Annotated in this window: 203 protein-coding genes, 2 tRNA genes, 4 pseudogenes and 1 riboswitch (2 of these 210 cut by a window edge); of the genes and pseudogenes, 95 read left to right on the top strand and 114 right to left on the bottom strand. The window is 61.1% G+C overall.

Annotated features, from left to right (window positions below; all coding sequences use genetic code 11):
• Nucleotides 1-247: the beginning of a histidine--tRNA ligase gene (gene hisS / locus R1T40_RS03350; protein WP_317385862.1), read on the bottom strand. Its footprint begins 1,268 nt before the window's first position; the window shows 247 of its 1,515 coding nt (coding positions 1-247); the start codon lies at nt 245-247; its stop codon lies off the left edge, out of view.
• Nucleotides 248-390: 143 nt separating this feature from the next.
• On the opposite strand from hisS, the gene R1T40_RS03345 reads away from it, so the two are divergent.
• Nucleotides 391-585 (top strand): SlyX family protein, encoded by a 195-nt coding sequence (locus R1T40_RS03345; RefSeq protein WP_106165147.1) that lies wholly within the window; start codon nt 391-393, stop codon nt 583-585.
• Nucleotides 586-816: 231 nt separating this feature from the next.
• On the top strand, nt 817-1,305 hold the full coding sequence (locus R1T40_RS03340) for a DUF995 domain-containing protein (RefSeq protein WP_317385861.1): 489 nt from the start codon (nt 817-819) through the stop codon (nt 1,303-1,305).
• Nucleotides 1,306-1,636: 331 nt separating this feature from the next.
• Here the strand turns inward: R1T40_RS03340 and dnaE are convergent, their stop codons facing one another.
• From dnaE to R1T40_RS03325, 3 genes are all read right to left on the bottom strand, one after another.
• Nucleotides 1,637-5,137, bottom strand: a complete 3,501-nt coding sequence (dnaE, locus tag R1T40_RS03335; protein WP_317385860.1) for a DNA polymerase III subunit alpha — start codon at nt 5,135-5,137, stop codon at nt 1,637-1,639.
• Nucleotides 5,138-6,102: 965 nt separating this feature from the next.
• Nucleotides 6,103-6,879, bottom strand: a complete 777-nt coding sequence (locus R1T40_RS03330) for a methyltransferase domain-containing protein (protein WP_317385859.1) — start codon at nt 6,877-6,879, stop codon at nt 6,103-6,105.
• Between the two features lie 36 nt (nt 6,880-6,915).
• The gene (locus tag R1T40_RS03325) at nt 6,916-7,308 is read right to left on the bottom strand and encodes a RidA family protein (RefSeq protein WP_317385858.1); all 393 of its coding nucleotides are present in this window, start codon (nt 7,306-7,308) and stop codon (nt 6,916-6,918) included.
• Nucleotides 7,309-7,929: 621 nt separating this feature from the next.
• Between R1T40_RS03325 and R1T40_RS03320 the strand changes: the two genes are divergently transcribed.
• Nucleotides 7,930-8,127, top strand: a complete 198-nt coding sequence (locus R1T40_RS03320; RefSeq protein ID WP_317385857.1) for a hypothetical protein — start codon at nt 7,930-7,932, stop codon at nt 8,125-8,127.
• A 307-nt stretch (nt 8,128-8,434) separates the two neighbouring features.
• Here the strand turns inward: R1T40_RS03320 and R1T40_RS03315 are convergent, their stop codons facing one another.
• From R1T40_RS03315 to R1T40_RS03305, 3 genes are all read right to left on the bottom strand, one after another.
• Complete coding sequence (locus tag R1T40_RS03315; RefSeq protein ID WP_317385856.1) at nt 8,435-9,274, bottom strand: deiodinase-like protein; 840 nt, start codon at nt 9,272-9,274, stop codon at nt 8,435-8,437.
• A gap of 123 nt (nt 9,275-9,397) precedes the next feature.
• Nucleotides 9,398-10,198, bottom strand: a complete 801-nt coding sequence (locus R1T40_RS03310; RefSeq protein WP_317385855.1) for a class I SAM-dependent methyltransferase — start codon at nt 10,196-10,198, stop codon at nt 9,398-9,400.
• 566 nt (nt 10,199-10,764) lie between these two features.
• Nucleotides 10,765-10,983, bottom strand: coding sequence for a tautomerase family protein (locus tag R1T40_RS03305; RefSeq protein WP_317384548.1), 219 nt, complete (start codon nt 10,981-10,983; stop codon nt 10,765-10,767).
• Between the two features lie 72 nt (nt 10,984-11,055).
• On the opposite strand from R1T40_RS03305, the gene R1T40_RS03300 reads away from it, so the two are divergent.
• Both R1T40_RS03300 and R1T40_RS03295 read left to right on the top strand, forming a co-directional pair.
• The gene (locus R1T40_RS03300) at nt 11,056-11,541 is read left to right on the top strand and encodes an acyl-CoA thioesterase (RefSeq protein ID WP_317385854.1); all 486 of its coding nucleotides are present in this window, start codon (nt 11,056-11,058) and stop codon (nt 11,539-11,541) included.
• Nucleotides 11,542-11,635: 94 nt separating this feature from the next.
• Entirely contained in the window at nt 11,636-12,439 is an 804-nt protein-coding gene (locus R1T40_RS03295) for a class I SAM-dependent methyltransferase (RefSeq protein WP_317385853.1), read from the top strand.
• A 615-nt stretch (nt 12,440-13,054) separates the two neighbouring features.
• Here the strand turns inward: R1T40_RS03295 and R1T40_RS03290 are convergent.
• The 5 genes from R1T40_RS03290 to R1T40_RS03270 all read right to left on the bottom strand — a co-directional run bounded on the left by R1T40_RS03290 (nt 13,055) and on the right by R1T40_RS03270 (nt 19,981).
• Complete coding sequence (locus R1T40_RS03290; RefSeq protein ID WP_317385852.1) at nt 13,055-13,354, bottom strand: PAAR domain-containing protein; 300 nt, start codon at nt 13,352-13,354, stop codon at nt 13,055-13,057.
• 119 nt (nt 13,355-13,473) lie between these two features.
• Nucleotides 13,474-14,463, bottom strand: coding sequence for a hypothetical protein (locus R1T40_RS03285; RefSeq protein WP_317385851.1), 990 nt, complete (start codon nt 14,461-14,463; stop codon nt 13,474-13,476).
• Nucleotides 14,460-15,002 carry a hypothetical protein gene (locus tag R1T40_RS03280; protein WP_317385850.1) on the bottom strand — a complete coding sequence of 181 codons (543 nt, stop codon included), beginning with the start codon at nt 15,000-15,002 and terminating at the stop codon, nt 14,460-14,462. Before R1T40_RS03280 ends, R1T40_RS03285 begins: the two co-directional genes overlap by 4 nt.
• 107 nt (nt 15,003-15,109) lie before the next feature.
• A complete protein-coding gene (locus R1T40_RS03275; protein ID WP_317385849.1) occupies nt 15,110-17,215 on the bottom strand; it encodes a type VI secretion system Vgr family protein in 2,106 nt (701 codons plus the stop codon).
• Nucleotides 17,216-18,745: 1,530 nt separating this feature from the next.
• Entirely contained in the window at nt 18,746-19,981 is a 1,236-nt protein-coding gene (locus tag R1T40_RS03270) for a LysR family transcriptional regulator (protein WP_317385848.1), read from the bottom strand.
• 29 nt (nt 19,982-20,010) lie between these two features.
• On the opposite strand from R1T40_RS03270, the gene R1T40_RS03265 reads away from it, so the two are divergent.
• Nucleotides 20,011-20,868 carry a pirin family protein gene (locus tag R1T40_RS03265; RefSeq protein WP_317385847.1) on the top strand — a complete coding sequence of 286 codons (858 nt, stop codon included), beginning with the start codon at nt 20,011-20,013 and terminating at the stop codon, nt 20,866-20,868.
• 45 nt (nt 20,869-20,913) lie between these two features.
• On the opposite strand, the gene R1T40_RS03260 is transcribed toward R1T40_RS03265, so the two are convergent.
• Nucleotides 20,914-22,434: a VOC family protein gene (locus R1T40_RS03260; RefSeq protein WP_394805013.1), complete on the bottom strand. Its 1,521-nt coding sequence runs from the start codon at nt 22,432-22,434 to the stop codon at nt 20,914-20,916.
• 162 nt (nt 22,435-22,596) lie between these two features.
• Here R1T40_RS03260 and R1T40_RS03255 point away from each other — a divergent pair, with 162 nt between their 5' ends.
• Nucleotides 22,597-23,535 (top strand): pirin family protein, encoded by a 939-nt coding sequence (locus R1T40_RS03255; protein ID WP_106165163.1) that lies wholly within the window; start codon nt 22,597-22,599, stop codon nt 23,533-23,535.
• Nucleotides 23,536-23,634: 99 nt separating this feature from the next.
• On the opposite strand, the gene ycaC is transcribed toward R1T40_RS03255, so the two are convergent.
• The 10 genes from ycaC to R1T40_RS03205 all read right to left on the bottom strand — a co-directional run bounded on the left by ycaC (nt 23,635) and on the right by R1T40_RS03205 (nt 33,189).
• A complete protein-coding gene (gene ycaC, locus R1T40_RS03250; protein ID WP_106165162.1) occupies nt 23,635-24,261 on the bottom strand; it encodes an isochorismate family cysteine hydrolase YcaC in 627 nt (208 codons plus the stop codon).
• Between the two features lie 279 nt (nt 24,262-24,540).
• Nucleotides 24,541-25,077, bottom strand: a complete 537-nt coding sequence (locus R1T40_RS03245) for a terminase large subunit domain-containing protein (protein ID WP_317385845.1) — start codon at nt 25,075-25,077, stop codon at nt 24,541-24,543.
• A gap of 92 nt (nt 25,078-25,169) precedes the next feature.
• A complete protein-coding gene (locus R1T40_RS03240) occupies nt 25,170-25,649 on the bottom strand; it encodes a P27 family phage terminase small subunit (protein ID WP_317385844.1) in 480 nt (159 codons plus the stop codon).
• Nucleotides 25,650-26,038: 389 nt separating this feature from the next.
• Entirely contained in the window at nt 26,039-29,923 is a 3,885-nt protein-coding gene (locus R1T40_RS03235; RefSeq protein ID WP_317385843.1) for a hypothetical protein, read from the bottom strand.
• A gap of 309 nt (nt 29,924-30,232) precedes the next feature.
• On the bottom strand, nt 30,233-30,967 hold the full coding sequence (locus R1T40_RS03230) for a hypothetical protein (protein ID WP_317385842.1): 735 nt from the start codon (nt 30,965-30,967) through the stop codon (nt 30,233-30,235).
• The gene (locus R1T40_RS03225) at nt 30,964-31,548 is read right to left on the bottom strand and encodes a hypothetical protein (protein WP_317385841.1); all 585 of its coding nucleotides are present in this window, start codon (nt 31,546-31,548) and stop codon (nt 30,964-30,966) included. The genes R1T40_RS03230 and R1T40_RS03225 overlap by 4 nt, the downstream gene beginning before the upstream one ends.
• Nucleotides 31,549-31,719: 171 nt before the next feature.
• Nucleotides 31,720-32,367 (bottom strand): hypothetical protein, encoded by a 648-nt coding sequence (locus tag R1T40_RS03220; protein ID WP_317385840.1) that lies wholly within the window; start codon nt 32,365-32,367, stop codon nt 31,720-31,722.
• Nucleotides 32,367-32,633, bottom strand: coding sequence for a hypothetical protein (locus R1T40_RS03215; RefSeq protein WP_317385839.1), 267 nt, complete (start codon nt 32,631-32,633; stop codon nt 32,367-32,369). The genes R1T40_RS03220 and R1T40_RS03215 overlap by 1 nt, the downstream gene beginning before the upstream one ends.
• The gene (locus R1T40_RS03210; RefSeq protein WP_317385838.1) at nt 32,630-32,953 is read right to left on the bottom strand and encodes a hypothetical protein; all 324 of its coding nucleotides are present in this window, start codon (nt 32,951-32,953) and stop codon (nt 32,630-32,632) included. The genes R1T40_RS03215 and R1T40_RS03210 overlap by 4 nt, the downstream gene beginning before the upstream one ends.
• The gene (locus tag R1T40_RS03205) at nt 32,950-33,189 is read right to left on the bottom strand and encodes a hypothetical protein (protein ID WP_317385837.1); all 240 of its coding nucleotides are present in this window, start codon (nt 33,187-33,189) and stop codon (nt 32,950-32,952) included. Before R1T40_RS03205 ends, R1T40_RS03210 begins: the two co-directional genes overlap by 4 nt.
• 89 nt (nt 33,190-33,278) lie before the next feature.
• Between R1T40_RS03205 and R1T40_RS03200 the strand changes: the two genes are divergently transcribed.
• From R1T40_RS03200 to R1T40_RS03185, 5 genes and pseudogenes are all read left to right on the top strand, one after another.
• Entirely contained in the window at nt 33,279-33,575 is a 297-nt protein-coding gene (locus R1T40_RS03200) for a helix-turn-helix domain-containing protein (RefSeq protein ID WP_317385836.1), read from the top strand.
• Nucleotides 33,576-33,811: 236 nt separating this feature from the next.
• Nucleotides 33,812-34,093 carry a hypothetical protein gene (locus R1T40_RS03195; RefSeq protein ID WP_317385835.1) on the top strand — a complete coding sequence of 94 codons (282 nt, stop codon included), beginning with the start codon at nt 33,812-33,814 and terminating at the stop codon, nt 34,091-34,093.
• 526 nt (nt 34,094-34,619) lie between these two features.
• A pseudogene (locus tag R1T40_RS03190) lies at nt 34,620-34,895 on the top strand (hypothetical protein); the annotation flags it as partial.
• An 82-nt stretch (nt 34,896-34,977) separates the two neighbouring features.
• Complete coding sequence (locus R1T40_RS22255; protein WP_394805012.1) at nt 34,978-35,265, top strand: helix-turn-helix domain-containing protein; 288 nt, start codon at nt 34,978-34,980, stop codon at nt 35,263-35,265.
• Nucleotides 35,163-36,149 (top strand): tyrosine-type recombinase/integrase, encoded by a 987-nt coding sequence (locus R1T40_RS03185; RefSeq protein WP_394805033.1) that lies wholly within the window; start codon nt 35,163-35,165, stop codon nt 36,147-36,149. The genes R1T40_RS22255 and R1T40_RS03185 overlap by 103 nt, the downstream gene beginning before the upstream one ends.
• Nucleotides 36,150-36,223: 74 nt before the next feature.
• Here R1T40_RS03185 and R1T40_RS03180 read toward each other — a convergent pair.
• The 4 genes from R1T40_RS03180 to R1T40_RS03165 all read right to left on the bottom strand — a co-directional run bounded on the left by R1T40_RS03180 (nt 36,224) and on the right by R1T40_RS03165 (nt 39,710).
• A tRNA-Val gene (locus R1T40_RS03180) sits at nt 36,224-36,299 on the bottom strand.
• 78 nt (nt 36,300-36,377) lie between these two features.
• Nucleotides 36,378-36,953, bottom strand: coding sequence for a histidine phosphatase family protein (locus R1T40_RS03175; protein WP_317385833.1), 576 nt, complete (start codon nt 36,951-36,953; stop codon nt 36,378-36,380).
• 147 nt (nt 36,954-37,100) lie between these two features.
• The gene (locus R1T40_RS03170; protein ID WP_317385832.1) at nt 37,101-38,747 is read right to left on the bottom strand and encodes a Na/Pi cotransporter family protein; all 1,647 of its coding nucleotides are present in this window, start codon (nt 38,745-38,747) and stop codon (nt 37,101-37,103) included.
• 60 nt (nt 38,748-38,807) lie between these two features.
• Complete coding sequence (locus R1T40_RS03165) at nt 38,808-39,710, bottom strand: HAD-IIA family hydrolase (RefSeq protein WP_317386938.1); 903 nt, start codon at nt 39,708-39,710, stop codon at nt 38,808-38,810.
• Nucleotides 39,711-40,120: 410 nt separating this feature from the next.
• Between R1T40_RS03165 and R1T40_RS03160 the strand changes: the two genes are divergently transcribed.
• The gene (locus tag R1T40_RS03160; RefSeq protein ID WP_317385831.1) at nt 40,121-41,134 is read left to right on the top strand and encodes a class 1 fructose-bisphosphatase; all 1,014 of its coding nucleotides are present in this window, start codon (nt 40,121-40,123) and stop codon (nt 41,132-41,134) included.
• A gap of 179 nt (nt 41,135-41,313) precedes the next feature.
• Complete coding sequence (locus R1T40_RS03155) at nt 41,314-41,493, top strand: hypothetical protein (protein WP_106165141.1); 180 nt, start codon at nt 41,314-41,316, stop codon at nt 41,491-41,493.
• 143 nt (nt 41,494-41,636) lie between these two features.
• Here the strand turns inward: R1T40_RS03155 and R1T40_RS03150 are convergent, their stop codons facing one another.
• From R1T40_RS03150 to R1T40_RS03135, 4 genes are all read right to left on the bottom strand, one after another.
• On the bottom strand, nt 41,637-42,788 hold the full coding sequence (locus R1T40_RS03150) for an iron-containing alcohol dehydrogenase (protein WP_317385830.1): 1,152 nt from the start codon (nt 42,786-42,788) through the stop codon (nt 41,637-41,639).
• Nucleotides 42,789-43,226 (bottom strand): 6,7-dimethyl-8-ribityllumazine synthase, encoded by a 438-nt coding sequence (locus R1T40_RS03145; protein WP_317385829.1) that lies wholly within the window; start codon nt 43,224-43,226, stop codon nt 42,789-42,791.
• A 72-nt stretch (nt 43,227-43,298) separates the two neighbouring features.
• A riboswitch (FMN riboswitch) is annotated at nt 43,299-43,430 on the bottom strand.
• Between the two features lie 306 nt (nt 43,431-43,736).
• Nucleotides 43,737-44,021 (bottom strand): DUF6522 family protein, encoded by a 285-nt coding sequence (locus R1T40_RS03140; RefSeq protein ID WP_317385828.1) that lies wholly within the window; start codon nt 44,019-44,021, stop codon nt 43,737-43,739.
• Between the two features lie 124 nt (nt 44,022-44,145).
• Nucleotides 44,146-45,309 carry an ROK family protein gene (locus tag R1T40_RS03135; protein ID WP_106165137.1) on the bottom strand — a complete coding sequence of 388 codons (1,164 nt, stop codon included), beginning with the start codon at nt 45,307-45,309 and terminating at the stop codon, nt 44,146-44,148.
• Nucleotides 45,310-45,501: 192 nt separating this feature from the next.
• Here R1T40_RS03135 and R1T40_RS03130 point away from each other — a divergent pair, with 192 nt between their 5' ends.
• From R1T40_RS03130 to R1T40_RS03105, 6 genes are all read left to right on the top strand, one after another.
• Complete coding sequence (locus R1T40_RS03130) at nt 45,502-46,731, top strand: extracellular solute-binding protein (protein WP_317385827.1); 1,230 nt, start codon at nt 45,502-45,504, stop codon at nt 46,729-46,731.
• 122 nt (nt 46,732-46,853) lie between these two features.
• Entirely contained in the window at nt 46,854-47,699 is an 846-nt protein-coding gene (locus tag R1T40_RS03125; RefSeq protein ID WP_317386937.1) for a carbohydrate ABC transporter permease, read from the top strand.
• Complete coding sequence (locus R1T40_RS03120; RefSeq protein WP_106165134.1) at nt 47,699-48,544, top strand: carbohydrate ABC transporter permease; 846 nt, start codon at nt 47,699-47,701, stop codon at nt 48,542-48,544. The genes R1T40_RS03125 and R1T40_RS03120 overlap by 1 nt, the downstream gene beginning before the upstream one ends.
• On the top strand, nt 48,541-49,563 hold the full coding sequence (locus tag R1T40_RS03115; protein ID WP_317385826.1) for an SIS domain-containing protein: 1,023 nt from the start codon (nt 48,541-48,543) through the stop codon (nt 49,561-49,563). Before R1T40_RS03120 ends, R1T40_RS03115 begins: the two co-directional genes overlap by 4 nt.
• A gap of 2 nt (nt 49,564-49,565) precedes the next feature.
• Nucleotides 49,566-50,492 carry a carbohydrate kinase family protein gene (locus tag R1T40_RS03110; RefSeq protein WP_317385825.1) on the top strand — a complete coding sequence of 309 codons (927 nt, stop codon included), beginning with the start codon at nt 49,566-49,568 and terminating at the stop codon, nt 50,490-50,492.
• Nucleotides 50,489-51,556 carry an ABC transporter ATP-binding protein gene (locus R1T40_RS03105; RefSeq protein WP_317385824.1) on the top strand — a complete coding sequence of 356 codons (1,068 nt, stop codon included), beginning with the start codon at nt 50,489-50,491 and terminating at the stop codon, nt 51,554-51,556. Before R1T40_RS03110 ends, R1T40_RS03105 begins: the two co-directional genes overlap by 4 nt.
• Before the next feature lie 151 nt (nt 51,557-51,707).
• Here the strand turns inward: R1T40_RS03105 and R1T40_RS03100 are convergent, their stop codons facing one another.
• Together R1T40_RS03100 and R1T40_RS03095 are read right to left on the bottom strand one after the other, a co-directional pair.
• Entirely contained in the window at nt 51,708-53,084 is a 1,377-nt protein-coding gene (locus tag R1T40_RS03100; RefSeq protein WP_317385823.1) for an NCS1 family transporter, read from the bottom strand.
• A 35-nt stretch (nt 53,085-53,119) separates the two neighbouring features.
• Complete coding sequence (locus R1T40_RS03095; RefSeq protein WP_106165130.1) at nt 53,120-53,818, bottom strand: aspartate/glutamate racemase family protein; 699 nt, start codon at nt 53,816-53,818, stop codon at nt 53,120-53,122.
• A 134-nt stretch (nt 53,819-53,952) separates the two neighbouring features.
• Here R1T40_RS03095 and R1T40_RS03090 point away from each other — a divergent pair, with 134 nt between their 5' ends.
• Nucleotides 53,953-54,639 (top strand): GntR family transcriptional regulator, encoded by a 687-nt coding sequence (locus R1T40_RS03090; protein ID WP_317385822.1) that lies wholly within the window; start codon nt 53,953-53,955, stop codon nt 54,637-54,639.
• A gap of 942 nt (nt 54,640-55,581) precedes the next feature.
• On the opposite strand, the gene R1T40_RS03085 is transcribed toward R1T40_RS03090, so the two are convergent.
• The 6 genes from R1T40_RS03085 to R1T40_RS03060 form a co-directional block, all read right to left on the bottom strand.
• On the bottom strand, nt 55,582-56,493 hold the full coding sequence (locus tag R1T40_RS03085; protein ID WP_317385821.1) for a glycoside hydrolase family 26 protein: 912 nt from the start codon (nt 56,491-56,493) through the stop codon (nt 55,582-55,584).
• Complete coding sequence (locus R1T40_RS03080) at nt 56,490-58,337, bottom strand: glycosyltransferase family 2 protein (protein WP_317385820.1); 1,848 nt, start codon at nt 58,335-58,337, stop codon at nt 56,490-56,492. The genes R1T40_RS03085 and R1T40_RS03080 overlap by 4 nt, the downstream gene beginning before the upstream one ends.
• Nucleotides 58,321-59,325 (bottom strand): UDP-glucose 4-epimerase GalE, encoded by a 1,005-nt coding sequence (galE, locus tag R1T40_RS03075; protein WP_317385819.1) that lies wholly within the window; start codon nt 59,323-59,325, stop codon nt 58,321-58,323. Before galE ends, R1T40_RS03080 begins: the two co-directional genes overlap by 17 nt.
• Complete coding sequence (locus R1T40_RS03070; protein ID WP_317385818.1) at nt 59,322-60,344, bottom strand: UDP-glucuronic acid decarboxylase family protein; 1,023 nt, start codon at nt 60,342-60,344, stop codon at nt 59,322-59,324. The genes galE and R1T40_RS03070 overlap by 4 nt, the downstream gene beginning before the upstream one ends.
• Before the next feature lie 209 nt (nt 60,345-60,553).
• The gene (locus R1T40_RS03065) at nt 60,554-61,054 is read right to left on the bottom strand and encodes a hypothetical protein (protein ID WP_106165123.1); all 501 of its coding nucleotides are present in this window, start codon (nt 61,052-61,054) and stop codon (nt 60,554-60,556) included.
• Complete coding sequence (locus R1T40_RS03060) at nt 61,051-61,818, bottom strand: helix-turn-helix transcriptional regulator (RefSeq protein ID WP_317385817.1); 768 nt, start codon at nt 61,816-61,818, stop codon at nt 61,051-61,053. Before R1T40_RS03060 ends, R1T40_RS03065 begins: the two co-directional genes overlap by 4 nt.
• 1,180 nt (nt 61,819-62,998) lie before the next feature.
• On the opposite strand from R1T40_RS03060, the gene R1T40_RS03055 reads away from it, so the two are divergent.
• From R1T40_RS03055 to R1T40_RS03040, 4 genes are all read left to right on the top strand, one after another.
• The gene (locus R1T40_RS03055; protein ID WP_317385816.1) at nt 62,999-64,744 is read left to right on the top strand and encodes a hypothetical protein; all 1,746 of its coding nucleotides are present in this window, start codon (nt 62,999-63,001) and stop codon (nt 64,742-64,744) included.
• Between the two features lie 140 nt (nt 64,745-64,884).
• Complete coding sequence (locus R1T40_RS03050) at nt 64,885-66,972, top strand: autotransporter outer membrane beta-barrel domain-containing protein (protein ID WP_317385815.1); 2,088 nt, start codon at nt 64,885-64,887, stop codon at nt 66,970-66,972.
• 16 nt (nt 66,973-66,988) lie between these two features.
• On the top strand, nt 66,989-69,031 hold the full coding sequence (locus R1T40_RS03045) for a type I secretion system permease/ATPase (RefSeq protein ID WP_106165167.1): 2,043 nt from the start codon (nt 66,989-66,991) through the stop codon (nt 69,029-69,031).
• Complete coding sequence (locus R1T40_RS03040) at nt 69,024-70,364, top strand: HlyD family type I secretion periplasmic adaptor subunit (RefSeq protein WP_106165119.1); 1,341 nt, start codon at nt 69,024-69,026, stop codon at nt 70,362-70,364. The genes R1T40_RS03045 and R1T40_RS03040 overlap by 8 nt, the downstream gene beginning before the upstream one ends.
• A gap of 122 nt (nt 70,365-70,486) precedes the next feature.
• Here R1T40_RS03040 and metH read toward each other — a convergent pair whose 3' ends face one another.
• The 3 genes from metH to R1T40_RS03025 all read right to left on the bottom strand — a co-directional run bounded on the left by metH (nt 70,487) and on the right by R1T40_RS03025 (nt 76,251).
• The gene (gene metH / locus R1T40_RS03035) at nt 70,487-73,204 is read right to left on the bottom strand and encodes a methionine synthase (protein WP_317385814.1); all 2,718 of its coding nucleotides are present in this window, start codon (nt 73,202-73,204) and stop codon (nt 70,487-70,489) included.
• Nucleotides 73,197-74,258, bottom strand: coding sequence for a homocysteine S-methyltransferase family protein (locus R1T40_RS03030; RefSeq protein WP_106165117.1), 1,062 nt, complete (start codon nt 74,256-74,258; stop codon nt 73,197-73,199). Before R1T40_RS03030 ends, metH begins: the two co-directional genes overlap by 8 nt.
• A gap of 937 nt (nt 74,259-75,195) precedes the next feature.
• The gene (locus R1T40_RS03025) at nt 75,196-76,251 is read right to left on the bottom strand and encodes a Glu/Leu/Phe/Val family dehydrogenase (RefSeq protein ID WP_317385813.1); all 1,056 of its coding nucleotides are present in this window, start codon (nt 76,249-76,251) and stop codon (nt 75,196-75,198) included.
• Nucleotides 76,252-76,377: 126 nt separating this feature from the next.
• On the opposite strand from R1T40_RS03025, the gene R1T40_RS03020 reads away from it, so the two are divergent.
• From R1T40_RS03020 to R1T40_RS03010, 3 genes are all read left to right on the top strand, one after another.
• A complete protein-coding gene (locus tag R1T40_RS03020; RefSeq protein ID WP_317385812.1) occupies nt 76,378-76,845 on the top strand; it encodes an Lrp/AsnC family transcriptional regulator in 468 nt (155 codons plus the stop codon).
• Nucleotides 76,846-76,993: 148 nt separating this feature from the next.
• Entirely contained in the window at nt 76,994-77,413 is a 420-nt protein-coding gene (locus R1T40_RS03015; RefSeq protein WP_317385811.1) for an HU family DNA-binding protein, read from the top strand.
• A gap of 19 nt (nt 77,414-77,432) precedes the next feature.
• Nucleotides 77,433-77,507: transfer RNA gene (locus R1T40_RS03010), tRNA-Val, on the top strand.
• 753 nt (nt 77,508-78,260) lie between these two features.
• Here the strand turns inward: R1T40_RS03010 and lon are convergent.
• The 3 genes from lon to tgt form a co-directional block, all read right to left on the bottom strand.
• Nucleotides 78,261-80,669: an endopeptidase La gene (lon, locus tag R1T40_RS03005; protein WP_106163461.1), complete on the bottom strand. Its 2,409-nt coding sequence runs from the start codon at nt 80,667-80,669 to the stop codon at nt 78,261-78,263.
• A gap of 334 nt (nt 80,670-81,003) precedes the next feature.
• Nucleotides 81,004-82,089: an alkene reductase gene (locus R1T40_RS03000; RefSeq protein WP_317385810.1), complete on the bottom strand. Its 1,086-nt coding sequence runs from the start codon at nt 82,087-82,089 to the stop codon at nt 81,004-81,006.
• 273 nt (nt 82,090-82,362) lie between these two features.
• Complete coding sequence (gene tgt, locus R1T40_RS02995) at nt 82,363-83,493, bottom strand: tRNA guanosine(34) transglycosylase Tgt (protein ID WP_317385809.1); 1,131 nt, start codon at nt 83,491-83,493, stop codon at nt 82,363-82,365.
• 70 nt (nt 83,494-83,563) lie between these two features.
• Between tgt and rimK the strand changes: the two genes are divergently transcribed.
• From rimK to tpiA, 6 genes are all read left to right on the top strand, one after another.
• Nucleotides 83,564-84,979, top strand: coding sequence for a 30S ribosomal protein S6--L-glutamate ligase (gene rimK / locus R1T40_RS02990; RefSeq protein ID WP_106163458.1), 1,416 nt, complete (start codon nt 83,564-83,566; stop codon nt 84,977-84,979).
• Nucleotides 84,980-85,072: 93 nt separating this feature from the next.
• Nucleotides 85,073-85,960, top strand: a complete 888-nt coding sequence (locus R1T40_RS02985; protein WP_106163457.1) for an SPFH domain-containing protein — start codon at nt 85,073-85,075, stop codon at nt 85,958-85,960.
• Nucleotides 85,960-86,232 carry an NfeD family protein gene (locus R1T40_RS02980; RefSeq protein ID WP_106163456.1) on the top strand — a complete coding sequence of 91 codons (273 nt, stop codon included), beginning with the start codon at nt 85,960-85,962 and terminating at the stop codon, nt 86,230-86,232. Before R1T40_RS02985 ends, R1T40_RS02980 begins: the two co-directional genes overlap by 1 nt.
• A gap of 116 nt (nt 86,233-86,348) precedes the next feature.
• Nucleotides 86,349-86,711, top strand: a complete 363-nt coding sequence (locus tag R1T40_RS02975; RefSeq protein ID WP_106163455.1) for an SUF system Fe-S cluster assembly protein — start codon at nt 86,349-86,351, stop codon at nt 86,709-86,711.
• A gap of 122 nt (nt 86,712-86,833) precedes the next feature.
• Complete coding sequence (locus R1T40_RS02970; RefSeq protein ID WP_106163454.1) at nt 86,834-87,190, top strand: HesB/IscA family protein; 357 nt, start codon at nt 86,834-86,836, stop codon at nt 87,188-87,190.
• A 168-nt stretch (nt 87,191-87,358) separates the two neighbouring features.
• A complete protein-coding gene (gene tpiA, locus R1T40_RS02965) occupies nt 87,359-88,099 on the top strand; it encodes a triose-phosphate isomerase (protein WP_317385808.1) in 741 nt (246 codons plus the stop codon).
• A gap of 210 nt (nt 88,100-88,309) precedes the next feature.
• Here tpiA and R1T40_RS02960 read toward each other — a convergent pair whose 3' ends face one another.
• From R1T40_RS02960 to R1T40_RS02940, 5 genes are all read right to left on the bottom strand, one after another.
• Nucleotides 88,310-89,686: a TRAP transporter large permease gene (locus R1T40_RS02960; RefSeq protein ID WP_106163452.1), complete on the bottom strand. Its 1,377-nt coding sequence runs from the start codon at nt 89,684-89,686 to the stop codon at nt 88,310-88,312.
• Nucleotides 89,686-90,363 carry a TRAP transporter small permease gene (locus R1T40_RS02955; protein WP_106163488.1) on the bottom strand — a complete coding sequence of 226 codons (678 nt, stop codon included), beginning with the start codon at nt 90,361-90,363 and terminating at the stop codon, nt 89,686-89,688. Before R1T40_RS02955 ends, R1T40_RS02960 begins: the two co-directional genes overlap by 1 nt.
• Before the next feature lie 117 nt (nt 90,364-90,480).
• Nucleotides 90,481-91,485 carry a DctP family TRAP transporter solute-binding subunit gene (locus R1T40_RS02950; protein WP_106163451.1) on the bottom strand — a complete coding sequence of 335 codons (1,005 nt, stop codon included), beginning with the start codon at nt 91,483-91,485 and terminating at the stop codon, nt 90,481-90,483.
• 249 nt (nt 91,486-91,734) lie between these two features.
• Complete coding sequence (locus R1T40_RS02945; protein ID WP_317386936.1) at nt 91,735-92,964, bottom strand: sigma-54-dependent transcriptional regulator; 1,230 nt, start codon at nt 92,962-92,964, stop codon at nt 91,735-91,737.
• Between the two features lie 20 nt (nt 92,965-92,984).
• Complete coding sequence (locus R1T40_RS02940) at nt 92,985-94,736, bottom strand: ATP-binding protein (protein WP_317385807.1); 1,752 nt, start codon at nt 94,734-94,736, stop codon at nt 92,985-92,987.
• 61 nt (nt 94,737-94,797) lie between these two features.
• Here R1T40_RS02940 and R1T40_RS02935 point away from each other — a divergent pair, with 61 nt between their 5' ends.
• Nucleotides 94,798-95,985, top strand: a complete 1,188-nt coding sequence (locus tag R1T40_RS02935) for a cytochrome P450 (RefSeq protein ID WP_317385806.1) — start codon at nt 94,798-94,800, stop codon at nt 95,983-95,985.
• A gap of 173 nt (nt 95,986-96,158) precedes the next feature.
• Here the strand turns inward: R1T40_RS02935 and R1T40_RS02930 are convergent, their stop codons facing one another.
• Nucleotides 96,159-97,067, bottom strand: coding sequence for a LysR substrate-binding domain-containing protein (locus tag R1T40_RS02930; RefSeq protein ID WP_317385805.1), 909 nt, complete (start codon nt 97,065-97,067; stop codon nt 96,159-96,161).
• A 105-nt stretch (nt 97,068-97,172) separates the two neighbouring features.
• Here R1T40_RS02930 and R1T40_RS02925 point away from each other — a divergent pair, with 105 nt between their 5' ends.
• Complete coding sequence (locus R1T40_RS02925; RefSeq protein WP_317385804.1) at nt 97,173-97,454, top strand: hypothetical protein; 282 nt, start codon at nt 97,173-97,175, stop codon at nt 97,452-97,454.
• Nucleotides 97,455-97,559: 105 nt separating this feature from the next.
• Here the strand turns inward: R1T40_RS02925 and R1T40_RS02920 are convergent, their stop codons facing one another.
• Nucleotides 97,560-98,039, bottom strand: a complete 480-nt coding sequence (locus R1T40_RS02920) for an Lrp/AsnC family transcriptional regulator (RefSeq protein ID WP_106163446.1) — start codon at nt 98,037-98,039, stop codon at nt 97,560-97,562.
• Between the two features lie 145 nt (nt 98,040-98,184).
• Between R1T40_RS02920 and cobA the strand changes: the two genes are divergently transcribed.
• The 6 genes from cobA (at nt 98,185) to R1T40_RS02890 (ending at nt 103,200) form a co-directional block, all read left to right on the top strand.
• Nucleotides 98,185-99,006, top strand: coding sequence for a uroporphyrinogen-III C-methyltransferase (cobA, locus tag R1T40_RS02915; protein ID WP_394805011.1), 822 nt, complete (start codon nt 98,185-98,187; stop codon nt 99,004-99,006).
• Nucleotides 99,006-99,326, top strand: coding sequence for a DUF2849 domain-containing protein (locus tag R1T40_RS02910; protein WP_317385803.1), 321 nt, complete (start codon nt 99,006-99,008; stop codon nt 99,324-99,326). Before cobA ends, R1T40_RS02910 begins: the two co-directional genes overlap by 1 nt.
• Nucleotides 99,319-100,986, top strand: coding sequence for a nitrite/sulfite reductase (locus R1T40_RS02905; protein WP_317385802.1), 1,668 nt, complete (start codon nt 99,319-99,321; stop codon nt 100,984-100,986). The genes R1T40_RS02910 and R1T40_RS02905 overlap by 8 nt, the downstream gene beginning before the upstream one ends.
• Before the next feature lie 3 nt (nt 100,987-100,989).
• Nucleotides 100,990-101,751, top strand: a complete 762-nt coding sequence (locus tag R1T40_RS02900; protein ID WP_317385801.1) for a phosphoadenylyl-sulfate reductase — start codon at nt 100,990-100,992, stop codon at nt 101,749-101,751.
• A 5-nt stretch (nt 101,752-101,756) separates the two neighbouring features.
• Nucleotides 101,757-102,161 (top strand): DUF934 domain-containing protein, encoded by a 405-nt coding sequence (locus R1T40_RS02895; RefSeq protein WP_317385800.1) that lies wholly within the window; start codon nt 101,757-101,759, stop codon nt 102,159-102,161.
• Between the two features lie 157 nt (nt 102,162-102,318).
• On the top strand, nt 102,319-103,200 hold the full coding sequence (locus tag R1T40_RS02890) for a ferredoxin--NADP reductase (RefSeq protein ID WP_317386934.1): 882 nt from the start codon (nt 102,319-102,321) through the stop codon (nt 103,198-103,200).
• A 100-nt stretch (nt 103,201-103,300) separates the two neighbouring features.
• Here R1T40_RS02890 and R1T40_RS02885 read toward each other — a convergent pair whose 3' ends face one another.
• Complete coding sequence (locus tag R1T40_RS02885; RefSeq protein ID WP_317385799.1) at nt 103,301-104,131, bottom strand: hypothetical protein; 831 nt, start codon at nt 104,129-104,131, stop codon at nt 103,301-103,303.
• 239 nt (nt 104,132-104,370) lie between these two features.
• Between R1T40_RS02885 and infC the strand changes: the two genes are divergently transcribed.
• A complete protein-coding gene (gene infC, locus R1T40_RS02880) occupies nt 104,371-104,928 on the top strand; it encodes a translation initiation factor IF-3 (protein WP_317386933.1) in 558 nt (185 codons plus the stop codon).
• 220 nt (nt 104,929-105,148) lie between these two features.
• The gene (locus R1T40_RS02875; protein ID WP_317385798.1) at nt 105,149-105,787 is read left to right on the top strand and encodes a methyl-accepting chemotaxis protein; all 639 of its coding nucleotides are present in this window, start codon (nt 105,149-105,151) and stop codon (nt 105,785-105,787) included.
• 88 nt (nt 105,788-105,875) lie between these two features.
• On the opposite strand, the gene R1T40_RS02870 is transcribed toward R1T40_RS02875, so the two are convergent.
• From R1T40_RS02870 to R1T40_RS02840, 7 genes are all read right to left on the bottom strand, one after another.
• A complete protein-coding gene (locus R1T40_RS02870) occupies nt 105,876-106,661 on the bottom strand; it encodes an FAD binding domain-containing protein (RefSeq protein WP_317385797.1) in 786 nt (261 codons plus the stop codon).
• A 94-nt stretch (nt 106,662-106,755) separates the two neighbouring features.
• Nucleotides 106,756-109,134: a xanthine dehydrogenase family protein molybdopterin-binding subunit gene (locus tag R1T40_RS02865; RefSeq protein WP_317385796.1), complete on the bottom strand. Its 2,379-nt coding sequence runs from the start codon at nt 109,132-109,134 to the stop codon at nt 106,756-106,758.
• A 151-nt stretch (nt 109,135-109,285) separates the two neighbouring features.
• Complete coding sequence (locus R1T40_RS02860) at nt 109,286-109,771, bottom strand: (2Fe-2S)-binding protein (RefSeq protein WP_106163435.1); 486 nt, start codon at nt 109,769-109,771, stop codon at nt 109,286-109,288.
• Nucleotides 109,772-109,976: 205 nt separating this feature from the next.
• Nucleotides 109,977-110,975 (bottom strand): molybdopterin-binding protein, encoded by a 999-nt coding sequence (locus R1T40_RS02855; protein ID WP_317385795.1) that lies wholly within the window; start codon nt 110,973-110,975, stop codon nt 109,977-109,979.
• A complete protein-coding gene (locus tag R1T40_RS02850; RefSeq protein ID WP_317385794.1) occupies nt 110,972-111,973 on the bottom strand; it encodes an XdhC family protein in 1,002 nt (333 codons plus the stop codon). The genes R1T40_RS02855 and R1T40_RS02850 overlap by 4 nt, the downstream gene beginning before the upstream one ends.
• Nucleotides 111,974-112,114: 141 nt before the next feature.
• Nucleotides 112,115-113,383, bottom strand: coding sequence for a vWA domain-containing protein (locus R1T40_RS02845; RefSeq protein ID WP_317385793.1), 1,269 nt, complete (start codon nt 113,381-113,383; stop codon nt 112,115-112,117).
• A 63-nt stretch (nt 113,384-113,446) separates the two neighbouring features.
• Entirely contained in the window at nt 113,447-114,364 is a 918-nt protein-coding gene (locus tag R1T40_RS02840) for an AAA family ATPase (RefSeq protein WP_317385792.1), read from the bottom strand.
• 187 nt (nt 114,365-114,551) lie between these two features.
• Here R1T40_RS02840 and R1T40_RS02835 point away from each other — a divergent pair, with 187 nt between their 5' ends.
• The 23 genes and pseudogenes from R1T40_RS02835 (at nt 114,552) to R1T40_RS02725 (ending at nt 138,416) form a co-directional block, all read left to right on the top strand.
• Nucleotides 114,552-115,580 carry a glycosyltransferase family 2 protein gene (locus tag R1T40_RS02835; RefSeq protein ID WP_317385791.1) on the top strand — a complete coding sequence of 343 codons (1,029 nt, stop codon included), beginning with the start codon at nt 114,552-114,554 and terminating at the stop codon, nt 115,578-115,580.
• Nucleotides 115,580-116,248 (top strand): sulfotransferase, encoded by a 669-nt coding sequence (locus R1T40_RS02830; RefSeq protein ID WP_317385790.1) that lies wholly within the window; start codon nt 115,580-115,582, stop codon nt 116,246-116,248. Before R1T40_RS02835 ends, R1T40_RS02830 begins: the two co-directional genes overlap by 1 nt.
• Nucleotides 116,248-118,611 carry a glycosyltransferase family 2 protein gene (locus R1T40_RS02825; protein ID WP_317385789.1) on the top strand — a complete coding sequence of 788 codons (2,364 nt, stop codon included), beginning with the start codon at nt 116,248-116,250 and terminating at the stop codon, nt 118,609-118,611. Before R1T40_RS02830 ends, R1T40_RS02825 begins: the two co-directional genes overlap by 1 nt.
• Before the next feature lie 2 nt (nt 118,612-118,613).
• Complete coding sequence (locus R1T40_RS02820; protein ID WP_317386932.1) at nt 118,614-119,711, top strand: glycosyltransferase family 2 protein; 1,098 nt, start codon at nt 118,614-118,616, stop codon at nt 119,709-119,711.
• A gap of 126 nt (nt 119,712-119,837) precedes the next feature.
• Complete coding sequence (locus R1T40_RS02815; protein ID WP_317385788.1) at nt 119,838-120,833, top strand: phosphoadenosine phosphosulfate reductase; 996 nt, start codon at nt 119,838-119,840, stop codon at nt 120,831-120,833.
• A gap of 42 nt (nt 120,834-120,875) precedes the next feature.
• Nucleotides 120,876-121,916 carry a dihydroorotase gene (gene pyrC / locus R1T40_RS02810; protein ID WP_317385787.1) on the top strand — a complete coding sequence of 347 codons (1,041 nt, stop codon included), beginning with the start codon at nt 120,876-120,878 and terminating at the stop codon, nt 121,914-121,916.
• A 76-nt stretch (nt 121,917-121,992) separates the two neighbouring features.
• The gene (locus tag R1T40_RS02805) at nt 121,993-122,673 is read left to right on the top strand and encodes an orotate phosphoribosyltransferase (protein WP_106163425.1); all 681 of its coding nucleotides are present in this window, start codon (nt 121,993-121,995) and stop codon (nt 122,671-122,673) included.
• A gap of 252 nt (nt 122,674-122,925) precedes the next feature.
• Nucleotides 122,926-124,444, top strand: a pseudogene (locus R1T40_RS02800) (replicative DNA helicase).
• Between the two features lie 181 nt (nt 124,445-124,625).
• The gene (gene alr / locus R1T40_RS02795) at nt 124,626-125,663 is read left to right on the top strand and encodes an alanine racemase (RefSeq protein WP_106163423.1); all 1,038 of its coding nucleotides are present in this window, start codon (nt 124,626-124,628) and stop codon (nt 125,661-125,663) included.
• Nucleotides 125,660-126,442 (top strand): MlaE family ABC transporter permease, encoded by a 783-nt coding sequence (locus tag R1T40_RS02790; protein ID WP_106163422.1) that lies wholly within the window; start codon nt 125,660-125,662, stop codon nt 126,440-126,442. Before alr ends, R1T40_RS02790 begins: the two co-directional genes overlap by 4 nt.
• An 8-nt stretch (nt 126,443-126,450) precedes the next feature.
• Nucleotides 126,451-127,197 carry an ABC transporter ATP-binding protein gene (locus tag R1T40_RS02785; RefSeq protein ID WP_317385786.1) on the top strand — a complete coding sequence of 249 codons (747 nt, stop codon included), beginning with the start codon at nt 126,451-126,453 and terminating at the stop codon, nt 127,195-127,197.
• The gene (locus tag R1T40_RS02780; RefSeq protein WP_317385785.1) at nt 127,194-127,553 is read left to right on the top strand and encodes a hypothetical protein; all 360 of its coding nucleotides are present in this window, start codon (nt 127,194-127,196) and stop codon (nt 127,551-127,553) included. The genes R1T40_RS02785 and R1T40_RS02780 overlap by 4 nt, the downstream gene beginning before the upstream one ends.
• A 51-nt stretch (nt 127,554-127,604) precedes the next feature.
• Complete coding sequence (locus R1T40_RS02775; protein ID WP_317385784.1) at nt 127,605-128,063, top strand: paraquat-inducible protein A; 459 nt, start codon at nt 127,605-127,607, stop codon at nt 128,061-128,063.
• A gap of 362 nt (nt 128,064-128,425) precedes the next feature.
• Nucleotides 128,426-129,790, top strand: a complete 1,365-nt coding sequence (radA, locus tag R1T40_RS02770; RefSeq protein WP_317385783.1) for a DNA repair protein RadA — start codon at nt 128,426-128,428, stop codon at nt 129,788-129,790.
• 43 nt (nt 129,791-129,833) lie between these two features.
• Nucleotides 129,834-130,388 (top strand): CvpA family protein, encoded by a 555-nt coding sequence (locus tag R1T40_RS02765; protein WP_106163416.1) that lies wholly within the window; start codon nt 129,834-129,836, stop codon nt 130,386-130,388.
• 388 nt (nt 130,389-130,776) lie between these two features.
• Entirely contained in the window at nt 130,777-131,502 is a 726-nt protein-coding gene (locus tag R1T40_RS02760; RefSeq protein WP_317385782.1) for a Hint domain-containing protein, read from the top strand.
• A gap of 444 nt (nt 131,503-131,946) precedes the next feature.
• A complete protein-coding gene (purF, locus tag R1T40_RS02755; RefSeq protein ID WP_106163414.1) occupies nt 131,947-133,467 on the top strand; it encodes an amidophosphoribosyltransferase in 1,521 nt (506 codons plus the stop codon).
• A 175-nt stretch (nt 133,468-133,642) separates the two neighbouring features.
• Entirely contained in the window at nt 133,643-134,206 is a 564-nt protein-coding gene (locus R1T40_RS02750) for a DUF2199 domain-containing protein (RefSeq protein WP_317385781.1), read from the top strand.
• A gap of 193 nt (nt 134,207-134,399) precedes the next feature.
• On the top strand, nt 134,400-134,657 hold the full coding sequence (locus R1T40_RS02745; protein WP_106163413.1) for a hypothetical protein: 258 nt from the start codon (nt 134,400-134,402) through the stop codon (nt 134,655-134,657).
• Between the two features lie 79 nt (nt 134,658-134,736).
• Nucleotides 134,737-135,384, top strand: coding sequence for an SDR family NAD(P)-dependent oxidoreductase (locus tag R1T40_RS02740; RefSeq protein WP_317385780.1), 648 nt, complete (start codon nt 134,737-134,739; stop codon nt 135,382-135,384).
• 250 nt (nt 135,385-135,634) lie between these two features.
• Complete coding sequence (gene surE, locus R1T40_RS02735) at nt 135,635-136,417, top strand: 5'/3'-nucleotidase SurE (protein WP_317385779.1); 783 nt, start codon at nt 135,635-135,637, stop codon at nt 136,415-136,417.
• Nucleotides 136,414-137,061, top strand: coding sequence for a protein-L-isoaspartate(D-aspartate) O-methyltransferase (locus R1T40_RS02730; protein WP_106163410.1), 648 nt, complete (start codon nt 136,414-136,416; stop codon nt 137,059-137,061). Before surE ends, R1T40_RS02730 begins: the two co-directional genes overlap by 4 nt.
• 128 nt (nt 137,062-137,189) lie before the next feature.
• A complete protein-coding gene (locus tag R1T40_RS02725; RefSeq protein ID WP_317385778.1) occupies nt 137,190-138,416 on the top strand; it encodes a peptidoglycan DD-metalloendopeptidase family protein in 1,227 nt (408 codons plus the stop codon).
• 371 nt (nt 138,417-138,787) lie between these two features.
• Here R1T40_RS02725 and R1T40_RS02720 read toward each other — a convergent pair whose 3' ends face one another.
• The 4 genes from R1T40_RS02720 to R1T40_RS02705 form a co-directional block, all read right to left on the bottom strand.
• Nucleotides 138,788-139,642 carry an ATP-binding protein gene (locus R1T40_RS02720; RefSeq protein WP_394805010.1) on the bottom strand — a complete coding sequence of 285 codons (855 nt, stop codon included), beginning with the start codon at nt 139,640-139,642 and terminating at the stop codon, nt 138,788-138,790.
• 150 nt (nt 139,643-139,792) lie between these two features.
• The gene (gene tatC / locus R1T40_RS02715; RefSeq protein WP_106163408.1) at nt 139,793-140,683 is read right to left on the bottom strand and encodes a twin-arginine translocase subunit TatC; all 891 of its coding nucleotides are present in this window, start codon (nt 140,681-140,683) and stop codon (nt 139,793-139,795) included.
• A complete protein-coding gene (gene tatB, locus R1T40_RS02710) occupies nt 140,680-141,177 on the bottom strand; it encodes a Sec-independent protein translocase protein TatB (protein ID WP_317385777.1) in 498 nt (165 codons plus the stop codon). The genes tatC and tatB overlap by 4 nt, the downstream gene beginning before the upstream one ends.
• A 6-nt stretch (nt 141,178-141,183) precedes the next feature.
• Nucleotides 141,184-141,402 (bottom strand): twin-arginine translocase TatA/TatE family subunit, encoded by a 219-nt coding sequence (locus R1T40_RS02705; protein WP_106163406.1) that lies wholly within the window; start codon nt 141,400-141,402, stop codon nt 141,184-141,186.
• A 244-nt stretch (nt 141,403-141,646) separates the two neighbouring features.
• Here R1T40_RS02705 and R1T40_RS02700 point away from each other — a divergent pair, with 244 nt between their 5' ends.
• From R1T40_RS02700 to R1T40_RS02690, 3 genes are all read left to right on the top strand, one after another.
• Nucleotides 141,647-141,958 carry a hypothetical protein gene (locus R1T40_RS02700; protein ID WP_317385776.1) on the top strand — a complete coding sequence of 104 codons (312 nt, stop codon included), beginning with the start codon at nt 141,647-141,649 and terminating at the stop codon, nt 141,956-141,958.
• A 159-nt stretch (nt 141,959-142,117) separates the two neighbouring features.
• The gene (locus R1T40_RS02695) at nt 142,118-142,537 is read left to right on the top strand and encodes an ACT domain-containing protein (RefSeq protein WP_317385775.1); all 420 of its coding nucleotides are present in this window, start codon (nt 142,118-142,120) and stop codon (nt 142,535-142,537) included.
• A gap of 79 nt (nt 142,538-142,616) precedes the next feature.
• Nucleotides 142,617-143,306 (top strand): helix-turn-helix transcriptional regulator, encoded by a 690-nt coding sequence (locus R1T40_RS02690; RefSeq protein WP_106163403.1) that lies wholly within the window; start codon nt 142,617-142,619, stop codon nt 143,304-143,306.
• Between the two features lie 45 nt (nt 143,307-143,351).
• Here R1T40_RS02690 and R1T40_RS02685 read toward each other — a convergent pair whose 3' ends face one another.
• The 4 genes from R1T40_RS02685 to R1T40_RS02670 all read right to left on the bottom strand — a co-directional run bounded on the left by R1T40_RS02685 (nt 143,352) and on the right by R1T40_RS02670 (nt 147,345).
• Nucleotides 143,352-144,203 (bottom strand): GNAT family N-acetyltransferase, encoded by an 852-nt coding sequence (locus tag R1T40_RS02685; protein WP_317385774.1) that lies wholly within the window; start codon nt 144,201-144,203, stop codon nt 143,352-143,354.
• Nucleotides 144,204-144,245: 42 nt separating this feature from the next.
• A complete protein-coding gene (locus tag R1T40_RS02680) occupies nt 144,246-145,361 on the bottom strand; it encodes an ABC transporter ATP-binding protein (RefSeq protein ID WP_106163481.1) in 1,116 nt (371 codons plus the stop codon).
• Nucleotides 145,362-145,442: 81 nt separating this feature from the next.
• Nucleotides 145,443-146,561: a DNA alkylation repair protein gene (locus tag R1T40_RS02675; RefSeq protein WP_317385773.1), complete on the bottom strand. Its 1,119-nt coding sequence runs from the start codon at nt 146,559-146,561 to the stop codon at nt 145,443-145,445.
• Nucleotides 146,562-146,565: 4 nt separating this feature from the next.
• On the bottom strand, nt 146,566-147,345 hold the full coding sequence (locus R1T40_RS02670; protein WP_317385772.1) for an SDR family oxidoreductase: 780 nt from the start codon (nt 147,343-147,345) through the stop codon (nt 146,566-146,568).
• 214 nt (nt 147,346-147,559) lie between these two features.
• Here R1T40_RS02670 and R1T40_RS02665 point away from each other — a divergent pair, with 214 nt between their 5' ends.
• Entirely contained in the window at nt 147,560-148,570 is a 1,011-nt protein-coding gene (locus tag R1T40_RS02665) for a Hint domain-containing protein (protein WP_317385771.1), read from the top strand.
• A 48-nt stretch (nt 148,571-148,618) separates the two neighbouring features.
• Here R1T40_RS02665 and R1T40_RS02660 read toward each other — a convergent pair whose 3' ends face one another.
• Nucleotides 148,619-149,002 (bottom strand): hypothetical protein, encoded by a 384-nt coding sequence (locus R1T40_RS02660; RefSeq protein WP_317385770.1) that lies wholly within the window; start codon nt 149,000-149,002, stop codon nt 148,619-148,621.
• Nucleotides 149,003-149,006: 4 nt separating this feature from the next.
• A complete protein-coding gene (locus tag R1T40_RS02655; RefSeq protein ID WP_106163398.1) occupies nt 149,007-149,300 on the bottom strand; it encodes a DUF883 family protein in 294 nt (97 codons plus the stop codon).
• A 187-nt stretch (nt 149,301-149,487) separates the two neighbouring features.
• Here R1T40_RS02655 and R1T40_RS02650 point away from each other — a divergent pair, with 187 nt between their 5' ends.
• The 4 genes from R1T40_RS02650 to R1T40_RS02635 all read left to right on the top strand — a co-directional run bounded on the left by R1T40_RS02650 (nt 149,488) and on the right by R1T40_RS02635 (nt 154,172).
• Nucleotides 149,488-151,095, top strand: coding sequence for a peptide chain release factor 3 (locus R1T40_RS02650; protein WP_106163397.1), 1,608 nt, complete (start codon nt 149,488-149,490; stop codon nt 151,093-151,095).
• Between the two features lie 66 nt (nt 151,096-151,161).
• Nucleotides 151,162-152,115, top strand: coding sequence for a glycosyltransferase family 2 protein (locus tag R1T40_RS02645; RefSeq protein ID WP_317385769.1), 954 nt, complete (start codon nt 151,162-151,164; stop codon nt 152,113-152,115).
• 193 nt (nt 152,116-152,308) lie between these two features.
• Nucleotides 152,309-153,820 (top strand): DEAD/DEAH box helicase, encoded by a 1,512-nt coding sequence (locus tag R1T40_RS02640; RefSeq protein ID WP_317385768.1) that lies wholly within the window; start codon nt 152,309-152,311, stop codon nt 153,818-153,820.
• 178 nt (nt 153,821-153,998) lie between these two features.
• Nucleotides 153,999-154,172 (top strand): RSP_7527 family protein, encoded by a 174-nt coding sequence (locus R1T40_RS02635; protein ID WP_165798113.1) that lies wholly within the window; start codon nt 153,999-154,001, stop codon nt 154,170-154,172.
• A 178-nt stretch (nt 154,173-154,350) separates the two neighbouring features.
• Here the strand turns inward: R1T40_RS02635 and R1T40_RS02630 are convergent.
• The 26 genes and pseudogenes from R1T40_RS02630 to R1T40_RS02505 form a co-directional block, all read right to left on the bottom strand.
• A pseudogene (locus tag R1T40_RS02630) lies at nt 154,351-156,022 on the bottom strand (ribonuclease J).
• The gene (locus R1T40_RS02625) at nt 156,019-156,801 is read right to left on the bottom strand and encodes a type III pantothenate kinase (RefSeq protein WP_106163393.1); all 783 of its coding nucleotides are present in this window, start codon (nt 156,799-156,801) and stop codon (nt 156,019-156,021) included. The pseudogene R1T40_RS02630 and the gene R1T40_RS02625 overlap by 4 nt, the downstream one beginning before the upstream one ends.
• Nucleotides 156,802-156,815: 14 nt before the next feature.
• A complete protein-coding gene (locus tag R1T40_RS02620) occupies nt 156,816-157,565 on the bottom strand; it encodes a biotin--[acetyl-CoA-carboxylase] ligase (protein ID WP_106163392.1) in 750 nt (249 codons plus the stop codon).
• An 88-nt stretch (nt 157,566-157,653) separates the two neighbouring features.
• A complete protein-coding gene (gene nuoN, locus R1T40_RS02615; protein WP_106163391.1) occupies nt 157,654-159,090 on the bottom strand; it encodes an NADH-quinone oxidoreductase subunit NuoN in 1,437 nt (478 codons plus the stop codon).
• 12 nt (nt 159,091-159,102) lie between these two features.
• The gene (locus tag R1T40_RS02610) at nt 159,103-160,668 is read right to left on the bottom strand and encodes an NADH-quinone oxidoreductase subunit M (protein WP_317385767.1); all 1,566 of its coding nucleotides are present in this window, start codon (nt 160,666-160,668) and stop codon (nt 159,103-159,105) included.
• On the bottom strand, nt 160,668-162,776 hold the full coding sequence (gene nuoL / locus R1T40_RS02605) for an NADH-quinone oxidoreductase subunit L (protein ID WP_317385766.1): 2,109 nt from the start codon (nt 162,774-162,776) through the stop codon (nt 160,668-160,670). The genes R1T40_RS02610 and nuoL overlap by 1 nt, the downstream gene beginning before the upstream one ends.
• A 5-nt stretch (nt 162,777-162,781) precedes the next feature.
• Nucleotides 162,782-163,087, bottom strand: a complete 306-nt coding sequence (gene nuoK, locus R1T40_RS02600; RefSeq protein WP_005624625.1) for an NADH-quinone oxidoreductase subunit NuoK — start codon at nt 163,085-163,087, stop codon at nt 162,782-162,784.
• A 3-nt stretch (nt 163,088-163,090) separates the two neighbouring features.
• A complete protein-coding gene (locus R1T40_RS02595; RefSeq protein ID WP_106163388.1) occupies nt 163,091-163,693 on the bottom strand; it encodes an NADH-quinone oxidoreductase subunit J in 603 nt (200 codons plus the stop codon).
• On the bottom strand, nt 163,690-164,100 hold the full coding sequence (locus R1T40_RS02590; RefSeq protein ID WP_106163387.1) for a carboxymuconolactone decarboxylase family protein: 411 nt from the start codon (nt 164,098-164,100) through the stop codon (nt 163,690-163,692). Before R1T40_RS02590 ends, R1T40_RS02595 begins: the two co-directional genes overlap by 4 nt.
• Nucleotides 164,097-164,591: an NADH-quinone oxidoreductase subunit NuoI gene (gene nuoI, locus R1T40_RS02585; RefSeq protein WP_106163386.1), complete on the bottom strand. Its 495-nt coding sequence runs from the start codon at nt 164,589-164,591 to the stop codon at nt 164,097-164,099. The genes R1T40_RS02590 and nuoI overlap by 4 nt, the downstream gene beginning before the upstream one ends.
• 1 nt (nt 164,592) lies before the next feature.
• The gene (nuoH, locus tag R1T40_RS02580; RefSeq protein ID WP_106163385.1) at nt 164,593-165,630 is read right to left on the bottom strand and encodes an NADH-quinone oxidoreductase subunit NuoH; all 1,038 of its coding nucleotides are present in this window, start codon (nt 165,628-165,630) and stop codon (nt 164,593-164,595) included.
• A gap of 6 nt (nt 165,631-165,636) precedes the next feature.
• Nucleotides 165,637-166,029: a hypothetical protein gene (locus R1T40_RS02575; protein WP_106163384.1), complete on the bottom strand. Its 393-nt coding sequence runs from the start codon at nt 166,027-166,029 to the stop codon at nt 165,637-165,639.
• Nucleotides 166,026-168,044, bottom strand: coding sequence for an NADH-quinone oxidoreductase subunit NuoG (gene nuoG, locus R1T40_RS02570; RefSeq protein ID WP_317385765.1), 2,019 nt, complete (start codon nt 168,042-168,044; stop codon nt 166,026-166,028). The genes R1T40_RS02575 and nuoG overlap by 4 nt, the downstream gene beginning before the upstream one ends.
• A 3-nt stretch (nt 168,045-168,047) precedes the next feature.
• A complete protein-coding gene (locus tag R1T40_RS02565; RefSeq protein ID WP_317386930.1) occupies nt 168,048-168,497 on the bottom strand; it encodes a DUF5333 domain-containing protein in 450 nt (149 codons plus the stop codon).
• Between the two features lie 471 nt (nt 168,498-168,968).
• Complete coding sequence (nuoF, locus tag R1T40_RS02560) at nt 168,969-170,267, bottom strand: NADH-quinone oxidoreductase subunit NuoF (RefSeq protein ID WP_106163381.1); 1,299 nt, start codon at nt 170,265-170,267, stop codon at nt 168,969-168,971.
• 6 nt (nt 170,268-170,273) lie between these two features.
• The gene (locus R1T40_RS02555) at nt 170,274-170,504 is read right to left on the bottom strand and encodes a DUF5337 domain-containing protein (protein WP_106163380.1); all 231 of its coding nucleotides are present in this window, start codon (nt 170,502-170,504) and stop codon (nt 170,274-170,276) included.
• A gap of 53 nt (nt 170,505-170,557) precedes the next feature.
• Nucleotides 170,558-171,778, bottom strand: a complete 1,221-nt coding sequence (locus tag R1T40_RS02550; protein WP_317385764.1) for an NADH-quinone oxidoreductase subunit E — start codon at nt 171,776-171,778, stop codon at nt 170,558-170,560.
• An 82-nt stretch (nt 171,779-171,860) separates the two neighbouring features.
• Nucleotides 171,861-173,075 (bottom strand): NADH-quinone oxidoreductase subunit D, encoded by a 1,215-nt coding sequence (locus R1T40_RS02545; protein WP_106163378.1) that lies wholly within the window; start codon nt 173,073-173,075, stop codon nt 171,861-171,863.
• Nucleotides 173,075-173,680 (bottom strand): NADH-quinone oxidoreductase subunit C, encoded by a 606-nt coding sequence (locus R1T40_RS02540; RefSeq protein WP_317385763.1) that lies wholly within the window; start codon nt 173,678-173,680, stop codon nt 173,075-173,077. Before R1T40_RS02540 ends, R1T40_RS02545 begins: the two co-directional genes overlap by 1 nt.
• A gap of 15 nt (nt 173,681-173,695) precedes the next feature.
• Nucleotides 173,696-174,229 carry a NuoB/complex I 20 kDa subunit family protein gene (locus R1T40_RS02535; protein ID WP_106163376.1) on the bottom strand — a complete coding sequence of 178 codons (534 nt, stop codon included), beginning with the start codon at nt 174,227-174,229 and terminating at the stop codon, nt 173,696-173,698.
• Entirely contained in the window at nt 174,220-174,585 is a 366-nt protein-coding gene (locus R1T40_RS02530; protein WP_106163375.1) for an NADH-quinone oxidoreductase subunit A, read from the bottom strand. The genes R1T40_RS02535 and R1T40_RS02530 overlap by 10 nt, the downstream gene beginning before the upstream one ends.
• 240 nt (nt 174,586-174,825) lie before the next feature.
• The gene (locus R1T40_RS02525; protein WP_317385762.1) at nt 174,826-175,611 is read right to left on the bottom strand and encodes a crotonase/enoyl-CoA hydratase family protein; all 786 of its coding nucleotides are present in this window, start codon (nt 175,609-175,611) and stop codon (nt 174,826-174,828) included.
• Nucleotides 175,612-175,644: 33 nt separating this feature from the next.
• Entirely contained in the window at nt 175,645-176,511 is an 867-nt protein-coding gene (locus tag R1T40_RS02520; RefSeq protein ID WP_317385761.1) for a hydroxymethylglutaryl-CoA lyase, read from the bottom strand.
• Nucleotides 176,512-176,546: 35 nt separating this feature from the next.
• On the bottom strand, nt 176,547-178,508 hold the full coding sequence (locus R1T40_RS02515; protein ID WP_317385760.1) for an acetyl/propionyl/methylcrotonyl-CoA carboxylase subunit alpha: 1,962 nt from the start codon (nt 178,506-178,508) through the stop codon (nt 176,547-176,549).
• Between the two features lie 9 nt (nt 178,509-178,517).
• Nucleotides 178,518-180,122: a carboxyl transferase domain-containing protein gene (locus tag R1T40_RS02510; protein WP_317385759.1), complete on the bottom strand. Its 1,605-nt coding sequence runs from the start codon at nt 180,120-180,122 to the stop codon at nt 178,518-178,520.
• Nucleotides 180,123-180,126: 4 nt separating this feature from the next.
• Nucleotides 180,127-181,656, bottom strand: a complete 1,530-nt coding sequence (locus R1T40_RS02505; protein ID WP_317385758.1) for an AMP-binding protein — start codon at nt 181,654-181,656, stop codon at nt 180,127-180,129.
• A gap of 149 nt (nt 181,657-181,805) precedes the next feature.
• Here R1T40_RS02505 and R1T40_RS02500 point away from each other — a divergent pair, with 149 nt between their 5' ends.
• The gene (locus R1T40_RS02500; RefSeq protein ID WP_106163369.1) at nt 181,806-182,408 is read left to right on the top strand and encodes an OmpW/AlkL family protein; all 603 of its coding nucleotides are present in this window, start codon (nt 181,806-181,808) and stop codon (nt 182,406-182,408) included.
• Nucleotides 182,409-182,533: 125 nt separating this feature from the next.
• Here the strand turns inward: R1T40_RS02500 and R1T40_RS02495 are convergent, their stop codons facing one another.
• Both R1T40_RS02495 and R1T40_RS02490 read right to left on the bottom strand, forming a co-directional pair.
• A complete protein-coding gene (locus tag R1T40_RS02495) occupies nt 182,534-182,878 on the bottom strand; it encodes a hypothetical protein (protein WP_317385757.1) in 345 nt (114 codons plus the stop codon).
• On the bottom strand, nt 182,878-184,041 hold the full coding sequence (locus R1T40_RS02490) for an isovaleryl-CoA dehydrogenase (protein ID WP_317385756.1): 1,164 nt from the start codon (nt 184,039-184,041) through the stop codon (nt 182,878-182,880). Before R1T40_RS02490 ends, R1T40_RS02495 begins: the two co-directional genes overlap by 1 nt.
• A gap of 208 nt (nt 184,042-184,249) precedes the next feature.
• On the opposite strand from R1T40_RS02490, the gene R1T40_RS02485 reads away from it, so the two are divergent.
• Nucleotides 184,250-185,341, top strand: a complete 1,092-nt coding sequence (locus tag R1T40_RS02485) for a Hint domain-containing protein (protein ID WP_317385755.1) — start codon at nt 184,250-184,252, stop codon at nt 185,339-185,341.
• A 12-nt stretch (nt 185,342-185,353) separates the two neighbouring features.
• Here R1T40_RS02485 and R1T40_RS02480 read toward each other — a convergent pair whose 3' ends face one another.
• A complete protein-coding gene (locus R1T40_RS02480) occupies nt 185,354-186,559 on the bottom strand; it encodes a DegT/DnrJ/EryC1/StrS family aminotransferase (RefSeq protein WP_317386929.1) in 1,206 nt (401 codons plus the stop codon).
• A gap of 420 nt (nt 186,560-186,979) precedes the next feature.
• Here R1T40_RS02480 and R1T40_RS02475 point away from each other — a divergent pair, with 420 nt between their 5' ends.
• Nucleotides 186,980-187,441, top strand: a complete 462-nt coding sequence (locus tag R1T40_RS02475) for a hypothetical protein (protein WP_317385754.1) — start codon at nt 186,980-186,982, stop codon at nt 187,439-187,441.
• Nucleotides 187,442-187,460: 19 nt separating this feature from the next.
• Here the strand turns inward: R1T40_RS02475 and R1T40_RS02470 are convergent, their stop codons facing one another.
• Nucleotides 187,461-188,138 carry an HAD-IA family hydrolase gene (locus R1T40_RS02470; RefSeq protein ID WP_106163362.1) on the bottom strand — a complete coding sequence of 226 codons (678 nt, stop codon included), beginning with the start codon at nt 188,136-188,138 and terminating at the stop codon, nt 187,461-187,463.
• 133 nt (nt 188,139-188,271) lie between these two features.
• Between R1T40_RS02470 and glmU the strand changes: the two genes are divergently transcribed.
• The 3 genes from glmU to R1T40_RS02455 are packed head-to-tail and all read left to right on the top strand — an operon-like array spanning nt 188,272 to nt 192,109.
• Entirely contained in the window at nt 188,272-189,621 is a 1,350-nt protein-coding gene (glmU, locus tag R1T40_RS02465) for a bifunctional UDP-N-acetylglucosamine diphosphorylase/glucosamine-1-phosphate N-acetyltransferase GlmU (RefSeq protein ID WP_317385753.1), read from the top strand.
• A gap of 5 nt (nt 189,622-189,626) precedes the next feature.
• A complete protein-coding gene (gene glmS / locus R1T40_RS02460; protein ID WP_317385752.1) occupies nt 189,627-191,435 on the top strand; it encodes a glutamine--fructose-6-phosphate transaminase (isomerizing) in 1,809 nt (602 codons plus the stop codon).
• Nucleotides 191,432-192,109 carry a DNA alkylation repair protein gene (locus R1T40_RS02455; RefSeq protein ID WP_317385751.1) on the top strand — a complete coding sequence of 226 codons (678 nt, stop codon included), beginning with the start codon at nt 191,432-191,434 and terminating at the stop codon, nt 192,107-192,109. The genes glmS and R1T40_RS02455 overlap by 4 nt, the downstream gene beginning before the upstream one ends.
• Nucleotides 192,110-192,137: 28 nt before the next feature.
• Here the strand turns inward: R1T40_RS02455 and R1T40_RS02450 are convergent, their stop codons facing one another.
• Nucleotides 192,138-192,752 (bottom strand): hypothetical protein, encoded by a 615-nt coding sequence (locus tag R1T40_RS02450; RefSeq protein ID WP_317385750.1) that lies wholly within the window; start codon nt 192,750-192,752, stop codon nt 192,138-192,140.
• A 104-nt stretch (nt 192,753-192,856) separates the two neighbouring features.
• On the opposite strand from R1T40_RS02450, the gene moaA reads away from it, so the two are divergent.
• The 4 genes from moaA (at nt 192,857) to R1T40_RS02430 (ending at nt 196,960) form a co-directional block, all read left to right on the top strand.
• A complete protein-coding gene (gene moaA / locus R1T40_RS02445) occupies nt 192,857-193,864 on the top strand; it encodes a GTP 3',8-cyclase MoaA (RefSeq protein WP_317385749.1) in 1,008 nt (335 codons plus the stop codon).
• Between the two features lie 11 nt (nt 193,865-193,875).
• Nucleotides 193,876-195,201: a 3-deoxy-D-manno-octulosonic acid transferase gene (locus R1T40_RS02440; protein WP_317385748.1), complete on the top strand. Its 1,326-nt coding sequence runs from the start codon at nt 193,876-193,878 to the stop codon at nt 195,199-195,201.
• Nucleotides 195,188-196,246 (top strand): glycosyltransferase family 4 protein, encoded by a 1,059-nt coding sequence (locus tag R1T40_RS02435; protein WP_317385747.1) that lies wholly within the window; start codon nt 195,188-195,190, stop codon nt 196,244-196,246. The genes R1T40_RS02440 and R1T40_RS02435 overlap by 14 nt, the downstream gene beginning before the upstream one ends.
• Before the next feature lie 330 nt (nt 196,247-196,576).
• A complete protein-coding gene (locus tag R1T40_RS02430) occupies nt 196,577-196,960 on the top strand; it encodes a hypothetical protein (protein WP_106163354.1) in 384 nt (127 codons plus the stop codon).
• Nucleotides 196,961-197,070: 110 nt separating this feature from the next.
• On the opposite strand, the gene R1T40_RS02425 is transcribed toward R1T40_RS02430, so the two are convergent.
• From R1T40_RS02425 to R1T40_RS02410, 4 genes and pseudogenes are all read right to left on the bottom strand, one after another.
• Entirely contained in the window at nt 197,071-198,234 is a 1,164-nt protein-coding gene (locus R1T40_RS02425; protein WP_317385746.1) for a M20 aminoacylase family protein, read from the bottom strand.
• Nucleotides 198,235-198,320: 86 nt separating this feature from the next.
• Nucleotides 198,321-199,487 carry a M20 aminoacylase family protein gene (locus R1T40_RS02420; protein WP_317385745.1) on the bottom strand — a complete coding sequence of 389 codons (1,167 nt, stop codon included), beginning with the start codon at nt 199,485-199,487 and terminating at the stop codon, nt 198,321-198,323.
• A gap of 227 nt (nt 199,488-199,714) precedes the next feature.
• Nucleotides 199,715-200,881 carry an acetylornithine deacetylase gene (argE, locus tag R1T40_RS02415; RefSeq protein ID WP_317385744.1) on the bottom strand — a complete coding sequence of 389 codons (1,167 nt, stop codon included), beginning with the start codon at nt 200,879-200,881 and terminating at the stop codon, nt 199,715-199,717.
• A 3-nt stretch (nt 200,882-200,884) separates the two neighbouring features.
• Nucleotides 200,885-202,706 (bottom strand): annotated as a pseudogene (locus R1T40_RS02410) (ABC transporter ATP-binding protein).
• A gap of 357 nt (nt 202,707-203,063) precedes the next feature.
• Between R1T40_RS02410 and R1T40_RS02405 the strand changes: the two are divergent.
• The 3 genes from R1T40_RS02405 (at nt 203,064) to R1T40_RS02395 (ending at nt 206,952) form a co-directional block, all read left to right on the top strand.
• Nucleotides 203,064-204,761: a peptide ABC transporter substrate-binding protein gene (locus tag R1T40_RS02405; RefSeq protein ID WP_317385743.1), complete on the top strand. Its 1,698-nt coding sequence runs from the start codon at nt 203,064-203,066 to the stop codon at nt 204,759-204,761.
• 198 nt (nt 204,762-204,959) lie between these two features.
• The gene (locus R1T40_RS02400) at nt 204,960-205,967 is read left to right on the top strand and encodes an ABC transporter permease (protein WP_106163348.1); all 1,008 of its coding nucleotides are present in this window, start codon (nt 204,960-204,962) and stop codon (nt 205,965-205,967) included.
• Nucleotides 205,960-206,952, top strand: coding sequence for an ABC transporter permease (locus R1T40_RS02395; protein ID WP_106163347.1), 993 nt, complete (start codon nt 205,960-205,962; stop codon nt 206,950-206,952). The genes R1T40_RS02400 and R1T40_RS02395 overlap by 8 nt, the downstream gene beginning before the upstream one ends.
• Nucleotides 206,953-207,122: 170 nt before the next feature.
• Here the strand turns inward: R1T40_RS02395 and R1T40_RS02390 are convergent, their stop codons facing one another.
• From R1T40_RS02390 to R1T40_RS02380, 3 genes are all read right to left on the bottom strand, one after another.
• Entirely contained in the window at nt 207,123-208,403 is a 1,281-nt protein-coding gene (locus tag R1T40_RS02390) for a DUF3422 family protein (RefSeq protein WP_106163346.1), read from the bottom strand.
• 370 nt (nt 208,404-208,773) lie between these two features.
• Nucleotides 208,774-210,207, bottom strand: coding sequence for an NAD(P)(+) transhydrogenase (Re/Si-specific) subunit beta (locus R1T40_RS02385; RefSeq protein WP_106163345.1), 1,434 nt, complete (start codon nt 210,205-210,207; stop codon nt 208,774-208,776).
• A gap of 13 nt (nt 210,208-210,220) precedes the next feature.
• Entirely contained in the window at nt 210,221-211,795 is a 1,575-nt protein-coding gene (locus tag R1T40_RS02380) for a Re/Si-specific NAD(P)(+) transhydrogenase subunit alpha (protein WP_317385742.1), read from the bottom strand.
• A 381-nt stretch (nt 211,796-212,176) separates the two neighbouring features.
• Between R1T40_RS02380 and R1T40_RS02375 the strand changes: the two genes are divergently transcribed.
• Nucleotides 212,177-212,929, top strand: coding sequence for an SDR family NAD(P)-dependent oxidoreductase (locus tag R1T40_RS02375; RefSeq protein WP_317385741.1), 753 nt, complete (start codon nt 212,177-212,179; stop codon nt 212,927-212,929).
• Nucleotides 212,930-213,022: 93 nt separating this feature from the next.
• On the opposite strand, the gene R1T40_RS02370 is transcribed toward R1T40_RS02375, so the two are convergent.
• The 4 genes from R1T40_RS02370 to R1T40_RS02355 all read right to left on the bottom strand — a co-directional run bounded on the left by R1T40_RS02370 (nt 213,023) and on the right by R1T40_RS02355 (nt 217,089).
• Nucleotides 213,023-213,853: a gamma-glutamyl-gamma-aminobutyrate hydrolase family protein gene (locus R1T40_RS02370; protein WP_317386928.1), complete on the bottom strand. Its 831-nt coding sequence runs from the start codon at nt 213,851-213,853 to the stop codon at nt 213,023-213,025.
• Nucleotides 213,854-214,209: 356 nt separating this feature from the next.
• Nucleotides 214,210-216,339, bottom strand: a complete 2,130-nt coding sequence (locus R1T40_RS02365) for a malate synthase G (protein WP_317385740.1) — start codon at nt 216,337-216,339, stop codon at nt 214,210-214,212.
• 270 nt (nt 216,340-216,609) lie between these two features.
• On the bottom strand, nt 216,610-216,810 hold the full coding sequence (locus R1T40_RS02360) for a hypothetical protein (protein ID WP_106163341.1): 201 nt from the start codon (nt 216,808-216,810) through the stop codon (nt 216,610-216,612).
• Between the two features lie 60 nt (nt 216,811-216,870).
• Nucleotides 216,871-217,089: a hypothetical protein gene (locus R1T40_RS02355; protein ID WP_317385739.1), complete on the bottom strand. Its 219-nt coding sequence runs from the start codon at nt 217,087-217,089 to the stop codon at nt 216,871-216,873.
• A 123-nt stretch (nt 217,090-217,212) separates the two neighbouring features.
• Between R1T40_RS02355 and pepN the strand changes: the two genes are divergently transcribed.
• The 3 genes from pepN (at nt 217,213) to R1T40_RS02340 (ending at nt 221,733) form a co-directional block, all read left to right on the top strand.
• Complete coding sequence (gene pepN / locus R1T40_RS02350) at nt 217,213-219,777, top strand: aminopeptidase N (protein WP_317385738.1); 2,565 nt, start codon at nt 217,213-217,215, stop codon at nt 219,775-219,777.
• On the top strand, nt 219,770-220,216 hold the full coding sequence (locus R1T40_RS02345) for a hypothetical protein (RefSeq protein ID WP_317385737.1): 447 nt from the start codon (nt 219,770-219,772) through the stop codon (nt 220,214-220,216). Before pepN ends, R1T40_RS02345 begins: the two co-directional genes overlap by 8 nt.
• A gap of 191 nt (nt 220,217-220,407) precedes the next feature.
• Nucleotides 220,408-221,733 carry a hypothetical protein gene (locus R1T40_RS02340; protein WP_317385736.1) on the top strand — a complete coding sequence of 442 codons (1,326 nt, stop codon included), beginning with the start codon at nt 220,408-220,410 and terminating at the stop codon, nt 221,731-221,733.
• 79 nt (nt 221,734-221,812) lie between these two features.
• On the opposite strand, the gene R1T40_RS02335 is transcribed toward R1T40_RS02340, so the two are convergent.
• On the bottom strand, nt 221,813-224,230 hold the full coding sequence (locus R1T40_RS02335) for a Tex family protein (RefSeq protein WP_394805009.1): 2,418 nt from the start codon (nt 224,228-224,230) through the stop codon (nt 221,813-221,815).
• A gap of 157 nt (nt 224,231-224,387) precedes the next feature.
• Here R1T40_RS02335 and gatB point away from each other — a divergent pair, with 157 nt between their 5' ends.
• Entirely contained in the window at nt 224,388-225,896 is a 1,509-nt protein-coding gene (gene gatB / locus R1T40_RS02330) for an Asp-tRNA(Asn)/Glu-tRNA(Gln) amidotransferase subunit GatB (protein ID WP_106163337.1), read from the top strand.
• 186 nt (nt 225,897-226,082) lie between these two features.
• Here the strand turns inward: gatB and R1T40_RS02325 are convergent, their stop codons facing one another.
• The gene (locus tag R1T40_RS02325; RefSeq protein WP_317385734.1) at nt 226,083-227,288 is read right to left on the bottom strand and encodes a hypothetical protein; all 1,206 of its coding nucleotides are present in this window, start codon (nt 227,286-227,288) and stop codon (nt 226,083-226,085) included.
• 96 nt (nt 227,289-227,384) lie between these two features.
• Here R1T40_RS02325 and pepT point away from each other — a divergent pair, with 96 nt between their 5' ends.
• Entirely contained in the window at nt 227,385-228,629 is a 1,245-nt protein-coding gene (pepT, locus tag R1T40_RS02320) for a peptidase T (protein WP_317385733.1), read from the top strand.
• 76 nt (nt 228,630-228,705) lie between these two features.
• Nucleotides 228,706-228,944, top strand: the beginning of a protein-coding gene (locus R1T40_RS02315; protein ID WP_317385732.1) for a DUF4177 domain-containing protein. Its footprint extends 346 nt past the window's final position; only the first 239 of its 585 coding nucleotides appear in the window; its start codon is at nt 228,706-228,708; its stop codon lies beyond the right edge, outside the window.

Genomic DNA, 228,944 nt, shown 5'->3' with positions numbered 1-228,944 from the left:
CGTTCTCATCAGCCTCCTGCCAGGCAAAGACACCGGCGTTGGGGCGATCCACATCGGGCAGGAACTTGCCAAGTGCCTCGACCGTCTCGACGGCGGAGGATTCCAGCGCATCGAACCCATAATGATGATAAACCTCCGCAATGGCGGCCAGCATATGCGTGCGCTGGGTCACCTCTTCGCCGAAATAGTCACGGAATCCCTTGGGCGTTATCGCCTTGGGACGGGGCTGCTTCTTGGCTTTGGCCATTGTGGCCTCCTTGCGGGTGGTTCTCTCGGATGAGCGTCTAGCCCAAGGGACCTCTGACAGCAAGGTGCGAGGGCCTGCCCCTGCCCCATGGACGACGGCCTGCGCCCGCGTTACATCAGCCCCGACACAGGGAGATCCGCGCCATGCAACACCTCGAAGAACAGATCGCCTATCTGACCCGTACCGTGGACGAGTTAAACGGGATCGTGACCACCCAGCAGGCGGATATCGACGTGCTGAAACGCCGCGTGCAGATGCTGATGGAGCGCGAGGCCCAGCGTGAGGCCGAGGGCACCGGCGGCGCCGTGTTCGGGGATGAGCGGCCGCCGCACTATTGACGGCGCGACATGCTGCTGGTCGAGCCACCGCCACCCGGCCTTAAATCACCCGTGGGCGTGGCTTCCTGATCTGTGACCAAGACCCTGTCTGACCCGTGCCCAAGCCCAGCCCCAAGAGCCAGGCTGACGATACCGCACGGCGATTGATCTTGTCATCTGGCGTGAAACTTGGCCATGATTTTAGATAAATTAACTCGATCACAGAAACCGCTGCGCAAGGAGACAAGATCCATGGTGCCCTCCGTTAAAACCCTACTGTCCATTTCGCTGATGGCCAGCCTTCCGATGGTGGCCTTGGCAGATCCAAAACCGCGCAACGCGCGTCCGGCATCTGCGCAGAAAGTCATCAACACCTACTCAGGCAAGACCGACCTCTGGGAACAGGGCTGTCAGGGCGGAATTTACCTGTCCCCAAACAAACGAGCGCGCGCCTGGTGTTCAGAAAACAGCGACAGCATGGCCGCAGGAACTTGGAGCGTCTCTCAGGATGGCACCCTGTGCCAGAACCTCACCTGGTTCTGGTCCGAAGGTGCGAACGTCGGCAGCTCGGCCTCAGAACCTCTTTGCATTCAGCATGTTATCAACTCTTGGGGGGTGATGTATCGTCGCTGGCCGGGCGGATCCGAGTGGTGGCCGATGACCAACTCCAACAGCAGCCTGAGACGCGGCTACGTCTACCAGTCGGATGTTGCGAAGGCCCGCGACAAGATCGGCCTCTAATCTGACGAACGCCTCGGGTCGAGGCCTCCGCCTCGATCCGCATCCGTCAAGGTTTGGGGCGCGACCCATACTGAGCAATGGGTCTGAAATACCTCAGCGGATTGAACGCATCTTCTATCGGCTTGATCGCAGCATTTGTGTGTGGCCATTCAAAGACCAGCGTCGGCTTTAAGGGCAGATCAAAGCGCAAAAGATCAGATAAAACTGATTCTCAGGCCGCGCCGGCGCATCAAAAGAACGGCGACAAACCTCAAAGATAGTCCGGATTGTCGCCGATTAAGACACGACCCATCAGGCGGTCACAAGTTTCTGATAGGCCGGGTCGCCCCCCTCAGATTTCCTCCACATCCATCACGCCCTCAAGGCTTTTGAGCGCGCCCTTGATCTGCGGATTGATCGGGAACATCTGGCCGAGGTCCATCTCCACATCACCGGGCAGGTTCGGGTCCTGCAGGTAGACATAGATCTCTCCCGGGCTGGCGTTCCTGGCCGCTTTCTTGGCGTCCTCCAGTACCGTGGCCACCGTCGCCACTGCCGCCGCGCTTTCCAGATAGACCCGCAAGCTGGAGCGCCCGGCATCAGCAATCGCGGAGTCCACTGGCCCGGCAGAGCGCATCAGCAACTTCAGCTGGTCGCTCTCCATCGTCGCTTCGGCGGTGATCACCACCTTGGAGCCGGTCTCCAGATGATCGCGGCTTTTCTCCAGCACGTCGGAGAAGATGGTGACCTCATAGGCGCCGGTGGTGTCCGATAGCTGCGCAAAGGCAAAGCGATTGCCGCGCGCGGATTTGCGCTCCTGGCGGCCCGCCACCACGCCGGCCATCTTGGCCATGAACGGGCCGCGCTCGGCCTTGGCCATCACCTCGTCCAGCGTCATCACGTCCTTGCGTTTCAGCGCAGGCATGTAGTCATCCAGCGGGTGCCCGGTGAGGTAGAAGCCCACCGCCTTGAACTCCTCGGAGAGGCGTTCAGCTGGCAACCAATCCGGCACGCCTGCCATGCGCGGCTCGGGCAAGTCGTCCCCGGCCTCGCCGAACAACGACACCTGGTTGGAGTTCTTCTGTTCCTGAATGGCCGCGGAATAGCTCACCAGACCTTCAAGGCTCTCGAACACCCGGCGGCGGTTGCTGTCCAGCACGTCAAAGGACCCGGCCCGTGCCAGCATCTCCAACGGGCGTTTACCGACCCGTTTCAGGTCCACCCGGCGGGCAAAATCATAAAGCGTCACGAAGGGTTGGTCGCCGCGCGCCTCCACGATCAGGTTCATCGCATCGACGCCAACGTTCTTCAGCGCACCCAGCGCATAGATCAGCTCTCCCTCGACCACATCGAAGGTGGCAAGCGAGCGGTTGATGTCCGGCGCCGCATAGGGAAGCTTCAGCCCCTTTTTCACTTCCTCGAAATAGACCGACAGTTTTTCCGTCAGGTGGATATCGCAGTTCATGACCCCGGCCATGAACTCCACCGCGTGGTTCGCCTTCAGCCAGGCGGTCTGGTAGGACACCACCGCATAGGCCGCCGCGTGCGATTTGTTGAAGCCGTAGTTGGCGAATTTCTCCAAGAGGTCAAAGACTTCCGAGGCCTTCTTCTTTTCGACGCCATTCTCCGCCGCGCCCTTTTCGAATTTTGGGCGCTCGGCGTCCATCGCCTCCTTGATCTTTTTACCCATGGCGCGGCGCAGCAGGTCGGCGCCGCCAAGCGTATAATTCGCCATCACCTGGGCAATCTGCATCACCTGTTCCTGATAGACGATGATGCCCTGAGTTTCCTCAAGGATATGGTCGATCAGCGGGTGCACAGACTGGATCTTGCGCTGCCCGTTCTTGACCTCGCAATAGACCGGAATGTTCTCCATCGGACCGGGACGATACAGCGCCACCAGCGCCACGATGTCCTCGATACAGTTGGGTTTCATGCGCTTCAGCGCATCCATCATGCCAGTGGATTCCACCTGGAACACCGCCACCGTCTTGGCCCGCGAGTAGAGGTCATAGGTGACCTCATCATCCAGCGGAATGGCGTTGATGTGGTTCTCCGCCCCCTCTGCCGGTTCAAACAGCTGCGTGCCCTCGGCATTGATGTGCAGCGGTCGCCCGGATTTGAAGATCAGCTCCATCGCGTTCTGGATCACGGTCAGCGTCTTCAGCCCGAGGAAGTCGAACTTCACCAGGCCGGCCTGCTCCACCCATTTCATGTTGAACTGGGTCGCCGGCATGTCGGAGCGCGGATCCTGATAGAGCGGCACCAGCGCATCCAGCGGCCGGTCGCCGATCACCACACCGGCGGCGTGGGTGGAGGCATTGCGCAACAGCCCCTCGACCTGCTGGCCATAGGTCAGGAGCCGGTTCACCACAGGCTCGTTGCGGGCCTCTTCCGCCAGTCGCGGCTCGTCCAGCAGCGCCTTTTCGATCGACACGGGCTTGACGCCCTCGACCGGGATCATCTTTGACAGACGATCCACCTGGCCAAAGGGCATCTGCAGCACCCGGCCAATGTCGCGCACCGCCGCCTTGGACAGCAGCGCACCAAAGGTGATGATCTGCCCCACCTTGTCGCGGCCATATTTCTGCTGCACGTATTTGATCACCTCCTCGCGGCGATCCATGCAGAAGTCGATGTCGAAATCGGGCATCGAGACCCGTTCGGGATTGAGGAAGCGTTCGAACAGCAGGCTGTAGCGCAGCGGGTCAAGGTCGGTCACGGTCAGCGCATAGGCCACCAGCGAGCCCGCACCGGAGCCCCGCCCCGGCCCCACTGGAATGCCCTGTTCCTTGCCCCATTTGATAAAGTCGGCAACGATCAGGAAGTAGCCGGGAAAGCCCATGCCCTCGATGATATCCAGCTCGAAATCGAGCCGTTCCTGATATTTCTCGACCGAAACCGCATGCGGGATCACTGCCAGTCGCTGCTGCAGGCCCTCGTTGGCCTGACGGCGCAGCTCGACCACCTCGTCATCAGCGAACTTCGGCAGGATGGGATCACGGCGATAGGTCATGAAGGCGCAGCGCTGCGCGATCTCCACCGTGTTCTCGATCGCCTCGGGCAGATCGGCAAACAGCGCGATCATCTCTTCCTGGCTCTTGAAGTAATGCTGCGCGGTCAGCCGGCGGCGCGGCTCGGCCTGATCGACATAGGCCCCCTCGGCGATGCAGATCAGCGCGTCATGCGCCTCATACATCTCGGTCTTGGGGAAATAGACGTCATTGGTGGCGACCAGCGGCAGCTCCATGGCATAGGCCATCTCCACTTGGCCGCGCTCGGTCAGGGTTTCCGCCTCGGGCTGGCCGTCCTCGCCCGGATGGCGCTGCAGTTCCACATAAAGGCGATCCGGGAACATCACCTTGAGCCGCTGCAGCAATGCCTCCGCCGCCGGGCGCTGGCCCTGTTGCAACAGCTTGCCCACCGGCCCGTCCGGCCCGCCCGTCAGGCAGATCAGCCCGCACGCGTTGGCCTCCAGCTCCTCAATCGAAACCTGCGGCAACTGCCCGCCGGTTTTGACATAGAGGCACGAGGAGAGCTTCATCAGATGCTCATAGCCTTCCTCGCTCTGCGCCAAGAGCACCACCGGTGCCGGTAACTTCGGCTTCTCGCCCGGCTCGCTCTTCTCGAATGTCAGATCGACTTGACAGCCGACGATCGGCTGAATGCCCGCGCCCGATAGCGACACCGAGAATTCGAGCGCCGCGAACATTGAATTGGTGTCGGTGACCGCAATCGCTGGCATGTTGTGACTTTTGCACAGGTCAGGCAGTTTTTTCAGCCGCACGGCCCCCTCTAGCAGAGAGTATTCCGTGTGGGTGCGCAGGTGAATGAATCGGGGAGAAGCTGTCATGGCGCGACCCTACTCGCGCCCGTTGCCGCAGGAAAGATCAGATCGCATGGTAACCGACCGTCGCGTATGCAGTTCTGCCCAACCTATGCCAAAGCGACGCGCGCCAAGCGCTGGCGCGTCACCGAGACGTCTTCGAGGTCATGGGCTACGCCAGCGAATGGCAGGGGATCAGGTTCGATGAACCAGATCAGACCTTGTAGAGTGCAAAACAACACTGGGAAAGGTGGTGGGTCGTGAGAGGCTCGAACTCCCGACATCTTCGGTGTAAACAAAGAACCTTGAGGCCAAGGTACTGTTTTTTGGCCCAAGGCACTCTTTTCATTGGACTTGGAATCACGGTTTTTCAAATCAATTTCGGTTCAACCAGGTTCAGTGAACCAAGGAACACTTCGTAGCACCTCGCGCATACTGCGCAGCTGGAAACGAAAAAGCCCCGCACGAAGGCGGGGCTTATCAAGCGTTGTGAGAGTGTCCATTTCCCAACATGCTTCGAGAGAGACGGGCATCTGCTCTCAGCTCTAGTCTGGCACAGGCCGCCCGACGCGCAGAGTTAAAAGCACATCATTCGCTTGTGCGAGAGCAAGGGGCGCAGTCAGCCCGAATACGACATTCATGCAAGGTGCAGCGATACCTTTGCTGCAAGCGCGAACGACCCCCTGAGAGCGGACCTTCGAACGGCTCCGATGACCAGGGCGATGCCGCGCTCAGCTCAGATGTCAGCAAAGCGCAGGTAGCGACATTTGCAAAGTCTCAGGATCTGCCACCTGGGCAACGGTCCCATGCTGCACGAGCAATGGCGGGAACAGACCTTCGCTGCAGATGCAGCCACCAACCACTGTCGAACGGAAGGGAACGGGACAAAGCGTGCATTCGCTGCAAGTGCGCCAGTGACAGCTTTTCGGCGGCTGGCCAAAACAAATGATTTCGACGCTGCAAAACTCTTGATGTACGGTGCGGGTTGATGGCTACTTCTTTCGTGCGCTTACGACGAAATGTGTCAGCGCATAGAAAAAGCGGCCTTGGGCAGCCAATGTCTTTTGCTCCGCCAGCCACGCCGCGGCTTCCTCGGCGGGAACGTGGCTATTGTCGACAGCATATCGGGCCATCAATTGCATCATCATCGTCGCAAGCCCGTCCGGCTTCAGCTCGTGATCACATGTCGTTAGTGGAGCGACACCCTCGACGATAAAGCCTGCGTCTCGCGCGATAGACGGCAAAATTGCCGGAACGTCGCGTTGTGTGAAATGCTGATCCCAAGACGCGATCATGCGGTCCATACGATCCTTCTCGTCGCTGAACCACACCAGACTGTCGAGATGAATGTCGCCGATCACAAGTCTGCCACCGGGTTTCAGCACTCGGCTAGCTTCAGCGATTGCTCCGGGGATGTCGTCAAGATACTCGAAGACCTGAACCGAGACAGCCTTGTCCATCGTTCCGGTCTCAATTGGCAAACTATTGGCGGTGCCCGTCAGGATTTCAACACAGTCAAACGCCCTACACCGCTCTTTGGCCGGGCCAAGCATGTCGCGACTGGGATCAACTCCGATTACCTTGCCCCCTGATCCAACCGCTCTGGCAAGTTCTAATGTCAGCAAGCCATTCCCGCAGCCAATGTCGACAATTGTTTCGCCCGCTGCGGGACGAAGAGCGTCGAATGACGCTTGTCGTCTGCGCGTGATATCTGCACCTTGATAGACGATATCCAGAAGCCGCGTCGTTTCCTCGTCAAACCTCAGCATTGTGCACCCGGCGACAAATACACATGGGCTTTTGCTCTATCTATCTTCGGGAACAACTGCATCAACTTCGATCTCGACCAACCATTCCGGGTTAACGAACCTCGTGACCGCCATGATCGTATCGACTGGACGGGCATCGACGCAGTATTTCTTTCGCGCCTCAATGGCCTCCTTCCAGTCATCGATATCCGTCAGAATGACCCGCGTTCTCACAATGTCATGAAGACCAGACCCCGCCTGTTCGAGAGCGGCCTTGATGATTTCAAAGCACTGGGTGGTCTGGGCGAATACATCTCCGACCCCAACTGTCTTGCCCTGAGCATCTACAGGCGCGGTTCCCCCTACCGCAATGAAAGGACCAACACGAACCGCGCGACTGAAGCCAACGACTTCCTCCATGGGATTTCCGTTTGATATGAGCTGGCGCATTTGGTGAGCCTCCTCCCTACTGGAAAGCATACACGCATCTGATCAATCGTGACAAAGTTTTCGGAATTGCGGACATTCCTGCATCGCACAGCATCGGTAAAAGAGGGCTCACTGCCGACTTGCGGCGGCACAGCACCGAGTTGCAGGGATACCGCACCTCGTGCCCGACGCCAGATGACATCAGCCAGCCCATTTACGACGTTCATGCAGGGCGCGACGAAGACGCTGCTGCGAGCGCGAAGGGCTTCCCGTTAGCGGACCTACAAGACTGCTCAGCTGGCCCTGAGCATGCCGCGCCTTGCTTCAAGGTTAGCGAAGCGCTGAGACTTCGCTTGCTGACTGTTGGAAAATCAAAGCGACGCTTGCGCGGCTATATGCCGACGCGCGTTTTGGTGAGTTCGCCCCCCCCTATTTCGGCCTAACTGAACCTCCAGATGAAGGAAGGCACGGAACATGAAGACAGCTATAGTGATACTTACGATTGCCCTGGCTGCGCAGGGCCCGTCGATGGCAAACGCAAAGGACCACTCCTGGGGCAAAGACCAGATACCGACCCCCATCTTCGTAAAGTCGAAAGACAGGCACTGCCCGCCAGGTCTTGCCAAGAAAGCAGTTCCCTGTGTGCCACCTGGACACGCCAAACGGTATGGAATTGGGGAGTACATTCGGGATGGCTACATCCGCATCGATGACCCTAGCCGGTGGGGATTGAGGCGCGACGGGTACTACGTGCGCGCTGGCGACTATGTCTACGAGGTGAACCGCGAGACGCACCAAGTGCTGAACCTGATCGGTGCAATCGCCGACATCCTAAACTAGGTTTTACTGCACCTGCGCCTTGGGCATCGTCTGCAAGGCGCAGATTGCGACCTTTGCAAAGTCCGGGCCGCAGGGCCGCGCTGGATGGCAAGGACGGCCCACTGCCGCCGCTCACCAGTGAAGCCTTTGCCGCAGTGCAGCTTCACCAGACCAGCCGTTCGTGCATCGCACAGCATTTCGGCGGCTTGATCGTCGGTCAGCGGACGAAACGGCCTTGCGAGTTGGTCGTACCGCTGGTTCCGGGTTGTAAGGCAAATTGGCCGCCTCTGAATATTGAGACCCAGGGATTTCGCGGATGTAAGTTTGCCTAATTTGAGAGGACGACTTTTTCTAGAGCGGCGGCCCAGTCCTCGAGATGGTTATCATAGTATGGCCCCTGTTCCGATTTGAATGTCACGATGCCGTCACCGTCCAGCACATAAAGCCGTTCTGGTTCTCCAGCATAATCCGCGTTTATTCGATTGTCAGGCCAATCAAGAACAACCGGATTCTCGAATTCGTATGCGCTTCGCCAGTCATTGGCTACTTTGGCACGGTCCTCCAAATTGATGGTCTGGGCATACATTACTCCGGCCGCTCTGTTTGATTCAGTGTTCCATCCATCTGTTGGATGCGCCTCCAACACATAGACAAACACAAACTGAACCCGCCCATCGTAGTGTTTAATCAGTTGCTTCATCCTATCTGATTGGCGACGGAAAACCGGGCATGTGTAACACCCAAATATCAGCGAGACAGGTGCGCCACGAAGATCGGAAAGGTCCAGAAGTCCGGAAGAGATACTTCCTTCGGCGTTCAGAGTGTGAGCGGCAAAGTTGGGTGCAGGTTCGCCCTCTTGCGCAAGGCAGTTGTCCTCTTGGTCTGCAGCCGTTCTTAGGTAGTCGCGGAATTCAGATTTGCTCAAGCCCATGGTGTCTTTGAAATCGGCTTCCGACATGTCATCCATCTGGTCCCGCATTTCGAATGCAATTCTACTCATAGAAACATCCCTCCTGACCCACACAATAGCAGGAACCGACGCATACCTGAAAGGTATGTCACCAAAGGCGACATCTGAGCATGACGCAGCATTCAGTAGGTTGGGCTCTTCGCGGCCATCCGCTGTGTGAGGTACGAATGCCCGATACAGGGCGTCGCTACCGTTCATTGCAGCGCCTCTGAACTCACACACTGCGGACAAGGACGAAGCTGACTGTCGTCGGATTGGAGAAAATGTCCGCTGCCCTGTTCTTAAGCCGTTGGTACCGAAACATATGGACTTTAAGGGGCACTAACTTGGCTTGGCAATGGCGGTCGCAAATACCTGATGACCGTAAAGCGTTCCGGCTGCTGCCCGGCGCTTGTACTCAGCGACAAGGCCGCAAAACAGCTCCTCACCGATCTCGCCCCGCTCAAGCATCCGCTTTGAAGTTTCTTCGACCCAGGGCAGCATTTGTTCATTGTCCGCAATTGTTCGGCTTTGGACATCAAAATCGGTCACTTCAAAATCGGTCGCTGTCATCAAAGAACGCATTTTCGCGACGATATGTGGGTCAGTCACAAACTCGTTGACGAAGGCGCGTGCGCATGCGTCGAGCGGATCGTTCGCGCTGTTGCTCAGGCTAGCTTTTGAAAAGTCCGCATCGCACACCACAAGACAACCATCCGATTTAAGAACACGCCGCGCTTCTTGAAGAAGCGGAACGGGGTCCACCACATGAGTCAGGACGGTATGCATTATGAGGTTGAAAACCGAATGGTCATCAAGTGGCAATGCAGTCCCGTCCGCGACTTCAAAGGTTACATTGGTGTGCTGTTTCGCGCGCTCTCTGGCCACCCTAACAAAGCCAGAGGATGGTTCGAAGGCCATGACCTGTTCAGGCTCGGCCTTCGCTGCAATCCGCCTGGTAACAGCACCGGCACCAGCCCCGACCTCGACGGTGAGGCTGCCTTCCGCAAATTTTAATTTCGAAAGGTACGATGCAACGATGCTCTCCATTTTGGGGTCGGATTGTCTGGCATCCATCGAGTCAGCGAATGCTGCAATGAATTCCTCGCCCGCTGCGTCTACGTCCTGAAAAGGATCGGCCATCAACAAAGGTTCCCCTTTATGCAATCAAGTTCACGATAGCAGACTTTCATGATTGGCGCAGCATCATGAAGATTGGGCTCACTGCCGACTTGCGGCGGCACAGCACCGAGTTGCAGGGATACCGCACCTCGTGCCCGACGCCAGATGACACCAGCAGCCCAATCACGACATTCATGCAGGGTGCAGCGAAGGCGCTGCTGCGAGCGCGAGCGCTTTCCCGAAAGCCGCCGTTCAGCAGGCGGTGGCGGCCCTGGCTGATGCTGCGGTCAGCTCCAGAGGCAGCGAAGCGCAGGTTAGCGACATTTGCAAAGTCTCAGGATCTGCCACCTGGGCAACGGTCCCATGCTGCACGAGCAATGGAGGGAACAGACCTTCGCTGCAGATGCAGCCACCAACCACTGTCGAACGGAAGGGAAGCGCAACTGACCAGTCATTGTGTCTTGCCCGCCCAATGGCTGGTTTAAGCGCATTGCGACATCGCTACCTATGGAAGATCCACTTCGTGATCTTGTGTGACCAACTTCAGCAACCTTGGTTTGCTTCGTCGCAGTAAGGAAAGCGGCGGTTCAATCGCGTGCGCGCATCTCCAAAGCATCTTCGGTTGTCAGGATATTTCCGGCGTAACCCCACGAACCGCTGCTCACTTCATGTACGCGGACGGACGTCCCGGCCCTGATGGTCTGACCCGCGACTTCGCCAAATGCGTCTGTCACCTTTCGGATGATCTCGGCTTTCTCCTCCGCCGAAAATACACCTTCTAGAACTTGGATATCGATGGATGGCATCGCCTTCTCCATTGTTTGTGGTCTCGCAGGAGATCGATCATTTGAACGATCGTCTGGCACGCAACATGACATATGATGTTTCTACGTGTAAAACTGTCTGCCAAAACAGAAAGGAACTATGGGATGGCTGCGATGACTTCCTTCCGCTCTGTCGTTGATCCTGCAGATTGTGATTTTCTGGGTCACATGAATGTTTCGAGATACTTTGCCGCCTGTTCAGACGGTGTTTTCGCCATTCAATCAGAGATGGGGTTGACGGCCAGTGATATGCGCTCGGGTCGCAGGCTGTCGTTTGCAGTCGTACATGCCGAAAGCGATTTTCGATCCGAGCTGTCTGCAGGTGATGCAATTCGGCTGGAGACATCGATCATTGAGATGGGTGCCAAATCCATCACTTTCCGGCACCGGCTTGTAAGGTCCGAAGACGATGCAACGGCGTTTGAAACAGTGTTCAAATGTGTGATGCTGAGTCTGGAAACACGCAGAGCAGCGGACATTCCGGATGAAGTCCGGCAGAGGGCGGACGCCTGGCAGGAAGAAGCCACCCAACAGAGATAGGACACAGCCTTCACTTCATCTGATGGCAGAATGCATGGCTGCAAAAAGACAATTCGAAGAAAATTTGAATGTTCAGAGCTGAGAGGGGCAGAACATGACAAACACGGAATGGCAACTCAGCGGCAACATGGCCGAACGATACGAGGAATACCTCGTACCCGTCATTTTTGCGCCGTGGGCCAGCGACCTAATTGTGCGCGCCGGCCTTGCCTCCGGCGACAGCCTTCTCGACCTTGCGTGCGGAACAGGCATTGTCGCGCGACTGGCAGCACAATCCGGTGTCACGGCGACTGGCGGTGACATCAACCTTGGCATGTTAGCAGTGGCAAAAGAACGCTCGACAGGGCTGGACGCAACGTTCCATTCGGCAGATGCACAACGCCTGCCTTTCGAAGATGAAAGTTTTGATGTTGTCATATGTCAGCAAGGCCTTCAATTCTTTCCAGACAAGCTCGGCGCGCTGTCCGAGTGTTTGCGGGTCATAAAGCCAGGTGGCCAGGCTGTGTTTTGCACGGCGCGTGGGTTGGAGGAAAATCCTTTAATGCAGGCACAGGTTACCGCCTTTGGCAGGCATTTTGGCGAAGAAACAACCGGAGCGATCCGTGCCGTTTGTGGCTTTCCTGATCCCGATGAGATGCGGTCTGTATTCGAAGGCGCAGGTTTCGGGCAGGTCGCCGTTGAGAAAGTTGTTCTTGATCTTGAAGCTGAAGATGGGTCCGCATTTGTGAACGGATTGATGATGGCCACTCCGGTTGCCGACCGCATAGCGGCAATGCCCCCCGCTGACAGAGCGACACTGCACGACGATATCCTAAAGGGGTTCGGAACTTGGTATGATGGTTCCGCGCTTCGTTTCCCCCATAGCGCTAACGTCGTTCTAGCATTGCGCTCGGCGTGAAATCTCAGGGCAACCATCCAGGGGAGCACCTTCAACGAATGGCCGGTTTTTCAAAAGCTTATGGGCCGCCAATGAATTTTCATGACCTTCGCGCTGGATGGCGGCTTAGCGGAACAGTGACGCTTCTCGTCCGCAACTGCAGAAAATCAACGAGCTGAGTTGACCTGCGCCGCCAACGGCAGTTTTGCGCAACATTTGGTCATCCGTGCATAGTGCAGCATCGGTCGGACTGGGCTCACTGCCGACCTGCGGCGGCGCGGCACCGGGTTGCTGGGATACCGCACCTGGTCTCCGCCGCCAGATGACGCCAGCCAGCCCATTTCAAGACATTCACGCGAGGCGGATCGGTGCCAATGCTGCAGGCGCGAAGGAAACCGAAAGGTTTCTCAGGAGCGGACCTTCAGACTGTCTCGACAGATTGGAAAGATGCTGCGCCTCGCATGAATGTCAGCGAAGCGCAGATAGCGACCTTTGCAAAGTCCCCTCAACCCGAGGCAGCGCGAAAGACCTATGCTGCACGAGCACTACGCGAAGCTGACCTTCTCCGCGGATGGCATTACCTTGCCCATATTTAAAATCGCATGCTCGCACACGGGGCCGCAGACTTTGGATGCTTCAGTCGCCAAAGCTAACATCTGGAGAACCTGCGTCAGCCGCGCCCCCGCAAGAGATTGTATCCCCTACTCGACCAGCAGGTTTCCCGTTCACAAAAACTGATCCTGAGCCTCCCGACAAATTCCGCCCGTGAGCTGGAGCCGGGCAAACACCGCACCCATGTTCTGCATAAGCATCACCTTGACGAACGACTGCTATGCCGTTCACGTACACGTCGGGAGAGGCTGCGGTCGATGGGGTCGGAGGAAAGTGGCATCCGTGACCGGAGCCGATGTCGCCTAGTCGAGTTGCTTTGGGCATTTTCGAAATCCACTCCCGTTAATCTTCATACATCAACAACTGCGCAATAGCAGGAACCCAAGGACCAACAACGCTAAGCCTGCAATCAGAACAAACCCCAATCCGATGAGTAGACGCTGTTACTCCCAAAGCCACTCAAAGTTACGCGAGCTTGGTAGCGGGACGTGATCCTGAATTTGCCGAAGCATATTACCGCTTGCATCCCGCCTCAGATGAGCATCGTTCAACCCCTCTCTGCCCACGTGACCCTCTGCTATTTCGGTAGTACTAAAAGACATATAATCATAAACAGCGAGAGCACTTAGATCAGACCCAAATGTGTCCGTGTTTGACCAGTCAATATCCTCAAGCTGTGTAAGGCACATGCGGATCGCGCGTCCGCCTGGCAGTTGCGTAAGCGCAGTCCCCGTCCGGATGTGCGTCGCCAGTCCTAGAACCCCGCCCGCGCTATCAAGGATAAAGCACTCGGCGTTCGGGAAACCGTCGCCAGTAATATTCACTTGGACATATGCTTTGCCTTCGCCCCGATCCATTGAGAGGTAGATCTGAGTAGAAACGTCAAGATCCGGCACGACGCCGTTGTAGGGAATCCAGTCACCAGCAATCCGCCCCGACCCGGTGTCATTCGCCTCGGGGTTGGACAAGGGACCACCCAGAACATCGTGGCCAACATCGGTGTCTGCGCCGTAGAACGCAAAGTTCTTACCCGCGTATTTAAGAAATATGTTTGCGGTCTGGTCGCCATCCTCAGTGTAGCGTGTGATGGAATAAGTTTCCTCGTGACGCGGCTTCTTTCGCGGTTGCGAGTAGTCGTTTTCCATCACTGGTGCATCGGGAATTCTGTTGCCATACGGATATGTCGGGTTGAGCGCCGCCTCGGCAGTTTCATTGATCACTCTATCGGCGATTGCGTTTGCAGAGGGGTCAGAATCGCATATGACCTCCTCGACCGTACCCATTTGAAGGTTGATCGGCATGATGTGATAAATTCGAGCCGTCACATTTGTATCAAATGAAAATCCCCGGTCATCGCCTTCAAATCCAAGGCCGCCAGCGCCGAAGTTGGCATCTGGGTGGAACGACCGGGTGATGATAGTAATGGCAGTCATTTATAATCCCCGAATGTACCTTCTTCCAGTTGTGCCAGACTCGGCGTATAGACCAAAACTCCTGCATAACCCTTCTTGTCAGGCCCGGTATTTAGTATGTTTGCCTGCATTACCCGCACCAGACGGCTGTTTCCCTTGTCTGCTGTCGAGCCTGAGACATGAATCACCGAGACATCCGGCCAAACGTGACGCTCGCCTGTGCTACGGTCCATCCACCCGCCGCTTCCCACCAGAATTCGTTCTGTGCCTAGGCGCGCAGGGTTTTCGATCTTTGGGTCGGGCACCAGATTGAATCCGAAGGTACCGCCCTCGGGGTAATACATTTCAACATACGAAACCGGACCAGAGACGTAGGCCCCGAAAAGTCGGTCCTGCGGGTTAAGCTGTCCGCGCTTTGCGTTGTTATCATCCGCGTCAGCCAGATTAAGGCCATCCAGCACGCGCCACTCTTCTTCTGGTATGGGAACAGAACCGACAATGACCGTTCCGCCTTGGCTGAGTAAGGGTTCGCCCACATAGAGCGTTACATGGCTTTTCAACTTTTCTTCCCTTGTATCAGCTGACCTAGCGGCCAAAGACCAGAAAACCGCTACACCTAGAGTGAGAAGTAGCAGGACAAGAATTATGCGTTCCCGTTTGAACAACATCAGTTCAGATCAATCTTTGAAGCGTTCATTTTGATGCTTCCTGCAGCTTTGTCCGTCAGGTTCCCTGTCAGCGTTGTAGTCATATCCTTACCGTTGATCAGGATCGTGCCGTCCGCTTTCATGATCAGTTCCGATGCACCGCAGCGCAGGTGAATTTCTTTGTGCGCATCAAGGCGGTACTTCTCTCCTACGACCTGAGAGTGGTTCTTACCTGTCGTTTCCCGGACAGATTGTTGCACCGTTTGTGATAGGTTTTCGCCGTAAGTCAGCGTCGCAGATGTTCCGACGCTCTTGTTGAATGTGGTGCCTGCGGTTAGCGCAATAGCAGATGCAGCCGTCAGCGAATATGTTCCTCGACCTGTCATGTCCGGAAAAGACTGTTCGAAGTTGTAAGCCGCCATCCTAATCCCTTGAGGATTATCCGTGAGCGGCTTTCGCACAAATCCGCCGTGCGACCCGGTGCCAACATTTACTGTCATGTCCATGCCTATATTGTGGACATCGACCAACCTGACTTCTCGCAGGCTTGCAGCGCCAATACTCTCAACCTTGGTTCGATCCACGCGGTTCGTTTGATGGTTCAGTACTTTCAAGCTGTGGTCGAGTTGTGCGTGGAGATGTATCTCTTCCCGCCCTTTTTCGTCCTCAAACCTCAGCTCGTTGTAACCTTCTCCTTTGTGCGTGTCCGTCCTAAACGTAGATCGCGTCTTATGCTTGGGCAGTTCATAAGGCGGCTTGTTTCTGCCGTTATACACACAGCCAGTCACGATCGGCTTGTCTGGATCACCTCGCAGATGCTCAACGATGACCTCCATGCCAATGCGGGGGATGACCATACCACCCCAACCCTTCGACGCCCAGTTCTGGCTAACCCGAACTCGCATGCTGTGCGCGCCATCGAGATCCCAGTGAAAGCGGCACAAAATGCGACCGTGTTCATCACAATCGATCTCGCCTTCGCCAACCACAACTGCGGTTTCTGGTCCCTGCACACGTGGCCCGACCGTTCGGCGCTCGGGGCGAAACGGCGCATCATCAGGTGTCAGCACATAGGAACCGTCATAGGGCGCGTCATCTGCTCCCGCACTCCCAGAGCCATAGGCCTGAGCCCGGAACCGATGGGTGGCCTTGAGGCACACGAATGTTCGTCCTGTCGCATTGGGAACATCATTCCCAGCCAGCGTGACGCGCCAGCCCGCGCCGAGGGACACCACATCGCCCTCAGCCCGGTGGCGCGGGGCCTGACCGCGTTCGGCCTCAAGGCGGCGCGAGACCACCCCCCGGCCTTCGCCTTGGTTGAGGTAATCGCCGGGCCAGTCATAACTTTCGATATCGCCGCTTGGATGAGACGCATCAGAGAACTGGTCCACTTCCTGCGCCGATGTGGGAATCTTGAAGTTATACTCCGTCAGCCGCACTGCGCCGGTGGTGATCCGCTCGGTCGCGGACCAATGGCGGAAATGCTCCTCCTCGTTCCGGTGGTATCCGGCGACACCGAAATACGGGCGCGATGATCCCGGAACTTCAGGCAGGCTGATCGCCGCATCGGTGAGCAAGAGCGTGTGTGATCCCGCCTCATGTCGCCAGGACCATGTGATGCCAAAGCGCTCCAACTGGCGGCGGATGAAATCCGCATCCAACTCGCCATATTGGACCGTGTACTCCAGCACCGGATAGTCATCCATCACCCGCACTTCGAGGTGAGGGTTGCCCAATGCCGCGTAAGAGCTGAGCACCTCTTGTACGATCTCGATGACGGTTTTATTGTGGAAGATCCGCATATTGCGCCGCAGGCTGGCCACATGCAGCCACGGGCGCAAAGTCAGGTCATAGCGAAACCCGTTCTCGAAGGCACCGCGTTGCTCCGCTTCGCAGACGATCCCGTCAAAGGCACGCACTCCTTGAGCGTGATTGATTTCGACAGTGGCATGGGTTCCAAGTAGAGCGCTGAGATCGAGGGTGTTCTCGGTTGAGAGCGCTTCAACCCGCCACTCGAAATCTCCCGAAAGCTCCTCCGTGCCATCCATCCGCAAAAGCACAAGCGCGTCGGATCCCAGCACAGTCGTCAGACGCCCAAGCCGGGCCTCCTGAGTAAATACATTCATAAAACACAACCCTTGAAGTTGAGCGAGAGCATATCTGTCTCGCCTTAAGGATCAAGGGCGGCATATCCCTACCTGTGGGGAAAATCACGATGGCGCAATCACATCGGAGTGATTGTTCGACGTCGTTGGGGCCGAGTTCAATGTCCGCTCGCGGAGAGTCTTTCGCGCTTGCAGAAGCGCCCTCGCTGTGCCTTGCGTGGATGTCTCCTTCGGGCTGGCTGCTGTCATCTGACGGCTGGAACCTGGTGCGGAATCGCTGCGACCTTGCTGCCGCACCGCCGCATGTCCGCTTAGAGCCCAAAAGTACGGATGCTGAAAAGTGCATGAATGACTGCTCCGGGGAACGCCATTGCGGTCTTAAATGACCGCGAATAAGGTTGTTCGGTCACGATATGTGTCCTGCCACGTAAAGGAGGGTTACCTAAGTGTTTAGATGCCTGAGGTGGCCAAGACGGCAGAGTTTTGAAAAAAAGAGAATTGACGTTACAGTGTCCCAACAAGAATGGGCGCTTCTGAAGCGGGGTTCGCTCCCCCAATCCATGGAAGATAAATGGGCTATCTATTACCGTGATGGTTTCCTGAATTTCCACAGGTCGCGTCACATAATCTATAAATTGAGGCCTGAAGCCTGTGGGGGCTCGTTTGTATTCGATACGCTGTGGTGTCGGCGTAAAATTGACCACTACACACCCGGCGCACACTTCGATGAAGTAGATTTTGTCATGAAGAGGATCCAAATGAGACTGGAGAGACCTGCTGATGAGCCATGGGTAGGATGGGATCCAAGGTATCCGCGAAGCAAAGAAGTATTGGAACCCGACTTTACAGCGATCAAAAGTAGATGAACGCCTTCTCGACCAATTGAGAATTAGCACAGTGCAGGCGCTTCAGGCCTCCTGTAGGCTGAAGCTGCCATTGGCGCAACCGCAGCGAATTCAAACTTTGTCCGCATTCCTTCCGCTCGATGATGGTTGGTGGCTGCACTTGCGGCGAACGTCTGCTCCCTCCATTGCTCGTGCAGCGTGGGACCGGCGCGAGGCTCGCAGGTTCCGCGACTTTGCAAATGTCGCTAACTGCGCTTCTCCGACATACGTGCCAAGAGCAGCAACCGTCCTGATCGGCCGAGCTAACCTGAAGGTCCGCTCAAGGGAGATCTGGCGGGTTTCCCCCGCCCAGCTGACGTAGGAATTTGCGTCTGCGCTGCCCGAATATCGGTCAACCGCTTCGCAGTCCAATCGCGACAATCGTACCGCTCATGAATCCATTGGACCGATCCGCTGACGGTGGACACTCTAGGGGCGTTTCGGCTCATCGCCAAGCTTCGAAGTAGACGTTCAATCGTGAATAGGTATCTATTGGAAGTCTGCTGACCAGGAAGTGATCCATACACATCGCAACCTTAACACAACGAAGCCCTGCAGTTTCAGGGACAGAACTCGGCCAGTTGCCTTGGATCGACCTAAACTGCGTGACATCAACATCTGTAGGATTGATTTTGACGCGACAGGTCATCATTTGGAAACCGCGCGCCTACTGCCAAGGTGCTCGTTGCCCGAAAGAGAGAGCCAAGTGATCAATAAAGAGCCGAAGTTTCGGGGGCATGTGCTTGACTGGCGGCCAAACAGCTTGCACAGGTAGCGGATCTGGAGCCAAGTCGGGCAGAACCTGAACCAGGCGTTCATGCTTCAGGTCATCATAGACGATGAACATGGGAAGAAGCGCTATCCCGAGACCTTCCAAAGCCATGTCGCGCATCGCGTCCCCATTGTTTGTCATGACTCTGGATGGGACAGGCGGATCAACTGGCCTGTCAAACTGCCAGATTTCGCCCAGCCGCTTGTTCTGGTATCCAATTGCGGCATGCTCCCTGAGCTGCTCTGGTCTATTAATCTGGCCATGCTTTTCCAAGTACTCAGGGCTTGCGACAATCGCTCGAGGGTCCTCGCAAACCTTGCGAACAACCAGGGTGCTGTCGGGCATCCTACCAACACGGATAGCAACATCAAAACCAGATCGGGCCAGATCAACCATTGCATCATCGTATTCGATGGCGATATCGAGATTGGGGTGCATGCTGGCGAACTTGGCGGCCATACGTCCAACGTGACGAATCCCGAAGCTCATCGGCGCCGAGATCCTCAGCCGCCCTTGCAAACCATGATCACCCTCCGCAACCCACTCCGTTGCCATGACAAGCTCACTAAACGCGGGCCGAACCCTCTCAGCAAGTGCAATGGCAGCATCCGTCACTCTGATCCGGCCTGCATGGCGCGTAAACAGAGTAACGCCAAGCGCCTTTTCGAGATCACTAATACGTTTGCTGATAACGGATTTTGACAATCCGCCACGCGTTGCAGTCTCCGAGATGGACCCGGTGTCCACCACACTGAGGAAGGTTTCAATTTCGTTTATGTTCCAGCGCATAAAACCAGCATAGTCATGATTTGAAAGTACGGGAAATAATATCGTTCGGTGATTTCGAACGCCGACTTGCAACCACGTTGACTTCCAGCATTGGCCGCACCGGTTCAGTCCATAGAAATTCGGTTGCTTGTTCTCATTGATGCCCTTCGCAGTACTATAATTGCCCGTAGAGGGCAGACCCAAGAGAGCGCACTCACCGGAAGGCCCGCCGCAAACCCGCAAGGAATAGTCACCTTGACCTGCGCCATTGCTCAGCGAGGTTTTTCGAACACCAGGTTCTGCTTTCGGGAACGCGTCATGCGTTGAATGCCTGTCTTCTCCCCCCAATTGAAAGACAGCCACGGCTTCCCCGTGAAGAAAGGAGTTTCGAAATGAGACAGATCTTATCTACGAGCAAGACCGGCCCCGGTCATTGGGTGGGCGATGGGTTTCCAGTGCGATCTCTGTTTTCGCATATGGGCAGGAAAAACAGCCATGATCCGTTCCTGATGCTGGATTACGCCGGTCCGCATCGTTTCAACCCGGCGGACCATCCGAGAGGTGTCGATGTGCATCCGCACAAAGGATTCGAAACCGTCACAATCGTCTATCAGGGCGAGGTCGAACACGGCGATTCCACAGGGCGCGGCGGAGTGATCCGGGAAGGTGATGTGCAGTGGATGACCGCAGCAGACGGCATTCTACATAAGGAGTACCACAGTCAGGAGTTCACCCGCAGGGGCGGAACGCTCGAAATGGTCCAGCTCTGGGTAAACCTGCCCGCCAAGGATAAATCTGCGACACCGGGGTACCAGGGCATCACGAATGCAGAGATTCCCAGTATTGACCTTGCAGATAATGCCGGGCTGCTGCGGGTCATCGCAGGCGAATACAACGACCACAACGGGCCTGCGCGCACCTTCACGCCGATGGAGGTCTGGGACTTACGATTGAACGCGCACAAGGGGGCTTCGTTGGCGCCGCCGGAGGGCCAGAATGTTACGGTAGTTGTGCTCGACGGCGAAGTAAACATCAATGGCAGCGCCCCCCTAGTGGGCCCGGCAACTGCACGCCTGGGGAACAAGGGCGCGGTCCGGCTGGAAGCTGCTACCAGTGCCAAGCTCTTGATCCTATCGGGTGAGCCGATTGACGAACCAGTCGCAGCCTATGGGCCCTTTGTGATGAACACTCAGGAGGAAATCCATCAGGCGATTTCCGAATTTCAGTCCGGAAAGTTCGGCAGTCTGTAAAGGACTTCCGGACAGGATCGCGGCGGCGGGGCAGCGCCCGCCGCCCTAGCGGGTCAGCCAGGCGCGTGCCGCGTTCAGATCCGCGGGTGAAATTTCATGACCTGCCTCAACAACCTCGCTTTCAACACCCGCACCACTGTCCTGCAACCATTGGGCCAAGCGCGGCGCCTCAGAGCTGAGAGGGTCATCGCGGCCGGTCAGCAATAAGACCTGAGCCGAGGACAGATCCACCTGGGGCAGCTCTATAAGCACCGGGATCGCCCGCAGCAGTATAGCGCGGCGGATCAAGCCGGGATGTAGCGCCATAACGGAGGCTGCAAAGTTTGCGCCGTTGGAATAGCCCAGCACCGTAACCGCTTCGGTGTCCAGCCCATATCCTTGAACAGCAGCGTGCAGAAAGGCCTCAAAGGCCCGCGCCTCGGCGCGAATATCCTCCTGGTCGAAAGTTTCCACATCAAACCGCCGGAAAAACCGGGTGACATGCTCTTCGGTGGCACGACCCCGAACGCCAAGCAGGGTTGCCCTTGGGTTGAGGCGTGCAGCGAGAGGCATCAAATCCGCTTCATTGCCACCGGTTCCATGCAACAAGAGCATAACCGAGCCGTCGGGGTCTTCGGGATGGCGAAACCGATGCACGAAAGGCAGAGACCGCTTGGGCATCCTTGGTTCGCCTGGCTGCGCGAATTGTGGCAGCATCGCGCGCAGGTCTGCGGCGCGGGCGGTGTCATGGTCGGGTATGAGCAACGTTTCTCCCAGATGGCCTGCTGGCTCATCCACCGCAAATCCAGGTGCGTCGGTTGCGTATTCAAATAGGAGACCAGCCGGATCCCGGGCGTATAGCGACAAAAAGTACTTTCGATCATGAACATTGGTCGGCTCATGAGCACGCGCCAACGACCCCCGCATCTCTCGGACTGCCGCGGCATCCGGTGCGCGGAAGGCCACGTGGTCAAGAACGCCGGTGCCGGGAATGCCGCTAAAGAACCCGCGCGTATCACGGATATCTATCGCATCGGTATCGGACACCATCCTCTGGATCTGACCTTCTGTCGCGCTCATGCGGTAACCGAACTTTTCGGCGAACTCCGCTGTTGCCGCAGGATCACCGGAAAACAGCGTGACTGCCCGCAGGCGGGTGGGTGCAACTTGACCAGTTTGCAGAGGTTCTCGCCCCAGATCCGTACCAACCAGCTTCACTATGATGCCATCGGGGTCTTTCAGTCTTAGAACGGTTTCACCGAACTCGCGCGTGGGCTGTTCAACAGGCACTCTGACGTCTAAGGCGCGTGTCAGCCATTCTCCGATGCTGTCGAGTGGAACTGCAAACGCAATCTCGCCAGCCTGCCCCTCCCCAACCCGTCCTGGTGCACCGTCTTCCCATACCAGGAAGGACACCACAGATCCGGGCGCGCCGTGTACGTCGCCATAAAACAGGTGCAACTGCTCGGCGTCTTCATACCCGCCAGTTTGTTTGATAAGGTGCAGGCCGAGAAATCCCATGTAGAAGTCGACGTTGGCCTGAACGTTCTTTGTGATGCCTGTCACATGATGAATTCCCGAAGGCATTTGCACCCCTCATTCAGCGTTCTGCTCAGCATAACCCTGTTCAGATCCATGTGAAGAGCACGCGGGTGAACATCGCTTTCGCCTAAAACGAACAGCCGGCGGCTTCTGCATCCACTGCGATGAGCTATCATTATTCTGCACCCAATCGCAAAGGAGTTTGAAATGAGCTGGAATCCCGCACTTGACCCTGGATGCCCTGACGGCGTTGACATCGACTCCATTGAAACTCTGATCATTCCTCGAGCGCATGATCTGGGCGGGTTTGAAGTTCGCCGCGCGCTGCCCGCACCAAAGCGCCAGATGGTTGGACCGTTTATCTTCTTTGATCAGGCGGGGCCCGCAGAATTCCTCACAGGTTCGGGGATAGACGTGCGCCCCCACCCGCACATCGGATTGGGCACGGTGACCTACCTGTATCAAGGAGACTTCCACCACCGCGACAGCCTGGGCACCGATCAGGTCATTCGACCCGGCGCTTTGAATTGGATGGTCGCCGGAAAGGGGGTCACCCACTCCGAGCGCACGTCGTCCGAGGCTCGCAGCGGGCCGCACTCGCTGTTCGGTATCCAGACTTGGATGGCGCTGCCTGAAGACAAGGAAGACATTGATCCCCTGTTTGAGCATCACGGCAAGGAGAGCCTGCCTGAAATCGAGTCGGAAGGCGTTCGTGCCAAGTTGATCCTGGGTTCAGCATACGGTGAGGCGGCCCCAGCGACCCTTTTTTCCGAAACCTTCTATCTGGATGTCATCCTTGAACCCGGTGCGCGCTTTCCGCTTCCGGATGAACACGAAGACCGCGGCATTTACGTATCACAGGGCAGCGTGAAGATTGCAGGTCAGGAATTTGAAGCGGGCCGAATGATGGTCTTCCGCCCAGGTGATCAGATCACGGTGGCCGCTGGCCCTGCCGGCGCACGGCTAATGGCATTGGGTGGCGCGACACTCAACGGCCCCAGATATGTCTGGTGGAACTTCGTTGCCTCAAGCCAGGAGAAGATACAGCATGCCAAGGAAGAGTGGCGAGCGGAAAGATGGGGGACAGGGCAGTTTGATCTACCACCGAATGACCGGAGCGAACACATCCCTCTGCCGGGCCGGTGAAGCTGAGTCCCATGCCGAGTGTGCTTAACCAGATTGCCCTTGGCGGTTGCTGTCTCTCCGCCAAGGGCTTGTTTGGCACGCTCTCGGGCCACGGCCCGTTTATGAGGTTACGGGCGTCGCGTTGTAGCTGCTGATCAGGTTGCGGTAGTCCGGGATGTGGTTAGAGAACAAAGCCCCCAATCCTTCGATGTCATTGCGCCAGTCACGGTGCAGTTCGCAGGCCATGCCGAACCATGACGTCAATTGCGCACCCGCAGCTGACATCCGGTCCCATGCAGCGTCCCGCGTGATCTGATTGAATGTCCCGGAGGCATCCGTCACGACAAAGACGTCGTACCCTTCTTCGATCGCTGACAGGACCGGGAATGCCACGCAAACTTCTGTCACCACGCCGGCAACAATCAGTTGCTTCTTGCCGGTCGCTTTCACGGCAGCGACGAAGTCCTCGTTGTCCCAGGCGTTGATTTGCCCTGGGCGGGCGATGTAAGGGGCGTCCGGGAAAAGCTCCTTCAGTTCAGGAACCAGCGGCCCGTTGGGGCCGTCCTCGAAACTAGTGGTGAGGATCGTTGGCAGGCCAAAGTACTTTGCGGCGTCTGCCAAGGCCAGAACATTGTTCTTGAACTTGTCGGGGTCAATATCCCGCACCAACGAGAGAAGCCCGGCCTGGTGGTCGACCATCAGAACAGCGGCATCATTTTTATCGAGGCGTTTGTATTGAGGTGTCATGTGCGTTTCCTTTCTTTTGACGCCGCAAGATGGACTGGGATCACATATGATCGCGACGCCTCAAGGCACCTTTGCGAAGACTCCCTGCAGACACATCCCGCCACATGCGGCAGATCTCATCTTAACATTTTCTATGCAGGTGATCGCCGTCGGGCTGGTGGAAAGCAGTGTTCGGCAATAACGAACAGCTCTTTTGATCCTACTGTGCTGTGTTCTAGCTTGTGTTGAACGGCATGCATGCACCTCATCGGTGAGCGCACGATGGGGGCGCGGGTCGGATTACGCCTTCTCCGCCGAGAGCGGTTTGAACTTGCGCTTGTCGCCCCCCCCGCGCCCCCGGTACGTCATCTGCCAGACGGGGTTTTCCCCTTGCTGCTGCACCCGGCGTTTAAGCACCGGCGACTGATCCACCATCGCCACCGTATCCTGGAACAGGATCCCTGCCTGGTCCTTCTTGGCCGCCGCCGCATAGATCTCGGCGCGCGGCTCGCCATCAGCCACCATCATGTAAAGCCCAATACCGCCCAGCATCGGCGATTTGCCGTTGCCCTTGCCTTCCTCATCGTAAAACCGCGTGAACCGCCTGAGCCAAGCCCCGTGCTGGGCGCTGTATTTTTGCCAGCCAAAGAGCGACCCGATCCGGAACGCCTGGCTCGGTTGCAGCTCAAAGGGCCGCCCCTCAAACTGCCCGCCGTTGAGCCGCAGCACCTGCGGAAAGAAGCGGATCGCCCGCAGCGCCTCCGCCAGATCCCATTTGAGCCCGCGTTTGGGCCCCTCAACGAGATCGCGCAGATGCCGATCCGCTGCCGCCCGCACATAAGGCCCGGCTACAACCTCACCGACCTCAACCGCTTGCGCTCAGGCTGTCACCGGATCCTCGCTGGCCGAGACCCGTTTTGGGGATGCGCTCACGTCAGGTAGCTCTCGGGCCCATCGGGATCCGGAAAGCTGAAGCCCATCTGGCCCGCCCCCGACAGGCCCCGCTCCGCCGCCGGCGTCATGCCGAAGTCATTGGCCAGCCCGCTGATCTGGCGGAAGGTCTCATTGAGCTGCGCCACTTCGGGCCGCGCCTTGATCTGCACCCCGTTGCGCGTCTCGCTTTCATAGGTCTCGCCGGTCTCTTCCAGCTCGAGCTCCAGACGTTCAAACCGCAACACCGCTTTGCAGAGCTGTTTGAACATCATCACATTGCTGGGCTTCAGCCGATCCACGGTCGGGTGACACAGCGGCAGCGCCAGCCGGTCAAAGGTCCAGCGCAGCTCGCCGGTCAGCCCCTCGGGCCGGATCTCCTCCAGGCGCATCCGCGCCCGCTCTTCCAGATTGTGAAGCGGCGCGCCCTCTTCCGCGAGGGCGACAACCTTCTCCTCTGCCGGTCTGCGCCCTCGCATATCTCGGTCAACTCCTTGTTCATGTGGCTTTTTCTATTCAATTTCCACTTTGCGCAGAAAAACCCTCCCCCTCCGGTTGCCAGTGCTTCCGGAATTCCTTCGGACCCTCCCCCCGGGGCATTCGCCCCGCTGCGTCAGCGGTTGGCGGGATGCTGCGGATCCACCGGCCAGCCATCCGCGCCGCGCTTTTGCGAGAAGGGACTGACGGCCCAAACCGGCCATTCGAAGTGTGATAACGCGCTGCGTCCCAGCATCCGCAGAGCAGACATCCAGTATCCCAAGCGCCATCGCAGATAGGCGTATAACACGCCCATCCACAGCGAAGAATTTAGAGCGCGGTTGGGCGCGATTGGGAACCAAATCCCTGTCTAACTCACTGCTCAGACAAGTTACTTCTTGAAATCGGCATCTCGATTGGCACCTCGCCTACGTTCAACAACAATTGCCTGATCAAACCGCGCGACGGTTTTGTCCACCCAGCGTTGAACCAACGGATTGGACGAGGCTTCTTTCAGTTTAACCAACCGTTCCCTCTCGTCCTCCAGTTTATTGGCATATGACCCCCACCAGGTTCCTGACGTCATTCGGGAAGTGACCGCATCCAATGCGTCTGTGTCATCAATATGCTCGTTTGTGAAGTCGAGAAATTTTGCGGACCACTCGCCGCTGTCTTCTTCCCCGGAAAAAAGCTCTATCCACTCAAGCATGAACGGCAAACGCTCTTTCTTGTTTTCAAGCATCCAAGCGATACTAATTTCTATTGGAACATCATTGAGGACACCCGCGCTTGCAGGTTTTCCTATTCCGGCCTCAAAAAGGCCATTTAGCCGGTGCTCTCGCATGCTGTCCGCATTATCGAGGCGCTCGTGGAACTTTTGCCACACCCGCTCGGGATCGAGCGAAATCAACTTCCGAAGAATTTTCTGCGCATAATCGTCAAATGAGAGTTGGACGTTATACTCCTCAACTTCGGTCACGCTCAGAATGAACTCCAATAACTCTTCAATGAAGGCCTGCTCGGAAAAACCTCCATCAAGTAACTTCCCGACAATGTCGTGCCAGTGATACCAATCCATGTTCGAGTAATTCACACGTTCAAATAGCGCGAGATTGGTAACAACTTCTTTGACGACTTCAACAAACGGCTCTCGATTGAGGCTGTTCTTGTAGAACATTCGTCCGATGAAATCGATGGAGGCCCACGCCCCAGTGCTACCGCCCTCGTTCATCACATTGAGCAACTCAATGGTGAGACTAGTATCAATACCTTGGAGTGTATCAGAAAAGGCAATAGCGTCAGTTGAACGCGGCTCGACTTTTCCCTCATTCAGCAGCTCGATCACGCGCTTCATAAGTGTGTCATCTAAGCCTGCCGCAGCGATCAGGTTAACTGCATGCGGAACAAGCGCTTCGACATCCAGAGCGTCGTTTAGGCACTCAAGCGCGATGTCACGGTTTTTCTGCCTCGCTCCGCCGATGACGCTACTTACCAAACTAGCAAACTTCGCCGCATCGCCATGCAGCGGCTTCGAACTTTTTAGATATTCTAGCAGTGCGTGCGGGTCATCGACGTGGGCGGCAATCTTATCAACGGTGATCCAGGCTGAATGGAAATTTCCACTCGCAAAAGCCTCTAACACTGGAAGAAAGTACTCGGAATCTGCGGGGCTGCGTGCAACGATTTCGTCAACTTTGTTCGCACAATAGTTGAAGTCGTTGTCGCCATCGCGACTGTATGAGACATCCGGGTCGTGAATGTCGATCGCCCAACCAGAGCTATAGACTGGCAAAAGCTCTAGATCGGTCTTCGGCAACAAATCGTCATAATATGCACGGAGCGTGGTCTGATAGTCTTCGGGAGCGTCTTCTCGGTCGAAGTAGAGCCATTGGTTGACGCCCATGAGAGGTTTGGTCCAATGGGGGTAGCGCTCAAGTAGCCGCGCGATCATACCTTGAACTTCGCTCAGCATCGGTTGGATATGAAACAAGCCCCTCAAGTGCGAACCGATTGAGTTCAATGCAGTTCTTGCATGCTCCTGTTGGTCGCCAAGAGCAATGAGTTCTAACCGTTGCAGAGCTTCGCGATAGTAATCCCAAATCTCACCGTACGTCTTAGGATGCCAATCATCGAGCGCTTCATCCGCACCGATGTTCTCACTACCACCTGATCTGGAAAAATGCCCGCTTTCTAGCATTCTATCGAGTGCAGAAAGGCAGATTTCTTGAACGCGCTGATCTTCATGCGAGAGCCCTTCATCCAGAACAACGAGCTTTTCTCGCGGACTTGCCTCCGTTCCTGAGAGTTGAAGCTGATACAGGCCTTTGAACTGTCCGGTTGCATTGTTGCTCCAATCCTCATTTTCTGCGGCACCAAGACGAAGCAGAAGACGAGCGGCTGGGATGAAAGTCTGATGCCGAAATACTAGTTTGTCCAAAGCCCAAACGATATGGCGTCGTCCGGCTTCAAGCGATTTCAGTTCATCAATAGATTTCCCATCAAGTAGTCGTTCCAAGTGCTCCATAGTTGCGTCGGGTGCAAGATGGACAAATCGATCAAGCAATTTCGAACCGAATTCGGTATCCAGTGAGGCGAGGTCAGGAAGTGCTTCCACGATTAGCGCCTGGGCGAACTCTCTTACTCTTTCTGACCACGATACCCACCTTAGGCGTCCGACCATGCGAAGCTTCATATCTTCGCTCAAGGTCCGGAAGAAAGCTGCTAGGGTACCCGACTGTTTGGATTCCAACCACATATTTGCCAATCTCATAGCAAGTGGCAGGGGTTGAACTGCGGCATAGTCGCCCTGTCTAAGTATTACTCCAGTCTCGGCGAACGAAGCCAAGTCGCCGAAAATTGCTTGCGAGTTACGCCCCGCAAATTTGGCAATTTCTTCGAGCTCGCCACCTACATCCCCTTCGACCCCGACTAGCGTAAACAGGCTCAAGAACTGGAGGCTTTCAAGCGCGGATGCGTCCTCGCCACGCTCTCCCCAAACGATGCGAGAAATCAACGCCTCGACAGAACCCAGTTCGAAGTCTTTGTCTTCCAATGCACGTGCGGCAAAGACTGCCATGCGCGGAAAGCCTTGGGCCAGATCGCGCACTAGCGTAGCGTTGCGTCCTTTTGCCTGCTCGTGAACAGCACAAGCGATATCGACAATATGCTCGTCAGAAGCTGGCGTGAGCTTCACGACAAGGTTCTTCCGCATCGATTGTGCTTTGGATTCAATACCAATCGTGATGACATTGCACTTCGCGCCTTGTCGGTGCGCGATCTCGCTCAATCTGGTGTGGATTGGGTTGGGGCAATCATCGACGATCAAAATCGCTCGCGAACCGGAATCGGCCATCTCGCGCGCGAGATTTAGTAGTCGATCACCGACATCATCATAGTTGCAATAAACGACTTGGTTGGCATCCAACGCATCATCCGGTTCGCGACCTGCGTTTATAAGTTCATACACAAAACGCGTCTTTCCGAAACCCGAAGGTCCGAAAACCCGAAGCGCGTTACCCTTGTCGCCGAGGAACTTGAAAATTAATTCACGAATTCCTTGCAGATCCTTCTCTTCACCGACGCTCGGGTCATCGTTTTTCCAAAGTCTTATCTCTGAACCTTGCGCCAAGTATCGAGGCTGTTTGCTGATTTGATAAGGAATTTCCGATATTTCGGGCGATTTGGACCAATCTTCGTGGGTCTGAAATCCATTCAAATGCACATCGCGCAACATGGCGTTGAGCCAAAGCGCGACAGAAGGATGAGTGTTTGTCCATGCTGCAAGCTTGTTGCAGTCGTATATGTCTATCGATGTAAGCCTGCTCGGGTCATGCCCGGCCTCTTTAATGCCATCGCGAATAGCGTTGATCCGGTCCGTTCGTTTTGTACCTACGACTGCAGTTGCCGTTACGACAATATACGCTCCGCTTCGCTCAATGGCCTGAACAAGGGCTTCATTCAAAATTCTTTCATCTTCACTTTTCTGAGAAGCTTTAGTCCAAGTTTCTTTCCTTAGCCCCGATGGTGAAGTTGCACCGCGCTTGCTTTGAAACACTGAGTAGCGGCTTGGTAACCAATCTGTTTGGTTTGGGCCCCCAGACCACTCTACTCTTCCGTCTTCGCCACCATCAGCGATGGATATTTGGGCTGGTACACTGCCAGAGCGGAGTGGAATGCCGTACGTGAGGAGTTCCGCATGAACGAGGCGACGCAGCAGTTCCACGACCTGGTTGGCGTCTAGTCTTTCTATTTGGTTTGCATCAACTTCAAAGATCATTTTCCGCTCGTTCATTTGTTGGTTCGCACTTTCCGATGTTTTGGTCGGAGTGGCATTCGACGGGGCCTGCGTTGGGTAATGAAAATGCTACGCCAAAACAAATGGGACAACCAGAATGATCAATGCGTCTTACGGTTCGACCACCAGTCTTCTCGCTCAAGCTCCAGTTTCGACAGAGAATGTCCGCTCTTTGAATCTCTGCTATCCATATGTGCGTTTGCAGCGAATGTCTGGTTTCCGCCCTGCCAGTAGGCAGGGCCACCGGATGCAGGAGCAAAACGAATGTCGCCTTTGGGCTGATTTCAGCCCTCACCAAACCATCCGCTCCAACACCTCCGCCAAAGCCTGCCGCAACGCACCGGACGTCTGCCCCCGGACACTCCACCCATGCGCCCGCAATACCGCGCTGATCGGCTTGTCCTCCAGGCACACCATATCCACCAGCCGCCGATCCGTGATGTTCACCCGCGAACCCCGCTTGGACGGGCGGATCTTGCGCACGGCAATGGCAGTGCCAGCACCGATGCGCCTTTGGATCCGCTCGATCTCTTCGCGATCCCGCAGCACCGCATCGATGAAGCTACCACTGCCACCACCACCGCCGCTGCGGAGCGCCTCGACAGATGAACACCGGGCTCCGGCGCAGGCGTGGCGCTCGACCAGATCCCGATAATACCGCCCCGCCGCAACCTGCTCACGGGTGAAAGGCGCGGGCTTACCGTTGCTGGCCGCCTTGGCCGCCATCACATCAAACACATCCGCGCACTGCATGGCCGACCGGCCACGGTAGCCCGAGGGGCGGGCTTTCCAGTCGTTTTCACCTTCGGGAAACAGGCTCATCGGTTGGAACACGCGAATGGCTCCGCGGGCCGGCGCCTCGGGGATGGCATCGCCGCAGACCTCTGGCACATAGCCCTGCTCTTTCACCGCCTGGATGCGTTCCTCCTCCGCCTGCAATCGCCGTTGGCGCGCCGCCATAAACTTTGCCATCGGGGTCAGATCCGCCACGCCATCGGGTGCCACGATCACAACATGCTCGCTCATGCTGCGGCACCCCGCTGCGCCTGGTCTGCGATCTCACGACATTGCTTCAGAGCCTCCGCCCGCCGCACCCGAAAGCGTGCATCCTCGGCCGACAGGTGATCCCCACGCCCTGCCCGCATTTCGATGTCCGCCATCCGGCGCACCGCGCCATCCGCCTCATTGCGGATCTGGGTGACGGTGTAGCGTCCCGGCCATTCCCGCGCGCCCCTCAAATAGCGCAGCAGCTCCGGAGCCCAGCCTCCAGCCAGCGCCTCCTGCCCCAGCGCATGCCCGAAGACCTTGAGCATCAGCGGCGATGGCCCGCTCTCCGGCGGCTGGATTTCCCGTGCCTTGTTCAGGATCTTGAGCCCAATCGGAAACCGGTCCTTGTCCTTGCCGCCGGGATGCGCCTCAACCCAATCCCGCAGCACCGCGAGGCTCGCCGGCGACATATACGCCAGCTTCTGGCGCAACTCGCCCAGCATCACCGCAAACTGCGCCTTGGTCAGCGTCGACGGCCGCGCCAGCCCCAGCGCCTCCAGCGGCGTGATCAACAATTCCTGCACCCGCGCCTCACCGGCGGCCTGTTCCTTTGCATCCATCTCTGCACCTCTTTTCTCAGCAATCCCGAGTTATCCACAGCCGCCGACGTCAATGTGTCCGGCGACTGTCCTTCTGTTTTGTTATGTCTCTGTCTCTATCCCTGTCGTGCAGGACAGTCTGAGACTGTCCGAGACTGTCTTGAACTGTCCGCCGGACAGTCTTGGACAGTGTCAGGACAATGTTCGGTGGGTTCCGGAGCGCGCCTGCCCGAGGTCAAACATATGTGTCGACCAGGACTGCATGGCGCGTTCGATCCAGGTGGCGTTGCGGTATTCGCAGCCCTCCTGGACAAGCCATTCATCCATCCAACGGATGGCGGCGTCATTCTTGGCAAGCTCCGCATGATAGCCCGCCACGGTGGAGCGCAAGCGCTGCAAGCGCTTGGCCGCATTGGCCGCCTCATGCTTGGCGCGGTTGTCCTCCTTGCGTGACAGCGCCTCGGTCAGCGTGCGCAGCACCATCGGATGCATCAGCCGCACCTCGCCGCCCTCGCAAATACAGGGCGTCCATTTGTGCAGCGGGCCGTAGTCCAGCTTGCACAACGCCCGAAAGTGCCCGGGATCCACCAGCAAGAGCTTTGCCAGAATCTCCAGATCCTGCGGCACCGTGCCGACCGGTGTCTGGTCGTAAGAGATATTGATCAGATCAAAAAAGAGCGCCCGGCACTCCGGTGTGCCCTTGAGGCGCATGTCCGAGTTGAGCCAGCGCCGCCGTTCCCAGGCCATGAAGTAATGACTGTCCAGCCGATCCTCGGACCCCAGCGGATATTCCGGCAAATCATCGGTCGAGATCGGCTGCAAACCTGCTGTATTCAACATCACGCGGCTTCCCCGAACAAAGCGGACAGCTCACCATCCAGCGCCTCGATCATCCGCGGGCCGCTCTCCGCCGCGGGACTCTGCGCCATCTTTCGATAGGCCCCGGCCCAGCCGCGATAGCGGCAGATCTGGGTGCAGGTGCGCATCGAGGCGCCGGTAAACTCCGCCATATCTTGCAGGGTGCATTCGCCGGCACTGTCCTGGATCAGCCACCAGATCTGATAGGCGATCCGCTCGATCCGGGGTGAGGAATTCTGCGCCATCATGCGGCCCTCGCCAATTGGTCCTGAAAGAACGCCGCCGCGCCGGGATCGGTGAGGATCATCAGCAAGGCGGTATGGCTGGCGGGCGCAGTGACCGCGCCCCACCAGTTGAGCGCGGTCTGAAACGACACATCGCAGAACAGCGCCACCTCCCGCGGGCTGTGAAACCGCGCGTGGAAATAGACCGACCAAAGGTCAGGCGCGCTGACCTTCAGCGCATATGGATCCAACTGATTTGACCAAGACGCTTGGTCTGCTGACGTGCCAGGCTGGTCGCATGGCACATCATTGTTCACGATCAGGGTTAGACGCGGGCGGCTCATGCGGCTGCGCCCTTTGTATCTCTGAGTTGACCTTCGCCAAGGGCGAGGAAGGTGAAGAGGCTGCGCGGGGGCATCGCGACGCCTTTTTGTCCAGCCAAACGGCAAAGTGCATCATACCATGCTGCTGGCAGCTTGCCCGCTTGCATGTGGGTATGCACGGTGGTCGCACCCTTTCCGAGATGGGACGCAACAGAGCGGTATCCGCCAAGGGCGGTGATGAAGTCACGAGTATCCATACACGCACCAATAGTACGATATTTTCGCACTTACAATGATGCACTCGTTTATTGATGCGAAATTTCCGTACTTCAGCGAGTACATAGGCATGGATTACCTAGAGATAGAAAAACGATGCCTTCGCGGCGACACCTCACCGGAAGCCATTCATAAGCGCCTGGTAGCGGCTCGCAGAATGACTGGGCTGTCCCAAAAGGAACTCGCCGCGAAAGCCGGCATCAAGTACACAACCTTCCGCTCTCAGGAGCAATCAGGCTCACCCTCAGTGCGCCTGATGACCTATTTTCTTGGTGCCTTCCAAGTGGACTACAACTTCATTCTCGGTGGAGACCCTGCTCGGCTTCCCGGCGACGTTCTTCAAGAGATAGTGAAGCACTTCGACTGACGCGCCACCAAACCAACGGCGCGAAAACCCAATTCAAATTCACTCCAAGCGGCAGGAGCAGCTTAGCGACTAGCCTGTATAACATTCGATTCCCGTTTTTGTTCTGCTTTTGTACTCATTTGCGCAAACAGAGCAAGATCATGATGGCTAATTGATATGCGATATTTTCGTATTTACGTGTTGACTAATACGAAATATCCGTATCTACCTAAGCCCATCAACCGATGGAGGATTGAATGCAAGACAGACTGGAAACCGTGCTGCGGGACGCGCAGCAGATCGCAGGCTCGCCCGAGGCCCACCTCGACAGCCCGCATCTCTTCACAACAGCCTGGGCGACACTGAAGGCCGCGCGCGGTCAGGGCTTTGACCCGGCGCGCCTGCGGGCTGCGCACCTGGTCGAGCGCCCGGCACCGACGCCAGAGCCGACCGAGCAGATCCTCGACCGTGTCGGCCACAAGGTGCGCCGCGTCATGGCGGATCGCCAGATCACCCCGCATGGCCCCCATGCGGCGTAAGGCGAGGCGCACCCGCAATGACAAACCCTATCTCTCCAGATTCCGCATCCATGGCGGACGCATCCCGAGGGCCCCGCCCCTCTGAGACCAATGAACACACGCGGCGCGTTGGAGGATTGCGCGCCGCCGACTGTCCCGAGGTTTCGCACCGCTCCTGCGGTGCGGATCTGGCGCGGGCGGATCAGTCCTCCAAGTTGCCCACCGCCCGCGCATCATCCACCGAGATCAACACCCTCGCGCTCTATGCCGCGTCGGAGACCCTCAGAGCGACACCGATGCACCAAAGGACCGAACAATTCGCGGGCCTTGGCGGGCGCATGACTGCGCCGATTTCAGATGCTTGGACCCACGACGAGGCGCTCTGGCTGGTGGATCTGATGGGCATTCAAAGCACCGGCACATCCCGCCAAAGCGCCCTGAGCAGCTGGATCAAGACCGCCTCTGCGCGCTTGCCTCGCCGCGCCAGCGATGGCCGCCCGGATTGCCCCCCACAACGGCCAATCGCCCGCACCGACTTTGGCGCGAGGTGGCCTCAATGGCTAAAGCACTGGTCGCCTGCGAGACCAGCGGCATCATGCGTCGCGCTTTGCTGGCCCTCGGCCATGACGTCTGGTCTTGCGACCTTGCTCCGGCAGAGGATCGGACCAATCGACACATCATCTGTGAGGTCCGTGACGGTATCCTTAATGAGGGTTGGGATCTGCTGGCGGTCATGCACCCGCCCAGCACGTGTCTGTGCCCCTCTGGTCGCCGCTGGATGTCACACTCTGGCAAATGGACCCACCCCAAGAAGCTTCCGGAGGGGCGCCGAGGCGGGCACTGGACGGGCGAGAGTCGAGCGAGGTGCAGCATGACGCCCCTCACACTGAAACGGGAGAAAAGAGATGCCTGACATTCAACCCAAGCCATTCACTCCCGACCAGCTCGGCGAACGCTGGGACTGCTCCGGCGAAACCGTCCGGCAACTGGTGAAACGAGGCGTGTTGCGTGGATTCCGCATCGGTCGCATGATCCGCATTCCACAAAAAGAAGTAGAGGAATTCGAATGCCAGACGTCAATATTGGAAGATTGCGCGGCGGCTTGTGCGTCTACTGGACGGGGCCGGACGGAAAGCGAGTGCGTCGTAAACTTGAGGCACGCACCAGAAAGGAAGCAGAATCCGAGGCGATAGAGGTCTATCGCGCGGCCACATTCTCGAGCCGCCCCCAGAACCCGACTATTGCGCAAATTTGGGAAGCCTACCGGGAAGACCTCGAGGGCAAACCCACGGCTGAGACGATGAAGTGGACCGGGAAAGCAATTCTGCCCCACTTCGGACACCTGCGCCCCGACAACGTGGTGAAAAAGACCTGCATCGAGTACGAGGCGCTGCGCCGCGCAGCAGGGAAGAGCCAAGGCACCGTCCACACCGAACTCGGCCACCTTAGGTCAGCTCTGAAATTCGCCTGCGACACCAGGATGATCGAAACTGCGCCGAAGATATGGCGCCCTGCCAAACCCCTGACAGACAAGCGCATCCTTTCCGCTGGTGAAGCTCGCGCACTGATAAATGGTGCAATTGAACCTCACATCAGGCTCGCTCTCATCCTGCTTCTCGGCACCGCAGGGAGGGTTGGCGCGATTCTGGATCTCACTTGGGACCGTGTAGATTTTGACCGGGGCACAATCAATCTGAGGCTCGAAGATTCCCAGACCAGGAAAGGCCGCGCCGTCGTGCCGATGAACCCAAGCACCCGCGCCGCGCTGGATGTGGCGTATCGAGCCGCCCTCTCAGAACATGTCGTCGAATATGCCGGCGGGCAGATCAAGTCGATCCGCAAAGGGTTTCAAGGTGCGGTGACCAGGTCAAAGATCGGGCATGTCCGGATCCACGATCTGCGGCACACGGCGGCGGTAACGATGCTGGCCAGTGGCGTGCCGTTGGAAAAAGTGAGCCAAGTTTTAGGCCACAGCAACACAGCAATCACGTTCTCGACCTACGGTCGCTACCTGCCGGAACATATGACCGACGCCGTAAATGTGCTGGACTTTATGAACCTGAAGGCACACCGCTAGGTTCACAGAACCAAGGAACACTTTGTACATCAGTGTCGAGATTTGATAAATCTCATTGTTTTCAAGAGGTAAGATGGTGGGTCGTGAGAGGCTCGAACTCCCGACATCTTCGGTGTAAACGAAGCGCTCTACCAACTGAGCTAACGACCCGGTGAGCGGGGATTTAGTGAATACGCGCGAGAAGTGCAAGAGGGCATTTCCCGCTTTTTGCAGAAAATGTGAAACCCGTCAGCGCAGCACGGTTTCCGTGCCGTTTTCCAGAACATAAACACAGCCCTGCTCATTGGGCAGCGCCGCCATCTCATCCTGCTCCAGACCGCAGATGATGCCGCGCAAGACCTGCCCCCACAAACCGTGCGCCACAAGCACGGTTGGCGCCTCCAGCCGGCGCAGCAGACCCAACACCCGGCCGTAGAACTGCGCATAGCCCTCGCCGTCCGGGGCGGCACAAAAGAGATCCAGATGGGTTTGCACCCGAGCGTCGATCTCGGGGAACTCTGCTGCGATCTCCGCGCGGGTCCGCCCCTCAAAACGCCCGGCCTGCACCTCGGCCAGATCCGGCTCCGTCACAAAACGGTGGCCGCCAAGGGCGATCCCTGCGGTCTGTTGCGCCCGGCGCAGTGGCGAAACCAGGCAGGGCGGCGCGTCTTGAGCGAGGATCGGCGCCATCAGCACCGCCTGTTGGTGCGCCTGTGCAATACCAAGATCCGTCAGATCCAATTCCAGCTGCCCCTGCACACGGCCTTCGGCATTCCAGACGGTCTGCCCATGGCGCAGGAACCAGATCTTTGGAAAGTCACGCATCGTCATATCCTCGTAAACAGCTGATCCAAACAGGGCGCGTTTCGGATAGCATGTGGTGAGGCATTTCACCACTGAACACTAGCATCTCAAAGTGACCGGCACGTTCTGTAGTGAATATCCGGCCCGCGCCTCGCTTCAGCGCATGGATCACTCTTGGGCGGACAACCGGCTCGACAGCAAATCACCGGACTCATCGAGGATCGGATAGCCCGCCATGGCGAAAGACGTGTTGACCTGCTTCAAGATACGCAGCGTCTCTTGGTGAATGGCGCTGGTTTCAATACTCTCGCTCACGCCCTCGCGCAGCCGAGAGAGATGTTTGCTCTGCAGGCGCTGTTCGGCGGTGCGGATGCTTTCCTTCTCGGCGACCAATTCGCGGGCATCGTCCGGGTTCCGTGTCATCATGACTGTCAGCGCCAGTTGCACATTGGCCTGAATACGATCCATGAAATCACCGATTTCCTGCTTGCCACTCTTGGAAAAGCAAATTCCCTCGCTGGACAGTTTGCGGGCCAGTTCGATCATTTTCCTGGAGACCTGATCCGCAGCGGCTTCGAGATTGGCCGCCAGAAGGGACGCCTCGATCGCGCCGTTGACCGCGTTGTCATCCAGCTTGTGACGGTTCATCCCCGCAAGATAAAGCTTTAGATCCAGATGCATACGCCGCAGCGCCTTTTCATCCTCCTGGATCGCAGTCGCCACCCGGTCATCCCAGGTTTCGTAAAGCCCCATGGCGGCGACCAGCATCTTCTCGATGACCTCCCCCATCCTCAGCAGCTCTCTCGCGGCGCAATTCAGCGCGCGCGGCGGATCTTCAAGCGCCGCCTGATCCAATGCGCTAAGCCCACGACCAAGGGTTTGCGTGCTCTGGTCTCGCATCATCTGCTCGCTCAGCTTTGCGATCAGCCCGGCGAAGGGCAACGCCAGAACGCAGAGCGCAAGATTGAACGCAAGGTGCAGGTTCATCACCTGAACAGCGGCGTCCTGACCCAGCCAAGCCGGATCAAACACCTGAAAGCTGAGAGCGAGCAGCACGGCAATCGCGCCCCCGCCGCGCAAGACCAGATTGGCAGTCACGATCCGCCGGGCCCGCACGTCAGCGGCAAGCGTCAGCACAAAGGCGATCATGGCGCCACCGAGATTGGCGCCCAGCACCATCGCCATCGCAGCCATTGGCGGCAAGGCGCCCTGCGCGACCATGGTGACAAACAGCAGGATCGCCGCCACGCTGGAATGCACCACCCATGCAAAAACCGCGCCAAGCAGAAACGCCGTAAGCAGATCGGAATCGAGATAGCCGAGGATCGCCACCGCCCCCTCGCTCTGGATGATCGGCGCTGTGGCCGTGCGCAGCATATCAAGCGAAACGAAGATCAGTGCCAATCCGATCAGGATACGGCCTGTTTGACGCAGTTTGCGCTGATTGCTGCGCAGGAACAGGACCACCCCAAGCAGCAGAAGTGCCGGCACCAGGACCCCAGGACGTGCCAACAGGATCTGCGCCACAAGAGCCGACCCGAGGTCGGCCCCCAGCAGCATCGCCACACCGACTGCGGCTGTCAAAACGCCCTTGCTGGCAAAATTCGATACCAACATCGCAACGGCAGTGGAGCTTTGCAGCAACATCGCGGACAGCATCCCTGACACAGCGGCCAACACCCGGTTGTCGGACGCACGGCGCAACCCTTGCCGCAACTGCGTGGCAAAGGCCCGCTCCACCCCGGTGCGCACCAAACGCACCGCCCAGAGCAGCAGTGCGGCCGCCCCTGCGATCTGTATCAAAAATGCCGTCAATCCAGTCTCCCATCCTCAGGTTTCGACCCGGGACGCCAATTTCCCGGCAGTGTTGCGATACTAGGTCGTCGCGACAATCCAGCTCGGTCGAATTGCGCACCTCGTGATGTAGGGAGCGACATCCTGACCGCTGAACAGACCGTGATCCGTGATCAGAACGGAGCCGATACCAGCCGCCGCGCCCCCCAACACATCTGTATGAAGCGTATCGCCTACCATGGCGACCCGATCCCGCGATACCCCCGGTAGACGCGCCAGCGCAATTTCAAAAGCGTTTCCAAACGGTTTGCCAAAGAAAGCAACCTGCCCCCCCGTACGCTCGATGATCTCATGGGCGATCAGGCCGGGCTCCACCGACAGCCCGTCCTCTCGGGGGGCGACAAGATCGGGGTTTGCAACAATCAGCGGCCTCGGATTGTCCAGCAGCGCCTCTGTCAGTGCGGTGGTTTCCGCCGCGCTCCAACGGGCGGAGGACAGGAGCAAGAAGCCCCCCGCATTGCGCAACAGATCCGGATCATCAGACAGATGTTCAATCCGCGCACCGACGGGGGCATCACTGAAGTCATCCCCCTCGGCAGCAGCAGCGGCCCAGACCTGCCCCGCGGGTAACTCCGGCAGCGCGGCAAAGGCCACATCGCGGCTCGACACCACCTCGGAGGCGTCAAAATCAAAGCCGAGCCGGTGGTATTTGGCCAGAACCTCCGCCCGTGTGTAGCTGGCCGCATTGGTAAGCACGACCAGACGCTTGCCCAGCGCCCGCAGCGCTGCCATCCGCTCGACCGCACCTTCAATCGCGGTTTCGCCCCGGTTCAGCACCCCAAACGCATCAAGGATATAGGCATCGTAATCATCGACCGTATCCCCCAGATCGTGTCCGGAACGAGAGGTCAACGGAAACTCCGCCTCGGGCAGCGTCGCCCGGACGCTCTCATATCTGTCGAATGCCCACTCGGTGCCGATCATCATGCCTCTCCCTTTCATGTCTCAGCCCACCAGTTTACGAACCGGGCTGCACAGGACGCAGCGCAGGTCTGGTGCCAGCAGGATACGCAGCACGCGTCTCGGTTGACCGATTGCACTGGCGTGGGCACCCGCCTCAATCTGCGCTTCGATATCGGGAAGGGTCTACACGGTCCAGACAGAAACGGGCAGCCTCGCCTCTTCCACCGCCCCCAGGTCCGATGACACCGCCCGGAACGAACCTTCCGAGCTGCCGCCTCCCATCCCACCACGAGACACTGGCACATCCGCGGCGAATGTGGTCCAAGACCCTGGCTCGGGCGCAGCGCTGGTCCCGTCAGATGCCGCGCCCCACCCCTGCGACCTGCGCAGGACGCCATATCAAAAACCGCCACAGGACAGACAGAACAGAGATGACACCCAACACATTGATACTCAAAGATGACGGTGCGATCTGTGCTCCTACGCTCGCCAGCTTCCTGACCAACCGCGCGGACGCGTCTCTTAAAAGCACCGCACTCGCGCGTCTGCTTGAGGTCATCGCGGATGCCAGCGCACCTTTGGCGACCCGTCTGGCTCAGGGGCGGCTGTCGGGCGATCCGACTGCAACGGTCGGGGTGAACGAGTCCGGTGACAAACAGAAGGCGCTCGATATGGGCGCGCATGATCACTACCTGGCGGTATTGCAGGAGTGCGACGTAGCACGCGTGCTGTCAGAAGAGAGCGATGACGTCATCACCCTGAATGCGGACGGGCAATTCGACGTTGCGATGGATCCCATTGACGGCTCTGGCAGTATCGGGATTGGCGCACCTCTGGGCGCTTTGTTCTGCATCTTCGACGCAAACGACAGCATGCTACGGTCGGGTCGAGACATCCTGGCCGCGGCCTATGTCTCCTTTGGTCACAGCGTTGATTTCGGGTTCAGCACCGGATCGGGCACCCATATCGCCACATGTGATCCGGTCACCGGCGTGTTCCATGTCGACAGCCCGGATGTGAAGATTGCCCCGGCCACCTCGACCATCGCGTTCAACGCCTCCAATCTGCGGCGTTGGCCGCAGCCCTTGCGGGACTATATCGACGCGCTTCTTGCCGGACGCGAGGGGCCGCGAGGTCGCGACTTCAACATGCGTTGGATTGCCGCCGCCGTGGGCGATCTGCACCGAATTCTGCGCAAGGGCGGCGTGTTCATGTACCCGGCGGACAGCCGAGCCGGGTATGAGGGCGGTTTTCTGCGCCTCGCCTATGAGGCCTTTCCCATCGCGTTTCTGATCGAGCAGGCCGGAGGCAAGGCAACAGACGGGGTGACCTCGATCCTGGATCGCACCCCGGACAGCCTGCACGCGCGTGTCCCGCTGTTTTTCGGGGCCGCCGAAGAAATCGACACCCTCGCAGAAGCGCTCGCCCCCGGAACCCAGACCTAGATCCCGCGTCTGGTGGCGCCTTGGCGCCTGCCGCCCCCTCCCCAGAGGTCAGGCTACTTGGCCGAGCGGTGCGCCGAAACGGTGCCCTGCCAGATCCGATGTCCGTTCAAGTTCCGCTTGTAGTGTTGCGCTCATTTCGTGCATGACATTTCAAACAACCTCAGAAGGTGATCTGTACAATGGACTATGGGACGTCGGGCGGCCCCAAGACGGGCAAGAAAAATCCACGCCACACCGAGCACAATGCCAAAGGCTCCAAGGAGAACCCATTTGGTCAGCGCCCGTCAAAGGCGGATCTCTTGGCGCGCATGAAGGCCACAGCAGAGAAGAACAAGCAAAACGCGACAGTAGAGCGCTAAGCCTCTGCAAAGAGCGCAGTGCTGATGGCACAGGCGATCCCGGCCTCAGACCGATGGCGCGGTGTGAAATGCTTTGGGCGGACCCATCTCGCGTCCGCCCTCGTCAGCCAACACGGCAAAGGCGCGCCCCATGCTGGTGCTCATCAGCGGGCGGCGTCCATGATGCGCATCAGCTCTTCCTCGTCGAGACGCACCGGGTTCGCCTTCATCGACGACGAGGATGCCGCCGCCTTGGCCGCCGCTGCCCTCATCTCCGTATCAATACCGAGCGCATCCAGCCCCGGCGCCCCTTGATCGCGCGACCATTCCGCAAGTGACGCGAAAGCTGCATCAGCGCGACAGCCCAGCGCCTGCCCAATCCAGCCCCGAATGTCATCCAGACGCGCCGCGGTTCCGGCATCCGCATAGGACGCATTGGCTGCAAGCCCATGTGGCAGCAGCGCGCCACAGATAGCACCATGCGCTGCGTCAGACAGACCGCCAAGCGGCCCCGCAAGCCCGTGCACCACACCAAGACCTGCATTCGCCAGCGCCAGCCCGCCACACAGCGAAGTCCAGGCCATCGCGTCCCGCGCTGCGGCGTCCTCGCCCACCATCAGGCGCGGCAGTGCCTCCAGCCCGGCCGGAATTGCGGCCCGGCACAGGGCGTCGGTCATCGGGTTGGCGCGTGTGCAGATGTAGGGCTCGATCACCTGCGTGATTGCATCCAACCCTGAGGCCAACGTGACATGGCGCGGACAGCCGTCACTCAGGCTGGGATCAACAACCGCCATGCGTGGCAACATCCGTGCATCCCTCAAACTGACCTTGCGCTGCACCTCGGGCACAGCGATCACCGCATTGCGCGTAACCTCTGCTCCGGTGCCTGCGGTGGTCGGGATCGCTACAAACGGCAATGGCGCGTGATCCAGCGGCAGCCCCTGCCCGACAACTTCGAGATGGTCGATCAATGGCCGGGACGCCGGCACCAATGCAGCAATTGCCTTGCCCGCATCGATCGCCGCGCCACCGCCCAGCGCAACCACGGCCTCGGCACCCTTCGCGCGTGCCAGCTCGACGCCGGCGGCAATCATGTCAACATCCGGCTCCGACGCCGTTGGACAAAGCGTGACGACGCAGCCCGCGCTCTGCAAGGCAGAAACAAGCCATGCCGCCCGCTGCACAGTCGCGCCGGTCACCAACAGGATGCGGCTGCCCAGCGCGGCCATGTCGGGAACCGCCCGGAGTGCCTCTCCCCGTCCAAAACGAATGGCTCCGGCGGTAGCAAACGCAAATGCAGGCAATTCCCCGGACATTCAGACCTCCAGATCCGCGATCATCATCACGGCATTGGCCGCTTCTTCGCCCTTCTTCACGAAATGCTGGTGGTAAAAGCCCAGATGCTCTTCGCTCGGCTGGAAATGATGCGGCGTCAGCGACACGGAGAACACCGGCACTCCGGTATCCATCTGCGCGCGCATCAATCCCTCGACCACGCTGGCGGCAACAAAATCATGGCGATAAATACCGCCATCGACCACAAGCGCCGCACAGACCACCGCGTCGTATTTGCCACTCGCCCCCAGCTTCTTGGCCAGCAGCGGCATTTCAAAGGCGCCGGGCACGTCAAAGGTATCCACCTCTGCGGCCCGTCCCGCCTCCTGCAGACGTGCATTGAAGCCGACCAGAGATTGATCAACGATATCGCTGTGCCAGCGGGCCTTCACGAAGGCGATTTTGAGTGTGTCAGTCATAGAACCATCCTGTCTTGTTCAAATGGTCCCAAGGCATTTCGTACCCGGCCACAGGGGCCCTGGCCACCTGCGACTGGTTCTCTACCATCCGGACTTTAACCGTCGGCTCCGGAATTCCACCGGTATCTGCTGACCCTGCCACATGGCAGGCGCTCGCGGGCTGTCACCGCCGGTGGGGAATTTCACCCCGCCCTGAGAACAAAATCCTCATGGCGGGTTTTGCCCTCGAAGACAAGCCCTCCGAAAACGGACCGCAAAATTCAGAGGTCACAGGCGCCTGATCTAATCACGCCAGTATCTATATGCGGCGCTTGGACCGTGATGCTCTCGGCAATTTGCAGGATCACCCGCCAGTCTCTGCTCTGGCTCCCTCCCAAAAAAAGCCATGTCTATCGCGCCTTAGTCAGAGGGGGTGCCCTCGATACATCTCGGTCATTCAGCGGGGCGAGATGCCTGGTGTCGCCCGTTGCACCACCACACAGAGGCCTTTCGGGAATGATTGCAGAGCACTTAGCCCACATCAGGCGGTGCGGAACGGCGACGGGCGAGCACCGGAAATGTCGCGCGCGACAGGATCTCCCCAGTCTCGGCAATCACCAGCCGGAACGCCCGGTCCGCACGATAAAACGTCACCCGCATGCGTCCGGCATCCTCTGCGACGCCGGTCTCGCTCTGACTGGTGATGGTGCCGTCGCGCATTTCTTGCCGAACCATGTCCGGCGCGATCCCGAATGCCTTGGCAACAAGGGTTGCATCAACAACAACCCCTGCCTCAGACATCGATACCTCTGTCATGTCTGATCTCCTTGTCGCGACGGGCGACGCGCGACGCGCGCGTCTTCGCCTACATGGAAGCGATGCGCAATGATACTCTGACACTTCATAAGTTAAAGCGCACGCCTACACGGCATCGCGCCGCTCAACCTGATTTTAGCAAGGCGGCATATTTTGGATCGAAACTCCGGCTGATCGGTTCGGCAGCCGCCCCAAGCGCCACGGTCCAGGGATCCGAGAGACCAACCAGGATCTGCCGCTCTCGATCAGGTCCCAACAAGCTATTGGTCCGTTCGACAAGCGCCTTGATCATTTCCTTCGGAGCGGTGCCGCACAGGATAACTGCCTGCGGATCCAAGGTGAGCTGTACGATATTGGCAACCCAGGCGAGATAACCGGCAGATTGGTCGAGCCACTCTTCAACGCCCGGATGTTTGTTCCGCAGCAGGGTTGTGATCCGCGCAAATATGTCCGGCGCAGAATGGTTCACGCCAAATCGCGCGCAAAAGCCGCCCAGAGAGAGCAACTGTTCAAGAATATCAGTCGTCAACTGGCCAGGCTTCATGCAGATCATACCAATCTCACCTGCATTTCCGCGCTCTCCGTTGTAGACTTCTCCGTTGATGATCAGGCCCGCGCCAAGCCCGTAGCCGAGGTAGATGCACACCGCATTCTGTTTGCCATGGGCCTGGCCGGTTAGCTTCTCCGCCATGGCCGCCGCCGCCGCGTCGTTCTGCAAATTGACGGACAATCCCGTCGCGGCTTCAAGGCGTTCCACCAACGGATATTTCTGCCAGAAGGCCATGGTGAATTCTTCGGTGGAAACTCCGGCCTGCGGGCCGAATGGTCCGGGCATCGCCACCCCCAGCCCCACGATCCGCTCCATCGAATTCGGATGGCGTTGCTCCAGTTCGTCGCGTGCGCCCTGCACGAGCTGGGCCAGCTCGATCATTCCCGCCCCCGGGTCCCCGGTCGAAACCGCGACATCACGCCTGACCTCGACCTCACCGACAAGGTTCACGATGACGCATCGTGCCACATGCCTGTCGATCTGCAGCCCGACGGAAAATGCTCCCAACGGGGCGAGCGCATAAGGAATTGCCGGTTTTCCGCGCCCCTCAAGGACGGCTTCCTGCGCAGCAACCAACCCCTCCTTTTCCAGATCTTCGATAATGTTGGACAATGTTTGCTTCGCAAGCTTTGTCGCCCGCGCCAGGGCTGCCCGCGACAGGGCACCATTGACCCGGATCGCGTCGATCACCACGCGCCGGTTGTGGACACCAGCGGCGCCTGAAGACGTTCCAAACATGGCGTGAATCTGAGGTACGGGCTGCTTCATCAAAAATACATTGACAGCTGCGAAGTGCTTCTGCAAGCATTAAGTCCACCACTTGGACTTAATAGCCGGATGAGTCAGCCCAGGTAATTTGGCGCAGTGGACGCAACAAAACCGGAAGGGGTCGGGCCTGCCCGACGTCGTGATATCAACAGGAGTGAACCAATGACTTTGAAACTTCGGGCGGCCCTTATGGCTGCAACCGCACTTTGCGGCACATCCGCAATGGCCGAGACCACGTTGAACGCGCTGTTTATGGCTCAGGCAGCCTATAGCGAAGACGATATCCGGGCGATGACGGCAAGCTTCGAGAGCGCCCATCCGGACGTGAAGATCAACCTAGAGTTTGTTCCCTACGAAGGGCTGCATGACAAGACCGTGCTGTCTCAGGGTGCTGGCGGCGGCTACGATGTCGTATTGTTCGACGTCATCTGGCCTGCGGAATATTCCGAGAACGGGATCCTGCTCGACGTGAGCGACAAGATCACCGAGGACATGAAAGCCGGTATCCTGCCGGGGGCCTGGACCACCGTGGACTACGACGGCAAGAGCTACGGCATGCCCTGGATTCTCGACACCAAGTATCTGTTTTACAACAAGGACATGCTGAAACAGGCCGGGATCGACACCCCTCCCGCAACCTGGGCCGAATTGCAGGAAGACGCACAGACAATCAAGGATGCTGGCCTCGTCGACCATCCGATCGTCTGGAGCTGGGCACAGGCTGAAGCCGCTATTTGTGACTATACGACCCTGCTCAGTGCCTTCGGCGGCGACTTCCTGAAGGAGGGTGCGCCGGAATTTCAGACCGGCGGTGGCCTTGATGCGCTGCACTACATGGTCGACAGCTATAAATCAGGCCTGACCAACCCCAATTCCAAGGAATTCCTCGAAGAGGATGTCCGCAATGTGTTCCAGAACGGAGACGCGGCCTTCGCGCTCAACTGGACCTACATGTATAATCTCGCCAATACCTCCGAAGAGAGCAAGGTCGCAGGCAACGTCGGTGTTGTACCCGCGCCGGGCGTTGAGGGATCTTCCTCCGTGTCCGCGGTGAACGGTTCCATGGGGCTTGGTATTCCGAGCACCTCCGAAAACCCTGATCTTGCATGGGATTACATCGTCCACATGACGTCGCAGCCGGTGCAGGACACCTATGCCAAACTCAGCCTGCCCATCTGGCAGTCCTCCTATGAGGACACGGCGGTCACCGCCGGTCAGGAAGAGCTGATCGACGCCGCCAGCAAGAGCCTTGCCGCGATGTACCCGCGCCCGATGACTCCCCGCTATCAGGAGATGTCGATGGCGCTGCAACAAGGCATTCAAGAAGCGCTTCTGGGCATGGCATCGCCCGAAGACGCCCTGCAGGGTGCTGCAGACAACAGCGGTCTCTGAGATCGCATATCGCGGGGCGCGCCAGACGCGCCCTGCCACTCCGGTCTGCCCAGATCCCCTTCCCCCTACCATAGGCTGATCTTATGTTTTCAGAACGCATGTCTCCGCGTGCCCTATTGTTGATGCTTCCCCTTGTGCTGGTGATGATTGCAGTCATCGGCTGGCCCCTGGTTGATACCATCCGACTGTCGATGACTGATGCACGGCTGGCCGGCACCAGCGGCGAGTTCATAGGCGCCGACAACTACACAAAAACGGTCTCCAGCCGAAACTTTCAGTCCGCGTTCTGGGCAACAATGAGGTTCAGCGTCTGGTCGGTTTCGATCGAGCTTGTCCTCGGCGTTCTGGTTGCGCTGCTGCTCAATCAACGGTTCTACGGCCGCACGCTCCTGCGGGCCCTCATGATCCTGCCCTGGGCCCTGCCAACAGTGGTCAACGCCACCCTGTGGCGGCTGATCTACAACCCCGAATACGGCGCGCTCAATGCGCTGCTGACCCAGATCGGCATGCTGGACGCCTATCGGTCGTGGCTGGGGGAGCCCAGCAGTGCGATGACCGCACTGATCGTGGCCGATGTCTGGAAGAACTTTCCGCTGGTGGCACTGATCGCACTGGCCGCCTTGCAGGCCGTACCAAAAGACATTCGCGCGGCCGCCATTTCCGACGGCGCCAACGCCTGGAAACGCTTTCGCTACGTCATCATGCCTTATCTCATCGGGCCGCTGATGGTGGCGCTGGTCCTGCGCACGATCGAGGCCTTCAAGGTGTTTGACCTGATCTGGATCATGACCCGAGGCGGACCGGCAAACTCCACGCGCAGCCTGTCGATCCTTGTCTATCAGGAGGCATTTGCCTTTCAACGGGTTGGCTCAGGCGCATCACTTGCCTTGATCATCACGCTCATCATTACCGTTCTGGCCGTGGCCTATCTCATGATCATGCGTCGCTTTGCAGGAGAGGCCCGCTGATGGAACATCAATCCCGCTGGTTCCGCCTGTTCATCCACCTGATGGCTCTGCTTGTCGCGCTGATCATCCTCATGCCGCTTGCCTGGCTGTTCGTGATGAGCATTTCCTCCAATGCCGATCTCTCCGCAAAGCCCCTGCGCTGGTGGCCGAACGAGATCGACATCTCGCGCTATGCGACATTGTTTGATCGCTCTGACAACAGTGCGGGTCAGGCCTTCATGGCCTCTCTGTTCAACAGCATAAAGGTCGCCGGCATGGCCACGATCGCCGCGATCATGGTCGCAATCCCGGCGGGCTGGGCCCTGTCGCGCAACCCCAGACTGGGCTGGGTACTGGGTGGTATCATCGCGACCTACATGCTGCCGCCGGTCGCCCTGTCCATCCCGCTGTACTTCATTCTGGCGAAATTCGGACTTCTGAATAACGTCTTTGGGCTGGGGCTTGTGTATCTCAGCATTCTCGCGCCCTTTGTGACCTGGCTGCTGAAGTCCGGCTTCGACCCGATCCCGAAAGATCTGGAGCGCGCGGCCGCGATCGACGGGGCACGTCTGGACCAGATGCTGCGGATCGTGATCCTGCCGCTTGCCATGCCAGTCATCGCCACGGCAACCATCTTTGCCTTTCTGCTGGCGTGGGATGAGTTCTTCTACGCGCTGCTGTTCACATCAAACCAGGACGCCAAGACGCTGACAGTCGCCATTGCCGACCTCGCCGGAGGGCGGGTGTCCGATTACGGGCTGATTGCGACCGCCGGGGTCATTGCCGCCCTGCCGCCGGTGTTGATCGGCATTCTCATGCAACGTTCCCTGATCTCGGGGCTTACCAACGGAGGTGTCAAAGGATGACAACCCTACTTGAACCCCAATCTGACTTCATGACCACGATACACGCTGAAATGGCGCGGCAGATGACCGACAGCCGCGATAGTATTGCCCAATCGGGCGACATCGCCGTCGACATCGCCGAGGCAATCCGGCGCACTGGGCGGCTGATCCTTTTTGGCATGGGGGGCTCTCATGCAGTCGGCCGGGCCCTTGAACCCAGTTACCGCGCGCTTGGCATCGAGGCGGTTGCCCTGCCCTTGTCGGAGCAGCTGGACAGCCCATTGCCACTCGATGGATGGACGGCGATCGTGACCTCTCAATCCGGCGAAAGCGCCGAGGTCCTGCGCTGGTTCTCCGAAGGGCACGCCCCAAAGGACGCCTTTGGTCTGACAATGGAGGGCGCCTCCTCTCTCGCCGGGATCGTCCCCTGCCTCGTGGGCGCCGGCGGATCGGAAATTCCCTTTGCCGCAACCCGCTCCCTCACCGTGACACTGGCATTGCATGCCGCGGTGCTTCAGCATCTCGGAGCAGATCTCGCGCCGGTGATCGCAGCCATGTCACAAGCCACCGCGCCGGACATGCAGAAGGCGATCAGCCATTTCGCAAATGTCCGCGCCATCGTGACCTCGGGCCGCAACCAACAAGGCGTGGCCGAGGCCATTGCTCTGGGTCTGACAGAGTTGTCGCGCCTCCCCTGCTTCAGCCTTGAATGCGGACAACTACGGCACGGCCCCGTCGAGATGCTCCACCCGGATGTCGGGGTCGTCATGTTCCGCGCCGCGGATCCTTCCGCGACATATGTGACGAACCTTGCGGAATTTGTGGTGCGCGAAAGCAAATCCCCGCTGATCATATTTGATGCCTCGGCTCTGCCACCTGTCGATGGCGCACATATGATCTCTTGCCCAACGGGCCATGGGCTTGCCGCGTGTTTCACCCTCCTGTCGGCTGCACAGAAATTCATGGTCGATTTCGCCGCCGCACGCGTACCCGACGTCGGAACCCCGCAGCGATGCTCCAAGGTAACAAAGGTTGAATGACGATGACGCGACCGCTTGCAACGGTAGGCAACGTGAATGTTGACCTGATCCTTGGCCCTATCGCGCCTTGGCCGACCCCCGGCACAGAGGTTCTCTGCGCCGATGACGACCTGCGCGTCGGGGGAAGTGCCGGCAACGCCGCCCTCGCATGGCAGGCCATGAACGTGCCGTTCCAATGTGCCGCCAATACCGGCAACGATCACTTTGGCGACTGGCTCCGAAAAGGGTTTGGCCCGGGCGCCCTGAACTGGAGTCGAACAAACGGTCCCACAACTCTGTCCGTGGGCATCACGCATCCAGATGCGGAACGCACTTTCTACACCACCATGGGGCACCTTCCTGAGCTGGACTGGCCACAAGTGGACGCGCAACTCGACTGGGCGGCGCTCTCTGGCGGGATATTGCTGTTGTGCGGGTGCTTTCTGACTGAACGTCTGGCCGAACACTATGACGCTCTGTTCGACCGGGCCCAGGACGCCGGCGTCAAGGTTGCGCTGGACACCGGCTGGCCCCTGCCGGGGTGGACCACGGACGTGCGCCACGCGGTCGAGGGTTGGGTCGCGCGCAGCACCATCGTTCTGCTGAACGAGATCGAGGCCACCAACCTGACCGGGCAGGATGACGCATCCGGCGCGCTTGCTGCCCTCGCCCAACGCCTGCCGCAGGACGGGATTGCAGTGATCAAATGCGGGCCGCGCGGGGCCATCGCCTCACATCACGGTCAGACCTTTGTCGCCAGCGCCCCAAAGGTGCGTGTTCAGGACACCATCGGCGCCGGAGACGTGTTCAACGCAGCCTTCCTGGCCGAGCTGGCCAAAGGCGCAGAGATCGACATCGCTCTGACGGCCGCGGTTGGCGTTGCCTCCACGGCGATCTCCACCAACCCGCGCGTCTATTCTGAAACCTCCCCGCAGGAAGTCCCAGCATGAGCACTCTCGAACTTCGTGAAATCCGCAAATCCTACGGCACGCTTGAAACGCTGAAGGGCATCAACCTCAATCTGGAAAGCGGCGAGTTTCTGGTGCTGCTCGGTGCTTCGGGCTGTGGAAAATCAACGCTGCTGAGCATGATTTCCGGCCTCTCGGATCCCACCTCTGGCGACATCACCCTCAATGAACGCAGGCTCAACGGCGTACACCCCAAGGACCGCGACATTGCGATGGTCTTCCAGTCCTACGCGCTTTATCCGAACCTCTCGGTGGCGCGTAATATCGGCTTTGGGCTGGAGATGCGCGGCATCGACCGCTCCACCCGGGAAAAGGCCGTGCTGGAAGCGGCAAAGGTCTTGCAGGTCGACCACCTGCTCGACCGGAAGCCCGGCGATCTGTCCGGCGGGCAGCGGCAGCGGGTTGCGATCGGGCGCGCGCTGGTCCGCAAGCCAAAGCTGTTTCTGTTTGACGAGCCATTGTCCAACCTCGATGCAAAACTGCGGCTGGAGATGCGCAGCGAATTGAAGCGCCTTCACCAGATGCTCGGCGTCACCGTCGTCTACGTGACCCATGACCAGATCGAAGCGATGACACTGGCCTCGCGTATCGCAGTCATGCGGGGTGGGTGCATCGAGCAGCTTGGAACACCCGAGGCGATCTATAACCGACCAGCCTCGCGCTTCGTGGCAGAGTTCATGGGCTCTCCGCCGATCAATATCCTCGCGACGCAACAGACGGAACGCGGTCTGGAAATCGCGAGCGGCGCCGCTGTCCTAAAGGACCTCCGCCCCACCGATCCCGTTGTTGTCGGCATTCGTCCCGAAGCCCTGAAAACCCAAGCATTTGACGGGGCGATCACTCTCTCGGGCACTGTCGATCTGGTTGAGCTGACGGGCCCTGAACAGATTGTCAGCGTGGCCCTCAACGACACGCGTGTGACGGCCACTCTGCCTGCCGACCTGCCTCTGACCCTCGGACAAGACATCGACCTGTTTGTCGAACCCAACCGCATTCTGACCTTTGACGCCAACAGTGGCGACCGGGTTGAGTGTCTGCCGCACTAGCGCCACCTCGGCGAAGCCGCGCAGGTGTTCGCTTCAGCGCGTCGCTGAAAGCGTTTCGTGTCCATGCGAACTGAACGGCAAACGGGCCACTCACACATGGGAAAAGCCTCGCTGAACGCGAGGCTTTTCCTTGGTCACACCATGACTGTGACTACTCCATGAACCGCTTGGCCGCGGGCCAGTGCTTCATCAACAGGTAGTATGACAGGCCGGCAGGCAGCAGGCTGGCGTACCAGGAGATGCCGGAGAAGATCAGCGCAGCGACAACCCCAAGCCCCATGGCGATCACCGCAGCCCAGTTGACGCCCTTGTAGGGTCCGTTCTCGTCATACAGCTTGGTCAGATCCAGCTCCTGCTTGCGCAGGATGAAGTAATCCACCACCAGGATGGCGAAGATCGGTCCGAGGAAGGCGGAATAGGTCTGGATGAACAGGCTAAGCCCGGCGGCAAACTCATCCTTCACCAGTTCCCAGGGAAATGTGGCAAAGGCCAGCAGGCCGACGATAACTGCCGATGTCTTGAAGTTGATCTTGAAGATATCCATCAGCGCATAGGCAGGCGGAACCACATTGTTCAGGATGTTTGTGGTCACCTGAGCAAAAGCGATGAACAGCAACGTGATCACAAGCAGCGGCTTGTTGTCCACCGCGCTGGAGAACACCTTGATCGGATCCACTTCGCCGGTTGCGCCAGACACCATCAGGCCGATCAACCCCATGAACAATGTCGCGGGCAGGATCGAGTTGGCATAGATGGCGATCTGTCGAACCGGGCCGACATTGCGCCGCAGCTCACGGGAATAGTCGGACACATTCAGCATCATGGTGCTGTAAATGCCCAGGAACAGCATGGTCGCGCCCCAAAACGGAGCCCCCCAGGTGCCTTCGACATTGACCAGATTGGCCGAGATTTCCTCGCCGTATTTGCTGATCACGCTGAAGAACATGTAGACCAGCGACCCGATGATAAAGACCGATCCGATGTTCTCCAGCCATTTGATACCGTGAAAGCCAAGCACCGACAGGCCGATCTGCAGAAGCTGAAAGCCAATGAAGAACACCACGATGTTGTCATAGCCAAACAGCGTATCAGACACGAGATTGAGCGCGCCCGCCCCGATCCAGCTTTGAAAGCCAAACCAGACAATGGCTGGCACGGACCTCACCAGCGCTGGTAGCCGGGTACCGGAAAAGCCAAATGCAGACCGCGCCTGCACCATGAAGGGGATGCCGTACTTATGCCCGGCCTGCCCGTTGATCATCAGTGCTGCGCCGATGACCGTGCAACCAATGCCGATCGCGACGAGGGTCTGCAGCAGGTTCAATGTCCCCACCAGGCCCGAGCCAATGGTAAATGTCCCGATCGACACGCAACCGCCAAGCCAGGCAAACAGGTAGGACCAAGGGTCCATGATCCGTGTCTGCTGCGGCGCCAGGCTCTCCTCCCCGACCCCCTTGCCGCTATGGTCGTCTGTGTGTCCGTCTGTGCCACCACCCACGGCAGCCTCCAGATCTGTATTCATGGTCATGTCTTCCTCCCTGACATTCCTAGTTTATTCTGGGCTCACTTTTTATTGGGCCTCGCGTATGCATTTATTTTGCTGGTCTTGAGGCCGCAGCTCGCCAGTGCCTCGACCATTCGGACGGCAACACTGACCCCATCGATGACCGGAATGCCGGTTTCTTCACTGAGCCATGCAGTCAGGTCCGCCATGCCCGCGCAGCCCAGAACAACCGCTTCGCAATGGTCCTCTTCGATGGCGCGCAGGATTTCACGACGGATCTTGTCGCGCGCGTCAGAGCCCTCTTCTTCCAGTGCGAGGACCGGAATCTCGGCAGAGCGCACCCGGCGACACTGGTGCGAAAGCCCGTAGCCGTGCACGAGATGTTCGATCACCGGCACGGCGCGCGGCAAAGTGGTCACAACCGAAAAGGACGTCGCCAGCATGCTGGCCGCCTTTACCGCAGCCTCGCAAATACCAAGCACCGGCCCGGTTGCCAGTTCGCGACAGGCACCGATGCCCGGATCGTCGAAACAGGCAACCACGATCCCATCCACACCCTGTTCTTCGGCCGCGGCAACCTGCGCCAGCAGACCGGGCAGTGACATGGCCTCGTCGAAATGGCCTTCGATGCTGGCCGGGGCGCCCTGGGCAGTGGCGCCCAGAATGGTCACTCCGGGGCCGGCGACAGTCTTGGCCGCTTCGACGATCTTCCCTGTCATCGACTCGGTCGAATTGGGATTGACGACGAGAATTTTCATGAGCTCCTCCTTTGTTGTCATATTTTGTTAACAATCCGTGATAACAAGTCAAGCGTGCCGTCGCCTCATGCCATTGCAATGCAGCCCTCCGGTCCTTAAGTTGCCTCTGTGCAAGAAAAACTTTTCAGGGCCCGATGAAGGATTCTCCCGAAGATTTGATCGTGAACGCGATTCTCGATGCCATCGCTGAACAGCGACTGCCAGCTGGCACCAAGTTGGGCGAGCAGGCGTTGAGTGATCTGTTTGCCTGTAACCGGGCCAATGTGCGCCGGGCGCTTGCGTCGCTTGCGGCACAGCAAGTTGTGGAGCTGCGCCCAAACCGCGGTGCGTTTGTGATGACGCCCTCCCCGAAAGAGGCTCGCGACATATTTCAGGCTCGCCGCGCGATCGAAAGCACCATTGCACGGCATGCCGCAGGTCAGGCTTCTGCTGGCGACATCACATTTCTGCGCGACAATATCATCGAAGAAGCCCAAGCCCATAAGGCAGGGGACAAACCTGCGGAGCTGCGCGCCTCGCGTCAGTTTCACATGCGTATCGCGCAAATAGCAGGAAATCTTGTGCTGGAGCGGTTCCTGTCGGAACTCACGATGCGCAGCACGCTCATTCTGGGACTGTACTCCCGCACTGGCAGCTCTTCCTGCGCGGAGGATGAGCATGACAGGATTGTCGACGCCCTACAGAACGGCAGCGTAGACGAGCTGGTCCGGCTGGTGGATGAGCATCTGCGCCATTTGGAGAAGGGCTTGAACTTCGAAGAGCCGCCTGCGGCCCCTATGAGCCTGAAGGAACAGCTGATGGTTCCGCGCAGCGCGTCGTAAAAAGGCTAGAGAAACGGTCACTTTGCCGGCGGCACAGCCAGTCGTCTCAGCAGGCACACGCCGCCAAAATGACACGTGTGATTGTTGCCTTCGACAGAGTGCGCAGCGCTTCGCGTATCGATCACCCTGCCGTGACAGGTATATTGCTGGCACCTCAAATGAGACCAGAAAAGACACTATATCAAACTGATAGCGACAACGGCTCAAGCGCCGCCATGTGCTTTTCTAGACCGCACCACGCGCTCGGGCCGAGTTGAAAAGGCCCGCATCTGAAAACGGGCGGAAACCGGTGCTACAGATCTCTGACACCGCGTCAGCGGCGATAGCACCGGGACTTTTTACCAAAACCTGCAGGGGTGCAAACATAGCTGCCTGACCCCGAGGCAAGGACAACTTTGGTGGGGTCATTCTTGGGGGCGTTGACCTCATTCGCCTGAACGTCAAATGCGCTCCCGGCGATCAATGTTGCGCCCAACGCAAACACAAAAAAACCGCGCCGAAACCGGCGTGCAACCTGTACTACCACAACTGCTCTCCTCGGGTTGTGAGCCCGCATTTGATCTAGCGGGTCTCTTTACCTGTGCCACTTCTAGGCCAACAATTTATTAACGGTCAAGAAGATGGCAGGAGTTGGGCGCGCTCTGGGCACACCGGCTTGAGAAGAGAATTGAAGCTTCGTCCAGTAAAAAACGCCGGTAGACATACCGGCGCAGTTTCCATTTATCCAAAACCAACAGATCGTTACAAAACGCACTTCAGGTGGTGCCTTCCCCATGCTGAAGAGGCACAGGGGCCACAAGATCACTCAGGCGAAAAACTGCCACTGCACAGCGGAAACGGGTCTGAAACCGGCCATCGCAGTCGGGTGCAGCGCCGTCGGCTCGGCGAATCCACGTCAGCTGACCACAGAGCGTGACGGCAGCCTTTGGAGCTGACCGGCGATCACTCCAAGATATGTGCCGTCTGGCGCCAGTTCGGTAAGCCAAACCCGTCGGGCCAGGGATAGACCTCTTGCTGTCCGAAATAGACCACCGCAGCCAACTCGGGATATGCGTCGCCCATGGTGCGGATATCTGCATTCCAGCGGGCGACATGTTCGGCATCACCGACAAAGCCCAGCTCGGCCACCATGACTGGTTTACCAAATTCAACCGCACGCTCATAGCGCGGGCCGAAGATCTCGGCAAAGCTCAGTGACTGGCCCAGGATTTCACCTTCCCAAGGCTGATAACTGAAGACAGACAGCCCGACCACATCGACAACATCGTCGCCCGGATAATAGTCAGCCATGTTCTCCCGGCCCAGCGGCGACCACATGTACTTTGCGTCCGGCGCACTGCCGCGGCAGACATCATTCATCCGCCGATATGCGGAAATGTAGCGCTCCGGCTCCCAGCCCGCCCAGATGAATTGACCGCTGTCATCGTCCATTTCCTGCGCCCAGCGGATCGTCATGGGAATGTCCAGGCTCCCGAGGGCGGTGCAGATGGCAGCCATCTTTTCGTCATAGGCACCAAACTCGATCCCATTGCGCAGCGCGCTTGGTGAATTGCGCTCATCCCGCGACCAGGTCCAGGGCTCGATCGTCACCAGCAGGGTGCGGTCGCGCTCCTTTGCATAGGTCTCCGCTTCCTTGAGGCTTGGCAGCAAGACGTCCTCCCAGGGAAGAAACAGATGTTCGATCGACACCCCGGCAAGGTCGGTGAAGTCGCCATTTGGATCGTAGACACCAAACGGCAGGCTTCCGGGCGGCACCGTCTGCGCCGCAGGTGCACTGACCGTTGCAAGAACCAGCGTTGCCGCGACCCCAAGATTTCTGAAGGTCTGGCGTTTGAAGTCCGATAGGCGTTTCATTTTCCCGTCCTTTGCGAAGTAAAAGAGTTAAGCAGCTGAATGTACCAGTCCGAGTCGTAGGTCATGATTGGAGCGTTGGCGGTGCTCCGCCCTGCCCCAGAGACCGGAAAATGCGGCCTGAAGATCTTGATCCCGCCCCCTGTGTCCGTGAGCGCAATCAGCGCCGCATTGCTGCGCTCGCCAAAGCCGAGAACGATGGACCCCGACAGAAGCAGCACGCAGCCGAACTGGATCGCGGTGCGCAGTGGCCAGGAGAAGAACCTGATCCCGTTTTCGCTGAGATGTTTGAGCACGATCACCAGAAACAGAACGGTATAGATCAGCGCGTTGATCAGCGCGAAAATGTAAAATCCGGCCGCCTGCGAGATCTCCTCGATCAACAGGACGGGCAGCAGCGACATCAGGGCCAGCGCCACATAGGGCAGCAGAACCGCCCATGGGAGCACGGACACCGCACCGCTGCCCTTTGGCGTGACCCGAAAGTCGACAAAGCCACCAAACAAACGGTCGCGCACGGCCATCGCAATGCCCAGCAAGACCCAAGGCCATTGCGCAAAGGCAAAGGCCAGCTTCTCCCAGCCCAGAACCTTGGCGTCATACGGCCTGAAAAACCCATCCGACCGTAAGCACCACACCAACGTCAGCAGCGCGATCGTCGAGGGCCAGACATGGCCGACAAAGGCGGGAAAGGTGACATCGACATAGCGAACGTCAAACAGCAGCGCGAGAATGGGAAAGACGAACATCAGCGCCATGAACCCGGCAAGAAGCGGATAGCAAAGCTGACAGAACACGAACTGAATTCGATGCCGCACAGACAGGCGCATGAAATAGGACGGCGTGTATTGCAGAAAGATGGTCATCAGGCTGCGTGACCACTGAAACTCCTGAACAATCAGATCGAGAAAGGTTGCGGGACCGTCGCCAAGGGCGATCGCATCCATCGCGTGCATCCCCTTCCAGCCACCGGCATTCATCAGCATTGAGGTTGAATGGTCCTCTGCCAGCTCGGGGCCCAATCCACCAACCTCACGCAGCGCTTTCGTACGCACAGCGTAGTGCGACCCAATGCACATCGGAGCCAGACCATTTGCATAGCCAGCCTGCACCACACCATGGAAAACAGCCTCGCTGTGCAGACGACTGCGCGCCGCCCAGCTTGTGCCGGAATTCTGCGAACAGATGCTCGGCGCGCTCACATACCCCACCTGCGGGTCAGTAAAGGCCCTCAGGATTTCGCGCAGGTAGTTGGGTTGCGGTACGTGATCCGCATCCAGCTGCGAGACAAAATCATAGCGGTCATATCCGTAACGATCATAGAAATACGCCAGATTGCCTTCCTTGCAGCGGGTGCGCCGTGGCCAGGTCTTGCGGTGATAGGCCTCTACCCCCTTGCGGGTTGAAATCTGGACCCCGTTTTCTGCGCACCAGTCCCGGGTCACCTGATCCGGATCCTCATCCGCAAGCCAAGTGTCATGCGGGACGTCCTGTGCCAGCATTGCGATCAGCGTGGTTCGGACAATCTCAAACGGTTCCGACGGTGCCTTGGTCACCACCATGGCAACGCGGTGCGGCCCAAGGTCCCCGACGCGCCCGGTGGCGTGATGCGCGCGCATAAAGAAGAACAGCAGATAGGCCTGAACAAAGAACACCCAGAAGACACAGAGTGTCACAGGCCAGTAGAGGAACCACTGCGTGTAATGAACCGGCTGAAGCCACCATTGCCAGAAGAAGACCGCGGCAGACAGCCACAGCAGCGACAGGATCAGATATTTGACCCGAAGCGCGCCCTTGAGGACAGGGGCCCGGTAGATCTGGCGCGAGAGGTCATGCAGATTCCGCATCTTTCACCTCCAACATCCCAAAGCTGCGGGCAGCATCTGTCACGATCGTATCGATATCAGACCGTTGCGGATCAAACCCGAGGGTCTGCCGGGCAAAGCTCGTGTCTGCGACCAGAACCGGCGGATCCCCTGCGCGACGCTCAGTCATGCGGGTTATGACATGGCATTGGGTAATCCGCTCAACGGTCTGCACGATTTCAAGGTTTGACACGCCCCGACCGCTTCCAAGGTTCACGGTCAGGTTGCCCTTGCGCGCCTCCAGATAGCCAAGGGCCTGAAGATGCCCCTGCACCAGGTCGCTGACGTGGATGTAATCCCGGATGCAGGTGCCATCAGGCGTGTCATAATCTGCCCCGAACAGAGTGAGCAGATCCCGCCGGCCCGCCGCCGTGAACAGCGTCAGCGGCACCAGATGTGTCTCGGGATCATGGTCTTCGGCAAGAGCGCCACTTGCATCGGCCCCCGCCACATTGAAATACCGCAGTATTGCGAATGACATCCCGGCCTGCTGCGCGACATCGCGCAGCATCCGCTCACAGATCAGCTTGCTTTCGCCATAGGGGTTGATCGGCCGTTGCGCCGTGGACTCCTTCACTGGAATTGCATCGGGTATGCCATAAGTGGCGCAGCTGCTGGACAATACAAAGCGCTGCACCCCCGCGCCCTCGCAGGCCCGCAGCAGGGACAGCATCCCGCCGACATTGTTGTCGTAGTACTTCATCGGGTCGGACACCGACTCTCCGACATAGGCAGATGCGGCAAAATGCATGACGGTCGAAACCTCATGCGCAACCAGCGCGTCGGTCAGCTGCGCGGTGTCGCGCAAGTCGAGTTCGGCAAGCGGTCCCCAGCGGATCGCAGAGCGGTTTCCCGTCGAAAGGTTGTCGACAACAAGCGGCACCCGCCCTTCACGCGCCAGCGCGTAGCACGCGTGGCTGCCGATGTACCCGGCGCCGCCGGTGACACATATATTGCCAAGGCTCGTCATTCCGCGACCAGAAGCCTGGTGGCCGGTCCGCCGAGATGGGCAGCAAAATACGGCACTGTCTTTTTCAGACCCTCCGCAAGAGATACCTTTGGAGCCCAGTGCAGATCCGCCATCGCCTTTGTAATATCCGGACGGCGTTGTCTGGGATCATCGACAGGTAAATCAAGATATTCGATCGCGGATTTGGACCCCAGCGTAGCGATGATGTGCCGCGCCACCTCGGTGATCGTGAACTCGCCGGGATTGCCCAGATTATAGGGGGTCACCTCCTCGTCATCAGCCGCCATGAGCGCCATCAGACCATCGACAAGATCGCTGATGAAACAGAACGACCGCGTTTGGGAGCCATCGCCGTAAACGGTAACCGGAGTCCCGGAGAGCGCCTGCGTCACAAAGTTGGAAATCACCCGCCCGTCCGCCGGACACATACCCGGCCCATAGGTATTAAAAATACGGGCGACACGAGTCCTTGCGCCGCGTGAGTGGTGGAAATCGTAAAACAGCGTCTCGACCGCCCGCTTGCCCTCATCGTAGCAGGAGCGCGGCCCCATGGTGTTTACGTTGCCACGATAGGCTTCGGCCTGCGGCGAAATTTCGGGGTCGCCATACACTTCGGATGTGGACGACTGCAAAATCGTGGCGTCGTGGCGCAAGGCCAGCTCCAGCAGATTGAGCGCCCCGAACACGTTCGTCTTGAAGGTATGGATCGGGTCGACCTGATACTTCTTCGGCGACGCCGCGCAGGCCAGATTGTAGATCTCATCCAACGGGCCAAGATCCGGCAAAGGGTCGATGATATCGTGAGAAATACAGGTGAAGTTCTGTTCATCCTGCAAATGCACGATGTTGCACGTCCGCCCGGTCTGGAAATTATCGATACAGATGACATCATGGCCATCCTGAACAAGGCGCTGGCACAGATGCCCTCCAACAAACCCAGCTCCCCCCGCCACAACAATCCGGCGAAGATCCTGACCTGTCCGTCTGCGCATCAGGAACGGCGAGAAAGATACTGACATTGCACACCCCCAAGGTGGAAATCAGCAGCTCAGATTTGCGGATTTACGCAGATGCTCTAGACCGGAACAAAAGCAGACTATCATTGCTTTTCTTCGCCGCTTTCAAGCTGCTAAAATGAAATTTATCGAGGGTATCAGCGTAAAATCAGAGCATTTTTCTGTGAAGCTAGCAATAGGGTTACACCTTACGGTTAGCCTGTCGCAGCGCTCTATTTCGGGTAGTCGAACTGGGCGATAACCTTCCAGATATTGAGGTTTATGGCAGTCAGCTCAGAGATCGCCGCCTCGATATCCTCAGCCGCCGCATCATTGAGCGGCGTGGACTGACCAATCTTCAGCGTATCCCTGCGATCTGCAATCCGCATCAGGATCGTATGCGGGTTCCCCCCATCGGCGTCAAACGCATAGATGCAGTGGTTATACCTGTTCCGCAGCGCGGATTGTCGCTGGATCCGTCCGGTCAATGCCAGGATCGGCGCGCGCTCCGTCGCGGATACCTTATCGAGCTTGGTAAGCCGCTCCACCAGGTCGATACGCGCCCGCGTGGTATTCAGCGTCAGGAAGATCACCGTGGCGATCTCCTTGTCCACCCCGGCGAGTCCGGCGATCAGATGGATGAGCAGGCTTTCGGTATTTGTCCATGCATAGTTCAGTTTGCCGACAAGCAACAGGAACCCGTCAAAGTTGAGTTGCTTCTCGGTATCGGTCATTGAACCAGATGGTCTGAACCGTGATTTTCGAGGAACCAGACCGCAGCCTCTGTCCGGTTGTTTACCCCAAGTTTGGCAATCACGTGATGGATATGCAGCTTGACCGTATGTTCGGACAGGCCGAGCCGATTGGCGATAAGCTTGTTCTGCTTCCCCTCCGCGACACAGGACAGCACCTGAGCCTCCCGGGTGGTCAATCGGATGCCAACGGCCTTGGCCGTCCGCGCTTCAAGTGCTTCTTTTTGAGCGGCACGCGCCGCCTCACAGGCGTGGTCTGTTTTTTCAGATGTTGACGCCGTGTCATTGCCGTGAAAAAAAATATCGTGCAATTCATCCGGCACGAAATTTTCTCCGCAAACCAATAACCGCAGCAATGTAAGCCAACGGTCCAGATCACGGTTCATGGGAAGAAATGCAACCCGTCGGCGCGGATGCAATTCGCGCATCTTGCACAGGAACGATTTCGCCAATTCAGCTTGCCGATATGCAAATGCAATTGTCGCACTTGGAAACGCTTCTTGTATGCGCTCCATCTGATCAACCAGCGTTTTGCCCATGGATTGGTTTAGAATAACCGATCGAACCCGGTCAGGTCTCTCCAAATTCAGGGCGATCAATTCGTCTATCGTTTCAAGTCGTTCAAACTTTACTGAGCTGAAACTAATAGTAGCAAGATCAATAGCAGAGGAGGAAAAATCATGCGAATTCCCCACAAAATAGCATGCGATCCCACTAAACTCATGTACACATTCTTTACTCGTCATGTCGCATTCCACCTGGATGTAGCGCACTGCAACCACTCAAAGACCGTCATATAGACAAGAGCCACCACACCTCTCTTTAATCTCTCAGCAGCGCTCGGGATGGTTTCATGCGCATTAAACAGGGAAACAATCTCCCTGATCGCAACATCTAAGAATCGCGCCCAACCCCCCGAAATACGTATGGCCTAGCAAAATTATCACAATTTAAATCTACTGTCTGTATTTTTCGGTAAAGATCCGCTCATGGCGTCTTTCACACCCACCTCATGTCAGGGTAATTGTCTGAATTCAGGTTTAAAAATCTGAAATAGAGCATCATCACCCCAGTCGATCCACTTGAGTGCTTCAGGCGCCGAGACCTTCCCGAACTCTGTGAAGTCGCGCGCACTCACAAGTTCAAAAAATCACTCCAACACTCTGTTTTCAATACGACATCACAGACTTCATGAAGTTCTCAACCGAACAGAGAATCACTCAAAGGGTTCTGCGAACTACGCACCCCCTGTCCCCACAACCAGCATGTGCCTTAATCAAAACTTGCAATCGCATTAAAGTTGTGCCGCGCCTGACGATCAAGATCAGACAGATTGATACACACCTATCATTTCTCGAAAACCATCGGCCTGACATTGGCGCCTGATCCAACCGCAAGCTCATAGTGTCGTATTTTGAAATACAGCCTCTAGGATGAGAACTTCCGATCAGGGCGTATACACCTTTTTCCGGACACCCTAACCTAATTATCTACATTAAAGCTGCGCAGCGATGTTTCATCGCACTTAAATTATCCACGCCATAGCAAAAATGCCAATAATTAACAAAAGGTTAACGCTTCACTTCAAAAACTAACCCCTATGGATGGGTAGTTTTGCGGCTGCGTTTTCGTAATGCTCGGTCTGTCTCGTCCTGAGACCTGCGTGATCTATACCTCACGCTGGGACCAAGCTGAAAATAGCGGCGTGATTACCTTTGCCCTTTCAGTTCAAAGTCATCGCTTTTGAAAAATCATATAACAAGAGAGGGGGGCCAAATACACTTCAGCACATCAATCGCGGACCAGCGGAAGAACATCTCGTTCACCTGCGGCACCGCATCTTCATGACAACTCACCAATCGCACACCCTGATGATCGCTTTTGAAATGAGCGGCGATCCGGGGATTGCTTTACCGGAGAAATACAATGTCAAATAAAACACCATTCCTTTTCGGCAACTGGGGCGACTCTCAGGATCAGGAGCAGGACCAGGATCAAGGTCAGGGCCAAGGTCAGCTGCAAGCTGAGCTTCAGGCACAACTGCAAGCCCAGGGCCAACACTCCGATCAGGATCAAGACCAAGGTCAGGGCCAGTACCAGGCCAGTGAAAGCTGGAATGGCAACATGAATGGCAATGGCAACGGTAACTTGAACGGCAATGGAAATGCGAACGGCAACCACAACGGGAATGCCAACGGCAACGCCAATGGCAACCATAACGGGAACTCCAATGGGAATGCCAACGCCAATGCCAACGCCAATGGCAACCTGAACGCCAATGGCAACCACAACAGCAACACCAACACCACCGACACAACCGTTGATGTGGATGTTGATGTCGATCTGGGTGGCTATGAGCCGACAGATGATGACTTTGCCGATATCGATCTCGATCATTCCAACGCCGGTGACTTCATCATGGCGCATGGCAACATCGACTATAATCCCGGCAATGACCTCGACCTGGACAACATGCTGAACGACGCCCTGAACGGTGCCGGCAATGATGCCGGAACGATCAATGCGCAGTCCAACAACCTTCAGGACAACGATGACCTGAGCAATGTGTCCAACAGCGGCACCATGACTCAGACCAACACGTCCAGTGGTGGCTCCGCCACATCCGATGACGGCATCGATGCCGGCGCGGCAGGCGGATCCGGTGGTGGTCATGCAAACGCGAACGGTGCTGGCGCGCTTGGCGGTCTCGGTATCGGCGGTGCAGCCGGCGCAACCGGTGGCGCCAGCGGAGCGGCTGGAAACGGTGCAGCCCAGGGCGGCACCGGTGCAGCTGGCGGTAGCGCAGCGGCAATCGGCCTCGGTGTCGGAATTGGTGGTGCTGGGTCTGATTCAGATGCCACCAGCGACGATGGCGGTGATGCGTCCTCGATCGGTGCGGGTCTGGGCGTTGGTCTTGGCGTTGCCGGATCCAATGCGGATGGCGGCAACACCGGGGATGCCGGTGGGATCGGTGTCGGAACCGGTGCCGCAGGGGCCGGCGCGGACAGCAGCGACGCTGGGGATGCCGGCGCAGTCGGTGCTGGTCTGGGTCTGCTTGGCCTTGGTCTGGCCGGAGCTGACGGTGGCAACACCGGAGATTCCGACGCAGACGCAACTGGCGCAGGTCTTGGTTCCGGATCCGGTCAGAGCGGCAACGGTGGCGACGCCGGATCGCTTGCCTCTGCAGCCGGTAGTGGCGCGGGCAACGGTGCGGGCGGCAACGCCAACGGTGGTGACGGCGGTGACGCTGGTGCATGGGCTGCTGCGATGAGCAACGCTCAGGGCAATGGCGGTATGAACCTTGCCGGTGCCGGTGACGGCGGTGACGGCTACGGCGGTCATGCCTGGGGCGGCGACAGCGGTGATGGCTTCGGTGGCCAGGCGGTTGTCGGTGGCGTCCAGGCTGGCGGCGGTGTCGGCGGCAATGGCGGCAACGCCACAACCGGTGCCGGTGGTGCTGGTGGCGATGCCGGAATGTGGGGGTCGAACAATGGTGACGACGGCTTCGTGACCGGCGAATCCTTCGCTTCGGCGGCGTCGCAGATCGACACCACGGCGTTCAACCAGAGCATCGTGATGGGGGCCAACGTTCTTGGCAACACCGTTGACATGACCGTGGTCGGCGGGGGCTTCAGCTCCAGCTACATCGGCGACGATGGCGACGGCGCATAAGTCAAACACACCATTGATCGGGCCCGCTCTGCGGGCCCGATCTGTCTCGAACTTTCCAGAATCGACTGCGGATTTTTCATCCGCCCAGAACAAAATACCGAGGTGAGCGGCCATTCAATCGCAGAAATTGGGGCCAGAAAATGTTCGATAAAACAACCGAAGTCATCGCGCACATGATCGGTGTATTCCACATCGCAGTCGAAGAAGCGCGCATGCGCGATGTCTATGCCAAATTCAAGGCGATCCAGGCGGCAGAACCAGACACAGAAGAGCTGATCCACATTGCCGTCACGCTCAACGTCCCATACACACTCACGGACTTCACGCCCGAGGTGGACTATACCCCCTCGACGACGGACTATTTCTTTGCCCCCGCCGACTACGGGCTCTTTTTCAGAGGGCTCCCCTACCAGCAGCCTTTTGCCCCGGTGCCGGAGCAGACCGATACGCCGCAGAGCCAGGCGCCCTTGCCCTTCATCAATGGTCGTCCGCTTCTGACGCTAGAACCACCGGGCAGCGTTGCGACGATTACGCTTCAGGCGGCCTGGATGGATGATAGCGACGAATTGTACCTCAACGACGTTCAGGCCGTTTTTGTAGATCCGTCAGAATACGTGACCTCACTGCACACATCCTATCTGGTTGCCCAAACGCTTGGGGCGATGTCGACGGATGCCCCGCTGGATTTCAGCCAGAGCACGCTCACCGCCGCGATTACCCTGCATGAAAATATGGGTGCCACAGATGGGGCATCTCGCATTGGCGAAACGGTGAGCGTCTTTCACGGTGCCGACGCGGACGGCAGCCATATGGACGGTGAAACGGTCGAGGACACACCAATTCTGGACGACGTCATGCCGGCGTACTTCAGCGACGAGAATCCGGACGTCGCGCTGGAGGCAGATGGATCGGACGAGACCTCATCGACCGATGCGCCTGCAGAGGGGACCACAGAGGGGAACGACGACCCTGACGCGCTGGAAAACACCGACCCCTTCGAAGGTTTGGGCGGATCGTCGTCAGATGACGGACCATTTGACATCGACGCAGGGCACAACGTGGTGACCGGCGGCAATGTCATGATCAATGACGCATCCATTTCAGTTGGCTGGCTGGATGCGCCGGTGATCTCCGTCATGGGGGATGTCGTCGAGCTGAATTCAATCAGTCAGGTGAATGTTCTGTTCGAACACGTCACCCTGAACGGACATGGGGCGGCATCGCTCTCTGCAAGTTTCAATGTCGCTATGATGTCCTATACCTCAACGGCGCCGGTTGCCGAGGACGGGACAACGCCAGCCGACAGCCCGGCAGAGGACCTCGGCCTGCCTCAAAACTGGGCTGTGACCCGCATCGACGGCGATATTCTGACTGTGAACTGGGTCAATCAGTTCAGCTTCATGACGGACCATGACCGTGCGGATATCCAATTTACCGGCAGCAACACGCATATCGTGATGGGCGACAATACCATCGCCAACGTGGTCGATCTCGCCGAGATTGGCTACGGTTACGACCTGATCATGATCGGCGGCAGCCTGATCACGATCAATCAGATCAGCCAGACCAATGTGATGATGGACTACGACACCATCACCTCATCGGCAGACGTCCGCTTCACCTTTTCCGGCGGTGACAACCTGCTGTTCAATGGCGCAAGCATCTCGACCACCGGGGTCAACAGCTACGGTGAGATGACATCGAATTTCGCGACCGCGAGCGAGGCCTTTGCCGCCGGAGCCACTACCATCACGGAAGACGTCGCCCATGACACTGTGTTCGAGGGCGATGATCTTCTGACCGTCTTGTATATCTCCGGCGACCTCACAACCGTGAACTGGCTGGAGCAGACCAATGTCATGGGGGATTCCGATCAGGTCCACCTCGCGTTGGACAACTTCGAGGACCAGACCGGCGCTTCGGTGGATCTGGTCACCGGATCAAACGCCGCGATCAACCTGGCCTCCGTCGACGTCTACGGCATCGACTCCGAAGTCCGGGTCGAAGGCGACGTCTACAGCGATGCCCTGCTCTATCAGGCCAATCTGATCGACACGGACTCCGACCCGCTGGGCGTCGCCCTGCCCGCACTTGCCACCGAGGCGGTGGCCTTTCTGGCCGACGGTATGATCGGCCCGGACACAGAGACCTCCAACGATATCGAAATCATCGCAACCCCGCCCGAAAACAGCGGAAGCCCCGACATGATGCAAACAATGTTGGCCTGATAAATAGAGTGACATGATGTTAGATAAGACCTTTTCCGGCTCTGGCGATGCCCCCGGCGCTACACCAAAAGATACTCAAAACACATCCAGCACCCCATCTCCCGATCAGGAGACTCAGCCCCCCCTCAAGCTCACGCCCGAACTTCGGTGCGACCAAGCCGAAAAGATGGGGGCCACCCAACGCATTCCAAAGGGACTTGGGGGCGTCCAGATCGAGGCCGACACCGGCCCGACCCTCAAATCAGGCGGAGGCAAGCCACCCGCGAATACCAACACCGGCAATGGCGGGGGCGACGGTGGTGGCTCGACGCCACAGTTCCATAAACGTGCAGGGCCCGAGCAGTTTGTTCAGCAGCTGCAAAGGGGTCGCAAGGTCGTGCGCCGCAACCTCGGCTTTGTCATGGTCCTGACCTGCGCCACAAACCTGCTGGTGCTGGCCATTCCGATTTACCTGTTCCAAATCTCGGATCGGGTTCTGACCAGCCGATCCCTCGACACGCTCATCATGCTGACCGTGGTGATCGCAGGGGCGGTGATCCTGCAAGCCATCTTTGACGCGGTGAGACGCTTCATCCTGATGCGCACCGCTGTCGAGGTTGCAGTCTTGCTCGGTGCTCCCGTGCTCAGCGCCGCCGCACATGCCTCGCTGCATGACAATGGACGCCAGTATCAAACGCTTGGGGATCTGCAATTGCTGCGCTCCTTCCTGGTGTCAGGCACATTGATCTCCTTTCTGGATGTGCCGTTTGCCCCCCTGTTCATTCTCGCGATCTTCATGGTGCATCCACATCTCGGCATGATTGTGATCGGAACCGCGATTGCGCTCATGATCATCGCGCTGATCAACCAGAAGGTTACATCAAAGCCCTTTGCCGAGGCCAATCAGGCCCAATCGCGGGCGAATATGCATCTCGACTCCATGTCGCGGAACAGCCAGATCATCAACGCTCTGGCAATGGTGCCCGAAGCGGTTGCCCTGTGGGGGCGCGACACGGCTGCCTCCCTGCGAGCGCAGGTCATTGCACAGGACCGCAACATCGTCTGGGCCGCCGTGTCGCGCGGGGCGCGGTTGCTCACGCAGATTGCCATGCTGGGCTGGGGTGCATTTCTTGCGCTGGAAGGTGAAATCACCGGTGGCATGGTGATCGCCGCATCCATCATCGCCGGTCGTGCGCTGGCTCCGATCGAAGGGTCGATTGAAGGCTGGAACGGGTTTTCGCAATCCCGCGCCGCCTATGACAGGGTGTCCAAACTGATGATGTCCTCAGTGCAGAAGTTCGAAAAGCTCCGCCTGCCCCGACCCGAAGGACGCCTGAACGTCGAACGCCTGCTGTTCGTTCCCGCCGGCACCAAGCAGGTGATCCTGAACGGGCTGACCTTCGGCCTCAATCCCGGTGACTCTCTGGCGGTGATCGGCAACTCCGGCGCGGGCAAGACGACACTGGGCAAGATGCTGGTAGGATCGATCCTGCCGACATCCGGCAACGTGCGGCTTGATCTGATGGACCTGCGCAATTGGGACGAGCGCCAGCTGGGCGAGAACATCGGCTATCTGCCGCAGGACGTGCAGCTCTTTCCCGGATCGATCAAGAACAACATCGCCCGGATGCGCGCTGGCGCCAAGGATGAGGATATCCATCGCGCCGCCCTGCTGGCCGATGTACACGACATGATCGCTTCCCTGCCCCATGGGTATGAAACCATGGTTGCGGCGGACGGCTCTCCCCTGTCCGGTGGCCAGAAACAACGGATCGCCCTGGCGCGGGCGTTCTTTGGCAATCCGCGCTTTCTGGTTCTGGACGAGCCGAACTCCAACCTCGACACGTCCGGCGACCAGGCTCTGGCCAATGCCATCCGCCACGCAGGCGAAGCAGGCATCACGGTGGTCGTGATCACGCAGAAGCCTTCACTGCTGAGCGTGGTGGACAAGATCATGCTGCTCGCGGATGGCAATATCGTTCTGTTCGGCGAACGCCAGCAAGTGCTGCAAAAACTGTCGGAACGCACCTCGGGTGGCAAGCTTCCGTCGCAAGGCAATGGAGGGCCGCGCAATGTCTGACATGACTGCATATGTCGCGCCTGCAGAATGGTACGAGGACGTTCCTCGCTCGGTCAAAAAACACGTCAGCTTCGGGCTTTTCCTCTTGGTCTTTGGCATTGGCGGGTTTGGTCTCTGGGCCTTCATGGCGCCTCTGGCCGCTGCCGTCATTTCGCAGGGCAGCTTCGTTGCCACCGGCAGCAACAAGATCGTGCAGCATCTCGAAGGCGGCATCATCAAGGCCATTCTCGTTGAAGAAGGCGAAAACGTCGTCGCAGGACAACCCATTGTCCTGCTGGATGAAACCTCTGCCCTTGCGACCGAACGAGAGCTTTTCTTGCGGCAAGTCCGACTGGAAGCGATGGAGACCCGGATCCTTGCCGAATACAATCGCAAGGACACGCTGGTCTATCCGCCAAAGCTGGAACAGTTGCGCTCTGACTTCAATGTGGCAGCGATGCTTGATGGGCAGCAGATCGTCTTCAACGCCGCCACCCAGCAGCTGCGCAACGACATAAACCTGCTCAATCAAAGCATCGAAGCACTCAGGGACAGGTCGTCCGGCTACGAGAAACAACTGATCGCCACCCGTGCGCAGCTGGAGATCCTTGAGGAGGACTCCGAAGCCAAGGAACAATTGCTGGAAAAGGGGCTTGTGCGAAAGACCGAATACAACACCCTGCGCCGGGCGCTTGCCGAAGCCAAAGGGCAGATCGGGCGGTTGGAGTCGGAGGTCGACGAGACCGCCTCCCTGTCGCGTCGCTACGAGTCACAGATCACGCAGACCATCAACGAACGACAAAGCGCTGCGCTGGATGAGTTGCAGGCGGTGCAATCCGAACTTGAAAGCGTCCGCGAACAGGCCCGCAAGGCTGAGAGCGTCCTCAACCGAACCGAAATCGTCGCGCCGGTCTCGGGCACCGTCATTCGTCTGCATTATCATACGGCCGGTGGCGTCGTCGAAAGCGGCAAGGCCATTCTGGAAATCCTGCCCACCGGCGAACCGCTGATCATCGAGGTCCAGATCCCGCGCACTGAAATTGATGTGGTCCGCAAAGGTCAGGCCGCGACCGTCAGGCTGACGGCGCTGAACCAACGCACCACACCCATTCTGCAGGGCGAGGTCTACTATGTCTCTGCGGATGCGATCCTAGATCGCTCGCAAGAATTGCCGCAGGAAATCTACGTGGCACGTATCTCGGTCGCACCGAGCGAGCTGGACCGTGTGCGCGGCTTCACTCCAACGCCGGGCATGCCCGCCCAGATCATGATTCAGACCCAGAACCGGACATTCATCCAATATCTGATGAAGCCTGTCGCAGACAGCATGATCCGGGCCTTCAGGGAACAGTGATCGGGAACAGCGGTGGTCACATCAGACTACCGGAGCTGTTAGACAGATCGCGTGCGCCCGCTGCCCGAACGTTGGGCGTCGCCCCCGGCCCCAACCGGGCCGCCAAGACGGCGGCCCGACCGTTATTCCGCAGCCACCGCGGCAGAGCTGGTGGGGCGATAGTTCAGGATCGGGGACAACCAGCGTTCCGCTTCGGCCAGATCCATTCCCTTGCGCACGGCATAATCCGCCACCTGATCGCGCTCGACCTTGGCCACGCCAAAGTAATAGGCCTCGGGATGACCGAGATAGAGCCCGGACACCGATGACCCCGGCCACATCGCCATGCTTTCGGTCAGCTCAACACCCGTGTTCGCCTCCGCATCAAGCAGATCAAAGAGCGTCCGCTTCTCCGTGTGGTCCGGTTGCGCAGGGTAGCCGGGGGCGGGACGAATGCCATCATAGGGCTCACCGATCAGCTCCTGCGGCTCAAACTGCTCATCCTTTGCATAGCCCCAGTGCTCGCGCCGCACCTGCTGGTGCAGCATCTCAGCCATGGCCTCTGCAAACCGATCCGCAAGCGCCTTGACCATGATCGCACCATAGTCGTCTCCGGCTTTCTCAAAGCGCTCGGAAATCGCCAGTTCCTCCGGCCCCGCCGTAACCACAAAGCCACCAACCCAATCGGGCGTGCCTTCCGGCGCGACGAAATCCGCAAGCGCCAGATTGGGGCTGTCCTTGCGCTTGGAGGTCTGCTGGCGCAGCGTGTGCAGCGTGGCCAGCGTGTCCGTGCGCGCATCGTTCTGGAACAGACGAATGTCATCCCCGACCGCATTGGCGGGCCAGAACCCCACAACCGCGCGCGGGCCGAACCAGTTTTCGTCGATGATCTGCTTCAGCATCGCCTGTGCGTCCTGAAACAGGTTGCGCGCCGCCTCGCCATATTTCTCGTGCTCGAGAATACGCGGATAGACGCCCTTCAACTCCCAGGTCTGAAAGAACGGCGTCCAGTCAATGTAGCGGGCGATCTCCGCAAGATCCCAGCCCTCGATCACGCGCGCGCCGGTAAAAGACGGCGCGGTGGCGGAATAGTCGGACCAGTCGATCTTCATCGCATTGGCGCGCGCCGCCTCCAGCGGCAGGCGCTGCTTGGCCCGCTCTGCGCGTTCGTGGCGCTCTGTCACTTCGGAATATTCTGTGCGGATGCCGTCGATATAGGGCTGCTTCTGCGTCTTGCTGAGCAGCGCAGACACCACCCCAACCGCGCGACTGGCGTCGGTGACATAGATCGCCTGGCTCTTGGTATAGTTCGGCGCGATCTTGACGGCAGTATGCACCTTGGAGGTCGTGGCCCCGCCGATCAGCAGGGGCACGTCGAACGCCTCCCGCTCCATTTCCGAAGCCAGATGCACCATCTCGTCCAGCGACGGGGTGATCAGGCCGGACAGGCCGATGATATCGACATTATGGGCCTTAGCCTCTTCGAGGATCTTTTGCGGCGGCACCATCACCCCAAGGTCGATGATCTCGTAATTGTTGCAGGCCAGAACAACGCCGACGATATTCTTGCCGATGTCATGCACATCGCCTTTTACCGTGGCCATCAGCACGCGCCCGGCGCTTTCGCGCTGCCCTTCGTCCTGCGCTTCCATATAGGGCAGCAGGACTGCAACCGCCTGCTTCATCACGCGGGCCGATTTCACCACCTGCGGCAGGAACATCTTGCCGGCGCCAAACAGGTCGCCGACCACATTCATGCCCGCCATCAGCGGCCCCTCGATCACATCGAGCGGTTTGTCTGCGGCCACACGCGCCGCTTCGGTGTCTTCATCGACAAATTCGGTGATCCCGTTGACCAGCGCATGCTCCAGCCGCTTTTCGACCGGCCAATCCCGCCAGGCGAGATCGCGTTTCTTCTCTTCGCGTTTGTTGCCCTTGAAGCGTTCTGCGATGTCCAAAAGGTTCTCGGTCGCACTCTCCCCATTGGCCGGGGTGCGGTTCAGGACCACATCCTCACAGGCCTCGCGCAGATCGGCGTCTATCTGGTCATAGACCACCAGTTGACCCGCGTTGACGATGCCCATGTCCATGCCCGCCTGAATGGCGTGATACAGGAACACCGCATGCATCGCCTCGCGCACCGGGTCATTGCCACGAAAGCTGAACGACAGGTTGGAGACCCCGCCAGAGATGTGGCAATGCGGCAGGTTCTCCCGGATCCAGCGCGTGGCCTCGATGAAATCGACGCCGTAATTATCGTGTTCCTCGATCCCGGTGGCCACGGCAAAGACGTTGGGATCAAAGATGATATCCTCGGGGGGAAAGCCCACCTTCTCGGTCAGGATCCGGTAGGCGCGGGCGCAGATCTCGGTCTTGCGTTCAAAACTGTCCGCCTGCCCCGTCTCGTCAAAGGCCATGACCACCACGGCGGCTCCGTAAGCAAGGCACAGGCTGGCTTGATGCAGAAACGCCTCCTCGCCTTCCTTCAGTGAGATTGAATTGACCACCGGCTTGCCCTGCACACATTGCAGACCCGCCTCGATCACCTCCCATTTGGAGCTGTCGATCATCACCGGCACGCGGGCGATATCAGGCTCTGCCGCAACCAGATTGAGGAAGTCGACCATCACCTGTTTGGAGTCGATCAGCCCCTCGTCCATGTTGACGTCGATGATCTGGGCGCCGTTCTCCACCTGATCGCGGGCCACGTCCAGCGCCGTGGCATAGTCGCGGTTGGTAATCAGCTTTCGGAACTTGGCCGAACCAGTGACATTGGTGCGCTCGCCCACATTGACGAATGGGATGTCCTTGGTGAGCACAAAGGGTTCCAGCCCCGAAAGGCGCAGCAGCGGATCAGACATTGTTGGTCCCTCTTGGTTTGCGCGGCGCATAGGGGGCCACTTGCTCGGCGATGGCGCGGATATGTTCGGGCGTGGTGCCGCAGCAGCCCCCCACCACATTCACCAGCCCCTCTTTTGCAAAGACGGCGACCTTGCTGGCGGTGTCGTCCGGTTCCTCGTCATATTGACCAAAGGCATTGGGCAGACCGGCGTTCGGATAGGCGCAGATCATGGTTTCGGCAACGCCCGACAATTCCGCCAGATGCGGCCGCATGGCATCGGCACCAAGGGCGCAGTTCAACCCCACGGTGAAGGGGCGCGCGTGGCGCACCGAATGCCAGAAGGCCGTCGGGGTCTGACCCGACAGCGTCCGCCCCGAGGCATCGGTAATCGTGCCCGAAATCATCAGCGGCAGGCGACGGCCGATCTTAGCAAAGCTCTCAAACGCGGCAAACAGCGCCGCCTTGGCGTTCAGCGTGTCAAAGATGGTTTCGATCAGGATCAGGTCAGATCCACCCTCGATCAGACCGTCGATCTGCTGACCATAGGCACGGCGCAGATCGTCGAAGGTGACGGCGCGGTAACCGGGGTCATTCACATCCGGGCTGATAGAGGCGGTTCGGTTGGTTGGTCCAACAGCCCCCGCCACGTAGCGCGGGCGGCCATCCTCGGCTTGCGCCCGATCCGCCGCACGCCGCGCCACCTGCGCGCCTGCGACGTTCAGGTCATGTACCGCCGTCTCCAACCCATAGTCCGCCTGCGCAATGGTGGTGGAGGAAAACGTGTTGGTTTCAAGAATATCCGCCCCCGCCAGAGCGAACTGCAGCTGGATATCCTCCACCGCCTTGGGCTGGGTCAGTACCAGAAGGTCGTTGTTGCCTTTTTGCGGATGGTCCGATTGGTGGTGCCTGCACCCAGGCCCGTGAATGTGGCCATTGGCAGTAAAATCCTCCTCGGTCATGTTCAGGGTCTGAATCATCGTCCCCATGGCACCATCCAGCACGAGGATGCGATCTCGGGCGGCGGCGTCTAGGGCTTTGAAACTGTCGGTGATCGGGAGGGAAAAATTGATCATATCGGTCCTATCATATCGAGGTGCCTCGATACCGAACATCGCCGACCACAATCAAATGCATAATCTGCGACAACAACATGAGGTTCATTCATGTTCAGCCAAACTGCCTTCCTCGCACCCTGCCCGCCCGCCCTCGCTGAGCGAGACAGGAAAACGGATAAAGCACCGCACCTTCCCCAAACGCATTGGACCCAGCCGGGACCGCGCATACTGCGAACCCGGCCAGCAGAATTGGAGGGCGGAAACGGAGGGCGTGTGAGCAAGCACATGCGCTCGAACGAAGGCGAACCGAAGGGAGAGCGAATAAGCGGCAACTGCTGAGCTCTATGTCTTCCCGAGGCGGACGAACAGGACACATCCCGTTGCTGAAAGGTAAACGGCGCAAAGACCGCAGCCCTCCATAATTTTGTTTGAGATACTGGCGCCCTATGAAGAACGAAGGTGGTGATGGTGGACGGAATGATACCGAAGGAGGTGAAGGTGCGCGCGATCACGATCCCGGTTTTCTCATCCGAGCGACTGAACTGACCTGACGCGCTCCGTGCCAAGACAGTTGAAAAGATCCCAGCTGGAGCCGCGATGCGCGAAACGGCTGAGTAGATCGGCGCCAAAAGATCATTGGTCGCTCTCTGAGTTATGAAGGCCGATACGTCCGCGAAGAACCCAGCTCTTGCAGAGGTCGTTGCTCCGGCGGCCCATTCTGCTGGATGCCCCCCCTGCACCTTTGTTTGAAAGCTGGTCTCTGGGGGCACATCCCTGTCCGGAGGTGTCAGCTCCGGTGCCATGTCGCGACATCGTGCAGTCTGCCACACAGAGATGAACGCGCGCCGATCAGGGCGCGCGCTCTATTGGCAACGGGATGCGAGGCTCTGCCTCGCGCTCCGAGATATTTATGAAAAGCTGAAGGGGGCGGTCGGCCTGCTGCCCGCTGATGTGGTTATTCGGCGGCCTGCGGCGCGGCCATCATGCGATCCACGGTCGCCACTGCGACGGTATCGGGACTGACATTCTGCGCTTTGGCTTCGGTCAGGATGCGGATCATCGTCTGGTCAAGTGCTGCGAGTTTCTCGTCTACGAAACGGCTGCGGTCCGAGATCTTCAAGATCTCGGTGGCGACATTGATGATGCCACCGCCATTGGCCACGAAATCTGGAGCGTAGAGAATGCCGCGCGCGTGCAGTGCCTTGGCATCCTCCGGAGTGGCGAGCTGGTTGTTGGCGCCCCCCGCCACGATGGAGGTCCTGAGCTGCGGTATGGTTTGCTGGTTGAGAATGCCGCCGATGGCGCAGGGGGCAAAGATATCGGCCTCGACGCCATAGATCGCGTCCAGCGCCACTGGGGTGGCGTCAAAGGCCTTTACAGCGGCGGCGACCCGCACCGGGTCGATATCGGTGACGATCAGATTTGCCCCGGCCTGGCGCAGCAAGCCAGCCAGATGCCAGCCCACATGGCCAAGCCCCTGCAGGCTGACGGAGCGACCGGTCAGATCCGAACTGCCGTGACGGGCGGCATGTGTGGTGCGAATGGCGTTGAAGATGCCGCGGGCGGTGATCGGTGAGGGATCGCCGCTGGCAAACTCACCTGCGGGCAGGCCGGCGACATAGGCCGTCTCCTCGCCTATCACCGACATGTCCTCGGGCGATACCCCCATGTCTTCGGCGGTGAAATACTGCCCCTTCAGGCTCTCGATGGCGCGGCCAAAGGCGCGCAGCAGGTCGGGCGTTTTCTGCGTCGCCGGGTCGGCGATGATCACAGCCTTGCCGCCACCCAGCGGCAGGCCAGCCGCGGCGTTCTTGTAGGTCATGCCTGCAGAGAGGCGGGAGACGTCCTCCAGCGCGGCCTCGAAGGTTTCATAGGGTCGCATCCGCAGGCCACCGGCCGCAGGGCCAAGCTGGGTGGAGTGGATGGCGATGAGACCGAGGAGCCCGCTGTCGGGATCTTCGACGCGGTGGATTGCCTCGTGGGTGGAACTGGGAATCAAGGTCATGGTCATAGCTGCTCCTCCTGCCTGTTGGGCGACCATATCCTGAGGTGGACGCCGAAATTCTCCAATTGCAGTTTGTTTTCCTGTAGTATTTAGAGGAATCCTCCAAAACTCTCTGAATTAGGAGTGAAAATCATGGATGCTCTCGACCGGAAGATCATTTCCGCACTGCAGCGGGACGGACGCATGACCATGGCGGATCTGTCGGAGGCAGTGGGACTGTCGCCAACGCCCTGCGCCCGGCGGGTGGCCAACCTTGAGAAAACCGGCGTCATTGCGGGCTATGGCGCGCGGGTCGACCAGACCAAGCTGGGGCTGCCCGTCACCATCTTTGTCGCGGTGGAACTGGAGCGGCAATCCCGGGATGCGCTGCAAAAGTTCGAGGCCGCCGTGCGCCGGTTCGATCAGGTCATGGAGTGCTACTTGATGACCGGAACCCGCGATATTTTGCTCAGGGTGGTGGCGGCGAGCCTGAGTGACTTTGATGATTTCCTGGAAAATCGCCTGATGTGTGTGCCCGGTATCCGCAACACCCGGTCGAGTTTTACGCTGCGCACAATGGTTCAGCGCAGCGCACTGCCCGAGCGTGGAACCCGTGCTTGATCCGCAGCGCGCTCGGAATTCCACATGCATTCGCACGCCAGAACCGTTAGGCTGCCTCTCAATGGATCTGGCATATCCGGTCTGCGGAGAAATGCCGGGCACCGTCTGCCCTTCGGGCGCAACTTGAGCAGAGCGAAAGACAGGACCAATGGCAAACCCCAAACCTATGACTCAGCACCCCACCGGGGCGCTTGATGTGACGCCCACACCAGAGGATGCGGCGGATACATCATCGACGCCATCCAGTCAGGCGGAGCCGAGCACAACGTCTGAAGTGCTGGATTTGCGCAAGAAAGAACTGATAGATCAGGTAGTTGAACGCACCGGCGTGAAGAAGCGAGACGCCAAGCCGGTAATCGAAGCGATGCTGGCGGTTTTGGGAGAGGCGATCAGTGCGGAGCGTTCGGCCAATCTGGAGCCGCTTGGAAAGCTGCGCGTCACCCGCAGCAAGGACACGCCGAACGGGCGTCTGCATGTCTGTCGCTTGCGTCGTAAAAAGGCCGTCTCCGAAAAACCGACCGAGCAGACAAAAACTGCGCCGGCCCCTCTTGCAGAGCGTGACAGCTGACGTTAATACCCTGTCTCACGGGTGATTAGCTCAGTGGTAGAGCGCTTCGTTCACATCGAAGATGTCAGGAGTTCAAATCTCTTATCACCCACCATATTTTCAAAATATTTGCTGAGACTCGCTAAGTTTGCGTTGGCTCATAGAGCCTATCGCGCTTTGCGAACCTTGCGTAGATCTGATAGGTGATGGCGTCATTGGAGCGCCCTAGATACCGGGCCGCTTTCCCAAAATGGATGCTGTTAGCCACCATGGCAACAGAGGCAGAGTGCCGGATAATCTGTAAGGTAAGGTCACATCCTTAAGGCGCGTGCGTTCAGATGCCACCTCAAAGCCATTGCGAAGGCTCTCAACTGGTCCTGCAACATACTCGATCACATAATCTGATAGGGCCGCGTCATGAGCTGTTTGTAACACTGCGCGATTTCCCGCATTCATTGGAACGATGGCGCGCAGTTTCCTCAATTTGGCGACGCCCACGCACAGGTTGATGTCACCTCTCTGAAAATCAACGCGATCCCAAGTCAGATCCCATATCACCCCTGCTCGATCTGCAGTGGCGCATATGTAATGGATAACCGGCTCACAATATGAGGCGCAGAGGCACGCTTCATTAGCTTGGAGATTTCACTCCTTTCATTAACCGGATCAGGCGCGGGAAAGGCCCCCGTGGATCCCCCTCGCCTGCCCTCCCGGCGACGCCGCCATCTGCTGCATTGGGTCGCCAAGTGACCCTCATCGCGCAACCAGGCACAGACCACACGTAGACAGGCCGGACGCAAAAAGGCCAAACGCAAAAAAGGCGCCCCAAGATGGGACGCCCCGATGTTCAAAGCCGCAGACGCGACGGTCAGTGGGCGGTGGCGCCGCTCTTGTCGTCGCCTTTCAGCGCGGCCGCAGCAGCGGCGGCCTCTTCGGCCTCCTCGTCCCACTCGATCGGGTCCGGTGCGCGCACCAGAGCGATCTTCAGCACTTCGGACACGTTCTCGACAGGGATGATCTCCAGCCCTTCTTTCACGTTGTCCGGAATCTCCGGCAGGTCTTTTTCGTTCTCCTTGGGGATGAGAACGGTCTTGATCCCACCGCGCAGCGCCGCCAGAAGTTTTTCCTTCAGACCACCGATCGCCAGCGCATGGCCCCGCAGGGTGACCTCGCCTGTCATCGCGATATCCTTGCGCACCGGAATACCCGTCAGCACCGACACGATGGAGGTCACCATCGCCAGACCAGCCGAAGGGCCATCCTTGGGCGTGGCCCCTTCAGGCACGTGGACGTGGATGTCCCATTTGTCAAAGCGCGGCGGCTTGATGCCCAGACGCGGCGAGACGGAGCGCACGTAGGAGCTGGCCGCCTCGATCGATTCCTTCATCACATCACCCAGCTTGCCGGTGGTCTTCATCCGGCCCTTGCCCGGCAGGCGCAGCGCCTCGATGGACAGCAGCTCACCACCGACGGAGGTATAGGCCAACCCGGTCACAACACCGACCTGATCCTCCAGCTCCGCCAGACCGTAGCGATATTTCGCAACACCAAGGAAGTCATCCAGGTTATCCTTGGACACCGACACCGTTTCCGCCTGCTTCTTGACGATGGAGGTCAACGCCTTGCGGGCCACCTTGGCAATCTCGCGTTCGAGGTTCCGCACACCGGCCTCGCGGGTGTAGGTGCGAATGATCTCGGTCAACGCATCGTCCGACAGTTCGAATTCCTTGGCCTTGAGGCCGTGGTTCTTCACCTGTTTGGAGATCAGGTGCTGCTTGGCGATCTCGCGCTTTTCGTCCTCGGTGTAGCCCGACAGCGGGATGATCTCCATCCGGTCCAAGAGCGGCCCCGGCATGTTGTAGCTGTTCGAGGTGGTCAGGAACATCACGTTCGAGAGGTCATATTCGACCTCCAGATAGTGGTCCACGAAAGTGCCGTTCTGTTCCGGATCAAGCACTTCGAGCATCGCCGAGGCCGGATCACCACGGAAGTCCTGACCCATCTTGTCGATCTCATCCAAGAGAATCAGCGGGTTGGTGGTCTTGGCCTTCTTCAGCGCCTGGATGATCTTGCCCGGCATGGAGCCAATGTAGGTCCGGCGGTGACCGCGGATCTCGGACTCGTCGCGCACCCCACCCAGAGAAATCCGGATGAACTCACGGCCCGTCGCCTTGGCCACGGACTTGCCCAGCGAGGTCTTACCCACGCCCGGAGGGCCAACGAGGCAGAGGATCGGGCCCTTGAGCTTGGCCGAGCGCTGCTGCACCGCGAGATATTCGACGATACGCTCTTTAACCTTTTCAAGGCCATAGTGATCCTTGTCGAGGATGTCCTGCGCGCGGTTCAGATCCTTTTTGACGCGGGATTTTGTGCCCCACGGGATCGACAGCATCCAGTCGAGGTAGTTGCGCACGACGGTCGCTTCGGCCGACATCGGCGACATGTTCTTGAGCTTCTTCATCTCGGCATCGGCCTTTTCGCGGGCCTCTTTCGACAGTTTAGTCGCCTCGATCTTTTCTTCCAGCTCAACGATTTCGCCGGCGCCGTCCTCACCGTCGCCCAGTTCCTTCTGAATGGCCTTCATCTGCTCATTCAGGTAATATTCGCGCTGGGTCTTCTCCATCTGCGTCTTGACGCGGGTCTTGATCTTCTTCTCGACCTGCAGCACCGACAGTTCGGACTGCATCAGGGCATAGACCTTCTCCAACCGCTCGCTGACTGGCAGGGTTTCCAGCAGCTCCTGCTTGCGGTCCACCTCGATACCAAGGTGACCGGCAACCAGATCCGCCAGTTTCGCCGGTTCGGTGGTCTCGCCCACGGCAGTCAGCGCCTCTTCGGGGATGTTCTTGCGCACTTTGGCATAGCGCTCGAACTCATCGCCCACGGTCCGCAGCAGCGCCTCGGTGGTGGTCACATCGCCGGGCATCTCCGCCAGCGCCTCGGCACGTGCCTCGAAGAAGGTATCATTGTCCAGAAACTCGGTGATCTTCACACGCTGCTGCCCCTCGACCAGCACCTTCACGGTGCCATCGGGCAGTTTCAGCAGCTGCAGCACATTGGCCAGCACGCCGGTGCGATAGATACCATCCTGATCCGGATCGTCCTCGGAGGGGTCGATCTGGCTGGACAAGAGAATCTGCTTGTCATCGGACATCACCTCTTCGAGGGCGTGCACCGACTTCTCCCGACCCACGAACAGCGGCACGATCATGTGGGGGAAGACCACGATATCGCGCAGCGGCAGAACGGGGTAGGAGGAATTGAGAGGCTCTTGCATACTCGGTCCTTTTTTTTGGCAAGACGTCCAGGCCCCGTTTCATCGGCAACCGCGGTCGTCTCCTCACTCGGATTGTTTATTTGGTCAGGCTGATCGAGTTATTCAACCGCCGCGTCTCAAGCTTTGCCCTTTAGAATGCCCTGAGCATGACCTGACCACAAGGGCGCAAATGGTGAAACGGTGAGCAAAGCCCTAACGCCGCTCATCAATGCCGCTTGGCACATTCGAGACAGGCCTGGCTTGGATATTCCAGGCTTTTGGCGGGCGTTGTGCAGCAGGCGGATCCTCCCGCCTGCCACGTCTTGATACCCTGACGGAGGGGCAGAGTCTGGGCCTATTGCGCCGCCTGCAGCTCCAGTGTGGGATAGTCGGTGAACCCTTCGTCTCCACCGCCATAAAAACTCGCTTGATCGCCTTCCGCCAAGGGAGCGTCCGCCTTGAGGCGCGCCACCAGATCCGGGTTGGAGATGAAGGGGCGACCAAAGGCCACCAGATCCACCGCGCCGCTTTCGGTCCGGGCCAAAGCCGTTTCGCGGTCATAGCCGTTATTGGCCATGTAGGTCCCGGTGTAGAGCTGGCGAAGGGTTTCAAAATCCCCCTCGCGCGCGCCTCCGGTGTCGCCTTCGATCAGGTGCAGATAGGCCAGCCCGTAGGTGTTCAGCCGCTCGATCAACGGGGTGTAGTGGGCCACCGGGTCGCTGTCAGAGACATCGTTAAAGCTGGCAAAGGGTGAGAGACGCACGCCAATGCGCCCCGGCTCCCAGACGGTGGCCAATGCGTCCAAGACCTCAAACAGGAAACGCGCTCGATTTTCTGCCGATCCGCCATAAGCATCGGTGCGGGTGTTGACGCCATCCTTGAGGAATTGTTCCAGCAAATAGCCATTGGCGGCATGCAGCTCAACGCCGTCAAATCCAGCATCCTTGGCGTATTTCGCGGCCTGAACGTAGTCTTCGATCACGTGTTGGATGCCTGCAACGGTCAGCGCCTCGGGCGTCGCGGTCGGCTCAAACCCCGCATGGGTGAAGGTCTGAGCATCGGCCGCTTGATCGGTGGGCCCAACAGGCTTTACGTCCTCGGGCAGAAGCGAGTCATGGGTGATCCGCCCCACATGCCACAGCTGGATCACGATCTTGCCGCCCTTGGCATGCACCGCATCGGTGACCTTGCGCCATGCTGCAGCCTGCGCGGCGGTGTGGATGCCGGGGGTCTGGATATAGCCCTTGGCCTCGGCACTGATCTGACTGCCTTCGGTGATGATCAGACCGGCGCTGGCACGTTGGGCATAGTATTCGACGTGACGGTCGAGCACCTCTCCGGTGCTGTCGTCGGCACGGTTGCGCGTCAGCGGCGCCATCACCACGCGGTTGGTCAACTCAAGGGCACCGGCGGTGTTTGCGGCAAACAGTTTCTGGCTCACGGGGAGTATCCTTCGCTCAAAGCATCCAGCAACAGGAACGTTGCCCCACAAGAGCTGAGCATTCCACCTCTGCCTTTCAACCCTCCAGCAATGAGAATGTTTTGGGACCCCCAAAAACTCGCGTGATCGCACCCTTCGACCCGCAAACATGCAAGAAAATATATCACGATATCAAAATGTTAAAAGGCCACCTGAAAGGGCGGCCATTTGAAGTTCACAAAGAGGTGCGCGACTACCCACCCCTGCGGCGGGCCGGGTTCAAACCCGCTCGGGTCACAAGGGTTCGATATCGCCTTGTGCACGATTGTCGTGAAAATTCTTCTGCCAGGCCTCAAATGTGCCCGCTGCGATTGACTCGCGCATGCCTGCCATGATGTCCTGAAAGTAATGCAAATTGTGCCATGTCAGAAGCATACCGGAGATCATCTCGTTCGACCGGAACACGTGGTGCAGATAGGCGCGCGAATAATTGCTGCATGCCGGGCAGCTGCAGTTTTCATCCAGCGGACGCGGGTCGTCCTGATGGCGGGCGTTCTTGATGTTAACCACACCGTGCCGGGTGAAGGCTTGTCCGGTGCGCCCCGAACGCGAGGGCAGCACGCAGTCCATCATGTCGATGCCACGCGCCACCGCGCCCACGATGTCGTCGGGCTTGCCCACCCCCATCAGATAGCGCGGTTTGTCCTGGGGCAGCATGTCGGGCGCGTAGTCCAGACAGCCAAACATGGCCTCCTGGCCCTCGCCCACCGCGAGGCCGCCGACCGCGTAGCCGTCAAAGCCGACCTTGGTGAGCGCCTCGGCGCTTTCCTCGCGAAAATCCTTCTCCAGCCCGCCCTGCTGAATGCCAAACAGCGCATAGCCCGGACGATCCCCGAAGGCCTCGCGCGAGCGTTCCGCCCATCGCATCGACAGGCGCATGCTCTCGGCGATGCGATCCCGGTCGGCGGGCAGTGCGGGGCATTCGTCGAAACACATCACGATGTCAGAACCCAACAGCCGCTGGATCTCCATCGAGCGTTCCGGCGTCAGCTCATGCCGCGAGCCGTCGATGTGGCTCTTGAAGGTGACGCCCTTCTCGGTCAGCTTGCGCAACCCTGCCAGCGACATCACCTGAAAGCCACCGGAGTCCGTCAGGATCGGCCGGTCCCAGTTCATGAACTTGTGCAAACCACCCAAGCGGTCGATCCGCTCCGCAGTGGGGCGCAGCATCAGATGGTAGGTATTGCCCAAGAGGATATCGGCCCCGGTGGCACGTACGTTTTCGGGCATCATCGCCTTGACCGTGGCAGCGGTGCCGACCGGCATGAAGGCAGGCGTGCGGATGTCGCCGCGCGGTGTGTGGATTACACCTGTGCGGGCCTTGCCGTCCGTTGCTGTCATTTCAAAGTTGAAAAGCTCTGCCATCTCATGTTCCTGCGTCAGTCTGCACACCGCTCAGGCGGTGATTCCCCCCTAATGCCAAGGAGACGTCTCCATGTCCACAGATGACCCGAACCAGAATCTGCGTCTTGGGTGGGAGGAATGGGTCAGATTGCCGACGCTCGGCCTGCCCGCCCTGCGCGCCAAGATCGACACCGGCGCGCGGACCTCTGCCCTGCATGCCACCGATATCGAGACCTTCGGTCCACAGAATGCGCCCAAGGTGCGTTTTACCGTACATCCCATTCCGGGGCGCGATGACTTGCTCATTCCCTGCTCGGCCAGGATCAAGGATCGGCGCGAGGTGACCTCCTCCAACGGGGATCGCGAGCTGCGCTATGTGATCGAGACCGACCTTGAGATCGGCGGCGTGACCTGGCCGGTGGAGGTGACTTTGACCGACCGGCGCGGCATGGCGCTGCATATGCTGCTGGGCCGTCAGGCACTGACCGAGAACATCTCCATCGTGCCGTCCGAACGCTATTGTCAGCCGGAGCTGGACTACTCCGTCTATGCCACCCCGGCGATCCGCAAGAAGGCGCCCAACCGCGCCCTGCGCATCGCGGTGCTGAGCCGCGAGGACAATTATTCCACCCGCCGTCTGGTCGAAGAGGGCGAAAATCGGGGCCACTCTGTCGAGGTCATCGACACCACCCGCTGCTACATGTCGATCAACGCGCTGGCGCCCGAGATCCACTATGACGGCAAGCGCCTGCCACGCTATGACGCGGTGATCCCGCGCATCGGCGCGTCGGTCACCCAATATGGCACCGCGCTCTTGCGGCAGTTCGAGACCATTGGCACCTATTGCGTCAACGGCAGCGCCGGCATCACCGCCAGCCGCGACAAGCTGCACGCGCATCAGCTCTTGGCACGCCACAAGATCGGCATGCCGCCCACCGCCTTCGCCGCCTCGCCCAAGGACACCAACGCGCTGATCGACATCGTCGGCGGCGCCCCCCTGATCGTAAAGCTCTTGGAAAGCACCCAAGGCAAGGGCGTGGTGCTGGCGGAGACCAAGAAGGCCGCTGAATCCGTCATCACCGCCTTTCGCGGTCTCAAGGCAAACTTTCTAGTGCAGCAATTTGTGAAGGAGGCCGCCGGAGTCGACATCCGCTGTTTCGTGGTGGGCTCCAAGGTGGTGGCTGCGATGAAACGCTCCGGTGCCGAGGGCGATTTCCGCTCCAACCTGCATCTGGGCGGCAGCGCCGTGTCGGTCCGCATCACCAAGGAGGAACGCTCCACCGCGATCCGCGCTGCCAAGTGTTTCGGCCTCGGGGTGGCGGGCGTCGACCTGCTGCGCTCGGAAACCGGGCCCAAGGTGCTGGAGGTCAATTCCTCGCCCGGGCTGGAGGGGATCGAGAAAACCTCCAAGAAAGACATGGCCGCATTGATCCATGACGAGATCGAGGCCAACGTCCGCCCCACCCCGCTGCGCAGCCGCAAGGCGCTCGAGAACGCGGCCGAGTAATCGGGGGCACAGAGGGTCGCGCTTTCCCCTTGACCCGGCACCGGGCAAGGGGGACGTTGCCGCCCAACGCTGTTTTACATCCGGATTTTTCCCATGAACGAACAAGAGATCATCGACGCCCTCTCTGGCGGTCTGCTGTATATCCTCGGGGCCGTTTTCCTGATTATCGTGATCTTCAAAGGGGTGCGCATTGTGCCCCAGTCGGAGAAATTCGTGGTCGAACGCTTTGGTCGGCTCAAGGCGGTGCTGGGGCCGGGCATCAACTTCATCGTGCCCTTCCTCGACGTGGTGCGCCACAAGGTCTCCATCCTCGAACGTCAGCTGCCCAACGCCAGCCAGGATGCGATCACCCGCGACAACGTGCTGGTGGAGATCGACACCTCGGTGTTCTACCGCATCCTGGAGCCGGAAAAGACCGTCTACCGCATCCGTGATGTGGATGGGGCGATTTCCACCACCGTGGCGGGCATCGTGCGCGCCGAGATCGGCAAGATGGATCTGGACGAGGTGCAATCCAACCGCTCGCAGCTGATCGGCGAGATCAAGCGCAGCGTCGAAAGCGCCGTGGATGACTGGGGCATCGAAGTAACCCGCGCCGAAATCCTCGATGTGAACCTCGATCAAGCCACCCGCGATGCGATGCTGCAGCAGCTCAACGCCGAACGCGCCCGCCGCGCCCATGTGACAGAGGCCGAGGGCAAGAAACGGGCGGTGGAACTCTCTGCTGATGCAGAGCTTTATGCCGCAGAACAGACCGCCAAGGCGCGTCGCATTCAGGCCGAGGCCGAGGCCTTTGCCACCGAGGTCGTGGCCAAGGCGATCGCCGAAAACGGCCTTGCCGCCGCGCAGTATCAGGTGGCGCTGAAACAGGTCGAGGCGTTGAATGCGCTTGGCAATGGTGACGGCAAGCAAACCATCATCGTGCCCGCCCAGGCGATCGAGGCCTTTGGCAACGCCTTCAACATGCTGAAGGGCAAGTAATGGGCGCGCTCTGGTCACTGTGGTGGATCTGGGGCGCGCTGGCGCTGGTGCTGGGCATTGCCGAGATCCTGCTGCCGGGGTTCATCTTCCTCGGCTTCGCCATCGGCGCGGTCTGCGTGGCCGTGCTTTTGCTGATGTCACTGAACGTGTCGCTGCCGCTGCTGTTGCTGGTCTTCGCTGCCCTGTCTCTGGTGGCGTGGCTGATGCTGAGGCGCCTGTTCGCCCTGCCCAAAGGCCAAGTGAAGACCTTTGACACGGATATCAACGACTGAGCGCGGCCCCTCAGTCTGTTTCGGGCCAGAACACGGAGGTCGCGTGCGTTCGGGCACTGGACCTCCGTGCCTTCATTTCCTATATAAACAGTCAGAAACCTGATCGAGAGTCCTGAATGACCGACGCATCCGAACCGCTTGAGGGCACGCCACTTATTGCGCCCTCCTCCGTGTCCCATCCGCTCTACGAGCCGGTGGTCGAAGCCTGCCGCACCGTGTATGACCCGGAAATCCCGGTCAATATCTACGAGCTTGGCCTGATCTACACCGTTGAAATTTCGGAAGAAAACGACGTGAAGATCATCATGACCCTGACCGCGCCCGGCTGCCCCGTGGCCGGTGAGATGCCCGGCTGGATCGTCGATGCGATCTCGCCCGTGGCCGGCGTCAAGAGCGTTGATGTGGAAATGACCTGGGAGCCGCCCTGGGGCATGGACATGATGTCCGATGAGGCCCGGCTGGAGCTGGGCTTCATGTGATCGAAACCCTGTGGTCGCAATATCGTGATCACAGGCCCCCGTTCTCCTTCATGGATGAGACGCCCCTTGATGAGAGGCGCTGCGCCACCTAGGTTACAGGGTAACACAAACGGAGCCTTTTCATGTTCGGTATCCCCGGCAAACAAGCTGTCACCATCACCCCCCGCGCCTCTGCGCAGATCTCCAAGCTGATGGCGAGCGCAGGCCACGCGGGTCTGCGTATCGGCGTCAAGAAGGGCGGCTGCGCGGGCATGGAATATACCATGGAATATGTCGACCAGCCCGACCCCAACGACGAGGTGGTAGAGCAGGATGGCGCCAAGGTACTGATCGCGCCGATGGCGCAGATGTTCCTCTTCGGCACCGAGATCGACTATGAAACCTCGCTGCTGGAATCGAGCTTCAAGTTCAACAACCCCAATGTCGCCGATGCCTGTGGCTGCGGCGAGTCGATCAGCTTCAAGGTGGGCGGGGAGTAACCTCCTCCCCTTGTTCGGATAAGACAGGGCCGCCGCGTGCTGCCGCAAACAGGGTGGCCGCGCGCCGCCCTTTTTTGTGGCCCCGCGCGCGTCGCGATTGCCCGCTCCCGCGCCCGGTGCTACCACCAATATCAATTCAGACACAGAAAACCAATGAAAGGGGGCGACATGGCGCGCAAACTTGCAGCAGGCAATTGGAAGATGAATGGCACCGGCGACAGCCTGATGGAGCTGGAGGCCCTGGCTACGGGCGATCTGCCACAGGGCGTCGAAGTGCTGATCTGCCCGCCCGCGCCGCTGATTTCGCGCGCGGCCGAGATTGCTGGCGGCATCCGCATCGGCGGGCAAGACTGCCACGCCGAGGCCTCCGGCGCGCATACCGGCGACACCAGCGCGATGATGCTGAAGGATGCGGGCGCCAGCTACGTGATCCTCGGCCACTCCGAACGCCGCAGCGATCATGGCGAGAGCGACGAGGTGGTGCGCGCCAAGACCGAGGCCGCCTATGCAGCAGATCTGATCGCCGTGGTTTGCGTCGGCGAAACGCTGGAGGACCGCGAGGCGGGCTCCACCCTGCAGGTGGTCTGCATGCAGCTTGCGGGCTCCCTGCCCGACAGCGTCACCGCCGACAACACCGTGGTGGCCTATGAGCCGGTCTGGGCGATCGGTACCGGCAAGGTGCCGACGCTGGAGCAGATCGCCGAGGTGCACGCCGCCCTGCGCGATGCGCTGACCCAGCGCTACGGCGACGCGGGCGACAATATTCCGCTGCTCTATGGTGGGTCGGTCAAGCCCGGCAATGCGGCCGATATCTTTGCCACCGCCAATGTGGACGGCGCATTGGTGGGCGGCGCGAGCCTGAAGTCGGCTGATTTTGGCCCCATCATCGCCGCACTGGCCGCCAGTTGAGGAACGCGCCTAGCGGCGCGGCCTCCGGCGGGGATATTTGAGAAGAAGATGAAGGGGGCGCGCGCCCCCTTTTTTACCTTGGATATCTTGCCGGGGTGCATGCTTGCCGCAGCGCACTCAAGACCACGCTACCCGAAAAAGAAGGCGCCCGAGGAGAGATCTCCCCGGGCGCCTTTTTTGCTAGCCAGATCATAGTGACGCGATGTCGGGCTATTTTGTTATGATCTCTGGTCCCATGATCATATTCGGCAGGAAGGTGGATATCGCCGGAATATAGGTCACCATGATCAGGAACACGAAGAGCACGGCAAGGAACGGCAGGGCTGCGCGCACCACGGCCATCATCGGCATGCCCGCCACGCCGGAGGTCACAAAGAGGTTGAGACCCACGGGCGGCGTGATCATCCCGATTTCCATGTTCACCACCATGATGATGCCCAGATGGATCGGGTCGATGCCCAGTTCGATGGCGATCGGGAACACCAGCGGCGCGACGATCACCAGAAGACCCGAGGGCTCCATGAACTGACCACCGATCAGCAGGATCACGTTCACCACGATCAGGAACATCACCGGACCGAAGCCCGCGGACAGCATCGCATTGGCGATATGCTGCGGCACCTGCTCGTCGGTCAGAACATGTTTCAGGATCAGCGCGTTGGCGATCACGAAGAGCAGTGTCACGGTCAGCTTGCCCGCCTCAAACAGCGTGTGCTTGGTGTCCGGGTGGACAAAGGCCGTGATCAGCGCCTGCGGCATCTTCAGGAGCGATGTTTTGGGCTGGCCTTCGCCATTGGAGAGCGGCCCCATGTCCTTGTAGACAAAGCAGGCGATCAGGAACGCGTAGACCGCTGCAACCGCTGCCGCTTCTGTCGGAGTGAAGATACCGCCGTAGATACCGCCCAGAATGATGACGATCAGGAACAGGCCCCAGCCCGCATCCCGCGCGGATTGAAACACCTCGCCCCAGCCATTCCAGTCGCCTTTGGGCAGGTTCTTGACCTTGGCCATCACGTAGATGGTCACCATCAGCATGATACCCGCCATCAGGCCCGGGATCACGCCGGCCAGGAACATCCGCCCCACCGAGACCTCGACCGCTGCCGCATAGACCACCATCACGATGGAGGGCGGGATCAGAATGCCGAGCGTCCCGGCGTTACAGATCACACCGGCGGCGAATTCCTTGGAATAGCCCACCTGGCGCATGCCTGCGATCACGATCGAGCCGATCGCCACAACCGTGGCCGGAGAGGAGCCAGACAGCGCCGCGAACAACATGCAGGCAAACACGCCCGCAATGGCCAGACCACCCGGCAGGTGACCGACGCAGGCGATGGAGAAGCGGATGATCCGCCGCGCCACGCCGCCCGTGGTCATGAAGCTGGAGGCCAGAATGAAGAACGGGATCGCCAGCAGGGTGAAATGACCCTCAAAGGCCTGGAACAACGTCCCCGCCACCGAGGCCAGCGAGCTGTCGGAATAGATCAGCAGGAACAGCGTGGAGGACAGGCCGAGCGATACCGCGATCGGCACGCCGATCAGCAACAGGCTGATGACCAGCGTAAAAAGAAGGACAACTTCCATCAGTCATGCTCTCCCTGTTGAGCGCGAACTGCTTCGAGTTCGTCTTCGACTTCGTGACTTGCGACCAGACGATCCGCCTGCCCGCGCAGGATCTGCAGCGCCGCCTGTACAAAGCGCAGCACCAGCAGGAGCATCGACAGCGGCAACACCAGATAGGGAACCACCTTGGGCAGTTTCTCGTAGGAGTCGCCGTAGTTGATCATATCCTCCAGAAAGCGCAGAAACCCGAGCATCGGCACATCCTGCACCTCGTAAAAGCTCTGACTGCGCGCGGAGGTATCAAACCCGGTGGGGAACCAACGGCCCGAGGTGGGCGGCAGATCCGCAAACACGGCCCAGTAGTCATAGGCGCCCTTCAGCATCAGTAGCGAGAAGGCGATACAGACCGCCGCAGCGATCAGGCCCACGATGCGACGTGCGCCCGCGGGCAGCATGTTGACGATGGCATCGACCCCCAGATGCGCATGCACCTTGACCGCGTAGGAGGCGCCCAAAAGCACCAGCCAGGCAAAGAGGAACACCGTGACTTCCAGTGCCCAGAGGATGTTTGAATTGAAGACGTAGCGCGCGACCACATTGGAAAATGTGATGATCGTCATGCCGCCGAGCAGGGCGGCGATCAGCGTTTCTTCAAGTGAATGAATGAACCCGGACGGGCCGGAACGTGCCCCCGACATTGTTGTCTCCCCAATTTTCCGGAAAAGAAGCTGCGGCTGGATGATCTCCGCCGCGGAGGTGACGGAGCGCATGTATCACGCGCTCCGAACAGATTTTGTGCGAGGTCCCAGTCGGGATCAGAGGCCGGCGTTGATGGCCTGTGCGGCGTCGATCATGTCCTGACCAACGTCACCGGAGAACTGTTCCCAGACCGGCTTCATCACATCGACCCAGGCCTGACGCTGCTCGCCTGACAGCTGGCGCACCTCGCCCCCTGCTGCAACGATGGCCTCTTTGGCTTCGTTGTTGACGCGGGTGGACTCTGCGTTCCGGGTTGCGGTGACTTCATTCATGATGGTCATGAACTGATCACGCACTTCCGGATCGAGGCTGTCGAGCCAGTCAACCGAAGCCACAACCAGATAGTCGAGCACACCGTGGTTGGTTTCGGTGATGCCGTCCTGCACCTCGAAGAACTTCTTGCCGTAGATGTTGGACCAGGTGTTTTCCTGACCGTCCACAACACCCTGCTGCAGCGCGCCGTAAACCTCGGAGAAGGCCATTTTCTGCGGGCTGCCGCCGATCGCTTCCATCTGGGCGACCAGCACGTCGGAGGACTGCACGCGGAACTTCAGACCATCGGCATCGGAGGGCTCCAGCAGCGGCTTGTTGGCCGACATCTGCTTCATGCCATTGTGCCAGTAGCCAAGACCCTGCAGGCCACGGCGCTGCATGCTGTCGAGCATCGCCTGACCGTTGTCAGAGGCCTGGAACGCATCCACGGCATCGATGTTCTTGAACATGAACGGCAGGTCGAAGAGGCGGAACTGTTTGGTGAACTTCTCGAATTTCGACAGGGAGGGCGCGGCCAGTTGCACGTCGCCCTGCAGCATCGCCTCAAGCACCTTATTGTCGTCATAAAGCGTGGAGTTCGGATAGACGACGATGCACATGGTGCCGTCCATCTCTTCGTTCACCCGCTTCTCCAGCAAAGACGCCGCGATCCCCTTGGGGTGTTTGTCGGTGTTGGTCACATGGCTGAACTTGACGACGATTTCGCCATCGTCGCAGGCATCCGCCTGAGCAACGCCAGCGGTTACGGTCAGCGCCATTGCGGTGGCGGCAGCAGTCAGAAACTTCATGGTGATCCTCCCTAAGAATCAATTTTCTTCCTCTGACTCCGAACAAGCGTCCAGAGCTTGATCGCTAGAATTGGCAAAGGCGGGGATCCGCTCAAGCAAGCATTGAAAAAACCTCCGTAATTCAGTCTTTTTCTTTTATTTTCTGATGCTTGAGAATCTTTTCAGAAGGCAACTCACGACTACGGCACCGTCGTTGTGCGAGATTTCGCACAACGAGAGTCGCGCCTTGTGCGAAAAACCGCACACCCGTTAGCGCCGGTAGTCTTCGGGCCGAATCCCGTAGCGGGCCAGTTTGTCGTAGAAGGTCTTGCGCGGCAGCTTCAGCGCCTCGGCGGCGGCAGAGGCCTTGCCGTTCTGCCGCCCCAGTGCGGCAATCAGCAGCGAGCGTTCGACCTGTGCCATCTGTTCCGCCAGCCCGAGGTCAGCGGCCTTGGAGACCTCCTCCGGCATGCCAAGGACAAAGCGCATGGCCGCAGACATCAGCGAGCGCGCGTTGCCCGGCCAGTCCATTGCCATGAGGCTGGCCAGCGTGTCCGGGTTGATCTCAGGCGTATCAATGCCGGCCTGTTCTGCGGCCTGCGCGACGTAGTGACGAAACAGCACCGGAATATCGTCGCGTCGCTCCACCAGAGCCGGGATGCGCACACGCATCACATCGAGCCGGTAGTACAGATCCGCGTTGAACGCGCCCGCAGCCACACGCTCGGCCAGATCCGAGGAGGACCCGCCGATAATGCGCGTCTCGGCGCCCTGTTCCAGCCGCTCCAGCACCGCAAACTGCGTCGCGTCCGGCATGGCGGAGAGCTCGTCAAGAAACAGTGACCCGCCCTCGGCGCTGCGGCAAAGCTCCTCGAACAGCTCTGGCGTCAGCCCGGCGGCGGGGCGTTTAACAAAGGCCCCCTGCCCCCGGCGTGACATCAGATGCACCACTTCGGCGACCTTGGGAATGCCGCTGCCCGGTGGGCCCGACACCAGCACCTCCGCCTCTGTCGGGGCCACCGACCGTATGCGGGCGCGCAACTCCTGTGCCTGTGGCGAGGAGCCGATCAACATGCGCGCGGCCGGATCGCCGCTTTCAAGCTGAGTTTGCAGGCGCCGGTTCTCCAGCACCAGCGCGCGGGTCTTCAATGCGCGTTCCAGCACCGCCAGCAGCGTTGCCGCGTCGCAGGGTTTTTCAAGGAAATCAAATGCCCCTTCGGACATCGCCTTGACCGCCATGGGAATGTCGCCCTCGCCGGTCAGCAGCACCACCGGCAGCTCTGCGTCCATCGTCTGCGCAAAGTCCAGCAGATGAAACCCGTCGCGCCCCGGCATCCGCATGTCCGACAGGATGACCCCTTCGAACCCGGGCGTGATGTGGTCCTTTGCCGCCACAAAAGACCCCGCCGTCACCGCATCCAGATCGCTCAGTTCCAGTGTCTGCGCCAGTGCCTCGCGCACCGCAGCGTCATCATCGACCAGCAAGACCTTGCGTGTCACGGGTCGGGCATGGGGGCGCATCATGCGGCGTCTTCCTCTTTCCAATGTTCAAGTTCAACAGTGAACAGCGCACCGCGGGCGGTATTGGTGCCGCGGATATTGCCACCGAAGCTTTGCACCAGCCCGTAGGAGATCGACAAGCCCAACCCCATGCCTTCGGAGCTGCCAACCGCCTTGGTGGTGTAGAACGGCTCAAACACCTTTTCGGGCTGATGGAGGCCGGGGCCGATGTCCTGCACCGTGACCGCAAGACGGGGGCCGGGGTCGATGGCAATCGTGATGCGGCGATCGGCCAGCTCCATCATCGCGTCGGTGGCGTTGTTGATGAGGTTCACAAAGACCTGCGTCAGCCGCACCTCGCCACCACGGGCAAAGATCGGCCCCGTCGCCTCCGGGTGCCAGTCAAGGGTGACGGCATGGTCGCGCAGACGGGTTTCGGTCAGCTCCACCGCCGCGTTGATCACCTGTAGCAGATCGACCTTTCCCACCGGCTCGCTCTCATTGCGGGCAAAGGCGCGCAGGTTCTTGATGATCCGCGCCATGCGGGCAGACATCTGCGCGATGCGGTTCAGGTTCTCGCCCGCGCGCTCTGCCTTGCCGCGCGCCACAAAGGCCTGACCGTTTTCGGCAAACTGTTGGATCGCCATCAAAGGCTGGTTCAACTCGTGACTGATGCCCGCCGACATCTGCCCGAGAGCCGAGAGTTTGTCAGCCTGCACCAGCTCCGCCTGCGCCTGTTTCAGCGCCGCTTCGGCCTCTCTGCGTTCGCGCACCTCGCGACGCAGCAACTGGTTCGCCTCGGAGAGGGCGCGAGTGCGGGTATCGACCCGCAGCTCCAGCGCCGCATTGGTCTCGGCGAGGGTGCGGCGACGCTCCGCCACCCAGAACAGGATCGTACCAAAGGCCAAACAGACCGCCGCCATCGCCAGTGTCTGCAGCAGGGCAATGCGCTGCGCTGGTGTCACATCGACAAGGATCTCACCCCGCATCCCGATCGCCGGGAGGTCAATCCCCAAGTGCAGCGCCTCGCTTGGCAAATACGGGCTCCAGTCCTGCCGCCAGATCTCATGCGTGCCCACATACCGCTGGGTCAGCGGCAAATCCCCGCCATCGGCCATTCGCAGACCGGGATTGTCATCATCCCGCTGCCAGAACAGCAGCTCAAACCGGTTCGACATGAAGACCCGGCCATCCTCGATGGTGAAGTAAACCGCCGGCAATGAGCCGCGCCACGTCTGCTCGACGACTTCGATATCGGCCACAACCACCAAGGTCCCCCGGACCTGCCCTCTCGGTCCGAAATCAGGTGCCGCAAAGAAATAGGCCCTGCGATTGCCAGCGGGCAGCACCATCGGCTCCGCCCCCATGGCGCCTTGCATGGCGCGGCGGAAATAACGCTTGTCCGAGACGTTGCGCCCCGCCACCCCTTCTGCCGCCGCCAGCACCTGGCCCTGGGCATCGGCGTAGAACACATCCAGCGCCCCGGTCTTGTCGGCGACGCCGCGCAACAACACTTCTGCCGCACGGCGACCAACGGGTTCATCCAGGCGCCGCAGCGCCGGGTGGGTCACCACCAGCACCGCCTGTTCGCGAAAAATCTGCAACTGGGTGCTGACCCGATCAGAGGCCAGCGCCAGATCCGAGGCGCTACGCTCCGCCAGGGCGGTCAGCGCCTGACGATATCCCGAGGACCAGACCGCCGCAGACAGCACCGCGATGGCACAGGCGACGCCGAAAATGAGAGCAAGGCGGGGGTGGCGGGTGTCCAACATTGCGCCACAATAGCAAAGCCCCCCTTGCCAAGACCAGAGACCTCGGCAAAAAGCTATATCCATGAAGACACTGACCCAATCCCCGACCGAGCCGGACTTTGTCCAGAACCCCTACCCGTTCTATGACGCCGCGCGCGCCAGTGGCAAAATCGGCTATTGGCAGGACTACAAGATGGCCGCGGCCTTCAGCCATGACGCGGTGCATATGCTGCTGCGCGACCGCCGCTTCGGCCGCGAGATCCCGGCAGAGATGGCAAGCGATGGGCCGGTGCATCTGGCACCCTTCCTGGCCGTGGAGGCGCATTCAATGCTGGATGCGGAGCCCCCGCGTCACACCCGCCTGCGCAAACTGGTGATGCGCGCCTTCACCAGCCGCGAGATCAAGGCGCTGGCGCCGGGGCTGGAAACGCTGTGTCATGATTTGATCGACGCCTTTCCGCAGGACGCGCCCTTCGATCTGCTGACAGACTATTGCACTCAGGTTCCGGTGATCGCGATCTGCCGGCTGCTGGGAGTGCCTGAGGAAATGGCGCAGCAACTTCTGGACTGGTCGCACAAGATGGTGGCGATGTATCAGGCCTCCAAAACGCCCGAGACCGAACACGCCGCCGCCCGCGCCAGCCAGGAGTTCATGGACTTCCTGCGCGTTTACGTCGAGCAGCGCCGCAACACCCCGGGCGAGGATCTGATCACCCGCCTAATCCAGGCGGAAGAGGACGGCGAGAGCCTCACCACGGATGAGCTGATCGGCACCTGCATCCTGCTGCTGAACGCCGGGCATGAGGCCACGGTGCATTCGCTGGGCAACGGGGTGAAGACCATGCTGCACCAGGGTTGGCAGGCCGAGTGGCTGGCGCCCGAGGGCATCAGCGGGCTGGTGGAGGAAATCCTGCGCTATGACCCGCCGCTGCATATGTTCACCCGCTACGCCTATGAGGAGATCGAGATCTTCGGCCATGCCTTCCAGCGCGGCGATCAGGTGGCCTTGATGCTGGCGGCCGCCAACCGCGACCCGGAGGCGCTGGAGCGAGCCGATCAGTTCGACCCGACCCGCCCAGCCAAGGTGAACAAGAGCTTTGGCGGTGGTCTGCATTTCTGCGTCGGCGCGCCGCTGGCACGGATGGAGATGGAGATCGCCCTACCGATCCTCTTTGCCCGCTGTCCGGATCTGAAACTGGCGGCAGAGCCGGTGTTTTCCAACAGCTACCATTTTCACGGGCTGACCCAACTTCTGGTGACCCGTAGCTGACAGTGAGTGGGGGCTCCCGCCCACGCGGCAGGGATCACAGATCCCCTTGCGCAGTTGGGCCCGGCGCCGCTGACGCGGCGCGGCGCTTCTGTTTCACCTTTTGTCAAATACCTCGGGGTGAGGCGCGATCGCGCCGAGGGGGCAGCGCCCCCTTCTCCGCAACCCGCGTTCCGTCACTCCGGCAGAGCCGAAAGCGCCGCCCGGCACGGCCCCTCCATGAGCCAGTCTCGAAAGGCGGCGACCTTGGGGTCGTGCCATTTCTGCCGCTCGCCGATCAGCGCATAGGCCCCATCCGGCGTGCCGCAGGTCATCTCGGGGAAGGGCAGGACCAGATCACCGCGCGCCAGTTCATCCTGGCACAGCACCAGATCCGCCATCACCACACCGGCCCCCATCACAGCCGCACGCGTGGCCATGTCGAGGTTGGGAAACACCTCGCCGCTGACCGCATCCACCTGCTCGACGCTGAAATGCTGCACCCATGTGGGCCAGTCGCGGCGGCGCGGGCTTTCGTGCAGCAGGCGGTGCTGCGCCAGCGCCTCGGGCCCCTCGGCCAGCCCCGGCAGCAGCGACGGCGCGCAGGCGGGCGCGAGGATCATCTCGAACAAGGGCAGCACCTCGATGTCCTCGGGCCGTCCGGGGCGGTTCTGCAGGGAGATGCCAAGATCATACTCCGAAGCCTCGAACCCCTTGTTGCTGTAGAAATCGGTGGTCAGCCGCAGCTTGATCTCCGGATGGGCCGCGCGAAACTGCTCCAGCTGTGGCAGCAGCCAGCGGATCGACAGGGTTGGCGGGCAGATCACCCGCAGCTCTGCCGCATCCGCCGCGATCTGCTCCACCTCCTGCATCATCATCGCAAAGGCCTGTGTCAGCACCGGATAAAGCCGCCGCCCCGCTGTGGTCAGCGCCACCCCACGCGTGTGACGATGAAAAAGCTGAACGCCCAGATGATCCTCCAGGATCTTCACCTGACGGCTGATCGCGCCGCGGGTCACAAACAGCTCCGCCGCCGCGTCGATGAAGCCCTCGTGGCGGGCGGCGGCCTCGAAGGCGCGCAGGGCATTGAGGGGCGGCAGACGCATCACATCACCATGGGTCAGTTTTCCTAATCCAATAGTGGAATTTAAGTGGTTTGCGCGCAAGCCCCCTCGCCCCCTATCCCTGAGGCAGGAAACGGAGGTCATGGCATGATGCATTTACTGAACAAAGACGCAGCGCAGCCGCTGTCCGTACGGGCGCGGCCGGTTCTGGATCGGATTTTGCGCGCTATCCACATCAGGAAAACTATGCCTGTTCCCGCAGATCACGACACCTGGGTGCAGGTGCCGCATGACGTACTGCAGCGACTGGCGGAGACCTCGCCTCATCTGCTGGCCGACATTGGCATTCGGTCCACGGACCAGGTGGAGGCCACATCACCCTGGCAGCTGGACGACGGTCGGCACCTGATGCTGCGCCCGCCGCTGTGATCGGCAAACGGGGGTGACAGCCGCCAGATCCATGGCCGCCGTCGCCCTACCCAAAGGTCAGTTCAGGCCAAGGTCAGTCCGCCGCGCGGCCAATACACTCTGGGGTCAGTCCACCCGGATCTGCTCCAGCGGCAGGTGAGTGGTGGATTTGATCTCCTCCATCGACAACAGCGCGGTGACATTATGCACCCGCACCTCGGAGATCAGCGCCTGATAGAACTTGTCATAGGCGCGCGCGTTCTTCACCCGCACCTTCAGGATATAGTCGATATCGCCTGCCAGCCGGTGGGCCTCCTGCACTTCGGGGCGTTCCTGCAGGGCCTTGAGAAAACTCGCCTGCCACGCGGCCTCATGCTCCGAGGTGCGGATCAACACGAAGAAACAGGCCTCGAACCCCAGCGCCTCGGCATCTAGGATCATGGTCTGGTTTCCCACCACGCCAGCCTCGCGCAATTTACGGATGCGATTCCACACCGGGGTCTTGGAACTGCCCACTTGCTTGGCAATTTCGTCCAGAGATTGGCCTGCATCGCGCTGCAGTTCCGCCAGAATTTTCCGGTCCGTGGCGTCGATCCGCACAGTCATTCCAAATTTCTCCCAAGTTGAGGACGTCCGGACCTTGGCCCTCCGAGCAGCGGGACATGTGTCCTTATTCTCCCGCGCATGTAGCGGTCAGGTGGGAATATTTCCTATATCTAGTCACAAGTCAAACACAGGCACGGAGGCTTCAATGCCGCGCGACACCCATCATATCCCCGCCCCCCTGCCGCCCCTCGCGGGAGCCATGGGCGTGATGTGTCCGGGCGTGGTGGCCTTTGCGGGCTCCGGGCCGGGCGATCCGGATCTACTGACCCTCAAGGTGCTGAAGGCGCTGCGCGAGGCGGATGTGATCCTGTTTGATCGTCTGGTCAGCGCCGAGATCATGGCGCTGGCCCATGACGGGGCCATTCTCGAGGACGTCGGCAAGGAGGGCTTTGGCCCGTCGATGGCGCAGGAAGACATCTGCGCGCGGCTGGTGCATCACGCCCAACGCGGCCGCAAGGTGCTGCGGCTGAAATCCGGCGACCCGACCATCTTTGGCCGCCTCGACGAGGAACTCACCGCCTGCGAGGCCGCCGGCGTCGACGCGCAAATCCTGCCGGGCATCACCGCCGCCTCTGCCGCCGTGGCCGCCATCGGTCAGAGCCTGACCCAGCGGGGGCGCAATTCCTCGGTGCGGTTTCTGACCGGGCACGACATGAAGGGCTTTGCCGATCACGACTGGGCGCAGCTGGCGCGCTCTGGTGAGGTCGCGGCCGTCTACATGGGCAAGAAGTCCGCGCGTTTCGTGCAGGGCCGCCTGCTGATGCATGGGGCCGACCGCGACATGGCCGTAACCGTGGTGGAGAACGCCTCCCGCGCCGATCAGCGCGTGCTGACCACCACCCTTGAAACACTGCCCGCCGATCTGGCCGCCGCCGCCTTTGCTGGTCCGGCACTCACCTTCCTCGGGCTGGCGCCGCGCGTTGCCGTCGCTGCCGCCCACGACAAAATTCAGATGGAGCTTGCCTGATGGCCCGTGCATTCACCCCCAAAGTCGTCACCGCCAATGATCTTCTCGAAGGCGACGTGATCTACCTGACCACCGCCAACACCTGGACCCGCGAGCTGCAGGCAGCCGAGTTGATCACCGACGAGGCCGAAGCGCAGCTGCGTCTGCTGGAAGCCCAGAGCCAGCCGCAGATCGCCGTTGGCGCCTATCTCGCCGATGCCAAACCCGGCGAGCAGGGCCCCGAGCCGACCCATTTCCGCGAGGAGTTCCGGCGCACCGGCCCCTCGAACTATGCCCACGGTAAGCAAGAAGCCAAACTGGAGGCCACTGCAGATGTATAAGTACAACGACTTCGACTCCGCCTTCCTCGCCGAACGCAACCGCCAGTTCCGCACTCAGGTGGAGCGCCGCATCGACGGCGCCCTCACCGAGGATGAGTTCAAGCCGCTGCGCCTGATGAACGGTCTCTATCTGCAGCTGCACGCCTATATGCTGCGGGTTGCGATCCCCTATGGCACGCTGAACCCGAACCAGATGCGTGCGCTGGCGCTGCTGGCGGCGAAGTGGGACAAGGGCTATGGCCATTTCACCACCCGCCAGAACATCCAGTACAACTGGCCGAAGCTGAAGGACGTGCCGGACATGCTTGATGCGCTGGCCGAGGTGAACCTGCACGCCATTCAGACCTCCGGCAACACCATCCGCAACGTGACGGCCGACCATTTCGCCGGTGCCGCCGCCGATGAGATCGAGGATCCGCGCCCGATCGCCGAGCTGATCCGGCAGTGGTCCACCGACCACCCGGAATTCCAGTTCATGGGCCGCAAGTTCAAGATTGCCGTCTCCGGTGCTTCCAACGACCGCGCGGTGCTGAAGGCGCATGACCTCGCCGTGCAGATCGTCAAGAACGACGAGGGCGAAGTCGGCTATCAGGTGCTGGTCGGCGGTGGCCTTGGCCGCACGCCGATGATCGGCAAAGTGCTGAACGAATTTGTCGCCGCCGATGACCTGCTTCCTTATATCGAGAGCGTGATCTCGGTCTGGAACCAGCTGGGCCGTCGCGACAACAAGTACAAGGCGCGCATCAAGATCACCGTGCACGAGCTGGGTCTGGAGAAGATCCGCGAGCTGACCGAGGAACGCTTTGCCCAGGTGCGCCCGACCTTTGGCGGTGCCGATCAGGCGCTGTTTCAGGACATCCAGCGCCACTTTGCCGCGCCTGCCTTCCGTGACGGCGGCACCGAGGGCTTTGACGCCGCTTACGACTCCGACCCGGTGTTCCGCGCCTGGGCCGATACCAACCTCGCCGCGCACAAGGCGCCGGGCCATGCGATCGTGACCATCTCGACCAAGAAGCACGGCGCGACGCCGGGCGACGCGACCGCGGAGCAGATGCGCGAGATGGCCGATATCGCCGAAGAGTTCGCCTACGGCGAGCTGCGCATCAGCCATGAGCAGAACGTGATCTTGCCGCATGTTCACAAGAACGACCTGCCGGCGATCCACGCGCGTCTGAAGGCCGCCGATCTGGCCACCGCCAATATCGGTCTGATCTCGGACATCATCGCCTGCCCCGGCATGGATTACTGCGCCCTGGCCACCGCCCGCTCGATCCCGGTCGCGCAGGAGATCGCCACCCGGTTCGAGGACCTGAAGATGGAGCACGACGTGGGCCATCTGCAGATCAAGATCTCTGGCTGCATCAACGCCTGCGGCCATCACCATGTGGGCCATATCGGCATCCTTGGTCTGGATCGCGCCGGTGTCGAGAACTACCAGATCACCCTTGGCGGTGACGCGACCGAAACGGCAGCGATCGGCACCCGCACCGGGCCCGGCTTTGCCTATGACGAGATCGTCCCCGCGGTGGAACGCATCGTGGCGACCTACCTGGAGCAGCGCGATAGCGCGGAGGAGGAATTCCTCCAGACCTATCGCCGGGTCGGCATGGAGCCCTTCAAGGCGGCGCTCTACCCGGCCTCCGAGAAAAAGGTGGCCTGAGCCATGACCCGCATTGACCAGGAAATACAGGGCCAGCCCGCGCCGTCGCGCAGCGCGTTGGCCCTGGCCGAACAGGTGGCGGCGCTGAACGCGCGGTTCAAGCACCATTCGGCCACCTCCGTGATGGAGGGTGCCCTTCGCGATGCCGGACACATCGCCCTGGTCTCCTCCTTCGGTGCGGAATCGGTGGTGCTGTTGCATATGGCCGCGGTGATCGACCCGATGGTGCCGGTGCTGTTTGTCGACACCGAACTGCTGTTCACCGAAACGCTGGTCTACCAGCAGGAGGTGAGCGAGCGTCTGGGCCTGAAGAACGTGCGTGTCATCAAGGCCGATGACATCGCCGAAAAGGACCCTTACGGCGCGCTGCGGTTCTCCGACACCGATGCCTGCTGCGCCCTGCGCAAGACACTGCCGCTGCAACATGCGCTGGCGGGCTATGACGGCTGGATCACCGGACGCAAGCGGTTCCAGTCCGGCACCCGCGCCGCGCTCGACTTCTTTGAGGTCGAGGACGGAACGGGACGGATGAAGATCAACCCGCTGGCCCATTGGGCGCCCGAGGACGTGCGCGCCTATATGGATGAGAACCGCCTGCCCCGTCACCCGCTGGTGGCCAAGGGCTATCCCTCCATCGGCTGTGCCCCCTGCACCAGCCCGGTGAAGGAAGGCGAAGATCCCCGCGCCGGTCGCTGGCGCAACCAGAACAAGGAAGAATGCGGCATCCACGTGGTGGATGGCCAGTTCGTCCGTACAGGAGCTTGAGTGAGATGAGCGTTATCGTAACCGACGCGGGCTTTGCCCATGACGACTGGACCGGCGGCTTTGAGGGCGCACATGTGCTCGACCTGACGTCTGACACCGACCCGGCATCGCTGAAGGGCCAGCTGGACGGCGTGGATATGATCCGCGTTGACTTCCCGGCCTTTTCCGACGGGCGTGGATTTACCATTGCGCGCATGCTGCGCCTGATGGGATATGATGGGCGCCTGCGTGCCAAGGGCCATGTGATCTCGGATCAATATGCCATGGTGCGCCGGGTGGGTTTTGACGAGGTGGAAATTTCCGACGATCTCGCCACCCGCCAGCCCGAAGGCGAATGGCTGTTCCGTGCCAATTGGCAAAGCCACAACTACCAGGCCCGCCTGCGCGCGCAATCCAACGCCGCGCGCTAAGCCAGCCCCCAAGACACCGCCGTCAGGCTTCTCTTTTTCCGGCCCCGCATGCCCCATGCCGGGCCGGATCTGCGCAAGATCGCCGCAGGAGGGGTTCCCCTGACCTGGATCAATGCTTAATCAGAGGTGCCGGCCTATCCCCGCTGGCAGAGACATGATGAACGAGATTGCCGCCGTGACCGAGACTGTGAGTGAGCCTGTGACCGAAGCCGTTGCGCCTGAAAAGGCAAAACCCGCCCTGCCCGACGCCCAGATCGTGACGCAAGTCAAACACTGGACGGACCGGCTGTTCTCCTTCCGCTGCACGCGACCTGCGTCCTTGCGCTTTCGCTCAGGCGAATTCGTGATGATCGGTCTGATGAACGATCCCGACCCCAAGACCGGCAAGGTGAAGCCCTTGCTGCGCGCCTATTCCATCGCCTCGCCGAGCTGGGACGAGGAAATGGAGTTCTACTCGATCAAGGTGCAGGACGGCCCGCTGACTTCCAAGCTGCAGCACATCAAGGTCGGTGACGAGATCATCCTGCGCCCGAAACCCGTCGGCACCTTGGTGCATGACGCGCTGATCCCCGGCAAGCGGATCTGGTTCTTTGCCACCGGCACCGGCTTTGCGCCCTTTGCCTCGCTGCTGCGCGAGCCGCAGACCTATGAGGACTACGACGAGATCATCATCACCCACACCTGCCGCGAGGCCGGTGAGCTGACCTATGGCCGTGAGCTGATCGAAAGCCTGAAGACGGATGAACTGCTGAATGAGGTGATCGGCGAAGGCTTCTGGAAGAAGATCAAATACTACCCCACCACCACCCGTGAAGAGAGCGCCAAGATGGGCCGCATCACCGATTTGATGCGCTCCGGCGAGGCGTTTGAGGATCTCGGCGTGCCGCCGCTGAACCCCGAAAGCGACCGCGCGATGATCTGCGGCAACCTTGCGTTCAACCTGGAACTGAAGGACCTGTTTGAAAACACCTATGGTCTGGAAGAAGGCGCGAATTCCAAACCTGCGCATTTCGTGGTGGAAAAAGCCTTCCTCGACTGATCTGCCAGCCCCGTCTGGGGCGCGCAGTCAGGACAAACAAAAACGCCCTCGCGAGAGTATCGCGAGGGCGTTTTCATTTTGCTGTCGTCCGACGTGCGGATCAGTAGCCCAGAGCAGAGCGCGCCTGTTGCAGCGCCGCTTTCAGCAGATCCGGGTTGTCGCGCGCTTGGGTGATCGCCGATTTTACGGCAGTCTTTTTCAGCGGGTCCAGCTCGGAGCTGTCGATCATCTCGACAACCTTGTCGTAGTTGAACCCTTCCGGGGTCAGCAGAGCGGCCGGAGTTTCGGCGTCCACAGTCGCATCGGCAGCGACATCACCCTCCACGGTGCCCTCATCCACAAGCGCATCGCCCGCGTCCGGGGAAAGGGTCTCCTGCACTGCGGCGGCGGAGTCCTCTGCGGTATCCTGCGCGCCAGACGCCAGATCAGCAGCCCCTTCGCTCACGGCCTCGATCGCGTCGGATGCGGTGTCCTGTGCGGTTTCAACGGCACTCGCGGCACCATCCTGCACAGCCTCTACCGCGTCAGACGCGGTGTCCTGTGCAGCCTCAACGGCGCTTGCGGTGCCGTCCTGCACGGCCTCTACCGCGTCGGCAGCCTGCTCCTGTGCGCTCTCAGCTGTGGCGGCGACACCCTCGCTGATGTTGGCTGCTGCCTCAGATGCTGCCTCGGCTGCATTCTCAACCGCGTCAGAGGCTTGTTCGGCCACCGCGTTGGCAGCTTCTTCCGCTTCGGCTGCCGTCTCTTCGACCTCGGCCGTGGCATCGGTCTCATCAGCGCTGTCGGTCTCCACCGGGGTGGCAGGCTCAGCTTCGTTTGCAATCTCTGTCGGTGCTTCTGTTACAACCGGTTCCTCGGGCTGGTTCAGATACCAAACGGCCCCGGCAACAACCACGAGGCCAACAGCGGCGCCCACTCCTGCGATTTTCATGGCAAAGTCCTTCGATGCTATCGTCCCGATGTGGGACGGATTGCACATGTACTTCTGACGGAATGCCGCCTACAACAAGGGGGAAGTCGCAACAGACGCTCCCCTCGGCCATGCTTTGCCAATGTGACCGGGACTGGCGTGAAAACTCTCGCCAATCGTGAAAAGCCCTGTGTTTCCGGCTTGCAAGACCGCCAGACACCCTTTAGTTTCCCGGCTCAAATTTCTGCAATTATCAAAGGATAGAACCCATAGCTCGCAGACCTCATAACGCGCCGCCGACACGTGATACCGGCCCGCGCGTCAACGACAAAATCCGCGCCTCCGAAATCCGCCTGATCGGTGCAGATGGCGATAACGTTGGTGTTGTGCATCCTGCCAAGGCGATGCAGATGGCTGAAGAGGCTGGTCTGGATCTGGTAGAGATTTCACCCAACGCCGCCCCGCCCGTCTGCAAGATCATGGACTACGGCAAGTTCAAGTATGAACAGCAGAAACGCGAAAGCGAAGCGCGCAAGAAGCAGAAGATCATCGAGGTCAAAGAGGTCAAGTTCCGTCCCAACACGGACACCCACGACTATGAGGTGAAGATGCGCAACGTCTTCAAATTCCTCGAAAATGGCGATAAGGTCAAAATCACCCTGCGGTTCCGTGGTCGTGAAATGGCTCACCAGAACCTTGGTCGTGAGCTGCTGCACCGCGTCGCCGGCGACATCAAGGAAATCGGCAAGGTCGAGAACATGCCGAAGATGGAAGGTCGTCAGATGATCATGATGATCGGCCCGCTGCCCGCGAAATAAATCTCCGGCCTTTTCACGCCGGTGACTGTATAAAGCCTCCCCCAGATTACTGCGGGGAGGCTTTTTGCTTCGTCGTCTCGCTTGGCCTGCCGTTGGCCCCTGTCGCGATGCTCCATGAAGGCGAAAATCGTCGAGCCATCGCAAACTTACCGATCATCGTTAGCAGTGCCTTAAGAGGAATGGCATAGGCTCTCTCCGTGCATCATAGGAACGGACCCGCATGAGCCTCACTGACATTCAGAGCAACGCGTTGATGGCCATCGGCCCCTGCCGCATCGCATCCCTCTCGCTGGTGGCGCTATCGCATCAGCCCGCCGATGCCGACGAACCTTCGGGCAGCAGCCGGGCGCAGAAACTCTCGACCGCACGCATCGAAACCGCCTTTGGAATGCTGTCGGAAGGGCTCGATGCCCAGCTGGAGGCGGCGAATCATCAGCTCCCTCCCGAATTGGACGACCAGCGTCAGGCCTGCATCCGCGTTCTGGAACCGCTTCACGCTGCGGTGACCTCCGGCTCCGGAACGGTATTGTCCCGGATCGGCGCAATTCCAAAGGTTGCAGAGCTCTGTCTGGAGCAGCTGGAGCCAACGGTGTCGCGGTTCCTCGAGGATTTGGTCCAGCATCTCGGCGACGCCGAACGCAGCCGCGAGGCCAAACGCTCCGGCGACATGCTCGAAGCAGTCCGCAACGCCGAAGCGGTGGGTCGCAATATCCGCCTGATCGCCTTCAACGCCTCGATCGAGGCGGCGCGGATTGGGGATCAGGGCAAGGGCTTTGCGGTCATCGCCACGGAAATCCGTGGCCTGGCCGACCGCACCCAGTCCCTGCTGACCGAAATCGCCGGTTTCATGCGCGCCTGACCGTCCAATTTCAGAGACCGCATGACAAAGGCGCCACAGGTGGCCCTGGGCGCCTTTTGCTGTTGGTGGTCTACATCCTGTCGCTGGATCAGCTGGCCGCCGCGACGGCCCGTTTGGTCATGACACCCACCAGATGGGCACGATAGGCCTTGGTGCCGTGAATGTCGCCTATCATGCCATCGGCCTCCACCGTCAGCCCGCTGATCGCATCGGCGGAAAAATCCGTCGCCAGCGCTGCCTCGGCCGCGCCCCAGCGGAACACCCCCTCTTCCGACGCGCCGGTCACGGCCACCCGCACGCCGTCCGAAAAGCGCGCCACAAACACGCCCACCAGCGCAAAGCGCGAGGCCGGTTGCAGGAACTTCTGGTAATTTGCCACCTCAGGCTGCGGGAACTTCACAGCGGTGACAATCTCGCCCTCCTCCAGCGCGGTGGTGAACATGCTCTGAAAATAGTCATCTGCCGCAATCTCGCGGGCATTTGTGACGATGGTGGCGCCAGAGCCCAGCACCGCCGCCGGATAGCAAGCCGCCGGGTCATTATTGGCGATCGAGCCGCCCAGTGTGCCGCGGTTCCGAACCGCCGGATCGCCGATCTGCCCCGCCAGCGCTGCCAACGCCGGATAGGCCCCCGCGCCCTCTGCCACGTCGGCATGGGTCATGGCGCCGCCAATGACCAGCTGTCCGCCTTCGCTGCGGATGCCTTTCATCTCGTCAATGCCGCTCAGGCTCACCAGGGTGGAGGGCATCGCAAGCCGTTGTTTCAGCGTCGGAATCAGGGTCTGCCCGCCGCCCAGCGCATGCGCATCCTCTTCGCTCAGCGCCTTGACGGCCTCGGCGACGCTCGCTGGTCGCGCAAACTCAAACTCATACATCGCTCATCCTTTCCGAAAGTTCCCCTGCGCGGGGCTTTCATCTTTTTCCAAATACCTCGGGGAGCGCGAGGGGCAGCGCCCCTCGCCCCATCTTTCAGCCCTGCATGGCCGCCCAGACCCGCGCGGGGGTCAGCGGCATGTCGATATGAGTCACATCCTTGCCGGCAGAGCGCAGCGCATCCACCACCGCATTGACCACTGCCGGCGGCGAGCCGATCGCCCCGGCTTCGCCACAGCCCTTCACCCCCAGCGGGTTGTGGGTGCAGGGCGTCTGGCAGGAATGATCGACCTGATAGAACGGCACATCATCAGCGCGTGGCATGGCGTAATCCATGAACGACGCCGACAGCAGCTGTCCGTCCTCATCATAGACACAGCCCTCCAAGAGCGCCTGACCGATGCCCTGTCCGAGACCGCCATGCACCTGACCGTCGACGATCATCGGGTTGACCACATTGCCAAAGTCATCGGCGGCGGCAAAGCGTTCGATGGTCACCTTCCCCGTATCGGGATCGACCTCCACCTCGCAGGCATAGGCCCCCGCCGGATAGGTGAAGTTCGCCGGGTCGTAGAACGCCGTCTCCTCCAGCCCCGGTTCGATCTCCTCCAGCGGATAGTTATGCGGCACATAGGCCGCCAGGGTCACATCGCCCCAGGCCACGGATTTGTCGGTGCCGGCGATAGAGAACTGTCCGTCCTTCAGCTCGACATCCGCATCCGAAGCCTCCATCAGATGGGCGGCGATCTTCTTGGCCTTGTTTATGATCTTCTCGGTCGCCTTCACCATCGCCGAGCCGCCCACCGCGAGGGAGCGCGAGCCATATGTGCCCATGCCCATCGGCGTATTGGCGGTGTCGCCATGTTCAATCTCCACCATATCCTCGGGGATGCCGATCATCTCGGAGATCACCTGCGGGAAAGACGTCTCATGCCCCTGGCCGTGGCTGTGACTGCCGGTCATCACCACGATGCCACCGGTGGCGTTGACCCGCACCGTGGCGCTCTCATAGAGGCCCGCCCGCGCGCCCAGCTGCCCCACAAGGTTCGACGGCGCGATGCCGCAGGCCTCGATATAGCAGTTCACCCCCAGACCGCGCAGCTTGCCGGCCTTCTCGCTCTCGGCTCTGCGCCCATCAAAGCCCTTGATGTCGGCGATCTCTTCGAGCTTGTCCATCGTCGCAACGTAATCGCCGGTGTCATATTCCACCGCCACAGGGGTGGCATAGGGAAACTCGGTGATGAAGTTCTGCCGCCTGAGCGCGATGGGATCGACGTTCAGCTCTCGGGCCGCCTTGTCGATGACGCGTTCCAGCTGATAGGTCGCTTCGGGCCGCCCCGCGCCGCGATAGGCATCGACCGGCACCGTATTGGTGAACACCGCCTTGACGTTCACGTAGATCAGCGGCGTCTTGTAGTTGCCCGCCATCAGCGTGCCGTGCAGCCAGGTGGGCACCGAGGGCGCAAAGGTCGACAGATAAGCGCCCATATTGGCATGAGTGTCGGTGCGCAGCGCGGTGAAATTGTTGTCCGCGTCCAGCGCCAGTTCGATTTTGGTCACATGATCGCGGCCATGGGCGTCGGACATGAAGGCCTCGGACCGCGAGGAGGTCCATTTCACTGCACGATTGAGCGCCTTGGCGGCAAAGGTGCAGAATGCCTCTTCCGCGTAGTGAAAGATCTTGGAGCCAAATCCGCCGCCCACATCGGGTGCCACCACGCGCAGCTTGTGTTCCGGGATGCCGAGCACAAAGGCCCCCATCAGGAGCCGGATCACATGCGGGTTCTGGCTGGTGGTATAAAGCGTGCTCTCACCGGTGGCGCGGTTGAAATCGCCCACCGCCACGCGTGGCTCCATCGGGTTGGCGACCAGCCGGTTGTTGACCAGCTCCAGCGTGGTGACATGGGCGGCGTCGTCAAAGGCCTTGGCGACCGCCTCCTTGTTTTCCTCCACAAAACCCCAGTCGTAACAAAGGTTGGAGGTCAGATCGTCATGCACCTTGGGCGCATCCTCGGCCAGTGCCGCCTTCATGTCGATCACGGCGGGCAGGTCTTCGATGTCCAGCTCGATCGCCTCGGCAGCGTCTCGCGCCTGTTCGGCTGTGGCGGCCACCACGGCAGCGATGGGGTCGCCCACATGGCGGACCTTGCCCTGTGCCAGAACGGGGTGTGCCGGTTCCTGCATCACCTCGCCAAAGCGGTCGGTGACCTGCCAGCCGCAGGGCAGCCCGCCGACGGTTTCGAAATCCGCACCGGTAAAGACGCGCAGCACGCCGGGCATCCCCGCCGCCGCCGCAGTGTCGAGGGACGTGATCCGCCCATGCGCCACGTCCGAGCGCAAGAAATGCACGTAGGCCTGACCGTTTACGTTGATGTCGTCGGTGTAATTGCCGGTCCCGGACAGGAACCTGATGTCCTCTCGCCGTTTGCTGGCGGCGCCGATGCCGCTCTCCTTGGCGTCGATATCCTTGGGCATAATCCAATCTCCTCCCAGAAATACGGGCCGGGTCATGTGGCGGCGCAGCCGGGCTCCTCTTCCCATCAACGCCTGACCGAACGGTCCGTCGGAATGTCACAGGGTACTTGCAGCCCATCCCGGGACGGGCTGTTACGCGTTTTCGCCGGTGCTACTCTGCCGCGATGGCAGAGACATCCTGACCGGAGGCCGCCATGATCGCCTTGACGATATTGTGGTAGCCAGTGCAGCGGCAAAGGTTGCCCTCCAGGTAGTGGCGGATCTCGCCCTCGGAGGGTTTTGGGTTGTCTTTCAGCAGCGCGGCGGCCGACATCACCATGCCCGGCGTGCAGAAGCCGCATTGAAGCCCGTGATGTTCCTGAAACGCCGCCTGGATTGCATTCAGCGTGCCGTCGGCGGCGGCCTGGCCTTCGATGGTGGCGACCTCTGCCCCCTCGGCCTCGAGCGCCAGCATGGTGCAGGCTTTCACCGCCTTGCCGTCCACATGCACGACGCAGGCGCCGCATTGGCTGGTATCGCAACCGACGTGGGTGCCGGTGAGCCCCTGCTGGTCGCGCAGGAACGACACCAGCAACGTGCGACCTTCGACATCCCCGGACATGGGCGTGCCGTTCACGGTCATGGAGACCTTCGTCATAAAATCCTCCCTAGCTTGAAATCATTTGTCTGGCTGAGGTCAGTTAACCACGGGTCAGGACGTGGCGCGAGGATTTTATGCGGCAAGGCATGGCGGAAGAAATCGGGGAGTTTGCAGACTTCGTCAGGCCGGAAGGCCGGACAGCGCCTGGCTCCCCCGGGAAGGCGCTTCACGCCTCCCCAAGGACAGGCACGGCCCTCGGTGTTTACTCCCCATCCCGCCGCGGCCGCGGCCGGGTCGGGATTTCCTTTAACAGCCCGCCGACCCCCATGGCGGCAATATCCGCCGACGTCACGTCAATGCCGCAGACCACTCGTTCCAGCACCCAATCGGCCCCGTTGAGCGCTGGTGATCGGGCACAGCCCGGCAGGCCGATCACCGGCTTTTTGCCCAACTGGCCGAGGAACAGCAGATTGCCCGGATCCACCGGCATGCCGAACCGCGTGACCGTGCCGCCAGCCAGCCGCACCGCCTCCGGCGCCACATCCGCCGGATCCGAGGTGGCAGAGCCGGTGAGCACAAACAGCACCTCCCCCGGGGCCGCACGCAGGGCGGTGGCGATCTCGGGCGCACAATGCGGCACCACCACGCGAGGACTGAGGGAGAGCCCCATCCGGTCCAGCCGCCCGGCCATGGCGGCGCGGCCCTTGTCGGACGGCATGTCTTCGGTGACGCGGGTCTCGACCAAAGTGGCCGAGCCATAGTGCGGCAGAACCACCCGTATCGCCCCGGCCGCCTGCGCCAGCGCCACCAACAGCTTTGCCTTCGGCACGGCGTAGGAAATAATCTTGATCGTCGCGATCATGCCCGCCGCATCAACCCGGTGATAATCCGGCACCGTGGCGACAGAGATCATCGGATCGACACTGTTGATCGCCCCCACCTGCGCCGCCGCAACCCGGGTAACGCCGGGCGCAAGCGCATAGAGGTTGACCCGCCCCGCCCCGGCGCCCGAAATGCGCAGGCCCAGCGCCGCGGCATCCGGTGCCATTGCCTGCGCGAGTCGCAACGCGGCGTCATCCTCATGCAGGTCGCCGGGGTCGAGCCGGGCCACGATGACCTCGGTCAGCCCGGCCTGCTGCAGTTCCTGCAGGTCCTCCGGCGTCAGGGTAGTGCCCTTGGCGATGCGCCGCCCCGCCCCCTGCAGCGAATGGGCAAGCAGGCAGCCCTCGGCCTGCCCGACCGGCACCGGGCCGAACTTCATTCCGCCTTGCCCCGCAGCACAGCCGTCATCTCGGCCAGGATCGACACCGCGATTTCCGCCGGGCTGGCCGCGCCGATGTCGAGACCGACAGGGCCGTGAATGCGGGCGATGTCGTCCTGCATGAACCCTGCGGCGATCATCCGCTGATGGCGCTGGCCATGAGTACGTTTGGAGCCCAGCGCGCCGATATAGAAGCACTCCCCCCGCAGCGCCGCCATCAGCGCCGGGTCATCCAGTTTCGGGTCATGGGTCAAGAGCACCAGCGCAGTGCGGGCATCCAGCCCGAGTTTCTCCACCGCTTCATCCGGCCAATCGTCAAGAATGCGCTCACCCGGGAAGCGTTCGGCAGAGCCAAAGGCAGCGCGCGGCTCGATCAGCACCGGGTCATAGCCCGCGATCCGGGCCATCGGCAGCAGCGCCTTGGCGATATGGACGGCGCCCACCACAATCAGCCGCAGCGGCGGGTTGTGCACCGCCACAAATGTAGTGCCGTCCTCCTCGACACCGGAGCGGTCCAAGCGCATGCGGTCGGGGTAGGAGGCGATATTGACCAGATGGCCCTGACCGCTCGTCAAATCCACCTCATATGCCAGCGGGCGGCGTTCGGTGCGGGCCAGCACCAGCGCCTCCAGCACCTCTGTCTTCAGCGTATGGCCGACCGGTTCCAGCAGCACCTTGATGGTGCCACCGCAGGCCAGCCCGACGGCAAAGGCATCATCATCGCTGACACCAAATTCCAGAAGCTTGTGGGTGCCAGCCTCCAGCGCCGCCTGCGCCTCCAGGATCACCGCGCCCTCGACACAGCCACCGGAGACTGAGCCCTCCATCCGGCCATCGCCGGCAACCACCAGCTGAGAGCCGGTCCGCCGCGGCGCCGAGCCCCAGGTCTGCACCACCGTGCACAAAACCGCACCGACGCCCTCGCGGTGCCACTGCAGCGCCAGCTCCGGCGCATTGTCAAAGATCGTGAGGTCGGCCTGTGCGGTGCCAGATGTCATGGTGAAAATCCCGGTGCCTGTTGTCCCTCATGCTTGCGCCTGACGGTTTGAAATTCAAGAACAAATCGTGCCAACTTGCTGGTGTTTTGTCACCCCGCATCGGGCGGTCTGCACCCCGGAAAAGCGGCCTCGCGCAAGACCTCAGCCCTGCAGCATCGCCATCAGCCGCGCCTTCTCGCCGCTGTCCTCGGGGCGGGAGAGCGCGTCGGCCAGCGCCTCCAGCGAGGCGATGTTGTGGCCGGCGCGAAAGCTGTCCACATGCGGCAGCATAGCACGGATGCCCTGCGCGCGGGGGGCAAACCCCTCCCAGCGCATCAGCGGGTTGAGCCAGATCAGGTGGCGGGCGGAGCGCTGCAGGCGCTGCATCTCGCGGCTCAGATCCTCCGGCGCGGCGCGGTCGAGCCCGTCGGTGACCAGCAGAACCACCGCGCCCTGCCCCATCACCCGGCGCGACCAGTCGCGGTTGAAGCCATGCAGGCAATCACCGATGCGGGTGCCGCCCTCCCAGTCCTGCGCTTCCGCCCCGGCGGCGGCGAGGGCCGCATCCACGTCGCGTTGCCGCAGATGGCGGGTGATATTGGTGAGGCGGGTGCCGAAGGTAAAGCCATGCACATTGGCCCAGCCCTGTGTCTTGCGGCCGCCGCGCGCATTGGCGACAGCATGCAGGAACTGCAGCACCATACGGCTGTACTGGCTCATCGACCCGGAGATGTCACAAAGCACCACCAGGTTCGGATATCGTGTCGCGGGGCGCGTCAGAGCGATCCGGTGCAGCTCGCCGCCAGTGCGGCAGGCGCCACGCATCGTGCGCCGCCAATCCGCCCGCGCGCCCAGCGGTGCCGGCAGATGGCGGCGCGTTTTCATCGGCTTGACCGGCAGGGTGAGGCGGGCCAGCATGCGCTTGGTCTGTTCCAGTTCCGCGGTGCTCATCTGCTCGAAATCCAGCGTCTTCAGCCGTTCCTCAGCCGACAGCGTCAGGGAGGCGTCGATTTCGATCTCGGTGCCCTGCTCCTGCGACTCCTCCGGCAGACCCTCGGGCAGCTGCCCCTGCAGCAGTGCCTCGGCAGCGCGTTTCTCGGCCGGTTTCGCAGCCCGCTCCTGCTGCACGCCGCGGATCGCTGGCAGCATCGCCGCCATCATATGTTCCAGATAGCGCGGGTCGCGCCAATAGAGCCGGAAGACCTGCGCAAATACCACGCGCTCTTCGGGGCGCGACACGAAACAGGCATGCAGGCACCAGTAGAAATCCCGCCGCGAGGTAAAGCCCGCCGCCGCCACCGCTTCTACCGCGCCCATCACCCGACCGGTGCCGACCTTCAGCCCCGCCTTGCGCAGGGCGCGGGCGAAATGTGTGAGATTGGCCACCAGCTTCGGGTGATCCGGCAGTGTAAGCGGGGCATAGTCTGCCATCAGCCCCGACGGGGGCCTTGCCCCCGCACCCCCAAGGTATTTTCAAAAAGATGAAGGCTCATGTCAGCCCTCCGGCAACGCGGCACGGGCCTGGTCGAGCAGGCGCTTGGCCTCGGAGCCCTGAAGTTTTGCAATGTCGTCCTGATACTTCAGGATCGCGCCCAGCGTGTCGGCGATGACTTCGGGGCTGAGCGTGACCACGTCGAGCGCCAGCAGGCAGTTGGCCCAGTCGATGGTCTCTGCCACCCCCGGTTTCTTGAACAGATCCTCGGTGCGCAGGGCCTGCACAAAGGCCACCACTTCGCGGCTGAGGGTCTCGGCGGCCTGCGGGACGCGGGCGTGCAGGATTTCCAGTTCGCGGTCGAAGTCCGGATAGTCCACCCAATGATAGAGGCAGCGCCGTTTCAGCGCGTCATGCACCTCGCGAGTGCGGTTGGAGGTCAGGATCACCGTCGGCGGCTCTGGTGCCTTGATGGTGCCCAGCTCCGGGATGGTGACCTGAAAATCCGAGAGCGCCTCCAGCAGGAAGGCCTCGAAGGGTTCATCCGTGCGGTCCAACTCGTCGATCAGCAAAATCGGCGCGCCGCGCGTATCGGGCTGCATCGCCTGCAGCAGCGGGCGGGCGATCAGATACTCCTCGGAGAACAGCTCCGCCTGCAGCGCCTGACGATCGGCGCTGCCGGTGGCCTCGGCAGTACGGATCGCCACCATTTGTGCCGCGAAGTTCCATTCATAGACGGCGCTGGCGGCATCCAGCCCTTCGTAGCATTGCAGCCGGATCAGGGGGCGGTCGGTAACGGTGGCCAGAGCCTTGGCGATCTCGGTCTTGCCAACCCCGGCTTCTCCTTCCAGAAACAGTGGCCGGCCCAGCCGCGCAGACAGGAACACCACCGTCGCCAGCGCCCGACCACAGACATAGCCCGCCTCGGCGAGCTGTGCCTGCACCGCGTCGATGGAGTGAAATCCGCCCTGCTCCGTCATGTCGCCCCTCCCGTTGCTTGCGACCAAGAGGCCATGCCGGCGGCGGCGCGTCAAGCGGAGGGGCTGCAACAGATCGTCAGTTCCCCGTCGCCGGAGATTGACGACACGCGCCGGCGGGTGCAACAAGTCAGACGCGTCAGAAGATCCGGGCACGCGGGCGGCGTGGACGAGGGGAAGGAACAGCGACATGCGCATCACTGCGGTGACCTGCGTCAAGAATGAAGGCCCGTTCCTGTTGGAATGGATCGCCTACAACCGCCTGATCGGCGTGACGGATTTCCTGTTTTATTCCAACGATTGCACCGACGGCACCGATGCGCTGCTGGACGCGCTGGCCGCGCGCGGCGGTGTCACCCATCTGCCCAACCCGGCACAGGGGCGCGCCTATCAGATGGAGGCGCTGAAGGACTGCGCCCATCGCCCCGTGGTTCAGAACGCCGACTGGCTTTGGATCGCGGATGTGGACGAGTTCCTCAACATTCACGCGGGCGATCACAGCATCCAGGCGCTGATCGACGCCTGTGACGATCCGCAGGCCATATCGCTCAGCTTCCAGTTCTTTGCCAGCGGCGGCATCGAGGCCTTTGAGGACCGTCCGGTGATCGAACAGTTCACCCGCTGCCACAATCCAGACATCTGGTGCGGCGAGACGGCGATCGAGGTCAAAACCCTGACCCGCAAGGACTTTCCGCTCGGGTACTACGGCGCGCATCGCCCATTTCTGAAGAAGAACACCGCCGCGGATGCCCGCCCGCGCTGGTGTGATGGCGGTGGGCGGCAGGTGCAGCACCGGTTTCTGGTCGCCGCCAATCCGCGGCGCATCCGCAAATTCCCGGCCAAGGGCGCGCGCGCATTGGCAACACTCAACCATTACGCGCTGCGCTCGCTCGACAGCTATCTGGTCAAGAACGACAGAGGCGATGTGAACCGCGAGAACCGCGCCTTTGACGACACCTATTGGCGTGAGCGCAATGATCCCGTTTGGGAGGACCGCTCGATCCTGCGCATGCTGCCCGCGCTACACACCGCGCTGGATGAGATGAAAGCCGACCCCGAGATCGCACGGCTGCATGCGGACTGCGTCGCACGGCACGTGGCGCGACGCGATGAGTTGCTGACCCGGCCCTCCTATCAGGCCATGCGGGCGCAGCTGCAACGCGCCTCTGTCCTGCCCCCGCAGGAAGAGGACATGCTGACACGGTTGGGGCTGCTGTAGTGGCCGTGAGCATCATCAACCTCGGCCTGCCCAAATCCGGCACCACCACGTTGAAACACGCGCTGGACCGGGCCGGATATACCGTGGCCGATCACCGCATCAAGGCACGCGAGACCCCGGATGACCCCGCGGACCGAGTCTTTGTCGGGGCGCTGATGTATGAGGGGCTGTATAAATACGGCGACCCGCTGGCCCTGCTGAAAGACTATGATGCGCTGACCGAAGTGAGCTTTATCTACGGTGGCACCTCGGTCTGGCCGCAATGTGACCATGCCATGTTGCTGGCGCTGCGCAAACTGCACCCCAAGCTGTGTTTCATCGCCACCCGACGCGCCACCGAGGAGTTGGCGCGGTCCATCATGCGCTGGAACAACCTTGGCAAACTGCGCATTCCGTTGTCGACGGTTCCGGGTCTGCCCGTGGGCTATGGCCATGAGGTCGACGAGCAAATGATCTGGATCGATGGCCATTACGAGGCGCTGACCCATTGGTTCCGCACGGACCCGCTGTATCTGGAGCTTGATGTGGCGGCGCCTGATGCGCGATCTAAGCTGGAACGATTTCTGGGCTGCGACCTGCCGTGGTGGGGGCAGTCCAACATCAATCCCGAAGACCGTGACACGCCGGAAACGGGTGCGGAACCGACAGAACAGAAAGACGCGGACTGATGCGGATCTACTTGCATATCGGTGTTCACAGAGCGGCCAGTGAACGGTTGCAGGCGGTTCTGGCCGACAAGCGCGACCTCTTGATGAGCCGGGGCGTGATGGTGCCACGTGCTGCAGGCCCAAAGAACCACACCCGCCTTTTCATGGCCGTCACCGATCCGGATCACGTGGATCCGCTGCGCTACAACCGGGGCTTTATCGGGGCGGCCAAACAGGCCGAACTGCGCGAGGGGCTGATGGAGACCCTGCGCGCGGATGTGGCAAAGCACGCCCCGCATACGCTGATCCTGAGTGCCTATCAGCTTGGCACGCAGCTGTCGCGCCCGAGCGAACTGGCGCGGTTGAAGGCGTTGCTCGCGCCGCTGTCGGACGACATTCGCATTGTTGCGCATCTGGAGGCACAGGCGCGCCTGTTGCCCGAGGTCTTTGCCGAGCAGGTTCAGGAGGGCCGCGCAAACGGTCTGGCGCGCGAAGTGGAACTGACGCGGGAAGACAGCTGGTGGGCGGCGGCACTGGACACGCTGCCGCCAGTGGACCCGCAGGCCGGCCAGTTCGAGGAAACCCAGGGCGCGCCCTACTGGCTGGATTATCAGGCGTTGCAGACGGTCTGGGAAGAGGTCTTTGGCCCCGGCTCCGTGGCCTTTCGCAGCTATGACGCGGCGCTGTTCGACAGTGCCGAGGTGACGGACGAGATCTGCGCCGCCTTTGACATCGAAGGGCAGATTGGCCGCGCAGCCCCGGCGAAACCATCGCCGCCGATCTCTGCCGCCTGGCTGACGCGCGGGCGACAGTTCAACGCATTGCTGCTGAAACTGCTGGCGCAGGGCAATCACATCCTGCCGCGCAAGCTGTGGCGGCAAATGATCCAGGACCTGCATGTGGACGGCCCGCCCATCGATCCTGCGCGACTGGGCGCAGTGACGCGGTTTTTTGCGGCGGACAATGCGCGGCTCTGCGCCGCCCATCCGGGCCTGTCGCCAGAGGTGTTCGAGGTCGCCGCCTCGACCGAGGATTGGGTGGAAGCCGACCCGCAAATGGGATTTCGCGCCTCGCAATACCTGCTGGCCTTCCTGCACCGGATCGAGAAGGCAACAGCAGAGGAACGCGCCGCACGCGAGGGTGATCTTCTGGCGCACCAGAGCGCTCGCGCGGCGCAGGACAGCGCAGCGGGTGCCGCCCCCTCGGCCAAGGCGCGCCGGTTGTTGCCCCCACTGGCACTGAAGAACTTCGCAATGTTGCAGGGCTCTTCGTTCAAACCGCATGATCGCTTTGGTCAGGTGGACGAGACGGCTCAAATGCCCCCCTATACGGAGGTGGCCCCGCGCAAACTCCCAAAAGGGCAGAGCGGCAATGTCATCGTTGGCTGCATGAAGGATGAGGCGCCCTATATCCTCGAATGGGTGGCCTACCACCGCATGATTGGGGTGGATCATTTCCTGATCTACACCAACGGCTGCAGCGACGGCACCTCGGAGCTGCTGGACCGCCTGCAGGCGCTTGGCATCCTGCAGCACCGCAACAACGACAACTGGAAGGGCAACTCCCCCCAGCAATATGCGCTCAACCAATCGCTGAAAGAGCCGGTCATCAAACAGGCGGACTGGGTGATCCATATCGATGTGGATGAGTTCATGAACGTGCGCTGCGGCAATGGCACATTGGCGGATTTCTTTGACCATGTACCGGACGCCACCAATGTCGCGATGACGTGGCGGTTGTTCGGCCACAATGGCGTCACCACCCTCAATGACCGTCCGGTGATCGCGCAGTTCGATCATTGCGCACCGAAGTTCTGCCCCAAGCCGCATACGGTCTGGGGCTTCAAGACAATGTTCAAACCCATTGGCGCCTATAAGAAAATCTCCTGTCACCGGCCCAACAAGCTGGAAGAGGACAAGCGCGCGCAGGTGAAATGGGTCAATGGCTCCGGTCAGGACATGACGCAAGAGGTGGCGGACAACGGCTGGCGCAGCTCCAAGAAATCCATCGGCTATGACCTGCTGCAACTGAACCACTATGCGCTGCGCTCGGCCGAGAGTTTCCTGGTCAAACGCCAGCGCGGCCGGGCGCTGCATGTGGATCGCTCGATCGGGCTCAACTACTGGATCCGCATGGACTGGAACGACCACCGCGATATCACCATTCAGCGCAACCTGCCGAGGATGCAGGCGGAACTGGCGCGGCTGCTGGAGGACAAGACCCTGCGCGATCTGCATGAGGCCGGGTTGGCCTGGCACCGCGCAAAAGCCGCAGACCTGCATCAGGTGCCGGAGTTCGAAGAGCTTTATCGTCAGGCGCTGGAGATCGACATCACCGCAACCGAACGCGTGGCCTGGGCGCTCTCGCTGGATCTGGAGAGCTGATGATGCGCACGCTGGCTGTTTTGACCGTCCGCAACGAGGCTGCCTATCTGCTGGAATGGCTGGCGCATCACAAGGCGGTGGGGTTTACGGATTTCCTCGTCTTATCCAACGATTGCGACGATCAGACCGTGGCGATGCTGGATCGGTTGGACGAGCTGGGCCACCTCGCGCATGTGGAAAACACCGGCCCCTTTGACAAGGGCGGTATCCAATTCACCGCCATGAAACGTGCCGACAAGCACCGGCTGACCAAACGAGCCGACTGGATCATGGCGCTGGATATCGACGAGTTCGTCAACATCCACGCGGGCAAGGGCCAGATCAGCGATCTGTTGGAGGCGCTGCCGCAGGCCGACGCGATCACGCTCACCTGGCGGCTGTTCGGCAATGCGGATCAGGTCCGCTATCAGGGCGAGCGCGTCACCGACCGCTTTACCCGCGCCGCCCCTGCGGTGATGCACTGGCCGTGGCGCGCGTCGATGTTCAAGACCCTGTTTCGCAACTCCGGCGTTTACCGCAAGATCGGCATCCATCGCCCCCGCAGCGTAAAGGACGACGACGCGCTGGACCACTATCGCTGGTTCGACTGCGTCGGACGGGAGTTGATGGGGGATTTCAAAACCAAACGGGTGTTTTCCAACTACGGTCAGGACAATTACCGGCTGGCGCAGCTCAACCACTATCCGCTTGGCGCGATGGAGAGCTATGTGCTCAAGGCGGATCGCGGTCGCGCGGTCCACTCGGATGATATGCTGGATATCGACTACTGGGTGGAACGCAACTTCAACACCGAAGAAGACACCTCGATCAGCCGATACCGCCCGGCCCGCGACGCCATCCTGGAGATGTTCCTGGAGGACGCAACACTGTCAAAGCTGCAAGAGCGCGCGGTGCAATGGCGTAAGGACCGCTTCATGGAGCTGATGCGCGCGGAACCCTATCGCGCCCTGTTTGGCCGCTTGATGATGACGCCGCAGTCGCGCCCCATCAACCAGGTCACGGGACGCACGCTGGCAGGGTTTGCCATGTTGGGACGACGCGCAGCACAGGCGGGCGGCAGCAATGACAGCGGAAAATCTCCCCCCAAGGACGACAGCTGAGCATCATTTACCCCCGGCGTGGCAACAATCGTCGACAATTGGGCCAAGCTTTTTCTAAATTTAGCCTCAATCTGCGCCTACTTCTGTCGGTGAACAAAGCCGACAAACGGGTGGCAGGTGGCGCGTATGCAAGACGACACAGATATCCTCGAGCAAGACCTCTCCGGGTTGAAGCCAGCCGAATGGCAGGCGCGTCTGGCGGAGATGGCCGAGGAAAACGGCATGTATCAGCCGCTTGGGGATCGCCATTTTGCCACGTTCATTGATCAGGGCAACACCCTGCTGGTGACGTTCGAGAGCCGTCAGGGCATCGAGAGCTTCTCCGAGACCGCGCAGCCGCTTGGTTTTGATCTGGTCAAGAATTTGGGTTGGTCCCATCTGTGCCTGATATCCGATGGTGACACCTGGTTCCGCGAAGCCCGCATCTATGGCTTCTTCGATCAATTGATCGACGATGGTTTCTTTGAAGAATTCGACAATGTGGTCTTCTACGGCGCGGGCCCTTGCGGCTACGCGGCGGCGGCGTTTTCCGTTGCCGCCCCCGGTGCCACGGTGGTGGCCATTCAGCCGCAGGCCACGCTGGACCCGCGCATGACCGAATGGGACGACCGCTTTGTCGAGATGCGCCGCACCTCCTTCACGGACCGTTACGGCTATGCCCCGGATATGCTGGATGCCGCCGATCAGGCCTTTGTGCTCTTTGACCCCTATCAGTCACTGGACGCGATGCATGCCGCATTGTTTGCCCGTCCCAACGTGACCCGCCTGCGCATGCCCTGCATGGGTGATGCGATCCAGACCCGGCTGATCGAGATGGAGATCCTCTATCGGATCATGTCCCTGGCGGGCAGCGGACGTCTGACGGCCCAGTCCTTCCACCGGCTGGCACGCGCGCGGCGCGACAATAATGTCTATCTGCGCAATGTGCTGAACCGGCTCGACTACCTCGAACGCCCCTATCTGAACGTGCTTCTGTGTCGAAACGTCAATGATCGCCGCCGGATGCCGCGCTTTCGCCGCCGCCTGCGCGATCTGGAACGCCGCGGCGCGGAGGGCGAGTTCCGCCTGCCCCCCGGCACGGTACTGCCTCAGGACAAGTCCCAGACCGACAGCGGGCATTAACCCGCCTTCCCAAGCTCATGGCGCTGTGCTAACGCCTGCGCCATGACCCAGAGCCTGACGATCACCCGCCCCGACGACTGGCACCTGCACCTGCGCGATGGCGACATGCTGCGCGCGGTGCTGCCGGAAACAGCCCGCCATTTTGGCCGCGCCATCATCATGCCCAACCTCGTGCCGCCGGTTGTCACCGGCGCGCAGGCCGCCGCTTACCGCGACCGTATCCTCGCGGCATTGCCCGAAGGCATGACGTTTGAGCCCCTGATGACGCTCTACCTTACCGAGGACACCGACCCGCAGGATGTGGCCGCCGCCCATGCTTCCGGTCTGGTCAAGGCCGTGAAGCTCTACCCGGCCGGGGCCACCACCAACTCCGCCTCCGGTGTCACCAATTTCGACAAGGTGCGCCCGGTGCTGGAGAAGATGGCAGAGATCGGCCTGCCGCTTTGCACCCACGGTGAGGTCACCGACCACGACATCGACATCTTTGACCGTGAGGCGGTGTTTATCGACCGGGTTCTGGACCCGGTCCGCCGCGCCACCCCGGGCCTGCGCGTGGTGATGGAGCATATCACCACCAAGAATGCCGTTGATTACGTCCACTCGCAGGAGACGGACCTTGGCGCGACGATCACCACGCATCACCTGATCATCAACCGCAATCATATCCTGGTGGGCGGGATCAAGCCGCATTACTACTGCCTGCCCGTCGCCAAGCGCGAAGAGCACCGCATCGCCCTGCGCCAGGCCGCCACCTCCGGCGATGCACGGTTCTTCCTGGGCACCGACTCGGCGCCGCACACGGATGCCAATAAGCTGCAGACCTGCGGCTGCGCGGGCTGTTTCACCGCCACCAACACCATGGCGCTGCTGGCCCATGTGTTCGAAGAAGACGGCGCGCTGGAGCAGCTCGAAGGGTTTGCCTCAAAGAACGGCCCCGCCTTCTATCGCCTGCCGGAAAACGACAGCCAGATCACCCTGACGAAACAGGACGCCCCCGTCGCTTTCCCGGAACAGATCGACACGCCGGACGGCCCGGTCACCGTCTTTGATCCCGGCTTTGCGGTGCATTGGACCGTCGCCTGATTTCATCTTCTTGATAAATATCCCCGCCGGAGGCTCCCGCCCGCGCCTCTGGCACTCTGCTCTCGAAGGATACGCCATGATCCCCTCCTCCTACCCCTCACCCGAAGAAATCGCCCGCCTCTCCGCCCGGATGCTGCTGGAAATCGGCGCGGTGAACTTCAACACCGATGAGCCCTACACGCTTGCCTCCGGCCTGCCCTCGCCGAGCTACATCGACTGCCGCAAGCTGATCTCCTTCCCGCGCATCCGCTCTACATTGATGGATTTCATGGCCGTCACCGTGATGCGCAACGCCGGTTTCGAGGCGTTTGACAATATCGCCGGCGGCGAAACCGCAGGCATCCCCTTTGCCGCCTTGGTAGCCGAACGTCTCGCCCTGCCGATGACCTATGTGCGCAAGAAGCCAAAGGGCTACGGCAAGAATGCCCGCATCGAAGGCGCAATGAGCGAGGGCGAACGGGTGCTGCTGGTGGAGGACCTGACCACGGACGGCGGCTCCAAACTGTCCTTCGTGGATGCAATCCGCGAGACCGGCGCGACCTGCGGCCACACGGCGGTGATCTTCTACTATGACATCTTCCCCGAAACCACCAAGACGCTGGGAGATCACGGCGTCGAGCTGCACCACCTCTGCACCTGGTGGGACGTGTTGGCAGAGGCCCGCGCGCAAGCGAGCTTCAGCACACAAACCCTTGATGAAGTAGAGAAATTCCTGCGCGATCCGCGCGGCTGGCAGGACGCAAACAAGAAAGCCTGAGGAAAACTTCACCCCCAAGGCTACGGATTTCTGTGGAAAAGGCCGCCCCGAATCGGAGCGGCCTTTTCCATATCATGTGGCTGACACCCCAACCGCACACCATATGAAGAAGCTGTTGAGGCAGAATCCGACGTTTCGAAAAATTGCCCACATCCGTCTCTGCGGTTATCCTCAATTCATCCACAGGGATTTCCAGATGGAAATCAGGTCCGGTTCCAGCGTAGAACACGAGCCTATCACAAGAGAGCAGACATGAACGAGATCACCTCCTTTAACGGCGATCCACAGCCGCCCGCGTCACCGAGACTCCAGCGGCACGGCAGGTGAAGCACAGGCATCGGAATTGCCCCACTCCGTCGAGGCGGAACAGCAGTTGCTGGGGGCAATTCTCACCAACAATGACGTCTACGACAAGGTCGCCTCGATCATCAATTCCTCGCATTTCTACGATCCCGTGCACGCACGGATCTACGAGGTGGCGGCGGCGCGGATCTCCAAGAACGCGCTGGCCTCGCCGGTGACGCTCAAGGCCTTCATGGAGGACGACCAAGGGCTGCGCGAACTGGGTGGGCCGGCCTATCTGGCCAAACTGGCCTCGGCCTCGATCTCGGCCTTTGCGGTGCGCGACTATGCGCAGATGATCTATGATCTGGCGATCCGGCGCGAGCTGATTGCCCTCGGCCAGACCATCGCCGACAAGGCACGCCGGGTCGATGTCGCCTCGGAACCCAAGGAACAGATCGTCGAGGCGGAACAGCAGCTCTATTCGCTGGCCGAACAGGGCCAGACCGAACAGGGCTTCAAATCCTTCTTGCGCGCGGTGACCGAGGCGGTGAATGTCACCAACGAGGCCTATCAGCGCGGCGGCGGCATGGCCGGGATCTCCACCGGGCTGGATGATCTCGACAAGCAGCTTGGTGGCCTGCACCCCTCGGACCTGCTGATCCTTGCCGGACGTCCCTCGATGGGGAAAACCTCGCTGGCGACCAACATCGCCTTCAACGTCGCCAAGGCTTATAAACGCGGGCTGAAACCGGATGGCAGCGAAGGCGCACTCGATGGCGGCGTTGTCGGCTTCTTCAGCCTGGAGATGTCGGCTGAGCAGCTGGCAGGCCGGATTCTGGCCGAAGCCTCGGAAATCTCCAGCCACAAGATCCGTCAGGGTGACATGACCGAAGAGGAGTTCCGCCGCTTCGTGCAGGCCGCCAAGGATCTGGAAAGCTGCCCGCTCTTCATCGACGACACGCCAGCGATCCCGATCTCGCAGTTGGCCGCCCGTGCGCGGCGCCTGAAGCGGACCCATGGGCTTGACCTTCTGGTGATCGACTATCTGCAGCTCTGCCGCGGCATGGCCGAAAACCGGGTGAACGAGATTGCCGAGATCTCCATGGGCATGAAAGCCATCGCCAAGGAGCTGAACATCCCCGTGGTCGCCCTCTCGCAGCTGTCGCGTCAGGTGGAAAGCCGCGACGACAAACGCCCGCAGCTTTCGGACCTGCGGGAATCGGGCTCGATCGAACAGGATGCGGACGTGGTGATGTTCGTGTTCCGCGAGGAATACTACAAGGAACGCGAAAAGCCCGGCGATCACGAACTCGACAAGATGGAAGAGTGGAAACAAGCGATGGAGCGTCTACACGCCAAGGCCGAAGTCATCGTCGGCAAACAGCGTCACGGCCCCATCGGCACGGTGGAGTTGTCGTTCGAGGCGCAGTTCACCCGCTTCGGCAATCTTGCCAAATCCTGGCAACAGCAGCCCGACGGCTATTGAGCGCAAGGCCGCGCCGGGGCCTCTGACGCGTTTCAGCTTTTCAGAAATACCTCGGGGGAGGCCCCATGGGCCGGGGGCAGCGCCCCCTCCGCGCCCGCAAACACAGCGCAACAGCCTGCCCAAAGCCACACCGCTGCGGTTTCCCCCTTGACCCCGGTGGCCTCCATGTCATGAACGACGCATGAGTACGGCACGTTTGAAAATCAACCTGGATGCGCTTGCGATCAACTGGCGCAATCTGGATGCCAAGACCGGCTGCGAGACCGCAGCGGTGGTCAAGGCGAATGGCTATGGTCTCGAAGCAGGCCGCGTCGGCAAGGCGCTGGCACAGGCTGGGGCCCGCAACTTCTTTGTCGCCATCGCGGAGGAAGGCATCGCCCTGCGCCGCGCGATCGGCCCCGGTCCGGGTATCTCGGTGTTTTCCGGCCATATGGAGGGCGACGCCAAGCTGCTGCGCGACTTTCAGCTGACGCCGATGCTCAACTCGCTGGACCAGATGCTGCGCCATTTCGAGGCACTTCCGGGCCATCCCTTTGGCGTGCAGCTCGACAGCGGCATGAACCGGCTGGGCATGGAGGCCGCTGAATGGATGGCGGTGCGCGATATCGCGCTGGATCAAAACCCGGTCCTCTTGATGTCGCATCTCGCCTGTTCGGACGAGCCCGGCCACGGCATGAACCCCTATCAGCTGAAGAACTTCATCGAGATGACCGAGGGGCTGAACCTGCCCCGCTCTCTCGCCGCCACAGGCGGGCTGCTCTTGGGCCGCGATTATCACTTTGACCTCTGCCGCCCGGGCATCGGCCTTTATGGCGGTGCGCCCTATAGTGACGCGCTGCCGGTGGTCGAGCTGGAAGTGCCGGTGATCCAGACCCGCGACCTCGCCCCCGGCGAAAGCGTCGGCTACGGCAACACCTGGATCGCACAGCGCGACACCCGCATCGCCACGCTGGCCGCCGGATACGCCGACGGTCTGCACCGCGCCTTTCAGCGACAAGGCATCATGGCCTATGCGGGTTCAACCCCATGTCCCGTGGTGGGCCGTATCTCCATGGATCTGATCACGGTCGACGTCACCGAGCTCAACGAGGTGCCGCCTTACCTGAGCCTGATGAATGAGGCGCAAACGGTAGATGTGCTGGCCAACGCCGCCGATACCATCGGCTACGAGGTGCTGACCTCGCTCGGCAATCGCTATGCGAGGACCTACAGCGCATGACCCCTGCCTCCGCCCTTGGGATGATCGGCCGCACGTCGCTTGGCCGCCTCGCCGCCCTCGGGCGGATCACCCGCTTTGCCGCCTCGACCTTCAGCCACATGATGCGCCCGCCGTTTTATCCGCGCGAGTTCCTGCTGGCTCTGCTGCAGGTCGGGTGGCTGTCACTGCCCGTGGTGGCGCTGACCGCGATCTTCACCGGCGGCGCGCTGGCGCTGCAAATCTATGCAGGTGGCGCACGTTTCAACGCCGAGGCCGTGGTACCGCAGATCGTCGCCATCGGCATGGTGCGCGAACTCGGCCCGGTGCTGGTGGGCCTGATGATCGCGGCGCGGGTGACCTCGTCGATTGCCGCCGAAATCGCTACCATGAAAGTCACCGAGCAGATCGACGCGCTGGTGACGCTCTCTACCAACCCGATGAAATACCTCGTCGCCCCGCGTGTGCTGGCAGCCCTGATCACCGTGCCGGTGCTGGTGGGCGTCGGTGACATCATCGGCATCATGGGCGGCTATGTGGTGGCCACCGAGACCCTGGATTTCAACGCCGCTGCCTATCTGAAAAACACCGTCGATTTCCTTGAACTGCGCGATATCGTCTCCAGCTTGGTCAAGGGCGCGGCCTTCGGCACCATCGCCGCCCTCATGGGCTGCTACTACGGCATGCAGTCGGGCCGCGGCGCGCAGGGCGTGGGACAGGCCACCAAAAGCTCGGTCGAGGCCGCCGCCGTGTTGATCCTCGCCGCCAACTTTGTGCTGACCGGGGTGTTTTTCTCGCTATGACCCAACCGATGATTGAAATGCGCCAGGTCGCCAAGGCCTTTGGCTCCAACGCGGTGCTGCGTGGTGTTGACCTCGATGTGGCAAAGGGGTCCTCAACGGTGATCATCGGTGGTTCCGGCACCGGCAAATCAGTGGCGCTGAAATGCATCCTTGGCCTGATCGAGCCGGACACGGGCGAAATCCGGGTGGATGGTAAGCCCGTCGGCCAGGGTGATCGTGATGCCTTCCTGTCTCGCTTCGGCATGTTGTTCCAAGGCGGCGCGCTGTTTGACTCACTGCCGGTTTGGCAAAATGTCGCCTTTCGCCTGCTGCGTGGTAGCCTCGCGCGCCCCAAGGACGAGGCCCGCGAGATCGCCATTGAGAAACTGCGCCGTGTCGGTCTCAAGGCCGATGTCGCCGACCGCCTGCCCGCCGAACTGTCCGGCGGCATGCAAAAACGTGTCGGCCTTGCCCGCGCCATTGCCGCCGAGCCGGAGATTATCTTTTTCGACGAGCCCACCACCGGGCTGGACCCGATCATGTCAGGCGTCATCAACGACCTGATCCGTGAGATCGTCGTGGAGATGGGCGCCACCGCCATGACCATCACCCACGACATGACCTCCGTGCGCGCCATCGCCGACAATGTCGCCATGCTGCACGGCGGCAAGATCCGCTGGACGGGTCCGGTGGCGGAGATGGACAACTCGGGCGACCCTTACGTGGAACAGTTCATCTCCGGCAGCGCGGAGGGGCCGATCGAGGCGGTGCGGTGAGCACATTCGCGTTGCTTGTCCTGTTCAGCCCATTTATCGCAGCTGGCTGCACCATCTGGTTGGGCGTCAAACTCAGAAAGCGGCATCCTCAAACCCGGTCCGGTACATCCCTTGTCCTTTTGCCATTTGTTGCATTTTTCTTCTTTGTGCTGTTGTTTACAGGGCTTTCCTTCAGCCCTGCTGTCAGACAGGTTCTCACGTGGCATATATACGCGATCCCGTTTGCGCTTTTCCTTGCAACGGAAGCTGTTGCTCTTCGCGTTGCCATTCTTGGCCCCTATCGCGCGCACGCAATTTGCAGCTTTCTGCTCTGCGGCGTTGCAGGCTACCTCATTTTTGGATCAGTCTTCCTCTAGGACGCTTTCAAATCTAGCTTAGAGAAACGCTGCATTTAGGGATGCTCGCATTTGCCCCTCCTCCGCCTCGCCACCCTCGCTTTGCTGATCCTCTATCCCATCGCCTGGTTTGCCCCTCTGATGCGGGCAGGAATCCTGCCGATCTTCGGCCTCAGCGAAATCTCCGTCATCACCGGCCTGCAAAGCCTTTGGGGCAGCGATGTCGCGCTGGCGCTCACTGTCACCGCATTTGCACTCTTCGCCCCTTACCTCAAAACCATCGGCCTGGCGCTGGTCCAGTTCCGCCTGCTGGATGCGCGCAGTCTGCCGGCGCTCTCCGTACTCGGAAAACTCGCCATGGCAGATGTCTTCCTCATCGCGCTCTATATCACTCTGGCAAAGGGCATCGGCTACGCGACCATCGAAACCGCCTGGGGGCTCTATCTTTTCACCGCCTGTATTCTCGCGTCCATCATCCTGTCGATCCTGACCGAGCGCCAGATCCGCCGCACGTCGCCGGCGGGTCAATGACGGCCCATGGGCCGCCGCGCGCACGCGCGGTCGCAGATCATTGAGGCGCTGGCGACGTGCCCTTACACTGGCGATGGCGCGTTCAGGGCAGACCTGCCCCTGAACCGCTTCTCAGCAGATCCTTTCCTTGCCCATCGCCAACCGACACGCTGCTGGTGTCACCGCGCAGCGCAGCTGCGCCGGGCCCAACAGGAGCAGATCATCTCTGGATGATCGCCCGACTGGCGGGAGCGCCCCCTTGCGGATGCGACGGAGGGGCCTCGCCCCCGGCCCTCCCCAGACCGCGCTCGGGATATGTCCGGTCAGAAAACGCATCCAACACCCACTTGAACAAATCGGAAACATCTGCCACATCTCCCCCCATGGCAAAGACATCTTTCTCCTGCTCCGCATGTGGGGCCTCTTATTCGAAATGGTCCGGTCGCTGCGAGGGCTGTGGCGAATGGAACTCGATCTCCGAAGACAAGGGGCTGACCTCTGCAGGGCCTGCCAAGAAATCTCTCGGCGCGATGCGGGGCAAGCGGGTGCCGCTTACTGATCTGGCCACCCAGGAAACCCCGCCTCCGCGCACCCATTGTGGCGTCGCGGAGCTGGACCGGGTGCTGGGCGGCGGGCTGGTGGAGGCCTCGGCAATCCTCGTCGGCGGTGATCCCGGCATCGGCAAGTCAACGCTGCTGCTGCAGGCTGCGGCGCAGTTTGCCCATGCGGGGCTGAAAACCATCTATGTCTCGGGCGAGGAAGCCTCCGCCCAGGTGCGGATGCGGGCGCAACGGTTGGGATTGGCCGACGCGCCGGTGAAACTGGCGGCGGAAACCAATCTGCGCGATATCCTGACCACGCTGGAGGCGGAAAAGCCGCAGCTGGCAATCATCGACTCGATCCAGACCATGTGGGCCGACAATGTCGACAGCGCGCCGGGCTCCGTCAGCCAGGTGCGTGCCGCCGCGCATGAGCTGACCACATTCGCCAAGGCAAATGGGGTGTCCATCGTCATGGTCGGTCACGTCACCAAGGAGGGCCAGATCGCCGGTCCCCGCGTGGTGGAGCATATGGTCGACACGGTGCTCTACTTCGAGGGCGAGCGCGGTCATCAGTTCCGCATCCTGCGGGCAGTGAAGAACCGCTTTGGCCCAGCGGATGAAATCGGCGTATTCGAGATGACCGGCGCCGGGCTGGCGCAGGTGCTCAACCCCTCGGCGCTGTTTCTGTCGGAACGCGGTCAGCCCTCGCCCGGGTCGGTGGTCTTTGCCGGCATCGAGGGCACCCGCCCAGTTCTGGTGGAGATGCAGGCGCTGGTGGCGCCCTCGCCCCATTCACAACCGCGTCGCGCCGTGGTGGGCTGGGACAGCTCACGTCTTGCGATGATCCTGGCGGTTCTGGAGGCGCGCTGCGGCATTCCTTTTGCCGGGCTCGACGTCTATCTCAACGTCGCTGGTGGCATGAAAATCACCGAACCCGCAGCCGACCTTGCAGTGGCCGCCGCACTGTTGAGCGCGCGTGAGGACACCGCACTTCCCTCCGATACGGTGATTTTTGGCGAAATATCTCTGTCCGGTGCCCTCAGACCGGCCCCTCAGACGGAAAACCGGTTGAAAGAAGCGCAAAAACTTGGTTTCACGGCGTCGATCGCTCCGAGTGGCGGCAAATCCGTATCCGTCCCCGGCCTGACCCTGCGCCCGGCCTCTGACCTCACAGGATTTGTTGGCGAATATTTCGGAGCAGGCTAAAAGGCCACTCAAGGTATTTTTCGCGGGCAAACAGGCGAGGGACATGGAAGGTTTCACCATTATCGACGGCGCGGTAGCGCTGGTCATCGTAGTTTCGGCACTACTCGCCTATGCGCGCGGCTTTGTACGCGAAGTCATGGCCATCATCGGATGGGTTGCGGCAGGTGTGCTGGCTTATATGTTCGCCCCCCAGGCAGAACCGCTCATGGCGGAGATCCCTGTGGTGGGTGAGTTCATCGCCGACAGTTGCGAATTGTCGCTGATCGCGGCGTTCTTTGCGGTCTTCGCGATCGCATTGATCATCGTCTCTTTCTTCACGCCACTGCTGGCGGGTCTGATCCAGCGCTCGGCACTGGGGGGGCTTGATCAGGGGGCCGGGTTCTTCTTCGGCGTCCTGCGCGGCATCCTCCTCGTGGTGATCGCCTTCTTCGTCTATAATGTGGTGATGACCGGTCAGAGCTTTACCATGGTCGACGAGAGCCGCTCTGCCGCAGTGTTCAACCAGGTGATCGGCAAGGTCGAGGAACAGAACCCCGAGCAAGCGCTTGGCTGGGTTACTCAGAAATACGAAGACCTGATCTCGTCCTGCGAAGGCTGACGGTCCCACACATACGAGATTAAAACGGGGCGCCCTCATCGGGCGCCCTTTTTCGTGCGGCGCGATGCCGGCGCGTATCCGCAGAGCGATCCCGCGCCCGAGCCTGGATATTCACAGAATTTTGCGGAAACTGCCCGATTGCTCCCCCTTGAAGAATCGATTCTGCGTCCCGCCGTGGCTGTGTGAAAAACTTGCGAATATCCTTAACAACTCCTTAATTTGCACCAGTCAGGCCGTTAACCTTTGGGAATGACTGTGTTTTTCGCACCTCAAACCCGCTTCGGTACCGAAACTGTCCCAAGCCTGCCCCATTCTTGTCCCAATTCGGGGGCCAATTGAGATCAACGAAGGCAAAAAGCCTCGCCGCTCTCAGAAGGGACATTTGGACATGCTGCTGGATCACACCACCGCGTTTACAGACTATCAGCCGGTTGACCTGCTTCTGGACCTGCGTTTGCACGACGCAGAGGATCAGGCCGCCGCCCGCTCCCGTCCACAACAGGGCGGTGTGCTGCCGGGCACCCTGATCGAGACCGAATGCGGCTTTAAACAGGCCCGTGCCCTGCGTCCCGGTGACATGGTGCAAACCTTTGACGGCGGCCAGCGCGAGGTGGTGACCATTCGTCATTCCGTGCCGCGCCTCACCGCGATGGTGCATGTCCCTGTCGGCGCACTTGGCAATGACGCAGCCCTTGAGCTGCCCTCCGATGCAGTTGTGGCGGTTTCGGGCGATCTTGCTCTCGATCTCTTTGACCTTCCGGTTGTGACCGTGAAACTGGTGGCCCTGATCGGCCACAATGGCATCAGCACCGCCCTGCCCCAGCGCCTCGCCCGGATCCACATCGGATGCGCCGAAGAAGAACTGCTGTGGACCGAAGGTGGCCTGGTGCTGAACGCCGGAGAGCCAGAAGACGACGGGTTCTACAGCCTGCTGTCGTTCACCGAGGCGCGCCAGATCGTGGCTGCGGGTCGCGAAGATCACAGCGCATGCGAGATCGCGGTCGAAGTGACCTCGGACGAGGACGGCGATGATGCCGCATTCCTTGGCCTTGATGCGGCGCCGCTGCCCGCCTTTGACCCCATCGACCTGCTGTTTGGCCGCTACGCCGCGTGATCGAACAGCCGCCACGGACACCTCCCTTCACGTCCTGATTGCGCGCCAGCGCGCCACGGGCCGCCTCAGGTCGGAAATCCTGCCCGGATCTGCGCGACTTTGTGATCCTTTGATGACATTGCCCGCGAGACAGCCTATGTGAGGGCCGTCACTGTTCGACAGGATTCGGAGCCAAACCCGCTGTGTTGACCCGGTACTCAGCTGACCTGCGCCGCCCCTCGCGTGTTGCAGGATCTGCCCTTCTGGCACCCAACAGCCGCAGTGCAGCCCGCGTTAACGCCGCGCTGCGCCCCACTGGCTCCGCCTTCCCGTTCACGAGAAACCTTCTACATCATGACCCGGCGCATCGCACCGCGGTCTTGGCCTGTGACGTTCCCGTCGCGGCCTCTGTCGCCACAGCCTCCGGGCTGTAAGCAAAACGAACGATTATATTGGAGCCTCGCCATGTGCGGTATCTTGGGCATCGCAAGCAGAACCGAACAAGTGTTTGCGGAACTCTATGACGGGTTGCTGATGCTTCAGCACCGTGGCCAGGATGCGTCAGGCATCGTCACCTACGGCGACGGGTTCTTCCGCGAACGCAAAGCCAACGGTCTGGTCAAGGATGTGTTCGGCGCAAAGGATGCCGAAACCCTGCAGGGTCGTGTTGGCATGGGCCATGTGCGCTACCCCACTGCCGGGTCGCTCTCTGCAGCCGAAGCGCAGCCGTTCTTTGTGAACGCGCCTTATGGCATCTATCTGGTGCACAACGGCAATATCACCAATACCGAGCAACAGCGCGCCAAGGTCACCGGCAAATACAGCCGCCACCTGCGCACCACCTCGGATTCCGAGATCCTGCTGAACGTGCTGGCCGACAAGGTGGCAGACGCGATCAAGGTCAACGGCAACGCCGATCCGATCCGCAACATCTTTGCCGGGGTGAAGATGACGATGGAGCGCGTGCAGGGCGCCTATTCCGTGATCTGCCTGATTGCCGGTGTTGGCATGCTCGCCTTCCGCGACCCGCACGGCATCCGCCCGCTGTCGGTGGCCCAACGCGATGCAGAAGGCGACGGGGATGATTATGCCTTTGCCTCCGAAGACGTGGCTTTTGGCATCAACGGGTTCAAGAAACTGCGTGACCTGAAACCCGGCGAAGCGATTCTGGTGGATCTGGAGGGCAACAAGCATGAGTTCCAGGCGGTCGAAGGCAAGCTGACGCCCTGTATTTTCGAATATGTCTACCTGGCACGTCCCGATTCCATGCTGGATGGTATTTCAGTCTACAAGACACAGATCCGGATGGGCGAAGCGCTGGCAAAGCAGATCGCCGACTCCGGTCTCGATATCGACGCCGTCATCCCGGTGCCCGACAGTGCCCGCCCCGTTGCGCTGGAGGTCTCCAACTCGCTCGGCATCCGTTACCGCGAGGCGCTGGTGAAGAACCGCTACGTCGGCCGGACCTTCATCATGCCCGGTCAGGAAGAGCGGCAAAAATCGGTCCGGCGCAAGCTGAACGCCATTCCGCTGGAGATGAAGGATCGCAATATCCTGCTGATCGATGACTCGATCGTACGCGGCAACACGATCAAGAAGATCGTGCAGATGTGCCGCGAGGCTGGTGCCAAGAAGGTCTACATCGCTTCCGCCTCGCCGCCGGTGAAACACCCCAATGTCTATGGCATCGACATGCCGACGAAACACGAGCTGATTGCCAATGGGCTGAACCTCGAGGAGATTCGCGAGGAACTGGGCGCCGACGCCCTGTTCTACCAGAAACTTGAGGATCTGGTCTGGGCCGCCAAGGAAGGCAATTCAGAGATCGAGCAGTTCGATTGCTCCTGCTTTGACGGTCAGTATGTCACCGGATCAGTCAGCGAGGACTACCTGAACACGCTTGAGGGCAGCAGCCGCGTCAGCAAGAAAATCAAGGACATGCCCGATGCGGGCAAATCCTGGAATGGCGCCACGCTGGCCAGCTGATCGGGTAGATCGCGGGTCATAGCCCAAACAGGGGCTGCGACCTGCACGGCGCACCATGCTCAGCGATTGCACTTTGCGCTCAACAGGCGTAATGGAGCGGCGCAAACACCGCCAATGGCGCTGACCCGCACAGGTCAGCGCCTTTCTCTATTTGATTTTCGAAAGGGGCGCCTTCTTGGACGCGCATCTTGCCCGTATGCTGAGTTCTTCGCGTCAGTGCCGCTGCTGCGGCGGGACCTTTGCTCAGCTCCTCAGCCTCTCCTGCGACCGGCCCGACATCGTGCCGGCGGATTTGCAGGTGCAGGACAACACCGCCATCTTTGTCTCAGAAGGCGATGTGCTGACCGAGGATTTCTGCCGCTTCGGAAGCCTGCGGTTCCTGCGTGCGGTGCTGGCCATTCCGCTGGCGGATTCGCGCGGCGAGGAGTTCATCCTCGGCACCTGGGCCGGTGTCAGCGAGGACGTCTTTGACGAATATCTTGACCTGTTTGAGCTGCGCGAGGGCGAGAGCATGGGCAGCCAACCCGCGTGGCTGTCGAACCAGATCCCGCCCGAGAGCGGCGGCCCGCTGGCCTGCATGCTGCACATGCGCCCCGAGGGGCAATATCCGGAGCTGCAGGTGTCCGAGGTCAATCATAATCTCGCCCGGATGCAGGAGCTGGGTCTCGATCTCGAAGAACTGCTGGTCTTCCTGCACGCCTATGGGCACGATCTTGCCTCTCTGGTGTATGACGCCTGAGAACAAGCGTTGTTCTGCGCATTGAGCCGCCTGGCGTCGGCTGCGCACCGCCGGGGCGCCCCTGCCCCCGCTTCCGCCGGTCCACGCGTGCTGATACCAGCGCCGCACACTCACGCGACACACCACTCACATATGACATTCCCGCCTGTTCGGTCACCGGTTCGCCGGTCCGGGCACGGGTGCTGGAGCCGACATGGCCAACTCTCAAACTGCAACCGCAGAAGCCCTCGCCACCGAGAAGAACGCGCTGCCCGACCGTAACCTCTCTTTGATTGGCCTGTTCGGGACACCAAACGACATGCAGGGCATGGTGCGCCTGGCCTCAGGTCGCATCAAAACGGTCAAGACCGGTGAACGGCTGCCGATCGGGCGTATCGTCGGCATTGATGTCGAGGGGCTGTTGATCGAACGCGGCGGCGAAGTCGGGCGGTTGCCGATCTTCACCAACTGAGTGCGCATCTCGTCGCAGCGATCCCCCGCAGATGTCGCGGGGCTTGACCCCGGCGCAACCGCGCAGCATGTAGGCGCCCATGACCGAAAAACTCGCCCTTATCACCGGGGCCTCGCGGGGCCTTGGCGCCGCTCTGGCCGAGGCGCTTGCGCCCACTCATCACATCATTGCCGTCGCCCGGACCACGGGCGCGCTCGAAGAGCTGGACGACCGCATCAAGGCGTCTGGCGGCTCTGCCACCCTTGCGCCGATGGACATCACCGTACCCGAGGCGATGGCGACCCTCTGTCGTGGCATCTTTGATCGCTGGGGCAAGCTGGATCTCTGGCTCCACTGCGCCATTCATGCCGCCCCTCTCAGCCCTGCGCATCACGTTGCAGCCAAGGACTGGAAGAAATCGGTCGACATCAATGCCAGCGCCCCGTCGGTGCTGATCCCCTATATCGCCCCGCTTCTGGGTCAATCCGGTCGCGCCGTGTTCTTTGACGATGCACGCGCGGGCGAAAAGTTCTTTGGCGCCTATGGCGCGACCAAGGCGGCTCAGATCGCGCTTGCCCGCAGCTGGCAGGCGGAAACGGCGCGCACCGGACCCTCCGTACGCCTGCTGACACCGCCGCCGATGCCCACCGCCCTGCGCGCCCGTTTCTTCCCCGGTGAAGATCGTGATGCGCTGACCTCGCCGACCGAGGCTGCAGCGGAGCTGCTGCCGCAGATCCTCGCGGACTGAGGTCACCGGGGGTCGGATTTTCCGGCTCAGAACATTCAGGGCATGGGGCCACGCCCCGGCCCCATGCCCTGATCGCGACAAAACGGGCGATTTGGTCACACAGTCCCCTCTCCCCAGCTGAAAATCCGGGCAAAAACCTTGCCCTGCCGCCCCCTGCCGCCTATTCAGGGGCCAGCCCGAAGGGCTGTGCAAGCAGCCCAAAACGGACGAAAACGCCGCAGAAAATACAAAATATACGCAAGGGGTCACAATGCGCATTCTGGTCACCAACGACGACGGCATCAGCGCACCCGGACTGGCCGTGCTGGAAGCGATAGGCGCCGATCTTGCCGGATCTGACGGCGAGGTCTGGACCGTCGCGCCCGCCTTCGAGCAATCCGGCGTTGGCCATTGCATCAGCTACACGCATCCCTCCATCCTGTCGGAACTGGGCCCGCGCCGTTTCGCCGCCGAAGGATCGCCGGCGGACTGCGTACTGGCGGCCCTGCATGTGGTCATGAAGGACCATCGCCCCGATCTGGTGCTGTCGGGCGTGAACCGCGGTAACAACTCCGCCGAAAACGCGCTTTATTCTGGCACCCTCGGCGGAGCCATGGAAGGCGCGTTGCAAGGCGTGCCCGCGATGGCGCTGTCGCAGTATTTCGGCAGTGAGAACCGCGATCTGGACAATCCGTTCGAAGCCGCGCGTCAGCATGGTGCCGATGTGGTCCGCAAGCTGCTGGCCGCACAGCCTGCAAACAATCAGCCCTACGGCCTGTTCTACAACATCAACTTCCCCCCGGTTGCCGCCTCCGATGTCAAAGGCACCCGCGTCACCACGCAGGGCTGCCGCGAGGGCAAGCGGTTCTCGGCGCAAGAGCAGTTCTCGCCCAACGGCAAGCGCTTCATCTGGGTCAAGGGCGGCGACCAGCAGGTCACCACCGCACCCGGCACCGACGCGGCGGCGAACCTTGCGGGCTTCATCTCTGTCACACCGATGCGTGCGGATCTTACGGCGCATGACACGCTGGAGGCCCTGAAGGCGATCGAATGAGTGGCCTGGACGCTGAAACCAAGATGCAGTTTCTATTCGCCCTGCGCTCACGCGGGGTGACGGAGTCGACGGTGCTCGAAGCGATGGAAGCGATAGATCGCGGGTTGTTCCTGCGCGGCTTCTTTTCCGAACGGGCTTATGAGGACGTGCCACTGCCGATCGCCTGTGGTCAGACCATTTCTCAGCCCTCCGTGGTGGGGCTGATGACCCAGGCCCTGCAGGTCAATGCCCGCGACACCGTGCTCGAAGTCGGCACCGGGTCAGGCTATCAGGCCGCCGTGCTCGCCAAGCTTGCGCGCCGGGTCTATACCGTGGATCGCCATGGCCGGCTGGTGCAGGAGGCGCGGCAGGTGTTCCAGCGGCTCGGGCTTGCCAATATCACCTCGATGGTCGGCGATGGCAGCCATGGCATGCCGGATCAGGCGCCCTTTGATCGAATCATCGTGACCGCCGCCGCCGAAGACCCGCCCGGTCCGCTCCTGGCGCAATTGAAGGTCGGCGGCATCATGGTGGTGCCGGTTGGGCAATCTGATGCCGTGCAAACGCTCATTCGTGTGCGTAAGATGGAAAATGGGCTGGAATATGATGAATTGCGCCCGGTCCGCTTTGTTCCTCTGCTGGAAGGGCTTGGAAAAGACACCTGAGCTGTCCTATTCCCTCAGCAGCCCCGTTGCGCTGTAGCGGTCTTCCGGACAGGCCCGGGCATGAAAACAGAACGCTGCCGTCCAAGTCTCCGCCAGAACGGGGACACCATTCGAGGAGAGCAAGAGACATGACCCGCCCCAGCAAGGTCTTCCGCCCCAGATCCCTGCGTCCGGCAGCGCTGCTGCCGCTGACATTGGTGGCCGCCGCCTGTACGGCGCCGCTGGATTATGACCTGCGTGGTCAGATCGGCGCGTTCAACACCACCAAGGCCGCACAGACGGCGACCGAGACCCGCCCGGCGCCGGACACCCGCGGTCTGATCACCTACCCCTCCTATCAGGTTGCCGTGGCGCGCAATGGCGACACGGTTGCCGATCTGGCGAGACGTGTTGGCCTTCCCGCAGTGGAAGTGGCACGGTTCAATGGCGTTGAGACAGCGGATCAGCTGCGCCGCGGTGAGGTTCTGGTGATGCCGCGCCGTGCGCCCGAGACTTCGGCACGCGGTGGCAACCGCTCCCCTGGTGGAGTCGATATTGCCTCGCTGGCTGGCAGTGCCATCGACAATGCGCCGGAAAGTTCGCCCAATCCGGGCTCCGTCACCACCACCACGCTGCAGACCACACCGGCCAAACCGGCGCCGACGCGCGTCCAGGGTGGCCCCGAGCCCGTCCGCCACAAGGTCACGCGTGGGGAGACCGCCTATACCATCGCCCGCCTCTACCAGATCCCGGTGAAGTCTCTGGCGGAGTGGAATGGCCTTGGCAGCGATTTCGCGATCCGCGAAGGGCAATACCTGCTGATCCCTCTGAAAGATCCAAACGCGCCGGTTCCCGCGGCCGTAGAGACCGAAACCTCGGTCACCGCCCCCGGACAGGGCAGCAGCACGCCAACGCCTCCCAGCGCCACCCAACCGCTGCCCGATGAAAAGGTGAAACCTGCCGCCGATGCCCGCACGGATCCCAAGCCGACGGTCAAGGTCGAACAGCCGACGCGCGCCTCTCAGGCTGCCATGGCGTACCCGGTGACGGGCAAGATCGTCCGCGCCTATTCGAAGGGCAAAAACGACGGCATCGACATTTCAGCCGCGCCGGGCAGCCCTGTAAAAGCGGCGGAGGCGGGAACCGTTGCCGCAATCACGGAGGATTCAAACAAGGTCCCGATCATCGTGATCCGCCACGATCGCAACCTCCTGTCGGTTTACGCCAATGTGGATGGCATCAAGGTCAAGAAGGGCGACCGCGTCAATCGCGGTCAATCCATCGCCCAGCTCCGTGGCAGCGCAGACGAGGCCTATGTCCACTTCGAGGTGCGTGACGGTTTCGAAAGCGTCGACCCTCTGCCCTACCTGCAGTAAATCCGCCGCTGGCGACAGGCGCCGCGCCGGACCGCAAGGTCCGGCGCCCGGCCCAACGGGAGCCGGGCGCGCAAGCGCGTGGGCGACGGGCGGGAGGTCCCCCGCCTCTCCAACCTATACGACGAACGCGGGAACCTCGCGTTGGGCATGTCTCACCGATGGGCCAAGCGCTCTGAGACTGGCCGCAAGGCGCAGCCAGAGTATGTCGCGCCCCGCCCCAGCCCATCAGTCCGCAAATCACCGATCAGTACCCCTCCCGTAGCGCTCCCGCCCGGTTCCCCCGCCGCTGCCGCGACGATCAAACCCGTTGGGCCAAGCGCCGCAGCCCTGCCGGGCTGCGGCGTGCGCCTGACCGCACGGTCAGCTCACCATCAACGCAGGGTGACGCCGTGCCGTCCGGCCAGATCGGTGAAGAACTGCCAGGCCACCCGGCCCGAGCGGGCACCACGAGTGGCCTGCCATTCGATCGCCTCGGCGCGCAGGGTCTCGGGGTCCACGTCCACGCCATAGGCAGCGCAATAGCCGTCGATCATCGCCAGATAGGCGTCCTGGTTGCAGGGGTGGAAGCCCAGCCACAGACCAAAGCGATCCGACAGCGAGACCTTCTCCTCCACCGCCTCGGACGGGTTGATCGCCGATGACCGCTCGTTCTCAATCATATCGCGCGGCATCAGGTGGCGGCGGTTGGAGGTGGCGTAGAAAACCACATTCTCCGGCCGGCCCTCGATGCCGCCATCCAGCACCGCCTTCAGGCTCTTGTAATGCTGGTCATCATGGCTGAACGACAGGTCGTCACAGTAAAGGATGAACCGATGCGGCGCATCGCGCAGATGGTTCAGCAACCGCGCCACCGAGGGCAGATCCTCGCGTTGCAGCTCCACCAGCTTGAGATCGCCAAACTCGGACGCCAGCGTGCCGTGGATCGCCTTCACCAGCGAGGATTTCCCCATGCCGCGCGCGCCCCAGAGCAGCGCATTGTTGGCCGCGTGCCCGGCGGCGAAGCGGCGGGTGTTCTCAAGCAACGTGTCGCGCGAACGCTCGATCCCCACCAAGAGGTCCAGCTCCACCCGGTTGATTTGCGGCACCGGCTCCAGCCGGTCCGGGCCCACATGCCAGACAAAGCCGGACGCGGCGGCGAAATCCGGGGTGGCCAGTGGCGCCGGCGCCATGCGCTCCAGCGCCTCTGCAATGCGGCTCAATGCGTCCTGATCCAAATCCTGTGCCATCTCTGTGGTCCTTCCTTCGCGAGTTGAGCGATGACAAACCATGTTCCGATCCAAGCGGCAAGGGGCGCGACCTGCAGCCTCCGCAACGCAAAAGCGCGCCCCGTGGGGCGCGCCTTTTCATATCTCAGGGTCGGAGGAGAGCGGCGAGGATCACTCGCCGTCGACCTCATCATCGTAGAAGCCCTCAGCGCGCAATTGCGCCTCGCGTTTGCGTTCCACCCGACGCACCAGGAAGATCGACACCTCATAGAGCCCATACACAACGGTAAACAGGATGATCTGGGTGATCACATCCGGCGGGGTCACCAAGGCGGCCAGCACCAGAATCGCCACCACCGCGTATTTGCGCATCGCGCCGAGACCTTCGGCGCTGACCAGCCCGGCCTTGCCCATCAGGGTCAACAGCACGGGCAGCTGGAAGCACAGGCCAAAGGCCATGATGAATTTCAGCGTGATATCAAGGCTCTCGTTGACCTTGCCGAAGAAGGTGATCTTCACCCCTTCGGAGGTCTCCGGCACCACGGCCACATCACCGGGCACATCGCCGCCGGTGGCCTGCGACAGCAGCCCGGCAAAGATAGAGCTGACATCGGCAAACCCGAGGAAGAACTGCATCGCCAGCGGTGTCACCACAAATTGCGCAAAGCTCGCGCCCAGCAGGAACATGAAGGGCGAGGCGATCAGGAACGGCAGAAAGGCGCCCTTTTCGTTCTTGTAGAGCCCCGGGGCCACAAACCGCCACAGCTGATAGCCGATCACCGGGAAGGACAGCGCAAAGCCGAACACCATGGAGATGCGGAACAGGGTGAACAGATATTCCTGCGGCGAGGTATATTGTAGCGTCGGCGAGGGGTCGCCCAGCTCGCGCAGGGTGGCCTCGATGGGCTGCACCAGGAACTGCAGGATCGGCTCTGCCACGATGAATGCGAGGATGATGCCCACTGCAAAGGCCATCACCGCCCGGATCAACCGGGTGCGCAGCTCCGCCAGATGCTCGATCAGCGGCGCTGCGGAATCGTCAAGATCGTCTGTCTGGCTCATGCCTTGGTCTCACTGTCAGACGCCGAGGGCGCGGCGGCGGTATCGGCGGCAGGTGTCAGCGCGGCTTCGGCCTCTTCCGCCTTGGCCATGGCCTCTGCGGCCTCCTTGGCCTTGCGCTCTGCTGCGGCCCGCGCGGTTGCGGCCTGGATCTTCTTGGCGCTCTCGGCCCGCTCGGCGGCCAGTTTGCCGGTCTCGCTGTCGGCGTCGAATTTCGTCGGGTCGATGCTGTCGGTCAGGTCACGGGTGGCCTGTTTGACGCTGTCCATCGCCGCGCCCATCGGGTTGGTCGCGGTCTTGAAGCTCTTCTTGATGTCACTGACGCCGCTTTCCTCGGCCGCGTCTTCCATCGCGCGGCTGAATTCACGGGCCATGCCGCGCGCCTTGCCCACAAACCGGCCCACGTTGCGGAACAACATGGGCAGATCCTTGGGCCCGACCACGATCAGGGCCACAACGCCGATGATCAGAAGCTCGGTCCAGCCAAGATCGAACATAGAGGATTATACCTTGTCTTTTTCGGCGTCTGCCGGGGTGACATCCTTGGCGTCTTCGGCGGCGTCGTCTTCCAGCTCCTTGGAGCCTTCGCTGATGCCTTTCTTGAAGGAGGTGATGCCCTTGCCGACTTCACCCATCAACGAGGAAATCTTGCCGCGACCAAAGAGAACCAGAACCACGACGGCGATGAGGAGGATGCCGGGAAGGCCGATATTGTTGAGCATGGGAGTGCCTTTCGTTTAGCGGGGCGCCGCGCGGAGGTTCGCGGGCGGCGCCAGAATACGTTGTCCTGTCCCGAGTGATAGGCCCTGCGCGCTGCGGTGCAAAGCGCGGCATAGGCAATCCGCACCGCCAAACCCGACCTGATCGTATTATTTCGCGTGGCCGATCACCCAACTGACAGGTTTATGTCAGTTGCCCTGCTTTAGGACGGGCGCATTGCAACCGTCAAGACAAGGAAGACGACAGATGAGCAATGCCGTGATCGAAGTGGTAACTTTCAAGCTGAACCCCGGTGTCAGCGATGCCGACTATGTGGCCGCAAGCCAAATGACCGAGGATTTTGTGCGCGGACTGCCGGGGTTCGTGGCGCGCAGCCTCTCAAAAGGCGAGGACGGCAGCTGGATGGACTATGTGATCTGGTCCGACATGACGGCAGCCAGAGAGGCCGCAGCCAAGTTCCCACAAGCAGACTGCACCGCCGACATGATGCGGATGATCGACCCGGCGACAGTGGCGCTGCGACACGAAACCCGCCTGTGGATGATGGCGGCGGCCTGACACCGTGCCTAAGGCTTTGCCGCCTCCCATGGCGTGATCTCATAGCCCGTTCCATTGGCCTGCGACACATTCACTCCATAGAAACGGGCGCGGACTCTGCTAGCGACAGAGGGGCACGCCGCAGCACAGGCGGCGTGCCCCATCACAGGAGAACCACGGATGACAGGCCATAGAGATCAAAAGGATCAGAGCCGGACCAACCAGATACGCCTGCGCATGTTGCCCGGGCGCTATGCGGTGGCGCAGCTGGCGCCGGATGCGCCCCTGCCGGACTGGTTTGACGGGCCGGGCTTTACGGCCATGGCACGGGCTGAGGACGAGCTGACGCTGATCTGTCTGGAGGACCGCGTGCCCGATAATATCATCGCCGAACGGGGCTGGAGTTGCTTGCGCAGCGTCGGCCCCTTTGCCTTTGACGCGGTCGGGATTGTTCGCGATCTGGTCACACCGCTGTCGGACAATGGCATCGGCGTCTTTGTCTGCTGCACGTTCGACGGTGAACATCTGTTGCTGCCATCGGCACAGGAACAGCAGGCACGCGCACAGCTTGAGGCCGCCGGTCATGTGTTTGTCCCGTAGAAGCCGACATCCGTCACCTCTTGACCGCAGGCGGGGCTGCGGGCGATGCAGGGGAACTCATCGGAGAGCCTGACCACCCATGCGCCGCACAGACCGCCTGTTCGAACTGATCCAGATCCTGCGCGATGGCAAGCTGCACCGCGCGCAGGACATGGCCGCGCGGCTCGAGGTCTCCACCCGCACCATCTATCGCGACATGGATACGCTGGTGGCCTCGGGCGTGCCGGTGGAGGGCGAGCGCGGCGTCGGCTACATGGTGCGCGAGGCGATCACCCTGCCCCCGCTGACCCTGACCCCGGCAGAGCTGGAGGCGCTGAACCTCGGCATGGCGATCGTCGCCGAAGCCGCCGATGCGGAGCTAAAGGCCGCCGCCGAGAGCCTTGCAGCGAAGGTCGATGCGGTGCTGCCCGTCGAGACCGTGGCCGAGGCCGATGCGTGGAAATTTGCGGTCTATCCTTTTGCCGATGTGGCGCGGGGCTTTGCCCAGATGCCGACCCTGCGCGCCGCGATCAAGGCGCGCCAGAAACTGGCGCTGCGCTATCGCCGCATCGACGGCACCCTGACCGAGCGGGTGATCCGCCCCCTGCATATGGAATATTGGGGCCGGGTCTGGACCCTCACCGCCTGGTGCGAGACGCGTGGCGATTTCCGGGTGTTCCGGGTTGATCTGATCGAGGCCGCCGAGGCATTGCCCGAATTGTTCGTGGATGAGCCAGGCAAGCGGCTGCAGGACTACTCACCTTATGAGACGGGACCGGAGGGCGCATAACCCGCGCCGTTGGCCTCGCCCCGGATCACTTATACTGGCGAGACCCTACCCAAGTTCGAAACTGGTCACGCCGTAGATCATGTCTTGCGCCACTTCCGGGGCCTTGCCCCGATACATCCGCGCGGTCTCGAACACCGGCTCCAGCCCCAGATCGCGGGCCAGCGCCATTGCCGAGCCATTGGGCTCCGGCACGTCCAGAAAGACCTCTTCGTCTTCGGGCCAGTCCTTCAACAGGCCCGCCAGCACAGACAGGGCTGCCGCGCGGGAGGTGGCCACCAGCGGGCCGATCTTGGCACCACTCCGGCAGCGCCGCAGAGTGCCGAACCCCTGCATTTCTCCGTCGGAATGCACCGCAATGCTGACATGACCCGGCGTGGTGAACCACGCCTTCCAGAACTCAGGCCGTCGCGCCGGGAAGACACGCGCATCCAGCGCAGTGACCTCTGCCGAGGGCGTATCAAGCCAGGTCAGCGTATAGGCGTCCGACACTTTCAGCCGTCCGCGCGGCACGCCGCCAAAGCGGATGTTGCGCCACGCAAAGGCAAAGCCAGAACGGCGGTAGTTTTCCTGCTGGTCCACCACCCCATCAAGCCCCACCGTGCGATTGCCCGCATGTTCCAGCGCCTTTGTCCACAGCGCACGGCCATAGCCCTGCCCGCGATACTCCGGCGCAACGATGTAGAAGCCAAGAAACGCAAAGGCATCGCCATAGGTCACGACAGAGATGCAGGCGATCATCTCGCCCGCGAGGAAGCCGCCCCAAAAGCCCTGCGGGTCCTGCGCCGCGAAACAGCCCGCGTCCTGCAGTCCGGGGTTCCAGCCTTCGCCCGCGGCCCAGGCCACGGCGGTGTCGATTTCATCCCGCGTCAGGGGGCGGATCTCATAGTTCTCTAGCATCGCGACCTCCGTCATTTTCGAGGTCACCATGACGGAGGAAGGTCACCGTGGAAAGACGAAACACCGATCCCTCGGCACGGTCAGCCACATCGCGCGTCCCTCCGCCGGCAGGAAGACATTGGGCACCGTCGCCTTCAGCACCGAGCCGTCAAAGTCCATGCGGAACTCCACCAGGCTCTCGTTGCCGAGAAAGCGCGCACGCTGGACTACGCCACGGGCGGGTACGCCCTCCTTGTTGGTGGCTTCCGGACCGCGGCCATTGCGGTCGAAATCAATGCGGATGTGCTGTGGGCGAAAGACGATCTCAACATCCGTCCCATCCGGCACGCCGGGGGCGAGAAACTGGCCGAAGGCGGTTTCCGCCAGCGCACCATTGACCTGCGCCGGCAGGATGTTGACGTCGGAGAAGAACGCCACCGCAGCCTTGTCCACCGGGCGGGTGTAGACGTTATAGGGGGCGCCCTGCTGCACGATGCGCCCGTCGCGCATCAACGCGATCTCATCCGCCATGCGCATGGCTTCTTCGGGTTCATGGGTGACCAGCAGGACAGCGGTGTCCTCTTCTTTCAACAGGCTCAGCGTCTCGTCACGGATGCCGTCGCGCAGGCGGTTGTCGAGGCCGGAGAACGGCTCGTCCATCAGCATGATCTTGGGGCTGGGCGCCAAGGCGCGTGCCAAGGCCACCCGCTGTTGCTCACCGCCCGAAAGCTGATGCGGATAATCGTCGATGTATTGCGCAAGCGCCACCCGGTCCAGAAGCTCGCGCGCCCGTGCACGTTTCTGCTCCTTGGGTCCTTTCAGGCCAAAGGCCACGTTGTCACCGACGCTGAGGTGCGGAAACAGGGCAAAGTCCTGAAACATCAGGCCGATCTCGCGCCGCTCCGGCGGCACGCGGAACACCGTGTCGCAGATCAGCTTGCCATCGACATAGATCTCGCCCTCGTCCTGCATCTCCACCCCGGCGACCATGCGCAGGGTGGTGGATTTACCACAGCCGGAAGGGCCGAGCAGACAGGTCACCTGCCCCGGAAGCACCCGCAGCGAGACGTCATCCACCACCGCGCGCCCCTCGAAGAAGCGGCGGATGTTGCGGATTTCCAGCCGGGGCGTCACCTCATGGCCGTCGGCCTGAGCGGGCGGCAGCGCGGATTGGGTCATCTGCTGGGGCATTGCGGGGCCTTTATTCCTGTGTCCCGTGACAACATCGGGCGTCGGGCGCTGATATCAAGGCGGCTTGCCTCAGGCAAGGAGCTCCACCTCGCCCTCGGCGCGCGGCACCCCATTGACCATCAGCGTCACCTGATGCGCGCCGGGCAACAGGGTGAAGGTGGAGGCCTGCGCCTTCAGCGGATGCGATTTCTGCAGGCTGAGGCCGTCCGCGCCAAGGCTGCCGGTCTTCCACTTGAAGACCTTGGTTGAGGTCTTGCCACCGGCGCGCTGAAAGGTCAGCGCATAGTCCACAAGCACCCGTGCCCCTTGTGCGCCCTGCAGGTCAGCCCCCAGCGCGAGCTTGTCACCGATGCGCACGCTGGCGGGCAGTTGCAACCGCGCGGTCAGCGCCAGATCCGGGTCATAGCCCAACAGTCGCAAGGCCCGTGGATCGCCCGCCTTCACCAACCCACGCAGCGCGTGCGAGGTGATCCAGTCCAGTTCTTTCTGCGCCTGAATCCCCTGCCCTTGCCAATCGGTCAGCCGGTCGATGACGAGCTGCGGGTCCTTCTTGGCGATATCGTTGAGGTGATTGGCCACGGAGCGGGTGACAAAACGTGTCGGGTCGCCGTGCAGCCGGTCAAGGATCGGCAACGGCGCCGCCAGCGGCAGGTTCACAGCCAGCCCCCAGGGCAGACGCGGCCGGGTGCCCTCGCTGGCCAGACGGCGGACGTGATAGCTGTCGTGCGCGGCCCATTTGGTGACGCGGGCAAGCACCGGTTCCGGCCAGCGTTTCAACAGCGGGCGAATGGCATATTCCATCGAGAATTGCTGCGTGATCGCCTCCAGCAGGTCGAGCGCCAGAGGCAAATCCGCCTCCTCCTCGGTCAGGGCCGTCACCCATTCTCCGATCGGGGCAAAGATGAAGTCACCAAAATCATCATCCCGCAGGCTCGGGTCCAACGGCGGTGGCAACGCCGCCATGATCACCGGCGCCACCTGCGCCAGTCCGCCCGGCACATGGGCCGAGAGCTGCGCGGCGAGCCAGTTGATCCGCTCCTTGAGTTCCAGATCCAGCAACCGCGCCATCACGGCACGCTCGAAACCGGCCGCATCGAACGCCGGGTCGGCGGCGGAAAAAAGCCCCGCCAGATAGCGGGTCTTTTCCAGATTAAACAGCTGATCCTTCAGCGAGAACGCCTCGGCCATGCGATCAGATCGTCATGTTGGTGGCGCCGCCATCCAACAGGATGTTCTGGCCGACAATGAAACCTGCATGCTGCGAGCAGAGGAAGGCGCAGGCGGCACCGAACTCCTGCCGGGTGCCATAGCGGCCCGTGGGAATGCTGGCCGCGCGCTGCGCCTGCGCCTCCTCCATGGAGATGCCCTTGGCCTCGGCCACGCCGGTGTCGAGAGATACCGCGCGGTCGGTGGCGTGGATACCGGGCAGCAGGTTGTTGATGGTCACGCCTTTCGCGGCAACCTGGCGCGACGTGCCCGCCACATAGCCGGTGAGGCCGGTGCGCGCCGCATTCGACAGGCCCAGAGCCGGGATCGGCGCCTTGACCGATTGCGAGGTGATGTTGACCACACGGCCCCAGCCCGCTTCGATCATCGTCGGCATCAGCGCCTTCATCAGCGCGATGGGGCTGAGCATATTGGCATCAAGAGCGCGGATGAAATCGTCACGCTCCCAATCGCTCCAGACACCCGGCGGCGGGCCGCCCGCGTTGGTCACCAGGATATCGACACCAGCGGCGCGGGCGATCAGCGCGGCGCGATCATCAGCATTGCTCACGTCGCCTGCCTGGGTCTCCACCTTGACGCCGTAGCGATCACGGATGTGCTGAGCCGATGCTTCCAGCCCATCCGTGCCGCGCGCGTTCATCACCAGATCGACACCTGCCTCGGCCAATGCTTCTGCACAGCCCAGACCTAACCCTTTGCTCGATGCGCATACCAATGCGCGCTTTCCGTGAATGCCGAGATCCATGACAGTCTTCTCCAGTATTGCAGCGAATTGCCCGGACACTGCCAGTCGGAGCGCCCCATTGCCAGACGACAACGGCGTCAGGACCGCGTTTTTTTCTCATAGCTGCCCGCCTCTCGCCCAAGTGTGAACCTAGTGTTCACTCAAACAAGCGCAGAGTGAGGCCGCACCAAAGCGCAATCCGCGTGACGGAGCAAACCTAAAGAGGGGGTTCGACGTGAACCGCGACGCCATCTCGATACAGTCCCTACCGGCCTATCAAGCCGAGCAGTTCTGCGTGGACATCGGAGCAAATGCCGGTGATCCGATCAGCGTGCTTGATGAACTGGTCATGGATGACATCTATGAGCTGGGGGCCGGCGCCACGACAGATCGGCTTGAGATCGCAGCGCATGTGGATGGCGGCTTTTCAGTACATGGGAGCTCTGCGCTTGGCACGCCCGATGCGGCATTGTTCCTCGATTGTGTCGTGACACTGATGCCGGATCGTGGTGCTGCAACAGATGCGCTCATTCTGGTCGAGGTCGACAACGAAGGGCTGATTTCGCAGATTTATCTGGTACCGCAGGCTCCGCTCATGCCCTGCACCGGTTATCGTCTGGTCAATGCAAGCCGACACAATGTGCGGCAACGTCTGGCACAGATGACCTGCGTCGCCTTCACTCGTGGCACCCGGATCAGCATGAGCACCGGAGAACAGCGCCTGATCGAAGAGCTGACCCCCGGCGACCAGATCCTGACACGAGACAGCGGCGCGCAGACCATTACCTGGATTGGACGCACAACGGTTCGGGCTGTGGGCGAAATGGCTCCGATTCTGATCCGCAAGGGCGCGCTGAACAATGCGCGCGACCTGATCGTCAGCCCGGATCACCGTCTGATGGTATATCAACGGTCAGATCAACTTGGGACAGGCAGGGCGGAACTCCTGCTGCGCGCGCGCGATCTGGTCAATGGCGAGACGGTCGTGGTGCAGGATGGCGGATATGTCGAGTATTTCCAGATCCTCTTTGATCGTCACTACATCATCTATGCCGAGGGAATCGCAGCAGAATCCCTGTTTGTGGACGCCGTGACAAAGCCGGTGCTGCCGGAGGACGTACGGCAGCGACACGTTCGGCTGTCCAGGCCTCACGCATCGCGCACGAACTACGGACTGGACGTCAAACGCGAAATGCTAACGCGGCCGGATGCCGTGGCCTTGCTGAGACGCGCCTCGCAGCGTTGAGGCAGATACAGGGCTGAGGCAGAAGCGGGCGCGCGCAGCCCGACAATTTCAGCCGGTGCCGCGCGTCTGAGAACGGGCAAACCCTGCCCCTTCACTCATGCCTGCCATAAACGCATCCGCTACGGTTGGTGCGGTGGCGGCATGTCCATTCGGGTGCGCCACGTGCGGAGACCCGGATTGCGCTGTTTCAGGCGGATAATGCGCCTCGTCCCCGACAGCGGCCTTGAGCAGAAGAAAGACGCCCGAAAAGCCGAACCACAGGCAGGACAGGATCAGCCCCGCGATGGCATGCGTCTGGCCAGAGCTCAGAAGCGCGGAGTAGAGGGCGGCGGAGGCAAAGCCTGCGCCGACGGCCGCACTGATCGCACACAAGGTTGCAAACAGAACCCGGCGCGCACCGCGCCGGGCCTTGGTTCTAAGAAGCCTCAACATCAGATCAGCGACGGTTGCTCAGGTAACCCAGCGCAAACCCAAGCCCCGCGGCGACAGCGGTGGCGGCAAGCGGCTGCGCACGCACGGCGTCTTCGGCCTGACGCGTCATCTGGGCAGCACCATCAGACATCGCTTGCGTCTGCTCGCGGACTGTATCCTGCGCCGCGTCGCGGGCCTTGCCTGCGCGATCCTTGGCAAGATCGGACACTGAACGCGTAAGTGCGGAGACGTCCGAACGCAGGACTTCCATCTGAGCTGCAATATCATCGGTCGAGGGGGCGGTCTGGTCCTTGGGCATGAGGATGCTCCTTTCTCGTTTCATTTCGTGTTCGAGAAGACAACGTGCCCACACTGGATTTGTTCCGACAAATTACACAGGCTGCGCATAATCCTTCGGGTCAGTGGCTTAATCACCGCGCGCTTTCAGGACGGGCGAACACCGCTTTTCCTTGCCTCGCTCCAGCTTTGTGGCTAAGGCCAGCCCCATGTTGGACACCGCTCAAAACCGCCCAGACCTGCCGCCGGAAATCGCGCGGCGCCGCACCTTTGCGATCATTTCGCACCCGGATGCGGGCAAGACCACGCTGACCGAGAAGTTTCTCCTTTATGGTGGCGCCATCCAGATGGCCGGTCAGGTGCGCGCCAAGGGCGAGGCCCGGCGCACGCGGTCCGACTTCATGCAGATGGAAAAGGACCGCGGCATCTCCGTCTCGGCCTCGGCGATGTCGTTTGATTACGGCAACTTCCGCTACAATCTTGTCGACACTCCCGGCCACTCGGATTTCTCCGAGGACACATATCGCACGCTCACAGCGGTGGATGCGGCGGTGATGGTGATCGACGGCGCCAAAGGTGTGGAAAGCCAGACGCAGAAGCTGTTCGAGGTCTGCCGCCTGCGCGACCTGCCGATCCTGACCTTCTGTAACAAGATGGACCGCGAGAGCCGCGACACCTTTGAAATCATCGACGAGATTCAGGAAAACCTCGCCATTGACGTCACCCCGGCCAGCTGGCCGATCGGCGTCGGGCGCGATTTCGTCGGCTGCTATGATCTTCTGCGCGACCGTCTGGAGCTGATGGACCGCGCTGACCGCAACAAGGTCGGCGAGAGCATCTCCATCAACGGTCTGGACGACCCGAAACTGGCCGAGCATGTGCCCGCGCATCTTCTGGAAAAACTGCTGGAAGAGGTCGAAATGGCGCGTGAGCTGATGCCGGCGCTGGACCCGCAGGCGGTGCTCGAAGGGCATATGACCCCGATCTGGTTCGGCTCCGCGATCAACTCCTTCGGGGTGCGCGAACTGATGGACGGCATCGGCGCCTATGGGCCCGAGCCGCAGATCCAGTCCGCCGAGCCGCGCAAGATCGCACCGGAGGAAAAGAAGGTCGCGGGCTTTGTCTTCAAGGTTCAGGCCAACATGGACCCAAAGCACCGCGACCGGGTGGCCTTCGTGCGTCTCGCCTCGGGGCATTTCAAACGCGGCATGAAGCTGACCCATGTGCGCAGCAAGAAGCCGATGGCGATCTCCAACCCGGTGCTGTTCCTCGCCTCTGACCGCGAACTGGCGGAAGAGGCCTGGGGCGGCGACATCATCGGCATTCCCAATCATGGCCAATTGCGCATCGGCGATACGCTGACCGAGGGCGAGGCCCTGCGGGTGACCGGCATCCCCTCCTTCGCGCCGGAGCTGCTGCAGGGCGTCCGCGCGGGCGATCCGATGAAGGCCAAGCACCTGGAAAAGGCGCTGATGCAGTTTGCGGAGGAAGGCGCTGCCAAAGTGTTCAAACCCTCGATCGGGTCGGGCTTCATCGTCGGCGTTGTTGGCCAGCTGCAATTCGAAGTGCTCGCCAGCCGGATCGAAATGGAATACGGCCTACCGGTGCGTTTCGAGGCCAGCCAGTTCACCTCGGCCCGCTGGGTGCATGGCGACAAGGCGGCGGTGGAGAAATTCGCCACTGCCAACAAGCAGCACATCGCCCACGACAATGACGGTGACGTCGTCTACATGACGCGGCTGCAATGGGACATCGACCGGGTGGAGCGGGACTATCCCGACTTGAAACTCTCCTCGACCAAGGAAATGATGGTTTAAGACCGCGGGCGCCCCTCACCGGGCGCCCGTTTTGGTTGGATAAGGAAATAAGACAGGCGCAGGCACATGCAGGACCCATCGGTGACCACAAAATGGGGCCTCGTCGCCACGCTCAAGGCTGAGGCTCCCGCGATACTAGACTTTTGCGCCTGGCATCTGGAACAGGGCGCGCATCGGCTGTTTCTCTACCTGGATGCCCCCTGCCCCGCGGTGCTGCCGCATCTGAAGGCCCACCCCAAGATCCGGGTGATCGAGACGGATGCCGCCCATTGGCAAAAACGCCGAGGCCGGGTGCCGCAGAAACATCAGGTCCGCCAGAGCCTCAACTCCACCCGCGCCTATCGCCGGCAAGCGGGCGACTTGGACTGGCTGATCCATATTGATGTGGACGAGTTTCTCTGGTCGCAAACCCCGATCCATTCACAACTTGGGGCGCTGCCGCCGGACGTGCTCTGCGCCCGCGTGCGGCCACTGGAATCACTGGCGGGTGGCCAGGACGTCTTCAAGGCGCGCATCCCCCAATCCCCCGAGCAGGACACGGTGGCGGCGCGGCTCTATCCGCAATTTGGGCCCTACCTGCGGGGGGGATTCATCAGCCATGTGCAGGGAAAGCTGTTTGTCCGCACCGGCCTCGACGACGTCGACCTGCGCATCCACAATGTCTATGTGGACGCGCAGGAAAACCCCGCCGCGACAGAGCTGGCGGACGTCGATCTCTGCCATCTGCATGCCACGGATTGGACGCACTGGCTCCAGCACTATCGCTATCGGCTGCAAAAGGGCTCCTACCGGTCGGAGCTGCGCCCTTCCGGCGCCCGCGCCGCGGCTGGCGTCACCCTGCATCAGCTTCTGTCGCAGATCGAATCAGATCGGGGCGAGGCCGGCCTGCGCGCCTTCTTCGACGAGATCTGCGCCGACAGTCCGGATTTGCGCGCCAAATTGGACGCAGAAGGGCTGTTGCGGCGGCGTGAACTGCCGTTGACACAGCTCCGCCGGAAACATTTCACACGATTTAGCTGAAATGTTCCCGAAATACTGCAAATCCCTCGGGCCATTCGCAGATCTGCGCCGCGGTATCGCGATCATTTGACCGTATCTCGCAATTTTGCTATGTGCCCTGCATCCGGGGACTCCTGCATGGGCAAGGGTCCGACTGATACCGGCATAGAGACACACGCGCGGGCCAGGTCAGTGTCCGCAAAAACGGACGCATATGACAAAATTCACCGATCTGAACCTGAATCCAAAGGTCCTCAAAGCGATTGAGGAAGCAGGATACGAAAATCCGACCCCGATTCAGTCGGGTGCCATTCCAGCCGCACTGGAAGGGCGCGATGTCCTCGGGATCGCTCAGACCGGCACCGGCAAGACAGCCTCCTTTACCCTGCCGATGATCACCCGTCTGGCGCGCGGGCGCGCGCGGGCGCGGATGCCACGGTCGCTGGTGCTGTGCCCCACACGGGAGCTGGCCGCACAGGTTGCCGAGAACTTCGACACCTACGCCAAACACGTGAAACTGACGAAGGCGCTGCTGATTGGCGGCGTGTCTTTCAAGGAGCAGGACGCGGCGATCGACCGTGGCGTCGACGTGCTGATCGCCACTCCGGGCCGCCTGCTGGACCATTTCGAACGCGGCAAGCTGTTGCTGACCGGAATCGAAATCATGGTGGTGGACGAGGCCGACCGGATGCTCGACATGGGTTTCATCCCGGACATCGAACGCATCTTCTCGCTGACCCCCTTCACCCGCCAGACACTGTTCTTCTCCGCCACCATGGCGCCGGAGATCGAGCGCATCACCAACACCTTCCTGTCTGGCCCCGAGCGGGTGGAAATTGCGCGGCAAGCGAGCACCTCGGAGACCATCGAACAGGCTGTGGTGATGTTCAAAGCGTCCCGCAAGGACCGCGAAGCGACCGAGAAACGCCGGGTCCTGCGCGAACTGATCGATCAGGAAGGCGAGGGCATCAAGAACGCCATCATCTTCTGCAACCGCAAGACCGACGTCGATATGGTGGCCAAGTCGCTGAAGAAATACGGCTATGACGCAGCGCCGATCCACGGCGATCTGGACCAGAGCCAGCGCACACGCACCCTCGACGGGTTCCGCGAAGGCGCGCTGAAGTTCCTCATCGCCTCTGATGTGGCCGCGCGTGGTCTGGATGTGCCCTCTGTGAGCCATGTGATCAACTTTGACGTGCCCGGCCACGCCGAGGACTACGTTCACCGCATCGGCCGCACCGGCCGCGCCGGACGTGACGGCAAGGCGATCACCATCTGCACTCCGCGCGACGAGAAAGCGCTGGATGCGGTCGAAGGCCTGGTGCAAAAGCAGATCACCCGCCTGGAGAACCCAGTGAAGCCAGCAGCCCGCAAAGCTGCGGCCCCGGCAGAGGACTCCACGGACACGGCGAAGCCAAAACCGACCCGTCGCAGCCGCAGCAAGCCTGCCGCCCAAAAGCCCGACACCAGCACTAGCCCCGCCGAAGCCAATCCTGTTGTAGAAGTCGAACAACCACAGCAGGCGCCTGTGCAAGCGGTCCAGGAAAAACCTGCAAGGTCGCAAGATCGGCCACAGCAGGATGTCGGCACCGGAAGCAAGCCCAATAAATCCCGATCCTCCCGTGGGCGTCGGGATGATCGCCGCGACGAGAAAGTCGTGGGCATGGGCGACCATATGCCCAGCTTCATTGCGCTGAGCTTTGACGAGCGTCGCGCCGGCTGATCCGACCGAACACCTTGATCTGAAAACCGCCCTGCCCTTGGCACGGGCGGTTTTTCTATTCCGGTCACCCCGACGCCGCGTTGCAGCAGCGGCATAGCGGGATTGCCAAGCTATGCGATGTGCACAGGCCGATGATGGACTAAATACCGGGCATCAAATGAATACCCAAGGTGATGTTATGGACCTGCGATCAACTGCCCCGCTCCTGAGCGACGACTTGAAAGAAATCGAACTCCGCGCCCGCCGTATGCGTGCAGAAGCTTTTGCGGCGATGTTTTCCGCAATCGGCTCCGCATTGGTCCGCTCGATCAAGGCCCCTGCCCTGATCTTCAGCCGCCCCCGCGCAGCCTGAGTTCAACTCGACCAGACGTGGCGTGCGCGACCGCGCCCGACTGACGAAAAACGCCCGGACCTGATCGGTCCGGGCGTTTTCTGTTCCAGAGGCCTATACCTCCTTCATCTTTTCAAAAATATCTCGGGGGTGAAGTGCCCCGCAGAGGCACGAGGGGGCAGCGCCCCCTCCTCCCACATCAGCGCATGCGGCTGACGACCACCGTAACCTCAGGCTTCTTGCCGATTTCCGATTGGGCGGTCTGACGCGCCACGCGCTTCAGCTCCTGTTCCAGCTTGTCGTCGTCCTTCAGGGTCTTCTTGCCGGCGCGCATCAGGAACTGGTTCAGGTCCTCTTCCATGATCTCCGCCAGCGCGGCATTGGACTGGCCGGTCTCGGCCAGGCCCTTCAGATCCACCCAAGGTTCCCCGAGCGGCTCGTCATCCTCGTCGAGGATCGCGGTCACCACCACAAGGCCATTCAGCGCCATGCGGATACGGTCCCGCACGATGCCATCCATGGCGCCGATCTTGACCGAGCCATCCAGATAAGTGCGACCGGTGTCGATATATTCCGCCACCTTGGGCGCATCGCCAGTCAGATCCACCATCATGCCGTTGACGGCGATGGTCGAGGCGATGCCCTTCTCCTCGCCCAGACGGGCGTGCTGACGCAGGTGGCGGTGCTCGCCGTGCATCGGGATCAGGATCTTGGGCTTCACGATGTCATGCATGCGCTCCAGATCCGGCCGGTTGGCGTGACCCGACACGTGATAAAGACCGGAGGAAATCATCCACCACATCCACACCGCGCTCGGAGAACTGGTTCATAACCCAGATCACACCCTTCTCGTTGCCGGGAATGGTCTTGGAGGAGAACAGGAACAGATCGCCCTCTTTCAGCTCCAGGCCGCGATACTTGCCGCGCGCCAGCTGCGCGGACGCCGCACGGCGCTCCCCCTGAGACCCGGTGATGATCAGCATCAGGTTTTCGCGCGGGATGTCCCCGGCTTCTTCCGGCTGCACCACGGCCGGAAAATCGGTCAGAACGCCGGTCTGGATCGAAGCCTCGATCATCCGGTTCATGGCCCGCCCCAACAACACGATGGAGCGGCCCGCGCGGACGCCAGCCTCGGCAAGGGTCTTAACCCGCGCCACGTTAGAGGCAAAGGTGGTCGCCGCCACCATGCCGGAGGCCCCGGCAACCAGCTGGGTGATGTTGTCGCCCAGATCGCTCTCTGACCGACCCGCATGCTGGGTGAACACATTGGTGGAATCGCAGATCAGCGCCTGCACCCCATCCTTGGAAATCTCGGCCCAGAGGTCGGGATCAAAAGCCTCGCCGACGATCGGCTTCTCGTCCAACTTGAAGTCGCCGGTATGCACCACACGGCCCGCCGGGCTGTCGATGACCAGACCACCGGATTCCGGGATCGAGTGGGAGATCGGCACCGCGCTGATGGAGAAGGGACCAAGCTTGACCACATCCGGCCAGGGCGAGATCGTCACCACCTTCTCGGGGTCGTGGCCCTGCTCTTCCATCTTGCGACGCGCGATATTCGCCGTGAAGGCGCGGGCGTAAACCGGCACGTTGTTCAGACGGCTATAAAGATGCGCCACCGCCCCGATGTGGTCTTCGTGGGCGTGGGTGATGAAGATGCCCTCCAACTGGTCGGCGCGTTCGGCCAGCCAGGTGATGTCGGGCATGATCAGATCCACGCCCGGCGTGGTGTCCATGTCGGGAAAGGCCACGCCCAGATCGACGAGAATCAGGCGTTCCTTGCCCGGTGCGCCGTAGCCGTAGACATAGGCGTTCATGCCAATTTCACCCGCCCCGCCAAGGGGCAGATAGATCAAACGTTCACTGCTCATACGTGAGTACCGATATCCTTGTTGTGTTCGTGGATGAGCCTCAGACCTTGCATGGTCAGGTCATCCTCATATGCGTCAAATAGATCTGCTGTCTGCTGGAAGAGCGGCGCCAGCCCGCCGGTAGATATGACTTTCATCGGCACGGCGGCCTCGGCGCGGATCTGGGTGCAGATCTCGCGCACCAGCCCGACATAGCCCCAGAACACGCCCGACTGCATGCAGGTCACGGTATTGGTGCCGATCACCTTCTGCGGCTTGGAAATGTCCACATGCGGCAGCGCCGCCGCCGCGTGGTGCAGCGCCTCGAGGCTGAGGTTGACACCTGGGGCGATCACACCGCCCACATAGGCGCCGTCGCGAGCCACGACATCAAACGTCGTGGCGGTGCCGAAGTCGACGACAATCAGGTCGCCACCGTATTTCTTGTACCCCGCCACCGTGTTCACCAACCGATCCGGTCCCACGGTCGTGCCCGCATCCACGCGCGTGCCGACCGGCAGTGCGCATTCGGGCTTGCCCACCACCAGCGGGCGGGTGTTGAAATACCGATCCGCAAGGACACGCAGGTTGAACACCACGCGCGGCACGGTGGAGGAAATGATCACATCGGTAATCTTGGCCTTCACCCCCTGCAGGGACATCAACGTGGAAAGCCAGACGTAATACTGATCCGCCGTGCGCTGCCATTCGGTCGAGGTGCGCCAATGGCCGATCATCTGATCGCCATCCCAAAGTGCAAAGACCGTGTTGGTGTTGCCGCAGTCAACCGCGAGAAGCATGTGCCCCGCCTCCGTCAGAAAAAGATATCCGCAGCGGGGATGGTGACCTTCCCCTTGGCGGTGGTGAGAACGAGGTTGCCCGCGTCGTCTATGGTCTCGAACGTGCCCGATGTCTCCTCGCGCGCAGTGCGTGCGGTGATGACCTCGCCCAGCTTGGCAGCGCGTGACAGCCACAGCTCGCGGATCGGGGCAAAGCCGTAGGTAGTGAACTGCTCCTCATGGCGGGCAAAGGCAAGGGCCAAAGCCGACAGAAAGGTCTCCGGGTCAACCCGAACGCCGGTTTCGGATTGCAGCGACACTGGCCAGACCGCACCCGGTTCCAGCCATTCCTTCATCGGGGTCTGCGCCAGGTTCACGCCAATCCCGACTGAGAGATAGTCCACCCCTGCCCCGGCGCCGGAGCTTTCCAACAGGATGCCGGCCAGCTTGCCACCATTCAGCAGCACGTCATTGGGCCATTTGAGCGCCAGACCAGCGGTGCGGCCAGTGACCGTCTCCACCGCATCGTAAAGCGCCAGCGCGGCGACAAAGCTGCGCAGGGCGATCTGATCCGGGCTGCCCGCAGGACGATAGACCAATGTGCCGGCGAAATTTCCCTCGGGGTCGGTCCAGGCGCGCCCCCGCCGTCCGCGCCCCTTCGTCTGGCGCAGCGCGAGGATCCATTCCGGGCCGGTGAGCTCCGGCGCAAGGCGGGCGGCCTCATCCAGGGTGCTGTCAACATCCGCCAGCACGCGGCGCCCGTATCCGATTGGCCAATCTGTCATGCGCGCCCCTTTAGCACTGGCATCAGCAAAAGGCAAAAGGCCCGGTCGCACCGGACCGGGCCTTTTGACGAATTATTGCCTGTCGTCTTCAGCGGACCAGCATCGCAGCCGCCGCAGCCGCCGCCCCTTCGACACCGAAGGTGGTAATCACACCGATCAGCATCAGTGCCGCACCGGCGGTGAAAAAGGCCAGCAACACCGGAGAGCGCGAGGTCTCCACATCATCGGCGTCAGCGCCGAAATACATCAGGAACACGATGCGCAAATAGTAGTAGGCCCCGATCACCGACGCGATCACACCCGCGATTGCAAGCCAGGTCATGTTGGCCTCAACCGCGGCGCGCAGCACGAAGAATTTGCCAAAGAAGCCCAGCATCGGCGGCACACCAGCCAACGAGAACAGCAGCACCAGCATCCCCAGCGCACGGCCGGGTTCGCGCTTGGCGTATTGGTTCAACGCGCTGATATCAGTGACCGCTTTTCCATCGCGATGCAGCATCATGATGAAGGCAAACGTGCCAATGTTCATCGCCACATAGATCGACATGTAGATCAGCAGCGCTTGAATGCCGAGCGCGGTGCCCGCTGCCAAGCCGATCAGCGCATACCCCATATGCGCAATCGAGGAATAGGCCATCAGGCGTTTCAGGTCAGTCTGTCCGATCGCCGCAACCGCGCCGAGGAACATCGACAGCACCGACAGCAGCGCGATGATTTGGCTCCAGTCTTCGACCGCATATCCAAAGGCATCGTGCAGCACACGGGCAAACAGCGCCATCGCTGCAACCTTCGGAGCCGAAGCAAAGAAGGCTGTCACCGGCGTCGGCGCGCCTTCATAAACGTCCGGCGTCCACATGTGGAAGGGCACCGCAGAGACCTTGAACGCCATGCCGGAGATCAGGAAGACGATGCCGAACAACAGGCCAACCGTGACCTCGCCATGCTGGGCGACCTCGATAATGCCGGAGAACAGCGTGGTGCCAGCAAATCCATAGACCAGCGACGCGCCGTACAGCAGCAGACCGGAGGACAGCGCGCCAAGCACGAAATACTTCAGACCGGCCTCGGTGGACTTCACGCTGTCCCGGCGCAGGGCGGCAACCACATACAGCGCCAGAGATTGCAGTTCCAGCCCCATATAAAGCGCCATCAGGTCGCCTGCGGAGACCATGACCATCATGCCGATGGCCGAGAGCGCGATCAGGATCGGATATTCAAACCGCAGCATGCCGCGTTTTGACATGTAATCCTGCCCCATCACCATCACGGCGGCGGCAGAGAACAGGATCGCCACCTTGGCAAAGCGCGAGAAGGCATCATCGACGAACATGCCGCCGAAGGCCTCGGTCGCACCAGAGCCGGAGGTTCCGATCCAGATCCCCAGCACCACCATCAGCGCGGCGGTTACCCACACGAGCATCGGCGCCAGCTTGTCCTTGACGGTGTAGACAGCCACGAGCAGCGCCGCCATCGAGAAGACGGCGAGGATGATCTCGGGCAGGATCACGGAGAGATCAGCTTGCATCTCATCAGCTCCTTAGTGGGAATTTGTGGCGGCGACATCGACTTCGGCGGTGTCCGACAGGACCCCCGCGTCGGCGACGGCCGTATTGACGGATTGAACGAGCGCTTCGGTCGAAGGACCGATCACGTCGGTAACAACGGCAGGATAGACACCGAGCAGCAGGGTCATGGCGATGAGCGGCGCAAAGATCCATTTCTCACGGGCGGACATATCCTTGATGGCTTTCAGGCTCTCCTTGATCAGATCGCCAAAGACCACCCGGCGATAAAGCCAGAGCGCATAGCAGGCCGAGAAGATCACGCCGGTGGTGGCGACAAAGGCCACCCATGTGTTCTCCTGGAAGGCGCCCACGAGGGTCAGGAACTCGCCGATGAAACCGGATGTGCCCGGCAGGCCGACGTTGCCCATGGTGAAGAACATGAACACCAGCGCGAAGGCCGGCATGCGGATCACCAGACCGCCATAGGCGTCGATGTCGCGGGTGTGCATGCGGTCATAGATCACACCCACACAGAGGAAGAGCGCAGCCGAGATGAACCCGTGGCTGAGCATCTGGAAGATCGCACCATCGACCCCCTGCTGGTTGGCAGTAAAGATGCCCATGGTCACAAAGCCCATATGCGCCACAGAGGAATAGGCGATCAGCTTCTTCATGTCCTCCTGCACCATCGCAACCAGCGAAGTGTAGACGATGGCGATGGCGGACATCCACAGGACGACATCGGTCATCACTTCGGAGCCCACCGGGAACATCGGCAGGGAGAAGCGCAGGAAGCCGTAGCCGCCCATTTTCAACAGGATCGCCGCCAGCACGACCGAGCCAGCGGTCGGCGCCTGCACGTGCGCATCCGGCAGCCAGGTGTGCACCGGCCACATCGGCATTTTCACCGCGAAGGAGGCGAAGAAGGCCAGGAACAGCAACGTTTGTGCGCCGCCGACAATGTGGATGCCCATCAGGTCAAAGCCAACTGCCGAGAAGTTGTGGTTCAGCATGCCTACGATGTCCGTAGAGCGGAAATCCGAATACATGTAGACCATCGCCACCAGCATCAGCACGGAGCCAAAGAAGGTGTAGAGGAAGAATTTGAACGAGGCGTAGATGCGGTCCTTGCCCCCCCAGATGCCGATAATCAGGAACATCGGGATGAGCCCGGCCTCGAAGAACATGTAGAACAGCACCAGGTCCAGCGCCATGAACACGCCGAGCATCAGCGTTTCCAGAACCAGGAAGGCGATCATGTATTCCTTGACCCGGCTGGAGACATTCCAGCTCGCCAGAATGGTCAGCGGCATCACAAAGGTCGTCAGCAACACGAAAAGCACCGAAATGCCATCGACGCCCATCTTGTACTGCAAGCCAAAGATCCACTCCCGCTCTTCCACAAACTGGAAGCCAGTGTTGGAGGCATCAAAGCCGAAGTAGATGAACAAGCTCACGAAGAAGGTCATCGAGGTGGCGATCAGCGCGACATATTTCGCGTTCCGCCGCGCGGCTTCGTCGTCCCCGCGCATCAGCAGCCCCATGACGGCAGCCGCCAGCGCGGGAATGAAGGTTACGATGGAGAGAATATTATCCATCAGTGCGATCCTCCGCCGATCGACATCCAGGTGACAAGGGCGGCAATGCCCAGCACCATATAGAAGGCATAAGTGAAGATATAACCGGACTGCGCCCGGCCAGCGAGACGGGTGAAGAAGGGCACGATCCCCATGGCGATCCCGTTGAGGAAGCCATCAATGGTCTTGCCGTCGCCCTTCTTCCAGAAGAACTTGCCGATCGCCAGTGCGGGTTTGACGAAGACCACATTGTAGAGCTCGTCAAAGTACCACTTGTTCTTGAGGAACAGGTAGAGCGGACGCTGCTGCTGCGCGAGGCGCTTGGGCAATTCCGGGTTCACGATATAGAACAGGATCGCCAGCAGCAGACCACCCAGCATGGCGATGAAGGGCGAGACCTTCACCCATTTGGGTGCGGCATGGGCATCGTCCAGAACATGGTTGTCTGGCGCCATGTAAAGCGCGCCTTCACCCGGCTCGCCTGCAAACACATAATGATGCTCGCCGGCGGCTGCGGCCTCTTCGCCGTGACCTTCGGTTGCATCAGCGCCATGCGCGGCAGCCTCACCTTCGGCGGCATGACCCTCGGCAGAGGCTTCTGCCACCGGAATGCCGTAGAATTTGCCAACCTTGTCGGCGTGACCGAAGAAGGAGTTGTACCACAGCATGCCTGAAAACACTGCGCCCAGAGCCAGCACGCCCAGCGGGATCAGCATGACCATCGGGCTTTCGTGCGCGTGGTCATGGGTGTGCTTGTCGCCGCGCGGCTTGCCGTAGAAGGTCAGGAAGATCAGGCGCCAGCTGTAGAAGGAGGTCATCGCGGCGGCGATCACCAGCAGCCAGAAGCCATACATGGAGCCGCCCGCATAGGCGCTCTCGATGATCGCATCCTTGGACAGGAAGCCGGCAAACCCAATGTGGGTCAGCGGAATGCCAACGCCGGTGATGGCCAGCGTGCCGATCATCATCGCGGCAAATGTATAAGGGATCTTTTTACGCAAACCGCCATAGTTCATCATGTCCTGCTCGTGGTGCATCGCATGGATGACCGAGCCCGCGCCAAGAAACAGCATCGCCTTGAAGAAGGCGTGGGTGAACAAGTGGAACATCGCTGCCGAGTACATGCCGACACCTGCGGCCACGAACATGTAGCCGAGCTGCGAACAGGTCGAATAGGCGATCACGCGCTTGATGTCGGTCTGAACCAGACCCACGGTCGCGGCAAAAAACGCGGTGGTGGCGCCCAGCACGGTGATAAAGGCGGTCGCTTCGGGGGCAACTTCCATCAGCGGCGACATGCGGCACACGAGGAAGACACCTGCGGTCACCATGGTCGCGGCGTGAATGAGCGCCGACACCGGGGTCGGGCCTTCCATCGCGTCCGGCAGCCAGGTGTGCAGGATCAGCTGCGCCGATTTGCCCATGGCGCCGACAAACAGCAGGAAGGCAATCAGGTTGGCCGCGTTCCAGTCGCTCCAGAGGAAGGACACGGTGGTTTCCGCCAGATCCGGCGTCGCCGCGAAAATGGTACCGAGGTTGATGCTGTCGGTGAGGAAGAACAGTGCGAAGATCCCCAGCGAAAAGCCGAAGTCCCCCACACGGTTGACGATGAAGGCCTTCATCGCTGCCGCACCGGCAGAGGGCTTGCGGTAGTAGAAACCAATCAGAAGGTAGGATGCAACGCCCACGCCTTCCCAGCCGAAGAACATCTGCACAAGGTTGTTGGAGGTCACCAGCATCAGCATGGCGAAGGTGAAGAACGACAGATAGGCAAAGAAGCGCGGCTTGTAGCTCTCGCCCTCTTTGAACTGCGGATCGTGATCCATATAGCCGAAGGAATAGAGATGCACGAGCGCCGACACGGTGGAGATCACGATCAGCATGATCGCGGTCAGCCGGTCCAGACGGATCGCCCAGGAGGTCGACAGGCTGCCGCTCTCGATCCAGCGGAAGATCTCGATGATGCGGGTTTCACCGTCAAACGACAGGAAGACGACCCACGACAAGAGCGCCGTCAGGAACAACAGGCCGGTGGCGGTCCACATGGCGGCTTTTTCGCCGATGATCTTGTGGCCGAAGCCGCAGATCACCGCCCCCACCAGCGGGGCAAAGAGGAGAATGGTTTCCATCTGGATTAGCCCTTCATCACGTTGATGTCTTCGACAGCGATGGTGCCGCGGTTGCGGAAGAAGCAGACGAGGATCGCAAGGCCAATCGCGGCCTCAGCGGCGGCGACGGTCAGCACGAACAGCGTGAACACCTGCCCCACCAGATCGCCAAGGAACGACGAGAAGGCGACAAGGTTGATGTTCACGGCCAGCAGCATGAGTTCGATGCTCATCAAGAGGATGATCACGTTCTTGCGGTTCAGGAAGAGCCCGAAGATACCGATGACGAACAGCGTCGCCGCCACGGTGAGATAATGTTCAAGTCCGATCATTGATCAAAGCCCCTGCCCCGGTTTGATGTCCTTGAGTTCCATGGCCTTGGCCGGATCGCGATACATCTGGGCGAGAACGTCCTGACGTTTCACATCCTTGCGATGGCGCAGGGTCAGAACGATGGCGCCGATCATGGCGACCAGCAGGATCAGACCCGACAGCTGGAACAGAAGGAAATATTGGTCGTAGATGATGAGGCCAAGCGCCTCGGTGTTGTGGCGCCCATCCGGCATCGGCTGGCTGATGTTCGCGGCCACGTCCTGCGCGCTCTCCCAGGAGCCGAAGGCAATCACGAATTGCATCAGGATCACCAGCCCGATCAGCAGCGCCAGCGGCATGTATCGGGCCATCTCGGCCTTCAGCTCGGCGAAATCCACGTCGAGCATCATGACAACAAACAGGAACAACACGGCGACCGCGCCCACGTAGACGATGACCAGCAGCATGGCGACAAATTCCGCCCCCAGCAGCACGAACAGCCCGGCCGAGGAAATAAACGCCAGGATCAGCCACAGCACCGAATGCACGGGCTGGCGGCTCACCACGGTGAACAGCCCGCCAGTGATGGCGCTGATGGCGAAGAGGTAAAAGGCAAACACGCTCATGTCTCATCGTCCCCTTTGTCGTCCATGACCTCCTGCGCCAAATCCATTGCGCGGGTCATGGCCGGAATGCCGGCAAACACCGACATCTGTCCGATCGTTTCAACGATCTCTTGTTTCTTCGCGCCCGCCGCAAGAGCGTGGCGCACGGTCTGACGCACGGCGGTATCCGCCTGCGCGCCCTGCATGGTCAGCCCCGCCAGCGTCAGCAGCAGCCGGGTCTTGGCATCAAGCCCGTCCTTGTTGACGGTGTTGCCGAACATCATGTCCATGACCTCTTTGGGCATGGTCGGCCAGAGCGCCTCAAACCCTTTGGGAGAGAAACTCTCAAGTGCGGGATTGAGGGCCTTCGCCATCTCCTGCGCCTGGGCCATCATGGCCTCGAAAGGGTTTTTCGGCGTCTCGGTCATCTGTACGGCGCGTCCAGTTCAAGGTTGCGGGCGATCTCTGCTTCCCAGCGCTCACCATTGGCCAGAAGCTTGTCCTTGTTGTAGAACAGCTCCTCACGGGTCTCGGTTGCGAACTCGAAGTTCGGCCCCTCAACGATGGCGTCCACCGGGCAGGCTTCCTGACAGAAACCGCAGTAGATGCATTTGGTCATGTCGATGTCGTAGCGCGTGGTGCGGCGGCTGCCGTCCTCGCGCGGTTCGGCATCAATGGTGATGGCCTGCGCCGGGCAGATCGCCTCGCAGAGCTTGCAGGCAATGCAGCGTTCCTCGCCATTCGGGTAGCGACGCAGCGCGTGCTCGCCGCGGAAACGCGGGCTGAGCGGGCCTTTCTCATGCGGGTAGTTCAGGGTCGCTTTGGGGGCGAAGAAATACTTCAACCCCAGCTTGAACCCCTGCCAGACGTCCTGCAGCAAGAAGTATTTGGCGGCGCGGGTGTAATCCATCTGGGTCATATCAGCCTCCTGTGCTCCAGCGGGCGAATGCCCCCCAGAACCAATCGAAACGTGCGGCAAAGGCCACGAACACCACCCAGACCAGCGAGAACGGCAGGAAGACTTTCCAGCCCAAGCGCATCAGCTGGTCGTAGCGGTAACGCGGGGTGATGGCTTTGACCATTGCGAAGAGGAAGAAGAAGAACGCCATCTTCGCGACCATCCACAAGGGGCTGTCGGGGATGAACGGAATGGGCGAGAGCCAGCCACCGAAGAACAGCAGCGAGGTGAGCGCGCACATCAGGAAGATGGCGATATATTCCCCAGCCATGAACAAGAGGAACGGCGTCGAGGAGTATTCCACCTGATAGCCCGCAACCAGTTCGGATTCTGCTTCGGGCAGGTCGAACGGTGGGCGGTTGGTTTCCGCAAGGCAGGAGATGAAGAACAGGAACACCATCGGGAAATGCGGCAGCCAGTACCAGTTGAACAACCCGGCCGAGCCGTCCTGCGCGCGAACGATGTCGCCGAAGTTCATGCTGCCGGTCGACAGGATCACGCCAATGATGATGAGGCCGATGGAGACCTCGTAGGAAATCATCTGCGCCGCCGACCGCAAGCTGCCAAGGAACGGGTATTTGGAGTTCGATGCCCAGCCGCCCATGATGACGCCATAAACCTCGAGCGAGGAGACCGCGAAGACATAGAGGATGGCGACATTGATGTCCGACAGCACCCAAGTGTCACTGAAGGGGATCACCGCCCAGGCGATCATCGCCAGAACAAAGGAGGTGATGGGCGCCATGATAAAGACGGCCCGGTCGGAGCCGGCCGGGATGACCACCTCCTTGACCACGTATTTCAACGCATCCGCCACGGTCTGCAGCAGGCCAAAGACCCCCACCACATTGGGGCCGCGCCGCATCTGGACCGCAGCCCAGATCTTGCGATCCCCGTAAACGAGGAACAGGAGCGAAATCATAACAAAGGCGACGACCGCAAGGGTCTGCGCTAGTATGATGACGGCAATGCCGACAGGGGTGTTAAAGAATTCAGCCATGGGTCCTCACACCGTAGGTATTCCGTTTGCCTTGCAGTCCTGCACCACGACCTGAGCGTCGAGGGTGCGCAAACCGCGCGGTAAGGCTGGCGAGATGGTGTAGACAGCATCCGCCTTCCAAATACCAGACTCTTGTTTCGTTTTTGTGCGCACATGACGCGCAAAGCCATATCCGCGGATCAGCGCATATTGTGCGGCCGCGCAATCGGCATAGTCGTTCAAATCCTCAGGCGCGCCGAGTTGATCCATGGTCACATGGAACTGCACCAGATCCCCATCGAGGAGGCTGGTGTCCACGCCGAGATAATCGGGCGCGGCGCGGCTCACCTCATCGCCCGACACATCCGTGCAGGCCATGAGGGCAAGCCCCGTAAGCGATATGATCGCCGCGCGGATCACTCTGCCGCAATCTGCGTCTCGCGACGCGCCTTGGCCTGGGCGGAAAGTTCCGCCATCAGCTGCGACGCGCGCGCAATCGGGTTGGTCAGGTAGAAGTCCTGAATCGCGGGCAGGAAATCCGCCTTGCCGAGTTTTTCAACCGGCAACGCCTCGCCGTCATTCTCGACAACGCGATCAACCTTGGCCAGATGCGGGACGTCCTTGATCAGCGCCTTGCGCAGTTGCGCGAGGCTATCATAGGGCAGTTTTGCATCCACTTCCGCCGAAAGTGCGCGCAGGATGGCCCAGTTTTCCTTGGCCTCCCCCGGTGCAAAGCTTGCGCGCATGGCAAGCTGCGGACGGCCTTCGGTGTTCACAAAGAGGCCGTTTTCCTCGGTATAGGCTGCACCCGGCAGGATCACGTCGGCGCGGTGCGCGCCACGGTCGCCATGGCTGCCCTGATAGATCACAAACGCGCCTGCATCGATTTCGACCTCATCAGCCCCGAGGTTGTAGATCACCTCTGCACCGTCAATCGCGGCAGCTACGCCGCCTTCGGTGACAGCCCCGATGTCCATAGCACCCACGCGTGCTGCTGCGCTGTGCAGGATCATCAGCTTGGAGCCGGTATCTGCCGCGAGTTTCTGCGCGGCGGCCAGAACGGCCAGACCATCAGCCTCACGCAGGGCACCCTGCCCCACGATCACCACAGAAGGCGCATCCAGCACCGCACCGTAGTCTTTGTTCAAGAGCCCCTCGAGCGCGGCACGATCAGTGCCCACATGGGCATAATCATAGGTCAGATCCACCGCAGGGCCGACAAGCCCCACTTGCGCGCCCTTCAGCCATGCCTTGCGGATGCGGGCATTCAGCACCGGAGCTTCATTGCGTGGATCGGTCCCGATCAGCTCGATAAACTTGGCGTTATCAATGTCTTCGATGGTGGCGGTACCGACATATGCGGCGCGGTTGCCGATGGGCAGACGCGCATTATCAGTGCGGCATTCCACCTTGCCATCAAGGCTCTCGATCAGATTTTTCAGCGCATAGCCAGCTTCAACCGGGACCAGATCACCGATCAGACCTGCGACCTTCTTGCCCTTCATCGCGGTGGCGACAGCCTCCAGCGCTTCGGGCCAGGTGGCGGGCTTCAGCTTGCCCTCGACGCGCACATAGGGGCGGTCCAGACGTTGGCGACGCAGGCCGTCCCAGACAAAACGGGTCTTGTCGGAGATCCATTCCTCATTCACGCCATCGTGGTTGCGCGGCAGGATGCGCATCACTTCGCGGCCCTTGGTGTCCACGCGGATGTTCGATCCCAGCGCGTCCATCACGTCGATGGTCTCGGTCTTGGTCAGCTCCCATGGACGCGCGGTAAACGCATAAGGTTTCGACGTCAGCGCACCCACCGGGCAGAGGTCAATGATGTTGCCCTGCAGGTTCGAATCCAGTGTCTCGTTCAGATAGGAGGTGATCTCCGCATCCTCACCGCGCCCAGTCTGGCCCATCTGGTTGATGCCGGCCACCTCGGAGGTGAAGCGCACGCAGCGGGTGCAGGAGATGCAGCGGGTCATCGCGGTGCCGACCAGCGGGCCGAGGTCGAGATCATCTACAGCGCGCTTCGGCTCGCGGAAGCGGGAGAAGTCGACGCCATAGGCCATCGCCTGATCCTGCAGATCGCATTCACCGCCCTGATCGCAGATCGGGCAATCGAGCGGGTGGTTGATCAGCAGGAACTCCATCACGCCTTCGCGCGCCTTTTTCACCATCGGCGAATTGGTCTTCACCTGCGGCGCTTGGCCTTCGGGACCGGGGCGCAGATCGCGCACCTGCATCGCACAAGAGGCGGCAGGCTTGGGCGGGCCGCCGACGACCTCCACAAGGCACATACGACAGTTGCCCGCAATCGAGAGACGCTCGTGGTAGCAGAAGCGCGGGATCTCGATCCCGGCCTGCTCACAGGCCTGAATCAGGGTCATCGCCCCTTCGACTTCGATCTCGGTTCCGTCAATGTTGATCTTGCGGAGGTCAGACATGGTCTATTTCGCCCTCAGTAACACGCCGATCGCGCTGTTTTTCTCAATTTCCGCCAGCCCGTAGCTGCAGAATGTTTCTGGCTGGTCCAGTTTGACCCCTTCCTGCCGCAGCAGGCGCTCGCCCTTGGCGCGCATTCGGGATTTTTCCTGGTCCGACTTGATGTAGGACTTGATCTCATCATCGCTGTAGCCAAGCGCATTGGCGCGGCTGCGGATCTGATAAAGCTGGTTGAGCCCCTTGAGCGTGCGTGGCGCAAGGCGATCACATTGATCGGACACTTCGCTGGCCACGGCCACGGCAAAAAGCGGATCCTCGATTTCCTGCACATCGCGCAAGGAGGGTTTCGCCTCGCCCGCGCTGGCACCAAAGGCCAAAAGCAGCGCCGCCAACGCCGCAAGAGAGGTGCCTATCACAGTCCTGCGCGCAGGCAAAATCGCAATTGTTTCAGACATGTCAAACTCCGTTGTGGTTCTGTCCGAACCACAGGAGTGAGACGCGCTGTTATTCAATAACGCCCCGCCGAACCGGCCATGATATGCCGATCTGCGCATCAAGACTTCGCAGCTTCCCGTGTAGATCGCATCGCTTTTGTCGAGCTGGATCTTGTAGTTACCCTCAGCGTCCAGCGCGATGTTGGTCCAATCGAACCGCGAAGTGCCGTAATTCTCGATGCAGTAGCGTTTCGCCTCGTGATTAGCCGCCGCAAGCGCGCCACGCTGGGATTGCAGCGCGTCACGCACCTCAATGCGGAAATTGGCGAGGGTCTCTCTTTTGTTGATCGCCTTGGCGCTGGTGCGGAACGCGATGCCGTCATAGCGCATGCGCTTATCCTCGCCGGTTTTGCCGCCACAGGCCGCAAGCCCGACCGACGCGGCCAGTATCAACGTCAGAGTGAAACGTGAGGTCATAGTCATCTCTTCAGGTTATTCCGCTGCCAACGCACCGCGGCGGCCGGTCTTCTGCGCCTTGATGCGATCTTCGATTTCTTCGCGGAAGTTGCGAATGAGGCCCTGAATGGGCCAGGCAGCTGCATCACCCAAAGCACAGATGGTGTGGCCTTCAACTTGTTTGGTGACATCCCAGAGCATGTCGATTTCTTCGAGCTCCGCCTCGCCACGCACCAGACGGTCCATGACGCGCATCATCCAGCCGGTGCCCTCACGGCAAGGGGTACACTGGCCACAGCTCTCGTGTTTGTAGAATTTCGACAGCCGCCAGATCGCTTTCACGATGTCGGTCTGCTTATCCATCACGATCACCGCCGCCGTGCCAAGGCCGGAGCCCAGCTCGCCACGCAGGTAGTCGAAATCCATGATGGCGTCTTTCATCTTCTCGCCGCGCACGCAAGGCACCGAGGAACCGCCGGGGATCACAGCCAGAAGGTTGTCCCAACCGCCCCGGATGCCGCCGCAATGTTTTTCGATCAGCTCCTCGAAGGAGATGCTCATCGCCTCTTCGACGACGCAAGGGTTGTTGACGTGGCCGGAGATCGCAAAGAGCTTGGTGCCCGCGTTGTTCTGACGGCCAAAGCCTGCAAACCACTCCGCACCACGGCGCAGGATGGTCGGCACCACGGCGATGGATTCGACGTTGTTCACAGTGGTCGGGCAGCCATAAAGGCCTGCGCCCGCCGGGAACGGCGGCTTCATGCGCGGCATGCCTTTTTTGCCCTCAAGGCTCTCGATCAGGGCGGTTTCCTCGCCGCAGATATAGGCCCCTGCCCCGTGGTGCAGGAAGACGTCGAAGTCCCAGCCAGATCCTGCGGCGTCTTTGCCCAGAAGCCCCTTGTCATAGCATTCGTCAATCGCAGCCTGCAGCGCCTCGCGCTCGCGGATATATTCACCGCGCAGGTAGATGTAGCAGGTGTGTGCGTTCATCGCGAAAGATGCGATCAGCGCGCCCTCGATCAGCGTATGCGGATCGTGGCGCATGATTTCGCGGTCTTTGCAGGTGCCGGGTTCGGATTCATCGGCGTTGATCACTAGATAGGCCGGACGACCGTCGCTTTCCTTGGGCATGAACGACCACTTGAGGCCGGTGGGGAAGCCCGCACCGCCGCGCCCGCGCAGGCCGGAATCCTTCATGGTCTGGATGATCCAGTCGCGCCCTTTTTCAATGAGGCCCGCCGTACCGTCCCAGTGGCCACGCTTTTGTGCGCCCGCCAACGTGCGTTCGTGCATCCCGTAAAGGTTGGTAAAGATCCGGTCCTGATCCTTCAGCATGTGTGCCTACCTTTGACTGTTCTGACGCATGCGCCAGAGTTGAATGATGTTGACGCCCGCATAGATCATCGCGGCCAGAGCGGCGAAATCGAACAGCAGCGCAAACCGGCCCGGCAGGCCAATCGCGGGACCAATGAGAAGCGACAGGATCAGCCAGGCCACCATCGTGCCGGCGATCACCAGCGAGATGTGCCGCCCCTTGGCTGCAATAGCCTTGTCCTGTTCGTCCTGCGTCATCCGGTCCAGTCATCCTTGACCACAGCGCACGGCCTCATGGCCGCGATCTGCGATTATGATTTGTCTTTGTAACGGCCGTCGGTCTTGGCCGATTTGGCAAACTCGGTCTCTTCACCGGCTGCCAGTTGCTTGGCTTGTTCGATCCAGCCATCACGCTCGATGCGGCCCTTGAATTTAAGCCGCGCATCGACCCAGGCCACCTCGGCCTCGGTCCATTTGGCGATCTGGTCAAAGTGGAAAAAGCCCAGCTCATTCAGCGTCTGTTCAAGCTTCGGGCCCACGCCTTTGAGGAGTTTGAGGTCGTCCGCCCCGCCGTCACGTGCAGTTGTCAGCGTCTCGGGCGCTTTTTCCTCGACCGCATCCGCCGTTTCCGCCTCGGGCTCTGTCACCTTGGCAGCGGCGGCCTCGGGCTGTGCCGGGGTCGCGGCATCGGATTTCTTGACCGGAGCCTTTTTCTTCGGAGCAGCCTCTTTCTTGGCTGCCTCGGCCTGCTTTGCCGCGGGCTTTGGACGCTCGGGCGCTGCCGGAGTGGGCTCTGCCGCAGCGCGACCAGCGACCACGCCATCCTTGCCCACCCAAGGGGTGAGCAACGGCACCTCGTCGCCCTGAATGCGCTTTACACCGTCGCCAAGCTCGGTCGCCAGTTCGGCGGAGGCGTTATACTGCGGCTTGCCAGCCTCATATTCGGTCAGCGAGGTCAGACCGGATTTCGGCTCTGCAGCGTAGCGACCGTTCTGCGGGCCAGGCACCACGTCTTTGCCTGCGGCAAGGTCATCCAGCAGCTTGGTGAAACTCGCGGCGGTCAAATCCTCGTAGTAGTCCTTGCCGATCTGCGCCATCGGCGCATTGGTGCAGGACCCAAGGCACTCCACCTCTTCCCAGGAGAATTTGCCATCCTCGGAGATGGTATGCGCCTTGGGCGAGATCTTGTCCTTGCAGACCGCGATCAGATCCTCGGCGCCGCAGATCATGCAGGACGTGGTGCCGCAGACCTGGATATGCGCAACGGATCCCGTCGGTTGCAGCTGGAACATGAAGTAAAAGGAAGCCACCTCCAGCACGCGGATATAAGCCATGCCGAGCATGTCGGCGACATATTCGATCGCCGGTTTGGAGATCCAGCCATCCTGTTCCTGAGCACGCCACAGCAGCGGGATCACCGCCGAGGCCTGACGACCTTCGGGGTATTTGGTCATTTGCGCTTCGGCCCAGGCCAGGTTGGCGGGCGTGAAGGCAAAGCTGTCGGGTTGTTCTGAGTGGAGACGACGCAGCATCAGATCACCTTTTGGGCACAGTTGCCCCGGCGGATGCCTCCGGCGGGGATATTTTGGAGAAGATGAAAGAAGCTGGCGCAGTTCACCGGTCAATCTCCCCGAAGACGACATCCATGGTGCCGATGATGGCGGCGACATCCGCCAGCTGGTGGCCCTTGGCGACGTGGTCCATCGCCTGCAGATGCAGGAACCCGGGCGCGCGCAGCTTGGCGCGGTAGGGTTTGTTGGTGCCGTCCGCCACCAGATAAACGCCAAATTCGCCCTTGGGCGCCTCGACGGCGGCATAGACCTCGCCCGCGGGCACGTGGAAGCCTTCGGTATAGAGCTTGAAGTGGTGGATCAGGCTCTCCATCGAGGTCTTCATGTCGGTCCGCTTGGGCGGGCTCAGCTTGCCGCGCGCCATCACGTCGCCGGTGGCTTCGCGCAGTTTCTGGATGGCCTGACGGATGATCGACAGCGACTGGCGCATTTCTTCCATGCGGACCAGGTAGCGGTCGTAGCAATCGCCGTTCTTGCCGACCGGGATCTGGAAGTCGAACTCGTCGTAGCATTCATAGGGCTGCGCACGGCGCAAATCCCAGGCCAGGCCGGACCCGCGCACCATGACGCCGGAGAAGCCGTATTGCTGGATCTCTTCTTCAGTGACCACGCCTATGTCGCAGTTGCGCTGCTTGAAAATCCGGTTCTCGGTCAGCAGCCCGTCGATATCGTCCATCACCTTGGGGAATTCCATCGCCCAGAGATCGATATCATCCAGCAGATCGTCGGGCAGGTCCTGATGCACACCGCCGGGGCGGAAATAGGCCGCGTGCAGACGCGCGCCACAGGCCCGCTCATAGAAGATCATCAGCTTTTCGCGCTCTTCAAAGCCCCAGAGCGGCGGCGTCAGCGCGCCCACGTCCATCGCCTGCGTGGTCACGTTCAGCAGGTGATTCAGGATACGGCCGATCTCGGAATAGAGCACCCGGATCAGCGAAGCACGACGCGGCACCTCGACGCCGCAAAGCTTTTCGATCGCCAGACACCATGCGTGTTCTTGGTTCATCGGCGCCACATAGTCGAGGCGGTCGAAATACGGCAGGTTCTGCAGATACGTGCGGCTCTCCATCAGCTTTTCGGTACCGCGGTGCAAGAGGCCGATGTGGGGATCGCAGCGTTCCACGATCTCGCCGTCCAGCTCCAGCACCAGACGCAACACGCCGTGCGCGGCCGGGTGTTGCGGGCCGAAGTTGATGTTGAAATTGCGGATTTTCTGTTCGCCGGTCTGGGCGTCGTCGAAACCTTTGGAGCCGTCCATCACTTCGCCCCCTCCTTCTCATCGCCGGGCAGGATGTAATCGGCACCCTCCCATGGGCTCATGAAGTCAAACTGGCGGTATTCCTGCACCAGGTTCACAGGCTCGTAGACCACCCGTTTCTGGGCCTCGTCATAGCGGACCTCGGTGTAGCCGGTTGTCGGGAAATCCTTGCGCAGCGGATGGCCGCGAAAACCGTAGTCCGTTAGCAGGCGGCGCAGGTCCGGGTGACCGGTGAACAGGATGCCGAACATGTCAAAGACTTCGCGCTCGAACCAATTGGCCGACGGGTGCACATTGACGATCGAGGGCAACATGTCCTCTTCAAGCATCGCGACCCGCAGGCGGATGCGTTGGTTCTGGTACATCGACAGCAGGTGGTAGACCACGTCGAACCGTTTGGTCCGCTCGGGGTAGTCCACGGCGGTGATATCTACCAAGGTGGAGAACTTGCAGGCGCTGTCGACACGCAGGAACTCGACAAGACCGGTGATATTGCTGGGCTTCACGTCGATGTTCAGCTCGCCATGGGAGATGTCCCACGACAGGACACAGTCCGGGCGCTTGGCTTCGATCTGGTGCCCAAGTTCTTGCAGTGCTTCGATCATCTGTCTCTCCTGCCCTTAGCGTACCAGCGTGCCGGTGCGGCGGATCTTGCGCTGCAGCTGCATCAAACCATAAAGCAGCGCCTCAGCGGTCGGCGGGCACCCGGGCACGTAGATATCGACCGGCACGATGCGGTCACAGCCGCGCACGACGGAATAGCTGTAGTGGTAATAGCCGCCGCCATTGGCGCAGGAGCCCATGGAGATCACGTAGCGTGGCTCCGGCATCTGGTCGTAAACCTTGCGCAGCGCAGGGGCCATTTTGTTGGTGAGTGTGCCTGCAACGATCATCACATCCGACTGACGTGGGCTTGCGCGCGGCGCGATGCCAAAGCGTTCGGCGTCATAGCGCGGCATCGAGGTATGCATCATTTCGACCGCGCAGCAGGCCAGACCAAAGGTCATCCAGTGCAGGCTGCCGGTTCGGGCCCAGTTGATGATATCTTCGGCGGAGGTCAGCAGGAAGCCCTTATCCTGAAGTTCCGTATTGAGGGCCTGGGTGACCATTTCCTTGTCGACACCAGCGGTGTTCGCTCCAGTCATCACTCCCATTCCAGGGCCCCCTTCTTCCACTCATAGGCAAAGCCGATGGTCAAAACGCCCAGGAACACGATCATCGACCAGAACCCGGCATCACTGATGTCCTTGAACCCAACGGCCCAGGGAAACAGGAATGCGATCTCCAGATCGAAGATGATGAACAAGATCGACACGAGGTAGAAGCGCACGTCGAATTTCATCCGCGCGTCATCAAATGCGTTGAAGCCGCATTCGTAGGCGCTGACTTTTTCCGGATCAGGATTGCGCACCGCAACAACAACGGCGGCAAGAACAAGCACGAGACCAAGACCAATGGCCACGGCCAAAAACACCAGTATGGGGAGGTATTCCCGCAACATCTCTTCCACGAGTGGCTCCTTTCCGCGCACACGGCAGTTTCTGCACGTGAACCGTCAATTGGCGTGTTGACTTGGGCCGTTACTACTCCCGTCCCCGAACACCGTCAACCAAGGGGAAGTTAATGTGAAAAGCTTTATTGACCAGTCTCGCAGACGGGCAACAACCTCGCAAAAGCTTATGGTTTTAGTTTCCTATTCGGGGCGCAGAAAACAGGCGTAAATTTTCTGCGCCCCAGAGGCTGAAACCCCTTATTTCTCATGCCAGGCGGGGCGGCGTTTTTCAAAGAACGCTCCGATCCCCTCCTGAGCTTCCGGACTTTCCCAGCGGGTCACGAGGGCGGAAATGGTAAAATCAATAGCGCTTTCATCGATCTTTGGACCCAAGGCGCGGGCCAGTGCCTTGGCTTCGGCGACAGCACCGGGGGCACAATTGAGGTATGGAACCACCTCCGCCTCAACCGCGGCATCGAGTGAGTCGGCAGGCACAGACTTTGCCAGGAGGCCAAGCTCAACCGCTTCCGCAGCATCAAACAACCGTGCCGACATGAACACCCGCCGCGCGCGGGCCTCGCCCATACGGGCAATCACATAGGGGCCGATGGTGGCAGGGATCAGGCCAAGTTTGGTTTCCGTCAGCCCCATCTTCAAATGGTCCGCTCCGATGGCAACGTCACAGACCGAGGCCATGCCCACCCCGCCGCCAAAGGCGTTGCCCTGCAGCCGCCCGATCAGCGGCTGCGGCAAGGTGTTCAGAAGGTTGAGCATTTCCGCCAGCACCCGGGCCTCGCGGGCGCGGGTTTCGGCATCTGCATCCATCTGCGCCTGCATCCACCCAAGGTCGCCGCCGGCGCAAAAGCTCTTGCCCGCGCCGGTCAGCACCACGACACGCACATCCCTGTCCGCCGCAAGTGCGCGCGCCGCCGCCTGCAATTCCTGCAGCATCTGGCCGGACATGGCATTGTGTTTGTCGGGACGGTTCAGGGTCAAAGTCGCCACACCGCGGTCGTCGCAGCTTAGCTCCAGCGTGTCATACATGCCTATGGGTCCTTGTGTGTTGCGGAGTGAGTGTCAGGCTTCGGCGGCAACGGGTCGCAGGGCGCGCGCCATGGCGGCGGCCTCCTGCAGCACATCACTGTCGAGCCCGGTGTCATAGCCCAGCCGGGTCAGGTGGTCGTGCACCAGTTCGGTGGCAACATTCCCGGCCGCACCGGGCGCATAGGGGCAGCCGCCCAGACCACCGACGGCGGCGTCGAACACGCGCACGCCCAGCGCCAGCGAGGCGTCGATATTGTCCACTGCCCGCCCCCCGGTATCATGGTAGTGCCCGGCCAGTCGGGTCACCGGCACCACGTCCTTCACCGCGATCAGCATCCGCGCGATGCTGTCCGGGGTGGCCTTGCCAATGGTGTCGCCCAGCGAGATCTCATAGCAGCCCATGGAAAACAGCCTGTCGGCCACCTCGGCCACCTTTTCCGGCGCGGTGGCGCCATCATAGGGGCAGTCGGTCACGCAGGAGACATAGCCCCGCACCGGCAGGTCGATATGGCGCGCGGCCTCCAGAATGGGTGCAAACCGGTCGATGCTCTCGGCGATGGAAGCATTGATATTGGCCTTGGAGAAGCCTTCCGAGGCAGAGGCAAAGATCGCGATCTCATCAACCCGGGCGGCCAGCGCATCCTCGTAGCCGCGCATGTTCGGGGTCAGCGCAGCGTAGCGCACGCCCTTTGCCTTGGTAATCCCGGCCAGCACCTCGGCGCTGCCGGCCATCTGCGGCACCCATTTCGGAGAGACAAAGCTCGCCACCTCGATGCGGGAAAACCCGGCACGGCTGAGGCAGTCGACCAGCGCCACCTTGTCCGCGACAGAGATGTCGCGGGTTTCGTTCTGCAGCCCGTCGCGCGGGCCCACCTCGAAGATTTCGACGCGGTCTTTCATGGCATTTAGTCCTCCGGTTTGGGGCCTGGTCCGGCTCAGGCTTCGTCTGCCTCCTCCAGTCGGACCAGCGCTGCTCCAGCCTCCACCTGATCGCCTGATTTCGCAAGAACTTCCGCAACAATACCGTCGCGAGCGGCGAGCAGGGAGTGCTCCATCTTCATCGCTTCGAGGACGGCGAGACGGTCGCCTTCGCTCACCGTCTGACCTGTTTCGACAAGAACCGCCTTCACAAGGCCCGGCATGGGGGCTTCGATCACGTTCATGTCGCCTCCGGCAGCCGAGGCGCGGTCCAGGGGATCAATGACCTCGAACTGATGACCGTAGCCATCGAACACAGTGATGGTGTTTCCCGACTGCGCCATGGACGGCAGCCGGTCGCTACTGAGGACCCAGTGGCCCGCGATTTTGCAAGCGCAGATCTGAACCTCGGGGTGGCCCGGGAACTCCCAAATTTGATCGTCCGGCCCGTCCACTATGACCAGCGCCTCAAAGACCTCGCCCTGGTAGCTGAGGGAAACCGAGCGGCGCAGGTCGGAGTAATCGTACCAGAGAGCAAACCCCGCGTCCCAATTGGGATCAGTCAGACCAAGCGCCTGCATCCCTGCGGCGGCCTTGTGTTCGAACTTGACCTCTGGCGTCCTGACCAATTGATCCAGATCCCGTGCGATCAGGCCCGTGTCCACCTCCCCTGCAGCGAAGCCTTCATGCGCGGCCAGCGCGCCCAGAAAAGCCAGGTTGGTCACCGTGCCCGCCACCTGCGTTTGCTCCAGCGCCTGCGACAGGCGCGAGAGTGCCACAGCGCGGGTCGACCCGTATACGATCACCTTGGCAATCATCGGATCATACCAGGGGCTGATGGTGTCGCCCGCACGCACGCCGCTGTCGGCGCGGCAGTTGTCGGGGAATGTCAGATGCGTGAGCGCGCCGGTCGCGGGCAGAAATCCCTTTGGCACGTCCTCGGCATAAAGGCGTGCCTCAAAGGCGTGGCCGGTGATGCTCAGCTCGTGCTGTTGCTTTGGCAAAGCCTCCCCTGCTGCGACGCGCAGCTGCCATTCCACCAGATCAACGCCGGTGACGGCCTCGGTCACAGGGTGCTCCACCTGCAAGCGGGTGTTCATCTCCATGAACCAGAACCTATCGGTGCGCAGCCCGTCTAAACCATCGACGATGAATTCCACCGTGCCCGCACCCTTGTAGCCGATCGCCTCTGCCGCGCGCACCGCCGCCTGCCCCATGGCTTCGCGCATCTCTTCGGTCATGCCGGGGGCTGGGGCTTCCTCGATCACCTTCTGGTGGCGACGCTGAAGCGAACAGTCGCGCTCAAACAGATGCACTGCCTTGGTGCCGTCGCCAAAGACCTGCACCTCGATATGGCGCGGTTGCTGGATGTATTTCTCAATCAAGACATCCGGGTTGCCGAACGCGGTGGTTGCCTCACTCTGCGCGCTCTTCAGCGCCTCGGCAAAATCAGCGGGGGTCTCGACCAGCCGCATGCCCTTGCCGCCACCGCCTGCGACCGCCTTGATCAGCACCGGATAACCGATGGTCTCTGCCGCGCCCGCAAGATGCTCGGGGTCCTGGTTCTTGCCGTGATAGCCCGGCACGACAGGCACACCTGCCTCCTCCATCAGCGCCTTGGCGGCATCTTTCAGACCCATCTTGCGGATCGCATCCGCCGAAGGGCCGATGAACACAAGGCCCGCCGCCTCGACCGCGTCGACGAAGTCGGGATTTTCCGACAAGAACCCATAGCCGGGATGGATCGCCTGCGCGCCGTCAGATACGGCAGTGGCGATGATCTCATCGCCCAGCAGATAGCTGTCGGCGGGGGCCGGTCCATAGCCAATGTGGGAGGCCTCGTCGGCCATGGCCACATGCTTCGCTTCGCGGTCCGCGTCCGAATAGACTGCCACGGTTTTCACACCCAAGGCGCGGGCAGTTTCCATAACACGGCAGGCAATTTCGCCCCGGTTTGCGATCAGAATTTTATCAAACATTGCTCGTCCTCACATCCGGAACACGCCAAAGCGCGTGTCTTCAATTGGGGCATTCAGGGCGGCGCTGAGAGAGAGCGACAGCACATCGCGAGATTTGCGCGGATCGATTATGCCATCATCCCAGAGCCGGGCAGAGGCATAGAGCGGGTGGCTCTGTTCCGCGAACATGTCGATGGTGGGCTGCTTGAACTGCGCCTCTTCCTCGGCGCTCCAGCTGCCGCCCTGACGTTCGATGGCATCGCGTTTCACAGTCGCCAACACGCCCGCCGCCTGCTCGCCGCCCATCACGGAGATGCGCGAGTTGGGCCATGTCCAAAGGAACCGGGGCGAATAGGCCCGTCCTGCCATGCCGTAGTTGCCCGCGCCAAAGGAGCCGCCCACCAGCATGGTGATCTTGGGCACATTGGTACTGGCCACCGCGGTCACCATCTTGGCACCGTGACGGGCGATGCCTTCGTTCTCATACCTGCGCCCCACCATGAAACCGGTGATGTTTTGCAGGAAGACCAGCGGGATCTTGCGCTGGCTGCAGAGTTCGACGAAATGCGCGCCCTTTTGCGCCGCCTCGGAAAACAGCACGCCATTGTTGGCGATGATGCCGATGGGGCAGCCCTTGAGGTGGGCAAAGCCGGTGACCAGCGTTTCGCCAAAGCGGGGTTTGAACTCGTCAAAGCGGGAGCCATCGACCAGCCGCGCGATCACCTCGCGGATGTCATAGGGGGTGCGCAGATCGCCTGGCACCACGCCAAGGATTTCCTCGGGGTCATAGGCGGGCTCTTCCGGGCTCTGCCAGTTGACGCCAAGCGGTTTGGTGCGATTGAGATGGCTGACCGCGCGCCGCGCCAAAGCCAGCGCATGGGCGTCATCCTCAGCCAGGTAATCGGCCACGCCCGAAAGCCGCGTATGCACATCACCGCCACCCAGATCCTCGGCAGAGACGACCTCGCCCGTAGCGGCCTTCACCAGCGGCGGGCCCGCAAGGAAGATGGTGCCCTGTTCCTTGACGATGATGGTGACGTCGGACATCGCCGGAACGTAAGCACCACCTGCGGTACAGGACCCCATGACCACGGCGATCTGCGGGATGCCCTTGGCCGACATCCGCGCCTGATTGTAGAAGATGCGGCCAAAGTGGTCGCGGTCGGGAAAGACCTCATCCTGCTGCGGCAGGTTGGCGCCGCCACTGTCCACAAGATAGACGCAAGGCAGGTTGTTTTCCTCGGCAATCTCTTGGGCGCGCAGGTGTTTTTTCACCGTCATCGGGAAATAGGTGCCGCCCTTCACGGTGGCGTCGTTGCAGACCACCATGACTTCCTGGCCGTGGACGCGTCCGATCCCCGCTATGACGCCTGCCGCCGGGGCTGCGCCATCATACATGCCATGGGCGGCCGTCGCGCCGACCTCAAGGAAGGGCGAGCCGGGATCAAGCAGGTTCGCCACCCGTCGCCGCGGCAGCATCTTGCCCCGGCCCTCATGTCGGGCACGGGATTTCTCGCCGCCGCCAAAGCGCGCGGCATCAGCCGCCTTGTCGATCTCGTCAAGAGCATCAAGATGCGTCCTGGTATTTTGCTTGAAGCCCTCGGAGGAAGGCATTGCCTTGGATTGGAGTTTCATTGGATCAGTCCTCCACTTCCGCCGCAGCGCGGCGTTTCAGTTCTTTGCGGATCACCTTACCCGTGACCGTCATCGGCAACGCATCAACAAAGGCGATCTCGCGGGGATAGGAATAGCTGGCAAGGCGGCTTTTGACATAATCCTGCAAGCCGCGCTCGTCCGGGGCGTGGTCCGGTTTCAGCACCACATAGGCCTTGACGATCTCGGTGCGCAGGGTATCGGGCTTGCCGACCACACCGACGGTGGCAACGGCCGGGTGGGTCATCAGGCAATCCTCGATCTCGGAGGGGCCGATGCGGTAACCGGCAGAGGTGATCACGTCATCCTCACGGCCCACAAAGCGCAGATAGCCCGCCTCCCAGATGCCGCGATCACCGGTCACCAGCCAGTCGCCATGAAACTTCTCGGCGGTGGCGTCGGGGCGGTTCCAGTATTCCAGCATCATGGACCCAGAACCACGGCGCACCGCCACATCGCCTTCCTCACGCGTGGGCTGGCCGTCTGCGTCGATCACCTCGACCACATGCCCCGGCACCGATTTGCCAATGCAGCCGGGGCGCACGGGGAAATCTGCGCTACAGGAGGACACCGTCATATTGCATTCGGTCTGGCCGTAGAATTCATTGATGGTCACGCCCAGGTGACGCTGGCCCCAAGCGAGCATCTCCGCGCCCAGGGGCTCTCCACCGGAGGCAACAGAGCGCAAGGCCCGAAGCCCCTGCCCCGCCGCTTTCAGCATGCGCAGGGCGGTGGGGGGAAAGAAGACGTTGCGGACCTCGCCCAAGCGGATCACCTCGGCGCAGGTTTCCGGCGTGAACTTATCCAGCCGCGCGGCCACCACCGGCACGCCCAGCGCAAGGCCCGGCATGGCGACGTCAAACAGCCCACCGATCCACGCCCAATCCGCAGGCGTCCAGAGACAATCACCGGGCTGGCCCAGATGGTCGTGACTGATCGACACGCCCGGCAGATGCCCGGTCAGCATCCGGTGCCCGTGCAGTGCCCCTTTGGGTTTGCCGGTGGTGCCGGAGGTGTAGATGATGACCGCCGGGTCCTCGGACGTGGTGTCGGCGAAAGGCACGGGATCGCCATCAATGCCGATCTCGGCGGCGATCAGAGGCCTAGCCAGATCGCCAAGCTGCGCCGCGCCCTCAGAGTTGGTCAGCACGTAATTTGCACCAGCATCCTCAATGCGGTTTGCCAATGCGTCATGCTGGAACAGTTTGAACAGCGGCACCGAGATGGCGCCGATCTTCCAGATCGCCAGATGCGCCGCCGCACACCACGGAGACTGAGATAGCAGCACACCAACCCGATCACTGGGGGCGACACGTTGCACCAATGCGCGCGCCAGACCATCGACCATCACAGCCAGATCACCATGACTCACATCACGGCGGGTCCCGGAGGTAAGGTCGATGATCGCCAGCTTATCGGCGGCATGATCCATCACCTGAGCCGCCATATTGAGCCGCTCCGGAATGTCCCATTCGCCCGCCGCTGTCAGCCCCGGAATGATGCGTTTGATAGTCATGTTTCACCCTGCACGTAGCGCATAGCGGTTATGCGATTTTTCTCTGTCTTTCCAAGGGGAAAGCCGGGCGCAATTTGATCTGGATCAGAGACGTCCTGCACCAGAGATGGCATTGTCGCGGCATACTGATTGAAGAAGGGATTACCCCCATGAAAACTCTGGTTTCCGCCCTCGCACTGGGCGTTGCCGCGTCGAGCTTCGCCGCCCCCGCCATGGCCCAATCGCAGGGCGACTGGACCGTTGGCGTCGGGATCATCAACGTGAACCCGAAATCCGACAATGGCACGCTCGCCGGTGCTGCGGCCACGGTGGATAATGACACCCAGCTGTCGCTCACGGCGGAGTATTTCATCCGCGACAACCTCGGGATCGAGCTGCTGGCCGCGTCGCCGTTTGAGCATGACATCGCGCTCGGGGGCACCAACATCGGCTCCACCAAACACCTGCCGCCGACCCTGTCGCTGGTCTACCACATTCCCACCAATGGCAAGATCACGCCCTTCGTGGGTCTTGGTGTGAACTACACCACGTTCTTCTCCGAAGAGACCGCATTGGGAACCCTCGACCTGGACAACAGCTTTGGTGTCGCCGCAACCGTGGGCGCGGACTGGAAAATCTCCGAGCGCGGATCGCTGCGCCTGAACGTGCGCTACATGGACATCGACACCGATGCGAGCCTCAACGGCGCGTCCATCGGCACCGCAGAGATTGATCCGATCACTGTGGGTGTCTCCTACGTGCACCGCTTCTGATCCCTTCCACATGCCGGGTGGGCCTTGCCTGCCCGGCGTTTCAGTCCAAGTGGCGCTGCCTCTGTGCGGCGCCTTTTTTTATTCGGCATCCCATCCGGCCTGACGCCTTTGAGACCCGGCATCTGTCAGGTCTCGGGCGGCAGAGGAGCCGCCTGCCTCGGCGTGTTGGCGTCAACAAGACCACCTAACCAGTTGATCCTGTAGCTATAACCCCCGCCACCGAGAGTGTTTGCGGGACGGCAGGTGACCACCAACCACGTCCAGATCCCAGACCCGGGTCGCGCCGCGCAATCGCTGGTTTGAGCAATGCCAGCCACGCCCGAAGCCGCATGATCAGCGAGGTATTTCTGCGCATAAAGGGTGATCACGTCGGTCTCTGTAATCCCCTGCCGGATCAGCCCATAGCGGAACCCGATCCCCGCCAGCATCAACGCCAGCAGCGCGACCGGGATCCAGTAGGCGATCCGCATCAGCTCATATGGGTCATCAGTTCGCGCCCGATCAGCATGCGGCGAATTTCAGAAGTCCCTGCGCCGATTTCCATCAGCTTGGCATCGCGGAAGATCCGACCGACCGGGTTGTCACTCAGATAGCCGGCCCCGCCAAAGGCCTGCACCGCCTGATGCGCCTGCGTCATCGCCACTTCGGACGCGTATAGGCAGCAGGCCGCCGCATCCTGCCGGGTCACGGTGCCCTTGTCGCAGGCCTTGGCGACCTCATAGACATAGGCGCGCGCGGAGTTCATCGCGGTGTACATATCGGCAATCTTGCCCTGCATCAGCTGGAAGTTCCCGATCGGTTGGCCGAACTGTTTGCGCTCGGCCATATAGGGCATCATCTCATCCATGCAGGAGGCCATGATGCCGGTGCCGATGCCCGCCAGCACCACGCGCTCGTAATCCAGTCCGGACATCAGGACGCGCACGCCCTTGCCTTCCTCGCCCAGCACGTTTTCAAACGGCACTTCGACGTCCTCAAACACCAGCTCGGCGGTGTTGGAGCCTCGCATCCCGAGCTTGTCGAAATGCTTGGAGGTCGAAAACCCCTTGAATTCCTTCTCGATCAGGAAGGCTGTCATGCCTTTGGAGCCTGCGTCCGGGTCGGTCTTGGCATAGACCACCAGCGTGTCGGCGTCGGGGCCGTTGGTGATCCAGTATTTGTTGCCGTTGAGCACATAGCGGTCGTTGCGCTTTTCAGCCCGCAGGGACATCGACACCACGTCAGAACCAGCGCCCGCCTCGGACATCGCCAGCGCACCGACATGTTCGCCGGAAACCAAGCGCGGCAGGTATTTTGCCTTCTGCTCGGCATTGCCGTTCAGCTTGATCTGATTGACGCAGAGGTTTGAGTGCGCGCCGTAAGACAGCGACACCGAGGCCGAGGCCCGCGCGATTTCCTCTACCGCGACAGTATGCGCGAGATAGGACATGCCAGCGCCACCGAACTCCTCGTCGACGGTAATCCCCAGCAGACCCAGCTCTCCCATCTCCTTCCAGAGATCGGCGGGGAACTCATTGGTCTGGTCGATCTCCTGCGCCATTGGCTTGACGCGTTCCTGCGCCCAGCGATGCACCATGTCGCGCAGCGCGTTTACGTCCTCACCAAGGTCGAATGTCATGCTTGCGTTGAACATCTGCGCGTCTCCTCCCGAGTTACGATATTTAATGAACACTTGTTCAATAAATGACACAGCGCTGCGGATCGGTCAACGCTGATGTTTCAGCGCAGCTCAAGGCACCAAAACAGCCAACGCCCGCCTTGAAGCCGAAACTGCGCCTCATTTGGGACATATTGACTGCCGATAATTAACCATGAATTGACCACGAGAGCGGGCAGAGCCGATGCCACTTCACAATCTGATCCTGAATGGGACGTTTGACGCCGGTGCGGCGCATTGGACGGGCAACGATATCGAAGCCTCGTACAATCAGTCGTCCTATATCGCAGGCGGATCAAACAATCGCGTGGCGGAGATTGATGGCCATCGCGGCCAGACGACTGTGATGCAGCAGAGCTTTAGCGTCGACAGTCCGATCACCACTCAGCTGACCTTTGATGTGGCGCTGCGCACGGCCTCCAATGCCAATGCAGGCATAGAGGGATTTGAAGTCGAGATCCTTGATGATGCGGGCAATGTCGTCTCTTTGATGTCGGTCCTGCCCACCGCCAACAGCTTCAACCAGGTCTCGCTGGATATCACGTTTCCTGCGGCAGGCGACTATACGCTGCGCTTTACCGAACTGGGGCCAGATGACAGCCTTGGCGCCATTGTCGACAACATCGAGATGATGGTGTGTTTCTGCGCAGGGACCCTGATTGCAACCGAACACGGCCAACGCCCCGTTGAGGATCTGCGTCCCGGCGACCGGATCGTCACTGCGCGCGGCCTGCGCTCCTTGCGCTGGGTGGGGCGGCGTCCACTGTCACGGCAGCACGTTGCGCAGAACCCGAAATTGCGCCCGGTGCGCATCGGGCGCGGCGCGCTGGGAGACGGGGTGCCGCATCAGCCGCTCTATGTCTCACGTCAGCATCGCATGCTGGTGCGCTCGCGGATTGCGCAGCGGATGTTTGGCGAGGCAGAGGTGTTTGTGGCCGCAGCCCGGCTGCTGGACCATCCGGATGTCAGCCTGTGTGACGGCGCCGGGCCAGTGACCTATTTTCACATGCTGTTTGACGCGCATGAGGTGGTCTATGCCAATGGCGCACCAAGCGAGAGCTTTCTGGTCACGGAGCGGTCGCTTTCTGCAGTCACCCCGGAAGCACGGGCTGAGATCAGCTATCTGTTCCCGGACCTGGCGGCGATGGGCCGCGTTCTGACGCCCCCTGCCCGGCCCATTCCGCGCACCGCGCGTCAGAAACGGCTGATTGAGCGGGCGCTGAAAAACCAACATGCGCTGCTGGAGCCGCCGTCGGTCACGCAGATCGCAGTCTAGCGTGACCTCAGGTCAGCTGTCTGCCCCTTGCGCCTGCCAGATCGCGCCGACCTCGGCGCGAATGATGCGGGCGATCAACGCGCAGTCCTCAAGGCTGAAGGTTAGCGGCACCCGCATATCAATAATGCCCGCAAGGATGCGGTCACTGTCTGGCAAGCTTTGCGCGGGGGCATAGCGCCAACTGTCATACCGCGAGGTGAAGGCGACGGGTTCCGGCACGCCGAACCACTTCAACTCAACCCCACGCGCGCCGCAGCGCGTCAACACCTCTTGCACCGCCTCAGGGGCCCAATCAAGCAGCAGAAACTGGATCGAGGAGCCCACATAGGTCTCCTGCTCGGGCCGCTCGACCACCGTGAGGCCCGGGGTGTCGCGCAGCCCTGCCTCCAGCATGCGGTACCGTTCGTTCCAACGTGTGACCTGCGCATCGAGGTCCCGCAGCTGTGGGCGCAAAATCGCCGCGCGCAGATTGTCCATCCGGCCGGAGATGTTGGGGGTGTCATATTTCACACGTTCGAACGCCTCTGGCCCCGGTGCAGCCAGATGCCGGGAATAGAGCATATAAGACCCCGACAGCATGATGGCGCGGGCTGCCACCTCCTCGTCGTCGGTGATCAGCAGGCCGCCTTCGCCAGAATTCACGTGCTTGTAGGTCTGGCAGGAATAGCAACCGATCGCGCCGTGACGACCCGAGGGCACCCCGTTCCAGGCCGCCCCCATGGTATGGGCGCAATCCTCGATCACGATGATGCCGGCGGCGTCGCAGATCTCCATCAGCCTGTCCATGTCGCACAGATGCCCGCGCATATGGCTGAGCATCAGCACCCGCGCCTGCCCCGCCTTGGCCGTCAGATCCGCAAGGTCGATGGTCAGATCCTCGGTCACGCCCACGTAAACCGGCTCCGCCCCGACAGAGGCGATCGCCCCCGGCACCGGCGCCAGAGTGAAGGCATTGGTCAGCACCTTGTCGCCATGTGCGACACCGACAGCCCGCAACGCGGTGGCCAGCGCGTAGCCCCCCGAGGCCACGGCAAGGCAGTATTTCGCCCCCACCTGCGCCGCAAACTCCTGCTCCAGCAGTGCGACCTCTCCGGCTTCTGCACCTGCGAGGTTGTAGCGGTGGATACGCCCGTGACGCATGACCTCCACGGCGGCCGTTATGGCCTCCTCCGGGAGGGGCTCTTGCTGGGTGAAATTGCCGGTAAAATGCTCTGTCATGGCAAAGTCATGAGCCGCCGCCCCACCGAGGTCAAGAGCTGCAAACGGATCGTTTTGCCGCAGCGCGGAGCGTTGAGGGCCGGAACTGGCAGGGTGTTGTCGTCCATTGACCAGTGACGCGCGGCAAGTCACTCCCATGACACAGCGCGGCATCGCACCACCGACATGGGTGCCGGGTTGGATAATCAACGAATTTCACCATGGGTGTGGTGCGCAAACCCTTTCGTCGCGTGGCATTATAGGCGGGGTGCGCGCCGTTTTGGAACACGGCTCACTTGCCCCCCGCATGGCCAACACTGACGGGCGTATCATTAACCGTCACGTCGACTGCCCTGATGATTTGAAGGTTTCCGTGACATCGTACAGCCCTTAGGAGATGTGGTAACCTATGGTCATTCCATTGAAAGAGGACATTACGACATGCATTTCATTCTCAGATCGGCCGCGCTTGTCCTGGCGCTCGGCGCTGGTGCGGGCGCCCTTGCACAGGACACCTCTGGCATGGTGGCAGAGCCGCAAACCATCACCGGGAAGTTCCTGACCGCAACCGAGGTTAAGCCGGTCCTGTCCGCCACTCAGGGAAACTGGGTCTCCGTGCGTGAATTCAACGGCCAGGATCTGGTCTATGTGACGCATCTCTGGGCGTGGCGTTGCGGGCTGGCGCAGATGGAAGTGGCGCTCAACGACGCCGCTTACGAAATCTGGCAGATGCCGGATTGCTATACCGAGGGCGGCTCTCCGGGCGCGATCAAGAGCGGCGATGGCGAGCCCTATCGCGCATTTGAGCTCGGTTCCGTCGAGCGGATCAAAGTGCGGCTGGTCTATGACGACCTCAGCACCGACGAGGCAGAATTTCAGCGCGCGGACATATTAATGCAATAACCCGCAGATGTCGGCGCCGTCAGCGCGCCGGGTTGATGCCGATCAATCCGGCGACAATCTCTGGCAGGTCAGCATAGTCGTGCAGCAATGCCTCAGGGTTCAGCGCCGCCATATCGGGGCCTGCAGGTCCAAAGGTGACGAGCACCGAGGGCACGCCTGCATTGGCCGAGGTATTGCGATCCGTATCGCTGTCGCCAATCAGCACGCAATGCTCCGGCGCACCACCCGACCGTCGGGCGGCCTCGAACAGGGGGGCGGGGTCGGGTTTGCGCACGGACAAGGTGTCAGCACCGACCAAGGCGGCAAACGCATCCCGCACGCCCAGCCGCTGCATCAACAGCTCGGCCAGACCTTCGGGTTTGTTGGTGCAAATGCCGACGCCGTAGCCTGCGGTCTTCAAGGCCTCGACGGCGTCCATCGCGCCGGGATACATCACCGTATGCGTGTCGATCCCCTCACGATAGGCCTCCAGAAGAACCGGATAGTATTCCTCAACCGTTGCCTCCTTGAACTGCCCCGCGCGGGTCAGCCCCTCGGTCAGCATCCGCTTGCCACCCCGCAGGGCGATCTTGGCGTCGTCCGGGTGCGAAAGCATATCCCCCAGACCCATCACGCGAAAGCAGTGATTGGCCGCGGCCAACAGGTCGATCGAAGTGTCGGCCAGCGTGCCGTCGAGGTCAAAGATCACTGTGCGCATGGAATTCCCCCGTTCGGCGCGATTTCGCCGTCGCATATTGCAAGTCGCAACTGAAGTTTATGGTCACGCACCTTGCGCATCCTCTATTAGCGGATAGAACGGGGGCACCTAAAATTCAAAGGGAAATCGCTGTATGAGCACCGCCCTCATCATTCTTGCCGCGGGCAAAGGCACCAGGATGAACTCCGACCTGCCGAAGGTCCTGCACCCGATCGCCCACGCCTCCATGTTGGAACATGCGATGGCCGCTGGGCGCGCGCTTGACCCGGAGCGCAACGTGGTGGTGGCAGGTCACGAGGCCGAGCTGGTCCGTGCCGCCGTGGCAGAGATTGACGAGACGGCGCAGGTGGTCTTGCAGGAAGAACAGCTTGGCACCGGGCATGCGGTCCAGCAGGCGCGCGAGGCGCTGCAGGGCTTCGTGGGCGATGTGGTCGTGCTTTATGGCGATACCCCGTTTGTGTCACAGGACACGCTCGAACGCATGGTCTCAGCCCGCAGCCGTGCCGACCTGGTGATCCTTGGCTTTGAGGCGGCAGACCCCGCCCGGTATGGTCGCCTGATGATGGACGGTGACTGCCTTGAAATGATTGTCGAATACAAGGACGCGACTGACGCAGAACGCGCGATCACCTTTTGTAATTCTGGCCTGATGGCCTGTGACGCCGACGTGATGTTCCGACTTCTGGACAAGGTCGGCAACGACAATGCCTCCGGCGAATATTATCTGACCGACCTGGTGGAACTAGCCCGCGCCGAGGGGCTGGCTGTCACTGCAGTCTCCTGCCCCGAGGACGAAACGCTGGGGGTCAATTCACGCAACGATCTGGCAACGGCAGATGCCGTATTTCAGTCGCGCGCACGGGCGGAGCTGTTGGACCTCGGCGTCACACTGATGGCGCCAGAGACGGTTTACCTCGCCTTCGACACCATCGTCGGCCGCGACACGGTGATCGAGCCCAACGTGGTCTTCGGTCCCGGCGTCACTGTCGAGAGCGGCGCCCTGATCCGGGCGTTTTCGCATCTCGAGGGCTGTCATGTGTCGCGCGGCGCCAAGGTCGGTCCCTATGCCCGCCTGCGTCCAGGCGCTGAGCTTGCCGAGGACACGCATGTCGGTAATTTCGTCGAAATCAAGAATGCAGAAATCGCCGCAGGCGCGAAGGTCAACCACCTGAGCTACATCGGCGACGCCTCGGTTGGCGAGGCAACCAACATCGGCGCGGGCACCATCACCTGCAACTACGACGGCGTCATGAAGCACCGCACCGAGATCGGCGCGCGCGCCTTTATCGGCTCCAACACCTGCCTCGTGGCCCCGGTCAAGGTGGGCAACGACGCGATGACAGCAACCGGCACGGTGATCACCAAGAATGTCGAGGACGGCGATCTTGCGATCGCGCGTGCCGTACAAACAAACAAACCGGGCCGCGCCCGCAAGCTGATGGACATGCTGCGCGCAAAGAAGGCCGCGAAGGTAAAAGGATAACGCGTATGTGTGGTATTGTCGGAGTCCTTGGCACACACCAAGTCTCGCCCATTTTGGTCGAAGCGCTGAAGCGGCTGGAGTATCGCGGATATGACAGCGCCGGCATCGCCACGTTGCATAACGGTCACTTGGATCGGCGCCGCGCAGTGGGCAAGCTCGTCAACCTTTCGGACGCGCTTGTGCACGAGCCCCTGCCCGGCAAATCCGGCATCGGTCACACGCGGTGGGCCACGCATGGCGCCCCCACGGTCACCAACGCCCACCCGCATCGCGCAGGCCAGGTCGCCGTGGTTCACAACGGCATCATCGAGAACTTCAAGGAGCTGCGCGCCGAGCTGGCAAGCCACGGCATTACCTTTGTCACCGAGACCGATACCGAAACCGTGGCCTTGCTGTGTGAATTCAACATGCGCGAGGGATCTTCTCCTGTCGAGGCCGCACGCAAGACGGTCGCCCGGCTCGATGGCGCCTTCGCGCTCGCATTCCTGTTTGACGGCGAGGAGGACCTGCTTGTCGCTGCGCGCAAAGGGTCGCCCCTGGCAATCGGGCACGGCGACGGCGAAATGTACGTCGGCTCAGATGCCATTGCCCTTGCTCCGATGACCGACCAGATCACCTATCTGGAAGAAGGCGACTTTGCCGTTCTGACACGCCAAAGCCTTGAAATCACCGATGCAAAAGGCAACCTCGCCAACCGCGAGATGCGCCAGATCAAGCTGGAAAACACCCGCGTCGACAAGGATGGCCACAAGCATTTCATGGCCAAGGAAATCGCCGAGCAGCCCGTCGCGGTGGACACCGCCCTGAAGGCCTATCTGGATGAGAACGACGCGATCACCCTGCCCGACGGGCTGGACTTCACGCAGATCGAACGCCTCTCGCTGGTCGCCTGTGGTACGGCATACTATGCCTGCATGGTTGCAAAATACTGGTTCGAAACCATCGCGCGCCTGCCGGTCGAGGTGGATGTCGCATCAGAGTTCCGCTACCGCGAGCCGCCCGTCAGCCCGGGCACATTGGCGCTGTTTGTCAGCCAGTCTGGCGAGACAGCCGACACGCTGGCAGCCCTGCTCTACATGCGCGACAAGGCCGATGTGATCGCCGGACTGGTGAATGTTCCCGAAAGCTCCATCGCGCGCGAAAGCGATGTGGTTCTGCCGATCCACGCAGGCCCGGAAATCTCCGTGGCGTCCACCAAGGCGTTTACCTGCCAGCTTACCGTCTTGCTGCTGCTGGCGATCAAGGCCGCCAAGGCGAAGGGGCTTCCGCTGCCCGAAGGCATGCCCGACGACCTGCACGCCTTGCCCGGCCTGATCCACCAGTCGCTCGCCTCCGAAGCGCAGATTGCTGCCGCATGCCGCGATTTGGCCAATGCACGCGACATAATCTTCCTAGGCCGCGGCGCGCTCTATCCCCTGGCGCTGGAAGGCGCACTGAAACTCAAGGAACTCAGCTACATTCATGCTGAGGGCTATGCCTCGGGCGAACTGAAGCACGGCCCGATCGCGCTGATCGACGAAAGCGTGCCGGTCATCGTCATGGCTCCGAAGGATGCTTTGTTTGAAAAGACAATCTCCAACATGCAGGAGGTCATGGCCCGTGGTGGACGTGTCGTGCTGATCACCGATGCAGACGGCGCGCGCGAAGCGGCTGATGGCACGGCGGACGTGATCACGCTTCCCAAGGTTCCTGATACGCTGGCCCCAATCCTTTATGCGATTCCGGCACAGCAAATCGCCTATTTCACCGCCATCGCGAAGGGCACCGACGTGGACCAGCCACGCAACCTCGCCAAATCCGTGACAGTCGAATGACGCCGGAGGCCGCGCTTGCCGCGCTGCGGGCCGAAATCGAACCGGGGCGCGCCGCGCAGATGGTTGCCTACCACAAACAGAGCCGCGAGGTGCTGGGCGTCGGCAATGAGATCCTGAACACCCTGTCGCGGGAATGGCGACAGGGGATGACCCTCGACGAGCGGGTCGACCTTGCCTCCGCCCTTTGGGCGAGCGATATTTTCGAGGCACGCATCACCGCGGCGAAGCTGCTGACACAGGCCCGCATCGCCGCCGATGGGCCAGTCTGGGCGCTGCTGCAAAGCTGGGTGCCGGAGTTCGACAGTTGGGCGATCGCGGATCAGGCCGCGTCGGCGATCTCGAAACGCCTGCAAGCCGACCCGGAGCGTCTGGACGTTGTCGAGGGCTGGACATCATCCGAACACATGTGGACACGGCGTGCGGCGCTGGTCTGCACCTTGCCATGGGCCAAGCTTGCAAACCCGAAGCCCGCAGATCTGGTGGCGCGCGAACGTGTCTTGGCATGGGCGGCAGGATATGTGCCGGACCGCAACTGGTTCATCCAGAAATCTATCGGCTGGTGGCTGAGGGATCTGTCAAAGCACGATGCGGCCCGCACGCGCGCCTTTCTCGACGCCCATGGTGACGACATGAAAGCCTTTGCCCGCAAGGAAGCGGCAAAATACCTGACATGAGGGTCTGATCTGAGGTATCGGACCCGCCTCAGGCCGGTCCGACGCGCACTTCCACCAGTTCGGTCAGTGGCAAGCCCAATGCACGCATCCCGTCGATGGACAATCTGCTGCCCTGACCCGCGCTACCCGAGATCGGCTCCAGCGTTACCACGACCGACTTGCCGTTTGGAGCCGTCACCCGTGCATTGCGACGCGCAGAGACCAGCGGTGTTTCCATCCACAAACCGTCACGGCCGGGATCTCCCAAACCTGCGATGGTGGTCTTCTGGCCGACAAACGACTGCGCCGACGCAACCACAGGCGCCGGTACGTTGCTTTGGGGCGATGCAGCCGGCGCGGCAGGCTGGCTGACCGCAGCCACCTGCGTTTGCGGCGCGACCTGCTGAGCAGGCGCAACACTCTGAGCGTCTTGACGCGCGGCGGGCGACGACCAGGATTTCCCGCTCGACGAGGACAGCGTTTCGGTCTCAACCGCAGGCGGAGCATCTGGCGAAACCGGGGTCATCGGCTCCATCTGCACACCGGAGCCAAGCCCTTGCATTACTTGAGAATTCAGGTGCACGCCCCCTAGGGCGTTACACGCGGACACACCGCCGGCGGCCAGAGCGGCCAGGGTAAGATATTTGAGCGCACGTCGAGTCATGGCGCGACCCTAACCGCCCCGTGACAAGGATGCCAGACAGAATGGCACCATTCGAGAGCAGGGCGCTATTGTCCTGAGCGTTTTCCCGCCTTACCTATGTTCGTATGACAGCACCACTTATTGATCCTTTCGCACGCGCGATCACCTACCTTCGGGTCTCGGTCACCGACCGCTGCGATTTCCGCTGCGTCTACTGCATGTCCGAGAACATGACCTTTCTGCCCAAGAAAGAGCTTCTGACGCTGGAAGAGCTGGACCGCATGTGTTCCACCTTCGTCTCACTTGGCGTTGAAAAGCTGCGCATCACCGGCGGCGAGCCGCTGGTGCGCCGGGATATCATGACCTTCTTCCGGTCGATGACACGGCACCTGGACAGCGGCGCGCTGAAGGAGCTGACGCTGACCACCAATGGCTCGCAGCTGGAGAAACACGCGCAGGCGCTGTTTGACGCCGGGGTGCGGCGGGTCAATGTCTCGCTGGACACGCTGGATGAGACGAAATTTGCCGAAGTGACCCGCTGGGGTCGCCTGCCGCAGGTGCTGCGCGGCATCGACGCGGCGCAGGCTGCGGGCCTCCGGGTCAAGATCAACGCGGTCGCCCTCAAAGGGTTCAACGAGGACGAGCTGTTCAGCATGACCGAGTGGTGCGCCGAGCGCGGCATCGACCTCACCTGGATCGAGGTGATGCCGATGGGCGATATCGGCAATGAAAACCGCATCGGCCAATACTGGTCGCTGAAGGATGTGCGCAAGGCCTATGAGGGCGGCTATCAGGTCACCGATCTGGCCGAACGCACCGGTGGCCCGGCCCGCTATGTGCGGCTGGAGGAAACCGGCCAGCAGATCGGCTTCATTACCCCGCTCAGCCATAATTTCTGCGAAAGCTGCAACCGGGTAAGGCTGACCTGTACCGGCGAATTGTACATGTGCCTCGGTCAGGAGGACATGGCCGACCTGCGCGGCCCACTACGCGACCACCCCGACACAGAAGCCCCGCTGGAAGAGGCCATCCGCGCCGCCATCAACCTCAAGCCCAAGGGCCATGACTTCGACTATTCCCGCCAAACCGTGGATGGTCAGATGACCCGCCACATGAGCCATACCGGCGGGTAAGGCACAATCTGATGTCCGACACATCGCAGGTGCGCCCCACTCTGCTTTATCACCTCTACCGCGGCGCCAGTACCCTTCTGGCCCCGTTTGTCTGGTCGAAGGTGGCTGGAAAGCTGCGTCAGCATGGTGTGGCAGAGGCGCGCGTGCGCGAACGGCTCGGCCATGCGACGCTGCCACGCCCCACTGGCCGACTGGTGTGGTTTCACGCCGCGTCGGTCGGAGAGAGCCTGTCGGTGCTGACCCTGATCCACCGCCTGGGCGAGGCCGCGCCGGATCTGGAGTTTCTGATCACCTCCGGCACGCCGACCTCCGCCGATCTGATCGCCAAACGACTGCCACCGCGCACCCGCCACCAGTTTCCGCCGCTGGATACCGGCGCGGCTGTTTCGCGGTTTCTGGATCATTGGCGACCTGACCTCGGCATCTTTGTCGAAAGCGAGCTCTGGCCGCAGATGCTGGTGCAAGCCCGCGCCGCTGAGGTGCCACTGGTGTTGCTCAATGCGCGTCTGTCGCCGAAGTCTGTCGCCAATTGGACCAAACGTCACGCCACAGCGCAGTTCTTGCTCGATCAGTTCACGCTGATGCTAACGCAGAATGCGAAGACCGCTGTCAACCTGCGGGCCATGGGCGCTGATCCCGCCCGCCTGAAAGAAGGCAGCAATCTCAAGGCGCTCTCCGACCCGTTGCCAGTGGATCAGGATACTTTGGCGCAGGTGAAAGAAGCCATAGGCGCACGGCCCGTCTGGGTGGCCTCCTCCACCCACGAAGGCGAAGAAGAAACCGTGCTGGCGGCGCATATGGCATTGCTCGCACAGCATCCCGACCTGCTGCTGTTGCTGGCCCCGCGCCACCCGAACCGCGGCGATCAGCTGGAGGCAATGATTGCCGAGGCTGGCCTGACCTCGATCCGACGCAGCCGCGATGCCCTGCCCCGCACCTCCACGCAGGTCTATCTGGCCGACACATTGGGCGAGGTGGGCATCTGGTACACGCTATGCCCGTTGGTCTTTCTGGGCGGCTCGCTGCGCGACATCGGCGGTCACAACCCGTTTGAGGTGATGCAGGCGGGCGGCGCGGTCCTCACCGGGCCCGGTGCGTATAACTTTGCCGAATCCTTTGCCGAGCTGATCGGGATCGGCGCCGCAAAAGAAGTCACCAGCGCCGAAACGCTGGCGACGGCGGTGCGGACTTGGCTCGACGAACCGCATGCCCTAGACACGGCCCGCGACCGGGCGCGCGGGTTCCTTGCGCGCCAATCGGACCAAATGGATCAAACCGTGACGGCGCTTGTTGAGCTGCTGCCGCCTCGAACAGGAGAACCTGATGACGCAGGTTGATGCAAAGTCGGTCGAGGTCATTGCACCCAATTTCAAGCGCCGCCTGTCGGGTGTGACATCCACTATCGTGAGGCTTGTTCCCCTTCAGGCGCAAGAGATCGCAATCGCCACTGCAGGCAGCGGCCTGCCCGCGGAGCTGCCGCATCTGTCGGCAACCCAGCTTCTGACCATGCCGCGCAAGGGCCCGCACGGCGCGCGCGTCTGGCATGCCCGGCGCAACGTCGAGATGCTGGGCGGGCTGCTCCTCAAGAAGCTGCTGGGCAAAAAGCTAAAGCTGCTCTTTACCTCCGCGTCGCAGCGCAAGCACAGTGGCTATACCAAGTGGCTGATTTCCAAGATGGATCAGGTCATTGCCACCTCTGCCAAGGGCGCCGCCTATCTCGAGGTCCCGGCACAGGTCGTCCATCACGGCATCAACATGCGCGACTTTGCCCCCGCCGCTGACAAGGCCGCGCTGCGGCGCAGCCTCGGCCTGCCGGAAGACGCCATTTTGATCGGCTGTTACGGCCGCATTCGGGCGCAGAAGGGCACGGATGTCTTTGTCGATGCGATGCTCGAAATCCTGAAGAGCCATCCCAAAGCTGTCGGTGTGGTCATGGGACGCGCCACTGAGAAACACGCCGATTTTGAGCGCGAGTTGCGCGCGCGCGTGGCTGCTGCCGGGATGCAGGACCGGCTTCTATTCCCGCCGGAAGTGCCCGTCTGGGAGGTTGCACAATGGTATCAGGCACTTGACCTCTATGTCGCTCCGCAACGCTGGGAAGGGTTCGGCCTTACACCACTGGAGGCGATGTCCTGCGCTGTGCCCGTGGTCGCAACCCGGGTCGGCGCCTTTGAAGAGCTGATAGCACAGGACAAGACCGGCAAGCTGATTGAAGCCGGGGATATCGCGCAGATGGTAGAGGCCATCGACGCGGTTCTGACAACGGATGGACGTCTGGAGCAATGGGCGGCCGCATCGCGTCAGCGTGTCGCCGCGCATTTCACGCTGGCACGCGAAGCCGAGACGCTCATTTCCATCTATCGCGCGTTGCTACAGCAATAGCTTTACACAGCTATGACCAGAGCGGAGTGCCTGCCCCGCGAAGGACCCGCCGTGATTTTACATGGTGCGCGAGAGTTCTGCTGATCTCCGCACCGGCGCGGAAGGGGATCATTCCATGCCCTCGCGCGGGTCATCATTTTTCATATGCGCAGTTGCCCATTAACTATCTGTTTTGAAGTGATTTTTGCCACGACTCTGCAGTCAGAGGCTGCCGGGTCTATAAAATTATCGGAACTTTCGCTCCTGTTGGAGGTTACCATCTCAGACGGCGCGTCAGGCGCCAACACAGACGTAACAGCTGTCATGCGCGTCATGATGCAGGAGGTTTAAATGTTCAATAAGGTTTCTCTCACCGTAATCACCCTTGGCTCCGCAATCGCACTTTCCGCCCCGGCCTTTGCTCAATCCGCAAACCCGATGGTCGACAAGGACCTGCGCATGCTGCGCGTTGACGCGAGCGTCTGCACCAGCGCGAAGGAAGCCATGGTGGACTGGGCCGCGAAAATCGACGGCCACGGATCCTATGCGGTGCCGGTCTACCCTGCAAGCGCGACAATCGACTGCGCAGAACCCGCAGCCGTGCTGCCAACTGGTCAATCCTGGGGATTCAGTGACCAGAAAGCTGCCGATGTTGCAGCCCTGAGCCAGTGCGAGGAAAGCCTGCCCGACGGCTTTGAACGCTGTGCCATTATTGGCCAGAGCTTTACCAAGTAACCTGCCCCGTCATGGAGCAGACGTGTTTTGTCTGCGCAAGGCAGGAGTGTTTTCCATGTGAAAGGGGGCCAGATCGGCCCCCTTTCTTGTGTTTGATCCAATGTGCGTGATCAAGCAGCGGGCATGCGCTGCTCGACGATTTCAGCCCACCAGCTGCAGCCAGCCGGGATCGCCTCGTCGGTGAAGTTGTATTTCGGGTGGTGCACAGCTGCTGTGTCGCCATTGCCCACGAGGATATAGGCACCGGGGCGCTCTTCCAGCATGAAGGCAAAATCTTCGCCGCCCATGACCAGCGGGGCCTCGTCGCACTGACCGGAGATGTCGCGCGCCACTTTGGCGGCAAACTCAGTCTGCTCCTCGTGGTTCACCATCACCGGATAGCCACGATAATAGGTTACATCCGTCTCACCGCCAAAGGTGGCCGCGATGCCAGAGCAGATCTCCTTGATCCGCTTTTCGGCAAGGTCGCGCATCTCGGTCGCCATGGTGCGCACGGTGCCTTTGATCTGCACCCGCTCCGGGATCACGTTGAAGGCCTTGGAGGAGGTCTCAAACGCGGTCACGGAGACCACGATCTGATGCACGGGGTCGGCATTCCGCGCCGCGATGGTTTGCAGCGCCAGCACCGCCTGCGCCGCCATCACGGTGGAATCGATGGTCTCATGCGGTTTCGCGGCATGGCCGCCCATACCGGTGAAGGTAATGTCGAACTGGTCGGTCGCGGCAAAGAAGGCCCCCGGACGAATGGCAAAGCTGCCCACCGGACGGCCCGGCCAGTTGTGCATGCCGTAGACCTCCTGGATGCCCCAGCGGTCCATCATGCCATCGTCGCACATTTCCTTGCCGCCGCCGCCGCCTTCTTCTGCGGGCTGGAAGATCACCACCACGGTGCCGTCGAAGTTGCGGGTCTCGGAGAGGTATTTCGCCGCGCCCAAGAGCATCGCTGTGTGACCATCATGGCCGCAGGCATGCATGGCATTGGCGGTCTTGGAGGCATAGTCCAGACCGGTTTCCTCGTGGATGGGCAGCGCGTCCATGTCCGCGCGCAGACCGATGACCTTGCCCCCCGTGTCGGATTTGCCCTTGATGACGCCCACGACGCCCGTGCGGCCAATGCCCGTGACCACCTCGTCGCAGCCGAATTCCTTGAGCTTTTCCTCCACCAGCGCGCTGGTGCGATGGGTTTCAAACAGGATCTCGGGGTTTTCGTGCAGATCACGGCGCCACGTGGTGATCTCTGCCTGCAGTTCGGCAAAACGGTTCTTAACGGGCATGGGTCTTTCTCCTTGTCTATCGAAATATGGCAACCCGCGCACGGGAGGCAGGTCGCCGGGGGCCTGAACGTCAGACCCCGAAATAATCAGTTTGCAGGCATCCGGCGTTCGCAAAGCTCTACAAACCAGCTGCAGCCAAGCGGGATGGCGCTGTCGTCGAACTGATAGGCCGGGTGGTGGCACATCGCAGTGTCGCCATTCCCGAGGAAGATATAGGCGCCGGGGCGGGCTTCTAGCATGTAGGCAAAATCCTCGGACGGCATGATCGGCGCGGTTTCGGGGTCAACGCTGTCGGTGACAGCTTGTGCAGCCTCGACCGCGTGAGCGACTTCCTCGGCGGTGTTTTCTGTCACCGGGTAGCCGGGCGTCCATGTGACCTTCGCGATGGCCCCAAAGGCCGACGCGGTATCCTCCGCGACGCGGCGCACGCGCTCTTCGGCCAATGTGCGGTTTTCCGTATCCAACGTGCGCACGGTGCCCTTCAGCTTGGCACGATGGGCGATCACATTGGAGGCGGTGCTGTCGGTCTCAAAGGTGCCAACCGTCAGCACCACACGGTGGATCGGGTTCACGGTGCGCGACACGATGGAGTGCAGCGAGACCACGATTTGCGAGGCCACCAGCGTGGTGTCGATGGCGTCATGCGGCGCGGCGGCATGGCCGCCCTTGCCGGTGACTTCGATCTCGAACTCATCTGAGGAGGCCAAGAGCCCACCAACACGGGTGGCGATATGGCCCACAGGCAGGCCCGGCATATTGTGCAGGCCGTAGACCTCCTGCACGCCCCAGCGGTCCATCACGCCATCATCGACCATGGCCTTGCCCCCGGCCCCGCCTTCCTCGGCAGGTTGGAACAACAGCACCACGGTGCCGTCGAAATTGCGCGTCTCAGAGAGGTATTTTGCAGCACCAAGCAGGATCGCGGTGTGGCCGTCGTGGCCGCAGGCGTGCATCTTGCCCGGTGTCTTGGAGGCATAGTCCAGCCCGGTTTCCTCATGGATCGGCAGCGCGTCCATGTCGGCTCTAAGCGCGATGACCTTGCCGGAGGCGGTGCTCTTGCCCTTGATCACCCCCACCACGCCGGTCTTGCCAATGCCCGGCACCACCTCATCACACCCAAAACCAGTCAGCCGTTCCTGCACCAATCCTGCGGTGCGATGAACGTCATACATCAACTCTGGGTTTTCATGAAAATCATGACGCCACGCGGTGATTTCGGGCAGCAACTCGGCAAAGCGATTCCGGACGGGCATGGTCTCTCTCCTTAACGTGTTAGCGAAATGAGTGCCGCAAGGCGGATCAGAAGGCAAGGCTTGTTGCACAATTGAACCAAAGGGTGCCACGCCTCAAAGCAGGAGGCCGAACCGCGCCCTTCACGGCAGGTCATCCCGGCCCAAACGCACCGCACTGTGCGGCGCGAAGGACGGTCTACAACATTCGGTTTATTCAGCCTATCAGGCCACAGTGTCAGGCAGCGGTGTCAGGCCGCGAGGCGCTTGACCAGATCGCGCATGAACTGGGTGCCCGCCTCAAACTGCTGCACCGTGATGAACTCATCCGCCTGATGCGCCTGGGCAATATCACCGGGGCCACAGACAACAGCAGAATAGCCCGCAACCTGATAGTGACCGGCCTCTGTGCCGTAACTCACCACATGGCGCGCGTTGTCGCCGGTGAGTGTGCGGACCAGCGTTTCCGCAGCACCATCCGTTTCCGGCACAAGCCCCGGCACACTGAAGACCTTCTCGATACTGATACCCGATTGGGGGCTGACGGCCTGCATCTCTGCCTCGATGCGGGCGATTTCCGCCTCATACTGGGATTGCCAATCTTCAAGATTTTCACCCGGAACCGCCCGGAAATCCATCCAAAAATTGCAATCTCCTGCGGTTATGTTGTGGGCCGTGCCGCCAGACACCTTACCGACATGGACCGTCGTCCAGGGCGGCGTGAACATCGCCGCCACCTCGGTCTGCGGCTTGGCACGGTTCTCGGTGTTGCGGTGATTGGCCCAGTCGATGACGCGCGCGGCTTCCATCACCGCGCTTACGCCCTGATGCATCAGCGAGCTGTGGACCTCAAACCCGCGCACATGGGTTGCCATGGCAAATGCGCCCTTGTGACCGGTCACGGCCTTCAGCATCGACGGCTCGCCTACAACAACGGCCTCCGCCTTGGGCAGATGTTTCTGCATCTGAGCAATCAGCGGCGGCGCGCCGGTGCAACCGATTTCCTCGTCAAAGGTATAGGCAAGCTGGAGCGGGCGCTGCAGGTCCGCATAGTGCCCCTCCACCAGTGCCCAGAGCGCCAGCGCGTCAAAGCCCTTCATGTCGACACAGCCACGGCCAAAATACTTGCCGTCCCGCTCCACCACCACAAAAGGATCAGACGTCCAGTCCTGCCCCTCAACCGGCACCACATCCGTATGCCCCGACAGCAGCACGCCGCCGTCGATCTTTGGACCGACATGCGCATATAGCCCAGCCTTTTCAGGCTGTTCCGGGTCGATCCAGATGTAGTGTTCAATCCCGTGAGAGCTGAGGTAGTCTGCCGTCCACTCGACGAGCGGCAGATTGGTGTCACTGCTTACAGTTGGAAAGGAGACCAGCTGCGTCATGATCTCCAGCGGGGACAGACGGTCGACCATGCCTCAATACCCGGAATCGGTCATCAGCACGAAATGGCCCGGCTCGATCTCGACATAATCGGAGGGCTCCGGCTGGTAGCTCATGTCATGGATCGGCGACGGGATCGGTTTGAAATTCAGATCCTGCTCGGTCTTGCGCTTGTTGGGATCGGCGATCGGCACGGCCTTCATCAGCGCCTGGGTATAGGCATGGGCCGGGTTCTCGAACACGCGGGCGCGCGGGCCGATCTCCACCAGACGACCGAGGTACATCACACCGACCTGATGACTGACACGCTCTACCACCGCCATGTCATGGCTGATGAAGAGGAAGGACAGCTCCAGATCCGCCTGCAGCTCCATCATCAAGTTCAGCACCTGCGCCTGCACCGACACATCCAGCGCCGAGACCGCCTCGTCCGCGACGATCAGTTTGGGATTGAGCGCCAGCGCGCGGGCAATGGCGATCCGCTGGCGCTGACCGCCGGACATCTCGTGCGGGAAGCGGCGCATGAAGCTGCGCGGCAGATGCACCCGGTCAAACAGCGCCGCCACCCGGTCCTGGATCTCCGACCCCGACGCGATCTTGTAGTTCTTCATCGGCTCGGCGACCTGGTCCATCAGCTGCATCTGCGGATTGAGCGAGGCAAAGGGGTCCTGAAAGATCATCTGCATATCAAGGCGCGCCTTGTGCAGATCATGCTGGTTGAGCCCGATGACATCACGGCCCTCGAACTCGACCTTGCCGGAGTTCGGCTCCACCAACCGCAGGATCGAGCGACCGCAGGTGGATTTGCCACAGCCGGATTCGCCCACCAGGCTCAGGGTCTGCCCCTTGAACACCTTGAAGGATACATCCTCGACCGCATGCACCTGCGCCACCGTGCGCCGCAGCAGCCCGCCCTTGACCGGGAAGCGCGTGACCAGGTTTTCGACGTTCAGCAACACCTCATCGGTGCCCTTGATCGGCGCGATCTCGCGCTGTTCAACGCCCATCAGCTTCATCGGCTCAGGATAGTCCTTGCCACGCATCTCGCCCAGCTTCGGCACCGCAGCCAGCAGCGCCTTGGTGTAGTCTTCCTTGGGCAATTCAAAGATCTCGTGGACGGTGCCCTCCTCGACCTTGTTGCCGCGGAACATGACGACCACGCGGTCGGCCATCTGCGCCACCACCGCCATATCGTGGGTGATAAACATCACCGCAGTGCCGGTCTCACGCTTCAAACGGTCCATCAGGGCGAGGATTTCGGCCTGAATGGTCACGTCGAGCGCCGTTGTCGGCTCATCCGCGATCAGCAAGCGTGGCTCGCACGCCATTGCCATGGCGATCACCACGCGCTGGCGCATCCCGCCAGAGAGTTCATGCGGGTATTGTTTCATGCGCCGTTCGGCTTCGGGGATGCGCACCTCGCGCAGAATCTCAATGGCGCGGGCCTCTGCCTCTTTTTTGCTCATCCCCTTGTGGATTCGCAGGCCTTCGGTCAGCTGGCGGCCCACCGTGAACACCGGATTGAGCGCCGTCATCGGTTCCTGAAAAATCATTCCGATCTGATTGCCGCGAAATCTGGCGCATCAGATTACCCTCGGCCTTGGCCAGATCGACAGGCGTGTCATCGCCCGGATCAAACAGCAATTCGCCCGCCGCGATGGTGCCGCCGCCATACTCCACCAGACGCATCAAAGAGAGCGACGAGACAGATTTACCCGATCCGGACTCGCCCACGATGCACAAAGTTTCACCAGAGGCGATGTCAAACGAAACATTCTCAACACCGACAACCGGCCCGTCCTTTGTTTCGAATTCAACCCGCAGGCCTTTGATCTGTGCAATGGGGTGGTCGAGCATCCGTTCATCCTGTCTATTTTGACGGCACCTTGGCGGTGCCTGTTTGGCGGCGATCTAAGCCTATGCGGCGCGGACCGTCAAACCCCGGATCGTTTTCCTGACGGCCAGGTCTTGCATTTTATCAAAACTCTGTGTTCGATATCGACAGTGAACGCCAAAGGCGACAGGGGGTTAAGAAAACAGGTCCGATACAACGGACCCGCTCATCCGCAGCACCAGCTTGCGGATCTTCGTGACATCCTAACGTCCTAGGTGGACGCAATTTTCTGGCCGCGCTTGCGGTCACGGGTTGTGCCATTCAAACAGGCGCTGCCTTTACAACAAAAACACTATGTCGGTTCCGACAAGGAGAGTGTAATGACATTGAAAACCCTATTGCTGGGTGCTGTGGCCTCTGCCGCATTTGCGCCCGCTGCCTTTGCCGAGCGTGGCTCGGACGGTCAGGTCAACATCATCTATTGGCAAGCCCCGTCCATCATGACCCCGTTCCTGTCCGGCGGCACCAAGGACGTGGAAGCCGCATCGCTCGTGATCGAGCCGCTGGCGCGGTTCAACGCCTCCGGCGAGATGGTTCCGTGGCTGGTCGAGGAAATTCCGACAGTCGACAACGGTGGCGTCAGCGAAGACCTGACCCAGATCACCTGGAAGCTGAAGCCCGGCATCAAGTGGTCCGACGGCACCGATCTGACGGCTGCCGACGTTAAATTCACCTACGAGTATTGCACCCACCCCGAAGGCGGCTGCGCGCAGGTCACCAAATTCGAAGGCGTGACCGGTGTTGAAACCCCGGACGATCACACCGTTGTGGTGTCCTTTGAAAAAGCGACCCCCTACCCCTACGGTCCCTTCGTAGGCGGTGAGAGCCCGATCATTCAGGCCGCACAGTTCGGCGAATGCCTCGGTGCCAAAGCGCCCGAGTGTACCGAAGCGAACTTCAACCCGATCGGCACCGGCCCGTTTGTTGTGGATGAGTTCAAGCCCAACGACGTGATCACCCTGTCGGCAAACCCGAACTACCGCGACCCGGCGAAACCTGCCTTCGCAAAAGTTCTGCTGAAAGGTGGCGGCGACGCGACTGCAGCAGGCCGTGCGGTGATGGAAACCGGCGAGTTTGACTACGCATGGAACCTGCAGCTGGCACCCGATGTCATCGCGCAGATGGAAGCCGGCGGCAAAGGCAAGGCCGTTGCAGGCTTTGGTCCGCTGCTTGAGCGTATCATGCTCAACAACACCAACCCATCGCCCGAGCTCGGCCCGGAAGAGCGTTCTGTGATCCGCCCGCACCCGTTCCTGTCTGACCCGGCCGTCTACAAGGCGCTGTCCATGGCGATCGACCGTGAGCTGCTGGTCGAGATCGGCTACGGCAAAGCCGGCCGCGTGTCCTGTTCCTGGGTTCCGGCACCGGAAGCCTATGGCATCACCCCCGAAGGCTGTGACGTCCAGGACATCGAGGGTGCAAATGCGCTGCTCGATCAGGCTGGTATCGTCGACACCGACGGTGACGGCATCCGTGAAAAGGACGGTGTCCCGCTGGAGATCCTCTACCAGACCTCCACCAACGCCGTACGTCAGGACTTCCAGGCGCTGATCAAACAGTGGTGGAACCAGATCGGTGTTGAAACCGAGCTGCGCAACGTCAACGGCTCTGTCTTCTTCGGTGGCGACCCGGGCTCCCCGGACACCTTCCAGAAGTTCTATGCTGACGTTGAAATGTACGCCAACACCTTCAACGGCACCGACCCGCAGTCCTACTTCGGCAACGGTCTGTGTGACAAGGCACCGACACCGGCGTCCCAGTGGCAGGGTGAGAACATCTCCCGCTTCTGCGATGAAGAGTTCGATGCGCTGCATGCAGAGCTGAGCCAGACCGCAGATGCCGCAAAACGCATCGAAATCGGTCAGAAGCTCAACACCATCGTGTTTGAAAAAGGCGGTATGATCCCGCTTGTTCACCGTGGCCGTCTGTCCGGTGTGTCCAACACACTGGGTGGTGTCGACCTGAACGTGTGGGACAGCGAGCTGTGGAACGCAGCTGACTGGTACCGCACCGAATAAACGTTCGTCCGCGATCAACAGGGGCCCCGGTTTTCATGCCGGGGCCCGCTGGTATTCGCGTTCCCGTTCTCCTGAGACGCCCGGCATTGTCGTCACGCCGGACATGACTTAAGAGGCCCGGCATCACGCGATCCCCACCCCGCAAGGGCAAGGCAAACGCGGACCTGTCGACAACCCATTTGCAAAGGCGCCTGGCTGATGCTGACTTTTACCATCCGACGGCTGATCATAGCAGTACCAACCCTGCTGTTCATCAGTCTCGTGATCTTCCTGCTGCTGGAGCTCGCCCCCGGCGACCCCATGGCGCAGGTTCCCCTGACCGTCCCCCCCGAAGTGAAAGAGAAGATGCGCTTGGCCCTCGGCCTTGGCGAGCCCGTCCATATCCGGTTCTGGAAATGGATCGTGCAGTTCTTCTGGATCGAACCCCAGGTTCTGATCGACCATATCTTCGGCACTTCCTTTTCCGCCGGCGATCTACGCGTGATCTCCTGGCAGACCCGTTCCCCGGTGATGGACATCGTGGTGCAGCGCCTGCCGCAGACCCTGATGGTCGTTGGCACCGCCTATATCGTCGCGATCCTGATCGCGCTGCCGATCGGCATCTATTCGGCCTATCGCCAGTACAGCTGGTTCGACCAGCTCGGCACCTTCGTGTCGATGGTCGGCTTCTCCGTGCCGCCGTTCTTTTCCGGCGTGCTGGTGATCGTGATCTTCTCGGTCCAGCTGGGCTGGTTCCCGTCGATCTATGACACCACGCTGGAGGTCACCAGCTGGGAGACCTTCGTGAAGCAGCTGCAGCAGATGGTAATGCCGGTGATGGTGCTGGCGCTGCAGATCACCGCACAGCTCAGCCGCTTCATGCGCGCCTCGATGCTCGACAACCTCAACCAGGACTATGTGCGCACCGCGCGGGCCAAGGGTCTGGGCGAATATGTCGTGGTCATGGTGCATGTTCTGCGCAATTCGATGATCCCTGTGGTCACCGTGATCGCGCTGGGGGTTCCGTCGATCTTTGGCGGCGCCATCATCACCGAACAGGTGTTCAAGGTGAACGGCATCGGCCAGCTCCTGATCGGCGCCATTCAGGCCAACGACCTGCCCATGGTGCAAACCCTGACCTTCATCTTTGCCGTGCTCATCGTGCTGTTCAACCTGATCGCCGATGTGCTCTATGGCATTCTCGACCCGAGGATCCGCTATGACTGACGCTGCAAAAGACCAGAGCCTGCAGCATTCCAGCGTGCAGGACGAGCTGTCCAAACCACCACGCAGCCAATGGCGCGACATCTGGGACCAGTTCAAATCCCACCGTGGCGCACTGTTCGGCGGCTGCCTGTTCCTCGGCATCGTGCTTGGCGTCGTTGTCGGCCCGTTCGTTTACTGGAACGATGCGAAATTCGTGCCCACGGGCCGGGATTTCATCACCCTGCGCGACATGCGTCCGATCTATCACGTGCTGTGGGATCCCTCGGCCAAGATGGACTGGGCCTATCCTTTGGGCACGGACAACCTTGGTCGTGACACGCTGGCGCGGCTGATGTTCGGGGGTCGGGTATCCCTCGCGGTCGGTATGGCCGCGATGATCCTGGCACTGATCCTCGGCAGCTTCATCGGTGTGATTGCGGGCTACTTCAAAAAGCTCGACGGTCTCCTGATGCGGTTGACCGACCTGTTCCTGGCCCTGCCCCTCCTGCCGATGATCCTGGTGGCGGCGGTGCTGTTCCGCGAGTCGCTGTCGCAGTCCATCGGGCCGGAAGGCGGCATCTTCGTGCTCATCGTCTGCCTGATCGGGATCACCTCCTGGATGCCGACCGCGCGGATCGTGCGCGGCGATGTGCTGGCGATCAAGGAACGCGAGTTCGTGCTCGCGGCACGCTCCATCGGCACCAAGCCAAGCAACATCATCTCGCGCCACATCCTGCCCAACGTGCTGTCGCCCATCATGGTGTCGGCCACCCTCGGGATTGCGACCGCGATCATCACCGAGTCGGCGCTGTCGTTCCTCGGCTTTGGCTTCCCGCCGGACTTCCCGACCTGGGGCCGCCTGCTGAATGACGCCGTGGACCGGATGACCCTGTTCCCGGAGCGCGTGCTCTGGCCCGGTATCCTGATCTCGCTGACGGTGCTGTCGGTGAACTACCTCGGCGACGGCCTGCGCGACGCGCTGGATCCGCGCATCCGGGGCCGCTGAGGCAGCAACTCAAGTAGAAAAGGCCGCCCGATGAGGCGGCCTTTTTTGATTTAAGAGGGCAGCGCCCGAGCCTGGGTGGGGGCAAAGCGCCCTCCCGGGGGGAAGGTCGGGCGCTGTCCGGCCTCTCGCCCGAACAAGGCTGTTCTATTGGTTCTCCACTCCCCCACCGATCAATGCAGGCTCTTGCGGATGCGCCGCACCGCCAGGAACACCGCCCCGATCACCACAGGTGTGATGATCGCCGTGAGCATCCCCTTGCTGAGGTCCAGCGCCTTGCCCAGCGGATAGAGCGCATAGGCCGCCAGCGACACCGCGTAATAGCTGATCGCCACCACCGAGAGCCCCTCGACCGTGTGTTGCAGCCGCAACTGCAGATCCGCACGCCGGTCCATACTCTCCAACAATTCCTGGTTCTGTGCCGAGCGTTCCACATCCACCCGTGTCCGCAGCAGCTCCCCTGCGCGCCGCGCCCTGTCCGCCAGCACCGCCAGCCGTTTCTCGGTGGATTGCACCGTGCGCATCGCAGGTTCGAACCGGCGCAGCATGAACTCCGCCATGGTCTGGAAGCCCTCAAACCGCTCTTCCCGCAACAGGGCGATGCGCTGATTCACCAGTGCCTCATAGGCGCCGGTGGCTCCAAACCGGAACGCCGATTGCGCCGCCATTGCCTCCAGCTCTGCCGAGATCGTCAAGAGCTGTGTCAGCGTCTGCTCCGCCGGAACATGGCCGCGGGTCATCTCACCCATCATCTCGGACAGGGAGGCATCCATGGCGCTGATGGTCGGCGTCAGGCCCCGCGCCCGCGAGAACCCAAGCATGGACATGGCGCGATAGGTCTCGATCTCACAAAGCCGCTGCACCACCCGCCCCACCCGCTGCGGGCCGGTGTCCTCGTTGACAAAAAGCGCAAAGCGCACATGCCCGGCCGGGTCGATGCGGAAATCGCCCGCCACCATCGCATTGTCATCCAGAACCGAGGCCATGGCGAGACTTTCGGGCACAAACCAGCTGCGCACCTTGTCCTTGATCTGCTCCTGCGCCGGTCGCGGCACGATGCGGATCAGCGCCGAGGTCACGCGCTGTCCCGGCGCCTGCGCCAGCCAGTCCGGGGGGAACAGCTCGAAATCCTGCGGATCAAAGACACGGTCGCTGACCCCATCGCCATGCAGCGTGTAGGAGACAAATTCAGTGTGCTGCTCCCACTTCAAGGTGTGGCGGCCCAGCTGCGCGGTGTGGTGTGTGGCGCCCGGCTGCGGATGCGGCGCGCCATGGCGATCCAGCAGATCCTTCAGGTGTTGAAGGTCCGCCATCCGGTCCCGATGCACCGCCTCCTTGGGCTGTTTCACCGCCAGATAGGCCACGGTGGCGGGCACCCCAATGGTGGGAAACGGTCGCGCGTGCAGCTCGTTGACAAGCTGATAGCGCAGGGGATGATCTTCTATCGCGGCCATGGCACCCTTCCGGCATTAGTTGCCAGATCCTAGCCAAAGCGGGCGTGTGTTGTAAAGTTTTACTTCTCAATCAATGTGTTAGCGGGATGCAACGGTATACAGACCAGCACGTTTTCGCCCCGAACACATCGTTTGCGGCATCGAGATCGTTGATTGCGGCGAACAGACCGCCATCAAGCGACCCCGCCTTTCGAAGATCCGCATGGATGCTCTGGCGCGTGTTGTGATGGGGGCGGTCTCTTCTGCGAAAGGAGCTGGGGGCGCTGCCCCCGGCCCTGAGCGGGCCTCCCCCGAGATATTTATGGAAAAGATGAAAGCAAAAAGGGCGCTCCAAACGGGGCGCCCTCTGATCTCTTGTAGCTTGTTGCGATCAGCTGATCAGGTTGAGCAGCGTGCTGAGCGACTGTTTTGCGTCACCGTAGAACATGCGGGTGTTGTCCTTGAAGAACAGCGGGTTCTCGATGCCGGAATATCCGGTGCCCTGGCCGCGTTTGGAGACAAACACCTGTTTCGCCTTCCAGCACTCCAGCACCGGCATGCCGGCGATCGGAGAGTTGGGGTCTTCTTGTGCGGCAGGGTTCACGATGTCGTTGGAACCGATCACGATGGCCACATCCGTCTCCGGGAAGTCGTCGTTGATTTCGTCCATCTCCAGCACGATGTCGTAAGGAACTTTCGCCTCGGCCAAGAGCACGTTCATATGCCCCGGCAGACGGCCCGCCACCGGGTGGATCGCAAAGCGCACGTTTTTGCCCTTGGCGCGCAGACGGCGGGTGAGCTCCGCCACATTCTGCTGCGCCTGCGCCACCGCCATGCCGTAGCCGGGGATGATCACGATGCTGTCGGCCTCGTCCAGCGCCGTGGCAACGCCGTCGGCGTCGATCGCCACCTGCTCGCCCTCGACCTCCATTGCAGGGCCCGTGGTGCCGCCAAAGCCGCCCAGGATCACCGACACGAACGACCGGTTCATCGCCTTGCACATGATGTAGCTGAGGATCGCGCCGGACGAGCCCACCAGTGCGCCGACCACAATCAGGAGGTCATTGCCCAAGGAGAAGCCGATCGCCGCCGCCGCCCAGCCGGAGTAGCTGTTCAGCATGGAAACCACCACCGGCATGTCGGCGCCGCCGATGCCCATGATCAGGTGATAGCCGATGAACAGTGCGGCCAGCGTCATCAGGGCCAACGGCACAAAACCACCGGAGCCGAGATACCAGAACAGGCACAGGAGCGACAGCACCGCAGCGCCAAGGTTCAGCATATGCCCGCCCGGCAGCTTCTCCGCCTTCGACGACACCTTGCCCGACAGCTTGCCATAGGCGATCACCGAGCCGGTGAAGGTCACCGCGCCGATGAACACGCCGAGGAAGACCTCGACCCGCAGGATGTTGATCTCGACGCTGTCCTTCTTGGCCAGCAGCGCGGCAAAGCCTTCCAGCGTCTTGCGCGTGCCTTCGTCCATCGCCAGCACCCGGCCCAGTTCGATATGGGCGTTGAAGCCCACCAGAACGGCGGCCAGACCGACCAGCGCATGCATGCCTGCCACCAGCTCCGGCATCTGGGTCATCTCGACCTTCGAGGCCAGCATATAGCCGATCACACCGCCGGCACCGATCAGCACCAACGACAGGAACCAAAGGCCGGAGCCCGGCCCGATCAGGGTTGCAAAGACCGCCAGCCCCATGCCGGCAATGCCGTACCAGACCGCGCGCTTGGCGCTTTCCTGTCCCGACAGACCGCCGAGGCTGAGGATAAAGAGAACCGCCGCGACCACATAGGCCGCCGTCGTGAATCCATAGTCCATGATCTCTCCTCCTTCAGGATTTCTGGAACATGGCGAGCATGCGCCGTGTCACGAGGAAGCCGCCGAAGATGTTAATTCCGGCCATAAAAACGCTAAGCGACGCAAGGAAAATCACCAGCCAGGAGCCAGAGCCGATCTGCATCAGCGCGCCCAGGATGATGATCGAGGAGATCGCATTTGTGACAGCCATCAAAGGCGTGTGCAGGGAGTGCGAGACGTTCCAGATCACCTGGAAGCCGACAAAAACCGCCAGCACAAAGACGATGAAGTGCTGCATGAAGCTCGCAGGGGCCACCAGACCAACGCCGAGGAGCAGGGCTGCGCCCACCGCCAGCAACGTGACCTGGTTCTTGGTTTGTTGCTTGAAGGCAGCGACTTCCTGAGCGCGTTTTTCCTCTGCCGTCAGCTCTTTGGGCGGCTCGGGCTTCTTCTGCGCCGCGATCGCCTGCACCTTTGGCGGCGGCGGCGGGAAGGTGATCTCGCCCGCGTGGGTCACGGTGGAGCCACGGATCACGTCATCCTCCATGTCATGCACCACCTGGCCGTCTTTTTCAGGCGTCAGGTCGGTCATCATATGGCGGATGTTGGTGGCATAGAGGCTGGAGGACTGGCTCGCCATCCGGCTGGGGAAATCGGTGTAGCCGACGATGGTCACACCATTGTCGGTGATGATCTTCTCATCCCGAACGGTGCCCTCGACATTGCCGCCGCGCTCTGCCGCAAGGTCCACAATGACCGAGCCACGCTTCATCGCGGCGACCATATCGGCCAGCCACAGCTTGGGCGCCTCGCGGTTGGGGATCAGCGCGGTGGTGATGACGATATCGACCTCAGGTGCCAGCTCACGGAACTTCGCCAGCTGGGCCTCGCGGAACTCCGGGCTCGACACAGCGGCATAGCCGCCGGTGGCCGCGCCATCCTGCTGTTCTTCCTCAAAATCGAGGTAGACAAATTCCGCGCCCATGGACTCGACCTGCTCCGCCACTTCGGGGCGCACGTCAAAGGCATAGGTCACAGCGCCGAGGCTGGTGGACGTGCCGATGGCAGCCAGCCCCGCCACGCCCGCGCCCACCACCAGCACCTTGGCCGGGGGCACCTTGCCCGCCGCGGTAATCTGGCCAGTGAAGAAGCGATCAAAGTTGTTGCCTGCCTCGATCACCGCGCGATAGCCGGCGATATTGGCCATCGAACTCAACGCGTCCATCTTCTGCGCGCGGGAGATCCGCGGCACCATTTCCATGGCGATCACCGTGGCGCCCTTGGATTTGGCCAGCTCAAGCCCATCCTCATTGCCGCCCGGATTGAAGAAGGAGATCAGCGTTTTTGCCTTGGTCAATCGCTTCAGCTCGGTCTCGTTTGGCTGCCGCACCTTGGCGATGATGTCGGCTGTTTTCCACAGCGCGGCGGCGGTCTTGACCACCTCAACGCCGGCCTCGGAATAGGCTGCATCGGTAAAGCCCGCCGCCTGTCCGGCCCCGGCCTCGATACAGCATTCAAACCCCAGTTTCTGAAGATCCAGAGCCGACGCAGGCGTCATTGCAACGCGTGCCTCGCCCTCAGCTATCTCTTTTGGTGTGCCTATTTTCACCAGTCTTCCCCCTGTCTGCACCGATCACCTCGACCGGTTGCGCACGTTTCGCAAATACCCTACATACACGGCGCAATATTATTGCGCAAGCTTTTCGCTGCGTCGCGGCAAGTCCATGGGATATCAGGCAGTTCCGCGTCTTGCATGGAACCTACCAGTCACTGGACACCGGACGCTCGCGCTCAAAGCAACAGATGTGCGCGAGAATGAAAAGCATCCTCCTCAGAATTCTCGCCCATTGCGACAATTCAACCTCTGTTCGCGCCAATTTCACCCCGCAAACTGCCAGATTGTCCAATCCGGCACAACATTATGACGGGACGGCGTGCTTGCCCTGGCGCAGGCTCGGGATAGGCTCAGTCATCAAGGGAGGACTTCGTCATGAGCATTTCTGGAAAACACGCGCTTGTCACCGGCGGCGGCACCGGGATCGGTCTTGCCATTGCGCGGGCGCTCGCCGCCGAAGGCGCGCAGGTCACCATCACCGGACGGCGCCAACAGGTGCTCGAGGAGGTCGCCACCGCAGGGCTGCACGCAATGACGATGGATGTACGCGACGAAGAGGATGTGCGCACCCGGGTGGCCGCTGCGGTTGCGGCGCGCGGGCCGATTCAGATCTGCGTCGCCAATGCCGGCGTGGCCGAAGGCAAGGCGTTGCACAAAATGAGCCTGCAGTTCTGGCGCGACATGATGGCCACCAATCTGGACGGCGCCTTTCTGACCATTCGCGAATGCATGAAATCGATGCACCAGACGGATTGGGGACGTGTGCTCACCATTTCCTCCATCGCCGGCGTCCGGGGGCTGAAGGGCGCGCCCTGCTACAGCGCCAGCAAACACGGGCTGATCGGTCTGACCCGGTCGCTGAGCGAGGATTACCTTGGCACACCGTTCACCTTCAACGCCCTCTGCCCGGGATATGTGGACACCCCGATCGTAGCGCGCAATACCGCCTCCATCGCCGACCGTGCCGGAATAGACCCCGACGCGGCGCTGCAGATGATGGTGAAGTCGAACCGCCACAAACGACTGATCGCCCCGGAAGAGGTCGCAGCCGCCGCCCTATGGCTCTGTGGGCCAGGGTCGGAGTCGGTCTGCGGCCAGGCCATCGAGATCGCCGGCGGACAGATCTAAGTGGCGCCAGCGCATCGGAGATTGGTCCCCGCTCCCTTGTCCTGAAGATAACCCCGGGCCAGATGCAGAGCGCACCGCCCTGTTTTCATCTTTTCATAAATATCTCGGAGCGCGAGGCAGAGCCTCGCTGCCAACCCCGGCAGCTTCAGGCCGAGAGCTGCAGGGGGCCGGTCTCACCCCCGCCAACCAGGATCGCGCTGCGGTGCCAAAGGCCTCGAACAGCGGCCTCGACACCGGGTCTTCGCCAGCGCGATACTCCGGGTGCCATTGCACCGCGAGCGTGAACCCCGGCGCGTCCTTGACGTAAATCGCCTCCGGCGTGCCGTCCTGCGCCTGACCGTCGATGACGATACGCGCGCCAGCCGTCTTGATGCCCTGCCCATGCAACGTATTGGTCATCACTTCGGTCGCACCGAACAGCTGGTGGAACAGGCCGCCCTCGGTCAGCGTCACCGGATGGCGCAGTGCGAATTTCTCTTCGATCGTGCCATCGGGGGGCATCCGGTGGTTGGACCGCCCCGGCAAATCGCGAATTTCCGGATAGAGCGTCCCGCCAAGCGCAACATTCACCTCCTGAAAGCCGCGACAGATCCCTAGAAACGGCTGCCCGCGCTCCACGCAGGCCCGCACCAGCGGCAGCGTAATCGCATCCCGCGCCCGGTCGAAATCCCCATGCGCCTCCGTCGGATCCTCGCCGTATTCCTCCGGGTGCACGTTGGGGCGCCCACCGGTGAGCAGGAAACCGTCAAAACTCTCCAGAAGCTCCTCAACGCTCACGTAGCGCGGATCGGTCGGGATCAGCAGCGGCAGACAGCCAGAAACATTGGCCACCGCATCCGAGTTCATCGTCCCCCCCGCATGGGTCGGATATTGATCATTCATCAGGTAGGAATTGCCGATAATGCCGACTTTGGGGCGCACGATAGAGGTCTCCAGTTCAGGTTTGTTCATGAAATCAGACGCTGCCCATCACCCTAAAGCGCCTTTCGATTTTGGCGCAAGTCCGCCAATGGCGCAAAGCTCTGTTCACTGACGCACATGACCGCATCTGCGTCTTCGCTGACGTATTCTGCGCGCGCTGTGCGCATGGTGTACGCAAATCGTTGATAAATCGGACACACTCAGTCGGCACACCTCTGAATGAAAGATACGCAACGACAGATAGCACCGAGAGAGCGGCGCGCGCGTACCCAAAAGAAAAGCCGGGGTGCGCCCCCGGCTTTTTGTTCAGGTCCGCCATACGGCTCAACCGGACATTCAAAATCAAACAAGCAGGCGACTTAGCCTTGTGCTTTCAACTCCAGACGCCGCGCATGCAGCACTGGTTCGGTATAGCCTGAGGGCTGCACACGACCTTTGAACACCAGATCACAGGCGGCCTGAAACGCGACACCGTCGAACCCCGGCGCCATCGCGTGGTAGGTCGGATCAGACGCATTCTGCCCGTCAACCACGGCGGCCATCTTCTGCATCGCAGCCATCACCTGTTCCTCGGACACAACGCCATGGTGTAGCCAGTTTGCCAGCGCCTGGCTGGAGATCCGGCAGGTGGCGCGGTCTTCCATCAGGCCCACGTCGTTGATGTCCGGCACCTTGGAGCAGCCAACGCCCTGATCGACCCAGCGCACGACATAGCCAAGGATGCCTTGCGCATTGTTCTCGATCTCGCGCGCGATCTCGATATCTGACAGGTTCTGGCCGTCCATAACTGGAATAGTCAGCAGATCAGCCAGCGTGCCACGGGCGCCCGCCGCCTTCAGCGCGTCCTGACGGGCATGCACATCGACACGGTGGTAGTGGGTTGCGTGCAGGGTCGCGGCGGTGGGCGATGGCACCCAGGCGCAGGTCGCACCGGACTGCGGATGGCCGACTTTCGCCTCCAGCATCTCGCCCATACGATCCGGCATGGCCCACATGCCCTTGCCGATCTGCGCGCGCCCCTTGAGACCACAGGCCAGCCCGATATCGACATTGCGATCCTCGTAGGAGGCGATCCAGGCGGTGCCCTTCATCTCGCCCTTTATGAGCATCGGGCCGGCCTCCATCGAGGTGTGAATCTCATCCCCCGTGCGGTCAAGGAACCCGGTGTTGATAAAGGCCACACGCGATTTTGCGGCGCGGATACATTCCTTGAGGTTCACCGAGGTGCGGCGCTCCTCGTCCATGATGCCGATCTTGACGGTGTTGCGCGGCAGGCCCAGCGCGTCCTCGACATGATCAAAGATCTTCACCGCAAAGGCGACTTCCTCCGGCCCGTGCATCTTCGGCTTGACCACATAGACAGAGCCATGCAGCGAGTTGCCGCCCTCTGCTTTCAGGTCGTGCATTGCGATCAGCACGGTGATCATGGCATCAAGGAACCCCTCGCCCGCCTCGCGGCCCTCGCTGTCCAGCACCGCCGGGTTGGTCATCAGGTGGCCCACGTTGCGCACCAGCAGGAGCGAGCGCCCCTTCAGGGATGCCGCCTCGCCTGCGGGAGTTGTGTAGTCCACATCGCCGTTCAGCACGCGGGTAAAGCTCTTGCCGCCCTTGGAGACCTCTTCGGCCAGGTCACGTCTCATCAGGCCAAGCCAGTTGGCATAGGCCGTCACCTTGTCTTCGGCATCAACACAGGCCACGGAATCTTCGCAGTCCATGATCGTGGACAGCGCCGACTCGAACGTGATGTCATTGATCCCAGCAGTGTCCACAGCGCCGATATTGCCGGAGCGGTCCACTTCAAGGATCAGGTGCAAACCATTGTTTTTCAGGAAAACGCGTGAGGGTGTAGCCGCGTCGCCGGCAAAGCCGGCGAATTTTGCAGCGTCCCGCAGTGCAGGCACAAACTGTCCGTCTTTGACCGCCAGCGCGGCCACGTCACTCCATGATCCCTCGGCCAGCGGGAAAATCTCATCCAGGAAGCTGCGACCCCAGGCAATCACCCGTGCACCGCGCGCGGCATCATACCCTTTGCCGGTCGGCAGGTCGCCCATGGCATCAGTGCCATAAAGCGCATCGTAGAGGCTGCCCCAACGGGCATTCGCCGCGTTCAGCGCAAAGCGCGCATTGGTGATCGGCACCACCAGCTGAGGGCCGGGAATATGCGCGATCTCAGGATCGACATTGGTGGTGTCCACCTCAAAATCCGCGCCCTCAGGCACCAGATAGCCGATCTCTTCGAGAAAACTCTTGTAGGCCGCCGCGTCATGGGGCTGACCGCGCCGCTCAAGATGCCAAGCGTCAATCTGACCCTGAATGGACTCACGTTTGGCCAGAAGTGCGCGGTTCTCATCGCCCATTCCGTTCACCAGACCGGACAGCCCGTCCCAGAACGCGTCGGCGCTGATCCCTGTGCCCGGAAGGGCGCTTTCTTCAACAAAGGCCGCCAGTGTGGAGGCCACCTGAAGTCCATTCCGTTCGATCCGGCTCATAGTTCACCCCTCTTGGCGGTACACGATTGCATGCCGTGTGATACGGGAAAAGTTTCGCATCGGCAACAAAACCGGCAAACTGGAAATGCAAACGCATCTTCTTGTTTTCCAATAAAGTGCTCAAAATTTCCAGCAACCACCGAGGGACGAGAGCGCGATGCAATGCCGAGGGCCGCTGCATCTTTCAACGACCGCACACGTCTACCCTGCCCTTGTCGATGACGGGCTGCACCTGAACCGCTTGTTCTATATATTCGCGCTCAACAAACCTTAGTCGCTCACCCCGACCTGCTCATCCGTCAGCGAGGGAACCTCATCGGTGGCCACCTCCTCATCAGACGCATTGTTGGCGACGGACAGCAGGAAAACCCCAAGCATCACCAATACAACGACGATGGAGACGCGAATGGCAATCAGGCTGGGTTTGTGGCGCTTCTCTTCTTTTTCGATGTTGGTGTCAGGTGCGGACATGTGGCCTCCGGGTATATGCGTTTAGGGTATTTCTCGGCGGAAGCGCCTCTCGGCCGGGGACTATTCCCCGTCGACATCGACGGCTTCGGCCTCTCCGGAAACGACAGCGCTGCTATCATCGCCCAGCGTCGCGGCACCCTCCTCAGCGAAGTCATAAGCCAAGCCAAAGACGGCAAAGCAGAGCACGAGCAGAACAAGTGCCGCGATCAGCCAATATAGCCCGCGCTTGCGTTCACGGACCTCACGCTGGGTGGTCATTGGTGTATCAGCTTCAGCCATGAGCTTCTCCTTTCATAGCGAGAGCACGAAGGGCGCTTGCCCGCCTGCCCTCTCTTGCATAGGTCTTGGTAGACAAACGCGCGTCCGCCGCGCAGGTTCCAAAATTTCTCGAAGGATGCTTTTATGAACGATGCCGCTCCAGCCACGCAGCCCGAGACCTTTTACCTGAAAGATTACACGCCATTCGGTTTTGACGTGGACAGCGTTGAGCTGATCTTTCGCCTCGCTCCGGACACCACGCGGGTGCTGTCAAAGATCCATTTCACCCCGAAACCAGATGCCGCGGATCGAACATTTTTTCTGCATGGCGAGCAGCTGTCGCTGATCTCCGCCCGCATCGACGGCGCCGAGGTCACGCCCGAGCTCACTGCCAGCGGCCTCACCTGCGATGTGCCGGACCAGCCCTTCGTCTGGGGAGCCGAGGTGGAGATCAACCCACAGGCCAATACCGCGCTCGAAGGGCTCTATATGTCCAACGGCATGTATTGCACCCAATGCGAGGCCGAGGGCTTTCGCAAGATCACCTACTACCCCGACCGCCCCGACGTGATGTCCACCTTCAGCGTGCGCATCGAGGGCGACGAAAAGGTGATGCTGTCGAACGGCAACCCGGTGGATACTGGTGGCGGTTTTGCCGAATGGCACGATCCCTGGCCCAAACCGGCCTACCTCTTTGCACTGGTGGCGGGCGATCTGGTCAACCATCCCGACCGCTTCACCACCCGGTCCGGCAAGGAGGTTCTACTCAACATCTGGGTGCGTCCGGGCGATGAGCACAAATGCGATTTCGGCATGAACGCGCTGAAGAAGTCGATGGCTTGGGACGAGGAAGTCTATGGCCGCGAATACGACCTCGACGTGTTCAATATCGTCGCCGTGGATGACTTCAACATGGGCGCGATGGAGAACAAGGGCTTGAACATTTTCAACTCTTCCTGCGTCCTCGCCAGCCCTGAGACCTCAACTGATTCCAATTTTGAGAGAATTGAGGCGATTATCGCCCATGAGTATTTTCACAACTGGACCGGCAACCGGATCACCTGCCGCGACTGGTTCCAGCTCTGCCTCAAAGAGGGTCTGACGGTTTATCGCGACGCGCAGTTCACCGCCGACATGCGCTCCGCCCCGGTGAAGCGGATCGAGGATGCCATCGACCTGCGCGCCCGTCAGTTCCCCGAGGACAACGGCCCCCTCGCCCACCCGGTGCGACCCGAGTCCTTTCAGGAGATCAACAACTTCTACACCGCCACCGTCTACGAGAAGGGCGCCGAGGTGATCGGCATGCTGAAACGACTGGTTGGCGATGCGGCCTACTACACCGCGGTGGATCTCTATTTCGACCGTCACGACGGTCAGGCCTGCACCATCGAGGACTGGATCAAGGTTTTTGAGGACAGCACCGGCCGCGATCTGCAGCAGTTCAAAACCTGGTACAGCCAGGCCGGCACCCCGCGCCTCAAGGTCTCGGAGACATTCGCCGATGGCACCTATACGCTGACCTTCCGCCAGAGCACCCCGCCGACGCCGGGTCAGGACCACAAGGACCCCAAGGTGATCCCCATCGCCGTTGGCCTGCTGAGCGCCGAGGGCGCGGAGCTGGTCCCGACCACGGTGCTGGAGATGACGCAGGCGGAGCAGAGTTTCTCCTTTGAGGGGCTCGACGCCCAGCCGGTGCCGTCGATCCTGCGCGATTTCTCCGCGCCGGTGATCCTTGATCGCGAAACCTCGGCGCAGGAACGTGCCTTCCTGCTGGCCCATGACACCGACCCCTTCACCCGCTGGGAAGCGGGGCGCGAACTGGCCAAGGCCTCGCGCATCGCCATGGTAAAGGACGGCGCCAGCCCGGATGCGGCCTATCTGGAGGCGCTGAAAACGCTGGTCCGCGACGACACGCTTGATCCGGCCTTCCGCGCCCTCGTGCTATCCCCGCCCAGCGAGAGCGAGATCGCCCAGGCGCTGGCGGATCAGGGCGTCACCCCGGACCCGGATGCGATCCATGACGCGGCAGAAACCTTCGCCCAAACCCTGGCACAGAGCCTCTCCGACAGCCTGCCGCGCCTGTTTGCCGCCACATTGGTCGACGGCCCCTATCAGCCCGATGCCATCGGCGCCGGTTCGCGCGCCCTCAACGGTCGCCTGCTCGGCCTTTTGACCCGCATCGACGGCGGCGAGGCGGCGGCGCGGCAATACGAAGAGGCCGACAACATGACGGTGCAGAACACCGCGCTGGCCTGCCTGTTGAAGGCTGAGAAGGGCGAGAGCCAGAGCCGGGCCTTCTTCGAACAATGGCAAGACGACCGGCTGGTGATGGACAAGTGGTTTGCCCTGCAGGTCGCCACGGCCCGTCCTGAACGCGCGCCCACTGTGGCGGCGGAACTGACCAAGCACCGGCTGTTTACCATCAAGAACCCCAACCGGTTCCGCGCGGTGATGGGGGCGCTGTCGATGAACCACGCAGGCTTCCATCAGGCGGATGGCAGCGGCTATCGCCTGCTGGCCGATCAGTTGATCGCGCTGGACGCGCTGAACCCGCAGACCACCGCGCGCATGTGCACCGCCTTCCAGACCTGGAAGCGCTATGACGACGCCCGGCAGGCCTTGATGCTGGCCGAGCTGGAGCGCATCAAATCGACTTCGGGCCTCAGCCGCGACACCAATGAGATGGTGAGCCGCATCCTCGATGCCTGATCCCGGCGCCCCCGGCGCGTTCCGTTTCACACGGTACGCGCGCTCTGTCGCCGCCCTGCTCGTGCTGGCCGCCTGGCTCTGTGCGCTCATCGCACTCTGGGCGGTATTTCAGGCGCGCGGCTGGATCGTGGTACTGCTGGCCCTGCCGGTGCTGCCCGCCCTTTGGGAGCTATGGCGCAACCCCGCCGCCTGGCTGGAACTGACGGATGACCACCTGCGCTGGCAGGCCGCGCGCAGCACCGCCGACATTGCGCTGCACGAGATCGACCATGTGATGCTGGTCACCCGCTGGGATTTCTCCATCCGGGCCACTGTGCATACCAAGATCGGCACCCATCACCGCATTCCGGCCGAAGTCACGCCAAAGGCGCAGGCGCTGGAGGAGGCGCTGGCCAAACGGTCTATCGTCGTTAAAAGACAGCATTTTACTGTTCTCTGAGCTGCATCAATCAGCCGAATTTCGCGCAGTTCTCGCGCGCATTCGGCAGAATGCCGCGCTTTTGCCGCCATTCCTCGGCGCCCTGTCGAAATTCATCCGCCGAACACCCTTTCATTGCCATGATTGCGCCCCAAACCTTGCCGACACTCGGAGACAGACCAAAGACTGCTGAACAACTCCGGGACCACCTGATGCCACTCTCTGCTCTTCCGGCAAAAGACGGCTTGAAGAAGGCGCTGCGCCTGATCTCAAACCACGTACCGCCGCTGCGGTCGTCCGGCGGGCTATCCCTGCCGCGCTCCATGCCGATGTCCCGCAAGGGCGATGCTGCGCCGGATCATGCCGCCCCCCTAAGCCTGGAAGACGTGCTGTCGATCCCGGTGCTTGCCACCAATGCCGAGGACGAGGCCGCCGATGCCGCCATCGCCGAAGGCCGGTTCTTCGCCCGACAGGAGCGCTGGGAGGCGCTGGAACAGCGCATCGCCGCCGCCGATGCCGCGCGCGAGGCGACCCCCGGCGGGGCGCCCATGGCGGACCTCATCGCCTATGGCGCCCGCGCCGATGTGGTGAATGCTGTTGAGCACGCGCTGAACGAAGGTCTGGCCCTGACCGAACGAGTCACGCTGGATGGTATCATGTCGCTGGAACGGGTGCGGCTGGAACAGGCCCGCGCGCCGCTGTTGTCGACGATGGTGGCGCTGACGCATCTGGATATTGCCTGGGCCTGCCGCCGCACCCTCGCCCGCAAGCCGCACCACCGGGCACGGGCCTCGCTGACCAGCCGCGCCGAGGCTCATCAGAGCCGCGCCACCGCGCTCCTGTCGCAAGTACCTGATGCCGCGCGCCCCTTCGTAGCTGCCGCGCGCTGCGCGCTCTATTGTGGTGACACCGGCTCCGACCTGCGCCAGATCGCTGATGACTATATCGGTCTGATCCGGCTTGATCCGCTCAATCCGCGCCACCTGCGCGCCTTGGGCACCCATCTGGCCGAACAGGGCCCAAGCGGCCTCTCGGCGCTGGAGCTGGAGGCCCGCCGTGTCGCGGCCCAGGTGCAGGACCACTGGGGGGCGGCCGGTTACACGTGGGTCTATTTCGACGCGCTGGCCCGCTCCGATGCGGCCTGTCTCGGGGTGGATGTGGCGTTCTTTCTGGACGGGGTGGCCGATATCGTGGCCCGCGCTCCCAGTCAGGAGCGCATCAACCTGCTGTCGGCCTATTGCAGCATTGCGCTGAAACCCGGACAGGACACCCCGCCAGCAGCCGCACAGGTGCGCGCCGAGATCGCCGAGGCCGCCCATTGGCTGATCCGCAATCACCTGCGCGAGCTGCATCCGATGATCTGGGCCCATGCGGCGGCGGGGTTCGACAATGATGCCCAGGTGCGTTCTGTCCGGCAATTTGCCGAGCGGGGCCGCAAGGATGCCCTGCGCGCCATTGCCGATCTGTTCCGGGACGAGATCGAGGCTGGCCACCGGGTGGTGTTCACCCCCGATGGACCAGAGGTGATGGCCGGCTAAGGGGCCGAGGCCTTGCCCCCTCAGCTCCGGGATCTTCGACTGAATGTAAAAGAGGGGGCGCCGGGCCCCCTCTGTCGCTTCATTTCTTCTTGAACGCGTCCATCAGGGCCGCGCCCAGCGCCCCGGTGTCATTGCCCGGCTTGCTGCCCTTTGGTGCCGCGGACATCTTGCCCCGTGGCGCTTGCGCACCGCGCCCCCTGGGGCCGCCCTTGCTGTCGCTCTTGGCCGGGCCACGTGCGTTGCGCTCCTCCCGTGCCGAGGCACCGCCGTCCTTCTTCATGGTCAGGCCAATGCGCTTTCTGGGCACATCCACCTCGACCACGGTGACCTTCACCACCTGACCGGTCTTGACCACCTCATGCGGATCCTTGACGAATTTATCCGCCAGCTGGCTGACATGCACCAACCCGTCCTGATGCACGCCGACGTCGACAAAGGCCCCGAAGGCCGCGACATTGGTCACCGTGCCTTCCAGCACCATGCCGGGTTTGAGGTCGGTGATCTGCTCCACCCCATCGGTAAAACTTGCTGTCACGAAACTCGGACGCGGGTCGCGGCCCGGTTTTTCCAGCTCGGCAAAGATGTCGCGCACCGTCGGCAGCCCGACATCCCCGGCGACGAACTCTTCTGCCCGCACGCCCTTGAGGGCGCTGTCGTCGCCCATGATCTGGCGGATGTCACGCCCGCAGGCGGCGACGATCTTGCGCGCCACGTCATAGCTTTCGGGGTGCACGGCGGAGGCGTCCAGCGGCTCCTTGCCGCTCTGGATACGCAGGAACCCCGCGCATTGCTCAAACGCCTTGGGACCGAGGCGCGCGACTTTCAGCAGCTCCTTGCGGGTGGCAAAGGCCCCGTTGATGTCGCGATGGGCCACAATGGCTTCGGCCAAACCGGGACCAAGGCCCGAGACATGCGCCAAGAGCGGCGCCGAGGCCATGTTGAGGTCGACGCCCACCGCGTTCACCACATCCTCGATGACTGCCTCCAGCGATTTGGAGAGTTTGTGCTGGTCCACATCGTGTTGGTATTGCCCCACGCCGATGCTCCTGGGTTCGATCTTGACCAGTTCCGCCAGCGGATCCTGCAGGCGGCGGGCGATCGACACTGCCCCGCGCAAGCTGACGTCCAGATCCGGGAACTCCCGCGCCGCCAGCTCGGAGGCCGAGTAGACCGAGGCCCCCGCTTCGGAGACCACCACCTTGGTCGGGGTCGTCACCTTTGCGGGCAGGTTCTTGATGACCTCCGCCACCATGCGCTCGGTCTCGCGGCTGGCGGTGCCATTGCCGATGGCGATCAGCTCGACGCCGTGCTCCGCGATCAGCTTCAGGATGGAGACCTGCGCCCCGCGCAGATCGTTCTTCGGCTGAAACGGGTACAGGGTCTCGGTGGCCACCACCTTGCCGGTGGCGTCAACCACCGCCGCCTTGACGCCGGTGCGAATGCCCGGATCCAGCCCGAGAGTCGGTCGCGCACCGGCCGGCGCGGCAAACAGCAGGTCCTTGAGGTTACGGGCAAAAACCTGGATCGCCTCGTCCTGTGCGCGGCCCCGCAGATCGCCCATCAGCTCCAGCATCATCGACAGCGACAGCTTCACCCGCCAGCACCAGCCCGCCACCTTGCGCAGCCATTTGTCACCCGGCGCGCTGCCGCGCACATCCAGGACGGCGGCGACCATTTCCTCGGCGCGGGTCACGCCCTCTTCGCCCGGCGGGGCGATGTCCAGCGTCAGCACGCCTTCGTTCGATCCCCGCAGCATCGCCAGCGCCCGGTGCGAGGGCACGTTTTTCCAGGCCTCGGAATGATCGAAATAGTCGGAGAATTTCGCCCCCGCCTGCTCTTGTCCCTCAACCAGCTTGGCGGTCAGCACCGCCTCGCTTTGCATATACCCGCGCAGGCGGCCCAGCAGATCGGCGTTTTCCGTCAACCGCTCGGTCAGGATGTCACGCGCACCGTTCAGCGCGTCCTTGCTGCCCGGCACCGCCTCTGACAGGTAGCCCGCCGCCAGCGCTTCGGGATCGGCGTTGCGATCCGCAAGAATGGCCTCCAGCAGCGGCTCCAGCCCGTTCTCCCGCGCGATCATCGCCTTGGTGCGACGCTTGGGCTTGTAGGGCAGATAGATGTCTTCCAGCTGCGCCTTGGTCTCCGCCTTGGCGATGGCGCGCGCCAGATCATCACTCAGCTTGTCCTGCGACCGGATCGACTCGAGGATCGCCGCGCGGCGCTTTTCCATCTCGCGCAGGTAGTCCAGCCGTTCATTCAGCGTCCGCAGCTGGGTGTCATCCAGCCCGCCCGTGGCTTCCTTGCGGTAGCGCGCAACGAAGGGCACGGTCGCCCCTTCGTCCAGCAGCGCCACCGCGGCGCTGACTTGTTTGGCGCTGGCGTTGATCTCGCCTGCAATCGTCTGGGCAATGCGCACATGGGTCTCGGGCGTGGTGTCCAAGGAACGGCCTCCTGTCAGAATTCTCGCGGCACGACGACGCGCCGGGACATCCGTCATACCGACGCGCGCGACGCCCGCCAAGAGGGCATTGCACCACCAGCGGCCCCTCGCAGGCCACAGTGGACGACGGTTTGGACCATTGCCCCCTTGCCCCTCTGCCCGCGCCCGCCTAGAACGCGAGGGAACAGATGGATCAATCAAAAAAGGGCTGCACATGCTCGACCTGACATATGAACTCCCCAAGCCCAAGGTGATCGCGGGCGCCAAGCATGACTGGGAACTGGTCATCGGCATGGAGGTGCATGCCCAGGTCAGCTCCAATGCGAAGCTGTTTTCCGGTGCCTCCACCCAGTTTGGCGCCGAGCCGAACTCCAACGTCGCCTTTGTGGATGCGGCCATGCCCGGCATGCTGCCCGTCATCAACGACTACTGCGTCGAACAGGCCGTGCGCACCGGGTTGGGCCTGAAGGCCGACATCAACCTCTGGTCCGCCTTTGACCGCAAGAACTACTTCTACCCCGATCTGCCGCAGGGCTATCAGATCTCGCAGCTCTATCACCCTATCGTGGGTGAAGGCGAAGTGCTGGTGGAACTGGGCGACGGCACCGCGCGCACAGTGCGGATTGAGCGCATCCACATGGAGCAGGACGCCGGCAAGTCGATCCACGACATGGACCCGTCGATGTCCTTTGTGGACCTGAACCGTACCGGCGTCTGCCTGATGGAGATCGTCTCGCGCCCTGACATTCGTGGCCCGGAAGAGGCCGCCGCCTATATCGTCAAGCTGCGCCAGATCCTGCGCTACTTGGGCACCTGCGACGGCAACATGCAAAACGGCAACCTGCGCGCCGATGTGAACGTCTCCATCTGCCGCGCCGGTCAGTATGAAAAATATCAGGAAACGCAGGACTTCTCCCATCTCGGCACCCGCTGCGAGATCAAGAACATGAACTCCATGCGCTTTATCCAGCAGGCGATCGAGGTCGAGGCCCGCCGGCAAATCGCCATCGTCGAAGGTGGCGGCACTGTGGATCAGGAAACCCGGCTTTATGATCCCGACAAGGGCGAGACGCGCTCGATGCGCTCCAAGGAAGAGGCGCATGACTACCGCTACTTCCCCGACCCCGACCTGCTGCCGCTGGAGATCGAACAGGATTGGGTGGACGGTATCAAAGCCAACCTGCCCGAGCTGCCGGACGAAAAGAAAGCGCGTTTCATCAAGGACTTCGGCCTCACTGACTACGATGCCTCGGTGCTGACCGCAGACTTGGAGAGCGCCAATTACTTCGACGCCGTGGCCGAGGGACGCAGCGGCAAGCTGTCTGCAAACTGGGTTATCAACGAACTCTTCGGTCGACTGAAGAAGGATGACAAGGACATCACCGACAGCCCGGTCTCCCCGGCGCAACTCGGTGGCGTGATCGACCTCATCGCCTCGGACGCCATCTCCGGCAAGATCGCCAAGGATCTGTTCGAGATCGTCTATACCGAAGGCGGCGACCCGGCGCAGATCGTCGAAGAGCGCGGCATGAAGCAGGTGACGGATACCGGCGCCATCGAGTCCGCCCTGGACGAGATCATCGCCGCCAACCCCGCACAGGTGGAAAAGGCGAAACAGAACCCGAAACTCGCGGGCTGGTTCGTCGGTCAGGTGATGAAAGCCACCGGCGGCAAGGCCAACCCCAAGGCGGTGAACGAGCTGGTTGCCAAGAAACTGGGCTGAGGCTCGGGGACAGATCGAAACCAAGGGCGCTCCGTTTCGGGGCGCCTTTTTCCTTGCGCACCGCCTCGATCCAACCACAGGCCCGGCGGCACCGCCGGGCAGCGCCCGACCTCCCCGTCAAATCTATGATTTGCTTCCAGCAATATGGGAGGGCGCTTCGCTCCCACCCGAGGTCGGTCGCTGCCCTCACCGTTTATCCGGGACCCGCTCACCACGCGCATTTCTTGATGCTTGGGCCGCTGGCGAAGGCGTGGGAGAAACGCTTCGCAAGGACTGGATGAGAGACGGTGCGCCTTCATCAAGGAGCCAGTCCATACTACGCGCCCCAGCTTGATCAATCGCGCCTTGTAGATAAATCGAGCCGCCCAAAGCCGTTGCAATTCCTATCGCGGTGCAAATTGCTTTGAACCTCTCCCAAGCCGCATGCAGCCGCCATGTGGCCTCTTCCAAAACCTCCGCATCCGGGACTGGAGGCTCCAACGCGGCCTCCACCGCCTCCAACTCCTCCTGCACCTCTCGCAACTGCGCCCGGTACTGAACAACGCGCGAGGGCGGCAGATCATCCGGCAGGTTGTCCCGATGCAGACCAAGCGTTTCCGCATTGAAGATCTCATTCTCCAACGCCCGTTTGATCACCGCAGCATCGCGTTTCAACGCGTGTTTCTGGGAAATCAAGTCAATCACTTCCGCCACACGATCTGCCCCGCTATTCCAATCTTCAGGCGCTATCAGAGCAATGTCGTGCATTAACTGCCAGTGGCTCTGCCAGTCTTGTGTCAGTGAGCGCCCCGCGAGAATGCCATCGTACCACCGAATCCAGAAACCGAAGCCGGTATGGGTCTTCATTCTGTCGCGGATCACATCCCATGCCCTTTCTTGCCGTTCTGTGTTGGGCGCGCTATCCCACAATGGAGCTTCAAGGATCTCGGCGTCATTCTTCAGCTTGGCCAAATCCGAATGCAGGCTCGTCCGGGCAGCAGCCGTTGCAGTTGTGTCTTTCAGAAACACAGCGTCGACAGCAGCTGCGCTAGACGCCAGACCGTCTGCATAGGCCGTGCGACCTGCGCAGACCTCTGCCGTGTCGAGGGGCGCGTCCACACAAGCTGAATACGCGGCGAGCTTGGCTTTGTCCGACGAGGTTCTGGCAAACACAATCGATGCCAAGAGCATGCGAAATAGATACAGACTTGAAGCACCAGTCTCGTTCTGCGGCGCACTCACAAAACTCATCAGGTTGGCGGGCAAACCTCTCAGTGCCGCGCGCGACGCGAGAGCCACGGCGCTCGTTTTTCGCCGATCCTCTGACAGCGTCTCCAGCCACGCCTCAAAACTCTCGCGATCCCTAACCGCTTCAACCTGAACCATTGCCTGCCCAAAATCCACCGCGTCCAATCCATGCACCCTGCCCCGGCGCACGCTTCACGGCAAGGGCGCTTGACCTCCCCGCGCCCCTCCGCGATCTTGCCGCCAACAGCAGGAGCCACCCCGATGTCCAACGCCTTCAACGCCGTCCTCGAATCCCGCCTGACCCGCTACGCCGCCATCGACAGCCAGAGCGACGAAAACTCCCCCACCGCGCCCAGCACCGAAATCCAGTTCGACATGCTGAACCTCCTGCGGGACGAGCTGACCGCGATAGGCGCCCAGGACGTCACTCTCACCGGCTACGGCGCTGTGCTCGCCACCATACCCGGCACAACGGACGCCCCCACCGTGGGTTTCCTCGCCCATGTGGACACCGCACCGCAGTTCAACGCGGCCGGCGTCAAACCCCGCGTCATCAAAGGCTACAACGGCGGCGACATCAGCTTTCCGGACGACCCCGACCTGGTGCTCTCCCCCGCCGACCACCCCTATCTGGCCGAAAAGATCGGCCACGACCTGATCACCGCCTCCGGCACCACGCTGCTGGGTGCAGATGACAAGGCCGGCGTCGCCATCATCATGACCATGGCCGAACATCTGCTGCAAAACCCCGATGCCCCCCGCCCGCCGATCCGCATCGCCTTCACCCCGGATGAGGAAATCGGCCGTGGCGTGCAGCCACAGCTGGAACAGGACCTGGGGGCAGATTTTGCCTATACGCTCGACGGTGGCAAAGTGGGCGAGATCGAATATGAGAGCTTTTCTGCCGACCGCGCTGTGGTGAAAATCACCGGCGTGTCGATCCACCCCGGCTTTGCCAAGGAAAAGATGGTCAACGCCATCCACCTCGCCGCAAAGATCGTCCAGACCCTGCCGCAGGCCACCATGACGCCGGAGACCACAGATGCGCGCGACGGCTTCATCCACGCCACCGACATGCTGGGCGGCTCCTCCGAGATGGAGATCCGCTTCATCCTGCGCGACTTCGAACGTGACGGGCTGGAGGCCAAGGGCGCGCTGCTGCGTCAGGTCTGTGCCGCGGTCGCCGCCACGGAACCGAGGGCCGAGATCACCTGCGAGATCACACCGCAATACCGCAACATGCGCTACTGGCTGGAACAGGACATGACCCCGGTGGAGCTGGCCCGCGACGCCTGCCGCGATCTCGGGCTGGACCCGGTCTCGGTGCCGATCCGCGGTGGCACCGACGGCTCCCGCCTGACCGAATTCGGCACACCTACGCCGAATGTCTTTACCGGCATGCAATGCATTCATGGCCCCTTGGAGTGGATCTCGGTTCAGGATATGTCGCTGGCGACGCAGATGTGCCTGAAGCTGGCAGCCCGTGCCGCCGCCACGCAAAAGTGACATCTGCCTTTGATCTTCTTTCTCTCTGCCCCGCAATGCTGCTAGATTGCAGGCGTGGGCCGCACAGGAACAATTGATGCAGAACTACGAGTACAAGGTCGTCCCCGCCCCCAACCGTGGCAAGAAGGCGCGCGGCGTGAAAACGCCAGAGGCCCGCTTTGCCAATGGAATTGAGGGCGTGCTGAACGAAATGGCGGCAGAGGGCTGGGAGTACCAGCGCGCCGAAATGCTGCCCAGCGAGGAACGCTCCGGGCTGACCGGCACCAAGACCACCTGGCGTAACCTGTTGGTGTTCCGCCGGGCGCTGGCCGCCGC

Origin of the sequence: Tritonibacter scottomollicae (assembly GCF_032924845.1) — a bacterium.
Taxonomy (GTDB): domain Bacteria; phylum Pseudomonadota; class Alphaproteobacteria; order Rhodobacterales; family Rhodobacteraceae; genus Epibacterium; species Epibacterium scottomollicae.
The sequence above is the reverse complement of the archived record's forward strand: the minus strand, read 5'-3'. Positions and strand labels throughout refer to the sequence as shown.

What these genes read in the sequence shown, in the direction of transcription:
- R1T40_RS03345 (WP_106165147.1), top strand. Translation starts at nt 391, where the DNA reads ATGCAACACCTCGAAGAACAGATCGCCTATCTGACCCGTACCGTGGAC.
- R1T40_RS03340 (WP_317385861.1), top strand. Translation starts at nt 817, where the DNA reads ATGGTGCCCTCCGTTAAAACCCTACTGTCCATTTCGCTGATGGCCAGC.
- dnaE (WP_317385860.1), bottom strand. Translation starts at nt 5,137, where the DNA reads ATGACAGCTTCTCCCCGATTCATTCACCTGCGCACCCACACGGAATAC.
- R1T40_RS03330 (WP_317385859.1), bottom strand. Translation starts at nt 6,879, where the DNA reads ATGCTGAGGTTTGACGAGGAAACGACGCGGCTTCTGGATATCGTCTAT.
- R1T40_RS03325 (WP_317385858.1), bottom strand. Translation starts at nt 7,308, where the DNA reads ATGCGCCAGCTCATATCAAACGGAAATCCCATGGAGGAAGTCGTTGGC.
- R1T40_RS03315 (WP_317385856.1), bottom strand. Translation starts at nt 9,274, where the DNA reads ATGAACGGTAGCGACGCCCTGTATCGGGCATTCGTACCTCACACAGCG.
- R1T40_RS03310 (WP_317385855.1), bottom strand. Translation starts at nt 10,198, where the DNA reads ATGGCCGATCCTTTTCAGGACGTAGACGCAGCGGGCGAGGAATTCATT.
- R1T40_RS03305 (WP_317384548.1), bottom strand. Translation starts at nt 10,983, where the DNA reads ATGCCATCCATCGATATCCAAGTTCTAGAAGGTGTATTTTCGGCGGAG.
- R1T40_RS03300 (WP_317385854.1), top strand. Translation starts at nt 11,056, where the DNA reads ATGATGTTTCTACGTGTAAAACTGTCTGCCAAAACAGAAAGGAACTAT.
- R1T40_RS03295 (WP_317385853.1), top strand. Translation starts at nt 11,636, where the DNA reads ATGACAAACACGGAATGGCAACTCAGCGGCAACATGGCCGAACGATAC.
- R1T40_RS03290 (WP_317385852.1), bottom strand. Translation starts at nt 13,354, where the DNA reads ATGCCCAAAGCAACTCGACTAGGCGACATCGGCTCCGGTCACGGATGC.
- R1T40_RS03285 (WP_317385851.1), bottom strand. Translation starts at nt 14,463, where the DNA reads ATGACTGCCATTACTATCATCACCCGGTCGTTCCACCCAGATGCCAAC.
- R1T40_RS03275 (WP_317385849.1), bottom strand. Translation starts at nt 17,215, where the DNA reads ATGAATGTATTTACTCAGGAGGCCCGGCTTGGGCGTCTGACGACTGTG.
- R1T40_RS03265 (WP_317385847.1), top strand. Translation starts at nt 20,011, where the DNA reads ATGAGACAGATCTTATCTACGAGCAAGACCGGCCCCGGTCATTGGGTG.
- R1T40_RS03260 (WP_394805013.1), bottom strand. Translation starts at nt 22,434, where the DNA reads ATGCCTTCGGGAATTCATCATGTGACAGGCATCACAAAGAACGTTCAG.
- R1T40_RS03255 (WP_106165163.1), top strand. Translation starts at nt 22,597, where the DNA reads ATGAGCTGGAATCCCGCACTTGACCCTGGATGCCCTGACGGCGTTGAC.
- ycaC (WP_106165162.1), bottom strand. Translation starts at nt 24,261, where the DNA reads ATGACACCTCAATACAAACGCCTCGATAAAAATGATGCCGCTGTTCTG.
- R1T40_RS03240 (WP_317385844.1), bottom strand. Translation starts at nt 25,649, where the DNA reads ATGCGAGGGCGCAGACCGGCAGAGGAGAAGGTTGTCGCCCTCGCGGAA.
- R1T40_RS03235 (WP_317385843.1), bottom strand. Translation starts at nt 29,923, where the DNA reads ATGATCTTTGAAGTTGATGCAAACCAAATAGAAAGACTAGACGCCAAC.
- R1T40_RS03230 (WP_317385842.1), bottom strand. Translation starts at nt 30,967, where the DNA reads ATGAGCGAGCATGTTGTGATCGTGGCACCCGATGGCGTGGCGGATCTG.
- R1T40_RS03225 (WP_317385841.1), bottom strand. Translation starts at nt 31,548, where the DNA reads ATGGATGCAAAGGAACAGGCCGCCGGTGAGGCGCGGGTGCAGGAATTG.
- R1T40_RS03220 (WP_317385840.1), bottom strand. Translation starts at nt 32,367, where the DNA reads ATGTTGAATACAGCAGGTTTGCAGCCGATCTCGACCGATGATTTGCCG.
- R1T40_RS03215 (WP_317385839.1), bottom strand. Translation starts at nt 32,633, where the DNA reads ATGATGGCGCAGAATTCCTCACCCCGGATCGAGCGGATCGCCTATCAG.
- R1T40_RS03210 (WP_317385838.1), bottom strand. Translation starts at nt 32,953, where the DNA reads ATGAGCCGCCCGCGTCTAACCCTGATCGTGAACAATGATGTGCCATGC.
- R1T40_RS03205 (WP_317385837.1), bottom strand. Translation starts at nt 33,189, where the DNA reads ATGGATACTCGTGACTTCATCACCGCCCTTGGCGGATACCGCTCTGTT.
- R1T40_RS03200 (WP_317385836.1), top strand. Translation starts at nt 33,279, where the DNA reads ATGGATTACCTAGAGATAGAAAAACGATGCCTTCGCGGCGACACCTCA.
- R1T40_RS03195 (WP_317385835.1), top strand. Translation starts at nt 33,812, where the DNA reads ATGCAAGACAGACTGGAAACCGTGCTGCGGGACGCGCAGCAGATCGCA.
- R1T40_RS22255 (WP_394805012.1), top strand. Translation starts at nt 34,978, where the DNA reads ATGCCTGACATTCAACCCAAGCCATTCACTCCCGACCAGCTCGGCGAA.
- R1T40_RS03175 (WP_317385833.1), bottom strand. Translation starts at nt 36,953, where the DNA reads ATGCGTGACTTTCCAAAGATCTGGTTCCTGCGCCATGGGCAGACCGTC.
- R1T40_RS03165 (WP_317386938.1), bottom strand. Translation starts at nt 39,710, where the DNA reads ATGATCGGCACCGAGTGGGCATTCGACAGATATGAGAGCGTCCGGGCG.
- R1T40_RS03160 (WP_317385831.1), top strand. Translation starts at nt 40,121, where the DNA reads ATGACACCCAACACATTGATACTCAAAGATGACGGTGCGATCTGTGCT.
- R1T40_RS03155 (WP_106165141.1), top strand. Translation starts at nt 41,314, where the DNA reads ATGGACTATGGGACGTCGGGCGGCCCCAAGACGGGCAAGAAAAATCCA.
- R1T40_RS03150 (WP_317385830.1), bottom strand. Translation starts at nt 42,788, where the DNA reads ATGTCCGGGGAATTGCCTGCATTTGCGTTTGCTACCGCCGGAGCCATT.
- R1T40_RS03145 (WP_317385829.1), bottom strand. Translation starts at nt 43,226, where the DNA reads ATGACTGACACACTCAAAATCGCCTTCGTGAAGGCCCGCTGGCACAGC.
- R1T40_RS03140 (WP_317385828.1), bottom strand. Translation starts at nt 44,021, where the DNA reads ATGACAGAGGTATCGATGTCTGAGGCAGGGGTTGTTGTTGATGCAACC.
- R1T40_RS03135 (WP_106165137.1), bottom strand. Translation starts at nt 45,309, where the DNA reads ATGTTTGGAACGTCTTCAGGCGCCGCTGGTGTCCACAACCGGCGCGTG.
- R1T40_RS03130 (WP_317385827.1), top strand. Translation starts at nt 45,502, where the DNA reads ATGACTTTGAAACTTCGGGCGGCCCTTATGGCTGCAACCGCACTTTGC.
- R1T40_RS03125 (WP_317386937.1), top strand. Translation starts at nt 46,854, where the DNA reads ATGCTTCCCCTTGTGCTGGTGATGATTGCAGTCATCGGCTGGCCCCTG.
- R1T40_RS03120 (WP_106165134.1), top strand. Translation starts at nt 47,699, where the DNA reads ATGGAACATCAATCCCGCTGGTTCCGCCTGTTCATCCACCTGATGGCT.
- R1T40_RS03115 (WP_317385826.1), top strand. Translation starts at nt 48,541, where the DNA reads ATGACAACCCTACTTGAACCCCAATCTGACTTCATGACCACGATACAC.
- R1T40_RS03110 (WP_317385825.1), top strand. Translation starts at nt 49,566, where the DNA reads ATGACGCGACCGCTTGCAACGGTAGGCAACGTGAATGTTGACCTGATC.
- R1T40_RS03105 (WP_317385824.1), top strand. Translation starts at nt 50,489, where the DNA reads ATGAGCACTCTCGAACTTCGTGAAATCCGCAAATCCTACGGCACGCTT.
- R1T40_RS03100 (WP_317385823.1), bottom strand. Translation starts at nt 53,084, where the DNA reads ATGACCATGAATACAGATCTGGAGGCTGCCGTGGGTGGTGGCACAGAC.
- R1T40_RS03095 (WP_106165130.1), bottom strand. Translation starts at nt 53,818, where the DNA reads ATGAAAATTCTCGTCGTCAATCCCAATTCGACCGAGTCGATGACAGGG.
- R1T40_RS03090 (WP_317385822.1), top strand. Translation starts at nt 53,953, where the DNA reads ATGAAGGATTCTCCCGAAGATTTGATCGTGAACGCGATTCTCGATGCC.
- R1T40_RS03085 (WP_317385821.1), bottom strand. Translation starts at nt 56,493, where the DNA reads ATGAAACGCCTATCGGACTTCAAACGCCAGACCTTCAGAAATCTTGGG.
- R1T40_RS03080 (WP_317385820.1), bottom strand. Translation starts at nt 58,337, where the DNA reads ATGCGGAATCTGCATGACCTCTCGCGCCAGATCTACCGGGCCCCTGTC.
- galE (WP_317385819.1), bottom strand. Translation starts at nt 59,325, where the DNA reads ATGACGAGCCTTGGCAATATATGTGTCACCGGCGGCGCCGGGTACATC.
- R1T40_RS03070 (WP_317385818.1), bottom strand. Translation starts at nt 60,344, where the DNA reads ATGTCAGTATCTTTCTCGCCGTTCCTGATGCGCAGACGGACAGGTCAG.
- R1T40_RS03065 (WP_106165123.1), bottom strand. Translation starts at nt 61,054, where the DNA reads ATGACCGATACCGAGAAGCAACTCAACTTTGACGGGTTCCTGTTGCTT.
- R1T40_RS03060 (WP_317385817.1), bottom strand. Translation starts at nt 61,818, where the DNA reads ATGACGAGTAAAGAATGTGTACATGAGTTTAGTGGGATCGCATGCTAT.
- R1T40_RS03055 (WP_317385816.1), top strand. Translation starts at nt 62,999, where the DNA reads ATGTCAAATAAAACACCATTCCTTTTCGGCAACTGGGGCGACTCTCAG.
- R1T40_RS03050 (WP_317385815.1), top strand. Translation starts at nt 64,885, where the DNA reads ATGTTCGATAAAACAACCGAAGTCATCGCGCACATGATCGGTGTATTC.
- R1T40_RS03045 (WP_106165167.1), top strand. Translation starts at nt 66,989, where the DNA reads ATGTTAGATAAGACCTTTTCCGGCTCTGGCGATGCCCCCGGCGCTACA.
- R1T40_RS03040 (WP_106165119.1), top strand. Translation starts at nt 69,024, where the DNA reads ATGTCTGACATGACTGCATATGTCGCGCCTGCAGAATGGTACGAGGAC.
- metH (WP_317385814.1), bottom strand. Translation starts at nt 73,204, where the DNA reads ATGTCTGATCCGCTGCTGCGCCTTTCGGGGCTGGAACCCTTTGTGCTC.
- R1T40_RS03030 (WP_106165117.1), bottom strand. Translation starts at nt 74,258, where the DNA reads ATGATCAATTTTTCCCTCCCGATCACCGACAGTTTCAAAGCCCTAGAC.
- R1T40_RS03025 (WP_317385813.1), bottom strand. Translation starts at nt 76,251, where the DNA reads ATGACCATGACCTTGATTCCCAGTTCCACCCACGAGGCAATCCACCGC.
- R1T40_RS03020 (WP_317385812.1), top strand. Translation starts at nt 76,378, where the DNA reads ATGGATGCTCTCGACCGGAAGATCATTTCCGCACTGCAGCGGGACGGA.
- R1T40_RS03015 (WP_317385811.1), top strand. Translation starts at nt 76,994, where the DNA reads ATGGCAAACCCCAAACCTATGACTCAGCACCCCACCGGGGCGCTTGAT.
- lon (WP_106163461.1), bottom strand. Translation starts at nt 80,669, where the DNA reads ATGCAAGAGCCTCTCAATTCCTCCTACCCCGTTCTGCCGCTGCGCGAT.
- tgt (WP_317385809.1), bottom strand. Translation starts at nt 83,493, where the DNA reads ATGGCAGAGCTTTTCAACTTTGAAATGACAGCAACGGACGGCAAGGCC.
- rimK (WP_106163458.1), top strand. Translation starts at nt 83,564, where the DNA reads ATGTCCACAGATGACCCGAACCAGAATCTGCGTCTTGGGTGGGAGGAA.
- R1T40_RS02985 (WP_106163457.1), top strand. Translation starts at nt 85,073, where the DNA reads ATGAACGAACAAGAGATCATCGACGCCCTCTCTGGCGGTCTGCTGTAT.
- R1T40_RS02980 (WP_106163456.1), top strand. Translation starts at nt 85,960, where the DNA reads ATGGGCGCGCTCTGGTCACTGTGGTGGATCTGGGGCGCGCTGGCGCTG.
- R1T40_RS02975 (WP_106163455.1), top strand. Translation starts at nt 86,349, where the DNA reads ATGACCGACGCATCCGAACCGCTTGAGGGCACGCCACTTATTGCGCCC.
- R1T40_RS02970 (WP_106163454.1), top strand. Translation starts at nt 86,834, where the DNA reads ATGTTCGGTATCCCCGGCAAACAAGCTGTCACCATCACCCCCCGCGCC.
- tpiA (WP_317385808.1), top strand. Translation starts at nt 87,359, where the DNA reads ATGGCGCGCAAACTTGCAGCAGGCAATTGGAAGATGAATGGCACCGGC.
- R1T40_RS02960 (WP_106163452.1), bottom strand. Translation starts at nt 89,686, where the DNA reads ATGGAAGTTGTCCTTCTTTTTACGCTGGTCATCAGCCTGTTGCTGATC.
- R1T40_RS02955 (WP_106163488.1), bottom strand. Translation starts at nt 90,363, where the DNA reads ATGTCGGGGGCACGTTCCGGCCCGTCCGGGTTCATTCATTCACTTGAA.
- R1T40_RS02950 (WP_106163451.1), bottom strand. Translation starts at nt 91,485, where the DNA reads ATGAAGTTTCTGACTGCTGCCGCCACCGCAATGGCGCTGACCGTAACC.
- R1T40_RS02940 (WP_317385807.1), bottom strand. Translation starts at nt 94,736, where the DNA reads ATGTTGGACACCCGCCACCCCCGCCTTGCTCTCATTTTCGGCGTCGCC.
- R1T40_RS02935 (WP_317385806.1), top strand. Translation starts at nt 94,798, where the DNA reads ATGAAGACACTGACCCAATCCCCGACCGAGCCGGACTTTGTCCAGAAC.
- R1T40_RS02930 (WP_317385805.1), bottom strand. Translation starts at nt 97,067, where the DNA reads ATGCGTCTGCCGCCCCTCAATGCCCTGCGCGCCTTCGAGGCCGCCGCC.
- R1T40_RS02925 (WP_317385804.1), top strand. Translation starts at nt 97,173, where the DNA reads ATGATGCATTTACTGAACAAAGACGCAGCGCAGCCGCTGTCCGTACGG.
- R1T40_RS02920 (WP_106163446.1), bottom strand. Translation starts at nt 98,039, where the DNA reads ATGACTGTGCGGATCGACGCCACGGACCGGAAAATTCTGGCGGAACTG.
- cobA (WP_394805011.1), top strand. Translation starts at nt 98,185, where the DNA reads ATGCCGCGCGACACCCATCATATCCCCGCCCCCCTGCCGCCCCTCGCG.
- R1T40_RS02910 (WP_317385803.1), top strand. Translation starts at nt 99,006, where the DNA reads ATGGCCCGTGCATTCACCCCCAAAGTCGTCACCGCCAATGATCTTCTC.
- R1T40_RS02905 (WP_317385802.1), top strand. Translation starts at nt 99,319, where the DNA reads ATGTATAAGTACAACGACTTCGACTCCGCCTTCCTCGCCGAACGCAAC.
- R1T40_RS02900 (WP_317385801.1), top strand. Translation starts at nt 100,990, where the DNA reads ATGACCCGCATTGACCAGGAAATACAGGGCCAGCCCGCGCCGTCGCGC.
- R1T40_RS02895 (WP_317385800.1), top strand. Translation starts at nt 101,757, where the DNA reads ATGAGCGTTATCGTAACCGACGCGGGCTTTGCCCATGACGACTGGACC.
- R1T40_RS02890 (WP_317386934.1), top strand. Translation starts at nt 102,319, where the DNA reads ATGAACGAGATTGCCGCCGTGACCGAGACTGTGAGTGAGCCTGTGACC.
- R1T40_RS02885 (WP_317385799.1), bottom strand. Translation starts at nt 104,131, where the DNA reads ATGAAAATCGCAGGAGTGGGCGCCGCTGTTGGCCTCGTGGTTGTTGCC.
- R1T40_RS02875 (WP_317385798.1), top strand. Translation starts at nt 105,149, where the DNA reads ATGAGCCTCACTGACATTCAGAGCAACGCGTTGATGGCCATCGGCCCC.
- R1T40_RS02870 (WP_317385797.1), bottom strand. Translation starts at nt 106,661, where the DNA reads ATGTATGAGTTTGAGTTTGCGCGACCAGCGAGCGTCGCCGAGGCCGTC.
- R1T40_RS02865 (WP_317385796.1), bottom strand. Translation starts at nt 109,134, where the DNA reads ATGCCCAAGGATATCGACGCCAAGGAGAGCGGCATCGGCGCCGCCAGC.
- R1T40_RS02860 (WP_106163435.1), bottom strand. Translation starts at nt 109,771, where the DNA reads ATGACGAAGGTCTCCATGACCGTGAACGGCACGCCCATGTCCGGGGAT.
- R1T40_RS02855 (WP_317385795.1), bottom strand. Translation starts at nt 110,975, where the DNA reads ATGAAGTTCGGCCCGGTGCCGGTCGGGCAGGCCGAGGGCTGCCTGCTT.
- R1T40_RS02850 (WP_317385794.1), bottom strand. Translation starts at nt 111,973, where the DNA reads ATGACATCTGGCACCGCACAGGCCGACCTCACGATCTTTGACAATGCG.
- R1T40_RS02845 (WP_317385793.1), bottom strand. Translation starts at nt 113,383, where the DNA reads ATGGCAGACTATGCCCCGCTTACACTGCCGGATCACCCGAAGCTGGTG.
- R1T40_RS02840 (WP_317385792.1), bottom strand. Translation starts at nt 114,364, where the DNA reads ATGACGGAGCAGGGCGGATTTCACTCCATCGACGCGGTGCAGGCACAG.
- R1T40_RS02835 (WP_317385791.1), top strand. Translation starts at nt 114,552, where the DNA reads ATGCGCATCACTGCGGTGACCTGCGTCAAGAATGAAGGCCCGTTCCTG.
- R1T40_RS02825 (WP_317385789.1), top strand. Translation starts at nt 116,248, where the DNA reads ATGCGGATCTACTTGCATATCGGTGTTCACAGAGCGGCCAGTGAACGG.
- R1T40_RS02820 (WP_317386932.1), top strand. Translation starts at nt 118,614, where the DNA reads ATGCGCACGCTGGCTGTTTTGACCGTCCGCAACGAGGCTGCCTATCTG.
- R1T40_RS02815 (WP_317385788.1), top strand. Translation starts at nt 119,838, where the DNA reads ATGCAAGACGACACAGATATCCTCGAGCAAGACCTCTCCGGGTTGAAG.
- pyrC (WP_317385787.1), top strand. Translation starts at nt 120,876, where the DNA reads ATGACCCAGAGCCTGACGATCACCCGCCCCGACGACTGGCACCTGCAC.
- R1T40_RS02805 (WP_106163425.1), top strand. Translation starts at nt 121,993, where the DNA reads ATGATCCCCTCCTCCTACCCCTCACCCGAAGAAATCGCCCGCCTCTCC.
- alr (WP_106163423.1), top strand. Translation starts at nt 124,626, where the DNA reads ATGAGTACGGCACGTTTGAAAATCAACCTGGATGCGCTTGCGATCAAC.
- R1T40_RS02790 (WP_106163422.1), top strand. Translation starts at nt 125,660, where the DNA reads ATGACCCCTGCCTCCGCCCTTGGGATGATCGGCCGCACGTCGCTTGGC.
- R1T40_RS02785 (WP_317385786.1), top strand. Translation starts at nt 126,451, where the DNA reads ATGATTGAAATGCGCCAGGTCGCCAAGGCCTTTGGCTCCAACGCGGTG.
- radA (WP_317385783.1), top strand. Translation starts at nt 128,426, where the DNA reads ATGGCAAAGACATCTTTCTCCTGCTCCGCATGTGGGGCCTCTTATTCG.
- R1T40_RS02765 (WP_106163416.1), top strand. Translation starts at nt 129,834, where the DNA reads ATGGAAGGTTTCACCATTATCGACGGCGCGGTAGCGCTGGTCATCGTA.
- R1T40_RS02760 (WP_317385782.1), top strand. Translation starts at nt 130,777, where the DNA reads ATGCTGCTGGATCACACCACCGCGTTTACAGACTATCAGCCGGTTGAC.
- purF (WP_106163414.1), top strand. Translation starts at nt 131,947, where the DNA reads ATGTGCGGTATCTTGGGCATCGCAAGCAGAACCGAACAAGTGTTTGCG.
- R1T40_RS02745 (WP_106163413.1), top strand. Translation starts at nt 134,400, where the DNA reads ATGGCCAACTCTCAAACTGCAACCGCAGAAGCCCTCGCCACCGAGAAG.
- R1T40_RS02740 (WP_317385780.1), top strand. Translation starts at nt 134,737, where the DNA reads ATGACCGAAAAACTCGCCCTTATCACCGGGGCCTCGCGGGGCCTTGGC.
- surE (WP_317385779.1), top strand. Translation starts at nt 135,635, where the DNA reads ATGCGCATTCTGGTCACCAACGACGACGGCATCAGCGCACCCGGACTG.
- R1T40_RS02730 (WP_106163410.1), top strand. Translation starts at nt 136,414, where the DNA reads ATGAGTGGCCTGGACGCTGAAACCAAGATGCAGTTTCTATTCGCCCTG.
- R1T40_RS02725 (WP_317385778.1), top strand. Translation starts at nt 137,190, where the DNA reads ATGACCCGCCCCAGCAAGGTCTTCCGCCCCAGATCCCTGCGTCCGGCA.
- R1T40_RS02720 (WP_394805010.1), bottom strand. Translation starts at nt 139,642, where the DNA reads ATGGCACAGGATTTGGATCAGGACGCATTGAGCCGCATTGCAGAGGCG.
- tatC (WP_106163408.1), bottom strand. Translation starts at nt 140,683, where the DNA reads ATGAGCCAGACAGACGATCTTGACGATTCCGCAGCGCCGCTGATCGAG.
- tatB (WP_317385777.1), bottom strand. Translation starts at nt 141,177, where the DNA reads ATGTTCGATCTTGGCTGGACCGAGCTTCTGATCATCGGCGTTGTGGCC.
- R1T40_RS02705 (WP_106163406.1), bottom strand. Translation starts at nt 141,402, where the DNA reads ATGCTCAACAATATCGGCCTTCCCGGCATCCTCCTCATCGCCGTCGTG.
- R1T40_RS02700 (WP_317385776.1), top strand. Translation starts at nt 141,647, where the DNA reads ATGAGCAATGCCGTGATCGAAGTGGTAACTTTCAAGCTGAACCCCGGT.
- R1T40_RS02695 (WP_317385775.1), top strand. Translation starts at nt 142,118, where the DNA reads ATGACAGGCCATAGAGATCAAAAGGATCAGAGCCGGACCAACCAGATA.
- R1T40_RS02690 (WP_106163403.1), top strand. Translation starts at nt 142,617, where the DNA reads ATGCGCCGCACAGACCGCCTGTTCGAACTGATCCAGATCCTGCGCGAT.
- R1T40_RS02685 (WP_317385774.1), bottom strand. Translation starts at nt 144,203, where the DNA reads ATGCTAGAGAACTATGAGATCCGCCCCCTGACGCGGGATGAAATCGAC.
- R1T40_RS02680 (WP_106163481.1), bottom strand. Translation starts at nt 145,361, where the DNA reads ATGACCCAATCCGCGCTGCCGCCCGCTCAGGCCGACGGCCATGAGGTG.
- R1T40_RS02675 (WP_317385773.1), bottom strand. Translation starts at nt 146,561, where the DNA reads ATGGCCGAGGCGTTCTCGCTGAAGGATCAGCTGTTTAATCTGGAAAAG.
- R1T40_RS02670 (WP_317385772.1), bottom strand. Translation starts at nt 147,345, where the DNA reads ATGGATCTCGGCATTCACGGAAAGCGCGCATTGGTATGCGCATCGAGC.
- R1T40_RS02660 (WP_317385770.1), bottom strand. Translation starts at nt 149,002, where the DNA reads ATGTTGAGGCTTCTTAGAACCAAGGCCCGGCGCGGTGCGCGCCGGGTT.
- R1T40_RS02655 (WP_106163398.1), bottom strand. Translation starts at nt 149,300, where the DNA reads ATGCCCAAGGACCAGACCGCCCCCTCGACCGATGATATTGCAGCTCAG.
- R1T40_RS02650 (WP_106163397.1), top strand. Translation starts at nt 149,488, where the DNA reads ATGTTGGACACCGCTCAAAACCGCCCAGACCTGCCGCCGGAAATCGCG.
- R1T40_RS02645 (WP_317385769.1), top strand. Translation starts at nt 151,162, where the DNA reads ATGCAGGACCCATCGGTGACCACAAAATGGGGCCTCGTCGCCACGCTC.
- R1T40_RS02640 (WP_317385768.1), top strand. Translation starts at nt 152,309, where the DNA reads ATGACAAAATTCACCGATCTGAACCTGAATCCAAAGGTCCTCAAAGCG.
- R1T40_RS02635 (WP_165798113.1), top strand. Translation starts at nt 153,999, where the DNA reads ATGGACCTGCGATCAACTGCCCCGCTCCTGAGCGACGACTTGAAAGAA.
- R1T40_RS02625 (WP_106163393.1), bottom strand. Translation starts at nt 156,801, where the DNA reads ATGCTTCTCGCGGTTGACTGCGGCAACACCAACACGGTCTTTGCACTT.
- R1T40_RS02620 (WP_106163392.1), bottom strand. Translation starts at nt 157,565, where the DNA reads ATGACAGATTGGCCAATCGGATACGGGCGCCGCGTGCTGGCGGATGTT.
- nuoN (WP_106163391.1), bottom strand. Translation starts at nt 159,090, where the DNA reads ATGCAAGCTGATCTCTCCGTGATCCTGCCCGAGATCATCCTCGCCGTC.
- R1T40_RS02610 (WP_317385767.1), bottom strand. Translation starts at nt 160,668, where the DNA reads ATGGATAATATTCTCTCCATCGTAACCTTCATTCCCGCGCTGGCGGCT.
- nuoL (WP_317385766.1), bottom strand. Translation starts at nt 162,776, where the DNA reads ATGGAAACCATTCTCCTCTTTGCCCCGCTGGTGGGGGCGGTGATCTGC.
- nuoK (WP_005624625.1), bottom strand. Translation starts at nt 163,087, where the DNA reads ATGATCGGACTTGAACATTATCTCACCGTGGCGGCGACGCTGTTCGTC.
- R1T40_RS02595 (WP_106163388.1), bottom strand. Translation starts at nt 163,693, where the DNA reads ATGAGCGTGTTTGCCTTTTACCTCTTCGCCATCAGCGCCATCACTGGC.
- R1T40_RS02590 (WP_106163387.1), bottom strand. Translation starts at nt 164,100, where the DNA reads ATGACCGAGACGCCGAAAAACCCTTTCGAGGCCATGATGGCCCAGGCG.
- nuoI (WP_106163386.1), bottom strand. Translation starts at nt 164,591, where the DNA reads ATGACCCAGATGGATTACACCCGCGCCGCCAAATACTTCTTGCTGCAG.
- nuoH (WP_106163385.1), bottom strand. Translation starts at nt 165,630, where the DNA reads ATGGCTGAATTCTTTAACACCCCTGTCGGCATTGCCGTCATCATACTA.
- nuoG (WP_317385765.1), bottom strand. Translation starts at nt 168,044, where the DNA reads ATGTCTGACCTCCGCAAGATCAACATTGACGGAACCGAGATCGAAGTC.
- R1T40_RS02565 (WP_317386930.1), bottom strand. Translation starts at nt 168,497, where the DNA reads ATGTCTGAAACAATTGCGATTTTGCCTGCGCGCAGGACTGTGATAGGC.
- nuoF (WP_106163381.1), bottom strand. Translation starts at nt 170,267, where the DNA reads ATGCTGAAGGATCAGGACCGGATCTTTACCAACCTTTACGGGATGCAC.
- R1T40_RS02555 (WP_106163380.1), bottom strand. Translation starts at nt 170,504, where the DNA reads ATGACGCAGGACGAACAGGACAAGGCTATTGCAGCCAAGGGGCGGCAC.
- R1T40_RS02550 (WP_317385764.1), bottom strand. Translation starts at nt 171,778, where the DNA reads ATGCTGCGTCGTCTCCACTCAGAACAACCCGACAGCTTTGCCTTCACG.
- R1T40_RS02545 (WP_106163378.1), bottom strand. Translation starts at nt 173,075, where the DNA reads ATGGACGGCTCCAAAGGTTTCGACGACGCCCAGACCGGCGAACAGAAA.
- R1T40_RS02540 (WP_317385763.1), bottom strand. Translation starts at nt 173,680, where the DNA reads ATGATCGAAGCACTGCAAGAACTTGGGCACCAGATCGAAGCCAAGCGC.
- R1T40_RS02535 (WP_106163376.1), bottom strand. Translation starts at nt 174,229, where the DNA reads ATGGGAGTGATGACTGGAGCGAACACCGCTGGTGTCGACAAGGAAATG.
- R1T40_RS02525 (WP_317385762.1), bottom strand. Translation starts at nt 175,611, where the DNA reads ATGTATGACACGCTGGAGCTAAGCTGCGACGACCGCGGTGTGGCGACT.
- R1T40_RS02520 (WP_317385761.1), bottom strand. Translation starts at nt 176,511, where the DNA reads ATGAAAGACCGCGTCGAAATCTTCGAGGTGGGCCCGCGCGACGGGCTG.
- R1T40_RS02515 (WP_317385760.1), bottom strand. Translation starts at nt 178,508, where the DNA reads ATGTTTGATAAAATTCTGATCGCAAACCGGGGCGAAATTGCCTGCCGT.
- R1T40_RS02510 (WP_317385759.1), bottom strand. Translation starts at nt 180,122, where the DNA reads ATGAAACTCCAATCCAAGGCAATGCCTTCCTCCGAGGGCTTCAAGCAA.
- R1T40_RS02505 (WP_317385758.1), bottom strand. Translation starts at nt 181,656, where the DNA reads ATGACTATCAAACGCATCATTCCGGGGCTGACAGCGGCGGGCGAATGG.
- R1T40_RS02500 (WP_106163369.1), top strand. Translation starts at nt 181,806, where the DNA reads ATGAAAACTCTGGTTTCCGCCCTCGCACTGGGCGTTGCCGCGTCGAGC.
- R1T40_RS02495 (WP_317385757.1), bottom strand. Translation starts at nt 182,878, where the DNA reads ATGCGGATCGCCTACTGGATCCCGGTCGCGCTGCTGGCGTTGATGCTG.
- R1T40_RS02490 (WP_317385756.1), bottom strand. Translation starts at nt 184,041, where the DNA reads ATGTTCAACGCAAGCATGACATTCGACCTTGGTGAGGACGTAAACGCG.
- R1T40_RS02485 (WP_317385755.1), top strand. Translation starts at nt 184,250, where the DNA reads ATGCCACTTCACAATCTGATCCTGAATGGGACGTTTGACGCCGGTGCG.
- R1T40_RS02480 (WP_317386929.1), bottom strand. Translation starts at nt 186,559, where the DNA reads ATGACAGAGCATTTTACCGGCAATTTCACCCAGCAAGAGCCCCTCCCG.
- R1T40_RS02475 (WP_317385754.1), top strand. Translation starts at nt 186,980, where the DNA reads ATGCATTTCATTCTCAGATCGGCCGCGCTTGTCCTGGCGCTCGGCGCT.
- R1T40_RS02470 (WP_106163362.1), bottom strand. Translation starts at nt 188,138, where the DNA reads ATGCGCACAGTGATCTTTGACCTCGACGGCACGCTGGCCGACACTTCG.
- glmU (WP_317385753.1), top strand. Translation starts at nt 188,272, where the DNA reads ATGAGCACCGCCCTCATCATTCTTGCCGCGGGCAAAGGCACCAGGATG.
- glmS (WP_317385752.1), top strand. Translation starts at nt 189,627, where the DNA reads ATGTGTGGTATTGTCGGAGTCCTTGGCACACACCAAGTCTCGCCCATT.
- R1T40_RS02455 (WP_317385751.1), top strand. Translation starts at nt 191,432, where the DNA reads ATGACGCCGGAGGCCGCGCTTGCCGCGCTGCGGGCCGAAATCGAACCG.
- R1T40_RS02450 (WP_317385750.1), bottom strand. Translation starts at nt 192,752, where the DNA reads ATGACTCGACGTGCGCTCAAATATCTTACCCTGGCCGCTCTGGCCGCC.
- moaA (WP_317385749.1), top strand. Translation starts at nt 192,857, where the DNA reads ATGACAGCACCACTTATTGATCCTTTCGCACGCGCGATCACCTACCTT.
- R1T40_RS02440 (WP_317385748.1), top strand. Translation starts at nt 193,876, where the DNA reads ATGTCCGACACATCGCAGGTGCGCCCCACTCTGCTTTATCACCTCTAC.
- R1T40_RS02435 (WP_317385747.1), top strand. Translation starts at nt 195,188, where the DNA reads ATGACGCAGGTTGATGCAAAGTCGGTCGAGGTCATTGCACCCAATTTC.
- R1T40_RS02430 (WP_106163354.1), top strand. Translation starts at nt 196,577, where the DNA reads ATGTTCAATAAGGTTTCTCTCACCGTAATCACCCTTGGCTCCGCAATC.
- R1T40_RS02425 (WP_317385746.1), bottom strand. Translation starts at nt 198,234, where the DNA reads ATGCCCGTTAAGAACCGTTTTGCCGAACTGCAGGCAGAGATCACCACG.
- R1T40_RS02420 (WP_317385745.1), bottom strand. Translation starts at nt 199,487, where the DNA reads ATGCCCGTCCGGAATCGCTTTGCCGAGTTGCTGCCCGAAATCACCGCG.
- argE (WP_317385744.1), bottom strand. Translation starts at nt 200,881, where the DNA reads ATGGTCGACCGTCTGTCCCCGCTGGAGATCATGACGCAGCTGGTCTCC.
- R1T40_RS02405 (WP_317385743.1), top strand. Translation starts at nt 203,064, where the DNA reads ATGACATTGAAAACCCTATTGCTGGGTGCTGTGGCCTCTGCCGCATTT.
- R1T40_RS02400 (WP_106163348.1), top strand. Translation starts at nt 204,960, where the DNA reads ATGCTGACTTTTACCATCCGACGGCTGATCATAGCAGTACCAACCCTG.
- R1T40_RS02395 (WP_106163347.1), top strand. Translation starts at nt 205,960, where the DNA reads ATGACTGACGCTGCAAAAGACCAGAGCCTGCAGCATTCCAGCGTGCAG.
- R1T40_RS02390 (WP_106163346.1), bottom strand. Translation starts at nt 208,403, where the DNA reads ATGGCCGCGATAGAAGATCATCCCCTGCGCTATCAGCTTGTCAACGAG.
- R1T40_RS02385 (WP_106163345.1), bottom strand. Translation starts at nt 210,207, where the DNA reads ATGGACTATGGATTCACGACGGCGGCCTATGTGGTCGCGGCGGTTCTC.
- R1T40_RS02375 (WP_317385741.1), top strand. Translation starts at nt 212,177, where the DNA reads ATGAGCATTTCTGGAAAACACGCGCTTGTCACCGGCGGCGGCACCGGG.
- R1T40_RS02365 (WP_317385740.1), bottom strand. Translation starts at nt 216,339, where the DNA reads ATGAGCCGGATCGAACGGAATGGACTTCAGGTGGCCTCCACACTGGCG.
- R1T40_RS02360 (WP_106163341.1), bottom strand. Translation starts at nt 216,810, where the DNA reads ATGTCCGCACCTGACACCAACATCGAAAAAGAAGAGAAGCGCCACAAA.
- R1T40_RS02355 (WP_317385739.1), bottom strand. Translation starts at nt 217,089, where the DNA reads ATGGCTGAAGCTGATACACCAATGACCACCCAGCGTGAGGTCCGTGAA.
- pepN (WP_317385738.1), top strand. Translation starts at nt 217,213, where the DNA reads ATGAACGATGCCGCTCCAGCCACGCAGCCCGAGACCTTTTACCTGAAA.
- R1T40_RS02345 (WP_317385737.1), top strand. Translation starts at nt 219,770, where the DNA reads ATGCCTGATCCCGGCGCCCCCGGCGCGTTCCGTTTCACACGGTACGCG.
- R1T40_RS02340 (WP_317385736.1), top strand. Translation starts at nt 220,408, where the DNA reads ATGCCACTCTCTGCTCTTCCGGCAAAAGACGGCTTGAAGAAGGCGCTG.
- R1T40_RS02335 (WP_394805009.1), bottom strand. Translation starts at nt 224,230, where the DNA reads ATGACGGATGTCCCGGCGCGTCGTCGTGCCGCGAGAATTCTGACAGGA.
- gatB (WP_106163337.1), top strand. Translation starts at nt 224,388, where the DNA reads ATGCTCGACCTGACATATGAACTCCCCAAGCCCAAGGTGATCGCGGGC.
- pepT (WP_317385733.1), top strand. Translation starts at nt 227,385, where the DNA reads ATGTCCAACGCCTTCAACGCCGTCCTCGAATCCCGCCTGACCCGCTAC.